This window comes from Aquirhabdus sp. (assembly GCF_046462495.1).
Lineage (GTDB): Bacteria > Pseudomonadota > Gammaproteobacteria > Pseudomonadales > Moraxellaceae > Aquirhabdus.
Genome location: NZ_JBKGVE010000004.1, coordinates 518156 through 748841, shown reverse-complemented (window position 1 = coordinate 748841; position 230686 = coordinate 518156). Strand labels below are relative to the sequence as shown.

Here is a 230686-nt window from a genome sequence, read left to right as displayed (position 1 = left end):
ACCTATATCGCCGATTGTTTCAATAACACCATTCGTAAAATTACATCCACTGGCGTTGTTAGTATTCTTGCTGGCATCGCAGGCAAACGTGGAAGTACAGATGGAGATGGCTCAACGGCTTTATTTTACTACCCTACAGGGGTTGCCGTTGATAGTGCAGGGAATGTCTATGTTGCAGACTCTGGTAACAATACAATCCGTAAAATTACGTCTTCAGGCGCGGTCACAACTCTAGCGGGCACTGCAGGTAAACAAGGTAACTTTGACAGTACAGGGGCAGCAGCACAATTTTATAATCCACATGGTATTGCTGTAGATCAAAGCAGTAACGTTTATGTCGCTGATACGAGTAACTCAAGCATCCGCAAAATATCGCCAACAGGTGTGGTCACAACGATTGCAGGAATGATAGGTAATCTCGGCATGGCTGGTAGTACCGATGGTTTTGGTTTCAATGCTGAATTCTTCCAACCCACGGGTATTGCTGTGGACAAGAGTGGCAATGTATATGTCGCTGATTCTGAAAATAGTACTATTCGCAAGATATCAGGTAATCAAGTGACCACCTTCGCAGGGACTGCGGGAATACAAGGCGCATTAGATGGAACAGGATCAACGGCACAGTTTTATTATCCTACCGGGATATCCACAGATAGTAGTGGCAATGTCTATGTCGCAGATGCTGGGAACAATACTATCCGCAAGATCACCCCATCGGGCATCGTAACAACTGTCGTGAACAGCAGCAATGCACTTGGAGTTAAACTCAAATCACTAACAAATGCAGAGCTTCAACCCACAGGAATCGCTGTAAGTCCAAAAGGACAACTTATAATAACCAATAACAGCGCTTTATTGGCAGTTACTGGGTTTTAAAACCTCGCGTAGTAGGATGTATGAATCAAAAGAAGACCCTTCATAACGATGGGTCTTCTTTTTTTTAAGAAAAAACCAATTGATGATCATAACGGTAAAGCTTGTCATTTAAGACAGTACCCGCTCTAATGTCACTTCAAAATGATGATCCGTCTCGGTCGCCCAGACATCGGGGGGGAAAGAGGCAAAGGCTGTACGATTTAAGCTGTTCAGCGCGTCACGATCCACTTGAGCGTCGCCTGAGGACTGGACTATCGATTTGCTGATCAGCATCCCATCACGATTGAGGTCAAAACCGATGACAACGCGAAGTGCCGCTTGAGGCGTGTTTGGATCAATGGCGGCACCATCCGTAATCACTTTAAAGCGTCCGGTATGACCAAACTGGCTTTGCACGCCTGCGACATACAGTGATGTCGGATCATGTGATCGCACTTGTGGTGTATCTGCCAATGCCTCGTCTGGACGAGCAACATTGGACTGCGAGTCTGGGATGGGATTGGGCGTTAATGGGCTTTCTGCAATCGCGGGTACCGTGCTGGATGTGGGGTCACTCACCAAGGGTGCGGTATGCATAGAGGTTGGCGCAGGCATGGGTGATGGTGGTGTGGATGGGGCTGAGTGACTTGACGCAGGAGGCTTAGCATTTTGAATATTAACGCTGAGCAGATAGCCTTCTTGCTCGGGTGGCTTATTTTTTTCTTGTGAAGGAAAGATCACGATCAACAGCCACGGGGTGACTGCCAGAATGCTTGCGATCCAGCGGCGGTATGCATAAGCATAGGTCATGAGTCGTGCGGTGTCTTTTTGACTCATCGGGTCGGTATCACTCTCCAGCACAAAACCACTCTCACTCTCCCTGATGGCTGTCCACATCATCGCCGTAAATCATGACAGAAAGATGGCGCATCTCACTCCCACCGTGGCAACCACGGAATATCAGTCACGCCAACATCATAGCCTTGCTGGTGAAGAATAGTGGTGAGTTGTCCGCGATGATGGGTCTGATGATTAAACAGATGGCTGACCAGTGCCCATGTGGGTCTGATCCGCGTGCCGCCATCGACATTGCTGATATAGGTGAAATCGGCGGCGAGTTGTTCGGCAGTGAGCGTTTGTGCCCATGCCAAAATCCATATATCCACCTTGACCCGTTCAGCCTGTAGCTCTTCAAAGTCATCAAAGCGATGCTGATCAATCTTTTTCGGGGTGTACTGCCCAAGCGCCAATCGCTCCATCCACGCCAGATCGCCATAGAGGATATGGCTCAGCGTGCCGTGGATGGACTTAAAGTATGCACCGAGATCACGACGACGCAGCTCATCGGGGATGGTGGCAATCAGGGCGTAAAGCCGCTGATTCATCCATTGGTTGTATTCCGCCAACATGATGTAGGGCTCGGGGATTATTATCGACTGGCTCATGAGTGGGCTCAAAGCGGGCATTGAATGGGTGCGTTAAGTTATATGCCAGAAAGCCTTTTTTTTCAATGCCGTAAAAACGCTTCCACGAACTACCCCTCACCCATATGCCCGCACAAAGAACGCCGCAGTAATGCCAAAGGTCAGGATGAGCGTCGCCACACGCACCGCCTGCGGTAAGGCAAAACGGGCAATGCGCGCACCGCCATAGCCGCCGATAATCGCAGCGACTAGCATGATCAGGGTTTCGTGCCAGTACACCGCATGAGCAATGATGAAGGTTAGTGCGGCGATGCCATTGGCGGTACTGACCATGATCGTGCGGGGTGGGTTTAAAGTTTTCAGATCACGATTGGTCAATACACTCCATACCGCCATCATCATGATACCCACTGCTCCGCCAAAGTAACCACCATAGATGCCCAAGACAAATTGGGCGATCAACACTGCCGCTGGCTTGATATGGACATGACGGCGTAACCATTCACCGAATTGCCGCCCAAAGCTGAGGACAATGGTTGCGATGAGCAGTAACCAAGGCAGCAGATGATCAAAGGTTTGCGCTGAAGTCAGCAGCAGTAAAACTGCGCCAAGGATACCGCCGATCAGGGTGATCAACAGCAATAGGCGCATGGAGACATTGCCCAAGGGTTGTAGCCCATCACGATAAACCCATGCGCTGGCAAGCCCGCCGGGAAACAGTGCGACAGTGCTTGAAGCATTCGCTTGAACCGATGGCACGCCAGCGGCAATCAGTGCAGGGATCGTGACGAACGAGCCGCCACCTGCCAAGGCATTCATTGCCCCAGCCAACAGCCCCGCCCCCGCAATCAAGAAAAAATGATCCATTGTCGCCAACCTTAAACCGATCTGATGACCCGCAGTCTACGCTGATCATTTATCCGCACAATCGGGCATTTCCAATGTTAGACTTCGGTAAAACCAGAGGCTTAAAACAGCCTCAGCACATAGGGGGGAATGCTCATGCGTATCGACCTGACGGATCTACGCTTGTTTCTACTGGTGGTGGAACATGGCAGTCTAACGCAAGGCGCGGTCGCCATGAACTTATCCTTGGCGGCAGTCAGTGAACGCATCTCCAACATGGAGTCGATCTTGGGCACGCCGCTGTTTGAACGCGTCCGACGCGGCGTACGGACAACGGTCGCCGGGGATGCCTTGATTCGTCATGCGCGCTTGATTCTAGGTCAAGTTGAGCAGATGCGCGGTGAGCTGGATACCTATGCATCAGGACTTAAAGGCCGTGTGCGGCTGATGTCGAATACCGCAGCGCTCAGTTCCTTTCTGCCGCAAAAGCTCTGTGACTTCCTCGCGCGCAATCCCGATCTGTCTGTAGATGTGGATGAGAAACCCAGTACTGATATTGTGCTTGCCGTCGCCAAAGGACATGCGGATTTGGGGATTGTCGCAAATATTATTGACCTTGCCGCACTACAGGCGCAGGTGATTGCGCAGGATCAACTGGTGGTCGTGGTCAAGCGGACGCATCGCATCGCCAGCCTGCCCTTTGTGACACTAGCAGAAATTGTCGATGAGAAGTTTATCGGTCTGTCGGATGCAGCGTTAGAGCGACACTTGGGCGAGCGGGCATCACTACTGGGACGCAAGATTGATTATCGAATTCGTATGCGCAGTATTGAGAATGTCTGCATGATGCTGGAGGCAGAGATCGGCATTGCGGTGTTGTCTGAATCTGCGGTTGTATCCCTGCAGCGATCTGATCTGGTGATCGTACCCTTACAAGAACCATGGGCGACGCGACAGCTTTATGTCTGTGCAAGAGATTTTGCGGCACTGCCACCGAGGATGCAGTTGCTAGCGAGTTTTCTAATGGGCGTTTAAGTACCTTACGTACTGATCACAATTTAACAAAGCGCTTACTTAATAAGCGACAAACGCAATAGGATTGCCCGAATTCATCCACATTTTCTTTAGATAGTGCATAAGCCAACTTTTTAGGCATATCTTTGACGAAATCAATGGAGCGATGATGAAACGATTACTACTGGTGGCTTTGCTGGGTTTTTCATTGAACGCGTTTGCCGATGATCCAGCCCCTATGCCGACCTCAACCGATACTGGTCCTGCGCCAACAGACAGCCCTAGCCCACCACCCACCGATTCAACCAGTGCGCCGTCTTCGGACACCGCAAAGCCGCATAAGCATCATCACCACAAAGCCGATACACCGCCTACCGCTAGCTAAAAACATGCTCCCCCTTCAGGCAAGGGGGAGTGTTGACACGATCCATTTGTAATGCTCATTTTTGCCTGCCGAGAACATCATGTTTACCATCGATCATATTTCCCAGATTCATGCCAGCGTCAAATTGGGATCAAACTTTCCCCAATATGTGCAGGATTTAAAAACCCTCGGTATGGCGTATTACGACGTCTTTGCCTGTGATGGTCACTCCGAGTATTACTCCACCAGTCGTGAGCGACTGGAATCCCCTAAGAAGTATCCCACCATTGGCATTGCGTCCAAAGGTGATGCCCATGCCCTACGCCGTACAATCAGTCTGCATCAGCTCGGCAGCATCAACTTTCTGACCTTCTGCCATGAGGTCGCAAGTGCCGGAGTCAAATACTGGCGCATCGATGTGACCCATTTGCGCTGTATTTTTTATGATATGGCGGGGCATGAAATTTTGATTGAGCCGATTCCTCATCCACAGCCCACCTCAATCCTTGCTCAGCCTTTTAAATCGCCTTTGTTTAAACCAATGGCACATCAGACCCGATAATCATCTGGTCTCAAATTACAGGCCTAAAAAAACCCGCATTGTGCGGGTTTTGATTATTTGAGTTGCACTAGATTCAAATGCTGCGCTTCATTGAAGAATCAGCAATGGTTGGCGTGTTAAAGGTGAATTGATCTTGGCTGGCGCTTTGTGCCGGCTTTTGCGCCGGAATTTGGTTAGCGACAGGATCTTTGGTGACGGGCGTATTTCCGGTGATGGCTGACATAGGGCTAATGCTCCAAGGATGATAAAACAGGGGGTTAATTCATCCTATGGATTTATCGCTCATTACAATATGAGCGTCGTGTAGGGAGTTGTAGCCGTGTTGGACCATTTGTTTATTGTTGTGTTAATGAGAATAATTCTTAATGATAACGTCATATGGGATTGTGATAATTGGGCAGATATTGACGCTATCCCCTGCCATACCCTTATGCTCTAAATGCACAAATCAGTTTGCCTTGTGTCTTTACAGCATCAATAATTTATCGCAAGGCATATGAGCACCAACTCAAGAAGAGTGACTATAGGATTTTAGCTAGGCTAGTAATGAGTCAATATGGTCAAATACCTTTAGAGAAATAGAATACTCATTATTTATATTTTATTAAAATAATGAGTCATGTTCAGCGACTTTTATTTCTCTTACAATAAAAAAAGCTATCAATAAAAATTATATAAAAATCGAATGATTAATTTTCTAACCAGAAAGTAAAATGTAACTAAAAGCATTTTTTTGGTTGCTTTTTGTTGTAACATTGTTATCTTTAAATAAAGAAATTTTAACTCAATATTGTAAATATCAGCTCAAATTTTTAGCTGATTTTTTTATATGTGCTTCGGGGTTTGTATGGTTGTACATCGGAATATGAGAAGTTGTGAAGGCAGCCAGAGTCTTTTTCCTTCGAGGTTGATTACGGTAATCAATATTTTATTGCTCAGTACATGCCTAACCGCTTGTAATCGTGATCCAATCAATAAAGTCCTCGACCATGCGGACAACGTCCCTGATTCGGCAAAAGATCGCGGTGTGAAATGGTATCAGTCGCATGCCAATCTAGGCAAAGATGTGAGTCAAGCATGTGATACCAATCCCGCTAAATATTACCTCCGTACCGATTGTATCAACTCAAAAAACGCAATGACGCAGAACCTATTAAATTCAGACGCTGATTTAAGCAACAATCCAGAGTTGGATGAACTGCGAGCAGAACTTCGCGCGATCAAAGCGCAGCATAAAAGCCCCTCTTAGAAATTTAATTCTCATTATTTCATTTAATTACTATCATTTTATATAAAAAATCAATTTATATGCTTGGACTAAATATGGAACTCATCCCGAATCGTAGCGAATCTCTGTGGCAAAACCTGATTTCACTGTTTGCGTTATTAATCCTAATCCTCTGTACTCAGCAAGTTGCATATGCAGATGCAGTCGATTCAGTGTCACAGAATTTTGCAGCAGCTGAAAGTCCCGGCATTAAGTCATGTACTACAGGCTATTCGCAACTATCAGGGGATGTAACTTACGGTAAGCAAATCATCTCAGGTGCTTTACCATACGGCATTCAGTATCGTGCCCATGTGAGAACCAACAGTTCCGCAAGTCGAGATTACTATAATTCGCTCAGTACCTTCGCCAATTGGAGCGACAACTATACCAACTATATTGCATCATCCAGCTCATCATATTTCATTGGTAATGAATCCGTACCATCGACGGTTTATACCATTAAACTTCCAGGCGATGATCAAAAGTACTATTTCAGGATTCTACCTGATAATATTAAAGTTTTGCCTGATGGAGTCACATATGCAAATACATCGACGCTGTATCGCATAGGTCTTGCGACGGATGCCTCAAGTTCAAGCATAGCTCGTCAACGTGGAGAGAATCGTGGTCCAAACGGTTATAGAGAAATGGATCTCCAGCTCTCAACCGGCTCCATAACAGTAACGCGCTATGGAGTGGTCTATACAGCAACAGCAGCGATAGCAAGTGGCAGCGGGACAGTTTTTAGAATTACTAATATTCAATATCCAAATGGACATAAACTCACGCTGAGTTATGACAGTAACTTGAATCTGACCTCGGTCTCAGACAACCGCAATAATGTGCTGACACTTACCCATGCCCAGCAAAATTTCCCAATTAACGGCACTACACCAGCAATGCCTTTACAACAGCCTGTAAGCTCGGTGAAATACACGAGTGGTCAACTGGGTGACAGCCAACAAACTGATTTTACTTATGCACCAGCTGACACCTATACATCAGGTCACCAATTGGTCCGTAATTATATTTTAACCCAAATTACCAATGCGAGAACGAGTCAAAAAGAAAGCTATAGCTACACAAACACATTATCATTAGGGACTTACTCATCTGCCGTATATAGCACAGCACCCGTTACTGATTTTTATATTCCAGTTTTGCACACCGTCGTCAATGGATTGAATCAGGTTGCTCAAACATGGAATGTAACTCATCCAAGTTATACCTACGATAAGACATCAAGGACATTTACCGATGCTCAAACGACCATAGAGTCTTATCTTGGCGATCCATCTGGCCCGAGTGCCATGGATATGACCACTAAATATAACGACAATTCGGCCACAAGTAGTACGATTACGACCACGTTCTCACCTGATGGTAGTCAGAATGCCACCTCGACTATCAATGTCAGTTATCCCGATATCTATCACATGTCCCTCAGTGTTTCGGGATACCCGTGCCTTTTTTCAGGTGGTAAACCGATTTCTGCTGCATATTTCGATAGTCCCGATGGTTTGATTTTGAGTACGACGGATGGGAATAATGTACAGACAAGTTATGGCTATGATATCTATAGTCGCTTAGCTCAGACCATTCAGGCTGCTGGAACTAATTTCAGCAGAACAACAACTTATACCTATGGCAATTTGAATACGAATATTTTCAACCCGTATACCACGCCTACAGTAATTCAAGGACCTTATCAGACCGTCACAAACTCATTGAATTCACGTGGGCAAGTTGTACAACAAGTGAAGACTTATACACAAGCTGGTAGTGTTGCATCTCAGACGTGGAGCTATGATTACTTTGAAGATGCAAGCCAGCCTAGTTATGGATTGCTCGGGCATGTTGTAAACCCTCGGGGAACAGCGGCCGATGACCAGATTTGGTATGGTTATGATAACTACGGCAACCTTATAGCGAAATCGCAACATGTGTCCGGTGTTAGTCGTGACACCCATTATAACAACCCCAACAGCGCAGGATTACCGACTTCGATTAACTATCCTGATGGCAATACGTCGATGATCACTTATGACAGTGGTTATCGTATCTTAAGAAAATCTTTTGGTAATGCAGCAACAGCTCAAGTAGTTAGTAATACCTATGATTCATTAGGGAGGTTAGCAACTTCTACAGATGCTGATGGCAAAACGACATCCTATAGCTATGACTCAGTTGGACGATTATCCAGCAACGTATTCCCGAATGGAAATCAAGAGAAATATAGCTACTTTCCAAATAATACAATTAATACTAGTCAGCAAGCATCATCAAATGGCACGATGTTCGCAATGACTCAGAATAGACTGGACAGTGCAGGACGCATCTATACAGTACTTCAAGGTAGTCTAGGGGATAGAAATTGGAAAGCATTTGTCTATGATGGTAATGGCAATGTTATAGAGACGTGGACTTCTTTAAACATCCACGAGCATTGGGCCTACGATCTTTTCAATAACGTTACGTCACATACTGATGGTAATGGCAATGTTGATACCAAAGGCTTTGATAATGTTAATAACAATATCACTGAGAATGCCGCCAATAGTGCAGGATCCACACGCTACTTCAAGAATCAGAATGTTCTAGCCGTTGAACAAAACCCTGATTTTGGAGAAAAGGATCATTATCATGATCTGGATAACAATGAAGTTGAACAGCATCATGGAGATCGTCAATGTAAATTTGGCACTATAGATCAGATTGGTCGTTCTCCATTAACAAGTTGTACTTCAATTTCAGTTCCTGATGTGAAGTTACTGGTTAATGATGCCTACAGCTATGATCAAAGTGCTTATGGCAATCTTGACTCTGTAACATCGCAAACGGCATATGGTGTCAATACAACATATAGCTATGACATCTTCCATCGTATCACTAGCAAAGCCCAGCATAACAATACGCCTCCAACATGGGGCTATCCAAACTCAACACTGACGACTAGTTATGCTTATACCAATGCTGGGAAACTTAATAGTCTGACAACACCTGCCGGTAATGTGGTTAGTTATAACTACAACGCCAATAGTGGGATGTTAGATAATATCCAGCTCAATAATACCTATGTTATCAAGAATATTGGTTATGACGGAGCAAGCAGACTAAGTTACTTCTATTGGGGTAAAGGCGGGACATGGCAACAATGGCTGGATGATGCAGGTGAAGTCTCTCAAATCTCCAGTACCCTTGCAGGTAGCCAAATTTCACTCAAACTCAATTATGGATTTGATCTTGATGGTCGTATTACCAGTCAAAGCATCGCTGGTGCCAGTACAACTACTTATAGTTACGACAATAACTCACAATTGCAGTCCGAAAGCACAAATGATGGGCGTTCACTTACCTATACTTATGATCAAAATGGCAATCGTAAATCACTTCGATCTACTGGTAATTGGGGCCTTAGTTATGCCTCCCAAGATTATCAATATACTGCCAACCACATGAATTCGTGGACCAAGAATGGCGGTGCTCAGGCTTTTGGTTACACGCCAACGGGCGAGTTAGTTTCCAGCTATACGGGAACTTCAGCCTATGATCATGCAGGTCGTCGTCGCAGTGAATCAGGTGTGCCGGGTAGCACCAAATACATCGGCATGTATATGGACTACAACCATAAGAATGAACGTACCTTCCGTGGTGGTTCATATATTGATCGTCAATATGCCTATGATGAAAGCAGTCATTTGATTGGAGAATACAATTCAGCAGGTGCGATGATTGTTGAATACATCTGGATGGGAGACAAGCCTATTGCGGCTGTCTATCCGGGTGGACGTATTGTTTATATTGTCACTGATCATCAGAATAAACCACGCCGTGGAATTGATGCTGCGACTCAACAAGTAGTCTGGGCATGGGACCCTGATGCTTTTGGTGCAGTGAAGCCGATTGAATCAGGTGCACAGATCAATCTGCGCTTCCCCGGTCAGTACTATGATGAAGCTACGGGTCTGTACTACAACCATAATCGCTACTACAACCCTGAACTGGGTCGGTATATGGAACCTGATCCTACGGGACTAGATTCAGGGCTTAACCCGTATGCTTATGCGGGGAATAATCCTGTTAATAGTGTTGATCCGACAGGGTTGTACGAAGATGGAGGAAGGCATTGGCTTGGAGAGGATCTGAATACTCAGGTGTATTCAATGAATCCTGATAGTTATCATGGTAGCCTCAATATCAATAATACCTGTTGGAGTGGATTTACTGGTTCAAATAATGGTGTAGTTGATTCTTATTCTCCTTATGGATCTGAATCTATTGAAGCTGTTTATCCTGAGTTTTGGGTGGCAGGCTTTGGTGGAGTCGCCAGAGACATGGCGTTCAGTGTTATAGATGGGATCGAGACGGTTACATTTACTGCATCAAAGGAGTTCAACTTCAGTGGGTTCTCTAACATTTTTTCAAGGGGGGGCTATTCTGTTTATCAAGGACTTGATGCCGAGGGTATCATAAGATACATTGGAATAACTGGTCGAAATCCTTCTGTACGATTTGCTGAGCATGCTGATTCCATTGGTACTGGGAAAGAGTTTCTAAGGTATGAGATCATCGATGGTGCAGAAGGATTAAGCAGAAGTGCTGCAAGAGTGCAGGAGCAAAATTTGATTAATCTATACGGCTTACAAAGAAACGGTGGGCTACTATTGAATAGAATTAATTCAATCAGTCCTACGAAGTGGGATATCATGGGAGTTGTTCCATAATGGCAAGAGTTGTGACCAAAATTGGCGATATTTTTGAAGTCTCCTTAGGTGATGGTCGTAAGAAATATTTGCAATATATCATCAGCGACCTTATGCAGTTAAATAGCGATGTCATTCGTGTATTTAAGCAGACTTACCAGATTGAGGATAAGCCCGATCTAGAGGAAGTGGTAAAGGGTGATGTTGATTTTTATTGCCATACCACTACGTCCGCAGGAATAAAAATGGGCTTATGGACCAAGGCAGGAAAAAGTAATGATGTTGGTACTCTTGATTTATTATTTAGAGGCGCAAAAGACAGCTCGAGAAAACCAGAGGAGCCAGTAAAAAAAATATCGAATGATTGGTATATTTGGCGTGCGAATGATGAGCAATTTACTTATGTCGGAAAACTTGAGGGGAGTAACCGGAAAGCCGAATTAGGTTCTGTTTATCCCCCTTTTGCAGTTATTCAACGAATAATCACTGGCGATTACGGGATGTATTATCCCGATTATGAATAAGAAACAAAGCATAAAAATACATTTAATTCATCATGTTAAGTTCAATTATATTCTATAGCTCCAGTTCAGAGTCTAAGATTTTATTACGTTCCCCAAAATATATCCCCCAAGGGCTGCTTTTATTATAAAAGCACCCTGCACCTTATCTAAGCTTAGTTTTCTCGCCCCTAAAGAGTCCATATTGCAGAAACTCCCCCCAAAAAAAATGTTAAACACCTATTAGCAATTATAGGGAGGGTGTGAATCCATTGACGATATCTGATAAAGTCGAATCTATAGAAGTAACTCTTTTTTGAATTATACACATAAGTACTTATCACCTAGATCAAATACTCAGATGAGGTCATTTTTCTACCTCTTTTTCACTCTAAATTCATCTGAATCTTTTTGTTTATTGACCATTTGGATGATAAGCTCTGCTGATCTTTTAGCCACAGATAAGTGCAGAAATTTTCTTGAACGCAACCTCGCTCCACCCTCTTACAACAAAATATACAATTCAAAGTATTTTAATTCTTTTTATGAGTTTCATCCTTGCCGCATGTGGCGGCGGGGGTGGTGATGGCGGAGTAGTGACAGCAACGCTGCAATCCGTGACCGTGACCCCGACTTCAGCCAGTGTGGCTGCGGGTCTGACGCAGCAATTCAGCGCAACGGGTAATTACTCGGACGGCACCTCGCAAGCTATCGCTTCGCCAACATGGACATCATCCGATCAGACGGTCGCAACCATTGACGGTAAGGGTCTGGTCACCTCGCGTAAAGCGGGTACGGCAACTCTGACTGCAAGTTTCAATGGCATCAGCGGAAGTACGACGCTCACGGTGACCACGGCGAAACTCCAGTCGATTACGGTGACGCCAGCCTCATCCAGTGTGGCGGCAGGACTGACTCAACAGTTTACGGCTACGGGGAACTACTCCGACGGCACATCGCAAGCGATTGCCACACCAGCGTGGAGCTCATCAGATACCACTACAGCTACAGTAAATACCACTGGCCTTGTGACCTCTATCAAAGCAGGGAGCGCGACACTGACCGCGACTTTAAGTGGGATTAGCGGCAGTGCGGCATTGACCGTGACTACGGCAACTTTGCAAAAGATCAATGTCACCCCTGCCTCCCCAAGTATTGCAGCGGGACTCACACAGCAATTGACGGCGACTGGTGTTTACTCAGATGGGACGACACAAGCAATTGCCACGCCCATCTGGAGTTCGACGAATACAACCGCCGCAACTGTCGATGCGAATGGACTGGTTAAAACGCTTAAAGCAGGAAGCTCAACGATTGTCGCGACCTATGGCGGAATCACAGGCGGTGCAACGCTGACGGTGACGACGGCGAAGCTTATTTCTATAAAAGTCATACCTCCATTAGCATCAGCACCAATAGTAATCGGACAACCCCTAGTATTCCCAACGTCTTCGACGTTCCCAGTTGGACTCTCAGCGCGAGCTGTTGCGCAAGGACAATTTAGCGACGGCAGCGTACAAGAGATCAATCCAATCTGGTCCTCTTCGGACATTACTGTTGCAACTGTAGCATCAACAGGTATCGTTACAAGTCTCGCCATTGGTAAAGCTACAATCACGGCAACGCTTGCCGGCGTGTCGGGATCAGGGTCTATCACCATTAACTCTGCGACCCTATCATCGATAGTGATTAATAGTCCATCCAATAGCCATCCCTATCCCTTGCATTATGTAGCGTCTACCTTTGTTACGGCGACTTACTCAGATGGCAACTCTTACCCTGTACAAAATGCAATTTGGAGTTCCTCGGATAGTTCCATTGTAACGGTGGATACCACCGGAAAACTCACGGTAAATGGTGTTGGTACAGTAACTTTGACAGCGAGTTTTAAAGGCAAGACAGCAACTCAATCAATGACGTCAGTTGCGCCTGCTGCCAAGCCTACATTTGTCATTACTTGCGACCCAACCACGCCAATGAGTATTTCATCTGCTCAATGGAATGCGCTTTATTCCAGTGACTCAATTGACTCAACCCAATGGGCTGTGGTCGATCCTGTCTCTTGTGCGGCTTATCCATTAGTTGTTCTACGTATTGGGACTACCGAGATATTTAGTTCATTACAATCCAGTCCAACCAGTTTTTATCCTGCGACAACATATATATCAAACCCGATAACCTCATTGCCAGTCCCACCACCAATCACATTCCCCTTCCCTCCTGCACCTTTGCCGTTGCATGTTGGAGATCAAGTGACTGTCATTTCTTTTGATAATTTGACCAATACCTCCACACCTCTTTACACGATCACAGCGCAATAACCCCAAAAAAGGCCGTTTGCCCTCACCCGAACATCGGTGCAGTCAAACGGCTTTTTTTTGCCTAAAACATTCTTAAGCGTTAAGCAACCGATTCCTACTACCCAAGCCACGCCTTAGCCGTGGTACCTAAATAACGACGGAACATGGCGATAAAGGCACTGACGCTTTGATAACCCATATCCAATGCTACAGTGGTTACCGCATCCCCTGTTGCGAGTGCGCTCGATGGCAAGGAGCAGGCTTTTTTTGCTAAAGAAACTCGACCTTCTTTTCCCAGATCGCCAATACGATACAGCCATCGACACTGTGGACATTGTGATCGGTTCCGGGCGGATGGATCAGCAGAGTGCCGGTGGGATGATGACCGACATCATCGGTTTGGCTGCCCGAAAGCACCAAAATATGCTCATAGCCCGCATGGCGATGTTTGGGTGCACGGGCTCCGGCTTGATAGCGCAGCAGCATGGCGGCTGATCCTTGGTTGACCGCCTCATAGATGGGATAGCAATCAATCCCGTCGTGAAACGGTTGCCACTGCAATTGATGCTGGGTGCTCAGGATATCAAACAGCCCTTGTAATTGAATGATCTGGTTCATGTGGTCAGTGCCTTGATCAAGGCGGTTGAGTTTGAAACCGCGCCGAATACCCCGCCCTGCATCTTGATCATGCTCAGCGCCGCCAGATGATTCTGGTGGTCGGTCGCGCCGCAGCAGTCTTCCAGCAGCACGCACTCAAAGCCGCGGTCATTGCCTTCGCGCATGGTGGTATGTACGCAGACGTCGGTGGTGATGCCGGTCAGGATGATGTTTTCAATGCCTTTGGTGCGTAGGATCAACTCAAGGTCGGTGGCGCAAAATGAACCTTTGCCCGGTTTATCGATGATCGGTTCGCCGTCCAGCGGTTTGAGTTCATCGATGATATCCCAGCCAACTTCACCGCGAATCAGGATCTTGCCGCAGGGACCGGGATCACCAATGCCAGCGCCCATCTGCCGCGACCGCCAGCGTTTATTGGCGGGGAGATCCGTGAGGTCAGGACGATGCCCTTCACGGGTATGGATGATTAAGAAGCCTTGCGCGCGCAGCACCTCCAGCAGCGCTTTAATCGGCTCTATCGGTGCACGGGTCAGGCTTAAGTCATAGCCCATCTTGTCAACATAGCCGCCGACACCACAGAAATCGATCTGCATGTCGATGATGATCAAGGCTGTATTATTCGGACGCAGGTCGCCATTGTACGGCCATGCATAGGGCGAGGATTCGATATACCGAGTCATGTGAACTCCTTCAAAAGATAACTATTATTTTTTAACTTAACCATCCACTGATGCCACAGGGCTCTTGGCCAGCAATCCTGCATTTTTATGGCAGAGGAACAAAAAGATGGTGACGATAAGATATGCAATAACCACTTCAGGCGATTTCATCACCCCAATGGCTTGGCTATGCATAAAACCAAAGAAGGTCAGCACCGCACCAGCGAACGCAAATGCCGAGGCTTTATGAAAAGCTTTATCGATGATGCAAGCGGTAATCGCGGCAAGAATCAAACTGACCAAAATCGCACCGCTGCCAAGGATATCCAACCCCTGATAGATGACCCCGGTATTGGCGAGTTTATCCATGCCCACGGCGGCGGCATTGGTGCCTGCGGCGCCCAAGGCATTATCAATTTGCAGCTTGCCCCAGCCCGCCACTTGCGGAATCAAGGCGACGATCACCGCAGGCGCATGCACACGCGGCGTCTCCTGAAAGGCCTGCGCACCGATCAGCAGTCCGATATAGAGCAAGATCGGCGATATCGCGACGATGGGGATGATCGCCATCATGAACGCCAGAATGCCAAAACAGGACAAGATCAGAATCATCACCCCTGTTGCAGCGGAGTAACCAATGCGCCCACCCATCGCCTTCCAGCCCGGATGTCCGATATAGACGGCATTGATAAAGGGATTGCCCAAGCAGCAGCCAATGAGACTGACTATGCCATCCGCAGTCAGCACCCGCGTGGTCGGATAGTGGTCGCCACCTGCCTCGGCACTTTCAACATTATCCATCGCTTCTACAAGGTCATAGATCCCGAAGGGAATCGCGGTGACCAGAATCACAGCCAAGTAGTCAAAGCCATTAAAGACATGACCCAAAGCAGGGATCGGAATCGAGAAGCCAAAACTTGCAAAGGAGTCTCCGAGGTGACTTAGACTCATACCGCCGATATGAAAGCCCATGGCAAGGCTGCCCCATGCAATCACGGAGCCGACAATGATTGCCACCAGACCAGCGGGCATGCCCTTAAAGTAGCGCACGCCGCCAAACCAGTTTGCCAGCAGAATCGCGAAGCACACTACCCCGACGATCGGGTCCATAAACATGTCTAAAGCAGGGCGCAGAGAGATATAGGCAATCGACACGCCAGCCAGCGCACCCAATAGCGCCACACGCGGTGTCACCCTGCGTATAAATGGTGCGATAAAACCGCCGATCATCAGCACAAAGCTCTGCACAAACACCCACGCAAGGCCCGCCTCCCAGCCTTTGACCGGATCACCACTGGCTGCCCCGATCGGCAACATGATCACAAACACCACCACAAACATGTGCGGCACGCTGATGCCTGACGGCAAGGCGCAGACATCGTTGCGCCCAGTTTTCTTGGCGAGTTGGTAGGCCATCCAAGCGTAGTACATGGTGGAGAGAAAGAGCATGAACCCTGCAGCAGGGAGGATGCGCCCGAAGGTCAAGGCATCAGGCAGCTTTAAGACATATTTTAAGAGTGCGGTGAGGGTCAGCATGTTGACCAGGATATTGGTGCCAAAGCCAAAAAAGGCGTTCCAATCCCCCACTGCCCAGAGGACAGGTTTGTGTGTGGTTTGCATCGTTTTCTCTCTTATAGAATGAATGACTCCGTGTTTAAAAGCACATCAAACCGTCGAGTTTTATGGCGTTTGAAGTGCGTGGATAATGGCATTTGAGTCAGAAACCCAGCCAAATATCCCCCCCTGTGCCGCGATCATGCGTAACGCAACTTCATGAAACTCTGGAAAATAAGATGCCGTGCAGTCCGCAGGCACGACGCACTCAAAGCCACGGTCATTGGCTTCGCGCACTGTGGTATGGACGCAGACTTCGGTGGTCACCCCGCAAACAATGAGTGTGGATATGTTTTTGTTTTTTAAGAGAAGTTCGAGATCGGTCTGGTAGAACGCACCTTTGCCCGGTTTGTCGAGTACAGGCTCACCGCTGATCGGTGCCAGATCGGGAATGATGTCGTGCCCGGCCTCGCCGCGAATCAGGATGCGCCCCATGGGACCGATATTCCCGATACGCTCGGTGCCTTTACCTCGGGTTAGCTTGGCCGGCGGTGCATCGCTCAGGTCAGGACGATGGCCTTCGCGGGTATGAATAATAAAGAGTCCGGCAGCGCGGGCGGCTTGCAGGAGATTTTGGCAAGGGATGATTGCAGAACGCAGCAGTGAAACGTCATTACCCAACATTGCACCGAAGCCGCCCAACTCCAAAAAGTCGCGCTGCATGTCGATGATCACCAAAGCGATGCGCTTAGGATCAAACGCCAGAGGGTATGGTTCGGCTTGGATCTCGTGCGGACTGGACATGGCACCCTCTTATCACTGATTCTTCTATTGAAATCAGCAATAAATATGCCAGAGGGTTAACCGATTTTGAGGACAATGCTACATAAGAGCATCACTGATGGATTCAGATAGGATTGTACTGATTGGGGCGCATGGTTAAAAAGTAGCTAACTTAAGCAAAGATCGTTTATCAAAACGATCTTTGCTGTATTCATAGGAATATGGTCGGGTATCAAAAAGTACTTTTCTACGCTATTAATCAAACCAGATCAAAGGCAAATCCTGTGTCAGAGATAAATGCTTAAAGCTACCAACTGCCTGACCCATTAGAACAACCGTATGCGCTCCAGGTGATAAGCGGTGACCCAACGACAAATAATTCACGCCGATCGTACGTGTACTGACACTATCTGGAGATTTAAGCTGTTGAATAGCCGTATTGCCATATTGCACGCCGTCGATCTGTAGCCATAATGATACGGTTCCCCCCGCATCGGCCGGATCTCCTTGGACACGGGTTTTACCTGTGAAGAAAACAATCCCATTATGATTTGAAGGAATATTTATCGTTGTGGTTAGGAGGGACACTGGTGCGGCAGTTCCATCACCAATATTTATATAATTGGTTCTATTATTAGAGTCTCCCGTCGTCGCGTATGCACCGACCACAGACATTCCACCTGAGAGTACTGCGAGAGTCGAATCACCGCCTACTTTATAACTGACATTGTTTGGGGAAATCGGGCAGGTACCAGCGATATCTTCACAATAAGGCAATGCAGAAGCATTCCAAGAAACTGTGGTTCCTGATGCTGGTGACATTAAATAAGCATGATTAAAAAATGGAGCTTGATTCTCAGCCCCTTTCCACATGTCGTTATCTGACCACGAAGCAACATTATTAGCCGACTCACCGTTATTAACATAGATGGAGGTTAATGGATCGCCATATGTTGCTCCATCATAGATACGACCTGATGCCAATGCGATTACGGGGGTATTGGCAACTGATTGCGGAATAGCAATAGAAACTAGGGACTGATTTGGGAGTGGTGTACCCTTTTTAATGCCTGCGGTATTAAAACTGAGTGTGGCACTGTCCGATCCTAAGGTTGCAGTTTGAACATTGGTAGCAGGTCTTGTGACTACGGCTAGATTGCTACCAGCGCCTACATAAAAAGGAGCACCATTAATCGACGAGGCAACAAGGTTAAAGGTATAGGTACCTGCTGTGCTTATATAAACTGAGCCAATAGTATTAAAAGCATGCTGTTGGGAGTTGGTTGATATAGACCAATCAATGACACTGCCGTTAGAAACCTTTGTCCCATTGGAGGTGATGTAAAGATTTGCAATTGCATTGCCATTTGGAAATGCACGACCATCCGATTGAAGGTAGACATAGCCAGGCTGAGTCACTGTTACGGTCGAACTTAGTATTGAAATGGGTGACGTCGAAGAAATTTTTTGATCAACGGCAGTCTGTGCATATGAAGAATCGGCACCAATTGCAAAAGCATATTGGGATAATATCGTAGTTACCAATGTCGACAATGCAATAAGAAAAAAGCGCATAATCATGTCCTTGAATTGATTATTAATTAAGATAAACTAAAATTCTCCAGCTTTTTAAGCTACTATTTAATAGCAGAAACGATTGCTAAGGCATTGGGCTACTGAACTAGAGGCTGTAAAAAACATTTAAGAATATATATTACTTCTTCTCCATATAGACCAAATAGTTAAAAATTACTGCTTTTTAAATAAACATGGAAAAATTAATATGTCTGAATATGAATACCCCGCAGATTACGACTGTGTTTGGATTGCTTCAGATCGTGATGGATATATCGCTGCATTTATCACAGCTGGATCGGGGCCAATCCCAATAAATGCTTTCACCCCTGAACTCCAAGGTATCGAGCTAATCGAACAAGCAATCTTTCAATTACCTCAGGTTTCAGAAGCTAAACTTTTTGTTCAAGTGCCGCGTCCAGACAGCTTTATTGAGCTCGCAACTCGCGGCTTCTATGTGTATGATTGGAGTGATATTCATAAGACAATCTCTGAATTAAACAGTGCTTACGAGTTAGCGGCGGCACCAACCAATCCGATTCAATGGAATACTCTACCCGAGCCACTTGCAGGAATGGTGAATCAAGTCAAATTCAGTGATGTAGCTTTTGTGAATCTTCTCAACTTGGATGTCTATAGGCAGATCGAATGTCTAACTGGTTAAGGTTCCAATGATCAATCACTTTAAGTTCGGACACGCCACCACGATGAAAAACAACCTGCCTCTCCTGCTGATCAGTACCCTACTCCTTGGAAGCCTAGCGGGATGCGCAGGGTCAGGGGTCAATAGCAAACTGCCGCCACCGACTGAAAATGCAGATGTGATTATTTCCGCACCGCCAGCACCGGGCGCCGCAGATATAGCGATTCATTCGGCTTTCTTAAAAAGAGATGCGCTGGCACACAAAAACATTCAGCAGGTGCTGATTGGGGTTTGCCGTGACTTTGCGAATTTTTCACCGGATCAGAACTTTACACTGAGTGATGCCGATCAGGAACTCAACTCGATCCCTGCTTATCGCTATCAAGCACCGACCAAGAAGTATCCCCCACTACTCGCCGATGTACAGCGCGGACGCTACTATCCACTGGATAAAGACTGGTGTAAGCAGGCCAGACGGGATAAGAAGAAGGGGCTGTGATGGTTACACCATCATCACCTCCCCCCTCACCAACTCAAACCCCTCATCAATCCACCCCGTCACCCCACCGATCATCATCTTGACCGGATAACCCAATCGCGCAAGACGTAGTGCGCCGCGATGGGCACCGTTGCAATGCGGTCCGGCACAGTAAACGACAAATAGAGTCTCGCGTGGCCATTGCGCCATCTTAGCAGCGATGATCTTGCCGTGTGGCAGGCTGATCGCTTGCGGCAGATGGCCTTGGTTGTAGAGCTCATGACTACGGACATCCAACAGGACAAAGTCTTGTGTGTCAGTGGTCAGGGCATGATGCACATCCCAACAGTCAGTCTCAAAGCCAAAGGCGGCTTCAAAATGAGCAAGCGCCGCATCGCTTGGGGCGGCTGGGATTAGGCTGACGGTTGAAGGCATGATGGGCTCCTTTTTTAAGATTTCAGTGAATGCTTAGCGAACTGCGGGGTTGATGTCTTTAAGCGATGCGGCAAATGCGGCATGGGCTGTGGCATCCACAGGTTTATAGGTGACTGCGGTCGTTGCCGGATAGTGCGCCAAGTTATTGCCATTACGCCAATTGTGCTGGGGTCGTATCGGTCTAGACACAAAGCCACCGCCACAATTCGGGCAGACATTACCCAAGACCAGATCGACACAAGGGGCGCAAAAGGTGCACTCAAAAGAGCAAATGCGAGCATCGACTGCGTCAGGGGGTAGTGCTTTATTACAGTGTTCACAACTGGGTCGCAGTTCGAGCATCTCATTCATCCAAACGATAGGGTGTGAGAGGATTTTGGCGGTTTGCTGGGGGAAATAAAATAGACGCTTATGACAACATTCGGTAAGATCACGCCATGTCTCATCTCGTCGCAATCCTTGCGTATGACCGACTCTGCACCTTTGAGTTTGGCTGCGCTGTTGAAGTCTTTGCCCTCAATCGATCTGAACTGGGGGTCGAGTGGTATCGTCATGTGATTTGTGGCATTGAGCCCTCGCCACTCTGGGCGATGGGCGGGATACAGGTGCAGGCGTCGTATGGCCTTGAGGTACTGCTTGATGCCGATACGATTGTGATCCCCGGTTGGCGCGATGCGAACGAAGTACCGCCGCAAAATTTACTCGATGCACTGCGCGCTGCACACCTGCGCGGGGTGCGGATTTGCTCGATCTGTTCGGGGGTGTTTGTCCTTGCGCATGCGGGGATTCTCACGAGTAAAAGGGTGACGACGCATTGGCGCTATGCGGAAGCCTTAGCGGCGCAGTTTCCTGATCTGATTGTGGATGCCTCTGCACTGTATATCGATCAGGATTCGGTGATTACTTCGGCGGGTTCGGCAGCGGGGCTGGATATGCTGTTGCATATCGTGCGGCAAGATTATGGCGCGAAGGTGTCCAATCAAGTGGCGCAGCGGCTGGTGATGTCGCCGCATCGTGATGGCGGTCAAGCACAGTTTATCCCCCGTCCGATGCCCGTCAGCAAGATCAATGGCATTGCCAAATTGATGGACTGGTTGCAGGAGAATCTCGCCCTTCCCCACACCATCGAGTCGATGGCGCGTCAGGCGCATATCAGCAGTCGCACGCTCCAGCGCCAGTTTAAAGATTCGACTGGTTTAACGCCAATTGAGTGGCTGATTCAGGAACGGATTGCTTTTGCCAAGGAGTTGCTCGAATCCAAAGCGCAGTTGACGATTGATCAGGTGGCAGAGCTGGCGGGGTTTGGCTCAACCGAGTCGCTAAGACGTCACTTTAGAATCCATGGCATCCCGACGCCGACGCGGTATCGCTATCAGTTTAGGCATGTGGGGTAGCTAGCACGACCTGAACGAAAAATTTTCATCTTTTTATCGTAAATCGGGAATAAATCACAAACCTCTGACGTCTTGATAAGAGTAGCAGTTTCACGCGCTGTTCTTCCCCATGCACGATCACGGAGTTTGCCATGTCCTCAAAATCGATCCCCCCGCAGCACCCGACTCACCCTGATCTCGATGATCCAACCAGCGCGCCACGCGACATCAGCCGACGACGATTTCTCGAGTGTTCTGCTTGGGCAGGCACCGGTGTGGTGTGGGCCATGGTGTCTGGTGTGCCGCAAGCCTTTGCCATGGATGATGCAGCTCAGGTCAAAGCTGTCGGTGCCTTGAACAGTCCTTTTCATTTCGTGCAGATCAGCGATAGTCATATCGGCTTTACCAAAGAAGCCAATCCCGAGCCGATCAAGACCTTGCAACTGGCAATAGATCAGATCAATGCCTTCCCGCTGAAGCCCTCACTGATCTTGCATACGGGGGACATTACCCATCTCTCCAAAGCCGAGGAGTTTGATACGGCTGCCCAGATTTTTAGTGGCTTGCCTGCGACGGTGCATTATGTGCCGGGCGAGCACGATACGCTGGATGAAGGCGGCGGCAAGTTATTTCTTGAGCGTTACGGCAAAGGCACTTTAGGTGCGGGCTGGTATAGCTTTGATGATCATGGCGTGCACTTTATTGCGCTGGTGAATGTGCTCAGTTTCAAGCAGGGTCAGATGAGTAGTCTGGGTGAGGAACAACTCAAGTGGCTGGCGGATGATTTAAAGGCGGTATCCGCCAGTACGCCGATCGTGGTGTTTGCTCATATTCCGCTGTGGACGATCTACGAGCCTTGGGGTTGGGGTACGGCGGATGGGCATTTGGCTTTGGCGCTGCTGCGCAAATATGGCTCGGTCACGATCTTAAATGGTCATATCCATCAGGTGATTCAAAAGGTCGAAGGCAATATGACCTTCCATACCGCACGCGGTACCGCCTACCCGCAGCCCGCACCGGGCGCTGCGCCTTCGCCGGGTCCGATGAAAGTGCCAAGCGATCAGCTCCGTAGCTACTTGGGTATCACCGATGTTAAAACCGTGCAGGGTTCGCATACCTTGGCACTGGTTAATACGACGTTGGTTTAAGGAGGCCCATCATGAAATCGACTGTATACGCCGTACTCTTTGCCATATCTGCATGGCTTGCAACCAACGCCGCCTATGCAGGGACGAATCAAGTGGCGATCAAGAATTTTGCCTTTGTACCTGCGACCCTAACCATCACTGCTGGCACCACCGTGACATGGACCAATACCGATGAAGATCCGCATACCGTGGCAGATCGCGGCGATGCGCATCTGTTTCGCTCGGCGGCACTGGATACCAATGATAAGTACTCCTATACCTTTACCACGCCTGGTAGCTATGCCTACTTCTGTACCTTGCACCCGCATATGGTCGGCAAGATCATCGTGACGGCATCGACTGGAGGTGTGCAAAAGTAGCGTATAGAACCGCTTAAACACGCTTGCGGATTGGTCATCGTAGTGAAGATCAAGCGGTAAGCGTGGCTGTGTTTTAGGGCTTTTTTGTGTTCAAATGAGATTATCCCATGCCACGATGTTTGACAGTCCATGATGGATAAACGACGTCATTTCGACCATACGATCCTCCCCCATCTGGATGCAGGCTATAACCTTGCCTGTAGACTGCTGCGCGATGAATTCTCGGCTCATGACGTAGTGCAGAATGCGGCGATACAGGCGTTTCGTTTTCTGCATACGCTGCGCGGTGACAATCCCAAGTCGTGGTTTTTGTCGATTGTGCGCAATGCCTGCATGGATCACTTTCGCAAGACCAAGCGCGAGTCACAGTGGCTGGATATTGATGATGAGGCTGTGCAGCATGACCTGAATCAGCAGCACCCATCACCGATTACGCCGGAAAGCATCGCGCTGGATCAATGCAGCAGTACGCAGATCGATCAGGCGATCAATGCCTTAGCCCCCGCTTTTCGCGAGGTGATCGTGCTGCGGGAGATTGAGGAGATGAGTTATCAAGATATTGCCCAGATCACAAATGTGCCGCTGGGTACGGTGATGTCCCGGTTATCGCGGGCACGTGAGATTCTGCGTGCCACGCTGACATCCATGCAGCAAGGTGAATGATATGACTCCACATGAAGAGCAAGATGAGCGCTTAAGTCGGCTGATCAAGACGCAGGCCACTCGCTATCAGTTACCCGATGAATTGCTCGAATCGATCCAGTCGCAATTGCCTGCGGATGCGCCACAGCCAATCAAGCGCCCTTGGTTCAGTATGGCGTTGCCTGTTGGTTCGGCGTTTGCAGCGGGTATCGTGGTGGCGGTGCTGGCAGTGCCACTGTGGCAAGCGTCATCCACCCAGAATGACTTTACCGCAAGCCATGTGCGCTCCTTGCAGGCGGATCATCTGATGGATGTGCTCTCGACCGATCAGCATACAGTTAGACCGTGGTTTACCGGTAAGCTCGACTACGCCCCGCCGGTGCATGATCTGGCTGCACAGGGTTTTCCGCTGATTGGTGGGCGGCTGGATATGATTGAGGGCCAAAATATTGCGGCGCTGATCTTTAGACATGACAAGCACGTGATCAATCTGTTTGTCTTCCCTGAAGATCGCCTGTCTCATGCCAGTTGCAAAGCCGAACTGGGCTTTCATACGCAGCACTGGGTGAGCGACGGTATGCGCTGGTGTGCGATCTCGGATGTCAGTGATAGCGAATTGAAGACTTTTGCGCAGTTGCAACAGGGGGTGCATTAAACGCGTGAAGCGATGAGCAGAATCATCCAAAAATCACTGCGTGATGGGGAATAAAAGGCGGTTGGGGCTCGTCTATAAGGATAGACCGTTTTGAACCCTTATCCTCTCGCGGAGTCCTCCCCTCATGTCCTCATCCACTTCTCCTTCCTATACGCGTGTTGCGGTCCTACTGCATTGGCTGGTTGCCCTGCTGATCGTGATTAACTTTGCCGTCGGCCTCTCCATGGAGCACTTCGAAGGGACACCGACACGGGATCAGATTCTGTTTTACCATGCCTCGTTTGGTAGTTTGGTCTTTATATTAGTGATCCTGCGCTTGTCTTGGCGTATCACGCATCGCCCACCCGCCCTGCCTGCATCGGTTGCCCGCTGGCAAGTGATCGCGGCGGATGTGATGCATGGTTTGCTCTATGTGCTGATGCTTGCTGTGCCACTCACAGGTTATCTGCATCGTGTTGCTGGAGGTCATCCGGTGAGTTTCTTTGGGCTGGGGACGCTGCCGCTCTTGGTCGATAAGAATATGTCATTGCGCCTGCTGATGGGATCGGTGCATACGACACTGGTCTGGGTGCTGGCCTTTTTAGTTTTGGGTCATGTGGCGGCGGCGTTGAAGCATCATTTTATTGATCGGGATGGGGTGCTGGGGAGGATGTGGCGCTGAGGTTTTGGATCACCGCCCAAACCGCTCAATCAAAAAATCAATCATATGCCGTAACTTCGCCGTGGGTCGTCGATCCTGCGCATAGACCAAGGACACAGGTGATGGGATATACGACCAATCTGGCAGTACTGGAACGAGGCGACCTACGAGGAGATCCTCAGTCAGCAAGGTTTCTGGTTGCAGCACGATGCCCACACCGCCGATTGCGGCAATGCGCAAAGCATCGCCTTGATTGGCTTTAAATCTGCCCTGCACCGCTACCTTAAATCGCTCGCCTTGCGGCCCCTGCAGGTGCCAAGAATCATGGTGCCTCCAGTACGATAAGCCAAGGCAAGAATGCTGCTGTAACTCTTCAGGGTGCTTGGGCTGTCCATGGTGTTCGATATAGGCAGGCGATGCAGCCAGTACGCGCCGATAGGAGCATAAAGGTCGTGCAACTAAGTTAGGATCATCCACCGTGCCGATCACTATCCCCAGCTCATGCCCTTCATGAATCAAATCAGGCTTACCGTTGCTCAAGGTCAGATCAACAGTGACCTCAGGATAGAGCGCCATGAATTCGGTGAGTACGGGCACGAGGCTGTGAGAGCCAAAACTGACGGGAGCCACGATGCGGAGTTGGCCTCTCGGGGTGGCCTGTAGCTCGGACGCGCTGGATTCTGCCAGCGCAACTTCCGCCAAGACTTGCTTACAGCGCTCGTAATAGAGCGTGCCGACCTCGGTCAGATGCTGGCGTCTGGTGGTGCGATGCAGTAGACGCGCACCGAGACGCTCCTCTGCCATGCGGATGTGCTTGGCGACCATGGTGGCAGAGACTTCTGAAGCTTCAGCGGCGGCACTAAAGCTGCCCAGTTCAACCACGCGCACAAACATCGCCATATTGGCCAGTTTATCCATCATTCCAAACCTATAGGTTTAAAGTCATCCAAATCCTAGCACATTTATCTTGTTTTGATACTGATCAATACTGGTCCCATCAACACTCTATCTCGGGGTGTTCTTTGAGGAGAAAGGCCATGCCTACCGTACATTTAGAAATGCTTCCGGGTCGTACCTTGGATCAAAAACGTGATTTTGTCCGTGAAGTCACCCGCGTCACCGTGGAGACATTGGCTTGCCCACCTGAGAGCGTGGATGTCTTGATCACGGAGTATGCCAAAGACGCTTGGGCCAAAGGCGGCGTTTTGATTTCTGATAAGTAAGTAAATCGCTGAATCCTAGGGGAGATGTATGTGCATCTCTCTTTTTTTCACAGACGCTCTCACACATCATCACGATCAGGAGTACTGACATGTCCAATCGTTTTTTAAATCAAGTAGCCCTTGTCACTGGCGGTTCCACGGGTATCGGTTTTGCCATCGCCAAGGCATTGCTGAGCGAAGGCGCTAAACGCGTCTATATCACCGGGAGATCAGCGAAGAGCCTTGATACGGCGGCGGCTCAACTCGGCAGCAATACAGTTGCAGTCGTCTCAGATGTATCAAGCCTAGCCGATCTGCAAAAGCTCAAACGCGAAATCGAAAACCGTGGGGATCATCTGGATGCCGTATTTGCCAATGCGGGAATCGCGGAGAAAAATACACTGGGCGAGACGACCATCGATGACTATGCGAAGACCTTTGATATCAATGTTAAAGGGGTCTTTTTTACGGTTCAGACGCTGCTGCCTTTACTCAAAGATGGCAGTTCTATCGTGTTGACGGCATCCATTGTCGCCAATAAAGGCATGGAAAACTTAAGTCTGTACAGCGCCTCTAAGGCTGCCGTTCGTTCCTTTGCACGGACATGGGCCAATGATCTCAAAGGACGCAAGATTCGGGTCAATGCACTGAGCCCCGGATTTACACGCACACCGATCATGGAAAATGGTTTGAAACTGGATGATGCGCAAATCGCCGCGCTAACCGATTATGCTGAAGGTGCTGTGCCGCTGGGCTTTGTGGCGCAGCCTGATGATATCGCGATTGCGGCGTTGTTTTTGGCGTCACACGATGCCCGCTATGTGAATGGCGTAGAGCTCACGGCTGATGGTGGATTTACGCAGATTTAGGGGGATGTCGGTCACGAAGTCAGCCGATGGTGAAATCGAATTCTGAATGGTGGAACTTTCGCTTGTAAAGACGATACCGATGGGGTGACATCCGTCATCATTTTGATGTTACCTTTAGAGGCTCGCAGTTCATCTAAGCCTGTCAGGTGAGATCATGAAAGAGCAATATGCGACGTGGTTCCCGCTCGGCAAGGATTTGCCTGAACTTGATTATGTCTCTATCGAGATTAATCAGGTCGGTGCCTTGAAGCTCTACTTCAAAAAAATCTATAACTCCCCATCGAGCCGCCTTAATCCCACGGATCGCGTGGTGGTTGAGTTTGCACCGCGCCCAATTTCCTATCGGGTTGGATCGGAAAGTTATCGACAAAGAACGTTAAGTGCGTTGCCGGATGATTGCGGCGGCGGTAACTTTTTCTTCTCTACACATTCGTATTTCTTAAATGATTTCTATGAGGATGCTGGTGAGCTGCATAATCATTTGGGATTTGAGCATCTGTTGATTGTGACATCGGTAGAGGTTTTTGATTTTATTGTGAAGGAACGCCCGACGGTGACGGTTTCTAGTTTCCCTGAAGATTAGCATTGGATTTTCTGAGTTTATATTTTTATATAAAACAGTAAGTTAAAAATATTTCATAAGAAATATTCCTTTCTTTGTCACAACTCCCCGTCCTGAATCGTCAAGTTAGTATCCCCTGTTTCATTTCAAAAAGGGCTAACTTACGGAGCAAGACCATGACCACCTCCCTATCCATTGACCCCCTCAAAAACCACCCGTCCGTAATTCAAGCGCTCTACCAAGCGCACGTTAAGTTGGACGGCTTAAAACTGATCGAGCGCAAGTTGCACCATCTGGTGGTGCTGCGTGCATCGCAAATCAATGGCTGCGCCTTTTGCGTAAAAATGCATATCAGCGAAGCCAAAGCAGATGGCGAGACGCAAGAGCGCTTGGACCGTTTGATTGTTTGGCGTCATTGCGATGACTTTAGCGCGCAAGAAAAAGCCGCCTTTGCATGGACCGAAGCACTGACTGTCGTGAATACCCAAGCGAATTTAGAACCGCTGCGTCAGGAATTGGTGAAATATTTTAGCGAAGAACAAATCTCTGCTTTAACGGTCACCATCGGATTGATTAATCTATGGAATCGACTGCAAATCTCCCAGCACTGATGCAAACCAGACCTATATATCCAGAAAAACATCTTCAAACCTTTGAAGACAGCCGATCATTTTTGCTTGGTCTGTCTTACCGCATACTCGGCTCGTTTAGCGATGCCGAGGATGTGGTGCAGGATGTCTTTATCAAGTGGTCAGAGACCGCAATCGACCAGCTTGATAACCCGCGAGCATGGCTCACGACGGTCTGTACGCGACAGAGTATCGACCTGCTGCGCGCTGCGCATAAATCCCGTACCGAGTATATCGGAACGTGGTTGCCTGAGCCGTTTTATGAATCGGCCTATGGCTCCCATTTAATCAGTGACGACTTATCGGCGGAGCAGGAATCGGATGAGACACTGTCCACGGCCTTTATGTTGTTGCTTGAGCGGCTGTCGCCTAAAGAGCGTGCGGCTTACCTGCTCTATGAGATCTTTGATCAACCGTATGCCGAGATCGCCCGTATCCTTGAGATATCGGCGGTGTATTGCAGGCAGTTGATCACACGTGCACGGCAGCATATCTCAAATGAGAAAAGCCAGATCACGACCCTCCCCTCGCATCGCCAGCAGGCTTTGCTGGCGGCGTTTCAACATGCGGTGCAGACTGGCAATTTAGAGCAACTGTCACAACTGCTCACTGAGGATATCCAGTTGCAAGCCGATGGCGGCGGTAAGGTGTCCGCGGTGGCAATGCTGGCTGGCAAAGAAGCGGTACTGCGTTTCTTTGAGCGTTTGCTGTTTAGCAACTGGTCGCAGCTCTCATGGCGTGGCGATACGATTCATGACGGAGCGGGTTTTATCTGCACCGATCAACAGGATCAGGTGAATATGGCATTGACCTTCGCCTTTAGCTCTACAGGGCAGATCAGCAATCTGTATGTGGTGCGTAATCCAGATAAGTTGAAAGTGAATCGTCATTCCACCCCACCAAAATCGGATTGACTGTAAATGTTTGATAACCGATATACATCAAACGGTACTCGTGTACATTCGACTGCCTTGCTAAAGTACGTGCCTAAATCGACGACAGGACGAGACCATGACAGACAACAGTCAACAATTCGCCAGCGACAACTATTCGGGGATTTGCCCAGAAGCGTGGGCAGCCATGGAACAAGCCAACCACGGTCATCAGCGCGCGTATGGCGATGATGAATGGACCTTTCGTGCGGCCAACGATTTTCGCAAACTGTTTGAAACCAACTGCGAAGTGTTTTTTGCCTTTAACGGTACGGCAGCCAACTCCCTCGCCTTGTCGTCATTGTGCCAAAGCTACCATAGCGTGATCTGCTCAGAAACGGCCCATGTTGAAACGGATGAATGCGGCGCACCAGAATTTTTCTCCAACGGTTCTAAACTACTCACCGCACGCACTGAAAACGGCAAGCTGACCCCTGAGAGCATCCGCGAGATCGCGCTCAAGCGCCAAGATATCCATTACCCCAAACCCCGTGTCGTGACGCTGACTCAGGCCACCGAAGTCGGCAGCGTCTACACCCTAGATGAAATTTGCGCCATCAGCGTCACCTGCAAAGAGCTTGGTCTGAGTCTGCACATGGACGGCGCACGGTTCTCCAACGCCTGCGCATTTCTGGGCTGCTCGCCCGCCGACCTGACTTGGAAAGTGGGCGTCGATGTATTGTGTTTTGGCGGCACCAAGAATGGCATGGCCGTGGGTGAGGCCATCTTGTTTTTTAACCCCGACTTGGCCGAAGACTTCGATTATCGCTGTAAACAAGCTGGGCAACTGGCGTCTAAAATGCGCTTCCTCTCGGCGCCTTGGGTCGGCTTACTGGAAAATAATGCTTGGCTCAAACACGCCCACCACGCCAACCACTGCGCACAACTGCTGAGCAGCTTAGTTGCGGATATTCCTGGCGTTGCTCTAATGTTCCCTGTAGAGGCGAACGGTGTGTTCCTGCAACTCTCTGAACCAGCCATCGCTGCACTCACCGCCAAAGGCTGGCGCTTCTATACCTTCATCGGCAAGGGCGGCGCACGGTTTATGTGCTCGTGGGATACCGAAGAAGAACGCGTTAGAGCGCTCGCCACAGATATCCGTGAAGTGATGAGCATATAAATCTGCTCACGTGAGCCGTGAACTCCGCTCTTGAATATGTCATGATGAGTCAACGCTAAACACAGGACTTGCCAGCATGTCCTCACGTCTCCTCTCTAAAACCGCCCTGTGGCTGACCTTAACCGCAGTCTCGATTTGCTTGATCTCATTAGTCACCCCCCGCCATGCCAGTGACTTATTTATGGTTGGTCTGATTATTGGGGTCTTGGCTTATTTGGCAGTCTTACTTGAAAACTTTGAAGCAGGAGGCTCGATCCCAACTCGAAACGCTAAGATTGATCGCCAGACTGCGCCTATTGCTTATTGTTTATGCTATCTGATGCTTTTATTCATTGGTTTAGTCGCAATTATTGTATTTTTGACAGTACTTATTTTCAAATAATTCTAAATAAAACTAATCCTTATTCTATAAATAAATAATCTACTTAATAAAGAATCCCTAGCAAAAAAGCTCACTGCGAACAACCTGAATGGAATAATTTCACCTTTACTTAGTTCTATAAAGGTACTTAGTATGCGTCCGTTCTATAATTAAACTCACTTGAAACATATATCCGATCCATCATTGAGTCGGGCTGCTTTACGGGGAAATTTTCATGAGTGCGGATTCAAATCAATTGGGCAAGCCGGTGCGCTTCATCGGCAAAGCGACCAGCCTCGTTTTTATTCTGGTCATCATGATCATGATGATGATCGCGGGGGGAATTGCACTGGATGAGGGCACGGGTCGTTTTATGAAAGCCGCAACGGGTCATCTCACCCCTGCATACTCTGAAGAGGCTATCAAGTCTTTGCGCGCCAATCCTACACCCGAAAACATGCGAATCATGGGCAGTGAACTCTGGGGAATCTCCAAACTCACCTCGACCCAACACATCACGGATTCAAGGCTGCCAGAACAAGGGCTCTACTACACCGTCATGCCGCAAAGCAACAAGGTGTTGATGGTGGTGCATATCATCATAGGCAGCTTCTGTATGCTGCTTGGCGGCTTGCAGTTCTGGCCATACTTCCGCAAAAAATACATGAAGGCGCATCGCACAATTGGTGCGATCTATATCGTAACGGTGCCGATCTCGGTCATCGCATCCTTGATTTACCTCGTCAATACTGCGCCGCATCATATCTACGATCATCTGGTGGCATGGATTGCGCTGTGGATATTTGGCGTGTTGTCGCTGATCTCGATTGCGATGGCAGTCCGTGCGCTGCGCGCCAAGCGCATCTATGAGCATCAGGCGTGGATGGCGCTATCATTTGCCAGCCTCATGGTCGCACCGCTGCTGCGCTGGGACTGGGTGATTCTGGGCATTCTGTTTCCCAGCATTGATCAGGAGACACTGAATCTGGTGACGATGGGAGTGATGCTGCCTGAATGCCTGTTGATCGCTTATGGCTTGATCTTGATTAACCGTCAGTATGCGCGCCCAATGAGTAAGCGTCCGCTGCAACCCATTGTAAGCACCGCCAGCAAAACGTACATATCCCTCCTGCCCGTTCTGTATCTTGCGGCCTTGCTGAGCCTTGCCATCAATATCGGCTATTACCTGATTGGTGATGGCTTATCAAATCTGACTTTTGCAGAGCAGCTCATCCCGAGCAGTCTGATCCAGCATGAAAAACTAACCTTAAGCGCCCTGCCACTGACCAAAGCCGTCTATGTACTGGCTGTGGGTTTCGCATTGCCGCTTGCACTCTATACCTTGAAAAATCTATTTCAAAAACAGCCGAATACAAAGATTTCCACCCAAGCCTCTCGTATCGGCATTGCCGCTGCGGTACTGGCGGTCATCGGTGGTGCAGCGGCGCTGTCCATCGGCTGGCAGATCGGTCTTGCGACCCAAAATATCTGGCTGTCCGGCGGTACGATGTATAGCGTCGATGGCGCACTACTGGTGTTTTTTGGTGTGTTTTATCTGATTGCAGACGCACGTCAACAGATCGCGCTGATGAAGGAAAGTCTGGTGTTTATGCTTTGCCTGCTGCCCTTTTCGGCATTGTATGTCCTGACGCTTGGGGCAATGAGCCTCCTGCCGCTACCACCTGATTATGTCGCTGCGGGTCAGGGTTTTGTGATTCCGGTCGGCTTTGGCGGGGCCTTACTCTTTCTTGCGTTGATCACCGTAATTTACGGTCAAGCGACGCGTGAACATAACTAAACCTTTTAAAAGATCACTCTACAAAATATGCAGAATTATTGGAGATCACGAAAATGCACCTGCCTGATTTATTTGTCCAGAACGCCGATGTGAAGATTGCCATCTATACGTGGGGAGACAAACCGACCCCCGAGCAGCCGCGTGAGGTATTGGTCTTTGCCCATGGTTTTCCGGATCGGGCACTGTTTTGGGAGAAGATCGCCCAACAGTTGCAAGAGGACTTCTATGTGGTGGCATTTGATATGCGGGGGTGTGCCGAGTCCACCCATATCCGCGGCTATAAGCACTATAGGTTTGAGCCATTGATTGCCGATCTGTATGCAGTGATTGATGCGGTAAGTCCGAATCAAAAGGTACATCTGATCGGGCATGACTGGGGCGGTATCTATGGCTGGAATGCGATCAATGAGTCAGAAGGCGTGCGCCGCATTGCATCCTTCACCACCATGTCGCCCAGCCTTGAGCAAGTGGGTCTGTATTTGCGTCGTCGCTTCCTGAAACCCACCCCACGTAATCTCTGGCAGGCAGGCATCCAGCTCTTGCGCAATAGTCTGATGACCTTCTTTACCCTCCCGATCCTGCCTGAGCTGTTGTTTTTGAGTGGTTTAGGGACGCTGATGATGAAGGTGATGGTCAAGCAGTATGAGCATATCCCATTTACCGCGAATGAAGGGGTGGCAGGAGATGCGATTCGTTATCTGGGCATCTATCGCGCGAACCTATTGCAGCGGGTGCTATTTGCCAAGCAAAGCACAACAGCGGTGCCGGTGCACTTACTACTGGCTGTCCGTGATCCATTCCTACCGCCGCATTTGTTTGAGAATAGCCAGAAATGGGCAACCACGATCAGTCAATCTCTGGTTGATGCCGCACATTGGGCACCCTTAAGTCGTCCTATAGAAATGGCTGACACGATTCGCACGTTTACCCGTTCCCAAGCGCAAATTTAAGCTTAGAATAGGTGATCGATCCTGACCCAATAGCAACACTCACAACAACTACGCGGGGGAATGTCACATGGCGAAGAATGTCTGGTTAATCTATGGTGCCAACGGCTATAGCGGCGAACTGATTGCCCGTGAAGCGGTGAAACAAGGTCTGACGCCCGTCCTTGCTGGACGTACCCTCGCCAAGCTTGAGTCGCTGGCAGCCGAGTTGAATCTGTCGGCTCGCGCCTTTGATCTGGCTGACCCCAAGGCGGTTGCAGCGGCGCTTAAAGATGTGAGTGTAGTGCTTAACTGTGCAGGACCGTTTGCGGCGACTGCGGCACTGTTGATCGAAGGTTGTATCAAAGCCAAGACCCACTATCTGGATATCACCGGTGAGATTGCCGTGTTTGAGCATGCGCAAGGCCTGCATGCTAGAGCCAAACGCGCGGGTGCAGTGATCTGTCCCGGCGTGGGCTTTGATGTGATTCCAACGGATTGTGTGGCGGCGGCTCTAAAGGCAGCTCAACCTGATGCCACGCATCTCGCATTGGCATTTAAAACCGCCTCTCCCATGTCACCCGGCACCGCAAAGACGGCGGTTGAAGGGCTGCAACTGGGCGGTATGGTGCGTGAAAACGGCGTCCTCAAAAAAGTCCCGCAAGGCTTTGATATCCGCGATATCGATTTTGGTCGCGGACCGAAATCGGCGATGACGATTCCATGGGGGGATGTCTCTACCGCCTTCTGGAGCACCAAGATTCCCAATATCAGTGTCTATATTCCTGTCCCCAAAGTCTTTGCCCTTTCGGCACGCCTCACCGGTAGTCGTCTGGATTGGCTATGGAAGAAGCCTGCGGTAATTGATTTTCTCAAAGCCCAGATCGAGAAGCGGGTGCCCGGACCCGATACCGAGAAACGCGCGGGGCTGCCAACCTATGTCTGGGGAGAGTCCAGTAATGCGCAAGGCGAGAAGAAAACGGCACGTCTGAAGATGGGCAATGTCTATGATGTGACGGTGTATGGGGCGCTGGCGATTGTCAGTCATTTACTGCAAGAGAGCGCCAGTGACACCACGACTGTAGCGTTGAAGGAAGCTGGGCGCGCTGGTGGCTACTTTACGCCGTCGCAGTTGATGGGCTATGACTTTGTCTCTAGCCTCCCCGATGCAGGTCCAATCGAGATTCAATGAGTGGCTATGCAGATGACCTCTATCACCTTGGGAATACAACCATGAATCAAGCGGCATCGACAGATATCACCAACCCGACAACGGTCACCAAAGTGGCGCTGACTCCGCGCTCACGGGCGAAGTCGAAGACCATCACGATTCGTAAGACGCGCTTTGCTGCAAAGGATCTGAGTCAGCAGTACTCCAAGTCACCACTGATTTCGCATTTTCTGACGGCGCTGTCGATGTCGTTTCCGCGCGGGGAGATGTTCTTTGTCGATACGATCAAGAATGTGCGTGCCGAGATCAAAGATCCGAGTTTAAAGGCTGATATTGCCGCCTTTATCGGGCAGGAGTCGATGCATGCCAAGGCGCATGATCAATTCAATAATGGAATTCAATCTGCAAGCTATCATTTAAAGCGCTTCGATGCGCAAGTTGATAAAGAAATGGCGCGTTTGCGTACCTTGTCCAAGCGGCGTCAGTTGGCGGCGACGGTGGCGCTGGAGCATTTCACGGCAATGATTGCCGGTTATATGCTGACTCATCCCAAGCTGGTGCAGCAGTTACCCCCTAATATGGCGTCCTTGTGGATCTGGCATGCCGTGGAAGAGATTGAGCATAAGCATGTGGCCTTTGATGTCTATCAGACGGTGTTTAATAATCTGCCCCAGCGCCGCCGCAGTATGCGTACAATCAGTATGGGTTTTATTATTAATAATATTGCGATGACGAACTATTTGTTATGGCAGGATCGCAAGCGGAGTCTGGGTAGCGTAAAACAAATCTGGGCGAATCTACAAGGTGTGGGGACGCTTGCGCACATGATGGTCAGTTTGCTGCCTGAGTATCTGGCTTTTTATAAAGAGAGTTTTCATCCCTCACAGATCGATCATACGCCGCTCTTGGCGCGCTGGCGGGAGGAGTTGGTAAAGCAGGAGTGGGTGGAGGCTTAAAAAAACGGGGAAAAATATTTTCCCCGTTTTTTTATTGCTGGTTGAAAAAATTTAAGCGACTGAGCGCAATGCACCATTCGCCTGCGCTTTCTGCTGCGCTTCTTCTGACAACACCCAGCGTGGGCCGATCGGCGTAAAGCTGACGCGCAATACTGTCAGGTGTCTTTCATTGCGTGACCACAGTGATTCTGGTAGCGATAAGCAGCCATTGGTCCAGCGTTGAGCGGTGCCGTCTGCAGCGACTTCGGTTGGGTAGAAACCTGCGTTCAAGCGCGGGTCATCCACGGCAACTTCTTTATTGACCCGGATACCATCAAAATGCAGTTTGTTGATAAACACGCCCAGTTTACGCTTATCACCACCAGTAACGAGATGATCCGCTGGGGTAAAGATGTTGGACATCAGTTTGACATTCTGCGCATGCGCAGGAATCTGGAACTCGGCAACATTGCCAGTAATCACGCCGTCAATACGTTTGCCATTGACCAGCAGATGCAGATCCTGATCGCGAGTGGTGACCCAGCCCAATTTCTCAGCACGTTTGCGTAATTGCGCACGCACTGCATCCAAGACCACACCGCCCATCACCACAGGACGACCATAGTCGGTCTCAAGGTTACCCGGTTTTTGATCAGGGTCAACATCCGTGCCGGATTGGAACCAGTCGCGGTTACCACAGTCGAAATAGCTTTCCGCAGCAAGGCCATTGGCAATTAACGCGTCATGGTTTTCTAACTCAACATGCCAGTAGGTCACTTGATCGACATCCATCTGACGCACGCTCGTGCCATTGGTCAGGCAAAAGGCCGGAATAAAGATGTCTTCAACAAGGTTCAAGCCAACCGAATGTGCAGGAGAAAGCCACAGATCAGCATAAGGCAAATCATGACCGAAGGCGCCCGCTTGCACTCGAATCGGTGATGCATTGTCATAGTTTTGACCACTGCTGTGATCAAACGTCATGGACCGTGTACCCAACCAAACGATGGGTTGAGGTACGCCAGAAGCCGTAATTGCCAGATCACCAACACGTAGGGTTTCGACAGGGACATCGCCACGCGCAGTGCGAATCAGTGTACCCGAGGCATAGCACACCGCCACAGTGGTATAAACGCTATTGCCACTGACGATGAGGTTGCTGGAGTCATAATTGCCCGTCAGGTTGATGGTGTAGGTCTGTCCGTTTGAGGCATTAAACGTCACGGCATTATTGCCGACAGTAACCGAATTTACGCCACCGCTATAGGAGATGAATTGACCGGAATGGAAGTTTTGAATCGTGCCACCAAACTGCTGGGTGAACGCAAATGTGTCGTTGATGCTGTCACCCATATCGATAGTTTGGGTCGATACGCCTGTGCCCTGCCAGAGATAGGTACCACCGTTGGTAAGTTGAACATTACCTGTTGCCGAAGTCACATACTGACCTGCGGTCAAACTACCACCGTCAACAATCAATGTGCCTTGGTTTGAGATGGTGTTGGGCACCATATTCAAATGGGCACCACCTACGGTCAGACCACCTTGAATGGTTAATGATGCGGATGCTGCATTTAGTGAAAGGCTTGCAATGTTGACCGAACCAGATGAAGGAGTCAGTGTCGCGGCAGGACCACCGTTAAAAACTACACCATCTAAAGTACTGGGCAGTGTACCCGTAGACCAGTTTGCACTATTCCCCCAATCTCCATCCCCACCCGACCCATTCCACGTTTGTGTTGTTGGCATTATTCATCCCCTAATAAAAGTGTATTGCATTGTTGATGTGCAAGAAAAAAAATCCAGCACATTGTTAAAGCACGGTTTTTTAAGATTCTCTCATTGACGCTTATTGTTCTAAATAATTAACATTCATTTTTTTTGAATCGCGCGCAGCAAATCCTTAGCTCGTTATGCGCCTAGCTTGTAGCACTCTTGTATCAAATTTGATAATTTTTTGCCAGTTATTTGTTCTACACTTTTGGCTTTTCAGACGAACAAAATGATCTACACTTGCCATAGCATCATTTTGTATTCACTCAGGATCTTCGGAAACTGTTTGCACAATCATTCAGAAATTGACATCAATTCTTACATATCTGCTCATCCGTGACTGTGAATGATGTCATTAGGCAAAACCAAGTACTCTTAAATCACTAAAACTCAGGAAAGTTGGTGCAAAAAGTCTCAACTATAGACTGCGGCGGCTTGAGTTCTGGCGATTTTGAACAGGTACGAATAATGGACAGAAGTGTTGATCATGCAGGGTGGCAACAGGGTTTAAGCCACTGATTTACGACAGTACGATCCAGTGATGATCTTGATACGCGATTGAAATGAGTTCTAAAAAAGATCTCTACACTAAGCGACCCGCATAGAGACCTTTAGACAAGGCATGCGGTTTAAGCCATGCCTTCTACAAGGACGACTCTTAAATCAGATGATAGCGAAATCGACAGCACCATCGGAGGTGATGACCCCCTTGATGTCAGCGACAATAGGTTGGATCACACGCGTTCGCATGGCAGTAGTAGAACCCATGCACACACGACGTTTCATCATATTCATAACGACATTCCCTTTTTTAAATACACTTCCTTGATTTTTCTTTATCGACTTTAATCGATTCTTTTTCTATTCCGTAATCGTTTACGATGCGCATAGAAATTTTTCTATGCAGTGCCAAATCTAGGACATCTTTTATCCGAAAGCAATGCTCCTTCATCAATTCAATAAAAATACAGACCTGTCTGTCTATAAGTTAATATAAACAATCATTTTTTTAAATCAAAAATTTAATGATGATTGAAAAATTTGCGTAAATTGGCACTTTATAAAGCCCATATCGACGTTTTAGCTTACAAGAATTTTTTTCATCCGAAAAAACTACCATTCAGTCTATTTATGTTGGTGAGTTGTTGCTTTTATGTTTAAATCCGTGGGTCCTGCCACTTACCCTAGCGAGCAGGAATTCGCCTACGACCCAAAACGTAGGCTTTTTTTCGTCTGAAAAAAGATACCACTCGGTCAAATACAAATTCCAAACATCCCGCGATGTGCTTAAATTCTCTTGTCTTGTTTTTTTGACATTTAAACAAGATCTCTCTTGATGCCCGCAGATACCCCAACTGCGGGCTTTTTTTTATGGCAAACTCAAGCAAATGGCCTCGGGCCAAAGAATGCAAAAGCATTATGTCTGACCCTGACCATTTTTGACCATTTGCTTCCACATGATCTACACACAAAATTTATTAAAAATATATTTACCATATAAAACAATAATTTAATAAATTATTGTTTTTTCCAAAAATTCAAATTTCCCTCACAATTATGATCGACAATACGTAAGCCTAAGCATGATGCGAGAAGGCTATTTTTTTATGGTCAAAATTGATCCTTGGGGAGGGATAAGATGACACCTGAAATTCGGAAACTCATCCGTAAACGTTGTGAACTCGATGCCGAGTTGATGTTCTCAACAGCAACACAACACTGGTCGGTGCCGTTCCGTCCAAAGAACAAACAGTTCTTTGATCAAGAGACGGGCTTAACTGAAAACATTGGTTTGGCGGTGGAAATGTACCGTCCGGTCAATGAAGAGCAACGCGAGCTTAAACATAAAATCATTGAGATTGATAAACAGCTCGAAGCACTCACCGATGGACAAGCCTGCCTCGTTTAATGGCAGAAACCTGATCAGGATGTTCATGACGTCCTGATCAGGCATTTAGGATACGATTGTACAAAAATAAGTAAGCAATGACCCTATGCATGCAACGTTTTCCACTGACAATTTCCAGATGCTGTGTGATGAACTCGCAGCGCGCGATGCGGACTTAGAGCGAATCATCCAGAGCTATGGCTATCCACCTATGTGGACCCGCAGCAACAGTTTTGAAACGCTGGTCCATATCATCCTTGAGCAGCAGGTGTCGCTCGCCTCAGCCCTTGCAGCGCTCAATCAATTACGCTCGCGGATTGGTGAAGTGACGCCAGAACGGGTGCTTGCATTAAGTGATGACGAATTAAAAGCCTGTTATTTCAGCCGACAGAAGACCACTTATGTGCGGGGGCTAGCTCAAGCGCTAATCACCAAACAGTTAGATTTGATCGCACTTGAGACACTACCGAATGACGAAGTCCGCACGATCTTGTGCGGGTTAAAAGGAATCGGCGACTGGACGGTGGATGTTTATCTAATGTTTGTTTTAAGGCGTACGAATCTGTTTCCGCTGGGCGATCTGGCGGCGGTGAACGCACTCAAGACGATCAAGGGACTGCCTAAAGTGACGCCCCGTGAAGCGCTGCTGACAATCACGCAAGACTGGCAGCCCAGTCGCACCATCGCGGCGATGATCTTGTGGCATTATTATTTGAGTGTCCGGAGGAAGACTTAAAGAACCCCCGCCTCTCACTGAGTCATTCACTGCTAAAAATTCTTACCATTTGGTCTGCAAATTGCTTATGCTTTCATATGATGTCCCTGAGCATATGAACTGATGTCCACTCTCTTCTCTACAGCACCAATGAAACTAGATTGCGCTATGGTTGAAAAAAGTAAAAATCCTCACGACTATCAACACCTCGAATGCCCCGCTTCGGTCATGCCGAAAAGCTACCAAGCCAGACATCAGGTGGACTTGCATCAACATGAACGCGGACAACTGATCTACGCGACCTCCGGAATCATGGAACTCTCGACGAAAGATGAACTGTGGCTGATCCCGCCGCGATTTGGTGTTTGGATTCCCGCATATACCCCGCATAAGATGACTACAAAAACCAACGTCGATCTCAATACCCTCTTCGTCGATACCCAGCACTGGAACAAAGCATTTCCAACGGAACCATGCGGGGTCGAAGTCTCCAGTCTTTTACATGAGTTACTGATCCGTGCTGCCTCGTTCCCCATCGAATACAGCCCACAGAGTGTGGAGTGGAAAACCATAGATCTGCTGGTTGAAGAGTTACAGTGGACCAAAGGCATTTCCCTGCTGACGCCAGCACCCTCTATGGATAAGCGACTACAGGATTTGTGCCATATCCTGATTATTAACCCTTCCGATAATCACTCTTTGGAGGAGTGGTCTTCTCAGGTCGGCGCAACCACTCGAACACTGTCACGTTTGTTTAAGCAAGAGTTGAATACTACGTTTAGCCTCTGGCGCCAGCAGCTCCGAATCGTGCATGCCATTCCGAGTTTGATGGCGGGCAAGCCAATGTCTGAAATTGCCCATCAGTTAGGCTACAGTTCACAGAGTACCTTTACCGTCATGTTTAAAAAAATCATGGGCAAAACCCCGACGGACTATATCGCTTGGGCCAATCGTCAGTCTGCTGTTGCTCAGCCTGTCTCAAAAAAATCACCACCAGCCACCGCGTCCAACAGCCTCGAAGTTATAAATGCTTCTTAAACCAAGTACAGGCCTCATGTGAGGCATGGTCAAAATGATTAACATACAAATCAAAATGTCCGCCCGCCACCAAACTTAATCGTTTAGGTCCTTTGATCTTGGCATAGGCGGCAAGAGCTAAGTCGGTCGGCGTGACATCATCATCCTCCGCAACAATCATCAGCACTGGGATAGTACCCAGCCGATCGATATAACTCTGCGGTTCATACTCACTGGCCAACTCGACCGAACGCAGAGTCACAGAATTGTCCCAGTGCGGATAAAACTCACGGCTGCGAGCATAGAAGGCAACGGCATCCTCGCCATTATAAATCCCCGCGCTGTCCGCTTCAGGAATGAGCACACAGCGTTTAGGTTCGTGTCCCTGATAGCGATCGATCCGATCCTGCACGAAGGTTTCTCGTAATTGTCGAATCCGATGCGGCGGATTGCGTCTGAGAAAGGATTCATAGCCATCCATCGTGGGTACTTGCGCCACTACACAGCGCACGCGCTTATCCAGTGCGGCAAGGACGATGGCATGCCCGCCACTGAAACTCGATCCCCAGACACCAATACGATGCGGATCGATGTCGGGCTGTAATTGCAGCCAAGTGATGGCATCCCGTGCATCATTGACTTGTTGCATGGGGTCAATCTCACCGCGCGGCAAGCCGCCACTCTCACCGCAGTTCCTTGAGTCATAGACCAACACGGCAAAACCTGTCGCAACAAAGAATTCGGCAAAGTGAGACAGATACAGCTCTTTCACAGCAGCATAGCCATGTGACATCACAATCACTGGGCTTGTCACTAGCGGTGTCGGCTGATAGAGCCAACCAACAAGATCAATCCCGCTGGCATTAAACGTGACGGCCTTGCGGCTAAACACTTGACTCATGATAGACATCCCGAACGACTACATCCTAGCGATAACGCGATAAGACATAAATACCTGCACCAATTAGAATGCCACCGACCAGTTCCTGCATGGACAGGACAGTACCGAGCGCACAATAAGTGATGATGGCGGAAAACAAGGGGCATAAAAATAAGAAGCCACTGGTATGCACGGCACCGCCGATCTTTAGGGCCGCAAACCAGAGGCCCATAGCACCTGTCGATGCGGGAATCGCCAGCCACAGAAAGACGAGCCAATGGCTTCCTGTCGTGGGCAAGGCAAATGGCTGCTGACTCCACAACGCAACGACAAACAGTACCAGAGAACCCATAAGCATTTGCCAAAAGGTCGTCACCCATGGATCAAGATGCAGGTTGAATTTCTTATTGATAATCGTGGCAATCGCCCAGCAAGAGGAGGCCAAGACGACAAGGATTTCTCCCCAGCCGATTCCAGTCGAATGCGCACCGCCAATGCCGATACAAATCACGACGCCGACAAAAGCGACGACCAATCCCAGAATCGCGCGAAAGGAGACACGCTCGCCCAGCACCACTGTCGCCAAAATCACCACCAACAACGGATTGCTGGCCATCAAAATTGCCGCGGTCGAGGGCGTGGTATAGCTCAAACCGATATTTAAAAATGCCATCACCCCCGCGGTTTGAAATAGCCCGATCACAAACAGCTTTAACCACGGGATATCCACCAGCGAAACGGGGTCTTTGATATGACGATAAATCACCAGCGGAAGCAAGGACAGTGCCGCAATAAAAAACCGAATGGCAGCAACCCAGAGTGGTGGCATCGAGGTCAGCATAATTTTGGTCGCCACAAAGGACGACCCCTGCAGAAATGTCGAGGCTAGAACCAGACTGAAATAAGTCCAGTTGGTCTTCACCTGAGCTACCACGGCATTTGACATGTTCAGTTCTCAACAGGCGGCTTTATAAAAAATGGGAAAGACACGGGTTATGCGCGCTCACGTTATAAGCGCTCAATCACCATGGCAATGCCCTGCCCCACACCAACACACATGGTGCATAGTGCATAGCGTCCCTGCGTTCGATGTAGTTCATTTACCGCCGTGCCGACAATCCGTGCGCCACTCATGCCCAAAGGATGCCCTAGAGCAATGGCTCCGCCATTGGGATTGACGCGGGGATCATCATCGGCAATCCCCAAATCGCGTAACACCGCCAAAGACTGCGAAGCAAAGGCTTCATTCAACTCAATCACCGATAAGTCGTCTAGACCAATCTTGGCCAGCGCCAGTACTTTGCGAACTGCGGATATCGGCCCGACCCCCATGATGCTCGGTTCCACACCGGAACTTGCAGTGGCAATCACACGGGCGCGCGGGGTGAGTTGATGCTTGGCAAGACCTGCTTCAGAGGCGATTAGCAATGCCGCAGAACCATCATTGACCCCTGACGCATTACCAGCCGTAACCGTGCCATCTTTACGAAATGGGGTGGGCAACTCACCCAATGCTTCCAAGGAGGTTTGACGAGGATGCTCATCGGCACTCACGACGATGGCCCCTTTTTTATGGGCAATTTCAACAGGGATAATTTCCGCATTAAAGAAGCCGTTTGCGGCTGCGGCAGCATACTTTTGCTGACTGTTATGGGCGAACAAGTCCTGATCAGAGCGACTGACATTGAAACGTGATGCGACATTCTCACCCGTTTCAGGCATCGAGTCGGTACCATAGGCTGCATGCATTTTTTTATTGATAAAACGCCAGCCAATGGTGGTGTCATAAATCTCTGCTTTTCGGGAAAAGGCACTCTCGGCTTTGGGCATCACCAGAGGTGCGCGTGACATCGACTCGACACCGCCGGCGATGATGAGCTGTGTCTCACCCGATTTGATGGATCGTGCCGCCAGATTGATCGCGTCCATACCTGAACCACAGAGACGGTTCACGGTCACACCAGGCACATTTTGGTCAAAGCCTGCCAGTAATAACCCCATGCGCGCGACGTTACGATTGTCTTCGCCCGCTTGATTGGCACAGCCCAAGATCACATCATCGACCTCCTCCCAAGCCACTGAAGGGTTTCGCTCACGCAACGCTTTTAAAGAAATTGCCGCCAGATCATCAGCACGGATGGAGGATAACCCTCCGCCAAACCGACCAATGGGAGTACGGATATAGTCACAAATATAGGCATTGCTCATCGTTTTCTCCAATCATCCAAACCGTTGGATGGCACAAATTAAGATCAATTGAATGGAATCTTTAGGCGCTTAATAACGCTCTAACCAGTTCAATTTCGTCATCAGAGACCAAGTGATCACGTCCGCTATAAATTTGAGTCGTAACGTGTCCTCCCCGCTTTTCAAACGATGCCGCAGTCTCTCGTATGCGCTCGACAGGCACCCAGGAGTCCTCTTCACCGCCCGTAAATAACAAACGAGTTCCAGCCAGGGATTGATCGTCTGTGATTGCTGGCTGAACCTCAGGACCAAACAGACCACCCGTCAATGCGATCAGACCACCGATGGGCTGCGGTTTATCCCACAGGTATTGACTGGCGATACAAGCGCCTTGCGAGAAGCCCATGAGATAAATGTTGCTGGTCTGGATACCTTGATTGACCAATCCAGCAATGATTTGATCAATCCGCTCCAATGCCGTGGAAACGTGCGGCTGATTGTCATCAACCTCACGCATAAAGCCACGCGGATACCACGTCAGTTCAGGTGCCTGCGGCAGGATATACGCGATATCAGTAAGACCGATTCTCTCGGCGAGTTGATAAATGGTGTCGGCGTTTTGACGTCGGCCATGGAGCAAGATCACGACAGCACGGCTGTCTTTGATATCCGCGCCACGAAACTCAATGCTGTCTTGAAATGTGTCTACTGCTGATGCAATGTTCATATATGACCCCTTTTTAAAGATTAAAGATCTTCAGATTCGACATGCCAAGTGGCGATGTCTTTCGCAAAGTACGTAATCACTACATCCGCCCCCGCACGTTTAAATGCGATGATGGATTCCAGTACGGTTTTACGCTCATCCAGCGCATTTGCCAGTGCTGCAAATTTGATGGCGGCATACTCCCCGCCCACCTGATAAGCAGCCAGTGGTAATTGCGTTTTAGCCCGCAAACGACTCAACACATCCAGATAAAACATACCCGGTTTGACTATCAGGATGTCCGCGCCTTCAGATTCATCAAGAGCCGCCTCGTGCATGGCTTGCCGTGCATTGGCATAGTCCAGTTGGTAACTATGCCGATCTCCGGTCATCTGGCTGTCCACAGCCGCCCGAAATGGACCATACAAGGCAGATGCAAACTTGATGGCATGAGCCATGATCGCCACATCCTGATAGCCTGCGATATCCAGTGCCTCACGAATCGCAGCGACTTGACCATCCATCATTCCCGACGGCGCAAGCATGTCAGCACCCGCTTTTGCGGCAGCCAGACTCTGCTTAACCAGATTCTCAAGGGTCAGGTCATTACAAACCTGATCATTGAGCACCACCCCGCAGTGTCCGTGGGTGGTGTATTCACAAAAGCAGATGTCTGGAATGACGATCATCTCTGGACAACTGTGTTTAATCGCTTGAATCATGCGGACGAGTAACCCCGTCTCACTCCAGGTGTCGCTGCCGATATGGTCTTTTCGATGTGACACCCCAAACGGCATGACACAGCGAATGCCTAACGCATATAAGGCTTTGACTTCTTGTTCAATGTCTTGCTCAGGCAATCTGAAGATGCCCGGCATACTGTGTATCGGTACAGGTTCAGTGATCTCCTCCTCTATAAAAATAGGTTGGACTAAATCAGCCAACGAGAAATGACTCTCTCGCAGTAAATCTCGGATCGCACGGCTCTTGCGTAAGCGACGCAGGCGCTGAAGGGGTTTCTTCATGCAGGATCACGCCGCCAAACCCAGCATTTGTCGGGCTTCGGCAGTTGATGCGACCGGACGATCCAATTCATGAGAGAGACGCACCAAGCGTTCGACCAATTGCGCATTGCCCGTCGCAAGCTCTCCGGCTTTGTAGTAGATGTTGTCCTCCAGACCCGTCCGCGCATGTCCACCGAGTAAGATGGTATGCACATTGATCGGTAACTGTGCCTTGCCAATCCCGATCGCAGACCAGAGACTGCCTGCTGGTAAGCTGTCGATCAGATGGATCAAGTTTTTACAGGTTGCGGTCACACCGCCATGTATACCCATCGCAAAGGCAAACAGCATCGGTGATTTGAGATAACCGTTTAAATGCAGGGTTTCAGCCTCATTGATCACCCCCGAGTGATAGATTTCGATCTCAGGTTTAACCCCGTAGTGATTGATCGCATCCGCCAGTTCCATGGCTAAGGCAGGCGGATTGATAAAGGGTTTGCTGCCGTGATTCACCGAGCCACAGTTATAAGAAGCGATTTCTGGACGATAGACCAGATGATTCCAAGCTTGATCTTTGGGTGCACCCACAGGGAGGTTTAGCCCAGAGGTACTGAGGTTTAAGATGATGTCGCAGCGGGCTCTCACGCGTTCAACAATATCCCCCCAGATTTCTTGCTGATAGGACGGGCTGCCGTCCAGATTGCGCGCATGGATATGGGCAACACTTGCCCCCGCATTCCACACTTCGTAGACTGCATTGGCGATTTCCTCTGGGCTATAAGGCACCGCAGGATTCTTTGAACGGGGAGTAATGCCGCCATTTACAGCTGCTGTGATAATCAACTTTTCCATAACGAATCCTTTTTTAATCAAGCGTGAGACAGATATGCCATGTGTTATTGGGTGATCAAAGTCGGTGCACCGCACTGTTTCCAGAGCGTCTTTCAAGCGGATGGGGTTACAGAAGGTGCCTAATGATCATGCCCAAAAAGTGGGCAAAAATTTCTATTGGTTAAATCTCATCACGGATGTTTAATGCACCCGCGCTTTGTCGTAGTGACAGTCTTATCTAAGCACACTCTTGAAAAATCGATGCTTTGCAATCGGACATCTTTTTTAGCAAATCGGACGTTTGGGCAGTTTGAGGGAATGGTTTATTGGGATAGCGGAGTGCGATGGACTAAGGGATAAGCAGCAACACGCAAACAAAGAGAGATTTACTCATCCATGAAAGTTCTAACCATATGGTCTGTAAATTGCTTATGATTTAGCATCGTTTGCACGTTCGATGCCTCCCTCTCGGAAGAAGCAATATGTCGATTCCTGAATATTGGTATATCGGTCTAATCATCGCACTCCTGATCACTGCAGTGCTGTCGATTAAGGGTTATCATAAAAGCAGCTTTGTTATGATTGTGCTGTGTTTTCTGATTGCGGTCGGGGTGGTGATGGGGTTCATTCGGGTGGAGTGAACAAAGAAAACAGACATCTTCAGAAAGCCCCCAATTCCCCCTTGAAAATCGACAAAAACATCGCACATTAATAGATAGGTTAAGTACTCAAGCCCATGGATTGAGGCACATCAAACCTGCTTGAGTATGGAACCTAAGCCCTCAATTTTGCTATAGAGGAGTGTGGGTCATGAATACTCATCTCACCAAATCCAATGGGATTTTTGATGATTTCTTTCGCGGTTTTTCCCCTGCATTTTATGTCAAACCCCTGCATGGGGATGGTCTGCCAGAGGCAGGTCAGTTCAAAGTCGATGTCAAAGAAACGAATAAAAAATATGAAATTCACGCGGAGATTCCTGGCGTTAGCAAGGAGAACATTGATATTGCGATTGATCGCAATCTGGTGACGATCCAAGCTGAGATTGCACAGCATGATGAAGATCGTCAGGAAGGAAAATTGCTGAAAAGTGAGCGCTACTATGGCTCGGTATCGCGGAGTTTTACACTGCCCACGGATGTCGATGCGGATCATGCGAAGGCGTCTTATGAGCAAGGAGTACTGGTGCTGACGTTACCTAAGAAAGAAGGTAGCAGCCATAAGCATCTGACGGTTGAGTAATACGTCACGATCCGCGTGATTTCTTTATAACCCGTATTCAATATTTGGGATAGCTAGGCGCTCATTTATTGAACTAGAATGACTCATCCTGTTCCCCCACCCTAGCAGAGAACAGGAATTTTCCGCCATGTCCCCAAGACATGGCTTTTTTTATGGGCGGGGATCAAGTGGCTTTGGGAAATTGCGTCTATGCGCCTTCAGCAAATTTCACTTTTAAGCGGTCGTACTCGGTTAAATACGCTTGGGCAAAATCGGTTTTTTGTTTGTCAGTAAGCAGCTTGCCTGAGAACTGAAAGAAGCCATGTTCTTCCTCTCCCAAATGATGTTCGATTTCATCCGCCAGTGCTTTGGCATTGGCCAGCCAGCCGGTATTGCTATAGTCGGTTTCTTCGAGCTTTTCGACCAATTCATCAAGTTCATGATGCTCTGAGATGGCATGACGTGAGATGTTGATTCCTGAGTCTTGAACGAGTAAGGGGATGAGGAAGTGTCTTTCTTCGGCGGCGGCATGCGCGGCTAATTCAATTTTAAGACTGGTAAATAGTTCATCACGCTCGGTACTGTCGCCTTGGGTTTTCAGTAATTTGGCATAAAGGTCACGTTGAATTTCGTGGCTCTGACGCAGTGCTTCGTAAATAGTCAATGACATAACGATTCGCCTTAATCTGGAAGGGATTGAATTGGATGCTTTTTAAACATCGATTCAGAAATACCAGTCCAGCTAACCTAAGTCAATGAAAGGAATAAATGCTTACTCTTTGGAAAATAAAGTGGGTGAAGGATGTACAGGATGTTACGGAAGAACAGGAAATAACCATCATAAGGAATGATGGTTATTGTAAAAAATAAGTTTCCCTTAAGACGGAGCCAACATGCAAAGTTTCCTCTCCGCCTCCCTCCTCGTCACCAACCCCTGCACCACTTTCCCACCCGCTTTGTTATACAGCGCTATCCGATTGCAAGCCTCTGCATAGTTGCGCTGGTTGAACTGGGTCACGATGCTGCTTTTGCAAAACGCCGTAGTACCGATGTTGTAGGCGATATCTGTAAAGGCGTTATATTGATTCTGGTTTAAGGGCGCCTTGACGCAGGACAGCACACCGCGACCTGCAATCAGGACACGCTCTTGAATCAGGGCGTCGCACTCGGCGCGGGTGTAGGTTTTTCCTGCGATGACACCAGCGCCCGTGATGCCTTCACACACGGTCAGCACGCCTGCGATGTCGCGATACGGTTTGTAGCGTGTGCCTTCGTGCCCTGCGATCAAGGCAATCAAGGACGCACCGGCCAGCACGAGGCTGGCTCCGATGGTTTTGGGACTTTGGACGAGCGCTTTAAGCGGTGTCTTGGGAGGTGTTTTGACGGTGCTCATTGATTGACTCCGCTCTTTTTCTTGACCCACGCTTCGATCACGCTTGCCCCTGCAATCCCCAAGGCACTACCGATGCCGACCAAAGCCAGTGGTGAGATGTCGGGGATTTGCATGACGATGGCACCCGCAACAAGCGATGAGCCTGAGCCGAGTAAGGTGCGACCGATGAGCAGACGCAGCGTGAGGATTTCATTGCTGGCGAGCACTTTGCCAAGGCCGATCAAAGCCCCGATCACGATGAGCATGAGGCCATTTTTTTCATAGTCTTGCATGGGGTTCTCCTTTGAGTTTCGGAATAAAAATCAGGCATAAAAAAAGCCCTCTGGTGAGGGCTTTGGGATGTGTTTTGGGATATGATTAATACTGTTTTTGCCATTGTTTTTGAATATGAAATCTATCTTCTGCGGCATTCTTTCATTGATGCTATTGTCTGGCACTAGTCATGCGATGACGACTAGTCTTCCAGCACCTATTTCTATATTAAAAGCATCTTCTACCCCTCTCCTGGATCACACCCGATTGAAAGCCTGTACGGGAAAACTGTCCTATCCCTTGCTTGCGCTTAGGCGTGAAGCTGAAGGTGAGACGACTTTGTTTCTCGAAGTTAATGGTCAGGGGAGAATCTCCGATGTGGATGTGATTCAGTCCAGTGGTCATGTGGATCTCGATCAGGCAAGTATCAACTTTCTGGAAACATGTACCGTAGACAGACCTGCTGGTCTTGAAGCGGGGGAAATGTTTTATACCAAAATCCAATTTGTCTGGAAACTTGACCCAGCAGATCCTGTTGAAGCACCAAAAGTCGCTCCCTCTAAGAAATAATGCCAGCCCAGCCCTCACTGGAGGGCTATGGCTTGTGTTTTACGATATGATTAAGTCACTTACCAATTGATCTTTTTTAAACGATGAAATCAATCTTCTGGCTTGTTCTGCCTGTGCTGGTGATCTCTGCTGCATATGCGACGGAAACGCCTCCACCAGCCACTGCCATTGATCCGACACCAGACAGCCAAATATTTGCAAAAACTCAGTCTATGTGTACAGGGAAAATGACCTATCCTTCTCTGGCATTACGTCGTGGTGCTGAAGGGATTACCAAACTTGAGCTCGAAATTAATGAAAAAGGCAAAATGTCCGATGTGAATGTGCTGCACTCAAGTGGTCATGTAGATCTGGATCAAGCGGTGATCAACTTTGTAGAAACATGCACATTCCCTGTCCCCAAAGATATGAAAGCGGGTGAGAAGGTTCATTCCAAGTTTCAATGGATCTGGAAACTTGTAGACCCCAAATGAGCAGACCAAAAATTTAAGCCGATTCTACCGCCACATCCGCATTCGCCACCACCGGCACACTCAATCGATTCACTTGCTCCTGTAGCGAAGTCGCTAACGCCTGTGCGGCATCCAGTTGGTTTTGCAGATTGGTGAGTGTAGTTTTCAATTGAGCGTTCTCCCCTAACGCAGCAACCGTCGCGGCACCCAAGGTTTGACTGAGGTCCACGCTGGATAAGGCGACTGGATCAAAGATGTTTTCCGCAATCACGATGCCATCTTTGGTCAGTACGTAAATCTGCTGGTGATGGGCGGTGACGGTGCCGTCGGCGTGATGTCGGATCAGGGTTTCGTAAGGTCGGGTTTGCTCTAAAATCGCCATATAAGATTCCTTAAGCCACGGTGGTGGTTGTATTTAAGATTTGCCAGTTCGTGCCATTGGAGCGGCAGGTTTTGGCTCCGCCAGTCGCATCGGTTACGTCGATTAGGTAGCCGTTGAAAGCGGCGGCACTGGGTAAGGTAGACAGGGTGTATTTGCCCAGACTGGTCGGGGATAAAAAAGATGCACTGCCACTCACCCGCAATTTGTCGTTGCCCGTTGTGGCAGATGTGCCCAAGAGCACTTGCCCCATGCTGGGCAGGATTTGTAAGGCGGTGACATTGATCCCCGTACCTCGTACGGCACGCATGACTTCGGTAGTGCCATTCGCCCAGTTGTCTGAGGCGGTACGGATGATGAAAGACCCCGAAGGTGCAAGTAGAAAGTCAAAGTTCTTTTCATCCACCGCCGCGCCTTTCTTGACGAAGGTCAATTGCGCTTGTCCAGTTGTGGCATTGGAAATCAAGGCACCGCCATTGGTGGTGCCGTCAATGTCGGTCGTGCCGACAGAGGTCACGCCTTGCGAGAAGTAACCACGCCCGACGACACCAAACTTATCAGCCGAGGGAACCATAGTTGCCCCGACCACGACTTGACCACTGACGGGCAGAAGTTGCAACATCGACCAACTGATGCCCGATGAGCGCTCCGCGCGTAAGACACTATGTGCAGCGCTGCCCGCGTCATTCAAACTGCGGATGTCGAAGGCGGCGGTGCCTAAATGGCGAATCTGAATCCGTCCTTCATCGACATTGGCACCCATACGCCGCATCAGGAAGTTGGTTTCTACGGCGGTGCCGGATTTGATAGTCAGAGTCCCCGTTGTTCCCGCATCAATCGTGACGCCGCCTGTGGTCGTGATTGCGCCGCCTGTGATGTTCACGGCACTGGCATTTTGCGTTGCCATGCTGCCTAGCGCAGCCAGTCCACTCGATACTGCCGACACCGAACTGGTGGTGATACTGAGACCTGATGAGATGGTTGATACGGCACTGTTGGTGTTATTGATCGCTAGCCCAAATGAGTCATAGGCCATGCTGAGTGAGCTGCTGATGGCGGAGACGGAACTGGTAGTGACACTCAATCCACTACTGATCGCAACGCCTGCGGCATTGGTATTGCTCAGCGAGACCGTCACTTGAGCAATGGTACTGCTCAGCCCGCTACTGACTGCGGATAGGGTACTCGTGCTATTGCTCAAGCTACTACTGATCGCCGATACCGAACTGCTTGTGGTGCTTAGGCCAGTGGACACGTTACTGAGTCCACTACTGACCGCCGAGACAGAAGAGCGTGCGGTGCTGAGTCCACTGGATACGGCGGACACTGCTGATGTGGTATTACTGAGGCTGGTTGAGATGTTGCTTAAGCCTACCGAGAGTGTAGACACCGCTGTGCTGGTGGTGGTTAGTCCACTAGAGATAGCAGACACTGAACTGCGAGTGGTACTGAATCCACTGCTCACGGCAGACAGGATACTGCTGGTGTTGCTCACGGTGGGTGCCACTGTAGATAGGCCACTGCTGATGGTCGAAACACTACTGCTGGCGATACTAAGTCCGCTTGAGATAGCAGACATGCGACTCAGCACCAGTGGGTCAACAAGGCTTGAGGGATCAAGAACCACCACGGCACCGGCAACCAGATCAATCACGGTGCCACTTTGAGTTTGTAAGGCGATAACGGTTTCACTTATCTGCAATTCGATGTTGGACATAGCGCCTCCAAAACGCGAAAGGTTGCACGGGCGGGCGGATTCACCACGCCGCCTATCTGGATGCTTAACGTCAACACCGCTTGCTCATGCCAGTGCTGGGTGTCGCTGCAGCTGATGGTGAACTGACCGACGTTGTTGACTTGGTCGGGATTGACGATCAGGGTGAGCGGCGTGGTGCCATGCCGACTACAGACGCTGGCAGTTAAGTGCACGTCACTGGTAATCGGCGCGACATTGCCTTGCGGTTTATAGGTGCCGGTATAGATAAAGGGATCACCACGGTAGATCGGGGGAAGCATACTCATGGACGTACTCACATAAAAAAAAAACCCGAAAATCGGGGCTTGGTTTGGATCAACAATATTATTGAAAACCCTTAAGACTGGCGCTTCCAGACGTTGACTACATAGGACGGCTGGACGTTGTTGTGTGGGGTGCCGAGGCCCGATGAACCAGTGTTGCCTGCCCCCGGTGTTGGGTCGGCTGAGGAGTTGGACCATGCTCGGCTGTTTGGCGCTCCAACGCCGCCGTTGGTGTGACTATGCGGTCCGTTTTCATCGGCGGTGAGTGCATGGGCGTATTCACCGTAAGTGCTGCCCACGGATTTGGTCCATGCAGGGTCCAGCGGATTGGTGGAGAGACTGACCAAGGTCATGCCTTGGGCAACGCGACTCCATGAACCATAGCCCAAGTCGCTGGCGGGGTTGGCATTGCTTTCGGTGAAGTACAATCCGCCAACTTTGATCTGGAGTCCGGCAATCTTGTTGTTCATATCAACACGCAGCGCATCCACGGCAGCAAGCATGGCGCTGTTCTGGGTGCTGATGGCATTGGTCAAGGCGGTGGTCTGGTTGGTGCCCAAGGTCGTGAGCGCAGTGTTGTTGCTGGTTTTGTATGCGTCGAAGGTGTCTTTCTGGTTGTTGTATTGGTCTTGCAGGTCATCAACTTCGGACTCCAAATCACTAACCCGACTTTCGATGGTGGTTGAACCGCCACTTAAACCGTCGATGATACTCTTGGCGACGCTATAGGCATCGGCAATGCCATCACCTTCGGCGATCAAAACGCCGTTGGCATCTAGTATGCGGATGTAGTACGCACCGCTGATGTAGATGGCGGCTGAGCCGGCATCATCCAGCAAGACGGGCCATGTATTTTTAAAGAGTCGGTCTGGGTCGCTATAAGTGTCGAGCGCGACGGTGCTGCTGCCGGCTTGATAGGCTTCGACACGACCACCGATCAGAGGGCGACCGAGTTTGTCAAAGGCTTGAAAACGGGGGGCGACGAGAATTCCTGCGGTTGCAGCCATAGTGTGTGTCCTGTTGGGTTTTAAGCAATAAAAAAGCCCCGTTAGAGGGGCTTTGGTTTGGTTGATATATGAAAGTGTTTCATATTTGATTGATGGACGGTTTTCGGAGGAGTTAATTAAAATTAGCTACGCATAGCAAAGACTTTATCATTGCTTAATCACCATACGACGCCTTAAATCAAGTCCACTAAGCATTTTTAAATTATCGGCTAGACTTCTAGCATAGTTATATTCCACGCTACTATCCCTCAGCGACTGCACTCTACGCACCATCTCTTCATATCGATCATCTGCTACTGAAAAAACCCGTCGAATCTCGCAGTCAAAATGAACACCCTCCTGATGGGTCTGCAAGGTTTTTTTATAGTCAGGGAAACGTGTTGCGATGGTTTTAATAACGAAATCTCGTAAACGAGTACGAGTCTGTATAAGTGTGACATCCGTATCACGCCTTAAATCATCAAATCCTAAAAACCTCACTAAATCATGTAGATCTGTAGAAGTGACGATTGAACGTACAGATAAGTCACTCACTACATCCTTTATTTCATTGTATACGCCCATATCCGCATCATTCAAAAGCGGTATACCCGCGTCCCTGAACTGTATCGACTCTACGCTAAATACGTGTTGAATCGGTTCAAAATTCCATGGGATATCATCTGCGAAGATCGGCGCAAGCTTTTCATCATAAGTCCTTTGGTTTCGAGTTCGAATACAATTCAATGCCGCATCAAATCGCTCGGGTAACTCCAGAAATGGAAAATACTCAAATGTCCCTTCTACAGGATGTTTACCCAGTAAAGCCAGTAACTTTCGCCATATTTTTTCATTACTCCCCCGCCCCATATGCCATGAAGCGAAGATAGCTTAATTTTTAAGATGTTGCACTCGCTTAAAAAATCTCAGGCATCGTTCTAATCCTCTTGTGATGCGTTTGATAGCTTACTCATCAACAAAGCTAGATCGGATGTCATTTTAGGGAGCTTCATGGCGATCAATAGGCACTCTGCCTAGCTTCAACCAGCGTAGAAACTCCTGATAGTGCTCAGGTGTCATTGGCAATTGTTGATTAGGGTCATCGGATATATCTTCTTGAGCGTCCTGATGAGAAGGGACTTGTTTTTGTGGGTCTGGACTAATGCCGAGATTAACCATTAATTTACTGACTCTCGGATCAGCAAATAATTTATTCATCCCCACGCCGGTTACCATTGCTGAGGTATCGTTCCCTGCACGAATTGGAATTTGAGCGGCTTTCCTTTGCAGCAGTTCATAGATTGCTGGCGGGAGATCATCGATATTAATATTTCTTTCCTGTAGTGCGTTATCTACCAATGTTTTCGCACGATTTTTAAACCATTGCATCGCTTCTGAATCTGAAAATTGACGCATCATCGGTGATACCATGGTTTTGATAGGTGACTCCATCGCTTTGAATGCAGGGATAAAAAATTTATCGGCATAGACTTTTCCTGTCAGACCTCCCATAGCTCCCTTAAACGTTTCTTCCATCCGGTTCGCACCCGTTGCGACGGGTTGTAATGCGCCCAGCGCAGCACCACCCAAGCCGGCTGCAGCATATCCCCCTCCTCTTACGCCGTTCAGCCGACTGATCCATTGAGTCGCTTTAGGAATTTTGGAAAGAGCACCAACACCACCATACATCTGTACCATTTGCCCACCGACATTACCGACCTGTCCACCTGCCGTTTTCATTAAGGAGGCGTCATTAATCTTGGCTTGATCAATTGCGGCTCGTCTATTCTTGCTGGCTTCAGTCGCAGTATGCATGCTTAAAGCATGTGCCATAGTTTGTAAAACGGGGATTTTTTTCTCAAGATAATTCGCGGCGGGATCAAGCAACTGGAGAGAACCTGCCAATGTATCCTTTCCGGATTTCCATGCTCCTTCACCAAGGTTTTGTAAAAATGAATTTTGATTAATCCGTAACTGCTCAGGCGTCATTGGCGTTGGCGGGTGAGCTATAAGATTCGATAGGCTACTATTCACTGCTTCCTGAGGGCTAAGGGGCTGAGCATGAATCCTCGATAACTCGTTGTTCAATTGCTGAGTTTTGTTACCAAACAATATGCTATAGCCATTACTGTTTTGTTGATCCTTGTTCATAACGAGAATTTCCTCTGATGGATATGATGACGGTGTGGTTAGGACACAATGAATGCTTTAGGTTTTACGCTTACCGCACTGCTTGAACTGATCAAACAACGGTCAGAGCGCATAAGATGATCATCAAGATTCAGACGTGTTAAATGAGACCAATGCTAGAGCGCATTGATAGAGGTGATTGCTTTGGTCGTTAAAATAGATTTTGCAGCAGGTGTCAATGCGTCATCGAAGTCAGACGTGTTGGGATAGGCTATTGAACTCTTGGTCTCATGCAACTTGTTTTAAGATCTAAAGAATCTATTCAATCAGCATGGCTACAAGCGACAAAAATCTGTCTGCAAAAAAGAAGAATAATATTATAAATGGCAGCCACAATATAATCGTGAGGATCAATATGGGAATAAATGAGATTTTTGGCCATATCGCTAAGGTGGCTTTCCAGATCAGAGTCTCTTTTTCTCGCTCTATCGCGGAGTATTCCATATCAAGTGTGAGGCGTTTCACTAAATCAGTTTCCATAAAACGACTCACCTTCCACTGCACTTTGTTGGCAACGCTGTCTTTATCTGTAGGCCGCAGTAGATTGGTAATACTTTCCAGAACATCTAATTGCACAAGAGACGGTCTATAGACGATTCTTAAGACTTCCTGATCAAATTGTTTGAGGATGAAAATCGACTTTCTATATAACCGACGATGCAAGATTGCACTGGAATGATAAGGATTTAAGACATAAGACTGATGCCTAAAAAAAAGATTGAGTTGCTGGTTATAGGCATATAAGGCAATCAGTTCATTGCGACCATCAACCCATTTCATATCGGCACTGCCATTGCTCAAGAAAATCAAATACTCTTGCTCAATCAGGGTGAAAACTCCGGTGTCGGGGAACAACCGCACACACGTATTCTCGACGCCTTCAAGCTTGATCGTGACAAATGCATCATTCACCGTTTTCACTTTCCTTAATATTACTATACCGACCTTCGCTCAATACTAGCTGAATCAATGGGCTATTGTCAGTTTTTCTGACCATTTGTAAAATATAAAATTTTGTGGATTTAAGGGAGCAATAAAAAAGCCCCAAAAGAGGAGCTTGTTTTTGACATCAGAGCTGATCGTAATCAATAGCTCATTTGCAAATATATAGATGGCGTTATACATGGGTGGGGGTGGTGACCGGCTACATTTTGCATTGCTGGATTATTTAAACTGGATCCAAAACCGGCATAGGCATTGCTCGTAATGCCATCATTCATTCCTCATTTTTAATACATAAATTTTGATAGTGAGCTAGAATCGACGCCTGCTAATTCGCTTAAAACACTTAAGAAATATTCGAAATTAGAGAGAAATAAAAAGCCCCTAAAAAGGGGCTTTTTATTGCATACGAAATTTGATCAACCTTAAGACTTCAGTATTAAATCCCACGTATAGGATTCCAGACGCTTCAAGGCCTCAAACTGAGCAGCCTCGAAGATGGTAGCCAAACGCGTATGTCCGATCTCAATCCAAACGGTGAGCAATCCGCGTAGTTGAGTGAGGTCGTTACCCACGGCAAAAGAGCGGATATGATCGATGACCTGATCGCGAATGAGACTGAGTACTTCGGGGTCATGGTCTTTAAAGATGCGGATCAGCATCGCCAGTTGCGCAGGCTTGCCAGCCAGCACTTGTTCTTTAAACAGCACGGTAATCTCTTCTGATAGGTAGCGCTCATCCAGATCGCGCGTGTCAAAATCATCTTTATGCTCGGCATACCATGCATCAAAATCGGTACTATCACGGATATCCAGCAAAACAAGACCCAGCTCAGACAGGGATTGCGATGACAAACGGGCCTGTACAAAAGCGGCTTTGGCGTTGATCAATTCTTCTTGCGACACGGTATCGCTATCTAGACTGGTCGCGTCGACAATGGTCTGCTCAACCTGTGCTTTCAATTGATGCAGTGCGGTGTTGGCTACGCGATCGGTTGATCCTAGCAGCGCAGCATCCAGACGGGTAAGCAGGTCACTGGCCTGACTTAAACTTAAGTCCTGCACCAGATAGCGCTCTAGGTGATTGCGAATCGCAGACGGTAGGTAATCATAGTTCGGGCCAAGCTCACTCAGCACATGGTTAACGAAGGTCACGGAGTCAATCGCATACTGTGCCCCTACCAATGCCTGCGCGGTCTTTAAGTCTGCGGCGACTTGGGCGACCAAGACTTTGCGGATTTTGAGCAATGACTGGCGGATGGCTTTGGACACGTCGCTGTCGGTGGTGACTTTGAGCGGATCAGGGACGGTGACACGCAGTTTGGTCAAATCGTCGCGAATGCGCTGGGTACTGGCAAGAAGCTGATCCTGAGCGTTTTTTTGTGCTTTTGCTTGGTTGCGGCGTACTGAGGTTTCGGCCATGAAAGCGAAGACCAGACTGACAATCACGAGTACAACCAGCACCCCAATCACGTATTCCATTTGAATATCCAATTTAATCACTACCTTATAATATAACCGATTCTGAAGAGGGCTTTAGGCTTGATTGTAGTACGGTTTGGGTAGATGGGTAAATTTAACGCGTTTTAAGGACATATAAAAAAGCCTACCGCGAGGGTAGGCTAATTGGTGTGCATCTGATCAGGATTAACAATGACCTGAGGTTTGAGGCTGTAAAGGATAGCCATTCGGTTGATTTAAGTTCTGCGGCTGTGGGAAATCATGACCTTGTGGCAAGATGTTTACCTTGCCATTGGATTCAATTTGCAACCGAACTTCATAAGGGCGAGTGATCCCTACTTGGGTCCTATATCTAGTACGATCATCAAACTCAAAAAGCGGCATTTGGTAGTGATAGGATGATTGGTTTAGACATACTTTAAACTCCCAATCTGAAGGTTGACCGCTCCAAGGAATTCTCTTTGTTTCACTCGGTTTTAATGTGAGGTTTTGGTTAGCCACAGAAATGACTATCGTACGCACTGAGTGATTATAAAACAGTCGATCAATACCCCGCTCACATCCGGCAAGCATGGCCACCAAAATCAGAACAATCAATTTATGCATGGGTTATTTCCAAGGCCAAGGTCGGGGGCAATTAACGTATTCGGTAGATTCCAAATCTTACCAGCTGTATCAGCAACGGCATGGATAACCTGATTTCCTGTAGATAATGCTGATAGGAGATACGTAGGTCTAGAGGACGTTGGACTCAAGTACATACGCTTTCTCAGCGGCTGTGCATATGTGGTATCTGGGCGTGCTTCATCCTCATAGGTCAATCCTCGAGGATACACAGCACCGCCGAGATAAGGCTGCTGATCAGGAAGCAAAGCGTTGAGATGATCAACAGTCAGTTCGAAGGGTTGATCTTGTTTCGGTTGCCATGTATTTGATCCCATTATTTAAACCTCGCGCCTGATTGATTAATGAGGGCAATAAAAAAGCCTACCGCGTGGGTAGGCTTTAAGCATTATAGTGATGACCTTACTGCTCGTTATCTATGAATGACTATCAGTAAACTCCATATAGCCGTCAAAAAATATCCAGCCCTCTTTGCCATCCGCGGTTTTAACTTTATAAACCATACTATCCTTGTTATAGCTTTCTTCCTCGACATCAAGTCGCATACCCGAAGGTAATATGGCGATCTGATTCTCTTTAATATCACGTTCTGTCAGCGCATCGTGTCGCTTCACTAAAGGCGTATCTTTACCAAGAACAACCGTGCCTTCCGAACGACTACATCCCGTTAAAAACAACGAAATCAAGAGACATATACTCGTCATCTTGCCCATGGTGCGCTACTCCCTTTTGAAGGTTTTATTTTTGGATGATCAATGGTGCCGTTAACGACATTTTTATCCAGTAATGCATTCCCTAACGAAACAGGAAACACAGTATTAACGTTAATACCCACCAATCCTAAAGCTTTTTGAATGGGGGTTGTACAGTTATTTAATAAGGGATTATAAGGACCTGCAGTCTTATCATAAGACTTTAAATATTGAGAAACGATTGAGTCCTGTATAGGCGATAGTGGAATGTTAAGCCCCATGCCACTTCTAAATTCATTGGAGCGATTATAATCTGCTACAGGCTGGATATGCATTTTACTATCATGACCATAGCTATAGGATGTGCCGTTGACGGATGAACTGGCATGACCAAAGGAGGAACCACCCCACCCTGCTGGCTGCCAAACTGTCACCTGCATATCCCCACCAGTAACATCGCCCAGCTCTGGGTCGCTCATTGTTTGCATCTTTGGATATGGACTATTTGCTGGATACGGATTATGTTGCCATCGATCTGAGCCGTTAATCTGCTGAGTTAATAGCTTTCTATTGAGTGCATTTCCTGCAGAATAACTCGCTTCTTCGGTATTGTGCTGACCCGTAAGCAAGGCGTTGAGATGATCAATCGTCAACTCTCTAGGTTGACCCTGTTTCGGTTGCCATGTATTGGATCCCATTATTTAAACCTCGCGCCAGATTGAGTGATAAGAGCATATGCCTGCTCAAGGGTCATGCCATTGTCTTTGGCAAATGCAGCGACTGTGCTGGGTGCAACGACTGCGCCAGCATAGATAGGATGGTTTGGCTGGACAGTTTGCTCAGGGATATCCTGCACGGTTGCCAATGGGGTGTAACGGTCAGTCAGGCGATTGTAAGAACCCAACTGCGCGCCGCCATCAATTCGCTGACTCTGAAACTTCGGCATGGAGTTTTCATACACTTGGTCGGGATCGGCACTGCGCACCCGAAAACTCTGCACATAATCAGGCATGTTTTTAAGATTGGCTGGCATTTGTGCTTTGACCGAGTCCGCAAGGGTTTGCGGCCAGAGTCCTGCTTTGGCGCCGCCATCCAGCCCCTGCATCAGGGTCATGGGTGAGACATCGTTTGAATAGCCTGCTAGTTGTCGGGAGAGGTTACTTGAGCCGATGGTGGCATTTTTCAGTTGCGCAGCACGTAGACTTTCCTGAGATTGTTGATCCTCCAGAGTGGCTTGATGAGCAAGCAAATTCTTCTGTTCGATGTACGGTAAAATCGTGCTGGCAAAACCCGATTGCTGCGCAAGGGGTGCGGCGTTGTCCATATTGAATTGACCGGTCTTGGGGTCGTAAGCATCGGGATTAGCCATCAGCATGTTGAGTGCTGAGGATTGGCGTGCCGTTTTGATTTTATTGCCCAGCGCCATGCCATCAGAAATGGATTGGGCAAGGTCGATTTGGGGGACTTTGACATCCAGTAAACCTGAAGTATTGATCGCCATAGGTGTGGTCCTTTGCTGGGGTAATGGAAGAGACTGTCTATTTCGTCGAGTTCGTCGAGAAGAAATTAGCTGGCAATGGCTTGGGCATATTTGATTGCCCATAAAGATCGGGGTTGATGAGATTTAGCCCATTGGATTGGATGTTGGGGAGATTGTTGCTGGTTGTGGACGGTAATGCTGGAGAGCCGAAGGACTTACCGCCGCCCGCAGCAAGTGAGGTGCCACCCGTAAAATAAGCAGCAGCCATTTGACCGGCGAGATTCATCATGTTGCCAGCGCCCTGCCCGCGTGCGTTAGCTGAACCGATGGTGCCATTGGCGATGGCTTGGGCAGCGTCGTTGAGTCCAGTCGAACGTGCGCCCGCCGCACCTAAAATTCCCTCTGACTGGGCATTGGCTGCACCTAAGATGCCTTGGGAGTTGGCGTTGGCTGCACCGAGCTGTCCGGTGTAGTAAGCATTGCCGATACCGATCTGGTTATTGCCGATGTTGGTGGCATTTTGATAAGCCATATTGCCCATACCTTGGGCGAGACTTTGACCGTTTTGCGCAAGGCCTGCCAGTCGATTAAAGCGATTGGCTTGGTCGCTGCTATAGCGGTTATAGGCATTTTGGTACTCTTGACTGGCAAGGTTACTGTTGTTGTTTTGCAGGGCTTTTAGGGTGGCGCCCGACATGAGACCACCGCCTGCGGCTGCGCTTTGCTGAATGCCATTCATGCCTTGTTCAAGACGAAACTGATAGCCAGGATCGGCGTTAAAATCAGTGGCGCCAAAGGATCGGGTCAGGCTGCCGTCGCTTAGGCCTTGGGAGAGTTGACCGGTAGCCTGATTACCCAGATTGTTGTACGGCTGCAGGAATCCCAAGGCGGATTGGTAGCCTTGATTCAAGGTGTCGTTGGCATTGTTATAGCCATTCACCTGTGCCGCTGTGCCTGTGCCATAGGCATCTTGCAAACCCTTGGCGGCTTGGGTGGCGGCACCCGATTGAATCCCTGCGGATTGGTTGTAGGCCGCGGCTTGTTGTTCTGCGGCTTGGCGTGCCGCGTCGGCCTGTGCTTTGGCGGCTTGTGCGGCGGCATTGGCTTGATTGGCACCGGTCAGGCTGCCTAAGAATCCACCCATGATTGTGCTCCGATGTGATGATCTTGATGTGATGTGTTTAAGGACTGATGAGGTAGGTAAAGGTAAACGTGCCTGAGATGGCGTTGATCAGGCTATGCACTTGGATATTGACGGTGCCATCTGTGGTGCACACGGCATGGGCAATGACGGCTTCGGTCGCCAAGGTAACAAAGGGTTTATTCGCTACGATCATGAGCTGCGACGTGGTTTTGACGTCGGCATCCAAAAACGAGGTGCTAAAGTTTTTGGCCGCGGTTGCACCCAGATTGACATCGACCGTTTTCATAATCGGTGCCAGACGGCGGGCTTCAAGCGCGGCTAGGCGTGGTGTGGTTGCCGTTTTAAACGTCTCTAAATCGGTTAATCGTGTGCTGGCGGTACTGTCAAAACTTTCAATTGCGGCGATGCGTGACTCGTGGTTGCTGTCATGCGCTTCTAAAGTGGTGAGGCGCGTGGTGTGATTGACACTGGTGTTTTGTAGGGTGCCCAGCCAGTTTTGCGTGGTGGCTTGGGTATTTTTGATTGCAGCAATGTCGGCTGAACTGTCGCTGATTTTATTGACTTTTGTGGTAAGACTGGTCAGCGCTGACTGGGTTGTGTTGCTACTGGTTTCAAGAGCGCTGATGCGACTAATGCTGCTGGTCAAATCAGATTGAGTGGCTTTGCTGGTTTTAAGTCCATCGACATCATCCCGCAGGGTGTTGATACGGCTGGTTTGGCTGTTGTTGGTGGTGTTGGCCAGATTAGCGGCATTTTGGGCCGTGGCGGCGGTCGAGAGCGCTTGCTGGGCGGTGGCTAATGCGGCTTTGGTGCTGTCGCTCGATTGATTAGAAAGACCATCGAAGTAAAGCAACCACTTGGCACTACAGCGCCCACTCTCCAGCGCAATCGGGTCATAGGCGGGAATACCACTGCTCATGATAGCCGCGCCTCGATAATGACGATGTTGACCGGATCGGTGCAGCGCACGCGAAACACCCGATCACGTGCCGCACCCATGCGGCGGGTTTCCACACGTTTACGATATTCGCCAACATTGCCGAGTGGCAGTAAGCGGTTGTTTGACCAGGTGTGCCCATAGTCATCGGACCAACTGACCATGAGTTGGGCTTCATCAGTTTGCATCATGCTTCTCCTTACTTAAACCCATAAAAACTGAGACCCATAAAAAAGCCCACCAAAGGGGTGGGCTTTGATTTTGGAATTTAAAGTTCATCGGCAGGTTTACGTTCAATTTCGATCTGGATGCGCAGTTTGTTGTTCATCCCGACCCGTCTTAATACATTGCCTTCGACTGGGCCCAGTGGGTATTCCACCCCAAAGCGATCGCGCTGCGCTCGGAAGAACAGGGAGCGATCTTTAAGATAGAACATCAGTACATCGGAGGCACTGGACTGGGATGGACGTTTGTCATCAAGGCAAAGTCTGGGATTGGTGATGCCTAAGAAAACGGTGGTGACTTGCGCACCGATTGCGGTGTTATACCAGTAGAGTTTCGGGACATTGTTCTGCACATAGGCGATATGCGGACGCATGTTCTGATCAAATGCCAATGCTACTTCGGTGATGCGCTGACCGGTAATCAGTTCAATCGCAGGGGTGTTCGGCGCACTGACCGCAATGCCTGTACGGGTAATGGTCGCCGTCCACGTTTGGACTTCGAGTCCCTGACTGCTGTTGTTTAAGGCGATACCTCCAAGCTCAGTGTCGGTGGTATAGCGGAACGGGGTGCTGTCGGGCGCAATAAACTCACCCGTGATGGACGTGGTCAAGAGAGTTTGGTTAGGGAGCATTGCGACGGGACCAGGAAAATGTCATCGTGATGGTCAGTGATTTGGTATTGTCTTTGGGTAAAGGCGGATTAAAACTGGTTTGATATGCACCTAAGTAAGTATAAGTAGCAATGCAACCGATTCCCCCTGGCACATTTGCATCGTTTAGACTACTCGGTATTGTCAAAACCAAACTGTAAGTCCCATTTGAATAGACTCCCCATGTTGCAAATGAGGTAGTACCTCCTTGAGATCCTGTAGGTTGTGCCGTTATCGCTCCAAGACTAGAAGACGATGGATAACAAGATGAGCTGAAAGCTCCATATGGTTGGGCAAAACCTTGATTGATGAGAAGAGCACCCCATAGTACATTTGTAACAACTGCAGACCGCGTTGTGCAAATCGTACTGATACCATTCACATTTATTGTTGATACAATATCATTTAAAGAGGGATAAAGACGTAACTCATAAGTGACATCAAGGAATTCGTTTGCTAAAACGGTAATAGTAATCGGATTGCCATTATTATCTTTTATCAAAGATCGAGAAAACAATGCTGTGGCCGTACTAATATTTCCTGTATTATCCCAACCTACACCAACTTCAGACAGATTCCCTGCTGCAATTCCTTGGCCAAATCGATACGTTTTTCTACGCCACCCATAATACGGCGCTGTTGCTTGTGCCCCATAGTTATCCGATTGAATCGTATTCGTGGAAGCAATTTTATTATCCAAGGTTGTTTGTGAAGAGATCGGAGTCGAACTCCCACTGCCAACACGGCAATCACGCCCATATTGTTGTATAGGCATCGCATTAAGCCCAGAATCTAAAATAAGATTTTCAAACTCTGCCAGAAAGCGCTCATTGCCCAGCTCATCAACCGCAACCATTTTAAAATGACCTGACATTCCAACATTTAGCTTCATGATAAATTGATCCCTGTAATAGATGATGCGGTATCGAGATACTCTGTATCCATCGACGTTTGAATTAGTTGTGTTTGAATTGCAATGGAAGTCACCAATACACTGGTATCGACAAACTCAGCTCCTGCATCATAAGCACGGTAACTGACCAGAGTTGGAAGCTGAATATCGGTGATGGATGCGCCTGTATCGATAAATTCCAGACCCATTTCATAAGTGCTATAAGAAACCAGCCTGAGTAGTTGAATATCGTTAATCGCCGCACTTGTATCTAAATATTCAACGTTGTCTGGTGAAATCAGTAAATGAATACTCGAAATCACTGCACTGGCTGCACACTCCTCCACCACCATCACCGGATACATCTGACTGGTGTAGCCCTTTAAAATGGGCTGATCAGGATTTTTTTTTTGCTTGGGATTACCTGTTTCACAGACAATCTCTAAGCGACTATAGCGGCTCATCGTCCCACCCGTTTCGACCACCGGACAGGTGCGCTCGCGGGTGATGACATTGCCATCATCACTATAAGTCTTGGGATCTAGGGCATAGATCTTGCCGTTGCTGTAGTCACCGACATAATGCGTCTCGTTGAAAAAAGCATGAACATGCGCCCGATGGCGATCATGCTGCCCCTGACGATTCGTCCAGGAACGTTGGTGCCAAAGCTGTGTGGTCGCATCAAAGACAAAGGTAGTATTCCCCGACGGAAAACTGATGACATAAAAAGAATGACCATTTTGCTGATAGGCATAGGCCACGGCATCTTTTAGTGTCGGATAGCTACTGATTTCCGCTTCAATCGCATGGTTGCTAATGCGTTCAGGCATGCCTCCGCTGCCCATCATGATCTGCCCAGAACCGAACTCGGTGACCGCAAGCCAGACCACACCTGATCCAAAACGCACTACCGAATTCGCTGCCGCGCAGCCGATTTCCAGCACGCCGCCAGGCATCCGGGCAAAAGGCAGATTAATATCCTGATTAGAGTAATAGCGTTCTGTAGTTTGTGTACCAAACATCCAGATTTCGCGCTGAAACTCGACCATCGCCACCATTGGATCGGGGCTGGCTTCGGCTGTGGCATAGGAAGCCCCATCGATATTGGTCGAATACAAATCAGTCCAGACAAAGCGATCCGATTTCTCTTTGTTCAGAACAAAACGGCCATCCAAAAACAGTACGAAAGATGAACGCGGAATGTTGGAGCCTTGCAGGGTAGTTAACACCAGCGTCTGTAAATCCAGAACCTGATTGGTTGAACCATTAACGATCATGGCGACCGTGCCGTTATCGGCAATCGAGACCAGACCCAGACCCATGATGGTGCCCGGAATCTGAGTCAGATTTAATCGCCCAGCAGGACTGTGATAGAGCTTCTTGCCGATTACGGCCAGCAGCGCACCATTGGACAGCACGCGCAGAGCGCGGACTGGCGCCTCATCTCCGAGAAATGACCGCACCAATCCCGGGGTCGGGATCAGGGCGGAAACCCGTGTGCCATTCGGCACCTCAATCGCTTGCGGATACCAGTTAATGGTATTTTGACAATCAATCACGAGAGACGATGACTGATAGGCCGGCCCGACTACCGGTAGATTAGCCATAGTAGCGCCCTCGCAGATGACGACTCATCCGGCGCAAAGTCACATCGCCTTGGGTTTTCATTGGACTGGTACTGTCACGCCGCACTGCTGATAAGCTATTGACTGCAAGCGCTTGGAGTTCCGTTGCAGGCTCCAGTGCATTGTCGAGGCAGATTTGCACAGCCAGGTTATACATAATGGCAGAGGCGTAACCGTCGGGCAGATACAGGGTATCCAGCACCTTGACGTTCTGCGGTAAAAAGCCCGAACGGATCGTCAGCGCCCAGCCATCCAGCAAGGTATTCAATGCCTCTAGTGACTCCTGCTCTTGACTTGCGTTCAGGTTTTCACCAGATGCGATGAGGTTTGCCTTGCGTGCTGCCTCCCGAAGCAAGGTCAAAACAGGTTTCATGATGGGCTGCCTAAGTCAGAATTGAAGGGAGTCGGATCAGTAAGGGCCGTTGCTTCAACTGGCTGTAAATCAGCAAAATCTTTAAATCCCGCTTTGCGGGCTTTGTTCTCTGCACTTTTATCAGCCACAATGCGATAGTCATCAGGCGACTGATAAAGGGCCTTGGGGTATTCGAGCATGTCTAAAATCCTTGGGCTAAAGGGTGATCGGTAGACCAGAGATGACAAAGCCACCCGAAGATGGCTTTGTCGTTTTTCACAAGGGAAACGTCAGTCCGTCCTTACAAGCCCACACCAGTACGCACGCCCCAGTTATTGCGTACGCCAGTAAAGCCATACAACACATCCAGACGCGTGCCTTCAAAGTTATTCACCCCGTCGCCAAAGGTCATACAACGGATAGCAAAGGTGCCCGCATCAAAGGTGCTCCCGACACAGCCCGCCAGTAACTTCTGCGGTACAAAGGCAGCCGCATAGGCATCGCCCTGATAGGCCAGACCTTGCTCGATGGTCTGGTTAGCTGCACCCACGAAGGTCAGACCGGTACCAGACGCAGGAGATGCCGTCACGTTGGCATTGGCCTGACCTTGTGGGGTGATTTTTGGATAGATCGACAATGCACCCGTCGTACCGCCCATCGTCGCATCCGCCAAGACCACAAACTGCATCTGCACGCCCGTATCCTGCTTGGTCAACGGATGGAGCATGTTCACGCCGGTTAAGGTGAAGATCATGCCCGCTTTAAAAATCGTGCCATTGGTCACGCCGCCAATTGCCAATGTACCGCCCGTTTGCGAGGCACCCGATACGGTGACACCCGCAACCTGCGTACCATTGGTCGAGCGATACAGTGATTGATGCTCATGAAAATCAAAGCCGGCATAGCGACCAATCCAACCTTCGGTGTATTGCTTGGCAAGGTCTTTTTGCGAATTAAACAATTGACGCGATGCCGATACCAGACCGACGTTCATATTGCTGGTGATCAGCGCTTTACGGTTGTCATCTGGACACAGGTTGCGCTGTAGAGCTGCGCGTGCGTAGTCATACGGCGACAGCGTAGTCAGCGGTCCAGTGTTGGCGACAAAGTTATTGGTCAGCGTGATCGCACGTTGCAACATGTCCGCTTCCACCACCGACACCAGCGCTTTGACCGCCGGTTTTAAGATGCGCTCTTTGTAGCCGCCTTTGGCGTTGTATTGACCAAACTTGAGCGCCTGTTCGACCGAACCAAACTTAAGACCCACATGCTTTGGGGTATCCACTTTTAGCAGGATGGTTTCTTCCACCGCATTTTTGGCGGCATCGGTGGGTGACCAGACATCACCATCGGTGACGACCGGTGTCGGTGGAATCTTGATGCGTACCGATTCACCCGCGGTATAACCGCCGCGGTCTTTGCCGAACTCTTGTTCGCGGTCGCGGTTGATGGATTTGACGAAGGTGGATTCCTCTAGAAACATCACTGCCGCATCTTTAGCGATGATGTCATGGGTAATCAGGGTGTTATTTGAAGTAGGCAATGCCATGTGTTGAATCCTCGATTAAGATCAATGTGAAAGTCAGTTTAAAAAAGCGGTTTAAATCCCTAGCGCAGCCCCTTCGCCGCCAGAAAATCGCGATCACTCATCTTGTAAGGATCGCGCTTAGCAGAGGCATTGCTGGACACGGGGCTGATAGGTTTGGGCAGGTGCGCGGCCTGCGGGGTATGCTGGCGGCGACTGCCCTGTTTGACGGCGGCACGGATTTCACCTAAACGCATGAGTTGCTCAAGCGGTGGCATCTCCAAGAAGTCACTAAATTCATCCAAGTCCTGACCCAGCTCATACAAGAGCGCGGGCGCAACGTCGCTTTGTAAAATCACATCGCGAAGATGAGCAGGCAATCCATCATCACCCACCAGCACGCTAAGGTTATTCACCACATGCTGGTAGTCCGGATTTTCCTTGCTGAAGCGTGATTCCGCCTGAACAAAACGCTGCCCTACTTCAGCCTGTGCAACCGCATAACGCTGCTGCTCAAACTGATGGGAGACCTTCTGATACACTTGCCGGGTCGCATACTCCTCCAGCGCATGCTCATAGTCGGTCAGCGTATCGAACCACTCGATCATCGGACGACCATCCTGCGGGCTTTGCTGCACTGGCTCCTCATAGCGTTGGCGTAACGCTTGAGCCACACGCTCCGCCTCCTCGGCACGGCGATCCGACTCATAACGCATGCGCGTCAGTTCAGCAATGCGCCGTTCGATGGCAGGCGGTTTGACTGGTTTCGGCTGTTCCTCCTCAAGCTCGTCATCGTCTGCATCCAAAGACTCAGCATGTAAGGCCTCAAGTTCAGGCGCCTCTCCAATCTCACCGCTGACGTCAATCGGAGAGTCGAGGGCTTGATCTAAGCCTGCGTTTTCGGTTGTATCCATATCGGTTTCCTTTTAGCCCTGAATACCGTCAGGTGCGGTGGGTGATGCGGGTGTTACGGCAGCCATGGGGTGCGCGGGATTCTCGATCTGACCGTCATCGAGCGCGAAAGGGTATGACATGTTTAGAGATGTTCCTTGCGGTATCCCCTGTTGTGGTAGATGCGGTGGCATAGGAGCTTGTCCCTGTTCTGGCGTAAAAAAACCCGCTGGGTTAGCGGGCTTTGTTAAAGGGTTAGGCTGATGTTTATAAACAATATTAATCACTAAGATACATGTATTTATTTTAAACAATGTTATAGTTGGAGAAACTAAGAAAGACAGCACCAACTGGGATGGAACTATTTACCCAATGGTTAAGAAGATCGTCAATATCAAGGAAATATGTCATGGAAAAACAGGTCATGAAAAGATTGTTCACTCTCCTATTGCTGTCACTGATCGCCGTAAATGCACAGGCAGAACCAAAACTTTTAAGTGAAACTCGGCTTTTCACCGAGATCGCAAAAGACTGTCATCCCGTCGATCTGAAGAACTGGTCACACCCCACACTCAAGATTCTAAAAAAATATCATCTAAAATTAGATGCCCTAGATCTGTGTAATAACGACACCTATCCGATCTTTTACACAGTTTTAAAATATGATCCTGGTGTAGGGGCAACCAATTCTTTTTATAAGCCGTTTGAACGTGACATGACTATCGCCAATAGTTGGTACTCGTATTCCGTAGTTGACAGAGAAAACAAACAAATGCTGAACATCAAGGTCAATAAAAAACCGCCTTCCATTGCAGAAGAGTATGACGCTTATTATTGACCTACCCCCCGATCAAACGCACTATCGAGTGCGCTGACCAATATTTATTTTAAACAATGTCATAGTTGGTGAAACTAAGAAAGACAGCGCCTACTGGAATGGGCTCATCCACTCCATGGTTAAGAAGATCGTCAATATCAAGGAAGCACGTCATGGAAAAACAGGTCATGAAAAGATTGTTCACACTCCTCTTTCTGTCACTGATCGCTGTAAATGCACGGGCAGAACCCAAGCTTTTAAGCGAAACTCGACTTTTCACCGAGATCGCAAAAGACTGCCACCCTGTGGATCTGAAGAACTGGTCACACCCCACACTCAAAGTCTTGAAAAAATATGACCTGAAATTAGATGCATTAGATCTGTGTAACAACGACACCTATCCGATCTTTTACACGGTGTTTAAATATGACGTTTCCTTCAATTATGAACCCTCTCTCATGAGAAACAATCATTACTTCCTTCCCCTTGAATATGATATGGCTCGTGCAAATAGTTGGCACTCCTATTCAATCGTTGATAGAGATAGAAAAGAAATGCTGAACATCAAGGTCAACAAAAAGAAACGTTCCACTCAAGATGAGTATGACCGTTATTTTTGATCTAAACCCCGATCAAACGCACTATCGAGTGCGCTGACCAAAGTAACGACTGACATCATCGGGATCCTCTGGATTAATCCCTTGTCGCTGCATTCTCATCCACTCAATGGCTTCTCTTTGCGCGCCAGATAGTCCTGAAGTATCAGGAGCAGTCCGTGGGTTAGGCTGGTAACCTGACACTGGATCGTAGGGATTACTGCTACGATCAAAAGCAGCCTGTGGATTGATGCCCACCCCTTTTAGAATCCCTGTGAGTTTCTTTGCATAAATAGCATCGGTTCCATACGATGCTTTTTGCAATGCGTTTGCAATATCTGCGGACGACACACCAGATTGGAAGTATCCTGCCCTCGCGTATCGCCCATTTTCTCGAGTAAATTTAACTCGATCAGCCATGCTCGCATCGATACTGTCGTAATCCCTGAACTTATCAGGCATAGCCGTACTCCGCCCATTCACGTACTCATGGGTATTTCGAACAGTTCCAGCTTCATTTCCTCTCGCTTTAATGCCAAAGAGGTTATTTTTGCCAGATGGGCTGCTCCCCCAACCCGATTCTAGTGCCCACTGAGCAGCGATGATTTCTGGATGAGGATCGCCTGCTCTTTGTGCCGCGTTCAGCACATCATAGAATCTCGATACTCGTTTTTCGTAGTCAGATCGTTGATCTTCACCGTCATCGGATGCAAAGGATTGGTTGGAATTAGGTTCCATAATTTTTCCTCGTGTTTAAAGCGTTGATGTTGCTTTGTGGCTAGACAACAAACATGTTTAATAAGAACTCATGCTCACATCACGGATTGATGACATCCGCTTGTTCTTGCCCGCCAAGATCAGACTGCATCAGATCTTGATTGACCTCGGCAGCCAATGGCGCGGGCACTTGCATATGCTGCAACATCAGCTTCACCGCATTGGTCAGCTCGTTTAAATTCTCTTTCGACTCATTGTTCATCTGCGCAATTGCCAGCTTGACCTGCGCATCCATTTCCGCCAATTGCGCCTTATGATTCCGCTCGGCCTGCTTATCCGCAACTGCTGCTTGTAATTGCTGCAACTGTTGCTGGAGCTGCTGGACAGTGGTATCCGCCTGCTGAAGATGCTGCTGCACCTCAGGTGGCAGTGGCGGTTGTCCATTGGCTCCGGGTGCATTGGGATCATTTTTGAGTTGTGGGGGAATCGAACGCTCGACACGATCAGCAATCTCAGCGATACCCACCCCATCCAGCGAACGCAGGATCAGATCACCCGCCTTTTGCATTAAGGAAGGATCAGCACGCACGAGCTGTTGCAGCAAGCTTGCCGTCTCTTGGCGCTGGGTGTTGTAGTTAGCGCCGGTCTGCATCCGCACATCATAACGACCCACAGTGAGATCATTGAGCCAACCATTTTTACTTACGGTCTGGCCTTTTTGCAGCGGCTGCCCGGGCATCATCGGTTGATTTAAAGTCACGGTTTGCGGCTTGCCGTCATCGCCAATAATGCGCTTGATATGCTGCTCGGTATAGAACGCCTGATACTGCGGAATCAGAATGCGTCCGACTTGGGCAATTGATTTATTGAGGTTATCGGGAAAGTGAAAGTTCGAAGTTTCCTGCTGGTTTTGCAGCTTGCCAATGGCAATCCCCGACTGATCACTTTGCGCAGAACCCATCGCTGGAGCGTGCATGTTTAGCACATCGACTATCGACTGCTGCGCGCCCATCGCGGCATTCAGCACACCAGACGGTGAGCCGGGAAAACCCACCCGTTGCGGTGATGGCAGTTGTTGTCCAGTCTGGTCATCGCGATAGTTGTAGTGCAGTACGCGCAGTCCTTTAGGGTTCTTCCACTCCTCCTCATAGCCTGCGATCTGCTCAACTGCCGCCACATACGGCGCATCGCTCATCTCGGACAGTTGATGGGCTTCGGTGGATTTCCAGTAGTTAAACAAGCGCGCAGGATCTTTGGCAAAGTGCACCAGACTAAACACATGGCGGTCTTCACCGATCCATGTCACCTCCCCATACACGGGCACCACCGGAATCAGTTGACCGACAAAAATGGTGCGATCCAGTACTTTATTGCCCGAAACCTTGTACCAGTTGATGACCTTTTTGGCCGACTTGCGGGTCTTGATTACCTGCTCACCAGCAATCACATCGCTCTTCCATTTGGTCGAGCCATCACCGAGCAAGCACAGTTCCTTTTCTTCCTGATCAAGCGTGAAGTACTCCGCCACCAGCACTTTCTTATCGCTGATGTTGTACCAAGACGCCATATCGGAGAGATCGCTATCAAAGTCACGCACGGCATCATCGCCATGCTCTTTGATCAATTGCTCTTTATCGACCCAGCTTTTTACCAATGCGCGGGAGTTGTCACTGCCATCCAGCGCCTTGGACATCGGGTCGATGTAAACCGATTCAGTGTTATGCACTGCGACGATGCGTGGCTCTTGCTCAAAGCTGTCCTCACTCACGTAGTCGGTAATCACACGGATAAAACCCATGCCGCCATATACGGCATTTTCCGCTGCCGCGTCATACGCTGACTCGGCATCGCTCACCACTTCGGTATCTTTGACCAAGCCTTTGAGGGTTTTGGCGGTTTCGATATCGGCGTAGGAATCCACTGGCACTGGCTGGATTTGCGGGCGGTTTTGTCGTTGGGTATTGATCTGCTGGCGGCAGTAGGTGCGCGCTAGGTTGATCTCAAGGCTTGGCAGGTTGTCTTCGTCACGTTCTTTTTTGGCGACCGCATCCCACTGGGCGCCGTCGATGGTGACAAACTCTTTGTCCTCGCGGCCTTTGGCGTAAATCGGATTCCAGTAGTTTTGTGCTTCGGTCAGGAAGTCCCGAATCTCCGCCAGTATCTCGTCATCGGTTTTTTGCTTGGGTCTGGACGTTGAGGCGTCATCGTCTTTTTCCACATCCAGATCGCTGTCGGGATGATCGAATGATTGGGCTGGGTTCATTGGGGGCTCTCGTTCGCTATCGGATAGTGTTTAGAACTTTTGTGGAGGCGTAAAAAAACCCTGCGGAGGCAGGGTTTTGGAAGGTCGAGTAGCGTGTCGCCTAGATTGAATTGATGTTCGTCATGGGTGTACATTAAAACCTAACAAATTGCTGATTATATTTAAGTATCCTATTTTTCTTTTTTATACAAATACAAGCCACCCATCGCCAGAAACATACACGTTAGGCTAATAATACGATAACGGATCATTTCATCATTTTGCTTTTCGGTCACATAAAAATATGAACCATGCTGATTCAACCGAATAGAGCTCGTTGCAGTCGGTGTCTTAGGTCCGTCTATAGAATGTTTCTCAAATAAACTCGTATCTTTATCAAGAAAGAACAGACCAATAGCCAGAAACACAAATGAGAAAATGAACAATTTTGTTTTTTTCACAGACTATTTCCTTTTAAAGTAATCAATAATATCTCGAATATTGATAGAAGGGCTAACATAAGTATTTGATTTCCCTGTCACAGATCCCCCTCCAAATCCTGGTCCAACCGATACCCCTCCACCAATTACGGTTCTATTATCATCTGTTTTCCCAGTAAAACCATCTAAGGTTGCATGAGGACCCAACCCGCCTCCTACACTGACGTTATACGACTTCCCAGATAAATCACGTACTGTTCGACCATTAGAAACAGCCGCTTGAACACCAGCCTCAAGAGCTGGTGTTCCCGTCGCTAAGCCACCGCCATATGAACCGTAGAGCGAATAATTGCCCTGATCATCGTTTGCAATACCCGCCCCAACATTTCCGCCAATCCCCAGCCCCATCGCCCCGATTCCAGAGAGGGTAAGACCTCTTTGATAAGTTGCTGCCAATAAGCTCTCTGGATCAGGTGAATGTGGTAATGCAGGGACACGAATCGTTTGAGTATCGATCGGGTACACTGAACTTTTCTTATTCGCTACACCGTCCAAACCGAGCAAACGCAATCCACTTGGATCATTATTGTTGAATAGATTATGAGCTACATAGGCATCGTGATTCAACATATTCTCTCTCCGCCCATAACCTCCGTTATCCCCTTGAACGGTGGATCGATCTCCCATCAACGCCTTTAGATCATCCAGTGTCAGTTCTGACTGGAGTGATCTTGACAGATTTGAATTTGTTCTCATGATTTGAACCTCGTAGGTTTGACTGACGATACATCCACTTGCATAGACATAAATGCACTATCTTGAATTTAAAATTTGTTTGGGCGTAAAAAAAACCTGCTGAGGCAGGTTTTGGAGTTTAAGAAAAAGGGGAGGTTATCGTTGTGCATTGCTGACTTTAGCGAATAAGTCACGCATATTTTTCAAGTTCTGTATTCAGGTCACTTACAAACTGTTCAATTGATGGCATGACCCCCTGATCTAATGGAGTATAAAAAATACCAAGCGCCACTCCATCTTTCTTTAACCGAAGCAACAAATCACTCATCAAATCATCAATAGAAAACGACTTTGGCATATAACCAGACCAAGTTTTTTCTGCGCATAAAGAGGCGTATTCCTGAGCAGGCCACATTGGAAATACCTTACCCCCAGCTTCTGTGACCGATAACGCCCATCCGTCACAATAAAGTCCCCAGACTTCCTGCCCATCTGCGACAACCTTAATAAAATGCTCATAACGCTTTGTTGAAGGTAATGCCAATACAGCATCAATCTGCTTTTGATTTATTTTCACTATCGTTAACTTCTCTTGATATTTGGTATCCGTGATTCACAAAATATCACTCCCCCCGCCCCTCCACATACATCCAAAACAACGGCGACAACACCAAGGTCAATAGCCCAACCATCAGCACAAAACCCGAGCCAAATTCGACCCCGCGTCGCAAGTCAGATGAGCAGTAAAGGATCAGGGAGACCGTAATAAAGAACCCGATACACAGGGCAAGCAATTGAATGATTTTAGCGATCACGGAGAGCGTCCTTGTTGAATACATGGCACCTGCTTTTTAGCAAAGGTCGTGCCAATGGTTTTTCCTTCCAACGCAGTCTAAACTAAGCCGATCCAACTCACCAAACAGTCCATTATGAAGCTCATCCTTGCACTAACCCTCACTTCAATGGCCACCTTGACTTGGGCAGCCGATCAACAGAGTCAGGACTCAGTTTTGAATTATGCAGTGACCTCGCCTCAGCCCAATCCAGTTGAAGTTCCGCCGACACTTTTTAGCGAAATGTGTACATTCCCGCGAACACCGGATGTTGCCTATGAAAAGCACCTCGAAGGCACAACAGTTGTCTGGGTTCGGTTTGGGGTGGATAGTAAAATCATCGAGTCCAAAGTCGTCAAATCCAGTGGATATCGCGAACTGGATGATGCTTCAATCGCAGCACTAGATCTCTGTAAGTTTAAACCTATATACAAGAATGGTGTTGTGGTCGAAGGACAAGCGCGGCTTAGTTATAAGTGGAAACTTTAGTAAGCTTCAAGGCTGTATCGGCTCATCTATCTTCGGATCGTTGACCCAGAAATGATTGTTCATGGTGGTAAAGCATTTTTTGGCATCAATGTAGTTAAAGTCCTGATCAACCGGACACAACTCATTGACCACGCGCATGCACTTAACCGCCACAGTGTAGTCATAGCTGTCGCCATCTTTAGACTCATTTAAGCATAAGCTCCATGAATCATTCGGCGTGATGCGCTTGTTGTTCAGACGCACCATCTCGGCAAAAGACTTTTCAAAAGCAGGCTTACACGACTTTTCAACACGCGCCTGATCTTCGCCCATGTTTTCCGCCTGCTCTTCGCAGCGGCTGATTTCAGTTTTAAGGATTTTTTCGTGCGGCAATGCATCAAACACGGTATGCATGTGCGAATAGAGACCCGCGGACTCTGCGAGTGCAAGCGTTGAACCTGTCAACGCTAAAACCAGTAAAAAAATTGTGCGCATTGCCATGCCTCCCTACACCTTCACCATCAGTACACGTCAAAAGTGTACTGACCACATCGACTCTCAAAGTGTACTGCATACGGCATGCCAATATCCAACTGTTCGCCGATGATTAGCTCATCCAGCCGCCCGAACGACCGCGTTTCACCGATTTTGGCTTCATTTTGACATTCATCAGCCCCTGCGCCAGTGCCTGCGGGAACTGACGGAAGCTATCCGCACCCTCAGTGTGGATGTTTTTGAGCGGTTCATCCGACCACGTACCGCGATGCTTGCTCCATGACTTGGTATAGCCGTCCAGATGAGCAATACCCTCCTTACAACCTTCTGCATCAAACCAGACATCACCCACCAGACAATCGCGCGTGATCTGGATGCCCTGCTGCAAATCCAGCACCCGATTGACCACCACCAGATGCGTTAGCCCCAGATCACTAAGCATTTTTAGCGGGCTGACATTCGCTACCGCGCCCTGACGCTCATGCCCGGCATCATGTGGCAGATAGTGCTTACCCCACAGATAACCCGTTGTTTGTAATGCTTTTACAAAATAGGCATAGGGTTCGCCCCAGCCTTCCAGATAGCCAATAAAACGATCCTGCAAGCCCACGCGCTGATGCAGCCAGATGCCTGTACCGTCACTATTGCCGATATCCCAGAAGGTATTCACGGGTACGCCCTGCGTGTACTTGACCGTAGTGATGCGCCCTTGTTTACGCACCATTGTCATCTGCTCGGCGTAATAACAGCCCTCACGGCTGACCTGAAAAGCCTCATCAACAAAAGACGGATACTCCTGCCACATCTTTTGCGGATTACCGCTAAAGGTCACGTCACGCTCGGAAACATACCATGCGCGCTGACTGGCATCGAGTGTAATGCCATGAGTCGCTTCAAGATTTTCGAAGTACTGTTGATCGCGCGCGCTGATCACCACGAAATCAGGATTAACCCGATAGTTGGGCTCATCAAACCACGGCGCGAAATGCAAGCGATACTCCTTTTGCGCGGTCTTGCGCCCTAGTTCATGGATTTTTTTGGCAGCGATTGTCAGATGATAAAACTCGCCATCCTGCCCTTCAGCGGTGGACTCAATCACCACAATACCGTTTTTCGGCACTGCAGGCAGCGAGCCTGTGACCACCTCGTGTGCCTTGATCGGCGACATATGACAAATCTTGCCAAACTCTGACACCAGTAGGCGATGGATCGTGCCGGAGCGCATCGAAGTCGCGACTTTGATCGAGCTGTTGTTATGGGCAAACAGCAGTTCGGTGGCGTTATTCCGTGCCAAAGGCAAGGCGGTGCGCAGCATCTCTGGCAGATGGTCATAAGCAAATTTGATCTTATCGCGGAAGATCTTCTCCACCGCCTCGCGATCCTGCGCGATGATGCCGCAGCGCACATTGGCGTTAAACAAGGCATGATCCAGCCATAGAATGCAGATCAGCGTGGTAAAGCCGAGCTGGCGGGCCTTTAAGATCAGGTTGCGATACCACAAGCGCTTGATCAGGCGCTGCTGGGTCCGATTGGGGCGGAAGGCTTGGATCAGCGCATCTTCATCCCCATCGCCCTTGACCATGATCTGATACAGCGCACCAGAACACACCCGCCACAGCGCATCCTGCAAACAAATCTGCATCTCCTGTAGATTCTGCGGCCGATAGTCAAAGTCCACGCCGCCGTCTACTCTGCGCGGAATCTCAATCGTCATCAGACAGTGCCTCAGCAACCACGGGAATGGATGAGCCTTGCAGCTGGGTCACCAGTAAGCCCACCGGATTTTGGGCATCGCCAGAATGACGCATGCTGACGGCATCGCCATATTTCTTGGGATTCATACGTGCGAGTATCCATTTGCGGGTATCAATGCGCAGCCGCGAACGGGTAATGTGATCACGGTCGAGTTTGCCATTGCTCTCCCCGTCCTCATTCACGCCATAGTCATTCGTGCCGTCATCGGCGATATCCAAGAGCTCCTCAAACATCGCATCGGCCTGCAACTCACGCGCGCGGGCGTAGAGTTCCGCAAAGGCTTGATGCTGACGCAGCCAATTCATCACGGTGGATAGCGCTGGCATATCGTCTCGGCGGCAGATCGCGCGCAATGACTCGCCTTCGATCAGACGCGCGCAGATCGCCTCACAGGTCTCAAGGCTGTAATCCGATGGACGACCCAATGCCACGACCTGTTCAACGAGATAGGGCGCTTTTACCGTTGTGTTCACTTAAAAAGCTCCCATAAAAAAGCCCACGAAGCGTGGGCAGTGATGTGTTGCATGTCATGGCCAAGTTGATCTGAGTTCTGACAATCCTTACGCAAATTAACTGATTTAAAACACGAACAACGCCCAATCCTAACAATTCATTCAGGATAACTACTTAATTAAGCAGTAATAAAATTAAGCATACAAGACGTCACTGCGCTTTCATGCGTTGTCCATCAAATGAACATAAAGCAGGACTATATTGGCAGCGTGATTTATTGTTAAGGAACAAGATAATGATGAGCTTACGCATTTCTTTAAAATGTCCGCACTGTGCCAACCCCATCCCACAACCCAAAAATTACTTTGAAAAAAGTGCTTATTTTGAGGATGTCACGTGTTCAGAATGCGGTCACCTGATTACTGAAGCCGATAAACTCAATCAGCTTAAATCTTGGGCACTCAATGAAATGGTGGTGAATAAACCCATGCAACCGATCGGGCGCACCGTTTAACCCCGCACGTATTCCAAATCCTAACGCGAATACATCCATGTCGACCAACCGTTCTTTTTTAATGAAGCCCCACAGTGAGGGAGTATTAAAATGACCTATTATGTAAATTTTGAATGTAAAAGCTGTAATCATAACCAGCCTTTAAGCGCGATCAATCCTGACATCGACGTCTACTTACCTGGATCCGTATGTGTCCATTGCGGCCAAGTGATCCCAACGACCACCAAACGCGCCCAATTGATGGACCATATTCGATCGCTCAAACCCATGCCCGCATGAGACGCCGTAGCGTACCCCCTCGTGACTCAACCGTGTAGCCCACAAAAAAGTCCATCACTAATGGTTTTTTAATCAATAGCACACACATGATTCACGCGGGGTATAGCGCTGACTGCGATCCGCCGTCACATAATCACGACCATCGTGCAGTAGTCGCTGATCAGCCTTAAACGCAATCCACGCGCCAATCATCACCGGTGGGCAGCTCTCTTCACCCTGCGTAAAGAAAACAAAGCGCTCCCGATAAATCTGGACAATCTGTAGATTGTGATCCACGGCACATATTTTTTGTTGTTCGAGTTTAAAATTCATATTGGGTTAACTGCTACATTCCATTGAATAAAATGTGACTCCTGTCACGCAGCCAGAGAATATCACAACCCCCTTACAAATCAATAAACGTCCGACCGTTGGCACTTCATCGCATAATCGCAAATAAAATGAGTCAATATTGACCACATGGTCATCTATTGGATATATTTCAGCCAATGCCATTCCCGACACCCCGCATTAGGATAGACTTGCCTATTATCGCAAGCTCAACAGCGCTCCAAATACGGTTCTGTCGGTTTAAAATCTGAGCAGTTCTGGCATCTTTTTCGCATGTTTTTTGATCACGGGGATGCCTGACAAAAACCGCGATGCAACACCCATAAGCACAACACGAATACTAAATAGTAGCGACAATAACGACGACCCAAGCATCTGGGCATCACCGGGAGGACAATATGGAGAACTTTTTTGGATTTATCTGTATGAGCTGTCAGTCCATGCAGCCTGAAACCTTTATCGACCCCGCCAAAATCAAAGACCTGTCCTCATCGATCTGCGCGCATTGTGGTCAGATCATCCCGACCCTCACCAAACAAACTCAACTGGATGATTACCTGAGCGCCCACACCCACTTTCATGATGAGAAAATAGATTTCTTGAAGTTGAAAAAGCGCCAGTTCTAAACCGACCTATCCACGCCTATAAACAACGCCCATAAAAAAAACCCACATCGAATGATATGGGTTCTGACGTTTCGTGTTCACATCCACAGTGTGTCTAACCGTCCCTTTTACACATGCAGTATAGCGCGCTTGTATGAACTGTTCATGACAGTCCATGCCACCCTCTTGCACAAAATGTAATTTGGCATTATTTTCGCATTCATTAAGACCGATTGACCTCACCCATACCCATAACAGAGGCAAAATCGGCAAAAAATAAATCCAGACTTTTGATGACATCAGGGTAGAAAATGAATAATTCATTTAATTTCATCTGTTTGAGCTGTCACGAACCTCAACCCGAAATCCCGATTAACCCGTATACCGCCCGCACCATTTCAGCAGCCATCTGCACCAATTGTGGGCAAGTCATTGCCAGAGAGACCCGTCAAGCCCAGCTTGATGAGCATCTCTATAGTCAACAACAGCGCCGTCGCCAGCTCTGGCTCTGCTGAGCAGGTGAGAGCCTCTCAGCATCACCCTCGAAATATCTGGACATACATCCACACACGACGAGGGTTGAATCACTGCTCAAAAAGTGTACTCTTTTAATTCCACTTGCTGGACCGTGCTTCGCACAAGGAGTTTTAGGATGAACGAGTTTCTGATTGCTTACGATCTGACGAATCGTAATAACTATACCGATATTTGTGGTGCGATCAGTGGATTAGATACCAATAGCTGGCCATTTTTGCACTCGACCTGGATTGCACACAGCGACCTGTCCGCTGAAGAAATCACCGCCTGCCTGCGTCCTCATATCTGTAAACAAGACAAACTGTTTGTGGTGCAACTGGCTGGGGATTGGTCGTGCGTCGGTCTGCCCAAGTTTTCTGCGGATTGGCTACAAGCCAACTTGTAATACAACCCACATCATGCGTCCGGCCGATCTGACTGCGACCTGATGGTTCAGCTGCGCACCTGAAATACAGGATTCAACGCATTCTTCGCCTGTGCTTCTTGCCGTCCTAAAAAAAGCCCATCTCCTTCTGCGGAATATGGGCTTTACGAAAATTACTTTATTTGCATTTTTAGCATCGCAACAGGGTGCGATATCTTTTTTAAGCGCTGTTTGCGATATCAAATTCTGGAGTAGTCAGCGCTTTATCGAGCGACTTCAAGGCATAGAACAAAATAGCTGGTATTTATTTACACTTCGACCAGTATGATTAAAACATAGCACATCATTGCTATTAACGTCAAGCGTTTTCTGCACAATCATTGTCTCGCACTCAACAGGTGGTCAGCAGTCGATCAACATCTTTTTCCCAAAAAGGCATCCATTTCATCCTCGATCCACGCCTTCCCCGTTATAAAACATTCTGATAATCAATATGCAAAAACTCAGATCAATTATTAAGTGATAAATTTTACTTAACCCAACGCACATACGCTTTACGAAAGCTTGCGCCATCGCTAAAACCCAAGCGTTTTGCCAGTTCTTCGTGCGTTAGTTTTTCTTCCCGCAGATATTTCAACGCAAATTTTCTTTGTACCTCAGACAGTATTTCCCGATATGTCCCCCCAGCTGATTTTAATAATCGACGCAGCGTGCGCGGATGCATTGCCAGCTCAGCCGCGACCTCCTCAAAACTGGGGAAATAACTTGGGTTTCTCACTAGAATCTGTTGAACTTTGACTTCAATTTGACTATCAATCTGAATGCCCAGCAGTTGTTTATCACAGATCTCAGTTATAGTAAGCATTGCAGCAGGATTGGCAGTTGCTAATGTCTGATCTCTCCATGCAATGTCATAACTAATTGAATTACAAGGTTGCCCAAATGCCACTGGGCATGCATAGATATCCTCATAGACCGCATGATGAGCAGGCTTGTCATATCTAAAGCTTGCATTTAACAGTTGAAAATCAGGCCCATACGACTCTCTTTTGATAGAGAAGGCCATAGCGGAATTTAATTCGATAATAAATTGATATACCGGATCTTTTCGATCAAGAAATAGGATAGGTTCATAGACAAAAGTAATGGCGCCATCGCATTCAATCATGTCCGTTTTGCCCAACGACCCGATGACCATTTCATACTTCATTCCAAATTCATCCGCATCTTTATATGTGGCACAGCTCAGTAATCCTGAGCCGAAAAATCCACAATTTGAACGCTTTACGAACAAACCTGTATCAAAGGTAAATCTAGGATCATCAATTTTTTTAATTATCTTATTGATGAAATGATAAATTTGTCTAAAAGATATTTTGGTGGTCTCAAAAAACAAACTGTCTCTTCTCAGCCCGCAATTGGTTAAAATCTCCGTCGTGTTTACGCCACGCTGCTCTAACATCGTGACAATCAGCAGGATGCTATAAGCAGGATAAGAAAAGCTCTCTGAAACAACTCTTGAACTCATTTTGAACCTGTACACTCAAAAAATTATGTCTCAATAAAATTTCAACAAGCCCCATAACCCAAAACTGATGGAATGCATTCGACCTAAACAACACATCAACATCCACGCTTAAAAGACAACGACTAAAAGACTTCACTTTAGATATATTCCTTTATAAAAAATTTTAGCCTTCATCCAAAATCAGCTAAATGATCCCAATACACGGCCTAGCAATTATATCGATCCTTATCTCTTCTCATCTCGATAAAAGATGCCTAAGATTTAACATTTCACGCCATTTTTACGCATCCAAAAAATAATAATTTAACTAATTAAATCAAAATGTTTGTTGAGACCTAGAATTAAAGTTGAGATATGAAAAAAAGCTTTGAAAACTTTCTGAAATATCCGAGTCTCTGCTCTGATTGTAGTAGGGATAATGATACAGATCGGATAAAACAATACTTGCATCGAGCAATGCTGGACCATCACAAGCAAGAAAATCCTGTATCACCTCCTCAATGCTTTCTGAACCTTTAAACGTGAAACTATGCACGCCTAACGCTGCAGAAAATTTCAGAAAATTTGAATACTCGTTGCTAATATCCCGATTAGAAATATGCTCAGGACCCTGGAGAAACAGGGTCATCAAATCATTACTGAGCAGGATAATTTTTATCGGCATTTTTTCTTGAATTGCGACCCATAACCCATTGATCAATAGCTCAAATCGATGAGTACCGCAAATAGCAATCATCTGCTTATCAGGGTAGACTTTTTGAAAACCGATCGCTTGAAACAGCGTACTTGTGGCATGATCTTTAAAAGAATTAATGAAGGTACGTCGCCGTCCATTCACACTAATATTTCTGATAATCCAATTCGATAGCAATCCACCTTCTACAGCGAAAACGGCATTTGCATCAGCATAAAGATTCACTAATTCAATAAACGTTTGAAAATAGGTTTCTTCATTGATTCTCAAATAATTTTTACTTTTTCTGTCATTCTTATCCTTTTCATAAAAACCTAAACAGAACTCAAGAAACTCTTGATCCACACGTTTATTTAATAAAGGAATTAAAGCATCTAGCGTTGGAACAATATCGCCAACAATCCCGATAGAGACAGGATAATGCTGGCCTAACTTAACAACATCACGATCAATCTGGATGATATTGATTTTGCGATCTTGCGGTAAAATCGAAAAAATCTCTGACGGGAAGTCTCCACCAAGCAGAAGCAACGTATCACAGCAATCCACCATGGTAAGCAAACCCGACTGCACATCTACATCTCCCACCATACCAATACTGTAAGGATTATCGTATTCAATAAAATCCTTAGCACTCGGTGTAAAGGCTATTGGGGCTTTCAGTATTGAAGCAAGTTTAATCACTTGATCATGTGCATGACGACAGTTATAACCCGCATAAATGCCTATATTTTGGGCTTGACCCAGCAACCCGATCACCGTTCTTAACTCGGTTTCTGCGGGTTGAATACAATAATTTGAAAACGTTATAGGGGGAGCCGGACGACTCATGACTTTCCATAAATCGATATGGGGCGGTAAAATGATGATGGCAACACCACGCTTCATGAGAGCAGCCTGACAAGCTAAGGTGGTCACTCGCAAAGCCTGTTCAGGACTTGATACTTCCTCACAAAAAACAGAGCAGCCTTCATAGACTGACTTCACGTACACCTGATGAGGGAACAACAAATCGTCCGAATCAATGATGATTTCATTTGTAATAAATACCAGCGGAATATTTTTATTATTAGCCTCAAGAATTCCGCTCAAAGCACTCAAACAGAGGACCCCACAGGATCCAACATAAACGGTTAACTGCTCTTCAATATGGGATTCTGCGCTAGCAGCATATATCGCTATTTGATCAACAGCATTCACCCATTCGAAGCCAGTTTTGTTTGCAGCCTCTACAAAATAACTCTGAACTTTATCTACAGAGCCATAACAATGCTTCGCACCAGCCATTTTTAATGCTGTAAAAATGATCTCCGGTACGTTTTTCTCAGCAAACATGAATACCACCTAAACGATTGATTATAAAAATGACATAAACACATCCCTACAAGGGTGCGCTGCCTAAGCAACACACCTTTCAATAAACCAGGTTTAAGGAAGAACTACGGAAATGCCGACCTAGCCGCCAGTTGTGAAAAGGAATTGGTCAAAACCCCACCCACAATAGACCAGCTGCCATCGTCAGAAGTACGTCTCATTTGAACGCCAATTGCAGACTGTCCACCGTACGTACCACCACCGAAGAACATCGTCGTGCGTCCTGCAACTTGAGGGGCATTCACGCTCGACAATGCGCTGGCAACACCGGCATACTCGTTACACTCAGCATCACCGCAAGTGTTGTTAACTTAAATGCGCGATTAGCAGCAGAAGCACTATCAATATCACTAACTTGATGGACTACCCCGCCAGTTGAAGGTCCCTTGCCATGCGACTTGCTAATTTCAGAGACCACTATCCATGCATTCTTGATTTTGCTCCAGATAATCCGACAGCACTTATTCATGACATAGGCCCTCTTATAAAAGAAATATTTAAATTGGGGAAACTTGTCATCAAGTAAAATTTTGGCTATAAAAAAGCTCATTAACCTCATCAAAGGCTAATAAATAATCTTTCTTACCTTTTCTCAGCAATTTTCCTTTAAAAGAAATTCTCAGAACACGTAAAAATGGGTATGTTTTGAGGTTAGAAAAGGACAATTTCTCTAAAATAATCACAAAAATATGTAGAATAATTCACATTTTTATGATTATTTTCTATTTCGAACAAGCATAACTTTTTGATAAATATTGTAATTTTCTTCAGTATTTTTTATTTTCTTAAAAAAAATTAGACTAAATGGTTAATTTAAAAAAAAGAAAGTCAATGCTTTATAGGCTATTTTTAAAAAGACGTTTGCCCTAAGTTCTCACTTTTTTGAAGCTGCAAATCTTGCTACAGTCCTCTTCAGCCCCACATGCTCTTATTTTTAACAGACCCACGGCTAGGTTCCAGACGAGGCATTAAGCCCGAATCATGTATTCCGATTTCAGCACCATCATACTCCCCATTTTTGTCTGCTCAGGTTTGGGGCTGTTGTGGGTCAAGCTCAAACTGCCGATGCACACCGCGACCTTAAGCAGTCTGGTATCTAACCTTGGCATTCCTTGTCTGTTGCTGTCATCGCTCAATCGTCCAGGGCTGACGCTGTCCGTACTCGGACATACTTTTCTGGCGGGTGCACTGGCGCTCTTCGGCTTTGCCTTGGTCAGCATGCTGGCACTACGCTTGATGCGACTGCCGATCCACAAATATTTACCGTCTCTGATGCTGCCCAATACCGCCAACCTCGGTATCCCCGTTGCACTGTTTGCACTGGGGCAAGAAGGCTTATTGTATGCGGTCGCTTTCTCGGCACTGGTCCAGATCGGTCACTACACGCTTGGCGTCTGGCTACTATCGGGGCATGGCTCACTGCGCAACATCCTGACCAGTCCCACCATTTGGGCCATCCTAGTTGCACTTGGCATGCTGGCCACCCACACCGCCCTACCCGACAGCCTGCAAACCGTCACCCATCAACTGGGCGCCATGGCACCACCACTGATGCTCCTGATGCTGGGTGCCTCACTGGCAGAGATTCGACTGGAGGGTTTGGGGCGCGTGTTGATCCTATCGCTGGTACGCGTCTGCGGCGGTTTAGGCATTGGCTTGCTGATCGCGCACGGGTTGGGCTTACCGCCACTGGCAGCTTCCGCTCTCATCATTCAATCCGCCATGCCCGTTGCCGTCCTCAGCCATCTCATCGCGCAGCAGTACCAAGGCCCTAGCCGCGATATTGCTGGCATGATTCTGATATCGACCTTGCTGGTCTTTATCGGATTGCCACTGCTCTTGTCGCTCATTTAATGACATTTTTAAGCCCCGTGTTATAAAACCACGGTCGAAGCATCTCCCACCCTTGTAATCCCCCATAAAAAAAAGCCCCATGCATGATCAGTGCACGAGGCTTTTTTTGTTTACCCAATTCTGTATAAAACTTTACGGATATTCTGCGTATCGCTCAACACCAACCGCCAATACCACCATTGCCGTAAAGTAATCCTGTCCCGTTTCAATCTTTCTCGTTCATCACGCGAAGTCAATCTCATCAGTCAGGTCAAAACACACCCCTCGTGTCATCACAAGGTGGACCACCATTATATTTTTGTTGATTACCTCTACCACAGATACCACTGACAACCGTTACCACATCACTCCATGAGCATAAATCGTCCGACACTGGGATCGGCATACTCAAAGACATTCTTATCCACTTCCAGCATGGTGATGCCATTCTGATCATAAATCAGATGACGCGCACGTGGATCTTTACGCTCCCAACTCTCGACTCCGAAATAGATTTCTATTTCTTTACCTCGTTTTGGATCAGCTGCTTTTCTGGCCCATTTTCTTTCCATTTTTATCACGACTCCGTTTGTGACTGGAGTCGCGAGATTAACAAACTGTCAAACAATTTCCAATACAGAAAAGAGACCGAGTAGTCGAAAAATTGATTATTTTGTATTCAATGTGAACTGCATCACACAATGGCTATACAAGCCTATTTACACCAGCCCGCCATATCCGGAATCCATGCATCGTTTGGGATACGGCGCTTTGCCGCAACGGGTTCGCCACTCAGGTCCTGAATCTCATAACCGCAGCGTTTAGTGTTGGAGAGGGCTTTTAATTTATAGACATGATTGGCTTTGGGCGTAAAGCTAAACACCGAATGGCAGTTAAAACTGAGCATATTTCCCGACATGCCCGAGACCATGAGCGATAGGGCGGTTTCAGTACCCGCAGGCAAATAAAACTCCCCACGGCTATCGCGATCCAAAGACAAGGCCAGATTACTGCCCTTACATTTTTGCGTCTCGCCATGGATCTGCACTGTAGTGGGATAGCCCGCATTAACCACATTGATTTTTGCACGCGGCTGATCACTGCTCGGCTGTACATAAGTAGTCACACAACCACTCAAGGCCAAACCCAGAGCAACCCCACAAAACCCCTTAGAATACGGCATGATATCCACCACAATCAGGCAATCACCCTATAGTAGCAAAAGCTTTGCAGCGCAGATAGTTGCAAATGCAGACATCATAATATGGAGTCAAAAAAAGGCATAAAAAAGGCATAAAAAAGCCCAGACGTTTTGGAGATCTGGGCGAAACTGAGAAAGCGGTTAGAGCAATCTCTGTATGAAACTAAGATAGCACTATTCTGTACTCTGCACATCCGTATATTGTCAGACATTGCCATGATTTTTTTGAAATGTCTTTTACGGATAACTTAACGATGAGTTAGCGGATGCGAATCATTCAAACACAGATATGTTTAACGCGAACGATATTGACTTGGCGGGATGCCAAACCAGCGCTTAAATGCCCGACTAAAACTCGGCACATTCGCGTAACCTAGCTTATCCGCGATAGCATCTAGCGGTAGATCTTTATGCATGAGGAGCGCTTTGGACTTTTGCTGAAGGACCTCATTCAACAGATTCTGGAAACTTTGCTCATGGTCTTGAAGAATGCGCTGCAAAGTACGTGCAGAAAGATGAAGCTGGACCGCCACCTCCTCTAGTGTTCGAATACCTTGTACATCATCAAATATAAGACCTCGCACAAGACTGACTATATTCTGGTTTGAAACGAGCCGATCCAGCTCTTTCTGACATTGCTCTTTGAGTATATTAGCGGCAATGGAATCAGCCATAATTAAGGGTAAATCAAGAGTGCTCTTAGGGAAAATAATTCGACTATAAGGTTGCTCAAAGCGTAGTGTCCCCATCATGTTAGTCAAGATACTGTCAAAGCGCGAGAAGTATTCTGGTCGTTTGCAGCGGTAATCCGCATCAGGTTTAATCGTCACACCGCACAGCGCCTTAATCATACTGATGCAGCCCATCAGCAGATAAATCGCAGCGATCCCATAAGCAAGGCGATCTGACTCATCATCCAAGTCCAGAAACTTTTCTTCGAGATAGAGCACCGCATGCGCTCCCTGGATATCCATACGGAGTTGTACTGCGGAACTCTGTAAACGAAAAAACTGAATCAGGGTGTTTATCGCCTCCCGTAGATTTTGAGTAACTGTCGCCGCAAATCCCACAAGACCATGTGAACTGACTTTTAATTGCATACCAAAATAGAAGCCCAATCCCGGCTCCTGAGTCAGCTCAACGGCTCTGGCAAGCAATTTGACATAGATAGGCAGTTCAACCTGCCAACGGATATCCTTGAGTTCACTCGGTGTAATACCACTACCCCACAGTAGTAATTCTGGTGACACATGCCAGCGAGACACCACATCCATTAAAATCAGAACATATGATCCCGGAATAGTAGGTTTATCGACGAAACGGGTCATACAAGCGACTTATCATGATGGAATGGCTCAGTTCATGTTTTATTAAAAAATAATATAACAGCCTGTGAAAAGATGTGCAAAGCATGGATCAGCGCTTCGAAAATGACGTGTAAAGGTAAATTTTTAGCGTGATCAGACATATCCTTTCTCTCTTGATCAAGAATAATAAGGGTATTGAATGATCCCTTGGCTCCCCCATATGAATATGTTGCTCCGCCTCACCCCTGCACCTGTCTATAAAATCAAAGGCATTGTCGGGCGTCTAACCGCTGCCCTACCTGATTTTGTACACCTCAAAATTGCAAAAGCACTTGGTGATCAAAATCTATACCCTCATCTAGACAGCCATTTACGTTTAATTCTTTCCTTTTATGCAAAATTAGGACGTGGCGCCTTATTAGAAAAAGAAGTCCAAGAAAGCCGCCGTGACTTCAAAAATGATATGTATGCTATCGCAGGTAAACCAACCCAAGTATCCAGCATAAACAATTTCAGTATTCCTAAACCGGGCGGCTCTCTCTCCGTCCGTCACTACATCCCCGAATTAAATGACGTCGATGCCGCATTAAACCCTCTGATCATATTCTTTCATGGAGGGGGCCTTATGGTTGGAGATCTGGATACTCACGACGAACCCTGTCGTCTGCTCTGCAAATATGCTGAATGTTCCGTGTTGAGTGTTAACTATCGTCTTGCACCTGAATATCCGGCACCTGCGGCGATTGAAGATGGCTGGGATGTCTTATTATGGGCTCATGACAATGCCGCACAGTTAAAGATCAACCCACGCAAAATTGCCGTAAGCGGTGATAGCGCTGGAGGCTATATCGCCGCCGTAATTAGTCAAGTAGCGATCCAAACGCCTTTTGCGCCTTGTGCCCAATTGTTGTTTTACCCCGGATTAGATATGGAAGACACTCACCCATCGCGTAAAGCATTTAGTCAAGGGTTATTCGTGCAGGAAAAAGATATCGCTCGCGCTCGTGAAAGCTACGCGCTCGCTAGTGATCTGGAACTAGATGACCCGATTCTTTCTCCGATACGTGGCAAAATCAAGGGATTAAACCCCGTAATGATGGTAACACCCGAATATGATGTCGTGAGAAGTGAAAATGAAGTCTATACTGATCGTCTGCACAAAGCGGGGGTCGTCTGTCACTCTATACTGGTCGAAGGACAAACACATGGATTTATCAACTTCACAAGTATCAATAGAAGTGCACTAAAAGCAACGATTCAATGCGCCAAAGACTTTGGTCAACTCCTGCGCGAAATCCCCCTATAAAAGAGCAACACGACTGAATTTTATCTCTGGAACCCCATCGTTTTCTTCATTTAAACATGGGGGGGGGTTCTTTGCTCTTGCCGTCTAACGCTGTATATAAACTGAAAACGAATCAATCACCTGCACTTTGAGCTGGCTGATTTTATGCGCCTCGGTCACTGTTTTCCCGCATTGATTGCACACGACATCCTCAAAATACGCCTGCTTTTGCAGACTGGTTAAGGGATGTGGCACCGGAAAACCACAATACACACAACGAAACGTATAAGGCGAACGCATGATCAACTCCTTACTGACGTGAACGGGCTAGGTGTGTTTAGACTAATGCATCAAAGATTTGATGGAGATCGTGGCTTCTACGACTTCAGGCATCAAGCCCAGATGACTGTCTTGAGCAAACGAGAGATCATCAACCTGCTGGCACTTGGTTGCGGTCGAAATGATCTGCCCACAGTAATCACACATTGAGCCCGATAGATAAAGACTGCTGAGCGGAAGTGACATTCGACTGAACTGCGCCTCATGGCAGCTCGGGCATACAAACGATATAAACTGACTCATAGTCTACTCCGATGATTCAATGTTTGACCTTTGAGAAAAAACGTACCATTTGGTCAAGAAAATACTACACCATAAACGTGAACCAATTCTCATTTTTTTACATTAATTATTTAAATTTTTTAGCCCTGCCACACGTTCCGCTGCACTCGCGCAAGACTCCTTCGTCGAAGACCTGCACGATTCAAACCTGAAGCCAAACTCACGCCACAATCAACTCCCTTTTCGTCTTCCGAAGATAATCAATCATCGATGACTCAATCTCCGCCTGAACCGCCAGCAAATAATCCGTAAGCCTTGTCTCAAACAGCTCCCACCGCGCGCGATAGCCCGACTCACACATCGTGATACCGCCGGCTTTCATCCGATCGGCACGGGTCAGACACACGTTGGGGTACAGCACCTGATACAGCGCAATACTGGCAATCCCTTCACACAGCGCCTGCAAATCAATCTTGCGACACTTCAATCCCGACTTCTCCACCTCACGCCGCGTTTGCTGAGCAAGCAGCGCCACCATGCGCGGCTTCTCACGCCCTGCACGCGGGTTGTGCAGCAGGAACGCCAAGTCCTGCGCCACAGGGGGTAACCTCGCCAGCGCACCGCAAACATCTTCCCAATCGATGTCCGCTTTACCCCCCATCGACGGACGATAGTTCTGCGTCTTGGCATTCAACTTACTCATGATCTCAATGACACTCATCGTTTCTCACTCCTTATCCCAGTCACCCATAGCCCAATCAACGTACCCATCAATCCATCCTCACAGCACCCCACGCTCAATCAACAGCAGCTCCGCCATCGCCAACAGCATATGCCGCGCACGTAAAAGCTCCGCCGTCTCCTTCAGCTTCCTGATAAACCACGCTTCCGAACCCGCGCGATACCCCGTCGGGTCATACTCCAGATGTGGCTTACCACACAGTGGAATGGTGAACTCATCACTGGCGAGTGCATCTTTACGGTGCCCATGTGCCGGATTTCTGGAATAGGCTGGTGCAACCTCGCCCGCCCCGCAGATACAGCACGGCAATGAGCGTATAAGGGTCAAATGCATCGTTGACCGAAAATACTCAAAATCTGGATCGAATTTCTCTAACCCACTATTCATCCCCGCCCCCTAAGTGCTTCTCATGCTTCAATTCTTTTTCATGCTCGCGTGAATACAGTGACCCACAATAAAACCCCATATAATCACTGATGACCCGTTTGGCCTCATCAAATCCATAGCATACGGTGGTTTGATAACCGTTTGCAGCTAGACGAGCCAGCACAATCTTCTGCAAAGGCGATACCACTCCCTTACGCGCTTTCAGCTCTACAAACAAACCATGAAAACCCTGACGCGGCACATAGATCTGAAAATCCGGAAAACCCGCCTGCGTGCCCATCTCCTTAAACTTCGCCCCTTCACGCGGCGAACGCTTGCCGCCATTGGGACTGTGATGCATCACATCAGACAGCTTGCCATCGCCCCAACTCATCATTCGCGCCCACTGCATTACCAAGCGATGCTCATGGTCCTCACTGGCTGAACGTGGAGACTTCAGCTTAAAGCCATCCAACTGCACCGCACGTGACTCACTGGCACTCAGTTTCATGCTCTGCACTCCTGAGCCATCCGCCCACGCATTTGTGCAATCGCTTGTGCCGCACACGCCCGTCGCGCTGTTTTTTGCTCAGTGGTTTCGGGTTGGAAAATACTCTTTGGCGCAGCAATTACCTTGGGAATCACAAAGCGTGCACCGCCCATATACTCCCCCTTGACCGCCTTATACATCTCGATAAACGCCGGACGCATTTGCGACTCTGCCTTATGACGCAGATCCCAAAAACCAATTCGCCGCACCGTCTCATACACCAGAGGATCTGTAATCCGCTCATCCCCCGCCATGCGGTAGGCTTCCAGATCACTCAACATCTCACCCTCAAAACACCACGCCAACAGCGTCGGTATCGATGGACAAAAATCACAGCTCGACGTGCTAATCCGCTTAAAACACCGCGCCAACTGCTCAGCACTCACTGCACGAAACGACGCACAGATTGTCTCTTCCAGCATCGCAGGCTGAACACCCGCCCACTTGCGATTAAACTCCGTCCCATAGAACGACTTGAGCCGCTCAATAAAACCCCGAGCCTGTAGCGCAGTAAACCCTTGCGCGGCAGATGCATACGACGATACAGCGTCACCCTGTGCGGATTGCGACACGGTAGACTTAGACATAGCGCATCCCCTCAATCCCACCCCAGTGCTGCGGCGTGACATCGATCAGCGTGGCTGACCCAGATTCCGCGTATGGCACAGCCGACTGCTCGGCAAAGTACTGATCCCAAGCCGACTGTGCTGTCCTGCGTGCGGGTTGAGTGGATACTTGACGTACAACGATCTCGTCCAGCCACGCCTTCTGATTCAGGTATGTTTCCGGATTCTTGCGAAACGCCTTATCCGGCTGCGCCAGCTTGTACTGCTGCACATGCTGCATGATCTGTTCACGCTCAGCATCTGTCAGGCGCTGCCACTTCCGCGCACAGGCTTTGGGCTGAACCTTCTTGTCATACAAATCCCAAAACGTCTCAAAAGGAATGTTCAACGCGTGATCTGCTGCCACTGGCGCAGGCGTTTGTGGTGCTCTGGGCGGATCAATATGGACAAGGCTAGCATGGGCTTGGCTCCCTTGGACTGGATCATCTACGGTTTGCATACCGCAGCGCTCTGTGCCTGCCCCTGTAGCGTTTGAGTATGGAAGCCACGAATCCTGCGCATGACCCTCAATCAAAAATACCTCCTGATCATCCTCAGCATACCAATCATCCTGTATCTCTGAAGGCACAGCCTGTGCCGTCCAATCATCATTCGGAGAATCAGGAATCCAGTTAAAGGGATCAGGGATCAGAGAATCAGGAATCAGGTTAAGGGAATCAGGAATCAGAGAATCAGCAGGGTTAGACTCAGACAAACCCGGGGCTTGCCTCAGGCTGGTCTGGGGCTGTGCGCAACTATAGGTTTGCTCGACTAAAATCGGTTTAGGAATCACCGACTGCGCCTCCTTATAATGTGGATTCTGGTGCTTATCAAACTTGCAGATATGAATGTACTTCGCACCCTCAGCCGTATAACGCTCCAAAAAACCCGCCGCAGTCAGATCATCCAGCAAGGCATCGACATCAATCGAATCGGCGGGAAACAATGACATCTTGATCTTCTTCGGACGATCTTCCAGATAGCCCTCACGATCCGCCAACGTCCATAAACCGATAAACAGCAAACGCGCCGCGAAGCACAGCTCGATCAACTCATCATTAAAAAAGAATGACGGTTTAATGTTTCTCGCTCTAGCCACGATCCACCTCCGCACTGCCGATCGCCTCTATCACCCCCTCATCCCATGCGTCATAGTCATCCCATGACTCATCCAAGAGCTCAGTCATATGCACACTATCAAGTGCCGACAATGCATGGGCAGCCCCTTGGTCATCGCCCCAATCATCCACATCAAAATCCAGATCGATACTCATTGCGCCTCTCCACGCTTTACCTCAAATTGTTTTACAAAAAGATCCTGAAAATTGTCATTTTCAAAGCCTTTAAGCAGTTGATCTGCTATACCTTTCATGCTCTAATCGCCTTTCTGCATTGCATAGCATGTCCTGCAGTCGATACGTACAGACCTCGGTCTAGGCGCATCACAAACCCGACGGCAACGCTCGGGTTTTTTATTGCCCGTGTCATGGTTTTCCTTTTTTTCTCAATACACTTTCCACATCACTATGCTGAAATTGAGCGGTCCGGCATCTCCACCATCGGTGCAGGAATTGGCTCATGGTTTCGACGCATGAGCATTTTTTTGCCGATCAGCCTTGATTCACTAAACTTTCGAATCGCATCCACAATATCTCCACATCGCTATGCTCTAATCCTTTGGTCTTGTCCTGTCGCCTAATGGGGACAAGAATTAGCCCAATGACCCCAAATCTTGGGCTTTTTTTTCGTCGGTCAAAAACGACCACTTGGTTCATTTGTCCTTGCACCATTTTGGCGATGTGCTTAAATGCACCCGTCCTGTTGTCTAACACATGCATACAGAACACTTGCCCACGTCCCAAAGCGTGGGCATTTTATTGGGCGACGTTTAGTCATCGCCTTAAATCCCCCATCGCACCCTTCCGCTTGAAATCGACAAATGCAGCGTTATGAATGTCTTAATTTTTCGATGTGACAAATTTTGACCATTCGGTTCACTTACACTTGTCATACTACAAATAATGTGATGTAATTCTCACTTACTTGTTTGTCCCCAAACTAAACAGACAGGATTTTTGCCCACAGCTCCCCCGGCGTGGGCTTTTTTTTGTCTGGTACATCCCCTTTATGGAAACTAACCAGTCGCAATAAGCCCAATCCAGAAACCTAAGAAGAAACTGTCACACTCGCATCCCCTGCCGCTTAGGATCACCCACCACAAACTTCAATTTGCCACCCGACTCCCCCGGACGAAACGAACGCGTACGTCCACCTTGTACAATATGCTGTTGAAACAACGCTTCCAGCTCATGGCTTAAGGCATGCTTGGCGGGGTTGTGATGTAATTTGATCATAATCAGGCTCCGTTTTAGTTTCCACTGGTCAACTCAATAGTTTCCGTTAGTAAACCATAAGTTTCTTTAAGTGTCAAATAATTCGTTTACTCTTGGAAACTATTAGCGCAACCCTTGTCGCGCGCTGGAGAATCCTCGTGCAAACCATTTCTGATCGAATCAAAGAGCGCATGACCACGCTCGGCATCAAGCAAGTCGATATCGTCCGCGAAACCCATGTCGGCAAAGGTGCGGTGTCCAAATGGTTATCGGGATTGAATACCCCAAACGGTGAGAACCTCACTGCGCTAAGTCGTCTCCTGCAAGTCAGCGCCGATTGGTTGCTGACCGGCAACAACTCAGCCAGCCGTACCCAGATTCCCGTAGAAAGCTGGGACAGCGATACACCGATTGACGACGACGAAGTCGCCATACCGTTTTACAAGGACTTTTTGTTAGCCTGTGGATCAGGCGCAGTGGGAGAAGCATTGAATTCAGAAACAAGACGGCTACGTTTAAGTCTCACGACCTTGAAAGCCGCTGGTGTAGAACCGGAGAACGCCGTAGCGATGACGGCCCTAGGCAACTCCAACTTTCCCGATATCAAAGACAAAGCGACGGTCTATGTGGATTTAGGATTTACCAAGATTGTCGATGGCTGCGTGTATGCCATTGATCATGGCGGTGTGTTTAAGTTTAAGTATTTGTACAACTTGCCCAAGGGCGGTGTGCGGGTGGTGAGTAAGAATGACGCGGAGTATCCCGAAGAGCGCTTAACTGCGGAAGAAGTGGTTGAGCAGGAGTTTAAGATTCTGGGCTATGCGTTTGACGTGCAGAATCCGTTGCCACGGAGGTTTTAGAGGGGCTAATAATGACCAGCATGATGTAATGAACTTGAGTGCATTACATCAGCCCATTATGCACGACATCTGATGAAGATCGCCCTCTCAGATGGCGCAGATGGGTTATTACTATCGCAACCTTAAATAATTCCGATTTTTATTTTAGTCTTGGCGACTAACTCACTTTCATCAATATCGTTCGGATGAAAGCTTGGGCGATAATATTGTAAAAATTTCGGAAAAAATATTTTATATTCCTTAGCCCCAAAAGCGGCAAATTTTTTCCAGGATTGAAAATTAAAAAGCTGCTTATCGCGCTTCATCAATACAACCATAAAAGCGTTAGACATTATGGTAATCATAATCAGACTAAACGTATAAACAGCCACTCTAGACAGATAAGCATTAACACCAGAGCCATATATATGCTGATATAAATCAAATGCTACGGCTTTATGTTCTGACTCTTCGACACTGTGCCATAACCATAAATTCCGGATGGTTTCGTCCCTCATCAGCTCATTGGTCGAAGTCATCATCGTCGCAACCAGCACCGCCGTATAATGCTCCAAGCCTACAGTCACCAGTAGATTGAATTTTTTCCCAGCAACTTTTTCGATGGCTTTGAGAATAACGCCGGTTACTTTTTCCAAGGATTCAGGGTCTAAGTTGAATTGCTGAGCACTCACGTGAAAAGCATGGTGTTCTTTGGAATGCATCGCCTCTTGCCCAATAAACAGACCAATATCTTTATCCAATTGCACGTTATCTTTGATTTGACTACGCAAGGCTCGAACCGAGCGCACAAAGTACGACTCGCCTTCAGGAAACAATAGCGACAGGGCCGTGAAAAAGTGCGTGAATGTTGACTCATCATTACACCAGTAGCGCGGCATATGATTGAACTGGTAATCCATTCGACGCACTGGGAAAGAACCAACTGTTTTTAGGGCAATTGCAGACATAATCACTCTCACTGATTTTACTTAGTCTAAAAATAGAACTTACTAGGCTCAGAGTACGCGTGTTCACATAATGTGTCAATGTTTAATGCTAAGTTAGGAGTTCATGCCATGTATTGACGCAATGAGGGTTGAGGGGAATCTAAATTGTCCATAGGTTACAACCCAACCCATCAAACCTCCGCCAAAAACTCCAACACCGCATCCAGAAACACATCATTCTGATCGCCTGCCACCATATGACCTGCACCGCTCACATCCACCACACGGGCATGGGGAATACGGCGTTTAAACTCATCGAGATTGTCGCCACTCACCACATCACTCTCACTCCCCCGTACCAGCAGAATCGGCTGCGTCAATTGCTCAATCACCCGATACAGATGCTCACTATGCGCCTCATCATGATGCGGACCTTGCAGTTGTCGCTGCTCAATCACACCGCGCAACATGTCGGGGTCCCAATGCCAATACCAGCGCCCATCTGCATGGCGGCGCAGATTCCTTGTCAATGAATCACTATTGGCGCGCTGACTGCGATGTGGCTGATAAGCCGCCACCGCTGCCCCTGCCTCATCCAGCGACGCAAAACCATCCAAATGCGCCGTCATAAAATTCAAAATCCGCTTAATCCCTTCAGGATTGGCACGCGGCGTAATATCCACTAAGACCAGCGCGGCAGAGACTTCCTCAATCGCATTGGCCAGCAATGCCGTTTGACCACCCAGAGATGCGCCGACGATCACTGGTTTTTGCTTCAATGTCTTGATGATCGAGAGCGCATCAGCCGTAAAATCCTCAGACTGATAGTGTCCTGCAACCCAATCACTATCGCCATGACCGCGTAAATCCACCACCCATGCCCGCCACCCGAGCTCACCCACAGCCTCCCCAGCACGTCCCCATGCATGACGCGTCTGACCACCGCCATGAAAAAACAGGATCGGTCGTCCATCCACTGGGCCAAAAGCCGAGTAAGCCAGTCGATTACCCGCAGGAGTCGTAAAGTAAAGCGTAGTCATGAAAGTCTCTCTGGTGGGTTTTATACAAATGTATTACAGGGTTGCCGCTATGATTGCCTTTAATTCTGACTTAGAAGTCAAAAAATGTATCAGAGTAGAGACCCCTTTAACCCAGCAGCCCATTTTTAGAGTCTTCAAAGGCCTGTAGGATTTCCTCAAAGGTATTCATAATAAACGGGCCACGACCATAAATCGGTTCGTTCATCGGCTCCCCGGTCAGCACCAGAAAGTGACTGTCTTCAAGGGTATCAACCGTAAAGTCGGTATGATGGCTACTCATCACCGCAAGCCCCGCCGCCTCCATCGGCTCGGCATCCGCATACTGTAGAAGCCCCGAGATTAAATAAACCAACGCGGTATCACCCACCTGCGCATTAAACAGCGCCGACGTTCCCGCGCGCATCCGCACATCAAGCACATTCATACGGGTATGCGTCTCAGCAGGACCCGTCACGCCGTTGAACTGTCCTGCGATCACGCGCACGGTCCCAGCTCCATCAGGCAGCTCTACAGTCGGGATATCAGCGCTAGCCAGACTTTGATAGCGAGGCGGTCCTAGCTTGTCGCGGGCAGGCAGATTGACCCAGAGCTGAATCATTTCAAAAGTGCCGCCTTGCGCTGTAAAGGCTTCGCTAAAGAGCTCCTGATGGATAATGCCATGTGCCGCAGTCATCCATTGCACATCCCCTGCCCCAATGATGCCGCCGCCACCCTTTGAATCCTTATGCTCTATTTCCCCTTTAAAGACAATCGTCACCGTCTCAAAGCCACGGTGCGGGTGATCACTAACACCCTGACGGCGTGATGACGGCTTAAGGTAGCCGGGACCGAGATGATCAAGCAGCAGAAAGGGGGAAATCGTATTGCCGAGTTCATAATGTGAAAAGACTGAAAGCACCGGAGAAAAATCGCCCACAGCAGAGCGGGTATCGTTGCGATGGACAAAAGCAAGCGTTTTCATAATGTCTCGTTATTCAAAGCGTTGTGCCGCAGAGTGAGAGCGCGAGTTGATAAAATATAGCATAAGAGTGATGAACTATATTTTAGATTTACTTAACTTAAGATGATGCCATAAGCCCCTAGTCCATTGCATCACTCTCGGCTCCCCCACCCCCAAATGTCCCAAAACAACGCCTATCTGTCCCTTTACCGTTGTAGTTAGCCCCTTCCCCTACCAAACAATCCCTCATAATCATCTCACGGGATAGGATCGAAAAAAGGCACTAAACACCCCTTCTACTCGACCCAATCGCTTGTATCTAGACGTGATGAGGAATTCTAAAATGACACATGCACAGATCGCGGATCTTCCATCCGCTCAATCAACCACCTCCATCAAGAACCTGCCAATCAACCTGTTTGCGGCAGTCATGGGGATCTCTGGACTGGTGCTGGCGCTGCGCCAAGCGAGTCACCAATTTGGCTTAAGCCCAATGGTTGCCGAGAGCACTGCCGTGGTTGCAGTCGTCGTTTTTGTGATCTTGAGTCTGTCTTATATCATTAAAGCTGCGCGATATCCTCAAGTGGTGCGCGGTGAATTTACCCACCCCATCGCCGGAAACTTCTTTGGCACCGTCACCATTGCGATCCTTTTGATCTCAAGCGTGGTTGCGCCAGTCAGCACGCTTGCCGCCGAAGTCATCTGGACCATTGGTGCTTTTGCCGCGCTGGCGCTGGCCTTCATCATCGTCAGCCGCTTGCTACAGGGCAAGATCGATGCCACCCATGCCTTGCCCGTCTGGCTGATTCCCAGCGTCGGCACGCTGGATATTCCGGTCACGGGCGGTCATATGAGCATGGCGTGGGCGCATGAATTGAATCTGTTTTCCATGGCCGTGGGCACGGTACTTGCGCTGGTTTTCTTCACCATGATCACCTCACGGCTGATTCATCAGGAAAAAATTGCCCAGCCTATGCTGCCCTCGATGATGATCCTGATGGCGCCTTTTCCGGTTGGGTTCCTTGCGTATACCCATTTCACCCAACACGTCGATCAGTTTGCGGGCATCTTGTTTTACTTTGGCTTATTTCTATTCTTGGTCATCAGCGTCAAACTGTCTAAAAGCCGTGTGCCGTTTATACCCGGCTGGTGGGCCGTCAGCTTTCCGCTCGCCGCTCTGGTCAATGCCGCACTGGAATACGCCACCTATGCCCAAACTTGGCCCATCACCTTGCTTGCGGCGGCGTTGCTGGTATTCTTGAGCATCGTGATTATCGTGCTTGCGGTTAAGACTCTGCAGATCCTCGCCAATGGCAAATTGCTCTCGGCATAAGGCGACGCAGTGCAGGCCACGGCGAGGCATCCATAAAGAATGATCCTTCTTGTAGGCTGGGGATGTCCGATATCCCCAGTCAGACGACACAAAAATTGTCATGCATTATTAAGCCTTACTCACTACTTCTCATTGCGAATCGCAGTCAAACCTTGTCTAAACGTGGTGACTTGAAACTCTGGGAATCTCTGCTTAAATTTATTCGAAACGAAGATATTGTCCACCGCGTATCGCGGCAATAACTCCGCCGCATCACGAATCGTTTTGTTGAAAAGTCCGCCCAGCTTGAGTTGCCAATTTTTAACGACCATATAACGAGCCTCAACGTTAAATATATCCGATGCCAGCTCAATGAACTGACGATACGTCAGGCGATGATCATCGCAAGGGAGATGCCACGTCTGACCATAGGCATCAGGGGTATTTCCGAGCAGAGCCATCGCACGACTGGCATCCGGCGTGTAAATCAAGCTGCGTAAGGTATCGTCTCGTAGAAATACCTTGGGCTTTTTCCCAGCTTTCAAGTTGTCGATAATCGTCGCATTGGTAATGCTCTGCGTGATGCCGGGCCCATAGAACTCTGGCGCTCTACAAATCACGGCTTGAACCCGCTTCTGCACCATCGCTTCAAGCAGCTCATTGACAATAGCAGCACGGACCTTACCTTTCTCGCCATTGGGCAGAAATGGGGTCTCCTCGGTTTGCGGCACAGCAGTCTGTGGATACATATAGGTATTATCAAAAAAAACCAACTTGGCACCATGAGTGGCACAGGCTTCGATCACGTTGTGCATCAGTATCGGCCACTGCTTCACCCACAATTCAGTATCCATCGGCAATCCGACCGTCATATAGACGATTTCCGAGCCTGCAACTGCACCGAGGGCTTGCGCTGGATCAAGCAAATCTGCGCTGAACAATTGATCTGTGTCGTTGACCTTTTGCGGTTTTCTGCTCACCAGACGGATGTCGCTGGTGAAGCTTTGCTTCAAGTGAATCGCAAGCTCGCGACCAATCTGGCCGTTGGCACCTAAAATAGTTTGCATACGTTCTTTCCTCATCTATCGTTATTTCTCAGCCTTCAACCGTTTGAGCAGCGCTATAGCCACCACGCCACCCGACTGTGGATTCTGCCCAGTGATGATGCGGTCATCCGCTACAGCATATGCAGTGAACGGGAAAAATGCTTTCTGATAATGTGCACCACGTTTGACTAACTCATCCTGCAAAAAGAAAGGAACTTGGGATTTGATGCCAGCAAGCCATTCCTCAGTGTTGGAGAATCCCGTCACTTTCCGTCCTGCAATCAGTGATTGGCCTTGATCATCCTGTAGCGGCAGCAAACCCGCAACACCATGACAAACCGCAGTAACGATGCCACCTTGGCGATAAATTTGTTCACTGATCTTCTTCAGGTCTTTGTTATCAGGAAAATCCCACATAGTGCCGTGGCCGCCCGTATAATAAATCGCCTGATATTGGGTTGGATCAACTGAACTGGCTGGCACAGTTGCTTTGAGCCTTGCCATGAATGCTGGATCAGCCAGATGTTTGCGAGCGGCAGCATTCAGATAGAACGACTTCATGCTACGATCATCCAAAGGGATCGCACCGCCTTCAGGGCTGACAAAGTCCATTTGCAATCCTGCCGCCTGAATCACGTCAAAGAACTCTGTGAGCTCGGTAAACCACAACCCCGTCTTGTCTGTACGCGTTGGATAGGCGGAATGATTGGTCATGACGACCAGAATCTTGCGAGCAGAGGTTTGGGGAGATGCCGCTGGGGTGGGATCAGATGCTTGCACATACCCACTTGTGAGAATCAGGGTAAATATCGTCAGCAACCAATGCAAAACATTTCGACGCTTAAACATTGCGGATTCCTCAACTGTCATCTTCGAGTGTACGGTGGTCGAACACGTTTATAAAACGTCTCGTTGTTTGTTAATGACGATAACTATAATGTTAAAGTTAACTTTAATGTCAATACTTTTTCGAGATGAAACCGAATAATCTTTGTGTACGGTCAGTTCACACAGCGATCAACTTTTGATCGTAATAGTGCATTGCGGAGGAATCAAATACAGAAGTCATGGAGACAATGAAGGAAAGAAAAACCTACCTCAGCAGGAATCAAGAAGATTAAGCCTTGATTCCTGTGGTATTGAACAAAAAAAAATCAGCAACATCAATTAGCCGCGAATAAAAGTCAGCAAATCCGCGTTGATCACATCGGCATTTACCGTATGCATGCCGTGCGAGAAGCCAGGGTAGATCTTGAGCGTGCTGCCCTTAATCAGTTGATGCTGGAGAACCGCCGCGTTCTTGTATGGAACAACCTGATCGTCGTCACCTTGCATGACGAGTGTCGGCACGGTAATCGCTTGCAGATCTTCGGTCTGATCGGTCTCGGAGAATGCCTTAATTCCCTCAAAATGAGCCTTGGCACTGCCCATCATGCCCTGACGCCACCAATTGCGAATAGTGCCTTCTGATACCGTTGCACCAGGGCGATTAAAGCCGTAAAAGGGACCTGAAGGCACGTCGAGGAAGAATTGCGCGCGATTGGCAGCAAGGCCAGAACGAAGACCATCCAGCACCTCGATGGGCACGCCTTCAGGACTCTGGCCTGTCTTGATCATCAACGGCGGCACCGAACTGATGAGCACCGCCTTAGCGACGCGCCCTTGTGGCTGGCCGTATTGGGCCACGTAACGGGCTACTTGCCCCCCACCCGTGGAATGACCGACATGTACCACGTTCTTTAAGTCCAGATGCTCAACAACAGCCGATGCATCGGCTGCGTAGTGATCCATGTCATGTCCTACACTCACCTGACTGGAACGGCCATGACCACGGCGGTCATGCGCAACAACGCGGAAACCTTGAGCCAAAAAGAAAAGCATTTGAGCGTCCCAGTCATCCGCGCTAAGCGGCCAACCGTGATGGAAGAAGATCACTGGAGCGTCACCCACGCCCCAGTCTTTGTAGAAGATTTCAACACCGTCTTTCGTGGTTACGTATCCCATGTCCGCTTCTCCTGTTTTATGTTTATGCTGCTACGATCACTGTCGTCAGTTTGACCGCACTTCGACTCTAGTATTAAAGTACACTTTAAGGTCAATGCTTTTTTAAGGTGATTTATGAAAATTGGCGAACTCGCGAAACGAACTGGCTTAGCAGCCTCGCGTATTCGATTTTATGAGGCAAGTGGACTCATTCAAGTCGTAGAACGTAAAGCCAATGGCTACCGAGAGTACCCATCCGAAGCGGTGTGGATGCTGGAGATCATTACTCGAGCCCAAAGTGCAGGTTTTTCACTGGACGAGATTCGCCACCTGTTACCTACCCCTCAGAATACTTGGAAGCATGACGAACTTCTTGAAGGCCTCAAACACAAGGTGACTGAAATCGAAGCTTTGCAAAAACGCTTGGAATATAACAAAACGCAACTACTCGTCGTCATCGAAACGATTGATCGTGGGATGGAAGACATCCCCTGTGTTGATCGGCCAACATGGATATTAAACCGCATGTGTGCTGGGCTTGCAGATGCACCTGTAAACTCGGAAGAATCCAAATAAAAGGATCACCTTGATCAAGCCGTCCTACGCACAGCAAATAGCTATCATGAAAAACTTGCAACAAAACTCATATTTCAGCGCTTGACATTAAAGTTAACTTTAACCTTATAGTACCTTCTCAATGCAGTGTGACAGCATGCAATAGCGTGATGCCAGCATTGCCCAATCACGAGAAAGGTCGACGAAAATGAGTACAAAAAAGCAGCAGTTCATTGATGTTGAATTTGGGACGCAAAAGGTGAAAGTACTGGCAGGGGGCTACTATGACCGCTTTCGGATGAATCCTGATCTGAATGTGGTGGCACAGGATCCCGCGGCGGGTAATATCGATTTCTTTCGTAAAATCCCAAAAAAGCAGGTTGACTCTCGCGTCGGGCCAATCTGGGCACCAAATTTCTACTACAGTACGAACAGCATTCAGCTCCTCATGCTCGCACCCGTGTCCAAGCTACGCGCCAAACTTCCCGCACCACTGGAACCCTTGCAGCCATTTCCTGGCTACGGACTGGTGGCGCTGACCTTCTTTTCTTATGCGGTTTGTGATAACGATCCTTATGACGAAGTCTCCATAGCCGTGGTCATTCGTCAGCCCGGAGTACGTGGGCCCCAAGCACTGGAGTTGCTAAACGCCATGCGTCAACGGAACTTCTTCGCCCATGTATTGGCATTACCAGTAAGCACCGAAATCGCACGCGTGCGGGGTGTATACGGTTATCAGTTACCGAAATGGGTCACCGAGATTGAAGTCGGCATCGGCACAGAGGTCAGTGCCCGTATTGCGAATACGCAAGGCAAGATAGACCTGAACCTAAAAGCGCCCTGCCCATCGCTGCACAAAGCAAAACCTGAATCTCATATGGAAACCAAAACCATGGTGCATCAGGTCGACGGGGTATGGCAACAGACAACCGTTCAATCCAACACACTGGAGTATGGACAACGCTTGTTGCCACGACATGTGACGCTGGAGCGTCATGGCGGTCCTTTAAGTCAGTTACTGGATGAACTGGATGTAGGTACGATCCTGCGTCTGGATGTGGTTAAAGATGCTCAACTGGTGCTGAATCTACCCAAGCCATCGAAAACACTGAACCCGACTTAACAACGACACAACGCTAGTCATGCCATAGATGCTTGTGTTGAGCGAGATGCGTTGATTGAGCATCTCAAACGAGAAACCTAAACGAGTAAATAAGAAATGAACATGAACTTTATGATTTATGGCGCAAATGGGTATACCGGTGAATTGATTGCGCGTGAAGCAGCACGACGAGGCCTCACTCCCGTGCTTGCTGGTCGTAATCGGGAACAGATTGAATCACTGGCAAAAGAACTCAACCTCGAAAGTCGCATTTTTGGTCTTAATGATGCGACTCAAGTCGTCGAAAACATCAAAGGTTCACAAGTCGTGCTGCATTGTGCAGGGCCCTTTTCGGCCACATCCAAGCCCATGATGGAAGCTTGTATCAAGGCAGGTTCACATTACTTGGACATTACTGGTGAAATCGATGTCTTCGAGTTGGCACAGTCACTCAATACCCAGGCTTCTGATGCGGGTATCGTGATTTGTCCTGGTGTTGGTTTTGATGTCATTCCAACAGATTGTGTGGCGGCAGCATTAAAGGAAGCTCTTCCAGATGCAACGCACCTCGCACTCGGATTTGACTCACAAACAGGATTTTCACCGGGCACTGCAAAAACCAGTACCGAAGGCTTGGCACAGGGTGGTAAAGTCCGCCAGAACGGCAAGATTTTCACTGTTGCATTGGCCCATAAGGTGCGTCGTATCGATTTCGGTGATGGTCAGAAGAGCGCTATGGTCATCCCTTGGGGCGACGTGTCAACGGCGTTTCACACCACGGGCATTCCGAACATTGAAGTATACGTGCCAGCATCGTCGGGCATGATCTTCGGCGCAAAACTCACCAACTGTGCCCGTCCCCTACTCAAAATCTCGGCTGTGCAAAACCTGCTTAAATCGCTGATCGGCAAGTCCGTCACGGGCCCCGATGAAGAACTGCGTGCCAAGTTACCCACCTTTGTCTGGGGAGAAGCCCGCAATGCACGCGGACAGGTCAAAACCGCACGCATTCAGACCGTCAATGCCTATAGCCTCACAATCACAGGAGCACTGGCGGTCATTGAATATCTGCTGCACAATCAGCCTCAAGGCGGTGCATATACACCCGCAAAACTGATCGGTGCTGAACTGGTGACTCGTCTGCCTGGATCTGGTCCCTTGACGATTTCTTGACACATGGGTATCACTCAATACTTAAATGATAAGAGGCTATATCATGACTAAACGCATATTACACGTCGTCAGCAACGTCTCACATTATGCTGATCCATCCGAGCGGACGGGTTTGTGGCTGTCGGAATTGACCCACGCCTATGATGTTTTTGCCAAAAAGGGCTATGAGCAGCATCTGGTCAGCCCGAAAGGAGGTCTCTCGCCGCTGGAACCTCGCTCACTCAAATGGCCGAATATCGATGCGACTGCCAAAGTATGGCTGGCTGACGCAACCCGCATGGCCTTGCTCTCAAACACCGCTCGACCTGACGAGATTAACTCTGCAGATTTTGATGCAATCTATTTCACAGGCGGACACGCCGTGATGTGGGATTTTCCAGAGAGCGAAGGACTACAGCGAATCACGCGTGAGATTTACGAACGTGGCGGGATCGTGGCGTCGGTCTGCCACGGCTATTGCGGTTTGCTCAACACCAAACTATCAGATGGCACTTTGCTTGTTTCAGGTCGCAAGCTTACTGGCTTTGCGTGGGTTGAGGAAATCTTGGCAGGAGTTGCCAAAAAGATTCCTTACAATGCCGAACAGGAAATGAAGCAGCGTGGGGCACTCTATGAAAAAGCATTGTTGCCCTTCACCTCCTACGTCGTCACAGATGATCGACTGGTGACTGGTCAGAATCCCCAGTCTGCAAAAGCAACGGCTGAGCGCATAGCAGAACTTTTGTGAAAGCTATTAACCCGCATGAATGTAAAATTAAAGCCAACCCGAGAATGGTCGTACCTTCACAATGACACATGTTGTATCGTCGGATGTCCCCAGCCGCAGCAGAAATAGCCCAGGAATACAGCATGACCAGCGATAGAGACATAGCGACCATCGAACAAAAACTCGCAGCACGCGGCTTAAGCCTGCCTAACCCACCAACGCCCCTCGGTAGCTACACCGCCGTCAGCCAAGCCGGCGATCTGTTGTTTATCTCAGGACAACTGCCCATCCAAGATGGAAAAATCGCCTATACCGGACGCGTCGGTGAGCAGGTCACGGTTGAACACGGTAAACTCGCCGCAGAGCTAGCCGCCATAAACGTGCTGGCACAGATCAGCAAATATCTGGGTGGTTTTGAGCGCTTGCATCACATCGTGCGTATCGAAGGGCATGTGAGTAGTGCGGACGGATTCTATAGTCAGCCCGCCGTGCTGGACGGGGCATCGGATTTATTTGCCGCAGTTTTGGGGGACAAAGCAGGTCATGCACGCTCCGCCTTCTCGCACCGCCAACTGCCGGGTAATGCCACGGTAGAACTGGTGGTCATCGCCCAGATCAAGGCTGAGACTTAGGCGTGCTGAGCATGCTCAGTGGCATGAAAGCGCTGTTGATACTGCATCGGCGTCACGCCTAAGCGCCGCGTAAAAATCATGCGCATATGCGTGGCACTGTGGAAGCCGCAGCGGTAGGCGATGGTCTTCATCGGCACGTCCGTTTCCTCCAAGAGCTTCCTTGCAAAATCAATCCGCACCTGCTCAATAAACACCGATGGCGTCACCTGTGCATCCTTAGCAAACACCCGCGAAAAGGTGCGCCTGCCCACGCCCACCGCATCGGCAATCTGCTCAACCGACAGCGTCTCAGAGATATGCTCAGTGACAAACTTCAGGACCTTGCCAACTATCGAATCCTCCTCCAGATCAGCCGCCTGATACGGGCTATATTGCGACTGCCCACCATCGCGGCGGATATATACCACCAAGCGTTTTGCCACGCGCACCGCCAGCTCATGCCCCCAGTCTTCCGCAACTAACGACAAACACAGATCAATCCCCGCTGTGACCCCCGCTGAGGTAAACATGCGCTCATCACGAATAAAGATTTTGTCCGGCACCACCCGCGTCAGTGGAAACTGCTCGGCCAGCAGCTTGGCATCACTCCAATGTGTCGTTGCCTCGCGCCCATCCAGTAAACCCGCATGACCCAGCAGAAAAGCGCCATTACACACCGAACCAAAACGCCCCGCCTGCGCAGCCTGCTGTTGCAGCCACGCCAAAAACGCGCGATCGGGCTTCGACCCGGGCAATTGTGGGCCACCCGCCACCAGCAGCAAATCGCATTTTTCAGGATGACTGGAGTAGTCATTGGGCACATGCAGCGCCATGCCATTCGAGCAAGTCACCATCCCAGCATGCAGCCCCACCACCGTCATCTCGTACTGCTGATCAGCGGCGAGAAATGTATTCGCCTCTGCAAACACATCGAGCGGCCCCGCCACATCCAGCGCCTGCACGCCATCAAATACAACCATCGTAATTTTCATTATTGCTCCCAGCCCCACGCGCGCAATCACCGCAAGTGCCTATGATCAGACCCTGATGATCAATGAACTATATCTTAATTTAAAGGGATTGAATGACCGACTAAAGCAGGATCAAAGAGGATTGAAGAAAGAAAATAACACGGAGAAACACCCCTACTCTATTTAAAATAAAAACCAGTTTTTTTATTATCGCCCACACCACTTCACACTTAAAATAAGCATATAAACCATTAATACTCATCTTTCCCGACATATCACCCCATTATGTAGAACATATTGCCACTTTATGGATATTAGATGTAGATTACGTAAAATTAGGTATAAACCAGTTATATATATCAAATCAGTTATAATTAAAATCAACAACTCCACATAAATAAAACAATATAAATTAGATACATGATATCAAAATATTCTTATAAAAGCCTAAAAATCCTCACATGAATTTTATTACTTTCACCCCAAGCAATATCACACATAATTCACTTTTATCGACTATTAAAGGGGCGACCATTCAAGGTTATTCAGATTTTCATATATTAAATTCAAATCACACCAGTTGGTTATTTTTTGGCAGATATATTGCTTCATTAATCACACTATTCAACTATTGCAATATGTGATGCGTTATACCGTTTAAACAGAGTCATGTCATGCAAGCGTTTCGCAATCGATTTTTGATTGCAACCAAAAGGGGGTAAAGCCACTGCATGCAGTATTGGGTAGTTTCCTCTGGTGATTGCGTCATTCAGGTGCGTTTTTCTGGATGAACTTGATCTGGATGTCTTGATGAATGTTTGGTGAATGTATTGATGTACTTTTTCTGATGTACTTTTTTGATAAACACGGAGTAATCATGCAATTTAAACAACCGAAATATGATGTGAGGAACTATCTACGCACCGCTACAGTCGCCGGAATTTTGGCTATCGCGTGTGCACCATCCGCTTTTGCTGCGCAGTTCGGCGCCGATGTCGAAACGCCAGCGCGCGCCGCTTGGCGTGACAACATGCATCAACTCAGTGTCCCAGAGGGCGAAGGCTGTTTTCATGCCGCCTACCCCAGTACCAAATGGGAAAAAGTGTCATGCGTCGCAGCACCCGGTTATCGCTCTAAACTCAGTATTGATCACCTAAAAGCCTTACGCGCTAATCAAGCCCTGAGCAGTAGCGAACAAGTGGTCGCGGGCAATGGCTATGACTTTGTCGCTCAGACCCCCTCAGGCAACGTGTTTAGCAAAGTGGTCGGCACCTTCCCATCCGTCACTGGTGTGACTTCCGAAAAAGGCGCGAACGTACCTTTTGGATCAGGTCAGAGCAACGGCATCATCGGCACCAATGAATATACACTCCAGCTCAATACCAACATCTCGCATACCCCTGCCTGCGGCAGCTATACCAATTGCTTGGCATGGGTACAGTACGTGATGTCTACCAACACCCCAGCATCACTGACCAGCAGCACACTCACCAACAAGACCGAAGTCTTCGTCGAGTACTGGCTCTTTGACTACGGCACCAGTTCCAGATCTAAATGCCCATCAGGTTTCGTGAATGCCGGTGCTGATAGCACCAATGGCTTTGGCGGAGCTGGCGTAGACTGCGTACAAAACACGCCAGCCACCGTGGTCTATAATGGACAACTGCCAATTACCGAAATGGCCAATGTCAGCTTCTCCGGTTCAGTTGCAGCAAGCGGCAATGACATCGCCACCGTGACCTATGGCGGTCAGGCATACTCGTCATCGGTTGCTGATAGCAAGACTGGTATGTCGAGTGGTTGGACACAAGCTGAGTACAATGTCGTGGGTAACGCAGGCGGATCACAAGCCCAGTTTAATGCTGGCTCTACCGTTGCGGTGAAACTTGCACTGACCGACGGCTCTACCGCAGCACCAACCTGCCTTGCGCCATCAACCCGCTCTGGCACCACGGGCGAAACCAACAACCTGACTCTGGGTTCAAGCTGTACCGTAGGTAGCGGCGCGACCCCATACATTCAGTTTACCGAGTCCAACTAAACGCAGCATGATCGCGGTTGGTTGAATGTCAAAAAAATGCCGAGATAGGGAAACCGTCTCGGCATTGTTGTCTTATTCAATCGCTACTCAAAAAAGAAGGGAGCGTCCATTCCAGACACCCCCTCCCCTGATCACCACAGCACATTGAGCCTTATTTAATCACCACAGGTGCCAATGATCGTCCCGGTGGCAACAACAGCGCCGCCAGCAAGCAATTATTCGGCGCAGCCTTACCTGCAAAGCGATCATTCAACCACGGCAACATTCCCACGGACCATGCTGCAAGTGCACCGACATGTTCAAAAGGCACTTCGGTGTAGACGATATTGGTGCCCGCCTTGCAGAACTTTTGCACCAGACTGCGCGCATCCTCAGCCAGCATCACGCCATCGCCCGCATTGGCTTTGAAGGTGCCATTCAGCACCCCGACACTGCCTTGCGTGAAATAAATCGGGATGGTTGGAGAAGCATACTGTCCCGCATTGATCGTGTTGGCAGCATCCACGAGTGACTTAAAGCTACTGTCAATCGCGCCTGTTTTTAGATAATTGCTCCATGCCGTTGCATAGACTGGCTTTAACAGCGTTTCCCATTTCAGCCCCAAGTACTTCGGCAGAATATAGATCAACGATTGATCCTGAATATCCTTGACGACTGCCAGTCCCTGGCTATTCAGATAAGGCGTCAAATCCACATTATAGGCTCGAGCGATACCGACCAACGCTGCTGGTGCAACACCGCCCCAGACGATACTGCCATCCACATAATCCAGATTGTGGATTGGATCGATCAGCAGTCCACCATACGCCGCGCCCACCAGTTGTTTGTTGACATCGGGCGCGTAACTCGGTGCCAGTTGTGCCGCCCAGTTAGTGCCGATAGCACCGCCCGAATAACCAATCATTACCACTTTACTGGTCGGTGTCAGACCCGTCGTCGCAGTATTGAGTGAGGCACGGATGGAATCCAGCGTGGTCATGCCCTCTTCTGGACCCACCGCGAAATCAGCAGTGACGCCTTCGGTGTCAGGAATGATGATGTTGTAACCTGCCAGTACCAAAGCACCCAGCGGAATCGACTCCGCACTATAGATAAAAGTACCCAGATTAAACGCCTTGGTAATATCCCGATCACCGGCAATCACCTGAGACGGCGAATCGTAGGGATTCAGAGAGTCATAGGCCGACTGATAAGAAATCGCCTTGCCATTACTCACCGGGCTTTTGAGGATCGAAGTCACATTGACCACCGCTTGCTTCTGCGCATTATTGGTTCGATACAGTAATTGCAGTGCAGTCACCGCAGTCGGCACACCCGCGAGATGGTAAGTCACGGTGCGTTGTTTAAGCACCGTTCCCAAGGGAATCGATGACAAAGGCGTCGTGCCGTTATAACTATAGAAGGGGTCAGTGATAGGGAGTGCGGCATGAGCACTGGTGATCACTGCGCTACTCAGCACGAGTGATGCCAGCATGCCATAACGCATGGATATTTTTTTCATAAGCCAATCCTTGATTAAACGCAGGCCCACAGCAGTCGTGTTATATCATTGTTACTGTGGAGTATTTTTATAGGTTCTTAATAGATCAACGCACTGATTCATCTCATCAAGCCCAAGTCAGGATTGATTCATTAAGCCCATCCTGACTCTAATCAGAATAAAAAAAATACATAATGCGCGATCACGCCATTCACGCTGTCATTTAGCGTCAAATGCATGCTTGGACTGCTCAAGAGATTTACGATATTCACTCGGGGTAATGCCCGTCCAGCGCTGAAAAGCGCGGATAAAATTCGCACTGTTTTGATAGCCCAATTTCACAGCGATATCATCCATTCTAAATTTCGTATGCTTGAGAAAATTCTGGGCATCCCTTAAGCGCACCTCTTCGAGTAACTCTGAAAAACTTAAACCCACCTCCGTAAGTTTCCGGGTCAGCGTGCGAGGCGACATACACAATTGATCAGCCAGACTCTGGATACTCGGATAAGCCCCCTCATGGCTGATGAGTAAGGCTCGGACATGGTCAATCCAGTTGGTGAACAACCCTAATCGCGCCAGCTCTAACTCCCCATGACCCGTCGCAAAATGCACCATCGCCGGATTTGCGGTATGAATCGGCTGATGGAGAATCTTGGCGGGAAAGCGAAACTGGTTGGCAGGCCGATTAAAGTGCAGCTCCGGCAAACGCTCTTTGTAGGCCGCAAAATATTCCGGCTCGGGACAGTCAAAATACAACTCGAAGTGCTGATATTTCGTCGGTCGATACTCACCCAACATCAAAGAACGATAAATTTCCGCGACATCGATGAGAAAATTTTCAACGATAAAAGCCCGAAAACGCTCTAAGGGGAATATCTCGTGCAGGGTAATAACGACCGTGTCATCCTGAATTTCAAACGTGGATTCAAAGAAGGGATATTGTGTCTTCATATAGCGACGACCAAACTCAACAGCCTCCCATAAGGTAGTGCTACTCATCAGACCTAAGCCATATAGACCAATTTTAGTCAGATTACTGGCCAGTCCAATCTCAATCGCAAGGCTGGGATCGTGGATCGCTTTGAATAAATTATCCAGAAAAACCAGATGTTGCCAGACTTGAATATGCGCATTCTTGGTATAAAGATCAGTGACCAGAAGCCCGGTATTCGCAAGCAACTGCTCAGCGGTAGCACCCCGCTGCTCTGCGAATCGCAGCATGTAGCTCACATTAGAGGCTGAAAAATGCGTTCCTTGATGTTTAAATTGCGCGATGACATCCATGACCCATATCTCCCACCCAAACCGACTTTCTGGATGAACACGCCAAAGTCGATCCGCACTTTTAGTTCACTTTGTATTTTTTATGACCTCAATCACTGAGGCGCATGACACTAATACCATAGAACGATTGGTCAAAAATATGGCAATTAAGACAAGAATGAAGAGAGGATTAGTCAATGAGGTGGATCACTGCCCGCTGCTTCGCCAACTCCTCCCTAAACCCCTGCTCCCGCTCCGCCACAAACTTCTGATACCCCACCGGATCCACAAACGCCGTAAACCCAACTTTCTGATAGTGAGGATACTTCGCCTCCAGATCAAAGTAGCCACCATGCGCGCCAAGGAAAATATCGGCAGGCAAAGACTTCAACACCCTAAAGGTCTTCTCATAATCCGCCGCCATCTGCGGATAGACCTTGCTATCCACAAGGTTATAACCCGGATTAATCCCCGTACTACCTACGATCACCACGTTATAAGTCTTGCCTGCCTCAGTCACCTTCATCGTCCATGTGGTGCAGCCCTTGGTATGGCCGGGCGTGAGATGCGCGACTAACTCTGTGCCGCCAAGCTTCACCACATCGCCATCATGCAGCACCCGATCCACATGGGTTGGAGCGTACTTTGGCGTAGTCGGGTCATTGCCATACGCAAAGTCAGTCTTGCCGCCTGACTCCACCACCGATACATCGGCATCCATCACCTCATATTTCGCGCCAGTAAGTGTCTTGATTCGGTTACTACCCGCATCATGGTCGCGGTGTGCATGGCTGATCAACAGGATTTTGATATCCGAAAACTTAAACCCCAGCTTCTCGACACTGGCGCGAATCTGCGGCACGGTTTCCTCAAGATTACTATTGATCAGGATATTGCCTTGCGGTGTGGTGACGAGATAGCTGGCAAGGTCTTTGCCGCCCACATAGTAGAGATTGCCTGCGATCTGGAAGGGTGGAAATGGTGCCGTCCATTCAGGTGGATTTTGGGCAGAGGCCATGCGGGTACTGCCGAGGATGGTAAAGAAAATATATGCAAGAATGAACCACAGATTATGTTTGTTGGCCATAGGGACCTCCAATGTCTGGATACCGATATAAAGTATCTTCTACTCGCTTAGTTGCTACATTTTTCTTGCAAGAAATACAGAACTTTAGGATTAATCTCATTCTCAGTTTTTAGAAGGGCAACATATTGGCAGTCCACCAAAATATTGGGCACTTGAGGCACCATCAAAATCTTTCCATCGGCATCAACGCGATTCAACAGAATCCAAGTTCGCGGATAATGCGAATCTTGTGTTGCCAGCCCTAGCACCACCGCTCTTATACCCGTGGTCGTTGATGTGATAACGACAGGATTGGCCTGACCTGTCAGATTCCGATGTTCAAACTCAATGCCTTGAAGCAACGCATAGTCCGCTTTGGTAGAAAGCTCACCATGAGCCATGATCCAGTAAAAATACCCTGCAATGACAACGCCAAGCAGTAGAAAGAAGCCTATCCAAAACTTGCACATACTCAGACCATATAAGGCTATATAAATGAAGAAATGAAGATTGCTGCAGCAATATAACAGATCAACCCAATCATTAAACCCACCCTCAAAACCAAAAAAAATCGCCCAACTTCCGTCAGGCGATTCTTAGATTAGGTCAGACTTCTTTTAAGCCCTTACATGAACTTGTAAGTGCCGCGTAAGAAGATCACACGACCCAGCGGATCGGTATAACGTGGATCGTAGCCCACTTGCAACTGATCTTGTTGATTGGTTGCGGGTGGGTTCTTGTTGAACAAGTTCTTCACGCCCAAGGTCAGCGTTGCATTCTTAAATCCAGAATACGTACCTGACAGGTTGTAGCGCATATAAGAACCTACACTGCGATCATCCGCACCATCGGTACCGGTCAGGTTTTGATCCTTATAACCGGTTTGGAAGGTTTGTTGCAGCACTGCGCTCCAATCACCGTTTTTCCAGTTCAGACCTGCAGTATGGCGCCAGCGAGAGATCGGATTGGTTCCGGCATAGACACCAGCTCTTTGCTCGTAAGGACCATTTTCTTCGGTTTGATACTTGTAGCTCTGTACCAAAGTACCATCCAGACTCAGGTTAAAACGACCCACTGGAGTCTCTGGCAAGCGCCAGTCAAAGCTGAAATCCACACCCGAAGTACGGCTGTTGCCCAAGTTGAAATTGGTATTGGTCACATAGTTCAATGAGCCATCGGGATTGCGGACATACAAGCCTGAATATTTTTCATAGTCATTGAAAATATCCGCTTCTGACAGCGTATCCACTTGATGTTTCAGCAGCACATTAAAGTAGTCGATCGATACCGTGACATCTTTAACCGGCTGAATCACCGTACCAAAACCGTATGAACGTGAAGTCTCTGGCTTAAGATCGGTATTACCACCGGTCAATTGATACAACTGCTGTTTACAATCACGTGACGCTACGCCGTTTGGTGCAACTACGCCGCCCGGGCAGAGCACAGGATCGCTGTACTTACCAGCGGTTAAGCCACGGGTGTTTTCACTGTGTAGTTCATACAAGCTCGGTGCACGGAAACCCGTGCTATACGAGGTACGGAACATCACTTCTTTCATCGGTTCCCAACGGAAAGACACTTTCGGATTGGTACTACCACCGACATCGCTATAACGGTCATAACGTACCGCGAATTGCGCTTCCAGCGTTTTCAGGATCGGCACATGCAGTTCGGTAAAGACCGCACTGATGTCACGGCTTCCTTCTCTGCCATTGGCATCTTGCAGCGCCAAGCCATTACTGACCGCAGTGATATCACGGTTGTAATCAAAGCTCATCTTCTCATGACGGTAAGAGGTCCCCAGCGCAAAACCGACACCGCCTGCTGGCAATTGGAATATTTCACGGCTGATTTTGAAGTCAGCACCGACCGAAGTCGATTTCGCATTGATAAACGTGCCTTTTAGACCTGAAGCTGCATAGACATCTGGGTCGCCTGCGGCTTGTGGGCCAAAGGGATTCAACGTGCCATTTTCAACCGCTTGCTGGATCAAATCGCTATTCAAATAACCTGCCACTACACGACTCTTCGCCGTAGAACGGTTTAGTGCGATGCCACCGTCATAGTCCCAGCCGAATTGCGTGCCGTCTGCGGTGAAGAGCAAGCGGTCAGCAACGTTATAGCTCTCGTCTTGGCGACTACCTGCATCCACGGTACGGAAGTTCAGCGACAAAGGCTGACCCGTTACACCATCAATGCCTGGGGTAATACCGTTGCCGGGATAGTATTTGCTGGTGCCGTAGATCGTTGTGCCTGCGGGTGCAATATCCGCAGCAGACGTATTGCCAAACTCACTTTGCGCATGAATATATTCCACACCCAACTTGTTGTTCTCATCCAGCTTCAAGGTGCCTTTACCCAAAAAGCTAAACTGCTTGCTTTGCGGCACAATGTTCGCAAGCGCAGGATAGTTATAACGGCAGGTGCCATTACCCGCCGGGTTGGAGAAAGGCGGTTTGCAGCTTGCACCAAAAGGATTGCCGTAGATATCGTCTTTAGCACTGGTCACGTTAGCTGGGAATGAGTTACCACTGGTCGAATCCAGACCCAGATCAGGACGGATACCGCCTTGGCTGGTGAAACTGCGATCCACGGCACTGAGCGGCTGTTGCTGTTGGAAATCCACAACACCAAACAGGTTATAACCGTCGCTGTCGAGATCACCATGACCACCTGTAATATTGAAGTGGGTTGAGCTGCCACCACCACTATGGGTCGGATCGCTGCCCTCTACAGAACCGACCAACCCCTGATAAGAACGCTTGGTGATAAAGTTGATTACACCGGCAACCGCATCCGCACCGTAAATCGCCGAGGCGCCATCTTTAAGCACTTCAATGCGATCAAGGGCATCCAGCGGAATGATATTCAGATCAACAGCTGCTCCATCATTCGGGCTGGTCGGCATACGGCGACCATTGAGCAAAACCAGCGTATGGCTACTGCCCAGACCGCGCATGTCCGCAGCTGCGCCCACACCACCGGTGCCGCCCACGTTACTGGCGACAGTGATTTGGGTTTGCACTGCAGAAATCGAACTTAATGCTTCAGACGCGGTAGTGATCCCAAGCTTGGCGAGATCCGCAGTTTTAATCACGGTAATCGGAGAGGTACTTTGTGCGGCAACACCCTTAATCGATGACCCTGTCACTTCGACCCGCTGCACGGCGTCTTCTGCATACGCAGCCATTAAACCCAACCCCACGGACACACTACCCGTGAAGATCACCCGAAGTGATTGAGATAACCGATTTTGTTTCATTGCGATGACCGCTCCTTTGGTATAAACCTTTTCAAAAAAACAACACTACTGTCATTTTTTGTTCATTATTAACCAAACGGTAACTTATATGGACTAAATGGTCAACATTAAACGACCCAAAACTGTGCATGCAATAGACGAACGGTATGACGCATCCGTTCAAAGGCACCAAAAAAAAGCGCCTAAGAAAGCGCTTTGGAAAGCTATTTAGAAGGGCACGCCGTTAGCCGCCGCATCGCCCAATCGGCACGCGGTTCGGACTCGAATTTTGCAGCGCCCTTGGGTACCGAGGTGCCGAGCAGCACAAACTGCCAGCACTCATGCGTCTGATCGTCCTGCAGGATCACTGCCTGATTGAGATCCGCACGAAGTGGTACCGTTGCCTTGAGCAGATAGACAAAACCTTCGTTAATTTTCCCCACGACCTGATCGGGCAGCAGTTGACTACGCTGCCCCCCGTTTACGGTGAGCACCAGCCACGGGGTGCTGTCTTTAGGATTACGAAAACGAATGACCCGTATCGGCCCCGCAGGATGCAGCATCATCTGCGCACTGACATATTGCGGGGTTAAACGTTTGGGCAGTTGCTGCGGCCACGGGGTGACCGTCAGCACATGGTTATCCAGTTTGAACTGTAAGCTGCCTTTTACGTTTACCTTAAAGCGTTTAACCAACGCTTCAGGATGAACCTGTTCGACATCAGGCATCACACCTTCGATTTGCAGTGCTGCCGCAGGCACCTGAATACTGAGCCCGAGCAACAACACCAGACCACTCACCTGCAAGCCGAATTTAAGCATGATGCTCCTCCCTCCTTAAGGTGTACCCACCTGTTTGAACTGTTTCAGAACATGCGTAGGAATCGGCTCCTCGACTTGCAAATGGCTGGTTTTGATCGAAGTCGGTTGATCCGCACCAATCCCATAACTTGCAGCAATACCGGCCAAGTTATAGTTCTTGCCCGTTACCAAGGCCAGATGTCCCCAATCATTAAAGTCGCGCAATATCGCAAAGACTGGGTTACCAAAATTATCCGACTGATCTGTGAGTGATTTTTGATAGCTGGCGGCCTGACGTACACCATCAAGATTCCAATCACCAAATACGGCGGCACCGACACCTGCACCACGCCCAAAATAGGACGCCTCGCTTAAACTATTTTCATCCAGATTGAGGCTAGAGCCATTGGAATAATCAATCTTAAAGGTATTGGTGGTCGGTCCATTGGGCAGTGCCGAGATGGGGTATTTGTAGGCATCATAGCTGCCGTTCGGAACACGCGTATTGGGCACCACCAAACCATTGCCACTGGCATTAAAATAATAACGCTCAATCACATCACTGTTTGTGCCAGACGTTGGGACGCCATTCATTTGATACAGATAATTCATGATACTGGCGTAGTTGGGTTTGTAATTCACATACAGCTCATCGCCGCCATGTCTGAGGCTCAGACTGTGCCCAATCTCATGCATCAACGTTCCCGCTTGAATGTTCGTGCGCAGCTGTTCACCGACTGCATTCAGCGGATCAGTGAGCACGCCATGCAACGTCACCAACACTTTATTGCCCGGTAACTCAGAAACTCCCGAATGACCGGCATCATCAAAAGACGCGGCAAACAGCGCATAACGGAACAAGGCACGGCGACGTGGATCAACGTTCTGCGTGTAGTAACTGAATAACGTCGTGCAACCAGCATCAGGCACCGTCACCTGCGTACACTTGGAAAAAGTGCGCTCATGGCTTTTGCCTTCCAGATTGTAGTGCGTGCTATCTATATTCGCCGAGTACAAGGTACCGACATCAAAGTGCACCGCGATTTGATGCGGTGTAAACGCATCGACCATTTTGGTCAACGCCGCCTCGGCAGGCACGATAAAGGACTCGGCTCCAGCAACAGGATCAGCCGCCAGATAGTCGACCTGAATAAACATATCCTTGCGACCGGGACGCGCGCCCATGGTATAAAGATCTAGCCCGCCATAGGTACCACCCGCAACTTTGGCGGTGTCGGGAATACCGTCATGATCACTATCCACTGTACCTGCCGCCACATCATTGGGACCACCAGACGTTGGGAAATTCACCAAGGTCCAATCTGCTTTGGTCTTGGATACGGCAAACGATTTGCTCAAGCGCACAATCGACTGATCATGGGTATCGAGCGGATCGACCGATTGACTACCGACATAATTAGCGGCAGGCGCAGCAAAGGCCGCCACATTAGCTCCAGTCCATGCCCCTGCCGTCAGTGGCGCGATAGTGCTTGAACCAAAACGCACAAAATCCAGTGTTTTTGCGGCAACCGTTATCGTCTTCACCGATTGCAGTTCAATAAAACCAGCCGTGTTATCCCAATACGGCAGATAGGTATTGGTTGCATCCTTGATATAAACCACTTTACTGGTTTCATTGACATACGTATTTTTCAGCTCGGGCGATTTACGACCCGCCAGCACCACGTAGCCATGCGCAGGAATCGACACTTTGGGCAGGTCAAAACTGACCGACTGACTGATTGAAGCTGGGTCGTTTAATTTCAGACCACCAGTACGTAGCACATAATCCTGCAAGCGCACCGCGACATTCTGGTTGTTATACAGCTCGACCCACGCCACACTATTGCTCGAGGTGCCTGCATCAAAATTCTTATCTTTACGGAAGTTCCCTGCCACCTCACTGATATACAGTCCAGCAGGCACCACCGCTGGCGCCGCGTTCACCACGGCAGTACCGCCAGTGATTTGCTTGGCCGCGCTGCTTGCAACCGACGCAGGGGCTGATGCGCTATCACCACCCTCCCCACACCCCACCAGCAGTATCGCAATCATCAGTGGCGATATTTTTCCAAATGTATGCATAAACGAACCCTAACTTAAACGATCTGATATTTTGAAGACCAGTTCATTCTAAAACTGGTTTATCCCAGCCTCATTAAAGCAAAACTCAGACCATTTTTACCTTTTGGTATGAAATATTTTTTTCTAAACAGAATACAATGAGACCAGCGACACAAAAACACCAGTCAGAGGACCGTGTTTGATTGCAGCCCACAAAAGATCGCTCCCCCCCGTCCTCAATCCCACAGATGAGGAGAGCCGTTCTTGTTCTTATAGTGCACTGGCCTCTTTCATATTCGCCAAGACGTGTGGTGGCAACACCTCCTCTCGCTGGACATGACTGGACTTAATGACCGTTTTAGTTCTGGGCTTACCCACTGCACTTTTAAGGCTAATTCCTAAGCTGAGATCAGCCGATGCGCTGTAATCCTTGCCCGTGACTAACACCAGATGCCCCCAATCATTAAAGTCATGTAAAACGCCGTAGATGGGATTACCGACATTATCGGTCTGACCAGTAAGGGAATACTGATAAGCTCCTACTTGTTTGACACCATCCAGATTCCAGTCGCCAAATGCCGTTGTACCAACACCCGCCCCTCTGCCGACATACGCAGACTCATCCAGTGCATTTTCATCCAGATTTGCACTGCTCCCATTTGAATAATCCACTTTAAAACTATTCGAGGCCGGACCATTCGGGACGGACGTATCGGGATAGTAGTTAGGCGGAGCATAAAATGAGTTGGCTTGATGAGTATTAGGCACCGTCGCATTATTCCAGTTATTCTGATAATAATAGTAATGCTCAATGGCATCGGTCCCAATACCGTCTGTGGGAACACCATTCAGTTGATAGAGATAGTTCATGATACTGAGATAGTTAGGTTTGTAATTGACTGCCAACTCATCACCACCATGTCTTAAACTCAGGCTATGACCAAACTCGTGCATCAGCGTTGCGGCTTGGTAGTTGACGCGCATGATCTGACCCGCGGCACTCAAATTCGTTGCGAGAAAACCACCCAGCGTCATCAGCACCTTATTGCCCGGAAGTTCTGAAACCCCAGAAGAACCAGCCTTACCACTCGATTCCTGTGAAGATGCAACCATACCATAGCGGAACAATGCCCGACGGCGAGGATCAACATACTGGCTGTAATACTGATAAATCGACTTACAGCCTGCATCAACAGATGTTCTCTGATAATTCGTCGAATTCGTCATTTGTGAACACTTATCAAACGTGCGCTGATGGCTTAAGCCATCCAGATTATAGTGACTGGCATCAATATTCGCCGCAAAGCGAGTGCCCACATCAAAATGAATAGCAATGCTGTGCGGACTAAAAGCATTCACCATTTTAGTGACTGCACTTTCTTGCAGTTGACGTGCTGAATCCTGCGTTGTCACGCTGGTATCATTGCCCATGTAGTCGAGCTGAATGAACATATCCTGCTGGCCCGGACGTGCGCCCATCGTGTACAAATCAAGACCGGCAAAGGTCCCACCCACCACTTTCGCACTGTCAGGAATCCCGTCGTTATCCGTGGAAACCGCATTCGCGGCAACATCGTTGGGTCCACCTGATGTCGGAAAGTTCACCAACGTCCAATCGCCACTGGTTTTCGATGCCGTAAATGCACTGGTTAAGCGCACAATCGATTGCTCATGCGTATCCAGCGGATCCAAAGACTGACTACCGACATAGCCTGCGGCAGGAACCGTAAACGCAGGAATATTCGCCCCGACCCATGCCCCTGCCGTTAAAGGCGCAGTCGCATTGCTACCAAAACGTACAAAATCAACCGTCTTTGCCGCAGTCGTCGTTGTTTTAGCCGCTTGCAGCTCAATAAAGCCCGAAGCGTTATCCCAATAGGGCAAATAGGTATTGGTTGAATCTTTAATGTAAATCACTTGGCTCGCGGCATTGACGGTCGAATTCAGCAGAAAATTCGACTTCTTGCCGGCGATGACCACATAACCATTGGCCGGAATCACCACATTGGGCAGCGCAAAATTGACTGATGCACTGATTGAGGTCGGATCACTGGCTTTCAGTCCAGCCGTACGCAGCACATAATCTTTAAGATTCACCGAGACATTTTGTTTGTTATACAACTCGACCCACGCCACACTATTTTTGGTCGTACCCGCATCATAATCTTTATCTTTACGAAAGTTCCCAGCAACCTCACTGATATACAGTCCAGCAGGCACCACAGCAGCCACTTGCACGACTGGCGCTCCAGCAGTCCTGGCTGCATGATTTGCAACCAACGAAGGCGCTGATGCACTATCACCCCCCTCCCCACACCCTACGAGCAATATCGCTATCATCAATGGCGACAGTTTCTTCAAACTCTGCATAATCCTGACCTTCACGTAAGCTATCTGATATTTTTCAGACCAGTTCTCTGTAAACTGGTTTGTCCCAGAAAGAACTAAGCAAAACTCAGACCATTTTGACCTATTGGTATAAATAATTTTTCCAAAAAGAAAAAGCACTGCTGGGGAGTGCAGTGCTTTTAAAGAGATGGATCAAGGTGATGCAATCGACTTCTGTCGATGACTCACTGATCACTAAACACGATGACTTACTTAGAAAAGTCAGGATGCGTCTTGATGAAGGCATTGACCTTGGCAATATCAAAGCTGCCAAAGCCGGTTGATCCATCCCAACCCACTTTGGCAGGATAGCCCGTGTACGTGCCACTGCCGTTGTTGCCTGAGGTCACGTCATGCAGCAGATCAGTATTGGTCGGGAAATACTTGTAGAAACTGGCCGCAGGGAAGCCCAGAGTATTGTTGTTTGCGGATTGCAGACGTGCCCAGATACCGGCGAAGATCGGCGCAGCAAGACTCGTGCCCCCTACAGTTTCCAATGAACCCTGCCAATAGATATTGGCGCCGCTGGCTGAAGCCGCATCAAAAGCCACATCGGGAATAGCACGTTTGGTCGTACCCGTGATGGCAGCGGTTTGCCACGACGGCGCATCCACCAACGTACTATAGCCACCACCCGTTGCCCATAAACGCTGGGTCGCGTCATAAAAGGGAATAAACCCGAAAAGATTAAAGAGTCCAACTGCACGCAATCCTTCATTCCACACGCTCTCGCTGCTGTAAGCACCATTTAACGTATAGAGTGAAGTCCCGCCTACAGAAACGACATAAGCAGAGTTGGCTGGTGAGGACACACTATAGTTTGTACCATTGGGAACCCCGGGTGCACCCGACAGCCAACTGGTGCTAGCCTCATAGACCCCCGAATCACCACTCGATACCGAGACCGTTTGCCCTTGAAGAATCGCTTGCTTAAAGATCGGATCAAGGGACGTGGTAAAGGAAGGATCACCCGTTTCAGGCGCGCCAAAGGACGCATTAATAACCTTGACCGTATTATCCGTCACCGCTTGGTTAAACGCTCCCACCAGATCGGCCGATGAAGCCGTTGGCGCATTATAAAAAACGATCTGTTTAATGGCACCGCCCGCTGCGCCCAGAATCGACTGACTGTCCAGATTCCATTCAATCGCATCATTGGACGTCGTTGTGAATGATCCCGTACCGACATTAATCGCCTTGGTGGAAACCGCCGCCAAGTTATTGTTGGTCGTATAAGTATTCAAATCGGTAATGGTTTGACTCACACCGCCCCAAGTCACAATCCCCGCTGCCGTGTTGGAAGCAGTCGGTGTAGCGCCCGCACCATACAAGGTTGAAAACTCTAAAGGATTATGACCGGTCAGAGCAGGCGTAGCCGCAGCCAATGGACGCGCCACACCCGCAGTCGATAACTTGCTGGTCGCTGCCTTATCCACAGGGGTGAACACTTTATGATAGGTCTTGGCTATAGAGGCTGTCTGCAAGCCCAGCACCGTATCGACAACGCTGCTTAATGATTGTGGGACCTGAGCATCCGTTTCATTGGCAAACACATTGCGGTTATCGGCTTGGAACTGTTTCAGCGTGGTATTAAAGGCTTTTTTAGCGGAGGCTGCGGTGCCTGTCGCCGTGACAAACAGACGATTGGGAGCCACCTTAATGTTGGTATAGCCGGATTTCTGGAGATACTTAACCACTGTATCGACCTGCGCCTGCGTCGGGCTATACAGCGCCGTAAACTGGGCGGGTGTCAGGAACTGACGTGAGCCACCGGATTGCAGATAACTCACCTGCTGATCCAACTGTGCCTGATTTCGGATCTTGAGACCCACAGTCACATTGACAGGCTGACTGGTTGCGAGTGCAGTGACCGCCGCTTTCGGTGTAGATGTATGGGTTGTGGGTGCCTTCGCGCCTGACGTGGCAGCACTATCCGCCGCCGTCGTTGCTTGAGGCTTGATCGGAAAAGCTTTGGTTTTTGTAGAAACCCAATTTTCAGCCGCATGGGCAGAAAATGATGACACAACAGCCATGGATAATGCTGTTGAGAGGAGCGTTAATCGCCGAATGTTGGTGTGCTTGCGGGACTTAAACTGATGCATAAAATTCTCCAGATTATGGTTTATTTTTCCTCTACGCCATCATGCCGATCAATAATTAAACAGATATAGAGGCAGATCGAGTATATATACCATTCAGACAAAATGTACACACCCTTCACATTCAATATTCTGAAAAGCTCACAAATATTTAAGATATACATCACACTTTTAAACTTGGTATAGACCACATATTAATATTTTATTAAAACATAAATAATTAATTTATAAAGATATAAAAATTATTATCTGTATCAAAATTCAGATTTACAATTTGTTAACCATAATCATTTATGAATACTCTTTTTTAAATTTATATGAATTTCTATATCTCATAAAAATGAAACAAATCATGTATGTCTCTTTTAAATAGTATTTTGTCTGAAAATATAAACTATTAAAATAATATTGCCAACCAAATCACATTGTCAATCAAAATGACTTTATGCAGAATGTACGCATGATCAGATTGACAGAGCACAACCTCCTTAAAAGAGTGGACACCCCAAACTCGGCATCTCCGCCATTCATTCCAACATTTATACAGGTTTTGTTCGGATTTTAATGACCCTATAATATGCGCTAACCAATGGCGTCATCCCGCCCAATAAGAACAAAAAAATCGCCCAATTTGCATCAGGCGATTTTTGTACAATCATGGATTAACGTTTCATCACGACACTCAAACCCGTTACACCCCTATCACCCACACCCGATCAATATCATGCGCAGTCACCCAGACTTGATTACCCGCCACCATCACTCCGCCACTGCCAACCCCTGCAGATGGACCATAAGTCTTGGTGATCGCAAGGCTGTGCGGATCAATCGCCATCAGCAGCACGCCCGTGGTTCTCACCCACACCTGACCACCACCCGTGGTTAAATCACCCCCATCTCCTGCCGCCGCAACAGGCAGCGGAATACTGACCACAGCATGACTAAGGGGATCAATCCGACTCACCGTACCATCGCCCTGATTCAGGCTCCACACCGCCCCTTCACCCACCGCGATAAACCACGGAATAGCCCCAACCAGAATGGTTGCCACCACCTGATTAGTGTTCGGATCTACCCGCTGCACGCTACCTTGCTTGGGATTAGACACCCACAGCGCATCATTGCCAAAAGCAACATTATAGGAAAAAGGCGCGATCGCAATCTGGGCAATCACCGTATTGCTCTGGGGATCAATGCGCGACAGCACGCCTGACACATCGCTCACCACCCAGATTGAACCCGCACCTGCCGCAACACTTAGCTCCCCCGTGCCATTGATCACTCGCCCTGCCACCTCAACCTGCGAAGCGTCCGCCAGACCCGTGGTAATAATCGCCTCGACGCGTATCTCCGCAAGACTCACACGATAGATCGCCTGATCGATCAGACTCGCCACCCATAGCGACCCAAATGCTGTGACCATGACGCCCACAGGCGCAGGCACGGGTACGCTGGCAATCGGCTCTTCTATTCCCAGCACATATTTCTCTACCCGATCCTGATTGGTCGCCCAGATTGCAGTGCTATCTGCCGCCATAAAATCGACAAAGCCGGGGACGTGCAGTGTCGTAAGCGCATGATGCTCAATGTCTAAAAATGGTGCAGGAGCTTGCGGGTTAGATGCGTTGGTCGCCATAAAAATCACCCCGCTCTACATCGTTTGCCGATGCTGGCCAAATTTGCGAGTGGAACTGTGAAAGGTCAGCGTGCCCGCTTCTTTCATCTTCTTGATATAGGCAAAGCCATCACTCGACACACTGAATAAATGCTCCCCTGCGATCAAAGGCGGATACTTGGCGACGGTTTCCGGCGTGCGGAACTGCGGCAGTGGCTCGATTTGCACATCATAATCACAGGCAAAAAACAGCGGGAAGGAATAGCGCTCCTCAGCCACCTTACGCACCCGATGCGACGTCGCCACAAAGCGCCCGCCACTCAAGGCTTCCGTCATATCGCCAATATTGACCACAAATGCACCTTCAATCGGCGGCGCATCAATCCACTGCCCTGCTGAGTTCATCACCTCAAGACCCGGTGCAGTCGGCAGCAAAATGGTAAACAGCTCCATATCGGTATGTGCGCCAATGCCTTGCACATCCACCACCGTCTCATCATAGGGATAATGCAGCAAGCGCAATTGCGAAGTCGGTTTGGTCACCAAACGATTTAAGGTATCCACCGCAAGCCCCAGCGCCAACTCAAAACCACGCAACAGCACCCGCCCCAGCGCAATCACCTCGGCATAATACGCACCAACGTCCTTTTTAAAATCAGGTAAATCCGCCCACACATTCGAGCCGTGCATCGGCTTACCCGCCAGCACATCGAGATCGTCTTCCGGCAGGTCCCAGCTTAAATCAAAGGCTTCCTTTCGATCAGGTTTACGCGTCGGATCAATCACCTCCTCGCCTTCCGGCACATAGCCGCGATGCTTGATACCAAACTTACCCGCGTAATACTGCATCTTCTCCTCAAGGCTTAAAGCAAAAAATGCTTTGGTCTGGGCAAGCAGTGCCGCTTGCAGCGCCTTACTGAGTTGATGTCCCGTGATATAGAAGAACCCGACATGATGCGCCGCATGACCGAGTTGATCCGCAACCTGCTGGCGGGCAATCGGATCATCACCATAGAGGGCTTGAATGTCGATAAGAGGAATGTGGTCGAAAGGGAGCGGCGTCGTTGACGCGGTTGAAATATCAATACTCATTTGAATGAACTCAAAATGAGCTTGGTCGTCCAAGCAAGTTTCACCGTATCGCTTTGGGTCGTCCCAAAAGGTGTATGAAATAAATCCGAACTACTGCACATTGATCAGCAAAAAACATACCATTTTTTGCTATTCAGTCCAACTGATCAAGCGCTGTACCAAGGCTTGTACAGACAAACAGAATCCGTCCATCCCCGCCTACAGTCATCCCAACCCCAGCACCTATTCATGAAAAATTAATCTTTCAAAATCAGTTATTCCCGATTTATTTTTGCTACAATTTGCCAAGGACTATACACAATCAAGAAAGGAATCTCGATGTCGCTCATTGTCTCTATGGCGGTTGCTGCTGCCGGCTATTACGTGTTTTATAAGTGGTACGAATCTCGAAATAAAGAGCAGGACATCCGCGACATCAAAACCTTTGTCCGCATCGAATCCATGTCTCCGCCCAATGGCAGCACCATCCACGTCGCCGAAAAGATCAGCATCACCCTGCGCTACGAATGCAGCGCACCACGCTCACAAACCTTTGCCTTGTGGGTACAAGGCTGTGATGAAGACGTGCCCTGCAATTACGCCTCCACCGACCGCGCCATGTCGATCCCTTTTGGCTTTAAATCCGGCAAAGGCAAAGTCACCCGCTGGATCAGCCCAACCACACCCGGCACGCTCAAAAATCTGATCGTCGTGGTCGAAACTGACGATAACCAACCGTTGTATGAGTGCGAAATTCCGGTCAACTACACCGTGATCCCCAACCCCAAACTTGCCCACCTACAAGGCGACGGACGCGCCTCGCGCATTACCGGCATTGCCTTTGCACCCAGCTATACACGAGAAGTTCCGGTCAATGGCACCATCACCGTGACCCTCGACTATGACATTGCATCGCAAAAGGGCTTACATGCCTACGTCACCCCCGAGACCGATCTGGTCGTGCCCGGACGCTACGAGCCATCCAGCGGCTTGTTAAAAGGGCGCGGAACCATCAAGCGCGAGTTCTCACTCGGCGGTCCATGCCGCGTCGAAGCAGTGCGCGTAGCGCTGTATAACGTTGCGGAAGAACTGGTGGTTGAGGAATATTTTGAAGTGGATTATCGAGTGATGGGCTAAGTCTGTAGCGCCCCCCTCAATACCCCTTCAACTCATACTCATGCCCACCCAGAAACAACTGATAGCGGTCTGAATACAGCGCACTTTGCACCTCTGATTTCAGCGCGATGCCCGCCTGCTCCGCCATGATGGTGGGAATCAGGCGGTAGCGGAACAAGTACGGCGTAAAGTTAAACAACAGCTCATCACGACCTGTCGCCGCATTGTTGGTTGGGTTCGTTGATGCCGCGATGGGCGCTGGACTGGTTGGGGTACTTACTGATGGACTGGGTGATGAAGGCGTTGGCGGGCTGGTAAAGGGATCGGTAAATCGACTCGAACGCGATGGACTTGGAACAGCAGCCTCTAAACGAGAAGTCTTAGCGCGCGAGGTCTTGAGGTTAAAAGGATCAAGGCTAGAGCCACTCACAGCTGCATTCGTGGGCTTTGCAGGCGGACTGATTTGAACGGGACTGGCAATGCTGGTCAAGTTTTGGTTAACCGCAATCTTGCCCTGTATGTCATAAATCACATCATACAAATAGTGCGTTTCCCCACACTCAAAGTGGATATTCTCGATGCTGCCCAAAATCGTCAACTCCGGCAGATTGGCTATCTTCACCCAGCCGAGTTGCCCGTACCACGTCTGCCATTCATCCACCTCGTTATGCGCCAAAGTAGTCGGTGCATAGGTTGCCTTACCATCCGAGATCAGATAGAAATCTTCCTGCACATGCTGGGTGGCAATGTGGCTCCCTTTAAACGGCAATTTCTGCTGCTCGGAAAACGCCTGATCACCCACAATCAAAATGCCCTGCGCCAAGCGCTGCACTTCCGACTTACGCGGTGCCAGCCGATGCAACACCACTTGGCTACCCGTATCCTCCGCTGCATAGTACGCAGTACGATCCTGATAATAGCGCCAGCCATAGCGATGACTCTCCGCCATGCTGCCATTTAAGATCGGCGACAAGGACGCATAATCACTCGCCCCGATGATGGGCTTTTCAAAGAAATAGGCATGTACACCATCCGAGCCAAAGCGTAACACGCGATCCGCACTGGTCTGCTGCACCACTTCTTTATAGCCTGAATTGAGTTGAATCGCTTGCTGGTTGTAGCCATTGCTGGCATAGGTTGTTTGCGCGGTGTCATCATAGCGATATGTAAATTGCGGCAGCAGGGTTTCGCAGGCGGTGGCGCTTTGCATCCCCATCCATGCCACCAGTAGCACACCGCTAAACCGCTTCCCCATACATCGCACTCGTTCGTTGACATAAACCCATCCCAAGCGCTCGATCATAGCAGTTCACATCCCAGCAGAACATCTCAAAACTAAGCCGATCTAAGTTTACCATCCCACTCAAAACCCTGAACCCGCTGCATAACCGACCATGCACAATGATCATTTTACAGCGCGTACAACACCCCTCAATATAGACACCCATTTAAAACACGGGCCCCGCATCTATCCTTGTAAGATAGATCATCGTCAAGTTAAACCCGTATCACAAAGGATTATGGATATGCGTGCAATCACCTACGCCACATTTGGCAAACCCAGTGAAGTCCTCGAAGTCTCAGACATCGCTCTGCCCGAACCCAAAGGCAATGAAGTACGGATTAAAACCCTGCTCGCTACCATCCATAATCACGATTTGGTCACCATCTCTGGCAACTACGGCTTTAAGCCCACCCTCCCCGCTCAAGCGGGCACTGAAGCAGTCGGCATCATCGATGCCGTCGGTCAAGACATCAAACACCTGCAAGTCGGACAGCGCGTCGTCGCCTCGACTCCCGGCACATGGGCAGAATACTTTATCGCCCCTGCCGCAATCGTCGTACCGATCCCCGATGCCATTGATGATGCTACCGCCGCGCAATTACTGGCGATGCCGATGAGCGCCTTGCTATTGCTCGAATTTGCCAACGTGCAGTCTGGACAATGGATTATTCAAAATGGTGCCAACGGTGCGGTGGGACGACTGGTTGAACAGATTTCTCACATCCAAGGTTTTAACGTCATCAATCTGGTGCGTAGTGCATCAAGCGCAGACGCCCTCAAACAACTGGGTGCCAAGCACGTCATCACCACCGATGCACCCGACTGGAAAAAATCCGTCAAAGCCGCAGTTGGCGATCATCCCATACAGGTGGGCATCGACTCAGTCGGCGGCACAGCCAGCCAAGATGTGTTGTCACTGCTGGCAGAAAATAGCCAACTGATTACCTTCGGCTCCATGTCCGGTCAACCGATGCAACTGCATAGCAGCTTGATCATCTTTAAAAACATCGTGGTCAAAGGATTTTGGGGCGGTAAGATTTTCGCAGCCCTCGGCACCCCTGAACAAAAACGCGTGATCACCACCATTATCCAATGGGTCGCCAAAGGTCAGCTCAGTTTGCAAACCGAAGAGATTTTTAAATTCGAGCAGATTAAAGACGCGGTCAATGCCAATTATCGAGCCAATCGGACTGGGAAGATTTTGCTGAAGCCGTGAGTATCTAAAATAGGAAAGCGGGATGAGTTTTTAACTCATCCCGCTTTTAAAACGTGCCCCTCACACCGTCACCACAATAATCTCTTCCGAGTTCGTCGGCGGACGCAGTCCATCGGCGCGATTGGTAAAATACTTCTCAGCCAATTGGTTTGCGGACACATGCTCCACATGGCTAAAGCCAACCTCATTCACCAGCGCAATCATCTGCTCCGGCGTAAAGTAACTGATAAAAGGCGTACCGCTGGCCTTGGCGCCACTTTCAGCACGTCTTAAACCAAACTGCACCTCAGGATCAGCCATCTCGATCGGTAGCAAAAAAGTCATGATAAAGCAGGTCTTGGGTGCTAGCGTGGCAATCTGATGGAACATCGCCACAATCGCCTCACGCGTCAGATACATGCTCACCCCAGTCGAAGCAATCACCGCAGGTTGTTTCACATCAAAGCCCGCAGCCACCAATTGCTCCATCCACGAGTCGCCGGCTTCAAAATCCACTGGCACAAAATGCTGCCAATCGGGGATGCCATACCCCGCCTCGACCAGCCGTTTTTGCTTCCACGCCTGATGCCCGGGTTGATCCACCTCATAGACTTGCAAATTGGAGGCAAGACTCGGACGGCGCTGAGCAAAGGTATCCAGCCCCGCACCCAGAATCACATACTGATGAATGCCCTGCTGTGCCAGTGCCTCAACCGAATCCTCAATAAATCGAGCGCGCGCCACAACTGATGCACGAAAAACTTTGGTAAATTCGGGATGCATATCTGGACGCTCGCGCCAGCCATCCTCCGGTGCCACCAGCTTGATGCCGATCTCATCGTCAATCACATGGGGCGCTGCATCAACCTCCACATGCAGTGCGCGCCACAGGGCCACGCGAACCGCCGTACTGTCTGGCGCAATTGCTAAGGTGTTATTCATGGCGATCAGCCTCCCGTCAGCCTCAGTCTTTAGCGGATCAAAACAGTGCTTGCCCCACTCTGCATTCGATTCTAAACGACGACCCCCAGCGCAATCCAGCGCGGGATACACATCGTTACCCGCGTTTAGACTTGTAGGTCAGCCTAAGAATACAGCCCTTTATGCGCGCTCACGATTAGCACGATACTCACGCGGCGACAGCCCCATCCAGCCGCTAAACGCCCGCGTGAAATTGGCAGGATTAAGATAGCCCAATAGCCCAGCAATGGTCTGGATGCTGAGAGAGGTACTCTCCAAAAGATTCAACGCATCGCGCTGCCGTGCACTCTCCAGTAGCTCACGATAACTCGTGCCATGCATTTGCAGACGGCGGCGTAGGGTGCGTACTGAGGTATGTAATTTTGCCGCAAGATTCTCTTGCGTCGGATAACTGCCCTCGCTGAGGATTATCAGTTCATAGACACTGCTCATAAAATCCTCGCGCTGACCACCCATCAGCGCACTTTCTCGCTCACACTGGATGATCGCCTGCTTTAACGCAGCAGGATTGGACATCGGCAAAGGACGATCGAGCAGTTCGGCAGGAAAGCGCAGTTGGGACGCAGGCATGTCGTAACGGATCGGCGGAAACTGGTCGCGATATTGTGGGTAGTAATCCTGCTCAGGATAATCCAGCCAAAGCTCACCGTGGATATCCGTACTGCCCAGTAGCAAGGTAATCGCGCGGTAAAAGATCGCCATCAAGCAGTCAAAATGAACGATGCGCAAGGTCTCGGGATACGGAGTCAGCGCATAGAAATGCATCACCCCCCAGCCATCCTGCTCAAAAAAATGAAACTGCAGCGTGCGTTCGCGGATATGCCAAAAGCGCTTGAGTAAGTCCACTACCTCGCGCAAGGTGCCGCTGCACACCAGTGCATAGCCCAGACTGCCATGTGCAGTAGGGGGCAAGCGCAGGCCAACCTCAAAGCCCAAACCATGATTGCCCACTCGCTCAACGATCAGCGCAGCAAGCCATGCATAGGTCATCGGCGCGATCAAGCCTATCGGGTCATTCAGGTCGGTTTCGCTGAGCCCGACATCGCGAATCAATGAACGTGGTAACCCCCGCTCCTCGGCAATGCGTAGGACGGTCTGTGCATAGGACACATGCACCACCGGTTGATATAACCAATCCTGGTCTTTATCGATATTATCTAGTGCCATCCGATTTGGCCGAAAATGATAGTAATTTTGACCGCTAAGCATCTCACAGAGTCACCCTGTCTGGCAAATATAATGACCGCGCTTAATAAATAAACACCAGATGGAAAAATATGTGACTCACATCACCATCTGATTGACTTCACGTCAAATAGTCACAATGACACGGGCAGTAAAGCCCCTAATAACACGAAGCATCATAAGGATATACTATGAAACTCACCCTCTCTGCACTGCTGATCACTGGCGGTCTGGCCGTCACCAGTTTAGCCTCAGCAACCACCGCAACCTTTCAACTCTGTAGCACCGCAGGCTGTCGTACAGGCGGTAGTCAAACCGTGACCTCCACTTACGCGCAAACCAAATACCCGATTGTCTTTGCCAACGGCATGGGCGGATTCTCCTCCATCGCGGGGATCTACAACTACTGGTATGGCATTCCTGAAAATCTAACCGCAAACGGCGCCAGTGTCTTCGTCTCGCAAGAAGCGTCTTTCAACTCCTCAGAAGTGCGCGGCGAACAACTACTCAATCAAGTGCAGCAGATTCTGGCGATCACCGGCGCAGCCAAAGTCAACCTGATCGGTCATAGCCATGGCGGTCCATCCGTGCGCTATGTGGCGGGCTTACTGCCGACCAAAGTCGCTTCCGTGACCGCTGTCGCTGGCGTGACCTTCGGCTCACCAGTCGCCGATACCGTTCAAAGCTTGGTCAACAGTCCTGTCGGTCCGATCCTTGCACCGGTGATCTCTGCGGGGATTAATGCATTCTTTACCATTGTGGGCGTCTCCTCGGGTCAATACTACTCGCAAGATTCTCTGGCGGGTCTAAGCTCGCTGACCTCTAAAGGCTCAGCAGCGTTTAACGCCAAATTTCCACAAGGCGTACCGACCAATCAATGCGACCAAGGCGCAGCGGTTGCTAATGGCATACGCTATTACTCATGGGGCGGTACAGCGGTGTGGACCAATGTCCTCAATCCTGCGGACTATCTGGTCGGCGCGACCAGTCTCTTGATCCCCGGCGCAAGCGACGGCCTAGTACCCCGCTGCTCCAGCCACTTGGGTCAAGTGATTCGCGATGACTACTATCAAAATCACTTTGATGAAGTGAACCAAGTTGCCGGTCTGATCAGTCCGTTCACCACCAGCCCAGTGACCCTGTTCCGCCTGCAAGCCAACCGCTTAAAAACAGCAGGTCTGTAATCGCGGAAATGCATGTTTGCCATGCTATAAAAGCGAGTAATTAAAGACCTGTGATAAAAGAAGGACAGCGTTGCTGTCCTTCTTGGCTTATCATCAAGCCTCATGGTTCATCACTGATCCAGCACCCGATAAAAACATGGAATGTTCAACAATGCCTTTTTCAGCAAAACAAAAGAAAACCTTCGTCGTGTTGACGATCCTCATCTGTCTGCTTGCGGTCTCAGCAATCTGGCTACTTAAACCCGCACCATCGACCACCGCCACCAGTAATGCCCCTGTTGTCACGCCAACGCAAACAACAGCCAGCGCACCCACACTGCCAGCCCAGTCACCACTTAAAGCCCACGGCCCATTGCCTACGCTTGCGCCTTCATTGCAAGGCACCCAAATTGACTGCCCGCTACAAGTAGATGCCCAAGGTCAACTGGTTCTGACCATCGGCATTCGTAACTGCTTTGATTATTTCTTATCCAGCCTCGGCGAAAAAACCGAAGCGCAACTGATTGCAGACATCCGCCTGTATCTCACCAGCACGCTGCCCCCGACGGCACTGCCCTATGCCTTAAAACTGCTGGATCAATACATCGCCTACATGCACGCCAGAACCCAATCCGGTCCGCAGTCCAAAACCATGACCCCAGATTCCTTACAGGCGATTGTGTCTGCCCAGAAAAATCTGCGCATGCAATTCTTTACCCTTGCTGAAGCCACGGTGTTTTTTGGCAATGAAGAAGCCTATGACCAGTACTCGATTGATCAGATGCGGATTAATGCGGATAAGAGTTTAACAGCAGAACAAAAAGCAGCAAAAATCGCCGGACTGATCGACCACCTGCCCCCCACGCTTGCCGACAGTGTCCGCCCGCTCATGCAATACGCAGAGCTGCAACAACTGACCAAAGACATTAAGGCACGTGGCGGTTCGGCAGAAGAGCTCCATCAGATGCGTGAAAGTCTGGTTGGTAGTGCCGCTGCGGGACGCCTCGATCAACTGGACGTAGATAATGCAAGTTGGCAACAGCAAGTAGATGGCTATCTCAGCGCCCGTGAGCAAATCAAAGCGAGCTACAGCGACCCGGTGAGTCAGCAGAACGCCATCACCGCGCTACGTAATCAAACCTTCAGTACCCCTGAACAGCGCCTCCGCGCCCAGACGTTTGAAACCATGCATGACTCAAACATCAAACCCTAGGGTTTCGATGTAAAGGCATCGATTTTAAAAAGTTCCCTTTTTAGCCCATGCAGTCCATCGCATGGGCGTTTTTTATGGGATGACCTCAGCCTGATATTTTAGGCCTGTGCCCCTTGAGCAGCCAATGGCGTGATGGCATCCGGTTTCTGCGTTGCAAGATAACCCACTGACGTCTTCAAATAAGCCAACGCTTGCTCAGTAGATCCTTCATTAATCGGGTTATAACTCGGGGCAAAATAACTCAGCATCTTACCCGCCAAAAACGGTAAGGACGGCAACAAATCGCGCTGAGTTGCACTCTGCCATTGCTGACGAAACCACGGCTTTAAAATGCTTGGATCAACTGGGACAGCGGGATGTTTGCGCAAAATCTCCGTACAGCCTTGCACCCACAGCACAACCACCACCGGAACCGCCAGCCCCGTGCACAGATAGCGTCCAAAATAACCGCCGCCCACACTTTGGTAAATATCAAACACTGTACTGCGGTGCTCAACCTCCTCAGCACCATGCCAGCGCCATAAGTCCAGCATCACCGGATCAGCCACATCATCCCAAGTCTTGTTATCCAGCACGTACTGCCCCAAAACACACGCAATATGCTCAAACACCGCCATGCAGCCCAAGCGGAAAATCAACCATTCTTTTCGCATGGATTCAGAAAAACGCAAGCCCAATGGCGCATCCCCCAGCAGCTCATCGAACAACCAATCAATGCGCGCCATATAATGCTCAGGAAAAATATCATACACCTTCAGATGCTCATCTGCGGCACTGCTATGCGAACGGGCATGCATGGCTTCCTGACGGATAAAAGCGCGGGCATCTTCCAACAATTTTGGATCATCGATATAAGGAATCGCTTTATTGACCATGCGGCACATCCAGAGTTCCCCAGCAGGGAAAATCATATGGACCGCATTCATAAAATGACTGGCAAACGCCTCACCCGGCATCCAATCAATCGGGGTCTCACGCCAGTCAAATTTCACTTTGCGCGGGATCAGTTGATGTGGCGAACTCGATGCCTTGTTGTGCTTGCTTTTAAACATGATTCCCATGATGCCTTCTCCACGAATCACCGATATTTCGAATAAAAAAACACAGAAAATGAAACCTATAGACGTGACAACAGCATGCGCAAAGCATATCCATGCTTAAACGATGCGGAAGGTGTATGATGATTTCTATATCTTGCAGTGAAATGTTAACGTTGTCAACTTCAAATAAAACAGCCATGGACGATAAAACTGTGAACATCGCCTATCATCACGGCAATCTACGGACGGCATTGGTTGATGCGGGTCTTGCGCATCTGGAACTTGCTGGAGAAACCGGCAAAGAATTAAACCTCCGCGAGCTTGCACGGCAGGTCGGTGTCTCCGCAACCGCGACCTATCGCCACTTCGCCAATAAAGAAGCGCTATTGACCGCCATCGCCGCAGAAGGCTTTCGCCGCTTTACTGCCGCGCAAACGCTCGCCTTCCTTGCCGAGCCCGACCACCGCAAAGCGTTCTTTGCCACGGGTCGCGCCTATGTCCAGTTTGCTCAGCAGCAACCCGCCTTATTTAAATTGATGTTCAGTAGCTTCGCCTCTAAACAGCAAGACCCTGAAATCAGTGAGGTCATGGAATTCGCCTACTACGGACTGCGCAAGCGCGTAGCCCTCGTACTCGACAGAGCAGATGACGATCCCATCGTAGCTACGGCGGTATTGCAAGCATGGAGCATGACGCACGGGCTGAGTCACTTGGTCGTTGATGGACTGGTGGAAAAACTCACGGATAATCTGGAGAGCACAATCGATAACGTGCTACGACAGACGATTATTTCGAATTCGAAGTTTCAAGGGGCAGAGCGGAAGGAAGAGATATCTTAATCAAGGTTAGTGCGATGGCTCATCATCAGAGCAAACTGACGTCTTATCACCAGCCAACACGATATCGTCTGATACAACAAGACAATGTCCGAAATATTTTGCCAGTGCTTTTATGCCGAAGGTTACCTAAAATCCTGACCTTTATCGCAACAAATGAGACAGTGCATGCTGACAATACCCCTGCGTGATGGAGAACAATTACAAGTTCGTGTCATAGGACATGGGGCAACACCAGTGATATTGTTGCATGGCTTCGGCTCTCAATCGGCACACTGGTTACCAAACGTCTGGCCCTATACAAAGGACTTTCAGTTTATCCTACCTGATTTGCGCGGGTTTGGGCATTCACATCGTACACCGCTTAATCAACAAGATGCACTGCTGAATTATGCACAAGATATCATCGACGTGCTGGATCATCTCGGCTTAGAAAAAGTGATACTGGCTGGGATCTCATTGGGAGCACTGATCGGACTCAAGATGAATCAGTTAGGGCATTTTGATCGGGTCAGCCAATATCTGCACATTGACCAACCCCCTCAAGTTCGCAATGTAGATGGCTGGCAAGATGGGTTATTTGGCTGCGAACAAGCAGCGATGTTTGAACGATTTACTCAGCTTTTAGAGCAAACCAAGTCGATAGGACTGGACACAGCGTATCTGGATCTACCCAAAACGTTACGGTATGAGATGATCACCTTGTTTGGTGATTTCTTTGGCTACGCCGTCAGCCGAACCAGTCAACGTCGCATGCTGAAACTGGCTTTTCGATATGGCGAACCGATCATCGCAGGGCGCTTGATCCCAACCGCGCGCTGGGCGAGCTACATGCAAATCATGAATACCTATGTAAACCTCGACACCGATATGCGTGCGACTTTGCCTGAGATCAACATTCCAATGATGCAGATGGTCGGAATGCGTTCGCTGATGTATCCGCCACAAGGGCAACTGGTCATTCAGAATTTAGTGCCCCACATCGAGGTAATACGGTTTGATGACGCAGGACATCTCCCCATGCTGGATCAGCCTCTGAAGTTTCAACGTGAGTTTCGTCGATTTTTATATGCCAGAACATAGTACAAAGATGCAATAAGCTCCAGCTTATTGCATCCTACCCCTACATTTACCCTCAATCCGCCTTAGCAAAATGCGCCATCTGATCCGCATGGGCTTTTTGAAATGCTGGGCGAGCGATTGCACGGACGACATAAGCACGACAAGCAGGGTATTCAGTTAAACCACCCAGTCGTTCGATCAAGCGCAGCACATCGGCCATCAGAATATCCGCAATCGAAAACGCCCCCGCCAGCCACTCACGATCGGTCAGAACCGACTCCATATGCTGCAAGCGAGCGCTGAGAAAAGCCTGTAGTCGCACCAGTTCAGGCGTTTCAAACGATGCATCGGAAAACTTAAAGATTGACCACGGTAGGCTGGCCATTTCAACCGAATTCAGCGCGGCAAAGAGCCACTCCAGCACTTCACTGCGTCCACGCGGGTCTGTTGGCAGCAGCTTGCTACTCAGCTCGCCAATATGCAGCAGGATCGCCCCGCTCTCAAAGATAGAGATATCGCCATCCATCAACCATGGTACTTGTCCGAAAGGCTGGTGCGCAAAATGCTGCGCGTTACGCTCTTTAAAAGGGACGCCTTTTACCGTGTACGGCAGCCCTGCTTCTTCCAGTGCCCAGCGCACACGGATGTCACGCACAAAGCCGCGCGGCATATCGGGAACCCAGTCAAATGTGGTGAGGATCAAATCAGACATATCAAATTTCCTTTTGCATGTGTCTTAAAAAAAGGTTGAAGGAATGAGTCGCTTAAGATTAGCAGGAATTCACGTGAGATATATACAAGGCGCAGGAAGTTAAGCACCATTCAAAATACAAAAAAATACCCACCTTTCGGTGGGTATGCGCATAAGCTCGGCACTTACAACTTATGACTCTGCTTTTTCTACCAATTGCTGATCGACCACACCGTATTTCGCAAATAAGCGAGCACGGGCTTTTACATGGACATTGGCTTTGTTCAAGTCGCCTTTATAGTTGTCCACCACGCGTTGATCCATCAGCTTGAACCACCAGCTAGGAATAATCGCAGGCAATAGCAATGACGCATAACCTGCGGGCAACTGAGGCACATCTTCAAAATGACGCAATGCCTGGAATGAACGTGTTGGAAAAGCATGGTGATCCGAATGACGCTGCAACTGGTAGAGGAACAGATTGGTCACCATGCTGTTATTATTCCAGCTATGCTCAGGCATGGTCCGCTCATACTTACCATTGTCCAGTTTTTGACGCTTCAAACCATAATGTTCAAGATAGTTGATCACCTCAAACAAGGTGAAGCCATACACGGCTTGCGTCGCCATAAACGGGATCACCCGACGACCAAACACCGCAATCATCGTTGCATGGAATGCACCAGCCATGGCCCAGCCCTGCAAGAGCTCATTGTCCAGTGACCACCAGCCTTTACCACGACGCTTAAGACGTGTGGTTTCAATTTCAATGGCTGATTTAAAGCTACCGATCACGGTACGTGGCCAGAATTGCCAGAAGCTTTCACCCATTTGTGACGACGCTGGATCTTCAGGCGTGGCAACACGTTTGTGATGACCATACGGGTGTTCGATACGGAAATGAATATAACCCGTTGGCAACAATGCCAAATGGGATAAATAGTGATAGGTTTTCTCAGACTTATGGCTCAATTCATGTGCGGTATTGAGCGCAATACCATTTACCGCACCGACAGACATGCCCAGCACAATCTGGTCGATCAAAGGTGTGCCTTTACGGCTCGCAGCGTAAGCACCCACAATGGTGGTCAGATATTGCAAGGGAATATACGCTTTGACGATGCGCATATAATAGGGGTCTTGCTCTAGCTGTTTGATCGCTTCTTCAGGATGATTTTCTGCATCGGCACCCACCATCTTATCAATGAATGGGATGACGCCATGCAACATGATTGGACCGAGAGCGGCCATCGCACGTAGCTTTTTAGGGGCAATGGCATAGCTTGTCGCAGCGGCTAAACCAATTAATGGTAGCGCTGGGCTAAGCAACCACAAATAACGTTTAGGATCTTTATGCTTCGGTGTCTGTTCTGACTTCGGCTTTAACGTCGCAAGTTGGGTAGTAGCATTCATGAGGCTTCGCTCGTTACTTTGTCATCTATAGTCTTGGGCTATGATTCTACAAAACACCCTCCATAACCAGACTGAATCGTCCGAAAAACTTGTGTTAAACGCTTTTAAAGTCTTTGTTCTATGCTTAAGACATACGTCTCACCACCGATTCATTCAAATTCATACCCCCACATAAACTGCCAACTAGTCTACAATTCCCCTCAATAACCCATTGTTTGATACAGGCCTTCCATGACCTCAGTCGAAACCTTTAAATTTATTTTGCTCTTACTGGTCGCGGTATTGGGGCTGGAGCTCATTGCCAGACGCCTGAAGCTGCCGTCCTCTGCCGCGCTGCTGCTTGGCGGCATTGCGATTGCTTTCTTACCTGACATCCCCTCCTTTCATATCGACCCCGAATTGGTGCTGATCATCTTTTTGCCGCCTCTCTTGATTGATGGCGCATACTTCACGGTCTGGTCAGATTTTAAGAGAAATATCGGCGGTATCCTGTGGCTGGCACTGGGTGCAGTCATCTTCACCACTTTCACGGTAGGGATGGTGGTGCACTGGATTATCCCCACCCTGCCTTGGGCAGCCTGCTTTGCACTCGGTGCCGTGGTCTCCCCGCCGGATGCCGTGGCGGCCAAAGCCGTACTCGGCAAGGTTAAACTGCCCCGCCGCCTGATGGCACTGCTCGAAGGCGAAAGCCTACTCAACGATGCCACCGGACTGGTCCTATTCCGTTTCGCAGTGGTTGCGGCATTGACGGGCACGTTTAGCCTGCAAGAAGCGGGTGTGTCCTTTTTGGGGCTGGCTTTAGGTGGTTTGTTGGTCGGGGGCAGCATCGGCTTCTTGGTGGTTCGCATCTTTCGCCATATCAAGCAACCGACCTTGGTCATCATGGCATCTGTCCTTTGTCCTTGGGCGGCCTACATCGGCGGTGAAAGCCTGCATGTCTCGGGCGTGATCTCAACTGTGGCTTGCGGCATCATCTTCGGCTGGTATCAGCACGACATCCTCTCCGCCGAAGTTCGCGTACAGGGCGGCGCTTTCTGGCGCGTCATGATCTCCACCTTTGAGGCATTGGTCTTTATTCTGATCGGTTTGTCGCTACGCGACGTGATCAGCGATCTGGACAATCACAGCATGAGCACCTTGCTCGACACCATGCTCTATCCTATCGTGGGCGTCATCATCACCGTGATTCTATCGCGCTTTATCTGGGTTTACGCCACCGACTATCTCCGGGTAGGCATCCGACGCTTATCTGGAAAACCCGCACGACCTCCGTCTCCCGCCTCCTCCTTCTTGCTCAGTTGGGCTGGCATGCGCGGCGTGGTCACCATTGCCATTGCCCTCACCCTGCCTGAGAACATGCCAGGGCGTGACCTGATCTTGCTGTCAGCGTTTGCCGTGATTCTATTTACCGTATTGATTCAAGGCAGCACCATCGGCCTCGTGATCCAGCTTCTGAAGCTTAAGGATGATCCGCATCCCCGTGGATTGCTGACCGCAGCACAGACCATGTACCGTGTGGAATCCGCACAGCTCGCAGTCGTTGAGGCACTGGCATATGATGACGCAGGTGTATTGATCCATACCCGTTTACTTGAGCAGTATACCTACCGCACCCGTATCACGGAGCGCTATAGCCAAGCACCCGAAACCTTCAGCGACCAACAGGCGGCACATTATGACGTGATCTTAGCTGCCGTCGCGGCTGGACGTGCCGAACTGCTCAAGCTGCACCGCTCAGGTCAGATTCATGATGAAGTACTGCATGCACTGGAAAGCGATCTGGATCTACAGGAGATTACGGCGATGAAAAATCGGGAGTAAAGCTTGACCCACGTAGCATGGGTTTTGACTCATGCTACGTAGTCTTTACGCTTAGCGCTTCCGCTCCGCACCCTCAGCGCTCCCCTCAACCGACACCCAGCGATCCGGTGTCAAAATCCGACTTTCCATACCCGCAGTCACTGTGGTCATGAAAGAAATAAAATAGTCCTGTTGCGCTGTATTGACGTTATTTTTAAAGATAAATGCGCGATAGGACTCAACCAAACCCTTGATGGTCTCCGACGTAGAGTCAGACAGATCGGCAAACAGAATCGGATCCTGATCCGCCAGTCCCGTCGGTTTTAAGGTCGTGACCAAGAAAGGACCAGACTTCTGACGCAGCGCATCCCTGATCACCTCTGAGGAAACATGGCGACTGATACTCTGCAACATCAGACTGGAATACTTAAAGTCATAACGCGCGATATTGATCGCCCGCTCTCGGCCGTCGCGGCTATAGCGCTTCAACATCTCTTTAGGATCTTCTTCCTTGCCGTCCTCACGGCTGGGAATACAAAACAAATTCAAATTCGCAGGTTTATTGCGACCGACCGCTTGATTGGAATCCACCACAAAAGGGTCTTCGATCCCGTCCGTCAAGACTTGCAAACGATTCTTCTGATCACGCGTCAAACTCTTCGAATCCTTGGCGCGCATCAAGACAAAGGTATACGCCCCAAATTGATCGGTCTGCATATTATCGGTAGGTACTTTGATGAACAGATTGTTATTTAAGGAAATATATGAACTGGGCGGCGGTCCCACTACGGGTACAGGTGTCGTTACCGGTTGTTTTGCACATGAGGAGAGTAGCGCTGCCAAAAGCATGCTTGCGGCCAATCGTGACACAGGTTTATGGAATGTGTTCAAAGAAAAAAATCCTTCTAGATATTATTGTTTGTTATGGGTTGATCATAGCGGTAAGCCAAGCCGCTGTGCAATAAGCCAAATCGCTGCGGAGTTCGATTCTCGGTCATCGATAGCAGGTCACAAAGTGAATCAAACCTTTTCAAATGTCTTCGATACCTTATACAGTCAAATGCTAGTTTTTTATGCCGCAGGATCGATCACGAATAATCTACATTAAATATCCACACAATCTACACATAAAATCCATCATTAATCTCTCCCTGCAAAAATACGCACAGTAAGTCCGCAACATTCACTTTTTCACAAATAACTGGTACAAACCAATTTAAAATCAAAACGATAAATAGTGATCGAATTGACTCAGGGAGCACTTTATTCACTTATACATATATGTTCGGATATAATTCATATTAGAAATCACATACATAGATTTGTAACCTGACATTTCAATTTAAAAAATAAACATTAAATAACAAATATTTATGCAACAAAATCCACATCAAAAATAATAAAATATGTGAATAAATATTTATTAAACATTCGTACTTGTTCGGTTTTTCAATTAAAAAATTGATTTTTCAATCGATCAGTTCTCATTATTAGATTAAACGCACTCATCACCCCAGACTCCCCATCTTTTCTTATGCGTCAATTTATCGTAAGGTCGGTTGGTCTTTAATGTTGCTTACTTCAACATCCATTAAAAATGCGTCAAATCCTCATTAATAATCGGAGTTAGATATGGATCGTGTAAAATCTAAGCGCCTTACCCAAGCGCGGCGAGTTTCGTTCGTATTCACCGCACTATCCTTTGCAGTGACAGCATTATCGGTTCAGGCATCGGTCACCCCAGAAGCATGGGTCTCAACCAAAACCAAAGTATTTCATCTGCCAGCCGCAACCCCAACTGGCGCAAGCATCGCCACCGATGCCGCCCTCGCCAGAACGTTGGCTAGCACTCAAAAAGTCTCGATTACGGTCGTGCTCAAACCCCACAATGAAGCACAGTTGGATCAGCAGGTTGCTTTTGCGCAATCCGGTGGTTCACGTCAGTTTCTAACGCCTGAGCAATTCACCACCTACTACGGCGCACCACAAGCCGATGTAGACAAAGTCGTGGCCCACTTGAAAAAATCTGGTTATAGCGACATCAGCGTCTCGCCAAACCGTTTGTTTATCAGTGCCAAGGGCACCGCTGCCAACGTCAAAACCGCGTTTAACGCCTCGTTGCAAGGTTACCAAAAAGGCAAAAAACACGTTTATGCCAACACTACAGACGCCCAAGTACCCGCCTCTTTGAGCCATATCATTGAGGGTGTACTGGGACTGCAAAGCGCGGTAACGTCCCATACTTACCACCATCTCGTGTCAGAGGCCCGCACGGCTTCTGTGCCCACTGTTGCTGCTGATGGATTGCAGACCAATGCCGCCACCACGCAAATTTCTCTGCATGACCCCCTTGATTTTGGGCTGATCTATGGCGGACCCGTCGCCAATCTTTCGCAAGGCTATAACACCTCAGTCGGCATCATTTCCTGGGGCGATGTCAGCGATGTCAAGGCAGATCTCGACCTGTGGTTTACCAAACGTGCGCTACCCAATATTCCCGTGACTGTTGTTAATGTCGGCACAGGCGATCACATCGGAAACGATCTGGAATGGCAACTCGACAGCCAAGCCATTGTCGGTGCTGCGCGTGGGCGAGTAAAAGAACTGATTATCTATAACTCAGCTGTGACTAAACAGAGCGATGGCTCCTATGGACCCGCGAATGACGATATCCTTGCCGCGATGAATAAAGTCGTCACCGATAATAAAGTAAAAATCGTCAACATGTCCTTCGGTGAATCAGAAGGTGATGAAAGCTACCGTGCGGCTGAAAACACCGTGTTTAAACAAGGTGTGCTGCAAGGCATCACCTTCTCGGCCTCCGCTGGTGATGAAGGTGCCTATGAAGACTCAACCGGCGTCCCCGCCAAAACCACCTCGGTTTCATTGCCTGCAACATCCCCCTATGTCGTCTCTGTTGGCGGCACGGAATTGACCACCGTGGGGACGGATGCCTACTCCGGCGAAACCACATGGAATGAAGGCTTGTCTTTCGATGATAGTCTGAATGCTAACCGCATCTGGTCTACTGGGGGTGGTTTCAGCGCTTATGAACCTGCGCCCAGTTGGCAACCGAAGACATTGACCGGTTCTACCTTCCGGGCGATTCCAGATGTCGCATTTGATGCATCAGGCACCTCCGGTGCGATTGTCTACTATCATGGCAAGCGCTATGGCGTCGGCGGTACTAGCCTTGCCTCGCCGATCTTTGTCGGTTTGTGGTCACGTATTCAAACTGTGCATAAAAACGCACTGGGCTTCCCCATCACCAGCATCTATAAATACTTCCCAACCGCAACAACGGCTGGCGTACATGATGTCACTGTGGGTAATAACGGCGTGACAGGTTCACCGAGCTTCTCTGCCGCCAAAGGTTGGGATCCGGTTACAGGCTTCGGCAGCTTTAATGCCTTGTCATTGTTAAAATTCATTAACCTGAATCCCGACTTTGCCAAGTGATAAACGCTTAAAAAAATGACCCGCTGTCAGCAGCGGGTCCATCACATTCAAAACCACAACCTCACCCCAGCCACCGCCATCGTCTGACTGACTGACTCACCCTTGGCGCGGACATATTCCGCAGTCTTGCCATAGCGCTGCTCGGTTTGCACCCCAATATACGGTGCAAACTGACGGGTGATGTCATAGCGCAGACGCAGACCCGCTTGCAGGTCACTCACCCCTCGCCCAATCTCACGTGCGGGATCATTCTTGCTGTAAATATTGGTCTCAAGCGTCGGCTGCAAAATCAAACGCTGGGTGATGCGCCAGTCATAGGTCGCCTCAAGACGCAGCGCCGCACGGCCCGCATCCCCCACATATACCGTACCGCTTAAATCCACCCAGTAGGGAGAAATCCCTTGTAGTCCGAGCGCCAGCCACGTGCGGTCTTTGCCTGCGCCGCTGTCTTGGCGGACTCCGAGTTCGGTATTCCAAAAGGTCGTGACCGGTTTACGCCAGAGCAGTTCAGTGCGTGCATCCTCCAGATCACCATTGCTGGTCGAGCCTTCGGCTTTGATGGCGAGACGATTGTTATCGTTGCCTACCCAGCCTTCAAGGTCATAGTTGGCGATGGTCTTGCCTTGATCGCGTGCTACTTCCAATTGATTGACCAACAGATTAGCAAAAGTGCCCGTGCCCATCATATGCGGCGGGGGGATCGGACCAAAGTCACGACCTTGTGAGTAGTCTGGGCTGCGCGCATCGGCTGGCGCTGCGCCGCCTTGCATCTTGTTGCCCATCGTCATACCGCCCATGTCCATGCCGCCATGATCCATGCCTGGCATATCCATTTGGCTATGGTCCATGTTTGACATGTCCATCTGACCTTCTTTCATGTTCATCTGGCTATGGTCCATCTTCGACATATCCATCTGATCATCTTTCATATTCATCTGACTATGATCCACCTTTGACATGTCCATCTGACCGTCTTTCATATTCATCTGATTATGATCCATCTTTGACATGTCCATCGCAGGCATGGCCTTAGCCGTGTCTTTGGGCGCTTTTACTTGAGCTTTGGCTAAAACAGCGACCTTGGCTGGCGCCGCAACTATTGCTTTGCTTTTGCGGGCAGTCGCAGGTTTGGCTTTGGTCGGGGTGCTCATATCCATGCCGGGCATCGACATATCCATGCCTTTTTCCATCTCTGCGGCAAAGGCAGGCAGACTCATCATACAGAGCATGGAGGTCAGTAATTTTTGATTGATTGCTCTCATAGGTCAGTCCACCACCACTTCACGAAACATCCCCGACTCCATGTGGTAGAGCAAGTGGCAATGCCACGCCCAGCGCCCCGCCTCGCCCGTCACATCGAAGGAAATCTTCTGTGCGGGTTGTACAACGATCGTATGCTTACGCACTTGGAAGTCACCCTCGGCGCTCCTCAAATCACTCCACATGCCATGGAGGTGCATCGGATGGGTCATCATCGTGTCATTGACCAGTGAGATGCGCACTCGCTCCCCCTTGCCTAGTCGTACCGGTTTAGATTCATGAAAAGTCAGACCATCAAAACCCCAGATATAGCGCTCCATATTGCCAGTTAGATGCATTTCGATCTCGCGAGAGGGTTCCACTTGTTCTGTTTTGGCTGAACCAATCGAATGCAGATCGGCATAGGTCAGCACACGGCGGCCGTTGTTGCGTAGATTGACTCCCGCATCATCCAGATTGGTGCGCGGCATATCGACACGCTGATCAACGCTGAAGCCGTATTCGGTCTTGGCGTGGCGCGACATGGTCTTGCCCGACATGCTCTTTTCTGACATAGCTCCCATCATATCCGTCATGCTCAGCCATTGGATTTTATCCAGCGCCGGGGTCGGTGCTTTTAAGCCTGCTTGCACCGCAAGCGTGCCGCAGGCATAGCCCGTGCGGTCAATGTTTTGGGCAAAAATGGTATAGGCATCATCGGTCGGCTCGACCAGCACGTCATAGGTCTCCGCGACCCCGATGCGGAACTCATCCACAGTCACCGGTTCCACAAGCTGCCCATCACTGCCGATCACCATCAACTTCAAGCCGGGGATACGCACATCAAAAATCGTCTGCGCACTGCCATTGATGAATCTCAGGCGCACCTTGTCGCCTTTGCTAAACAGCCCCGTCCAATTCGACGCAGGATTAGTGCCATTCATAAGATAGGTAAAGGTATGCGCGGACAGATCGGTAAAGTCGGTCGGCATCATACGCATTTCATTCCACATCTTGCGATCCGCCACCGCGCGCGTAAAGCCGTTCTTGCGAACATCGGCAAAGAACTGCACCGCCGTCGGCTGCTGATAATTATCAAAACCAGATTCCATTTTTAGTTTGCCGAGCAGCCCCATCGGATCGGCATCGGTCCAGTCCGAGAGCATGATCACGTGATCACGATCCGCACGGATAGTCTCGCCGCCCCTCGGCTCAATCACGATCGCGCCCATCATGCCCGTCTGCTCTTGGAAACCCGAGTGCGAGTGATACCAGTAGGTGCCACTTTGCAAAAGAGGAAATTGATAGATAAAGGTGCTATTCGGTGGAATACCTTTAAAGCTGATACCGGGTACGCCATCCATCTGATAAGGCAGGATCAAGCCATGCCAATGAATCGAAGTATCCTCTTTCAGGCGATTGGTCACACGGATAGTGACCGTTTCACCTTCTTTGAAATGCAGCACAGGTGCAGGCAAACTGCCATTGACCACCGTGGCAATCTTGGTCTTGCCGGTATAGTTGACACTGGCTTCATCGACGACCAAATCAAAGGTATTCCCCGTCAAATGTGGCACTTGACCGTTGATCGCAAAAGGTCGCGTGGACTTGGCCCAGACCCCTGTACTTGCAGCGAGTCCCGCCACAGCAACGCCCTGCACAAACTGGCGTCTCGAAATTTGATGACTCATACCCACCTTCTCAATAACTTTAAAATGGCTTCAATGCGGTGCATCAAGGATGATGACCTTACATCCCATCGTGCGACATGCCTGCCATACCACTTTCACCTTCAGGCGGTGCAGTAACAATCTGATACACCTCGGGGCTCATCGTTGGCATCTTTTGTAAGAACGCCACCATTTCCCAGATGCGTTCATCCGTGTGTGAAGAGCCCCATGCTGGCATACCACTGGCCTTAATCCCATGCTTAATATACCAAAATTGGCGTGCGGCACGTTGCTTGGCATCAAGATCCATACGATGTGGCAAAGCCAAGTTAGGGGGCTGGGGATAAAGACCTGCGTTTAAATCCGAAGTCGTTTTGCCAGGCTTCAAATGACAACCTGCACACATCTCGTTGTAATCCTGCCCACCTGCGAGCAGCATTTTGGGATCATCCAGATTGGGCACCTGAATGTCTTTGGTGCGTGTTGCGATTGAACGCTCTCGCATGGTATCCAGCGCCCAGTAGACCGCTTTGGTATGAGGGACATCGGCGCCCATCGGATAGACACCCGAATAGATAAACGCCAGACCGCCAATCGCGGCAACACAGGCACCGACAATGCCCATAATCACAACCGATTTTAAAAGTTTCACGATCCTGTCTTCCTGATCATCAGCACGTTATGCTGGGGTAATTCGACTGCCTGAGACAGCACATCGTCTCAGGTGATCGACTGCTTATGACGTTTATCAGTTCGTGGCAGGCATCGACATACCTTTCATACCCATGCTTTCCGAATCTTTCATCTTCATGCCTTTCATGTCCATGCCTTTCATATTGCCATGATCCATCGCAGGCTTGTTCGTCGCAGATGACGCTACAGCCGCACACTTTTGCATCATGGCCAGCATGACGGGATCCTTAGGGTCCATCTTCTTTGGCATGGCATCACATTTCGCACCCGCTTTGGCTTCAGCAGCCTCTCTCGCATGCTCGGCTGGATCGTGGGCGAAAACACTCTGTGTAGCGAGCGACATCACGGCAACCAAGGTCAGCATTTGATGATTTAACAATTTCATGACGATCTCCAGATTTTGAAAAAAGTTTCAACACGTGTAACCGTATTGAGATGACCTATCATCGCTGATGCGTGCCAACAGCAACCTGTCAGCAACATGACAAATATGTCATTTAACGTCTTGCACACGGACGTAATGAACGACAACACCACGTCTGCCCTTCTCTGTTTATTTTCAGGATTCAAACGGACACCATGCCCTATTGAATAGTGCTGAAGATCATCCCCCTTGCTGATCAACAAAAAAGGGTCAGTCCGATGACAAATGCGTCATCGGACTGACCCTCAGAAGGTGGATCATGGCGATGGTTTAAAGCGCGGGGCGGCTCAATGATGATTGAGGTGCAAGCGTCACCAAACTCCACTTCGCCTGCTTGTTCACCACCACCACAGGTTCTGTCGTCATGGCTTGCAGTGCAGCAACATGCTTGGTCTCAACGATGGCATACACCGAACCCTGCGCAAGACGAGTGATCAATGCAGCATCACTGTCGATTCTTTCAATCGGCTGCTGCCAGTAAAACCACGCCGAAAACGGACGCTGACCACTGTAGACCAGCACATCCTGTGGCTGATGAAGTGCCGTATAGGCTTGGATCAGCGTTTTGGTCGACATACCCTTGCCCGCAGCATCCATACGCCCCAGTTGCACCAGTGTCCCAATATACACCAGTGCGATAAAGGCCAAACCGAGATAGAGCACGCGACTCACTTGCGGCACCGGGAAACGCCGCGCCAGCCAGTCTGCTGTGAGGAGCGCCATAGCTGGCAGTGCCGGCAACACATAGGCAATGATGATATTGCCCGCCATGGTAAAGAACAGACACGGCGTCAGTGCCCAGATCAGCAGATAGCGTCGCCACCCTGGGTCAATGACACTAGATCCCTTCGGCAGCTTGCGCCACCACCATGCTGCCACTGGCAAAATGATCGTCCACGGGATAAATGCCGCCAAAGCAAACAGCCAGATCATGCCACGTGGACGCGCATGGGCCGTGCCGTACAGATCACCCTTCCAGCCGCTCTGGGTAAAGCGATCCCAATGCTCACCGACCAGAAAATAATGTAGAAAACCCGGGGTGTGTTGTTCCGCCAAGGCATACCACGGCAAGGCCAGTGCACAGGCTAAAATTACGCCCCAGAGCCACGGGAAGGCCTGCCAAACCCGCCCAAGCTGCCGCTGCCATAACGTCCAGACTCCAAGAGGAAAACCAACCAGCACCAACACCAACGGGCCTTTGGCCAGCAGCCCCAATGCAATCCCGAGAAACAACCACCAGCGACCCAACCACTGCGTAGGAAACTGAAGCGTTTGCCAAAAACCATACATCACCAGTGTCGTGCCAATCACCAAGGTGACATCAGTCATCACCGCACCGGACGCCACAAAAAACAATAACGATCCACCCAGCAGGACTGGTGCATAGACCGCCCCAGCCGCCGACCGTTGCCGCGCCAGCAGCCATGTCAGATACGCAATAACCAAACCACCGAGCAGATGCGGCAACCGCGCGGCAAACTCATTAATACCCAAGCCCTGCATACTGAGCGCGGTCAACCAGAACGACGCTGGGGGTTTACCCCAGAACGGCACCCCTTGATCAAACCACGGTGTCACCCAGTCCTGATGCACGATCATAAAGCGGGCAATCTCGGCATAACGTGCCTCGGTGGTTTCCATCACCGGATACAGGCCCAGTGTCAGCAAACGCAGCAGCAACAATGCCGCCAACGCCAACCATAAGCCCTTAAAACGTTGTGCAATAATCGGCTGACTCACACCACTCTCCCAGAACGTGCAGCCACCTGCGGTTTTGAGGTATTCGATTCATTTTCCAGATCAAGCGTAGCGATGGCCTCTGCAATCAGCTCTTTACTGAGCTCAGGGCTCAAAGGGGCAGGATGGTAGGCATATAACGACTCATGACGTGCCATGTGGCTTTGCTCTCTCTGCGCAGCCTCTGCCGCTCTCACCGCAGGGTGATAATAATCCAGCAGATACAGTGGACGATTCTTGCTCTCCATAAACAAGCGTCCCATATACTCGCCCAGTACCCCAATGCCCATCAACTGCAAGCCACCCAAAAACAGGATGGTAATGATCAACGATGGAAAGCCATGCACCACATCACCGATCACCCACGTCTTGACCAGAAAATAAAAACCATAGCCAAACGCCATCAGCGCACTCAGCATCCCGACATAGGTCGCCACTTTCAGCGGCGCGGTTGAAAACGCGGTAATCCCTTCCAGTGCAAGGTTCCATAAGCGCCAGTAAGGCCACTTGCTCGTACCCGCAGCGCGACCCGCACGGTTGTAGTCCAGCGTCACCTGACGAAAACCCACCCATGCAAACAAACCCTTCATAAAGCGGTTACGCTCAGGTAATTGATTTAAGGCATCCACTACCCGCCGACTCATCAAGCGAAAATCACCGACATCCTCAGGAATCGGCACATCGCTTAAGCGGTTGATCACCCGATAAAACATCGAAGCCGATGCCTTTTTAAAGCGGGTCTCCCCATCACGATGACGACGGCGCATATTGACCATGTCTGCCCCATCTAACCACGCCGCAATCATTTCGGGAATGAGTTCAGGCTGATCTTGTAAATCCGCATCAATGACCACCACCGCCTCGCCGCAGGTCAGACGCAAGCCTGCAGTCAACGCCACCTCTTTACCGAAGTTACGACTAAATCGCGCGACCCCAATCTGTCCGCCGGCCTGCTGGAGTGCCTGCAATATCTGGGGTGACTGATCGTGGCTGCCATCATCCACATAGATAATTTCACTACTGTAGGGAAGCTGATCCAGTACAGCCGTAAGCCGCGCATGGAAAATGGGCAGCACTTCTTCTTCATTAAAGACGGGCACAACTACGCTCAAAGTGCAGCGCACCACATCATTCTGGGTCAAGGCATCAGGGATCATCATTACACTCCTAATAGGGTTGATAAGACCCAACCCGATCAGATTGCGTCGTATCTTAAATGTTTAGCGCGAGGAATAAGCAAGCATGCGTTGCGAGGCACAAGTCAAAATAAGCAAGTACAGATCATCCCATCGCCATCCAACAAAATGATGTCAATATCATTTCAGATTCATGACAAATTTGTCATGTTGCAGACAATCATTGGCTTAACGCGCTATTCTTTAACGCTAAGGCAGTAAGGGCGCGGTGAGAGATGAAAATCTTATTAGTCGAAGACGACCAGAAAACAGGTGAATATCTCAATCGAGGGCTCAGTGAAGCAGGCTACATCACAGACTGGGTTGCTGATGGCCTGACGGGTCAGCATCACGCCCTCAGTGAGCACTATGACCTGATCATTCTCGACGTCATGTTGCCCGGGCTTGATGGCTGGTCGATCCTCAAAGCCATCCGCGGACAAGGGTTCTCCATGCCTGTGCTGTTCCTCACCGCCAAAGATCAGATCGAAGATCGGGTAAAAGGACTTGAGCTGGGTGCTGATGATTACCTCATCAAACCCTTTGCCTTTGCCGAACTGCTTGCGCGCGTCAAAAGTTTACTGCGCCGTGGACAACAGCGTGATGAAGATATCCTGACCTTCTCAGACCTTGAATTAGATCTGCGGCGCAGACGCGTCAACCGAGCCGGACAGCGCATCGACCTGACCGCCAAAGAGTTTGCCCTGCTGGAACTGTTTATGCGCCGTCCATGTGAGATTCTGCCACGCTTGCTGATCGCCTCCTTGGTGTGGGACATGAACTTTGACAGTGAAACCAACGTGATTGATGTTGCGGTCAAACGCCTGCGCCAGAAGATTGATCAAGGACATCGCCCGCGCCTGATCCAGACCGTACGCGGCATGGGCTACGTTTTGGAGATGGATGATGAAACAGCTCTTTAGCGCGATCAGCCTGCGCATCAGTCTAATCTTCACCCTGTTTACCGCGCTGATTCTACTGATCATGGGCATCGCCATTCATCAACTGGTGATGCAGCACTTTGCCGAACAGGATCAAGACCTGCTAAAAGGCAAAATTGCCCTGATCGACAACCTGCTCCAGCAGACCCCACATAATCCGCCACTGCTTAAACAACAGCTTGACGATGCCTTGGTCGGACACCACGGTTTGATTGTCCAGATCGAACGACCAATCGGCACGCGCATCTACGCCACCTTGCCCACACCGATCACCGTCCCGCCAGCCCCAGACGACCGCCCATCGATACTGCATGAATGGCAAGTTGCGCAGCAGCCCTATCATGTCATCACGGTCCAGCGTGCCGCGACCGCAGCACGAGACAGTGACCGTATCATTGTCGGTCTCGATATGATGGAGCATGTCCACTTTCTCGATGACTTCCGCCGACAACTACTGATCATTGGTGGGATTGGCACGTTTAGCCTGATGATCTTGGGCTGGCTTGCCGCATGGCGTGGACTGCGCCCCGCGCAATCGATGGCGCGTGTCGCCGAAAGCATTACCGCACAGCACCTTACCAGCCGCCTTGATATCGCTCGCGCACCTTCGGAACTCAAGCCCCTCGCCAGCGCCTTTAATGACATGCTGGACCGGCTCGAATCCACCGTCAGGCGCCTTGAAGACTTTTCCTCGGATCTGGCGCACGAACTGCGCACGCCGATCAATATTTTGCTTAACCAGACCCAAGTCTCGCTCTCGAAAACCCGCGAAGTCTCCGACTATCAGGAAGTGTTGTTTTCTAATTTAGAAGAATTTGAGCGACTGGCGCGGATGATTGCCGACATGCTGTTTTTGGCAAAAGCCGATAACCACCTCGCCTTGCCCCATTTACAACAGATTGATCTGGCACACGAGATCAGCATTCTGTCTGAATATTATGAAGCGCTTGCCGCAGATAAAGACATGCTCCTGACCTTCTCTGGTGCAGCCTCGATGCAAGGGGATCAACTCATGCTGCGCCGCGCACTGGGCAATTTGATCTCTAATGCCATCCGCTATGGCAAGCCCAATAGCACCATCACCACGAAACTGGTGCAGGATACCACGTCGATCCTGATCACGATCCAGAATCAGGCCGACCCGATGTCGCCCGAACAGCTCCAGCGCATCTTTGATCGCTTCTATCGCGCTGACAGCTCCCGCAAACGTACCGACGACGGTTCAGGACTCGGCCTTGCCATCACCAAAACCATCGTGCAGGTTCATGGCGGTCAGATCGAAGCGACCAGTGATCAGGGGCTGATAACCTTTAGCATTCGCTTTCCGAGCACTGCGGTGAGGCCCTAGACAACCACTTAAGACTTCAATACCTCTTATTAGCCCATCGCATAATTTCTCGAGGAAAAATAGTGGCTCAACGTTGTCGTTGATGCCTGGGGATCGACCAAGGCCACAAAAGTATCTGGTCGCAGCAAGTAAAGCGCATCCTCAGTCAAGCCAGCTTTGTGATGCTCCTCAGTCCAATCAAACAGATGCAATGGCACGTTATGCAGTTCACACCACGCGTAGATCTCGGGTGTCACCGTGCCATAGATATGGACTTGCCAGCCGATATGCGACAAGTACGCATAGTTGTCAGACCCTTCTAAGGCGACCCACGGCAAGCGGTCACCACCTTGGACTGAACCCGCCTTGCCTTCGCTCAACGGACTCTCGTGATAGTTCATCATGGTCTGAGAAACCAGCCGAAACATCAGTTCACGCACGCTCTCAATTTTGGATGCCGTATTCATGATAAGCGGTGCAATATGGTCTTTCACAAAATCGGCTAGATGGCTTTCCGCAGTGACCACGGTGAAAACCCGATCGGTGGTATTAACCAGTCTACGTGCAAAGGCTTGGCGCTCGATGCTGTAACTGTCGAGTAAGCTATTTTCCAAGCCACTCTCCAAATCATTTTCCAAGCCATCAGACGCCTGCGCTTTTAGAACTGCCGCGAGTTTCCAAGCCAGATTGATGGCATCATGAATGCCCGTATTCATGCCTTGCCCACCCACTGGACTATGCACATGTGCGGCATCGCCCAGTAAAAAAGTGCGCCCGATCCTAAAATTGGACGCAACCCGATGATGCACATGGTAAGTCGAAAACCAATTGACCGTGGTGATCTGAATCCCTAAACCGCGAATCGCATCAATACTCACATCGTCAAAGACCAACTTCTCGGCGTGTTCCGCACGCTCATCTTTCACGGTGCCAATCAGTCGATATTGATTGCCATGTCCATAAGACATCAACAGTACGAAGTCGCCCTTGTCAAAAGCAACGTGTAACTCTCCTCCGGGCTGCAAGCCCTCCACCTCGACATCCGCCACATAGAACACATGCTGATAGGTCCCGCCTTCAAAGTCAGTGCCAAGCCCATGTCGGATTACTGATCGCGCCCCGTCACAACCCGCCAGATAGCGAGTCTCACACATCTGCTCGCTGCCATCTGGCAGACGCAAGCGTGCACTCACAAAGTCACCCTTATCCTCAAAAGCAATGAGCTCCACGTTCCTTTCAACCGTCACCCCCAACAGACTTAAGCGCTCCACCAGCAGGCGCTCATGTTGATCTTGTGGGTAGACGAGCACAAAAGGGTACGGTGAAATGTCCGCGCCGGCATCGCCTAAAGAAAGTTGTGCCTTGTGTTTGCCGCGTACCCACATATTGACCGCTGGATTTTTATGTCCGGCGGCAATGACAGCATCGGTCAAATTAAGCTGGCGATAGAGTTCGAGGGTACGTGCATGTACCGCCATGGCCCGTGAGGTCTCTCCGGGTCCCGCACTTTGATCAATAATCCGGACAGGAACACCCTGTTTCGTCAGCCACAGTGCCAGCGTCAGACCCGTTGGGCCAGCACCTACGATGAGGACTTTTTCCATGACGCGCTCCCGAGTAGACATCCATGACGCTAAGATCAATGTAGAACTCGTTGGGGTGATCGTCAAGGTCAAATTCTAAGCAATCCAGTAACTCACGAACGACATCGAATTCTCGGCTGATGTCGAGGGCGAAACGTTTCGCCCCCTTATCCCACTTCAGAACTTTAACGCCTGACCACGTAGCCGCAGGGCATTGGTGATCACCGATGCCGAACTTAAACTCATCGCCAGCGCCGCAATCATCGGCGACAGCAACCAGCCAGTCACAGGAAAGAGTATCCCCACCGCCAGCGGAATCCCAAGTATGTTGTACAGAAAAGCAAAGCCCAGATTCTGCTTCATATTCCCCACCGTCGCTTCTGAGATCGCACGGGCAATAGCAATGCCGCGCAGATCACCTTTGATCAGCGTCACTTGTGCACTGTTAACCGCGACATCAGTGCCTGTACCCATCGCCACGCCAATATCGGCTTGGGCCAGCGCAGGGGCATCATTGATGCCATCACCCGCCATCGCCACCACATGACCCGCGTCCTGTTGCCGTTTGACCAGCGCCAGCTTGTCTTCCGGACGCACCTCACCGTAGAACTCCGCAATGCCCAGTTGCCCCGCCACATACTGCGCCGTCGCCTGACCATCCCCTGTTGCCATGATGACTTTGATTTTGGCTTTTGCCAGTGCCGCAAGTGCATCGCGCGTCGTGTCCTTGATCGGATCACGAACCGACAGAATCCCCACCAACTGAGTATCGGTGGCCAGATACATCACACTGGCGCCTTGCGTGCGCAGCGTCTCAGCCTGTGCTTCAAGTGACTGCACATCAATCCGTTGCTGTTGCATCAGCGCCCGATTACCCAAATAGAGCAACTGCCCGGCAACCTCGCCTTTCACCCCCAGACCCGTCAACGAATCAAACGCAGTGACGACATCGAGCTTCAGTTTTTGCACACTCGCCGCCTGCACGATCGCCTGCGCCAGCGGATGCTCGCTACCTTGGTCCAGACTTGCCGCCCACTGCAACACCTGATTGCCTTGATAATGTGCAGTCGCAAATACCTGATCAAAGCGAGGACGCCCCTCAGTCAACGTACCGGTCTTATCCACAATCAAAGTATCGATCGTACACAACGACTCAATCGCACTGGCATCACGAAACAAAATACCATGATGCGCTGCCCGTCCCGTCGCCACCATGATCGACATTGGTGTCGCAAGGCCCAGCGCACACGGACAGGCAATGATCAGCACCGCCACCGCGTTGAGTAAGCCATACACCCAGCCTGATTCCCCGCCGAAAAATCCCCACGCCAAAAAAGTCAGCAGTGCGACCAGAACCACGACCACCACAAAATATCCCGCCACACGATCCGCCATGCGCTGCATCGGCGCTTTAGAACGATGTGCCTGCGCCACCATCTGCACAATCTGCGCCAGCATGCTGTCGCTACCTACCCGCTCGGCACGGATCGTGAGCGCTCCCGTCAGGTTCTGCGTTGCACCGACCACCCGATCATTGCTTTGCTTATGGACAGGGACTGGCTCGCCAGTAATCATGGACTCATCGATATTACTGTCGCCACTGACCACCACACCATCGACCGGCACCTTCTCACCCGGACGCACACGCAGCACATCCCCGACCTGCACCTGATCCAACGGTACATCCTCCTCCTGTCCATCGGCAAGGATACGCCGTGCCGTTTTTGGCGCGAGACCCAGCAATGATTTAATCGCAGAAGAGGTTTGCGAACGCGCTTTTAACTCGAGTAACTGCCCCAGTAGGGTCAGGGTAATGATCACCGCCGCCGCTTCAAAGTAAACGGCCACCTGACCACTCATGGTTTTAAAGGCATCGGGGAAAACTTGTGGTGCCAAGATCGCCGCCACGCTATACACATAGGCAGCCCCCGTACCAAAGCCAATCAGCGTCCACATATTCGGACTGCGATGGGTGATCGAATACAGCCCACGCTCAAAGAACGGAAAACCCGCCCACAGCACCACCGGCGTCGCCAGCACAAATTCAATCCAGTTGCGCGTCAGCGGGCTAATGATTTGTACATGCTCACCAAACATCGCAAGGATAAACACTACAATGGTAAGGGGTAGCGTCCACCAGAAACGTCGCCGAAAATCAGTCAGCTCCGGCGACTCTTCATCATCCAGACTCGGCATTTCCGGTTCCAGTGCCATGCCACATTTCGGACACGCGCCCGGATGATCCTGCCGTATCTCTGGATGCATCGGACAGGTATAAACCGTGCCCGCTAGAGGGGTATAAGTCACCGACTTCGCGGGTGCAGGCGTCAGGTACTGCTCAGGCTGCGCCTTAAATTTATTAAGGCAATGACCACTGCAAAAATGATAGCTATGATCCTGATAGACATGATGGTGCGGGGAATCGGGACTGACCGTCATACCACATACGGGGTCGCGTTCTAGCGCAGCGCTTACGGTGTCAGCCTTTACCTCGGCTTGCTTTGAACCCCCGCAACAGGATGCCATTTTGGCGGGCGCTGTGGCTTGCCCCTTGGATATTTCCTCAGCGTCAGTTGATTTTGGATGTGTCACGGTCAGACTCCCAGTGGATGAACGATTGTGCTATGCTAAACCCTGTGGTCAACCCCAGAGTCAAGCTTTTGGAGAAATAATCGTATGCAAACGACCACCATTGGCAAACTGGCCAAAGCCGCCCATGTCGGCATTGAAACCATTCGTTATTATCAAAGCCGTGACTTGCTGCCCACCCCTGAGAAAACCGCAGGTTACCGTCAATACCCCATCGATCTGATTGATCGCATCCGCTTTATCAAGCGCGCGCAAGAACTGGGCTTTAGTCTGGATGAAATCTCCGATCTCGTCTCGCTCCACGGCAGTGAGCGCGCATCTATCCAGTCGATCACTGCCGCACGCTTAGCCCAGATTCGCACCAAAATTACCGACCTTGAGCGGATGGAAAGTGCATTAACGGCATTGCTGAGCGAATGCCAACATACCGATCTTTCCGCCCCTTGCCCCATTATTGCGTCAATCGGCGGTGAGGGTCATCTGCCCCTCAATTAATTCGGGTTATCAAGGTCAAAACCCGCTTGCTTTGACATACGTGCTTGCTAAACTCTGCCAAGGTTTTACAACTTGACCATCAACGCCACGGTTAATCCCACAGGACATCCACATGCCGCTACACCCCAAACGCCGTGAACTGGATCAGGCACTTGCCCACGCCAGTAGCTATCAGGAGTGGCTCGGCATTGCTCAAGAATTAGATACGCTAGATGGACTAATGGATTGGCGCAGTAGCGACGCCTCAGCGTTTTGTCATGAAGCCTTGATGCGCGAGCATATCCAGCAGATGCGTTCGATGATTGAGCATCAGGACTTGGGTGGCCTTGCGACCATGCTACAAGAGAGCGTGTATCGCCATCTGGGGGAGTTGAATAATCCCGAACTGTATCTCTATGCCCGTTCAGGCACCAAACAGATCGTCACCGAATATCTGGATGAGGTTGAGCACGTCATGCGCACCTTGTCCGAGCAGCCCATCCCCGGTCTACCCGAAGACCATAAATTGGCACTGTTTGAACAAGCCGCACGGATTTACGGCTGCCCCGCGCTGATGCTGAGTGGTGGGGCAACGTTTGGGATTTATCATCTAGGCGTAGTCAAAGCATTGTTTGAGCAGAATCTCCTGCCCAAGGTATTGGTCGGTTCGAGTATGGGGGCGATCATCGCCGCCGGTATGTGCAATCGCACGGATGAAGAACTGACTGAATTTTTTAAAACTCAAGTGTATGAGATCCATCGCGATGCACTGCGCTGGCGGCATCCACGGGCCATGCGCAAACAGCAGAGCGCCATGGATGAACAGCAATTGCTTGAACATATCCGTATCAACGTCGGCAGTGTCACCTTTGCCGAAGCCTATGCCAAGAGTGGACGGGTGCTGAACATCAGTGTCTCCCCGACCCGCACCCACCAAAAACCGCGTGTGCTCAACTACCTGACTGCACCCGATGTGCTGGTGGAATACGCCGTGCTTGCCTCCTGTGCTGTGCCGTTGCTCTATCCTCCCGTGACGTTATATGCACGGGGTAAGGATGGGCGCAAAGTCCCCTATATGAGTACTGAGACTTGGATCGATGGCTCCGTACATGGCGATCTCCCCCGTGAGCGCTTGGCTCGCCTGCATAACGTCAATCAGACCATCATCAGCCAAGCCAACCCACATATCATTCCGTTTATTACCCATCGTAATCATCGTGGCGTGCGCGCACTGGGAAAACAAGTGCTGTCCTCGGTCATTCATGTCGGCAGTGCCGAACTGCTGGATATTGGTCGTCATATCTTTAACAAAACCCCGCTTAGTCCGCTACTCAGTCATGCCCATGCCATCGCTGCGCAAAGCTATCTGGGAGACATCAACATCCAGTTCCCGTTTAAGCCCGCTGCTTACCTCAAAGTCGTCACCAACCCCACACCCGAAAGACTTGCGCACTACATCCGTCTCGGTGAACAGGCCACATGGCCGCAAATCGCCATGATTCGCGATCTGACGCGGATTAGTCGCTTGTTTCCGGAGTGTATTACGCGGATTAAGGCCAACATGGAGATGATTTGAATCGCGGTATCCGCTTAAAAACGATATATTTTTACCCAAAACGTAACAATTCATTAAAAATGACAACCAGTTCACATTTTTAATGGTAAAAAGAAGCTGTCTTGTCTTTATACACCCTTCTACGGGGACAAGAATTTGCTCACACGCTCCCCTCGCTGTGGGCTTTTTTTTATACCTATTCCAGCCTCATACCGTACACAGCACATGCTCAGCAAATGCATGATCAGGCTCTGCAATAATAATATCCATGAAATGCTGAATCTCAATATTCAACTGATTCTTCTTCCAGATAAAATATAAATCCACAGTCGCAAGCTCGGGAATATGATGAATATTGACGTCATATTGCTGACTAAAGACACTTTTTTCGATCAAAGACAGCGGAAAACACGAAATGCCTGTCCCAGCTTCGACACAAGCTAAGATCACCGCAAAGTAATTCATCTCAAGTATTTTTTTCGGTTGCTTCTGATGACCAGCAAGCCACTCCAAGGCTTTGATTCGATACAAACTATCATCACTAAAGGATAGAAAGTCATAATCACTTAAGATGTCCGGGGAAAACTGGGTAATCTCTTTAGGCGTAATCAACACCAATGACTCACGGAAGGCAAATCGACAATCGAGTAAGGGATGCTCAATCGGACCATCAGTAATCGCCATATCCAACTCATGGAAGATCACCCTTTTTTCCAAAGCCAACGTGGGTCCACGAATTAACTCAAGAGAAATATGCTTCTTCAACTGTCGATAACGGGCCACCTTCGCTGGCAGATGACTAATTAAAGCCACGTCTAGACACCCGACACGCAGTGCGCCGCCGCCCTTCTCTTGGACCAGTTTTTCAGTATCGGCCCAATCTTTAAAAATACGTTGTGCACGCTGATACAGCAGCCGTCCTTTGGGCGTCACATATAAGCGATTTTTTTCCCGGGTAAATAATTGAACCTGGAGCTCATCCTCAAGCTCTTGAATCCGGGTCGTGATATTCGACGGAACACAAAAGTTCTTATCGGCTGCTGCCTTGATGGTTCCTTCCTCGACAACAGAACAAAATAACTGGAGTTGATTGATCTTCATATATTCACTTTTAAAGAATTTAATGGCAATTAATAATCACTTTAAATAAACAAATTGCCTGAATCACAAAAATGACTCTTACAACCTCTTTAAAAAAATACCTTGACCAAATCGCTATAGCGACTAGACCTAAATCATTGCACAGGCGAAGAATAGACATCCCTCACCCAAGAGACTTGCCAACACAATATCTTTAAAAAAAATTTAAATTCAAAGCCTAATAGTAACCAAATGGTAACAAATGATGGAAAATATTTTTTAACTCAGTTCCCAGACCAAAAAATCAAATCACTCCACACTCATAAAAAATAGCAGTCATACCGAGCTGTCTATTGATTCACTTTTAAAGAACTTAATGCTGATTAATCGTTACTTTCAATATAACAACGCATTAGGTACTGTACTACAACATATTATTTTTACCGGACGGTCAAATGAACAAGTACGCGTATACGGCACTTTTTACAGCTTGTTTTGCCACAGCTGTGTTTGCAACAACAACCTTAACTCCTAAAACCAATGGAACTAATGGCGGCAATATCCCTAGCAGTACGCAAGATATTATTTTTAATATGTACGATGGCAATAGCGTGGGAAGCATTACCTTGCCAAAAACATCAGGTAATGGAGTCAAAGTAACGATTAATTCTCAGCGAACTTATAATTGTGTCGTAGATACCAGTAATACCGACTTTATCGAAGGTGGGTATATCATGCGCAAAGGGACTTCGATCAGTTTTGCTTTCAATAGTGTATTGGGGATATGGAGTCTCGCGACAGACAGTCAATTTAGTCCTAAAATCAATGGCGATACGATCCCCACTTTCACAGGGACGGCAGCGCAATATCTGATTAGCGATACGGACTGGGCGACCAGCATCAATTTGCCACAAACCGCAAATGATAACCAAATCATCATGATTCGATCGGATGCCAGCAAAACCTCAACCATTAATACAGCAAACTCTCTATTTCCAAGTACGTTGACTCTCAATAAAGGCGATACCTATTATCTGCAATACTTCAGCGATCTTAACAAGTGGGTCACCATTGGCTCGCCTAAACGCACGATTAATGTGGTCAATGGCGATACAGCACAATTAAACACAGCGCTGGCAACCCTCACCGCACCTAAAACAGAAGTGAAAGTAGCGGATGGCGCCTGGGTTCCCAATATCACCCTACCACAGTCAGCAAAAGACCGTGATCGCATCATCGTGACATCCACAGCAAGCTGGCAATCAACCATTGATAATGCCAACGTTAATAACACAGCGACCTTTAAATTAAACAAAGGCGATCGCTACGAATTCATGTATGTCGCAGATCAGGCCAATTGGGAGCTCATCTCTTCACCCAAACCAGTCATTCAGGCCAATGAGGCCGCAAACCAGCTCACCAAGCTCAAGACTCCTGTCACGGAAGTATATGCCGATAATACTTCTTGGGCTGCGTCTATTGCCCTACCCACTACCGCACAAAACAACGATAAAGTGATCGTCAGTAGCGATGCAGACAGTAGCTTCTATGTGACTGCAAGCGGTCTTTCACAAAAAATCAATACAGGCGACAAAGTTCGCTTTGTCTATGACGGCAGTACATGGAAAGCCGACACCGTGCAAATGGATCTTTTGTTTGTCGATAGCCCTGCACTGGATGCGAAAATTGGTGCGACAGCCGCTAAACTCAATATGCAAAATAGTCTACGCGTCACCAATGGCGCTTTAGAAAGCTCGCACGTAAACGCGTATTTCCGTCAAGTTGGCTATTTGAATTATAAAATCCCAGGCGCAGATATGGGAGCCGTGCTATCGGCTGGACGCTATGATCAAACCGTACAAAATGAAGCCAACCGCTTAGGTGCCGATGCAATCCACTACCAAGGGCTTGAGCCTCAAACGGGAGGATGTGGACTCGGTTATGTTAATGGTAGCCCCAACAAACTAAATATGATTTCAATCAGCCGCGTGGATTGTCCAGAGCAGGTTATCTCACATGAGTTAGGTCATAATTTGGGACTCAACCACAGCTTCCAACGAGCGACCGATGAAGCAAAGCGAGAACAAGATATTGCAGCTGGGATCAAACGCGCGCCTTTGGATTTCAACTACGGCTTTGAAAATGCACTGGTCGGCACGCTGCTCAGCTATAAACTGACCCCAATACGCATTGCTTATTACTCATCACCCAAAGTCTTTGAACCCAAGTACGGTGTGCGTATCGGTGAGGAGGGCAAAGTGGATGGTGCACGACGGGTCAATGCCAATGTCGTCGCCATTTCCAACTTCCGCACGGCGGTTAATGGCGTATGAATAAGCGCTTGCTAATCAGCCTTATTGCCATTGGGATCGTTGTTGTGGGTGTGGTGGTTTGGCTCAAGCCAACCACCCTGCCTACGGCAGCCGCTAGTATAGGTTCTATAGGGAGCCATACAACACAAATCCCAACATCTTTATCACCTGATAACCCACCGCTGTCTGACGCAGATATCAAGCAGCGAGTCAAAAAAGCCATTGTGCGGCGTCAATTTGTGCATTTGGATGTAGCAAGACTTGAGCAAGCTGCTGCGAACATTGCGATGTTCAAACCTAGTGATGCCGACACGGTCGCTGCCAACAATCCGATCCAGCTCAGTGATGCGCTTAAAAATGATGGTCGCGCCTACATCAGCTATGACCCTTATACGCTTGAGGGGAAAGGCGTTGGTGATCGGGTGCAGTTTAATGTTCCCGCCATAGGCATCAATCGTAGTGCGGTTATCGACCAAGTCAAAGTCGATGCGCATGACGATATCGTTTCTTGGACAGGTCATTTAGAAAATGGTGATCAGAATAATGAGAACTTCTACATTTCTCAAACCATCAAAGACGACTTTACAGTAGGAACCATCACCACCTTGAATGGAACCTATAACCTCAAAATCAAAAATAGCGTCGGCTGGGTTGCTCAATCCGGTAGTGAAAAAGACTTTGGCGAAGACGAAGTAACATCGCCCTCTCCCAAGTAATAACCTCGCATAAGCAACATTTTTGCGCTGCTTATCTTCCAGAATCAAATCCGACACACTCGGCTTTGATTCTTGCACCCTCTTCAGTAAAGGGGCTTTTTATGCCTACGATTCTATCCCCATCAATACGCTGGGATGATCAACCCTTCTCATCTCTGAAAAGAGCTTACGTGCTCAAACCGTCGCTTTTTGATAATGTATCTGTTTCTGCTTAGATTTCTCATCTTTCAATTGCTCAGCAATCCGCAGTCTGCGCTGCTTAATCGCAATCGGCGTCGAGTAATGACACGCAGCACAGCGCCCTTGGTGAAAAGCAGAGCTTCCACACTGCGGACAGGAGAGTGTAGGGATCGGGAGTTTGAAGTTAGCCATCACACACCTCAAGCATTCTTCGCATTTTGGGATGGTTATTATTTAACCTAAAAATTGCAATTTCATTACACGCGTGCATAAAGCACCAATCAATGGCATGAATGGGCGCGATTCACTGATCACTGCTCTTAGTGCGCTTTCACCCTAACACCCGTCTCCCGAGAAACCATCTCTACCTCCATTAAAGTTTCTTATAAGAAACTATTTCTTGACCTTTTAAGTTTCCTTAAGTAAACTAAATGTCTAGAGACTAATTCCATCGCACAAACAAAAACGCCCCCTCTGTCCGTCAAAACAAAGGGGGCGGCTCTAGGTGTCCCTTGTAGGTAGATACGCTAGAGAGGAAATTATGAATGCATTTCCACAGCTTACGCAAGTGGATTTAACCACTTGGTACTTCGATCCGATGAGCGTGCAAAATTCCCAGACGATCTGCTTGCAACGCTCTCTAGAGGACTGCGCAGGGTACGTAGTCGTGCACTGGCGCACAGGGCAGATTATCGAAGCCAAAGAAACATGGATGGTCGGGTTGGCTGCCACCATCAGTACCGCTCAGGAAAATGAATACGACGACTATATGCAGGGCGACTCAACATCAGGAGTAGACGAATGAAAATCCTCAATCACTATATCCGCATCTCTGACATCGAGCACTTGGGGCAGCGCTACCAAGTTCGCCACAACCGCATGACAGGACAAAACACTTGCCGCATCGCCTCGATTCACCGTGTCACGCGGCTCACCGCCTACGTCACCCATGTGGCAAGTGCGAATTGCAAAGCCACATTTAAATCAGCTGATATCAAAGCGCTGCGTCACCACATTACCGCGCACGCCTCGCAAACCTTACAACGTATCCATGATTTTGAACAACAACATCAGCAACACCACACCGAGGAGTGCCCCGTATGAACGACTTTGATGATATCCCACAAAACCGTCTTAACCGCTGGCTCAGTCAGTGGTCAGGACTGATCGGCGGCACCGTAGTCATGGGCTGCCTGATTGGGCATGTGGTATTGCAGACTTTGGGCTATGCTTCATGAACCTGAGAGCTAAAGCTAGTGTGCATGATCCTTCGCATCATCATGCAAGGCCTCTGCTGAACCACTCGTCACCCAGCCATAGCCATTTTTGCTTTCCAGAATGTACTCGCCAGTTGGGGTATGAAAGACCGCAATCGCGTACTGATCCTTCATGGTTTGGGTCACGGTAAAGTTCGACATCTGACCATTAACGCCATCCAGATCCCCGCGCCAGCGTACGATGTCACTGTCTACTTGTTCGATATCCGTCACTTTGCCGTCATACGACTGACCAGTATTCGGAATATCAATCTTGATGTGATCGCCAATAGACTTGCCTTCAATGATATATGGGTCGTATTGCACAAAGGCGCGTCCATCCTTCAACTGCGTATCGTTCAGTATGGAAAAATGCTGGGCGACAGTCTGGGCATCACTGTGCTGCATGATCGTTTGCTGATGCAGGGCTTGAGTCAACCGCTGCTCATCAAGCCGATACTGCGGGCGCCGCTGTTGACTGGCTTTGAGCAGCTCTCTATCGGATTGCGGCTTCGCCGTCACTGATGTATTCGCTGCATACTGATTCTGAATCACGGGTGCGCCGGATTGCACGGCAGTTACCGATGCAGTCGCAGCCCCGCTGAGCTGCGGTTTTAAGCCCCAGATTAAAGCGATTGTCAGGAGAACAATCACGATCACAATGAGGATGAGTCGCTTCATCTGTTTAGAAGTCATGATTGGGGTGTATCCAGGTTATGCGTTTGATGCACAGCAGCGCATCAACAAAAGAAGCATCTCGTCTGAGCATAATCATGACTGCAAACCCTGTTACAATCATGACGAACATCCGACAAGAAATATTTAACGGCTTAGTTGAGGGTGTAGGTCAACTGATTATGAAAATCTGCGACCGTTGCTGAGCGACCATTCAGCACCTGTACGGCATCCACCTCATTCGCCACGCCCAATCGTACGCCATACTGCGGGCTATAGGTATCGGGACTGGAGTAGTAAGGCAAGCTGTTGCCGCCCATGATCGTACTGCCGAGCGGATGCGAGAATCCATAACCCAAATAATGAGTCGCAACGGCATCCTCATGCGTCGTATTATGGTTTAAGCCCATATTGTGACCAAACTCATGACGAAGCACCGTCACCGGTTCCAATAGATTATTGGTGGTATACGCATAACCAACACTTGAGTTAACCCAGCTCAACCCCCCCCCTGCTTCAGTGCCGAAGTATGCGACATCGTCCGCTAGTACGCGCTTACGTTCATTATAAACAAGCGCGTCTTTGGTCACGGCATTTAGGGCATCGCCCAAAGTCTGATCAGGAGCGGGCAAGTCGCGCTGAAAGAAACTACCCACTTGTTTAACGTAGTAATTTAAGCGACTGTTTTCAGAAGCCTCATTGGTTAAGCGGAATTCCTCCAGCATTTTAAGCTTGGCCGCAGTGTCACCCAAAGCGGTCACCGTAGCACCACTGTAGGTCAACAACATGGTGATCAGACGCGTCTCACGCTGCCATTGATGCTGCGCGTTGTAGATGAAACGTACGTTCTCCCCCGTATTTACACGCTCAGCCAGCGAACCGGACACCACATTAACACTATACGTTGCATTGTTACGCAGCACGACCCGATCACCCTCTTGAGCGGTCAATGGCAATTGCAGGGTTGATTGCCAGTTGGCGTCCGCCGCCCTGACTTCAGTCAATGGCGCGGTCGTCGTCGGCAACTGACCTGACGGCACATCTTTCAATTGAAACAATGGGATCGGTGCAGACTGTACAACCCAATAAGCCTTATCCGCGATATAGCGGAAGGTATACTGATCACCGCGCTTCACATTCAAAGTCGCCAGCGTATTGGTATGCGCGTTATTGATATGCACCACCCGATCTGTAGCAGACGTAACAGTGACCTGATCACGGTCATTGGCGCTAGCAGGCAAACCAATCGCCGCCATCAAATCCTGATCGGTCAACGTAACCTGATTGATTGGTGAACTGATGGTACTCGCCGTCAGACTGGCCAACGCAGCAGGGCTGATCACCCGTGTCGGTGACGACTCCGGCACCCACTGACTTAAGGCTGCCACATAGCGGAAGTAGTAGCGATCACCCGTTTTGACCGTAAAGCTGCTCGGGAACAGTAAGTTCTGCGGATTAATCTTGCTCGCCCACGTCGCAGAAGACTGCACACTGACGTACTGACCATCTGCGGCTGAAGCAGGCAAAGTCACTTGAGGTACCCAGTTAGCATCCGCCAGTTTATAGGTGGACAGGAAGTCCGTAGTGGCTGGAACGGGCATGACCGCACCGTTGGCATTGGGCGTATACACCTTGCTCTGAAGCTGCCACTTGCCCAACGACTGACTGAAAATAAAATTAAAGGTGTTGCCGGCTTTGACCGTAATCTGCGCCACAGGCACATCAGAACGTGTCGCATCAATCTGACTGTCATAGCCCGCCGATGACGTGATGGCCAGTTTCGCGCCGTCTTTGCCTGTGAGCGGTAGTGTCAGGTTAGGCACCCAATTGCCATTCCCCAATTGAAAAATGAGGTCATCATAGCCGCTGGGTATCACGCCGCTTTGATTATTCTGATTCGGTGACAGGGTGGTTGCGGCATAGACCGTCGTTGCTGCGACAGCCAGTACCAGTAAACTGCGTGAAAATAATGTGCTCATCTATCGATGTCCTTATACTGACGAGAGGGAGAAACGGTATATTGCAAAGTCGTTATGATCAAAACACGTCCTATGGAGATCACTTCGGCTTGAGTTTTTAGTGTAGGAAAAAAGAGCAACTGAAGAAATACTATTCATACCTTTTAGTAAAATTTTTTGTATCTTTTATCAATGATTAAGGTGATTAAAATCACACTTTTAACATTAAAGTCATCTATTTTTGACAGAGCGCCAACTCGGTCACAGACTCAAAAAATGCATTTCAAAAACATAAAACGGTTCTGTCTCCCTTTTCCTCTTTGACGCACACGCATAAAAAATGCCGTGCATTGCGACATCAAAATAATCAAAAGAAAGCCCGCTCCATGGAATGAATTCATGGTCGAGCTGACTAGGTCACCACATGCTTAGCAACGAAGTGTATGAAGATTGCTATACCCAATATCCTTTAGATCACACTTAAGGACACGGATTCGGATGTGCCAGATGAATCTGCTCAATTCCCGTCAGCACTTCATCAGACAACCTGACGTCCACACTCGCCAAGTTCACTTTCAACTGCTCTAAGGTCGTTGCTCCAATGATATTACTGGTGAGGAATGGTCGCGTATTGACATACGCCAGCGCCAACTGCGCCGGGTCCAGACCATGATCCCGCGCAAGCTGTACATAAGCGGCAATCGCCTTTTCAGGAATGATACCGTTATAACGCTTAAAACGCTCCCAGCGTGACAACCGCGCCCCTTCAGGTTTAGCGCCATTCAGATACTTGCCCGTCAGCGCGCCAAACGCCAGCGGTGAATAGGCCAAGAGCCCCACCTGATCACGGATCGCCACCTCAGCATTGCCGATTTCAAAGGTACGATTGAGCAGGTTGTAGGGATTCTGAATACTCACCACGCGGGACAGTCCCGTACGCTCCGCGATATTGACGAACTGATTAACACCCCACGGCGTTTCATTGGATAGTCCGATATGGCGAATCTTACCTGCTTTGACGAAGCCATCCAAAATCGATAAGGTCTCCTCAATCGGCACCGTATCTTCATCCGCCACATGCTCATAGCCCAGCACCCCAAAGTGATTGGTGGTGCGATCCGGCCAGTGCAACTGATAAAGATCAACATAGTCGGTCTGCAAACGCTTCAGGCTGTTATGCAGTGCCGCTTCCAGATTCGGGCGATCATGGCGCGTCTTGCCGCCGCGGATATGCGCGGCTTGAATCAGTTTCAGCGAAGGCCCAACCGCTTTGGTCGCAACCAGTACTTTCTCGCGGTTGTCGGCTTTCTTCAGCCATGTGCCGAGATAAGTCTCCGTCAATCCTTGGGTTTCAGGGCGCGGCGGCACCGGATACATCTCAGCGGCATCGATCAGATTGACGCCGTAATCCACTGCCAGATCCAACTGCGCATGCGCCTCGCTTTCCGTATTCTGCTCGCCCCATGTCATGGTGCCGAGTGTAATGATACTAACCTTGGTGTCAGTCTTGCCGAGCGGTCTATACAGCATAGTCGTTCCTGTTGATCAATGAATGGTTCGTGCACAGGCCAGAGTGATCTGCTGTGCGCGGCTTAGACATTCATGTTTGAGCTTGAGTCTGATGTGAGAGGAGAAACGCATGTACTGCAAAGAACTGCGTTTCTCATTGAAGCTCATCAGATTGTACGATCAGCTGCACAGTGGACGACAGACGCAAGTTGTTTAATTAATGTGAGTGATCTGTCAATCTGCCTGCACGATCTCATGTGCTGGCAAGATGGTCTTCGTCAGCTCAAACAGCAGCCGGGTAGACATTGTTTCACCGTATAGACGCAGGCGGAGCCAGGCAATCATGGCAGGTAAAATACGCGCGACCCCCTCAGCCGCACAGTGGGTCATACCACGCATGAGCCAAACCTGATTCCCGGGATAGCGAGCGAACATCCGACTATCATGTTGAGGAATATATTGATCGTTTTCACCATTCACCACCAGCATAGGCGAACACTTGTCTCCCTCCAGCAGACCTTGCCGACGCAGTGAAAAAGGCTCCATGATGGCATCGATCTCGACATCATCAGGCATGGCAGCAAGACCGTAGGCATTGGAAACAATACCGGGCATGCCGTTAGGAAGGGATCTCAGGAATTTTCCACCTGTTTCAAACACGGTCACGGGACCTCCGAAATTAACAACCGCATCCACTGCGTCCATCAGTGCGAGCTTGGCAGCCCAGTGCCCCCCAAAACTGACCCCCATCACGCCGACAGGACCGGTTGGTGCCAGAATCCTGAGCAGCTCCAGATACAACTGTTCGGCATCAGGCTTCAAGAGCATGGCCGCTCGGCTCTCGCATGTGCCGGGCATATCGACAGCCGCCACACGAAAACGACCCACGCGAGCCAGCAAAAGCGCCATGCGGTGAAGTTCCGATTTGCCGGAATCCACTCCCCCGCTCAACAATACAAGAGGCTGCTTGCCAGAATCATCCGGCGCATAGATATGCACGGGAACACTCTGTCCTCCCGCACAGGCCAATGCGATGTGGCGACGCTCGAAATGGCCGGGAATACGATCTGCGGCACGTTCGAAACAGGCCGCCTGACGTTTCAGCGCCAGCTCACGCAGTGGAGTGACCGCCGTTGGAAAACGTGCAGCACCATAGATCATGGATGCCTGCATAAACAGCCCTTTCCGCTCGGCGGCCTCAGCCTCCTGCATCCACTCGTAGGCCCAGCCGCCCGGCCCCTCACGCCAGTTGTCATTCACGCGCGCCTGTACACGGCGGATCGTGCTACTGGGCATGCCCCACTTGGCAAACTGGCGGCTGCGCTCTTCAAAAAGATCACGTGTATCTACGGGAAATGTGAACATGGCGTATCTCCTGTTATAGTACTGATTGAATAAGGGATTGCATGGCACAGAGACTGCCTTGTATCGACTGCCGAGCACTGGCTTTCGTTGCAGCAATGTGACCATGTCGAGTTGGGCGGCAATATCCGAGTCTTTGGCAATCATCTAGCCAGATGTCGTCATAACGCATGGCTATTGCCTTGCATCACACCACTAATGCAACTATAGTTGCATTATCAATTAATCCGGAAATTTTCTGATGAACGGCAAGACTGATGATCAAGTTCAAGCACCCAGTAAACAACGCCGTACTGGCGGTCGTTCGACAGAGACGGTCATCGCCGTCCATGCCGCCACAATCGCCTTGCTGCAGGAAGTGGGCTATGAACACATGGAAATTCCGGAGATCGCCGAGCGTGCGGGAGTCAACAAGACCACGATCTATCGGCGCTGGCCGAGTAAAGTTGAACTGGTCATGGATATGGCTCTGGCACGAATGAAGAGTGACGTTCCCTTGCCCGACACGGGCAGCTTGCATGGGGATCTGACGGCGCTGCTCCGTTCCATCGCTAGCACTCTGGCTACCCCCCTCGCCTCCGGTCTCTTGCGAGCCATCATCTCCCGCGAACAAGAAGTCAGCACGGCAGAAGCGCGCATGCGTTTCTGGGATGAACGCTATCGAATCAGTGCCGAGCTGCTCAGCAAAGCCATCACACGCGGTGAACTGCCACCAGCGACCAACACCCGATTAATGATGAAAATGGCCGTGGCGCCGCTGTTTTTTGGGGTATTGATCAGTCGAACCGTGCCTGAGGATGCTGAGATACAGGCCATTGCCGAGCGGGTGATCGCTGGATTCCGTAACGTGTAAAAGCTGCGACGATGATGCGTGTCAGGCATCTGCCAGATCGCCATTTCAAGATGGCGTAGCAAACTTTCTTTCCTTCCTCCTTCCTTTCCTTCTGAATGAGACAGCACACTCTATGATGAATTCTATTCATCATTTTCTGAAATAATATCATTTTATTCATGAGGTGATTCAAGTATAGAATTCACCATGCTCTTCACTCTAGACAACATCATCGTTGATTCTGAACTGTACCGTTAGGCACATCAGAAAAGACTGGGAATGCTATTGGCTGGAAAGATCAGTAAAGAAAATTGAAAAGTCCAGAAAAGAGCATGAAATAGATTCAGGTTTTATCTCAGAAATTAGGGTATCAGATCATCATGAATAACGAATTCACATTTACGATTAAGAGCATTAGTTTCGATGAAAACTATCATCCCTCAGACAATACGCGGATTACAACCAACTTCGCGAATTTGGCTAGAGGAAAGAGTCGCCAAGAGAACTTGCGCAACACTTTAAAGATGATTGACAATCGTTTCAATGCCTTAGCGCATTGGGATAACCCCAAAGGCGACCGTTATACAGTCGAACTTGAAATCATTTCCGTTGAGATGAATATTGATGCCAAAAGCAGTGGCAACGCCATCCCCTTGATTGAAATATTGAAAACGAAAATTGTTGATCGAAAAACCAATGAACGCATTGATGGTATTGTCGGCAATAACTTTTCCTCCTACGTGCGAGATTATGATTTTAGTGTGTTACTGCTAGAACATACTCAGAATCAGCCCGAATTTAGCACGCCAGATAATTTTGGTGATCTGCATGGAAAGCTCTTTAAGTACTTTGTTAATTCAAACGCTTACAAAGATCACTTTAAAAAACCGCCTGTTATATGCCTCAGTGTTTCGAGTAGTAAGATCTATCATCGCACTGAGAATCAGCATCCGGTATTGGGTGTTGAATACCAGCAAGATGAATATTCTTTAACGGATGAATATTTCAAAAAAATGGGCTTAAAGGTTCGCTATTTCATGCCTGCGAATAGTGTTGCGCCTTTGGCTTTTTATTTTATCGGCGATTTGCTGGGTGATTACACCAATCTTGAGCTGATCAGTACCATCAGCACGATGGATACCTTCCAAAAGATTTACCGACCTGAGATTTATAATGCCAATTCTGCAGCAGGAAAATCCTATCAACCCAGCTTGAAGCATCAGGATTATTCATTAACGCGCATTGTTTATGATCGAGAAGAACGTAGCCAGTTGGCTATTGAGCAGGGCAAGTTTGTTGAAGAGCAATTTATCAAACCCTACCAAGCCATTCTTGAGCAGTGGTCTGCTCATTACACGCTTTGACTCATCAAAAACACACGGTCATCAGGTCATCTATTATGAAAAAATTGTTACCCACTTCTACTGCTGGCAGCTTACCTAAACCCGCTTGGCTTGCACAACCTGAGACACTTTGGTCACCTTGGAAATTACAAGATGACGAACTCATTGAGGGCAAACACGATGCTTTACGTTTGTCATTGCAAGAGCAACTCCACGCAGGGATTGATATTGTCAGTGATGGCGAGCAAACCCGCCAACATTTTGTCACCACGTTTATTGAGCATCTCGATGGCGTTGATTTTGAGAAACGTGAGACCGTTAGAATTCGTGATCGCTATGATGCGAGCGTACCGACCGTCGTTGGCGCGGTGACGCGCCAAAAGCCCGTTTTTGTTGAGGACGCCAAATTTTTACGTCAGCAAACCAATCAACCGATTAAATGGGCTCTGCCGGGTCCCATGACGATGATTGATACGCTTTATGATAATCACTATAAAAGTCGCGAAAAGCTCGCTTGGGAATTCGCCAAGATTCTCAACCAAGAAGCCAGAGAATTAGAGGCTGCGGGTGTTGATATTATTCAATTTGATGAGCCTGCATTTAATGTTTTCTTTGATGAGGTGAATGATTGGGGGGTCGCCACTTTAGAAAGGGCCATTGAAGGTCTTAAATGTGAAACTGCTGTGCATATTTGCTATGGCTACGGCATCAAAGCCAATACAGATTGGAAAAAGACGCTGGGATCAGAGTGGCGGCAATATGAAGAAGCCTTCCCCAAGCTGCAAAAATCCAGTATCGATATCATCTCGCTGGAATGTCACAACTCTCATGTTCCCATGGATCTCATTGAACTCATTCGCGGTAAAAAAGTCATGGTCGGGGCCATTGATGTGGCAAACCATGCGATTGAAACCCCTGAAGAAGTCGCCAATACCCTACGAAAAGCGCTTCAGTTTGTCGATGCCGACAAGCTCTATCCTTGTACCAACTGCGGCATGGCCCCGTTGCCTCGCCGGGTAGCAAGAGGCAAGCTCAATGCGCTAAGTGCAGGTGCAGAAATTGTTCGAAAAGAGCTCTCGAACTCGTACTAACCGATATCGTACTGTGCAACGGGTTACCCGTTTGATTGGATATTCATGATCAAACCGATAACCCTCAAGGTAATGAAGATGAAGCATCGGATCAACTGAGAAACAACGTGATGATTGAAGTAGCAGACTTTAAAAATGCAATGTCTTTGTTAACAGGTGCGGTCAATGTCATTACCACGGCTGGGGTTTCTGGTCGCTATGGATTCACTGCATCTGCCGTGTGTAGTGTCACGGATACACCGCCGACATTATTGGTCTGTATGAATAAAGCGTCCAGGTCACACATCCATTTTATAGAAAATAAAATTTTAACCGTGAATGTTTTAGGCGCACATCATCAGCATATTTCCAATGTATTTTCGTCCAAAATGAGTTCAGAAGAGCGGTTTGAACATGGCATTTGGACAGCATTACAAACTGGCGCCCCCGTTTTAGATGACTCTTTGGTTAGTTTTGATTGCCAGATTGAGCAAATTCAAGAAGTCGGAACGCATGCTATTTTTATTTGCCGTATTGTAGCGATTCAACAAAATCAACATGATCAAGGTTTAGTTTATTTTAATCGTGCTTATCATCCTGTGGGGCAGGCGAAAATCGCCTAAACCATTTTTTATTTAACATAAGGAATTTAGAAATAAACGCCTTATGTTAAAACATCCCGAGTTTATCTCGGGATGTTTTTTTTAGGTACACACACTCAGACTCGACTGACTTAGAAATACACCCCAACCACCGGCCCATTACCCGTGACAGTCACACCTTTTGGCGTACCGCTCGCCACATCATAAGTGGTGATATTGCCGGGGATTCCCGGTGGCAGGAAGTAAAAGAAGTCAAACAGGATCGGACGTGCCAGTGGCGGCAGGTTGGTCAGCGGCCCCAGATTACTCAGATAGGCTTCAGTACCAGCGGCATTGAAACTGACATAGATCGGTGTGTACTTTGTCGGGATGACTTTTTCAATCGTATCGGTGCCAGTATCGATGATCGTCATGTTGTATGTCCCGATATTACAGATATACAGTTTTTTGCCATCGGGCGTCAGCGTCCCAGATAAAGGCAACGCGGTTAAAGGTTGAAAAATTGATTTGGTCACCTTCCACGCTTGGGTATCGATGGTCACGATGTTACTGCTCAGCGCATTGATGGCATACATTTTCTTGCCATCGGCAGTGAGCGTTGCCCAGCCGGGTGCCAGCCCCTGTACACTCAGCATGGGTTTGGTGAGTGCACCATTATCCGCACTGTAGGCAGCAACAGTATTGGGATAAAAGACATATAAGGTCTTATCATCCGGACTCAATTGAATCCCGGCAGGCAGCAGCGATACCCCAAACGTTTTTACAATCCGATCCGTTTGTGTATCGATGACATGTACGACCGAAAAATCTGTCGGCACATACAGATAGCGGCCATCGCGGGTCAGCTCCATCGAGGCATACGGCGCACCATTGGTATAAATAGTCTTGATCACCGTATTGGTCTTGGTATCAATGACACTGATCTGATTGCCGAGTGGACCGAAATTATCGACATAGATTTTTGAGCGGTCAGGCAGTGCTCTCACCACGATCGGATGCATGCCGACTGTAATTTTCTTCAGTACTGTATGCTCTGCCGTATTGATCACATAGACTTGATTCTCATCGGTGATCGGAACGTAGCTGATACCTTCTAAAATTGCATGCGCTGGGAGTGAAATAAGCATCGACAACAGGACGATCAGTCCACTCAAAAAATAGGTTACTTTCTCGAAATGCTCCATAAGTCGTGGCTGGAAATGGGGGGCACCGTTGTATGTCACCACTTCGACTGGCTTGCGAAAAAACATATGTATCCTCTTTGTTGTAGGTGAATTAAAACGATATAAATCGATGATGTTAAAAAAGAGTGGCATCTCTAACTAATGAGATACCATTGGCGAGGGTGAGGTTGAGATTCTTAAAAATAGACGCCGAGCACGATCCCCGTTTCGGTGAATACCGGCTGTCCAATCGCTTTACCTGTTGCGGCATCCAAGGTCACAATGTCACTGGGTAAACCCGGGGTATAGGCAAAAAATGCAAGACCTGTGAAGGCCCCAATGCCATAGGTCAAGGTCGCGAGTCCCAGATCACTGAGATAAGCCCGACTACTGTCTGGGCTAAAACCGACCACGATGGGAATCGTCAGTCGCGGAATCGTCTTAGTAATGGATTCAGTTTGGGTATTGATGATGGTGATATTACGTGTCCCAACATTGCAGACATACAACGCTTTGCCATCTGGCGTCAGAGTGACTGAAATCGGCTCTGCCTTTAAACCGACATGGATGGAGTTCACGATCGTCCAATTCACCGTGTCGAGCACCGCGATATTATCCGTGAGAAAATTAGCGATATAGAGCTTTTTGCCATCCAAAGAAGGCGTGGCCCAGCCGGGCCCACGCCCTGCAACATTGATCGGTGCATGAACAACCGCACCACTCAAAGCATCAAAAGCCCCGACGGTATCATCATTAAACGTGACATACAGCGTCATCCCATCGCTACTCACCTCCACACCCAGCGGCAAAGCTGGCAGGGGCAAACTACGGATGATGGTATCGCTTTGCGTGTCGATCACATCCATCACGGAATTGGTGGTCGGCACATAGAGAAAGTGACCATCAGGAGATAGCTGCATCGCGGCAAAAGGCAGACCATGCGTGGTGATTTTCTTAACCACAGTATTGCTTGTCGTATTAATGACAGCGATTTGACTGGAAAGCGGGCCAAAGTTATCAACATAAATTTTTGAGCGGTCAGACAGTGCACGCAGCACTGTCGGATGCTCCCCGACTCCAGTAATTTTCTTCAATACTTTCTGTTGAACCAAGTCAATGACATCAACTGAACCCGTCGATGAGACAGGAACATAGCCGAGATGATTCAGTGCAGTTCCTGCATAAGCCGGAATGCTGGCGCCCATAAATGAGCCGATAAGCACAAATGCCCATGTCAGCAGACGTGACACAGAATGTGGATGCATGAGATGGATCGTACGATTTTTCATGGGGATACTCCTGAGAAGCCGCTCTTTGCAGAGAGGAGAGCCAACTATCATTTATTAAAAATAGAGCCCGACCACAGGACCCGTATTGGTGATGATTGGCTTGCCAATGACCTTACTGGTTGCGGTGTCGTAAGTGACGATGTCACTGGAGAGTCCGGGGAGAAATGCAAAGAAAGCGATGGTAATCAAGGGAACGGAGAGCACAGGGACGTAACCAATGGAAGCCTGTCCAAGGTCGCTCAGATAAGCCCGGCTGCCATCCGGGTTAAAACCCACAACCACAGGAACGGTGCCTGTAGCAATCACCTTGCTGACCTTTTCAGTTGCCGTGTCGATGATGGTGATATTGTGCGTACCAATGTTGCAGACATATAGCGCACGACTATTGGGTGTTAGCGAAACAGAGATCGGCCCACCACCGATACCGACGGAAATCGTATTGGTAATTTTCCAACTCACGGTATCCAGTACCGCAATATTGTCACTAAGCGCATTGGCCAGATAGAGTTTACGGCCATCCGCAGACAATGCCCCCCAACCTGGATCAATCCCACCACTGGATATTTTGGGGTGGATGACTGCACCATTGAGTGCGTCAAAAGCACCTACCGTGCTGTCAATGAATGTCACATATAAGGCGGCGCCATCAGCACTCACCTCAACCCCCAAAGGCAGCGCCGGTAAGGAAAAAGTACGAATAATCTGATCAGTTTTTGTATCGATCACATGCATGACCGAAAAATCAGTTGGGACATACAGATAGCGCCCATCAGGTGAGAGCTGCATCGACGCAAATGGCGCACCATTGGTAGAAATTTTCTTGGTCACGGTATTAGTCGCGGTATCAATGACCGCAATTTGACTGGAAAGTGGACCAAAATTATCGACATAGATTTTTGAGTGATCAGGGAGCGCTCGCAAAACCGTGGGGTGATCCCCGACATTGGTAATTTGTTGGAGTACTTTCTGCTGCTGCATATCCACCACATAAACCGAACCTGTGGAAGAGACAGGGATATAACCGATATTCTGTAGCGTGGGTGTGGCTTGGACGGAGGTAAAGGCTGCAAAAAAAAGTCCGCCAAGAACAAGAGCCCAATTGGTGATTGTCGATATCTTACGCGGTGAGGGGATCATGCGACGCTTCATGATAGCGATATCCTGTTTAAGTTTTTGATGAGGAATTTTTTCTGATTCAGGCGCCATGCTGATGTCGGATAGCGCCTGATTCATCGCAACATCAGGGTTTCAAAGGGGGTACCCAAGCCGAAACACCTGGACCCGCCAAGGTCGGAATCGTACCCAGCACGTTATCGGTTTTAGGATCAAACACGATGAGCTCCCCCGGTCCAAGGATGCCGAGCGTAATCAAATTCAAGAATAAGAAGACCTCACCTGCGGGCGTCACATAAGGTTTGGTGGTCACGCCAGAATCACTGATATAACCGCGACTGCCATCCTCACTAAAGGTGAGCCCGATGACAGAACCCTTGGTGGGAATGCTGCCGATCACGCGGTCACGTGCGGTATCGAGGATGATCACCCGATTTGCCGTGGCACCAAACAGCGTGACATACAGCTTGCTACCATCCGGTGAGAGCGTAGAGGTGAATGCCCCCGGGTTGGTGGGGTAATAGTTAGAATCCAGACTCGTGTTGATGGTTTTCACCAACTTCCAGCTCGCCACATCGATCACCCCTATGGTATTGATCGTGTCGGTATAGAGCTTGGTGCCATCCTTACTAAAGGTGTACCAGAACGTGGCGACACCTCCACTCCAGATCGGAGGGCGAATCACCGCACCAGTTTTGGGGTTATAGACGCCAAGTAGGCCCGAAGCAAAGCCGACATAGAGATTGCCATCGGGACCACTCATGGACGCAACGGGAATTTCTGGGAAAAAATGCAAGGTACGGACGACCTTGTCTGTCGCGGTACTGATCACCTCAACCGTCGAATTGACTTCTGGCAGATAGATCTCACTGCCATCCTGCGAGGTAAAGATACCCAGCGGCACACTGGCCACGATGAGCGTTTTGACTTTATCCGCTTTGCGATCGATGACCGTGACCGTCGCAGGCAGGGCGCCGAAATTATCGACATACAATTTGCTGCCATCCAAAGTCGCCGCCATAACCGCAGGATGCGCACCGATCGGACCCACAGGGATGCGCTTGGTCACGGTTGCTGTTGCCGTATCGATCACGGCTACGGTGTTGCCATCGACTTCGGGGAGATACAAAGATCCCGCCTGCCCAGCCATCGGCGTGGCATAAGCATTACTCATCAGCAGCACAGCAACCATGCTGGTGCAAAGAGCCTGACACAAATGGAAAAATTTCATGCATGCGTTTCCTTTTAATAAGTTTTAAAAACAGATGAAACGTTAAAAAGATATCCACCGCTATCGATCTTTTAACGTTCATCCTGCCGCATTGTTTGACCTCAACTCAACATCGAGGTCTCACTGTTTACAGCCTATGTACGCGATTTGACCGATGATGACTCATGGCTTTGAGTCGGTTGATCCTTTCCCTCATTGAGTGCGAGTGGATCATCGGACTCATGAATGGTGTCTTTAAATCCTTTAATGGCACCGCCGAGATCCTGTCCGATGTTTCGAAGTTTGGCTGTGCCAAAGATCAGAATGATGACAAGTAGAATCAACGCCAAATGGGAAACAGATAAGCCGAGCATAACTAAACCCTCCTAAGCAGTACTTGAAGTCGTGTAATGCCGCCGTTTAGATGTTGGTACTTTGTGGGATATGGCTCGGCAGTAAGAAGGGATAAGGGCGCGCGCGGCTTAGATTACGGCTGACGATCGTCGCTTCGATCTGCTGCAAGGTACTTTGAAAACGGGTCAACGGTGCACTGACTCGGGTATCGGTGAATACCGGCTGATAGGGAAAGGTTGTCCGGTTATACTGCCCCAATTGACCGTGGTAGACCCCACCCAGAATATTATAAATAACCAGTTTTTCTTCAGCGGCGAGCATCGATGGCATCATAGCAAGCCACGCTTGTTCATTGGCTACACTGCTATTTGCAGGGACTGACGCTGAACTGTGTGCAGCAATTGCAGGCGCATAAGTCATAATCGAAGGCTGGGAAAAGTTAACCGCAGCATGCTGTGCAGAAGCGGTAAAAATCACCATCGTGATCACGTCCGTCAGTTGCTGACGACTGGTAATGGCTTTAAAGCCATTGAGCTTGCCACTGCTAATAATTTCATTGGTCCATGCCACAAGCTCACGATCATTAACCACATCAGCGTCTGATGTGTAGTAGATATTGATATAGTCCTGCGCCCACTGTGCAATGGCATTCCAAACCAGCAATGCATCATCACGATAAGGATAGTGAGGTAACGTATTCACATTATCGACTTTGCGATTGGCAAGATCGGTGGGCAACATGTGTGCGTAGAAATCAAATCCAAGACGATCCGCACCGGCTGACTTCTGCAAATCTGAAATCGGCGCAGCAAACAAGACATCGACAAAGCCACCCGGCTCCATCAGCACCAGTGCCGCAAGTGTATTGATAAACAACGACCCCTCAAGATGAGGCGTGAGTAAGACATTGAGTGGATGCGTGGGTGCTAAATGGCGCGGGGTTGCGATACAGAAAGCTTCACTGACCAGATGCGTCCGCGCCAAGTGAACATACATTTCATGATAATTTTCTTCAGCCACTTGCACAGCGGTTTTGGCCATCTGCCATGCCCAATAAGTTGGTGAACTGGTGTCATTGGCAGGAGTCGGTAAAAAAATTGGGTAAGCATGCGGATCCTGTCCACACTGGATTGCGACAGGCGTCAACGACGTGCTACCCACAGGAATGGCAAACAATGCGATGGGCGCAAAGGCATAGCCAGTACCAGATAGAATCTTATTGACCGCCCCTTGGGTTGCCATTGCACCAACATCCGCATAATCCAACAAATACAGGCGATTCGATGCTGCGGCGGCACTTAAACTATCATTGGCACCCATCACTTGAATGTACTGGGCATTGCTCAGCGGGAAGTTGCTGGGCAGTGCGCTAATGCCTTTGATCAGCACTGGGTTGGGTCCCGCCACACGCAGATTAGCGAAATAATCATCCTTCTGGAATTCACTTGCTGAAGGCGGTAGGGGCACTGTCGCGAATAATGCTTTGTACGCTGCGAGCCCATCGGCACCACTGATCGCATTGTTGTTAAACAACTCATTCACATGCGGGGTGATCTGAGTGACTAATACCCCCACCCGAGTAAATATCGACAGTAAGCTTTGCTGGATCTGTTGACTCGCCGCAAGTGCAGCAGGACTTAGCGCGGATTGATTCGCATTGGATTTGACGAAACTGTCATAACGACTTTTGGCACTACTGAAGTCAGCGATGATGCTATTGGCTTGTGCTTGCCATAGCGCCGAACCCGTTGCGGGAATCGATGCAAAAAAATTGACAATCAGCTCTACGATTTTTCCAGCTGTGGGAATCAACCATTCGATCACAGGCAGTTCATTAGCTGGCAGTGTCGCAAGCATCGGGATGCCCTCAACATTCGGGTAGTTTTCAGTCCACGTATACGACAACTGCTTTAAACCCAGTGCCGTGTTGCGTGCAACGCTCCCCACCAAATTATCATACTGAGGAAGAACAGGTACGGGTGGGGTCAGGAGTGATGCAGGTGTTGCTGCGGATGTTGCCAAAGGGATTGTCGAAGTAGCGGGCGTTAAATCGGTCAGCGTTGTTGCCGTGCTTGGTGCAGTGATCGCACTATCTGTAAATTTTGCCAGAGCCGCGCCACTCACCGCCACACCTGTAAACTTAAGCATATCTCTGCGTTTCATGATAATTTCCTTCCAAATTTAAAATTAAATCACTGAACAATTAAATAAATGCCAATTAAAACAAAATAAGCCAAACAAAAATAAGAAAAATAATAAACAACAAACCTTTTAGTTAAAATAAAATTAATAACCAAGCACTATTAAAGATATTTTTCGCACAACAATTTCCCACACAAAATGTGACTCAATTTGCACTCCATAGCCGAAAAGTGACGAAATTCACACACTGTGTAATCCGAAAGCTACGCCTTATGTAAGCTTTTGTCTATAGGTTTTTGCAGATGATGATTGGTTTTTATATGCAGAATAAATATGACTTGATCATATAACAATTGGATTTTTTATTAATAAATATTAATAAAATCAATAAAATAAAGTCAATTTAATTTTTAAAATGAATTTTGTTCGGATTTAATTCACAAATATTTAATAATTTATTTGGTTCTTTATGAAAAATGTTATTAAACCATTTGGACAAAATTTTCATAAAAAGTTAACTATTACGGTAAGAACTAATAGCTCTTAACAATTATTATAAAAATATCATTTTCATTTTTAGAAATAAAAACGATGATATTAAGTCATTTTTTCTTTAAAAAATTAAAATTCATAATATCGATTTTCTTGTTTTACGATCCCTGACCTCATCTCCTTGGATCTGCCAGGTAGAGCAATCCACACCTTGACCAACCTCATCCATCACGCTTCAAACGCACGGCAAGCAACATATACGCTTAAAATCACCGCAAAAGCCCTTTCCATGTGGCTTCTACGGCTTCACGCATCAGGGGCTCCTAAAAACCCCTGTTTTCCTCACCTCAAGCACTGAGCGACAACTTCGCCCTGACTTTCGCAGGTACTTTAGGTTGGTACTTCGAGGGAAACTTCTTGTAGTTTTTCTTCACGCCTTCAGGCGCATCACCAATATCAATGCCAACCTTCTTCAACTCGGCTTTGAGATCATTGCGATGTCCGTGATAGTCCACCTCAACCGCATGGCGCTGACCGCCTTCAAACTCAAAGTGCGGATGGTCGATCTCATGCTGAATCGCCGCATGCATATCATGAGGCCGCTGGTAGTTGCCCAGAATCTCCTGACACGCCAGCTTCGCCTGATAATCGGCCAAAGGCCAGATGCAACCTATCGGCTGAAACAGCCCGATGAAATACAGGTTGGAATAGTCGGCATGCATCATCTTGCGATACAGCGGCACCTTTTCCACATGTTTAAAATTAATCATCGACTCATCAAAGAACGGAAAGGTGGTCCAGAATCCAGTGCAGGCGCAGATGATATCAAAGCGCTCGCGCGTGCCATCGGTAAACTCCACTACCCCACCGTCCAGACTCTTGATTCCGGGTCTTGGTTTGATGCGGCCATGACGGATAAAGTCGAGCAGATCAGAATTTGCCGTCGGATGATTCTCCAGTGGCAGGCAGGTATTCTCAGGTAAACCATACTTCTTATACGACCCTTGCATCAGCGTCAGCACCGCTTTAAGCGAATGCTGGCGCACGCGCCTTGGCAGCCACTTACTACGTGCAGCAAACACATCGGTCGGTTGACCAAAGATAAACTTGGGCACAAACCACTGTGGACTGCGCATCGACAATTTAACCGTGCCTGCAATCCGCGCCGACTCCACCGCCACATCACACGCCGAGTTGCCACCACCGATCACCAACACATCTTTACCGCGCCACTCCTCAGTCACGCCTTTAAAGTCATGCGAGTGCATCAGCTTGCCCGTGAACTTGCCCTTAAACTCAGGATATTTCGGATCCCAGTGGTGACCATTGCTGACCATCAACGCGGTGAACGTCTCATGGTGCTTGTGGCCACTTGCATCCAAAAATTCAACCTGCCAATCGCCAGTCGGTAGCCGACTGACATGCTGCACGGTATGATGAAAGCGGATCTCATCATAAACGCCAAAGTGCTTGGCATAAGACTCAAAGTAGGCTTGCAGTTGCGAGTGTTTGGGATAGTCTGGGTAATCCTCCGGCATCGGATAATCCTCATACTCCGACCAGACTTTCGAGCTGATGATATGGGTATTTTCATAGACGCTGGAGTGACCGGTCTTGGAGTTAAACACCCAGTTGCCACCCACTTTGTCATTCTTCTCAAAGACGACGACATCCAGCCCCGCCTCCAAACAATTCTTCGCCGCAGTAATCCCGCTAGGACCTGCACCAATCACACACACCCGTTGATTCGCTTTCATTCCATGGATCCTCTTGCTTTCGTTATTGACGGTTTGTCATCGAAAAAATATTAATGCAAACCCTCGTCCTCGACTCAACATCACCACGCAAACCGCATGGCACTTGCACTTCAAAAACGTCACAACGTGGACTTCACGAGCCAGTACTGCATGTGCGCATTGGCGCATCACAGGTCTTTTTAATCTAAGAAAAAGTCTTTTTGCAGTCTGTCGAGATGATCCGGCGAGCAGGCATAGTGAGTCAGATCAGTGATGCCGATCCGTGCCAAAGACTCCTCATCGGTAAAGGCCTGACCCGTCACCGTCCCGCGCTCACTGGCCAGAATCGCATGGGCCGCATCCGCCATGATTTCAGGCTTACGGCTGACCAGTAGGGTGTTCTCCCCGCCCAAATTCACTGCCACTGCAGCAGTGGCAATATACGTTGCAGGCCACAGCGTATTGCACGAGATGCCATAGTCACGAAACTCTTCCGCCATGCCCAGCGTCAGAATCGTCATACCGTATTTCGACAGGGCATACGGCGAGAAAGGCTTCAGCCAATGCGGTGCCATATTCACGGGAGGTGACAGACTTAAGATATGCGCGTTGCTTGATTTCTTGAGGTACGGCAGCGCGGCTTGGGCGCAGATAAAGGTCGCGCGATGGTTGATGGTCTGGATCAGGTCGTATTTTTTTAGCGAGGTATGCTCAACACCCATCAGGTTAATCGCACCTGCGTTATTAACCAGAATATCAATCCCGCCAAAGTGCGCAGCCGCCTGTGCCATTGCCGCAATCACTTGATCGGCATCACGGACATCAACGATAAGCGGCAGCGCTTTGCCGCCTGCCGCAACAACTTCCTCCGCCACGCTATACACGCTGCCGACCAGCTTGTCACTCTCCACCGCAGTCTTAGCTGCGATCACCACATTGGCACCATCGGCTGCCGCACGCAGTGCAATCGCACGTCCAATCCCGCGACTGCCTCCGGTAATAAACAGGGTCTTTCCGCACAGGTTTTCTAGTTGGGTCGTCATCTTTGCATATTCCTTATAGAGTCCATTTGACTCCTTCGAGTCTTTCATATCGCAGCGCTGATCCACAATGACATCACTCTGACCGCGTAAGTCACTATTTGAGCACTTCGCTCCTAGACATGGGCCGGATGATGCTTGTCAGGTTGAATCGTCCCCTGACCATGCTCACCAAACAGCGCCAGCATATTGAGCTGTGCTTGCCGCCCACGACGCTGCAAGCGTGGTCGCAGAATCGGGATAGCCCGCTGTGCGGTATAGCGCAGCACATTGGTCGGTGCGGTAATCAGCGGAAACCATGGCAGTGTTTTGGTCGGTAATCCGAGTTGACCCATCTTTTCTCGATTGAGAAAAAAACGATTGATACTAAGATGCTTATGGTAAGCATATAAACGCTGCACCGACTCAAAGTGTTTAAAGTGACGGCTAAGCGGTTCTAAAGACAGAGCCTGCCCCATTTCTTTGCTGGTCCAATCTGGAGGCGACTGAGTCTTGGTGGTGTGATAGAGCAACACCGCACCTGCACGCTCACTGTCCACCAGCCACTGATCATCCACCCCCATGAGCCAACCAACATAGCGCCACAGATGCATTACCGCCTTCGACTCATGCGCGGTCGCAAAGATGCCAAAGGCACGCAGACCCGTGAGGAACACCACACAGAACGCCAGATTAGTCGCCGCCATATCCACCTGACAAAGCGGTGCCCCCCACTCATCGGGATCCCACTTGTCGCCCCGTGTCAGATTGCGACGCACCAGCGCATGGATAAAACGCACATGCACTGTCGATTTAAAGCCAGGGCCAAAGCGGCTCATGCCTTGCGCTTCTGTACAATCGATCCACCATTTATAAGTCTCACCCACCCGTTTGGGTGCGCCTTTATTCAGTGCACCCGTCAGCACCAATGCCTGATTAAAACCTGACAATAAATAACCGCCCATCAGTGCTCCATCGCGCAGCACATAATTGGCATAGGTGCCCGTGCCATGAATAAAGGTGATCGCATCATCAATCAGCCCAGCATCAACCCATGCAGGCGTCTGCTCCAAATGATGAAACAGCTTACTAAGCGATTCTGGACAATCCTTGACCGTATGTAGACCATGGTGCAATGCTTGATCAAACTTCTGTTTGCCATTTTTAGGATTGGTGTTAAACATCCATTCCACGAACTCATCCATAACCGTATCACCGGTCATGAGTCCCGAAATCAGCGCGCGATATTCCCGCTGATTCGGCGCAAGACGTCGGCCGAGCAAAGGCTGGAACAGTTTCAAACTGAACGGTGTTTGTTGAGATTGAGAAAAAGACTCCGCACGATGCGGACGTGCACCACTGATGTCGATAGAAGCAGTCATGCGATTCATCCAGTAAAGGTTGCATTCCACCGACAATAATACGAATATATATTCGTATTCAATTCGCGTTTCATTCGCCAATAGGCATCACCGACAAATATAAAAGCAGTGAGCACCCTCATATGCGCAAACGTCCCAGACAAGAACGCTCCCAACAGATGGTCGAGACCCTGATCGAAGCGACCGCTCGCTGTGTCACCAAGTACGGTCTGGAAGGCGTGACCACGCCCAAGATTGCTGAGGTTGCCGGCGTCAGCGTCGGCTCGCTGTATCAGTACTTCGATGACAAACAAGCGCTGATCGAAGCCTTGCTTGAACAAAAGACCCGTGAAATGATCGAAAACCTGCATAAACTGGTTGTCGATCTGGACTCCGATGACCTTGCCCACATCGTGCATGAGTCGATCCTGTTTGGCTTTAGTCTGTTTCGGCAGGAAGATGGCTTATATTTAGAGATTGCACGCAACTGGCACCGTCTGCCGATCCAGAAGATGATCGACACCATGCAGAATTATTCACTGGATTTTGGGCGACTTTATTTCCTGAAGTTCTACCAGAAGTACCCGATTGAGAATCTGCACGTCCGTTTTTTTATCATTGTGAACAGCACGCTATTCACCATGACCCAACACTTAAATGCGCCGCAGAGCATGATCAAAGAGCAAGAGATCATCGACGGTTTGACCCAGATGGTAGTGGGGTATTTGCAGATGGAAAATCCGATCAAGCCCATGCCAGAGTAGAGCACGCCTCTCCCTTCTTGAGATGATGAGGTCGTTGACCCATTCCTTAAACGAAATCCCCTGTGCCATCATCTTGCTTGAAAACTGCACACAGCAAGCCTAGTATGATCAACACTTAATAATAAGGATTCCATGATGGAAACCCAAAAAAACGAAGGCTCAGGTTTACAAGCAACGACCGCCCCGCATTGGGCACAGTCCATGCGCAAATTGAACGACTGGATGCTGTTCAATATCGGTGGTGGTCCACGACCCTTCAAGTTGGCGTGGATCATCAACCTCCAAAAAGGCGGCAGCTTTTTTCTCTTCGGTTTCTTGATGTGGTACTACGCGGATAAAACGCCGTGGGCCACCTCAACGGCCGCTTGGGTTTATCTTGCGCTGCATGGCAGCTATGGATTGGTCTGGCTCCTCAAAGATATCGCATTCCCTGACCCCAACTGGCAACCGCGCTGTACCATTCCCAGTGCGATTTGGGGGTTCATTGGCTTAGCGTTGTATTGGATGATCGGCTGGTTACTCATTTCGGGTATCGCCAATCCGCACTATCCCCTGCCAGACAATGCGTGGTTCGCCTTGTGTATCTCTATATGTTTACTGGGTTGTGTCATCGTTTTTGGTGCCGACACACAGAAATATGTTCAACTTCGCGCAGCACGCGGACTGATTACCAATGGTATGTTCACCTATATCCGTCACCCTAATTATTTGGGTGAGATGATGATTTATGGCAGTTTCGCCCTCATGACATGGCACTGGCTCCCAGTACTGGTGCTCGCTTATTATTGGGGGACCATGTTTGCGGTAAACATGGTTATGAAGGAAGCCAGCATGTCGCGCTATCCGACATGGGCTGCGTATAAAAAACGCAGTTGGTGGTTAATTCCGGGCATCTTTTAATCTGGCATCGACTCATAACGTTCTCGGCTAATGAAGCTGCAACTATCGACGACAATACATGCCCTCTCCCTAGGAGAGGGTTCAGGTCAGAGTGCTTTTAATCACCGAAACTCCACAATCTGCTCGCCTCGCTCTTTCTTCATCAGCTTGTGTCTGAAATAACGATTGAGCGGATCGGAATACAGTCGGGCAATCGCATAGCTTAGAATCAAGCTGCCCACCGCAAAGACCACCAGCAGTAGAGCCTTCTCATTGCCCACCACCGATGCTGGTGGATAAAACACCTTGATCAACCCCAAGATCACCAGATGAAACAGATAGAGCTCATAGCTGCGTTTACCCAGACTGCGGATAGCGCGCGCTACGATATTCTGCTTAGGCACAGGCAACTGATCATCACTTTTTACGCTGCCGTTTTTTAATACGCTACCCACCAACAGAATCGCTGTGCAAAACGACATGAAGGTCACGCCCCAGATATTATTATCGCCAATCGAGGCATACAAATAAAACACCACCATGGTGATGATCGTGACAATCTGGATAAATTTGCTGATAGAGGGATTAAAAACAATACGCTTAACCGCAAGCGTATTCGCCAGCACCGCCGCGCAGCAGCCAATCGCAATGCCATCAAAACTTGAGAAATACGCATACAGATAGGCTTCAGTATCCGCATCCTGATGATAAGAACGATAGATCGGCCCGATGATGATAAACACCAGCCAAAACAAAACCAAATATTTCGACTTCCTTAAAAACAAACAGGCAATCGGGAAGCTTAGATAAAACACCTCCTCCACCGACAATGACCACAGCACCCCCAGCGCATAGTTGACCCAACCATACTTGATGATCAGCACATTCATCCAGAAGGTAAGCGATGCAAAGTTCACTAATGCATAAGAGAAGGGTGCGCCGTTATAGTCATCATTCAAAAAGGGTTTAAGCTCAAGCAAGCTCAAGCCATTGACGATAACCAGCAGCAACAGCAAGCTGGGGATGATTCTGGCGATGCGCATGCCGTAAAAAGACCAGATATGAACCCGCTCCAGACTCTGCCAGCGCTTTATTGCATGCGAGGTAATCAGAAATCCTGAAATCACAAAGAACATCGTGACCCCATAGTTACCATTTCGGGCAATGGCGCGGATCAGCGGAAAGCCCAAGATATGGAAGTTCAGGAAGGTATCGGAAATTCGATAGGGAATATTAAAGTGATGCAAGAGCACCACTAAAATCGAGATACCGCGTAAAAAATCAATCGTCAGGTTCCTTGACCGAATCCCTGTGGGCAAAGTGCTTGTCATCCGTATGGTTTCCCCATAAAAATTGGACAGAATGGTTTATCTATAACAATGTTTATAAAGGAAACTTAATGAGGTTTTCAATTTTTATGTATAACAATTGAAAAGTACATTGTGCATGAAACGTTTAGATCGAAGCAGAGGTTCGTACTTATCCACCCCAAACTGCAAATGCATACCAAGATACTAAGCATCCCCATGCCACAGATAACGTTATCAAAAATACGTGTTTGCCTGCACTGGCGATTTAATCAAGAATAGATTTGAGTTAATTTTTTTACTAAACGGTAAATATTCACTACTTTTCTTTTTTAGACACCTAGGGTTTCGATTTATGTTTAACGCTTTCCGTAGAAATGATGGGGTATCTCTACGCCAGACACCGCTCACAACCCAAAAAACATTGTTGCACAGATCCATGCAAACGCGACCCGCCAGCCCGTTGCCCCTCTCTATGTCTGTCGGCGCGCTCATCCTCGCGTTGCAATCAGGCGTCGTATACGCCGAGACTACGACATCCACGACACCGGCGACTTCAACAACCACGGCTGCACCCAGCGAAAACCCCGTTGAAGCCGTCGTCGTCACGGGCGTACGCCGTGTCAGTGGCTTAAAAGCAGTGGACAGCGCATCACCGATCACCGTCCTCGATGCGGCGACACTCAAGCGCACTGGACAACCCGATTTAGTGCAAGCACTCGCGCAAAATGTGCCGTCTTTTACCGCACAAGCAGCAGGTGGGGATACGGCAAGCCTCACGCTCGCCGCACAGTTACGTGGCTTGAATCCCAATGATACGCTGGTACTGATCAATGGCAAACGCCGCCATACCAATGCCAATCTTGCAGTAGATGGCAATCCCTTTAACGGGCCCTTTAATGGCTCAGCCGCCACAGATTTAAGCCTGATCCCGATTGCGGCCATTGACCATATTGAAATCCTGCAAGACGGCGCAGCCGCGCAATACGGCACCGATGCGATTGCAGGGGTCGTCAATATTATTCTTAAAAAGGATGCCAGTGGCGGCAGCGTCTCAACCACCGGCGGACAATATATTGATGGTGGTGGCAAAACGGCGGATGCCTCCGTCAATGCTGGCTTTGCGCCAACCGATTCAAGCTTTATCAACGTGACAGCGGAAACCAAGTTCCATGGCCACAGCGTGCGCAGTAGCATCGATCCCCGCGTGACCAGTCCGGCCAATATTGCAGCGATGCCCCACCTCACCAGCGTACCCGGCTACCCCAACCTCAGCCCCGTGGTGGGTGATGCGGCATACCATCTCAATCTATTCTCAGTCAATGCGGGCATTGATCTAAACGAGGATCTACAGCTCTATGGCTTTGGGACTTATGGTGAAAAGACATCCAACGCCTATGAAATCTACCGCCTACCCAATGCTCTGCCAGCACTGTATCCCAATGGCTTTGTGCCGAGTGAAACGATAGACGAAAAGGACTTCGCCATCACCACAGGGATCAAAGGTCGGCTCTGGGATAAGTGGCACTGGGATCTGTCGACCACGTACGGCAGTGATAGCGATGAACTGGGTAACATCAATACCGCCAATATCTCACTCTACCAAGATACTGGCTCAACCCCGACGGAGTTTCATGTCGGCAAATTCAAAACGACCCAGTGGACGACCAATCTAGACGTCAGTCGTGAATTTGACATTGGCTTGGCCAAGCCGATCAATTTAGCATTCGGCACCGAATATCGCAAAGACACCTATGCCATTGGTCAGGGTGATCCCGCATCGACCTACAAAGAAGGCTCGCAAGCCTTCCCGGGTTTTTTAGCGACTGACGCGGGCAATCATAGCCGCAACAATACCTCGCTCTATGTCGATCTGGCAGCGAACCCCTTGGAGAAGCTCAAAGTCGATCTGGCAGGGCGCTATGAAAAATACAGTGACTTTGGCAGTACACGCGTGGGCAAACTCACGGCGCGCTATGACTTTGTGCCCGAGTTCGCCATCCGTGGCACGGTCAGCAACGGTTTTCGCGCACCGACTTTAGCCGAAGAATACTACTCCGCGACCAACGTCAGGCCAGACTCCGCCACGGTGCAATTGCCGCCGAACGCTCCCGCAGCCGCACTGATCGGCATCAATGGCTTAAAGCCAGAAAAATCGCAAAACTATAGCGTCGGATTTGTGTTTAAACCGATCCCGAAAGCCACCATTACCCTAGATGCCTATCAGATTGATATCCGAGATCGTATCGTCAACAGTGGCACGCTCAATGGTTCAGGCTACGCAGTGAATTCGCCTGCGGTGCGCAGTGCGATCATTGCCAATGGCAATATTCTGGACCCCAGTGTGACCAAGACTGGGATCAGTATCTTCTCCAATGCGGTTGATACCCGCACCAAAGGTGCCGAGCTGGTGTTTAACTATGCCAGTGACTATCAGGATTATGGCCGGGTCGATTGGTCTGTCGCCGCCAGCTACAACACCACGGATGTCGTCAAAATCAACCAAATCCCCAGCCAACTCGCGCCGCAGCGTTTGCTCGACCAAGCGGCTATTTCAGACCTTGAAACTGCAACGCCCAAGTACCGTGTCAACTTAGGCGCACTGTATCGTAATGGTCCTTGGACGGTTAGTTTACGAGAATCCATTTACGGACCGTCTTCGGAATACTCGGCGGCACCCGATGGTCAGACCTTTTACAAATCCACCATTTCAACCAAGTTCATTACCGACTTAGAAATCGCCAATCGGATTACCCCATCGGTCACCGTAGCGATCGGGGCAAACAATCTCTTTAATCAATACCCCAACAAAGTGAACGGGGAGTTACTCGCGATTGAACAAGCCCAAGGCAGCTTCTTAGCCGGACGTGATCTGCCGAGCTTTTCACCAATTGGCATTAACGGTGGTTATTACTACGGCAAGCTGACCTATACGTTTTAATGCGGTCATGCTGAATCTCCACACCTAGCCACTCACAAACAAAAGCCCCCTCATCGAATGAGGGGGCTTTTGTGATTAAACGCTGGCAATCAAGGCTTAACTGGATAACGGCTCGAAATCGCAATACGGTTCCACGCATTGATCACCACACCCAGCCATTCGATCGCAGCGACCTCCGCTTGCGACAGCACATTCGCCGCCTCATCATAGACGGCATCAGGCACTTGTCCCACAGAGATCAGCGTAACCGCCTCAATCAGCGCCAAAGCCGCACGCTCTTTCACCGTGAAGTATCCCGTCTCGCGCCATGCTGGCAGCACATTGATCCGGTCGCGACTCTCGCCGCTCTCTTCGGCATCTTTGCCATGTAAACGCACACAGTAAGCGCACACAGTAAGCGCATTGATTGAGCTGTGAGGCGCGCAGACGCAAGAGATGGGCAAAGCCCTCTTTGATTCCCGCTTGTGCAAGTTGCTCAGTCACCAGATTATCAAGCTGTGCGACGCCTTGATACATCTCTTGCGATGCCTTACCAAGGTTAATCCGTGAACTGCTCATGGTCATTCTCCTGTCTTCTTATATCCATGTTTTTTGTCTTTGAGATGTCCGATTCACAGGCGGAAACGCTCAAAGGGAATAAATGAATAGTGTGTTTGCAGGATTTAAAGATCAAGGGATGGTTGCAGGAAAGCAACAGATTAAGTCAGTTCACTACTGAAATAAAGATGGACACAGCTGCAACAAAACAATCTCTCTTAAAATTGACACACAGCGTTATCAGATATAAACTGATAACACACGTTATCTTATTTTCAAATGAAAAGTACACCCACACACTGGAGTGGATCATGACAACCATCCTGAAAACAGCAACTCAACCGTCCGCCATCCTGCCGCGTAAAATAAAACTCGATTGGAGTCAGACTCCACTGCATGCACTCAAGCAAGCACCCGAAGCAGGACACTATATCAATGCCATGCATCTTCTGGTGCATATCGAATTCTGGTTCTGCAAACTGTTTAATAAAGCTTTACCGGAAATCCAAGATCAAACACTCGTGGCTGACATGAAAGCGTTCATGCGGCAAGAAGCGACACATGCGCGCACGCATATTGGCGCGCGTGAACATCTGGCTGCTGGTGGAACAGAGATTGACTCGTTTCTCAAGGACTATGAGTGGTTCTTTGATGTCGTACTAGGAGATCACAATCTACAGCAGTATCCTTGGCTAAAACCTTTAGAACGCTGGTGGCTGAATCAGCGCTTATCCATTACTTCAGGTCTTGAGCATATGACGTTATTCCTTGCCAAATGGGTACTGGAAAATCATGACATGCTCTCAAAAGCTGGGGTCGATCAAGCCGTATTGGATTTGCTCATTTGGCATTCTATGGAAGAGATTGAACATCGCAATGTTGCTTTTGATGTGTATAATCAGATGTCGGGCAACTTGGCATCTCGCCGTTTTTGGGGTGTATTGACCTTAGTATTCATGTTTTACTGGTGGCCGCGTGGAGCCAGTCATTTTATGCATCAAGACCCTAGCATGGTCAAGCGTCGCTCAAGAATCACTACCTATCTGCACTGTGCAAGGCAGGGGACGTTACCAAACTTACAATCCCTAGGCGCATTTTTCTTAAACTATATGAAATCAGATTATCATCCCAGAGATGAAGCGGTAACCGCAGAGATCCTGGACAGATGGGTTCACATTTTGCCACTCGCAAGCGAGTGGACACCATCCAAAGTCAGCTAATCCCGATATCTTTGATACAGGGGTTATGACCCAAAAATCAATCACTATCTGAGTAAACGGATGAACAGGCCCAACCTTGATTTAAACATACAGGTGACAGGTATCGGCACGCCCTTCATCTGGGCACATGGCTTATTGATGAGTATGGCTGTAGAAGATCAAATCGACTGGTTTGAATGGTCATCCTTTCCCAAAAACATACAATTGATTCGTTATGATGCACGAGGGCATGGTGCCAGCAGATCCTCATTGCGTGCTCAAGATTATCATTGGGATCAATTGGGACGAGATATGCTCTCAGTAGCCAGCCTCACTCATCATGAGCAATTTATTGCGGCTGGAGACTCAATGGGCTGTGCGACAGCTCTGTATGCTGCGATACAGGCACCTGAACGCATCAAGGCATTGCTACTGGTCATTCCTCCCACAGCATGGCAAAGCCGTATCACCCAGAAACGACTTTATCGCGGTCTAGCTGTCGCGGGAGGATTACTCGGCGGTTCAAGATTATCATCTCTGACCAGTAGTAATATGGAGCGTATGTTACCGCCGTGGCTGGTCACTGCGGAGAAAGAAAAACTGCACGCTCTCTCCGAAGGTCTGGCAACCCGTAGTCGATTGACATTGTGGAATCTCATGCGTGGTGTAGCCGTCAGTGATCTACCAACCCGTGAGCAACTGACCGCATTAAAGGATATCCCTATCGCCATCATCGGCTGGACGGATGATCGTTCTCATCCAACAGCCACCGCAGAAACCTTGCATGCATGGCTGCCTCAATCCAGTCTCTATATTGCAAGAAACTATCAAGACTTTAAGACCATTCCCAAACGCATGCAGGATTTCATTGCCCGGTTTACCTAGTCTGAATGATTTACGCCCTTAAACGGGTTTTGAACGTTCCCCATCCATTGGTCAGTAAAGTATTCAACAAAGACCACAGCGCAGACTCATGCGGACGTGGCTCATGTCCATGCGCCAATCGCTTTAACTGACGCGCATACCATGCCACCTCCATGAGCGCCATTTTGTCCACAAAAGCGATACCTGTTTTTATTGGTTTAACTTGATAACGCGGCTCTAAACCCGCCAAGACACGTTGTGGCAAATCAGGCTCAATCGCAAGACTTCGTGCCAGACCAACAAAATCCACTGCACCCGACTCCAGAGCCGCTTGCATTCCCCCAAGACTGCGAAAGCCTCCCGTTACCATGATTGGAACAGACGTTGTGGTACGCGCTTTTTCAGCAAACTCTAAAAAATACGCTTCACGGGCTTGTGTTGATGCTTTAGCGGGGGCACTTTTTCGGCCTGCCATTGCGGGAGCTTCATAAGTTCCGCCTGAGATTTCAATCAGGTCAATGCCCACCTCGCTTAAAGCACGGATCACATCCAGCGACTCCTCTTCACCGAAACCACCGCGCTGAAAATCCGCAGAGTTCAGTTTAATACTGATCGGAAAATCAGGACCCACAACCACTCGGATTGCCTTGAATATTTCAAGAACAAAACGACGACGATTCTCCGCACTGCCACCCCATTGGTCGGTACGCTGATTATGGAGTGGTGAGAGAAACTGACTGACCAGATAACCATGAGCACCATGAATTTGTACGCCGCTAAATCCTGCTTTCTTCGCGATACGGGCTGTCGTCGCAAAACGCTGTATCAGATCCTGAATTTCCAACGTTGTCAGCGCACGCGGGGTCGCAAAGAATGCCTGAAACTCGGAACCAAAAGACACTGCGGAGGGAGAGACCGTTTCCCGATTGAGACCACGAGGAGCTTGTTTACCTGGATGGTTGATCTGCATCCACAAAGCAGTATTGTTATGGGTGCCTGCCTGTGCCCATTCACGTAACAGCTTCAAATCCCGCTCGTCCTCCACAACAACATTCCCGGGTTCGCCAATCGCTTTACGATCAATCATGACATTACCCGTTATCGCCAGACCAATGCCACCTTGAGCCCAACGCCTATAAAGACGAACTAACGCAGGCGTCACCCGATTATGAGCGGTGCCTTGGGTCTCGCTCATAGCGGATTTGATAAGACGGTTTTTAATCGTTATGCCATTAGGCAACGTAAAGGATTGTGTGAGGGCAGAACTAGAAATCGATGTATTTTGCATATATAAACACTCTGGATAACACTACGTAGGTCGGCTCAGGCAAACCGCTTATTGCTCTATGGCAGCCACACTGCCAAACAGCTCTCCACCACACTTTCAATCGATGCGTTGCAATCCGTGACAACCCAGCGTGTACCAATCATGATGATCGCACCTGTCAAACCTGTCAGGACTAGACCGACACTGGATGCGGGTCTTTGGCTACGGGCATTTGCAACCATAATCATCTGCTGAAAATAGGGTCCAAAATTTTGCAAAAACTCGCTGATATGGCGATCCATGTCCATTCCCATGCCATAAACTTCAAGCAACAAAACGCGTGCAGCTGCACGATCTTCAAATAAGAATTGGCAATAGGCCGTAAAAGCCTGCTTAAGCAGTGCTTCAGGATTGGGTTCCATACATCCTGCCATTGCCTCTTTCATGCGCATGCCTAACTGCTGGAGTACTTGCTCAAATGCGGCCTCAAACAATTGCTCTAATGTGGCAAACGATTCATAAAAATAGCGCGGGGTAAACTTGGCTTCCGCACAGATTTCTCGTACGGTAACCAGACGTGCTCCACGTTGCCCAAATGCCTGAATAGCAATATTGACCAAATGCTGTCGACGTTCTGCACGACGATCCTCAAAGCTTCGCCCGCCATATACTCTCGACTCTGTCGTTGACATTTATTTTCCTCAATTCTTCACAGGATATTTTGATCGTCCTACTTTAGAGGATCCTTGTCCAACTTTGACGGACACCTTTAGTTTTTATCATCTAATCGTCCACATCTGATAACAATTGTTATCTATATGGTATTAGAAGTCAAGCCAATCCTCGATATCCTATTAAAACCATGACCCACTATTCAAAATTTCTGATTCTTTTTCATATCGATATATGACGATCCATATACTCCATATTAATCTCATATCTTACATAGACATACCAAAAGGTAAACTTAAAATCAGGAATTTACTTAACTATTTACATGTTTAAAATTTACGCTACTATCGACACGGCATGATTTATTCCATGCCGAACGCTACATGACTATAGAAACAAAGATAGAAAGATTGATAGCAACAACGTTTTAAGCTGCATTATTTTTTTAACCGTATCTGGCGACGATACGTCTATATCCATATTTTAAAAGCATAGGATTTATAACGCATGAAACTCTTATCCAAGATGATCGCAGGCATCGTCCTGTCCTCAGCCACCCTAACCTCCGTCTACGCAGCACCGCTGTTTAGCCCAGTCTCGCCTGATCTCTTGACGCAAGCGCGTCAGGGACTCACCGCAGGCGCTAGTATTCAGTCCAAACAACTGAGCCGTATCCAAGGCAATGCCACCACCAAAGGCTATAGCCTCGTTAACATCAACACCGCCACTCTTGATCAAGCCAGTCTCGACTTAAACCTGAGCAGCGCCGATACAGAAGTCGCTACTCGCAAAAGAATCAATAAACGTAGCGCCAGCGATTACTCTTGGTTCGGCACCACCAAGGAAGGCTATGCCCTACTCAGTGTGCATGGCGATGCGGTTGAAGGGATCATCCATAAAGCAGGCAAAGTCTATCAATTGAAATCTCTCGGCAGTGGTCTGCATGCCCTCGTTGAGATCGATCAATCCAAATACCCGCGCGATGAGCCACTGGGGTTTGACAGTACGCCAGCCATCAACCCCATCTTCTCCGATGTGCTGCGTCCCATCACTCAAGCGACCATAAACAGCGCCAAACCGAAAGCCACGGTCACCGCTGCGGCAGTCACACCCGTGATTGACGTCCTCGTTGCCTATACCCCAGCCGTACTGGCACTCTATGCCGATACCAATGCCTTGCTTGCGCATATCCAGCTTGCGGTCGATGATGCCAACCAAAGCTATGTTAACAGTGTGGTCAATGCCAAACTCAATCTGGTCAAAACCACTCAAGTGGTCTACACCGAAAACACCACCGCCTCCCAATCCATCCTCAATGACTTCAAGGGCAAAACTGACGGCTATATGGACGATGTCCACGCCCTCATTACCAGCAGTAAAGCCGACGTGAATGTCCTGATTGTCAATAAAGATGGGCTGGACTCTTGCGGGATTGCCGCCACCATCGGTGGTGCGACCACGACCAATGATTTTGTCGTGGTACAAGATAGCTGTGCCGTCGGTAACCACTCCTTCGCTCATGAGCTGGGTCATATCTTCGGTGCACGTCATGACACGGGTTCCGACCCGACCAAAACCCCATATGCCTACGGACATGGCTATCACTACGCTAGCGCGTGGCGCACGATCATGGCCTATCCGGCTTCTTGCCCAAGCGGTTGTACCCGCCTTGGTTACTGGTCCAACCCGAATGTCACCTATCCGACAGTGGTCAATGGTGTGACCCAAGCTATCCCGATGGGTACCACGACCAAAGAAGACAATGCACGCGTGTTGAACGCGAATGTCAGTGTACTGGCGAATATTCGTTAAGCCACTCTTATCTTCTCAAACAACAGCCCGCAAACTCTGCGGGCTGTTGTTGTTTTAAACTATATCTTCAATGCGGCTGAAAATCCGCTGCTACCCCAGCCAGTCCACGCGTCACCATGTTATTCACATAGTGCTGACCAAACGACTCGGCACGCCGTGCCACACCGGGAATCCGGACGATCCCGCTATACACGCGCAGCCCGAATACAAACACACCCACAAGCCGTGCCCCAATGGGATGACGCGGAATCCCCATCGCATCCGCCTTGTCATCCCCAAGCATCCGCCGCGCCAAGACTTCGTGCACTCCCCGTGGCACCCGCTCGGCATCGGGCAGTTTTTTTAAGCCTGTCAGCAGCACCTCTGCCAGTAATCGGGAGTTGTCATCAGGGCTAAAGCACAACGGCAAGATGCGGGCATCTATCGCCTTCTGCTCTTCCACAGTCTCCCCCAGCAGTCCCCGTGGCACACCGAGTAAACGCGTGACATAACGCCAAATCAGATAGTAGCCTTCATGCTCATCAGGCTGGATGCTGGCGCCTAGTGATCGCAGCCGTTCCAGTACCATCTGCCCAAAAAACAGCGGCCCTGCTGCCGTGTGCAATTGGTTGATCGGCTGACCATGAATAATCTGCCAACCGCCCGTTGCCACCAGACGCATTCGCACCATGGCATGCATCAGTCGCACCCGTAAACAAATCTCCCATGCTGCACCACCGGGCCTGAGCGCTTCAGTATCCAGCACGCCAAAGAACAAGGTCGAAGACTCAAACAGCCGCCGTACCACGTTCTGCTCCAAACGCTGCGTACCTGCAAGAATCCGCGCAGAATCGGCACTGGCAAAGGTTGTCATCAACCCGCCGTGAATCAGCGCGATCATCAACTGCGGAAAATGCCGATACGCCATCGCACCGCCACGTCGCATCAAGTCAAAGTCGACCCATTCCGGCACCGCTTCCATATCCGCCAAAAAATCACGGCAAACTGCATTACCCTCACTGGCCAATTGCCGAATCGCAGGCAGCGGACGACTGAGTGGCAATTGACGCGCACGTAGTTCGGTCACCACCCCCTCCGCAAGCGGATCACCCAGCGCAAGCCATGGTGCCAGCGGCATCGCCCATAGCCATGACGTCCGCGACAAACCCGGCAATGGACTGGTGGCGAGATGCGGATTCAATAGATCAGGGTCCAATAAGGCAGAGACTTCAGCATACGCGTCCATGGCAGCACCATTACGGTCAGAAAAGAAGAGATTTTCAGGTTAGCAAATGCATTTTATATATTCAACATGTTGAATATTAAATCTGACGAATGGATGGTAGCATCATTCTTTGCATCGGAGGTCTGCCATGTCATTACGTCACGTCCTGCTCGTCTATCTCGGCACGGGTGCCGCCAGCGGCTATGACATTGTCAAAGGCTTTCAGCACACATATGGTTATCTGTGGAATGCCAGCTTCCAGCAGATCTACCGTGACCTTGCTAAACTACACACCGATGGTCTGATCGATTGCGAAATCGTCGAGAATGCCCCACGCCCACCACGTAAGGTCTACCAGCTCAACCCCAAAGGCTATGAAGCCATGCAGGATTGGCTTGCTGCGCCGCTCAAACTGCCGCATATCAATAGTGCCCTTCTGGTCAAGCTGGCCTCGATCCACTTGCTGGATCGCAATGTCTTTGTCCAAGAATTCGAGCAGCACAAACTGGCGTATCAGAAAACACTGACCGATGTTTACCGTATGCAAGCTGTTTTCCAATCGCTGCCTCCCGCCGTTCTGGAAAAATTCGAAGGGGTTTACCTGACGCTAAAGCACGGGATCGGTCAGATCGAACGCTGGCTGGAATGGGCAAAGGAGGTCGATGTCTTTTTGCAAAAGCAAAAGTGGCTAGAAATCACACCTGCCGATGCGCAAGTCTTCACGCAAGTGATTCAACGCAGTAATCCAGAAAGTTAAAATCCCAGCCGCTGACGCTATACCAATCCATCGATAGCCGCCCTCATTCGAGGGTTTGAGTCGTGTCCAGTGCTTTAAACAATAAAAAGTGGGTCGCATCGACAACCCAATCGATCGGTTTGTAGGAATTTTCGCATTCGCTTATATTCATCAAATTTACTATTCAACATGTTGAATATTTAAATTGCATCTGCTAGCCTAAAAATCATCCATCCTGACCTCAAGGAATTACGGGCATGAAAACCGGATGTAGCATCCTCACCATGGCTCTGCTCGCGGCTGGCTCTGCACAAGCGCAGACCTTCTGTGTTTTTGACATGGTCGGCGCGCAAGGACCGCTGGCGCTGGCCATGCGCGATTACGCCGCACAAGCCAAGGCATGGGGCGCCAATATCACCATCCGCTCCTATGTCGCCGAGCGTGTGGCCGCAGAAGACTTCAAAGTGGAGCAATGTGACGCGGTGTTACTCACGGGTATTCGGGCCCGTCAGTTCAATGCCTTTACGGGCAGCATCGACTCTATTGGGGGGCTGCCCGACTATCCGCAGTTGAAATTGCTGATCAGTACTTTAGCGCGCCCCGAAGCCAGTAAGCTGATGACCGCTGGCAACTACGAAGTGGCGGGTCTAATGCCCCTTGGTGCCGCTTATATTTTTCTGCGGGATCGCCGTATCAATAGCGTGGCAAAAATGGCGGGACGCAAGATAGCGGTACTCGACGATGACAAAGCGCAGTTGGTGATGGCAGAACGCATCGGAGCCCAAGCGGTTGCCAGTGACGTCACCACCTTCGCCGGAAAATTCAATAATGGTCAAGTCGATGCCGCCGCATCCCCTGCCGTGGCCTATCTACCGCTGGAACTGTACAAAGGTGTGGGCAGCGCGGGTGCCGTCTTAAAAATGCCTGTGGCGCAGCTTACCTTCCAGATGGTGATCCACCCTGAAAAATTTCCCGCGGGCTTTGGTCAGCAATCACGCGCATATTTCTACGGACTGTTTGATCCCACGCTCAAAACCATCCGCAGCGCCGAAGATGACATTCTGTTTTTCTTTCCCCCTCCCGATGGCGACGCGCCCAAGTACCGAGAGATGATGCGCCAAGCTCGCATCAGCATGACGCAAAAGGGCATCTACGATCCCAAGATGATGACCCTGATGAAAAAAATTCGCTGCCGTGTAGAGCCTGAACAATCGGAGTGCAGTGATGGACAAGAGTAAGCGCATACTCTATCAATTCCCGCTCTCGCTCTACTGCGAGAAAACCCGCTGGAATCTGGATGCCAAAGGGCTGAATTATACTTGTCGCGACTTGCTGCCGGGTCCACATGCATTTATGGCCTGGCGTCTGGCACGTCAGCGTTGCCTGCCCATACTCTGCGATGAACGACAAACAGTGGGGGACTCGACAACGATCGCACTTTACCTTGAGCACCACTACCCAGAATCTCCGCTATTGCCCAATGACCCCATCGTCAGACAACAGGTGCTAAAACTTGAGGAAGAGTTCGATACGCTGGGGGATCATGTCCGCCGCTTTTGCTGGAGTATGGTCGTCGACAGTCCTGAAGTCAGCGACATTTTCTTCGGTTTTACAGGTTATACACGCTGGCAGCAGATACTCGCTGCATACAGCAGACCTCTACTTAGATTGATGATTCGGCGTACATTCAAGGTTTATGAACCAAGGATTTCCGATTCTTGGCTATACATTCAAAACGCCTTGCAACAGATCGAGCAACTATTGCAGGGTCGCGCAGATCGCTATCTCGTTGGCGATCACTTTACCCTCGCCGATCTCACTGCGGCCAGCATGCTGGCCCCCCTGATTGGTCCAAACAACAGTCCGTGGTCCGACCATCGCATACCTCAGGTCGCTCAGCAGCAACGCGCGGAATTGCGTGCCCGTCTAGTGGGACAATGGGTATGGCGTCTCTATCACGACCATCGCAGTCATCCCCACGATACGCCACACCGTGTAACTCAGGAGCAACTATGAAAAAAATTCTTATCTCCATCGCCCTACTGACCGCATGCGCCTTATCAGGTCAAACCCATGCCGAAGAAATCAAGCCTGATACCGCCGCCCGTTTCATCGTCACTTTCTATCAAGCCATACAACAACACGATCTGGGAACCGTGAGCCGGATGATTGATGACCACGTGGTGATCAAAGTGCTGTGGACACAAGCCGCCCCCGCGCAAACCTTTAGCTTGAGCAAAGCCGACTATCTCCAGCAGTTGAAAGCCACATGGCACTTTGCATCTGATGATCACTACGAGATCAAAAATCTAACCGCCAATATCGTCAATGGCGCAGCTGTCGTGACCTTACAGGAGAACGAGAGCCGTGTGCTCTTCGGCAACAAGGCCGGACAGTTGAACGATCTGAAGATCAGCCTCAGCGGCGATAATGGCAATCCGCGCATTGCCACCATCACCAGTCAAACGGCCTTCTTATAAAAACCAGAAAACCACTGCAAGCAGTGGTTTTTTTTGACATTACAACAATTATCTTGCGGACGTGGGTTCAACGCCCGCCATCTCCAGCCAACCGACGCATCAGACTTAGCCCTGTGGGATCGGGCTCAGCGCTGGATTCGGATTCACTTGGCAGTGGATTGGAATCGTGGCCAGCGTATTGGCTGAGTCAGCCTTCAGCACTTGCTTGCTGTATGGACCATCGGTGGTTTGCACATGCACCGTCAGTGTACCCGAGCGGTTTTTGCTCAAGCAGGCGACTTGTGCCTTATTGGTGCCGGCGATTGGCTTTAAGCTGACATCACGACCTTCCCAATGATAGTTATAGTGCACGCCCTGTACTGGCTTAATCACATTGGCTTCGCAGGCGCCGCCTGTCGAGCCTTCACATGACAAGGTAATCCCTGCCACACCTGGGATCACTTTCCCCTCTTCCGCCTGCACATTCACACTTGCAGCCAGCCCAACAACCACGCCTAATAATACTTTCAACGAAAAATGTTTCATGATGCATCCTAATAATAGTCTCGACAACAATGCCAAGCTGTACGGCACTTAAATTCAATCGGTCATCACGACCTCATAACCTTAATCGCGTCAGATCAGCTCCGATACAACAGGATCTACTCTAAGGGATATATGACAGCATAATGACAAAACACACCATTCATATATAAAAAATACACATATAAACCCGAATTATTAATCACACGTATATTCGGTATATTTTGTATATCCAAATCGACAATATGGATTATATGAAATCACACATAAGCAAACATTATGGAATTAATTAAAATTAAATATACGATATAAAACAATAGTTTAAATTACTTATCATTCATTTATTTTTATTTAAAAATAGCCCACCTACTGCGCAAATAAATCATTTTTGCACAATCAGCACTCCTTAAAAATATTATCCATTATTGCATTAATTTAAAATCAATATTGACAGCCCATATAATCTTAAATTAATCGACACCGTTGACGACTTCACATTATCTTTGCAACGCTCAAAGCGACTGCAAACGATGCAATAGTGAAGACCTCAACAGGGATCGATAGCCCGCTTTTTAAGGATAAAAAGAGGGCATCTGCATCAGGATTAGGCAGGCAATAGCGCCGGCTTGTGGATCTGGGTGATCTCCGCGGTTTCCTCAAAGAAGGTCACCTCTCCACTGCCCACGTCATAGAGCGCACCGACCAACGCTACCTCACCGCGCTCAATCATGCCGCGCAGCACATCGCTGTTGTTGCGGATGTAGATCATCGTATTTTGCACATTACGAATCGCCACACGGTTGACAAAGTCAGTCGTGACGCCCTCATCACCATCGATCCCCCGCTCCTGCTGTACTGCCTGCATGATTGGACCAATGATATATTTGATGTGCGGCGCTTCTTTGGACTGTGCAACATCGACGTTTTGATACGCCATCTTGCAGGCCGCAGTGACCGCGCCGCAGTCGGTATGACCCAGTACCACCAGCAACTTGCTGCCCTTCAGGTTACAGGCGAACTCCATGGAGCCGAGTACTTTTTGCCCTGCGATGTTGCCAGCGATGCGCATACTGAAGATGTCACCCACACCCAGATCAAAGATCAATTCCGTCGGTGAGCGTGAATCCATACAGCCCAGCACGGCAGCAATGGGATGCTGTCCACTTGAGGTGGCGCTGACCTGATGCGCCATATCCCGGTGCAGACGCTCGCCTTTGACAAAGCGCTGATTGCCTTCTTTTAATATCGTCAGCACTTGTGCAGGGGTGAGCTGCGTTTGCACCTCACGGGTACTGACATCGACATGCTGCACCTGATCTTCCATCTCGCTGTAGTGCTTTTTAAAGCCGATTAGACTGACCTTGATATGGCGCATCACCGCTTCCTGATCACGGAAATCAATGATGAGCTGATAGATATCCGGATCGATATAGTCGGTGATGCTGGCGTCAATGATGACATTGGCATGATTCGGCAGACCGTTTAAAGAAGAGGACAATGCCGCGCGATTCAAAAAGCTCACCTGCGAACCCAACTGCAAGCGTGTCACATCACCACCAACATGATGCTCCTTGATGGTATGTACCCCGCGGCGCAAGTTGCTATGCAGGATAAAGCCCATGCTGATTACCAGACCGATGATGATCCCGACCAGCAGGTCGGTGAAAATGATCGCCACAACCGTGACCACGAATGGCCAGAACTGCTTCCAGCCCTCGCTGTACATCTGATAAAACAGCGCAGGACTCGCCAGTTTAAAGCCGGTCAGGATCAGGATCGCAGCCAAAGCAGACAGCGGAATGGTATTGATCAGACTCGGCAGTGCCAACACCGCAATGATGAGCAAAAAGCCATGAAAGATCGCCGAGAAGCGCGTCCGCGCACCCGAACTGGCATTGACTGAACTGCGCACAATCACGGAGGTGATCGGCATGCCGCCCAGAAAACCCGACAGCGTATTCCCTGTCCCTTGCGCAAACAATTCACGATTGGGAGATGCCGCACGTTTGAATGGATCGATCTTCTCTGACGCTTCCAGATTTAAGAGCGTCTCCAGTGAGGCCACAATCGCCAAGGTAATCGCACCGGTATAGATCACTGGATCATTCCAGTAACTAAAGTCAGGAAACAAAAAGATGCCTTCTGGATGATTCATCACATCCGGCAAGTTAATCAGATGCGATGGAACAATCGCCAACGGCGAGCCCAGCGCAATAAAGATCGAATTCAGACCCGCCCCCAACACCACCGCAACCAGCGCGGAGGGAATCATGGTTTTCTTTAAGCGCGTCTTATCCCAGAGCAGAATCGTGGCAATACACAGGAATCCGATCAGCGCCGCACCCAAATTGATATTGAGCGACAGCAATGCGGTAAAGGTATTCGACCCATCACTTTGCACAAAGCTGATATTGTCGGTATTGATCGACTTGCTATAGCCCACCAGATGCGGCAACTGGGTCAGGATCAAAATAATACCGATCGCTGCCAATAGCCCACGGATTACATTGCTGGGGATATAGTTGGCAAAGAAGCCGAGCTTCAGCGCACTGAACACCAACTGCAGAATACCAGCAAGGATCATGGTGAAGAGGAACGCCTCGTAGTTGCCGTGCAGCTTATCGAGCTGCGCCAGAATAATCGCGGTCAGACCTGCTGCAGGTCCCGACACGCTAATGTGTGAGCCACTGAGCGCACCCACCACAATACCGCCGATCACGCCAGCAATGATGCCGGATAGAATCGGTGCGCCAGAAGCATGGGCAATGCCCAAGCATAAGGGCAGAGCCACCAAAAACACGACCAGACCCGATAGCGAGTCCTTCAAAATATCTTTCATCTGTAGACGTGCAGATAACATCAGAGAAGCCTCAAGGTTTCAAAAAAAGAAAAAGATTAGATTGATCGCTATGAGGCTAAAGGGTTTACCAAATGGTCTCTGATGATGAATTGTGGAGATATCATCGAGACCATGTCATAAATCTGTCATTTTTGTATGCAATTGCTTACATATATGGTTATTTTGTAAGCATATACTTACATTTTATGCCGGTTTTCGATAGAGTTCTCTGTTTTTCTATAATGTTATAATATGTCGAAAGTTTAGTTTAAAGCATAAAAAACCACTGCCGCGATAGCGAGCAGTGGTTTTTTTAACGCCTCGCCTCAACCCTCTTTCACGATCAAAGTGGACTGAGACATCTTCTTGTCAAACTGGGAAGTCCAACGTGAAGAAAGTGACTCTGTACTACAGATCAGCAATCGCAACCTCTTCTGCATTTGACCTCATCAAAAAAACAGCCTATAAATAAAGCATCGTTATTTGATTTCTATAATTGAATCGCCGTCCCTTGGCTTAAAGCATTCAGGTCTATCTTATGGAAACCCTCCACGATTTCTATCACCGCTTTGCACTCACCAAAAATAACCCCGAGTCAGTGAACCTGACCTCTTTTGGTCATTTCAATGTCTTTAAGCGCGATGCCTGCTCATTTCTGACGCCCTATAGTCGTCGCGACTACTATAAGATTTCATTAATCTTGGGCGTTGGCGAGCTACATTATGCCAATCGCTGGATCAAGGTTGATCGTCCTGCATTGTTGTTTTCCAACCCCATGGTGCCTTACGCTTGGGAAACCGCCTCATCCGATCAGGATGGCTGGTTTTGCCTGTTTACCGAAAGCTTTATCAGCCAAGAATCCCGCCAAGGTTTCCTGCATGAGTCGCCACTGTTTAAAGTCGATGGCAACCCGATCCTGTTTCTTAATGACGAGCAGGTTTATGAGATATCCACTATTTTCAAAAAGATGAATGCTGAAATTGCTTCAGAGTATGCGCATAAATATGACATGCTGCGTAGCTACCTACATCTGATTGTGCATGAAGCCCTGAAAGTAAATCCACCGACAAAGTTTGAAAAACATGGTAATGCCTCGAGCCGCATCAGCCATTTGTTCTTCGAACTGCTTGAGCGCCAGTTTCCGATTGACTCACCGCAATACCACCTCAAGCTGAAAACCGCCAATGACTTTGCATACGGCCTATCGGTACATGTCAATCATCTCAATCGTGCCGTCAAAGAAGCCACCGGCAAGACCACTTCAGAGCACATCAGCCGCCGTATTACTGATGAGGCCAAAGCGCTACTGCAATTCACCAATTGGAACATCTCCGAAGTCGCCTATAGCTTGGGCTTTGAATACCCCGCCTACTTCACCAACTTTTTTAAAAAAAATGCCGGACTCTCCCCGAAAAACTTCCGCGAGGCCTGCACCGCATAATGCGTTGAACCTTGTTTGAATTTTATAAGGATTGGTTTGAATGTTATACGTGCCTGAAGATCGAAATTTCTTATACTTTTTTTGACCCACTGACTCACCCCACTAGTCACTCCCAACACCTCATCTCAAAAAAGGATTCGGTCATGAAATATAGAGAACTCGGTCAAACCGGTGAAAAACTGTCTGCTATTGGCCTCGGTTGCATGGGCATGAGCTTCGCTTACGGCACATCCGATGATCAGCAGAGCATTAATACCCTGCATAAGGCGCTCGACCTTGGCATCAACTTTTGGGATACCGCCGACATGTATGGCAACGGAGCCAATGAAGAACTCCTTGCGCAAGTCCTGCAAAGCAACCGTGACAAGGTCTTTCTCGCCACCAAGTTTGGTTTTCGTTTTAAGGGCGATCTCGCCCAGCCTAGCAACTCCAAAGACACCTATTTTGATGGCTCACCCGCGTGGATACGCGTCGCGGTTGAAAACAGCCTTAAACGCCTGAAGACCGATGTCATCGACCTCTACTATGCCCACCGCATCGACCCCAATGTGCCAGTCGAGGACACCGTCGGTGCAATGGCGGATCTGGTCAAAGCTGGTAAGGTACGCTACTTGGGCTTAAGTGAAGCCTCAGCGCAATCGATCCGAAAAGCCCAAGCGATCCACCCCATTGTCGCCCTGCAGTCTGAGTACTCTTTGCTATCCCGTGATGTTGAGGGTGAAATCTTAGCAACCACCCGGGAACTAGGAATCTCCTTGGTGCCCTACTCCCCACTGGCACGCGGTCTGGTCACCAATGCCCTAAATGTGGATCAGCTTGAAGACAGCGACTTTAGAAAAATGCTACCGCGCTACCAAGGGGATAATCTGAAGAATAATCAGGCACTCGCCTCTGCTTTTGCGGCCTTCGCCGAGCAAAAAAATGCCACGGCGGCGCAGCTTGCCCTCGCATGGGTACTGGCACAAGGTCATGACATCATCCCCATCCCCGGAACACGAAAGATCAATCGCTTAATCGAAAATGCCGGTGCCGTAGATCTTGAGCTATCTGCCGGAGATATCAAGACCATCGACGAGATTTTAGCAACCTACCCCAATGTCGGCGCACGCTATACCGAAACGCAGTTGAAACAAGTGAATCATTGAGGGGCGCACCCATAAAAAAACCACTGCAAGCAGTGGTTTTTTTATGTCTACAAGTCACCCGACTTACTTCATCTTCACAGGCCATACCATCATAAAGCGCGCCCCGCCTAAGTCTGGACTTTGATCCACATGCGCTACCCCACCAAACCAGAAGGCAATCTTGGCCACAATCGATAACCCCAGACCATAACCACCCGATGCCCGCGTACGGCTGTCATCCAAACGTGCAAATGGTTGGAAGACCTTGGCGCGATCTTTCTCGGGAATCCCCGCGCCGTCATCTTCGACACAGATAAAGGCATAGCGCTTATCACCCTTACCATCAATCCCAGAACTGATCCGAATCTTACTGTTGGCGTAGCGCATCGCATTACCGGCAAAGTTCTGTAGCACCCGATGCAGATAACGACGATCCGCCAATGCCACATCCGATTGATTCGGCTCATAGACCTCAATGATGGTCGGCTTGCCAAGCGCACGGGTTTCTTCACCCACTTGACGGACGATCTCATACAGTGGGATCGACTCGACATTTAAAGAGGGCGTGCCCTGCTCAAGCGTCGCGTAAGTCAGAATCTCATCAATCAATTTGTTGAGCTCTTCGATGTCTTTATCAATTTTTTCCTGCTGATCCCAGCGCGAATCGACATCGTCAGTATCCGCCAGCATATCCACCCCGAAGCGAATCCGCGCCACAGGTGTCCGCAATTCATGCGATACCGCCCGTGTCAGCTCACGCTGCGCCTCGATCAAACGCTGAATGTGCTCAGTCATATTGTTAAAGGTCATCGCCAAGTGGCTGACCTCATCCTGACCCAGCACTGGCACACGCGCCGAGAAGTCACCCGAACGCACTTGGATCACGCCCTTTTGCACCATACGCAGCTTACGATCCAGCGGCCAGATCAGCGCATACACACCCAACAGGATCAGTACCAAACTGGAGATGGTGACAATCGCGACCAAGCGAAACGGCATCGCATTAAACAGCGCAATCGGACCAATCTCTAATACCTGCGAACCATCCGCAGTATTAATCGGACCCAGAATACGCAAGGTTGGATTGCGGCTGGTGCCCGTATCACGATACACCGGCACCACATCTTTACGCAGGATACGTTCGCGCTGATCTTCATCAAGATTTAGATCCGTCATCTTTTTTAAAGATAAGCGAAATGGTAAATGCTTGTTCAATTCATTCAAGCGTTCTTGCTCATGACTGACATAGTGGGTCAGGTCTTCCAGCAAGAAAACACCTAAGGCACGAATCTGCTGCTCACTGACACGATCCACGTGGGCGTGTAGCATCACATCACGACCGGGAATCGCTGTATAGATGTCAGCATAAGATTCACTGGGTTGACCGGACATCGACGGCGCACCCGATTCATAGCGCACCACCGACTTACCCGCTTGCACTTGCTGATTTTCATGGCGGCTGAGCGTCATCAGCACCTGTGCGCTATCAACAACTGTGAGCTGTTGATTGAGCAAGAGCGACGCATCATCCAGCCAGTCCTGCATGGCCTTAACGTCCGGCTGACGTGCAACCCCTTGGGCAATGATATAAAACGCACCAGACGCCATCGTCTCGCGATACTTGTCGATGCGATAGGCGTTGACCTCATCCACCAACACATAGGCAAACAGACCCACCAGCGCACAGACCAACAGCAGTCCCGCGTAGATTTTTAGAAAAATACTGTAGCGCAGCTTATCCATGACTCAACCATATCAACCCATCAGCATTAAAAGATCGCTGCTGGATTGCTTCTCGAATGAAATGTGAAACCGTAGTTTAAGCGATTCAGGAATCTGTATAAATGACAAAGGCAGGAATGATCCTGCCCTCGTGTGAAGTTTCGCGGTCCGTCAGAACCGGATTACGCAGCGATCGATTCTTTAACGAAGAGATAGCCTTTACTGCGTACAGTCTTGATGCGTTTTGGATTTTCAGGATCATCGCCAATTTTTGGACGGATACGTGAAATACGCACGTCGATCGAGCGATCCTGACCATCGTACTCAATACCGCGTAGACGTTCAAAGATGTCTTCACGGGACAGTATACGACCTGCATTAGAAGCCAGCAGCCACAGCAAGTCATATTCGGCACTGGTGAAGTCTACAGGCTCGCCTGCCAGAGTCACCGAACGACCGCCATTATCAATCACCAGATCATCAAACTCTAAACGCTGAGCGACATCTTCTTCGATGACTTTATCGGTACGGCGCAGCAAAGCACGAATACGCGCCAGCAATACGCGCGGTTGGACAGGTTTAGCCACATAGTCATCTGCACCCATTTCCAGACCCAATACTTGGTCCATGTCATCGGTACGTGCAGTCAACATCAGAATCGGATGGTTATAGTGAGGACGCACTTCGCGGCAAACGGTCAGACCATCCGCACCTGGCAACATCACATCCAGCACGACCAGATCAGGTTGCTCAGCAACGATACGGCGAATCGCACGATGACCGTCAGTCTCTACACCGACTTCCAAACCATTACGAATCAGATAATCTTGAGTTAATGTGGCCAAACGTTCGTCATCTTCTACAATCAAGATACGTGGCAATTTTTCTTCTTGCGTCATTACATCTCTCCAAGCCTTATATGGCTATATTTTCCAAACTTCAATACTGTGTGAATGTTTCAATCATATCCCGTTCGACTGCAAGGAGATCTGGGTAGCTGATCGGTGTGATCGTCGCACGCCCCTTGCAGTTCATGTTTCAAATCATGCAGTAATCCAACGCCGTTTACAATGTAAACGAGATGTCCTTCACGAAACTGATACATCCATGAAACGTGTAAACAGCACAATCTGCACTATTGGTTACATTTCAAAAAGCGCCATTCTGCACGCGTATTTTGTTATTAAATTCGCTTAGAAAAATTTAATAAATACCAATTAAAACAAATAATTAATTCTTAAAATATTTTGCACAATATCCCTTTGTAAAAACCGACCAATCGCACAAATTTGTCCAAGCAATTGTGGAGACAGTTACATTCCATCAATTATTTTTTAATTTTGCCGGATGGCAATGTTTCACATTTTTACAGCATTTGGCACGCCGAATGCTTAAATCGGCACCATCATGATTCAGAAAAATAAACCATACCTATCACGACTAACCCTGTGCAGATGTGCAAAAGAAACCCATCGTAATAACTAGATATCATGGGACGCAGTTGGCTAAGCGATTGACTGCCATTAAGTGGAAGTACTCTGACTTATCATTAACTTTGTCATACAGTTCCGCTACGATAGCTGTATATGCATAACTTTTTGCTAAGTTAACTCACAGAGGTCCTACCAAATGAAGTATGACGACGCAAGCTGGCACTTTGGCGGAAACTTTCCGCCAAAGTCACCACAAGAATTTGGAGGGACTCATATCGCCCTCCTCCTCAAATGGTGCTTTATCAAAGGGTGGGCTGGCGATCTCCACCTTGAAGACCCTGAATCAAACAATGATGTAGAGTACGTCAAACAAGGGCAGAAGAGTGGAACTGACTTTCTCTTTCAGTGGTGTGATGGCAAATTTACGGACGAAGATTTAAACGATGAAGGAAATGCTTTTATCCAAGTCTATTACGGTGAAGCTGGAAAATACCTCAACGATTATGCCAATAAGTTTGGCCCACTCATGTATATCGGCTCTGAAGATCAACATGACTTTAAGAAATTTTCAAATATGGTCGAAAAACGCTATCAATCATTCATCAAACCAAAGAGCAATGGTTGGTACTTCTGGCGGAAATAATATAGATACCTTACGAATAGTTATTCATAGTTCAATCCCCTCCCGTACCCCCCTCCCACTGGTATTTTCTACCCAACTAGAATATGATGATCGTCATGAAAACATCACATTCAGACAAAATCAGCAAGAAGAAACTCTCACACGACCGAATCGTTGAGGTAACCTCTCACGCGATCCGTAAAAGTGGCTATGCCGGTACTGGCATCGCAGATATCATGAAACAAGCTGGACTCACCCACGGTGGTTTCTATGCGCACTTTGACTCGCGCGAAGCATTATTGGCTGAGGCCGCGGATCATGCCGGGGCGGATTCAGTCGCCTTGGCAGCAAATATCGCCGCCAGTGCGCCGTCCGGTCAGGCGCTTGCGTCAATGCTACAAGCCTATCTTTCAGAAGTACATGTGCAAAGCATCGAACTCGGCTGCCCCATTGCAGCGCTTGGTTCAGAGATGCCACGTCAAGCAAATGAAGTTCGCCACGCCGCCACACGTCATATCAAAGCCATGATTGATCTGGTGGCGCGTCAGTCCCCTGACTGGGGGCAACCTGCAGCCCATGAAGATGCCTTGTTTACCGTGGCGGCCATGGTCGGTACCCTGCTACTGGCACGTGCGGTTGATGATCCCAAGCTTTCCAGCAATCTCCTGAACGCCAGTCTGAAGCACTTAATACCCGACACTCAAATCAAGCCCTAGAGCCCCATTGCGAAAGCGCGAAATGATAGTCTCAATGCGTTTACATAAAAATATGATGATCATCATATTTTGTGTTATCTTAAAGATCAGTCCATGGGAACCCCTCCCATCTCCCTTTTCTAAGGACACATCAAATGAGTAGTAAAATTGCAATCGTGACCGGTGCATCATCCGGCATCGGCGAAATCACCGCACAGCTTTTGGCGAAATCGGGCTATACGGTCTATGGCACGAGTCGGCGTGGCGCAAGCGCGGGTAAGCAACCCTTTGAGATGCTCGCACTCGATGTCACCAGCGAGGAGTCGGTTCAGACGCTCGTCAACGAAGTCATCCGCTTACATGGTCGTATCGACCTGCTGGTAAATAATGCAGGCTTTGGCGTTGCACCTGCTGGCGCGGAAGAAAGCTCGATTGCGCAAGCACAAGCCATCTTCGATACCAATTTCTTTGGCATTGTGCGCATGACACGCGCGGTCGTCCCGCACATGCGCAAGCAAAAAAGTGGTCGCATCATCAATATTGGCTCTGTGCTCGGCTTCCTACCCATGCCCTATATGGCGCTCTATGCCGCAACCAAGCATGCGGTCGAAGGCTACTCAGAGTCGCTGGATCATGAACTGCGCACTTGGGGCATTCGGGTTTCAGTCGTTGAACCTGCTTATACCAAGACTGGTTTTGATGCGAACTTGCTCGCACCCGATGAGAAACTGATTGAATACCAAGCCATTCGCACCGCAGTCGATCTGCGCATGAAAGAAATATTGCAGACCGCAGACGCACCACTGATCGTAGCCAACACCGTGCTTAAAGTCGCGCAAAGCGAGCATCCCAAGCAGCGTTATACCGCAGGGAGCATGGCCAACCGCCTAAAATTACTGCGCCGCTTTGCTCCAGCGGGCGTACTCGATGCGGGATTACGTAAGGATCTCAAACTCAGTTCGGTGTCACACCACTAACGAATAGAATGAGATTGCGGAGAGAAATAATATGAAAGCCTTTATCATCGATCGTTATGGCAAGTCCGCTGTCGGTCGGATTAGCGAGATGCCCGCACCTATCGTGGGTGCGCACGATGTCCTCGTCAAAATCCACGCCACCAGTATCAATCCCTTAGATCTCAAGATCCGAGAAGGCGCATTTAAACTCATCCTGCCCTATCATCTGCCGTTGATCTTGGGCAATGATCTGGCGGGTACCGTCATCCAAGTTGGCGCTAAAGTCACACGCTTTATCGTCGGCGATGAAGTCTACGCACGTCCCGATGATGATCGTATCGGCACCCTTGCCGAATTGATCGCCGTGCGTGAAACTGCGCTGGCCCTGAAACCCAAGACGCTAACCATGAATGACGCGGCCTCAATTCCCTTAGTGGGTCTAACTGCGTGGCAAGCGCTGGTTGAAAAAGCCCAACTGAAAAAAGGTCAAAAGATCCTCATTCATGCCGGTTCAGGGGGTGTTGGCACGTTTGCCATTCAACTTGCCAAGTATCTGGGGGCAACGGTTGCCACCACGACCGGCACCGCCAATGTCGATTGGGTAAAGAAATTGGGGGCTGATATCGTGGTGGACTACAAGACCACAGCTTTTGAAAACGTCCTGCATGATTATGATGTCGTATTGGACACCCAAGGAGGAAAGACGCTCGAAAACTCAATTCAAGTCCTCAAACCCGGTGGCAAACTGATCAGCATCGCGGGTGCACCTGATCCACAATTTGCCAAAGACATTCATGCCAACTGGGTTGTGAAAATCGCCGCTTACCTTTTAAGCTTTAGTATTCGCAAGAAGGCCAAATGTCAGCACATCAGCTATTCATTCCTGTTTATGAAAGCGAACGGTGCGCAGTTAGGTCAGATTGCCGAGCTCATTGATCAGGGTGTAATTCGCCCCGTAGTGGACCGAGTCTTTGCTTTTGAGTCGACAGCGGATGCTCTTGCCTATGTTGAGCAAGGACGTGCGAAAGGCAAAGTGGTGGTGAATCTGATCTAATCATAAGTTTAATCCAATGCCAGATGTACAGTGATCGCATCTGGCGAAGGAAAAAAGCATAACCATAAGCCCTCTGAACACTCGATAACCCCATCACTACCTCTGCCGACTTATCTATTTACACATAATACTTATCTAAAAATTCGCATACACATTTTTTACCATTTGGTCTAATATCAAGTCTCCACTCACTCTTAAAGGATTATCACGTGAAGACGAATGGACTCTCTAAACTCGCCCTCAGTGCAGCCATCAGCAGCATCCTACTCACTGGATGTGGTTCAAATGATTCAAGTTCCCCTGTCAGCTCTTCCGCGTCAGCCACAGGACTAAAGTCAGCAACCACTGCACTCGACACGACCAGCGCCCCAACAGGAAAAATCGAATACGCTCAAACCCATGTGGTGCAGCAAACCGGTGGAACATTATTAGCCCCTGTCCCGACCATCGGACGTCAAACCCTGATTCTCTTTACACCCGACTATCCCCTCACCTCTGGTGAATCCTTCAACCTGATCGTCCAAGATGCAGAGGGCAAAGTACTGGGCACTGAACCCCTCGAAGTTCCCGCGAATCTGCCTTCCATACTTGAAAGCGGTTTAACGACCAAGCCTCTTGCACCGTACAGCACACAAGCGTGGAGTATCGCGATCCCGGGAGAACTGGTCAGACCGCCTCTTAAATTCCTGATCGAGTCGACAGCCCGTAGTGGTATCACCTTAGATGCCACGCCAAAAAGCTGGTCACGCCCTGCAGACTTTGATATTGGTCGCACTGCGTATTTACTCTGGGGTGCACAGATCCCCAGCAACTATGTCGGTGCAGATGTGGGTGAGATGACGCAAGACTTTTTTGCCTCCGTACCGCTCTCTCACCTCAATTATTTTGATTACCCAACTGTGAGTCTTGATTACGCCATTACCAAGATTGGAAGTCTGCCTCCCAAGAAATACACGGGCAGTGCTGCCGTCTATACGGATGGTGGTGATGCTGGCACGATCTATGGCTTTATTAAGCGTCTTGCTGGACGTGCCAGTATGGCGAATACGGGTCGCGGCTTGATTCTGAATACTGCGGAGGATACCTCTCCTTATAGCATCGGCACATGGATGAGTCGCGGCTGGTTTCCAGACAGCAAGAGTGGTCAAACCAAGGACATCACGAGTAACTTTGGCATGGCAGGCGGTCGATTTGGCTGGTCAACCACATGGTCCGGCAAAGACTCTGAATGTGGTAATGAATACATCCATGAACTAGGACATTCGTTCTCACTGGATCACTTTGATACCGGTGCATCCACAAGATGGAAAATCAGCAGCGAATACCCCTATGATGGTGTAAACGGCCCGCAAAATCCGTGGGGCTATGACTCCACGCGTAACCTGTTCCGCACATGGTATCGCGTCGATAGCACAGGCCCGGTGACCAGCTTAAGCTCACCTTATCCGGGGCAATTGGTCGGTAAACGCGACCCCATGAACGGTGGAGAAGCAGGCAACATCATCACCTGCTACCCGCAATTCACCGCCTATCAGGCACAGAAAATGCAAAACTGGCTAGACAGCACCCCGACACTGATCACTCAAGCGGGCAAACCGATCTTCGCCAAGTGGAATAAAGCCAACGCAAGCTACACGCCAACTACGCCTGCGGCAGGTGGACTCAACCCAACAGCGCTTGGCGTACCGGTGGTCACCATCATCGGCTCGCTGACCAGTGACACCAGCAATGGCACCACCCAAATCTACCCCGCCAACGCCGCCAACTACGGCAACTTGTTCGACCTGCCGGACCCGACCAATCCGAATCTGGCGAGCGTCTATAGCGGTGCGGTGTACTATGCCAAAGTCACCTTTGCCAACGGTACGACTAAATTGGTGCTGATCCCATCAGCTGCCATCACCAACAGCGCAACGCTGAATTACTTCTCGTTTAACGTCGATGCCAAACTCAGCCCGACCAAAGTTGAGCTATATAAGTCAGCGGCAGGCTATCCACAAGTCTCCACCATCAACAGCACCTTGCTCTACAGTCGCGACATCCCTGCATTCAATCTGGATGCGCTCCCGACGGTCCATCAACAGGGAGTTGACCCCAGCTTTGACTTGAGTCAATTGGGTCTTTAATCAAATAAACCTCAGGGCATCCATGGATGCCCTGTTCATCCCATGATCAAACGAATGTCCTCCGATGGCAAACGCCCGACCAAAACCGCTAAAATCCCCCACATCCCGTTCACAATCTGTGAAACATTTTGTCAAAAATATTTCATATTTGAAAAATAAAATAATCCACAGGAAGAACCCGCGGCAAAGCCAATAGTTAAGGGATTTTGCACAGGGTTATCCACAGAAATACCCCCACAAATCCCCTCAAATTTATCTGACGAATACACTTGCAGTCAGACAAAAAAAACCGTATCTTGTGCCTAGGCTACAAGGCACACACTATAAGTTGTGTTTTGCACAATATTTAAACCATTGCGCGACAATGGTGATCACAGCGCGGTGCATGCCCCATAAAGTGGCGAATTGATGGGCGCACTTCCGCACATAAACAGTGCGAAAGTTCATGCAAAGGTCCGTACAAAACCCGCTGTGACGGGCTCTTAGCGACCACCGAAGTGATCGCGTACAGAGCACTTAATAAAAGTTATTGAACACTATTTTTATTCATCCATTTTGAGATCCCGCAAGGAGCAAACATGAACATTGCCACCAACACCGCACTAGACAAGACCAGTGTCGCGGCTGCACCCGGACAACTGCGCGTGATCAAGCGCGGCGGCACTGTCGCTCCGTTTGACGCCGAAAAGATCAGCGTTGCGATCACCAAAGCATTCCTCGCGGTTGAAGGCAAAGAAGCCTCTGGCTCAAGCCGTGTATTTGAACGCGTCCAGCACCTGACCGACATGGTCATGGGCACCTTTAAACGCCGCATGCCTTCCGGCGGTACGGTCCACATCGAAGAGATCCAAGACCAAGTCGAACTGGCTTTGATGCGTACTGGCGAACACAAAGTCGCGCGTGACTACGTGATCTACCGCGAACAACGCGCCAAAGTCCGTGACTCTTTAAAAGTTAAACCACACCCTACATTGAATGTCATCGATGCTGATGGCGTCCGCAAGCCCCTCGACCTCGCCAAACTTGAGCGCACCATGCAGTTCGCTGCACAAGGTCTGGAAGGCATCGACGTACAAGACGTGATTGATGAAACCATCAAGAACCTCTACGACGGCGTGCGTGAAGATGATGTCGCGACCACCATGATTCTCGCGACGCGTACCCGCATCGAATCCGAGCCAAACTACACCTACGTTACAGCCCGTTTGCTGCGTGAAGACCTGTTGAAAGAAGGTTTAGGTTTCTTGGGTCTGCCACTGGATACCCCAGAAGGCGAAGCGCTGGAAACTTACCTGAAACGTGCGGTTGAATTAGAACTGGTTTCTCCAGAACTGTTGAAGTTTAACCTCGACGTATTGAAAGCAGCGATCAAACCAGAGCGCGGGGCTCAGTTCACCTACCTCGGCCTGCAAACCCTATACGACCGTTACTTCCTGCACAGCAACGACGTGCGCTTTGAATTGCCACAATTGTTCTTCATGCGCGTCTCTATGGGTCTGGCGATCCAGGAAGAGAACCGCGAAGAACGTGCGATTGAGTTCTACAACCTGTTGTCCAGCTTTGACTACATGGCGTCCACACCGACCCTGTTCAACGCAGGAACCTTACGTCCACAGCTGTCTTCATGCTACCTGACCACCGTACCGGATGACCTGCATGGCATCTATGGCGCGATTCAGGACAACGCGATGCTGTCCAAATGGGCAGGCGGTTTGGGTAACGACTGGACGCCAGTACGTTCATTGAATGCCTACATCAAAGGCACCAACGGTAAATCACAAGGTGTTGTACCCTTCCTGAAAGTGGCCAACGATACCGCTGTTGCCGTCAACCAAGGTGGTAAACGTAAAGGTGCCGTGTGTGCATACCTTGAGACCTGGCACTTGGACATCGAAGAGTTTTTAGATCTGCGTAAAAACACCGGTGATGACCGTCGCCGTACCCCAGACATGAACACCGCGAACTGGGTACCAGACCTTTTCATGCAACGCGTGATCGAAGATGGTGACTGGACCCTGTTCTCCCCATCTAACGTACCTGATCTGCATGACCTGACTGGCGTAGCGTTTGCGAAGCGTTATAGCGAATACGAGCAATTGACACAGGAAGGCGCGATCAAGCCCTTCAAGAAAGTCAAAGCCCAAGACCTGTGGCGCAAAATGCTGTCGATGCTGTTTGAAACCGGCCATCCTTGGATCACTTTCAAAGACGTGTGTAACCTGCGTTCACCGCAGCAGCACGTTGGCGTGGTGCACTCTTCGAACCTGTGTACCGAGATCACCCTCAACACCAGCGCTGATGAAATCGCGGTGTGTAACTTGGGCTCAATCAACTTGGTTCAGCACATCACCAATGGCAAGCTCGACCACGACAAACTGGCACAAACCGTAAAAACGGCAATCCGTATGCTGGACAATGTCATCGACATTAACTACTACGCCGTGCCACAAGCCAAGAACTCGAACTTGAAGCATCGTCCAATCGGTATGGGCATCATGGGCTTCCAAGACGCACTGTACGAATTGGGTCTGGCTTACGGTTCAGACGCAGCAGTTCAGTTCGCCGATACCTCGATGGAAGTAATCAGCTACTACGCGATCAGCACCTCCAGTGACTTGGCTGTAGAACGCGGCGCATACAGCAGCTTTAAAGGCTCACTGTGGGATCAAGGCATTCTGCCAATCGACTCGCTTGAGATCGTGGCAAAATCACGTCCAGACCGTATGTTTGAAGTCGACCGTAGTCAAACCCTTGACTGGGCTACCCTACGTAGCAAAGTGCAAAAGAACGGTATGCGCAACAGTAACGTGATGGCGATTGCACCAACCGCAACCATCTCCAACATTTGCGGCGTGGCACAGTCGATCGAACCAACTTATCAAAACCTGTATGTGAAGTCGAACTTGTCTGGCGAATTCACCGTGATCAACCCCTATCTCGTCCGCGCCTTGAAAGCACGTGGCCTGTGGGATGTGGTCATGGTCAATGATCTGAAACACTACGAGGGTTCTGTCCAACAAATCGGCCGTGTACCGGATGACTTGAAAGCCCTGTTTGCGACCGCGTTTGAAGTTGAACCACGCTGGATGGTCGATGCAGCAAGCCGTCGTCAAAAGTGGATTGACCAAGCGCAATCGCTGAACTTGTACATCGCAGGTGCTAACGGTAAGAAACTGGATACCACTTACAAAATGGCATGGTTACGCGGCCTGAAAACCACGTATTACCTCCGTGCCTTGAGTGCGACCTCAGCCGAGAAATCAACGATCAGCACCAGTACGCTGAACGCGGTTAGCTCGAAAACACCGACGTTGGTGGCTCCTGTTGCAGCGCCTGTGGCGGCTCCAACTGCACCAGTATCGGGCGTTTCTGCTGATGATGCATTCTCTCAAGCAGCCCCAGTGCCACTGGCCTGCTCGATTGATAACCCAGATTGTGAAGCGTGCCAATAGGTTAACAATTTAGTTCGTTTTTACACTTCACTAGTTGCCGAATCTCTGCTATTTATAGTAGAGGTTCGTATAGAAAATTGATCAGCGATTGTCCGACAATCGCAATCAACACGCTGTATGAAAAGCCCGATGTATGATGTAACCAGTAGGACTGTACAGGCATGGAGCCTGCACAAGATAACCTGATACGACAACAAATGAGGTGGCTGCTATGAACACTAAAACCGCAAAAAAAGAGTTTGTTGATGCAATCCGTGAGAAAAAACGCGTCAAAGTGATTTTTTACTCACAAGAGCAAAAACGCTTCCTCGTCAAAGTTTGCGCGCCTATCGACTACGGTATGAGTGCAGGTTTAGATGAAGGCTCAAATGCGGCTAGTGCGACTGAGAGCGGTGCTGAGCGCCTACACTTCTGGGACTTTGAAGGTCAACCAGAAGGTCAACATGCCGGAGAGCACAAACTAAGCCTCCGCGCTGACCAAGTACGCGGCATCAACGTACTCGATGAATTCTTTGATCCCAGCGAATTGGTTGCTGATGGTCAAAGCTCAACTGGACGCAGCTACTCTTAATTGAGCGGCGCAGCATCTCTTCCGCAATCGGCGGGAGAGCATGAAGTATTTTTCTAAAAGTACCAAAAAGTTTTAAAAGAAAGACCGGAAAACGTAGCAGGATATTTCCCGATGAGAGGGGAATATCAGGATAGAAGCCTTGGGATTGAACCTTGAGCCTCATCCTTGGAATAGTTTGGAAATGGAATGAAAAACTATCCCTGCTACGCCATCCACACCAAGTAATTAAGCAGCAATATAAGCAACACCGCAATCGTTTAAGTAGCAACAATCTAATACGCGACACGCAACAACAAGCGAAGCTTTAGATCTGCCCCATTACCGATATTGCACGTTTATTGAACACTTTCGTTCTATAGACGCTCGATTTTTGTTGCTAAAATATGGGTTATTCACAAGTTTCAAGATGATGCAAAACCAGATGTACCACGCCAATAATGTATAATAGTGGCTTGAATAACAACTAGATTTTCCGCTTGATTCAAGCGTTAAGCCGCGAGACCAACTGCCTCGCACCCCAAGATTATGTACACGCAATATTTGAATGCACAATGAGGAATACAACATGTCAATTTTAAGCTGGGATGACTTCAATGATGATGAAGAAGAGAATGGCGGCACGGCAACTGCGACTCTACCGCAACCAGCAAATCCGCCGCAACCTGAGAGCCAACCTGCGCCGTCATCACCAGAGCCAAAGTCGGTTGTGGCTAGTACTCCATCCCATCCAGCCCCAGCTCTCGCTGCTGACGCCAGTGCCGCTGAGCGCGCTCAACATGCTGTAGAGCACCTCGACGTTGCAGCCGGACTTGAAGACCTGGAAATGGGCGCACAGCGCATCCAAGTCGACGACAAACGCATGATCAACTGTCGCGCTGACTTAAACCAGCTCGTACCGTTTAAATACGAGTGGGCATGGCAGAAGTATCTGGATGGCTGTGCCAACCACTGGATGCCGCAAGAAGTGAACATGACCGCCGATATCGCGCTGTGGAAGTCTGAAAACGGACTGACCCCCGATGAACGTACCATCGTCATGCGCTCGCTTGGTTTCTTCTCGACTGCTGACTCACTCGTTGCCAACAACCTCGTGCTGGCACTGTATCGCCACATCACCAACCCAGAGTGCCGCCAGTACCTACTACGCCAAGCCTTTGAAGAAGCGATCCACACTCACGCCTACCAGTACTGTATCCAGTCTTTAGGCATGGATGAAGGCGAAGTATTCAACATGTACCGCGAAGTGCCAAGTGTTGCGAAGAAAGCCACTTGGGCGCTCAAATACACCCAAAGCCTTTCTGACCCAACCTTCCACACCGGTACCCCAGAAAACGACCAACGCTTGCTGCGCAACCTGATCGCGTTCTACTGCGTGCTCGAAGGTATCTTCTTCTATTGCGGCTTTACTCAGATTCTATCGATGGGTCGTCGCAACAAGATGGGCGGTGTGGCTGAACAGTTCCAGTACATCCTGCGTGATGAATCGATGCACCTGAACTTCGGGATCGACGTGATCAACCAGATCAAAAACGAAAATCCACATCTGTGGACACCTGAGTTCCAGCAAGAAATCATCCAGATGATTCTGGAAGGCGCGACCATCGAGATCGAATACGCGCGTGACACCATGCCACGCGGTGTACTCGGCATGAATGCCGCGATGATGGAAGAGTACCTGAAGTTCATCGCTAACCGTCGTCTGAACCAGTTGGGCTTACCAGAGCAATACGCTGGAGTCACCAACCCATTCGGCTGGATGTCTGAAATGATGGATCTGCGTAAAGAGAAGAATTTCTTTGAAACGCGTGTGACTGAGTATCAGACTGGCGGGGCGTTGAGCTGGTAAGCAACTAGTCCAAACAATATGCAGTATAAGTACCTCTGGCTATCAGAGGTACTTAACAAAAAAAACATTAAGTTTTTAATGAACCTTCGGACACGAATTCCACCAAATATTGCATAGCAAAAATAGGTAACTGCTGAACAAATAAATTCGCATCATTAAACTTTATAAATATTTCACTAGCAGTTGCCTGAAGAGCAAATGTAGCAAAATTATTATGCACCAACTGGTTCCTAAGACTTCCGATCTCAAGAAAACTATTAATTGATTCTTTCAAATTAGCATCGTTTCTAATTTTAGCTTTCATAAAATCTTTAAAGCCAACTCCAAATAAAGAGAAGAAACCACTTGCGCTTGGTGTAGCCCAATCAAACAAAGTATGGTATTGCCTTTTCAAGGCCTTATTATCAATAAAGTCAGTGGTAAGCACGCATTTACTTGGATTCACCATCCCATGAATTGCTCTCAAAAGAGAGCCTTCAAAGTAACTTGCTGCAGCAAGAAGGAAAATTTTTGAAAATTGAGACAAATAATCATTAGCAAAACTAATCTGACCATTCTCCATCAAAAACTTATAATAATCTTGGTGATCGATGTATAGCTTCTGTACCGCTTCAAGCTCATTATGCTGAACCATATGTTATCCCTCATATAGCTCTTTAGCTCGTCTTAACCGTCCTAGAACATTCGATCTTGATGTGGTTTTATCCGTACTAAATGCAATAAATGCTGAGTCAGCCTTAAGAGAGGCTATAAATTCTGATCTAATTTTCTTAATATCAACAACCCCAGATGACAGAGACTCTTCGCAGGCTGCATAAAAAACCGACTCAAATAAAGTTATACTTAATCTACTAGCTCCTGTCCTGAAATGAGTTTCGTCCAGATCAACTGTGGCATCCATAAAAGATTTCCAAATCAACTCAAAAAATTCTACTTTTTCTTCCGTAAAGCTTCGAGAATAATTACAAAATTTATTTAAAAAGCCCGTAATGCTATTTGAATAATGTTCAGAATAGGAAGACATCGCAATTGCCCTAAGAACAGCTTCAACATCATTTAGCCTTAGATCAATTTCTTTCTTTCCTAGGATACGCCTCCATTGGGAATTATTATTTAACTCCCTTAAACTAAGTAGAAAATCAGAATGATAAAGGCTCATTCTAATCTCTTGAGCACCCAAATTCATTCCACCGCTATTTAATCTATTAAATATCTCAAACATTGCGCCATTTTCTTCATCCTTCACAACGGGCTTTATAATCATATTTCTGATTGTCGCCAAATTCAGTGTGGTTTGACCATCACCGAGAGTTTCATAATTCTTACCATGGAATGCATTTGGAAGACCTTCTGTTGAATCCTCCAAACTCAAGTTGAACTTCTGAAAGAACTTATCATCTTCCATAATAAGATCTGGAATACTTCCATGTTTATCAAAAATATCTCTTAATTCCGCACGTTTATCTTTCCTTGGAAATCTGCCACTAAAAAAATAATATATAGTCATAAGACGTTGCTGCCCATCAATGACTAAAAACTCATTCTTACCACTTTCATATAAAAATATTTGAGGTATAGGAAGCCCAATAAGTAATGACTCAATCAGCCTAGATGCTCTTTTTAAATCCCAAACATAGTGCCTTTGAAATAAGGGAATTTTAAAAACTTTGGATTTTATAAACGAAATAATAGTCAGTGTATTAAAATCATTTGGTGTTGTGGTCAACTGGAATTGATGCAATGGAAAATTTTCTTCGACACCGTCTATTACTGACACTTCTTCATCGTTCATTGTTATATCCTTTTAGACATTAAACTTTAAGTTGATATGAGTTTCTTAAGTTTGGCATAACACTACTTCTAATTCTAGCTCTACAATCTTAGCTTTAAGCTCTACTACACTGGAGTTTCCCCCAGATCAACCATTTCGTCCTCCACGAAACTCTGAACCATACCTCATCAAGTGCTAAAGCAACTTGCCAACACTTTAAAAGTCCTCCCCACAGAACTTACAGACCTGTCCGCACTCAGCAAGCGCAGGATGGGGAGGCTACCCCAGCTACTAAATCAAACTCTTACTAATACTGAAATAAAACCTCCAACCTACACTACACCTGCGTAAAGAGAAGAATTTCTTTGAAGCGCGTGTGCCTAAATATCAGACTAGTGGGGCATTGGGATGGTAAGGCTGCAATTTTATTTGTAGCCTTTCTAGTTCATAACCTATGTTATTTAATCGCTATTGCTCTATTAAAGCGTTTCACTCCAGCCCAGCATTATATTTTCAGCTAGTTCTTCAATTTTCCGAATAATTAACTTTCTAGCGTCCTTATCATGAGTATGATGGGCACTTTCAACCAAATTCGCTAATTCTATATGTTTAGCAGAGCTTTTACTAAACTCTGGAATAGAAAGATGTTTAAAGACATCAGCCACTTGAATAGATACATTATGACTATTAATCCATTCTTTAACGACTGGAGAGTTTAATAGGCCGCATACAAAGTATGCTGTTTGTTTATCATCAAATGAAGCAAAGTACACTTTATGATCTGGAATATAGATTCGATTACCTACAAGGGGAACATCAGAAGACCCTGCTACGGCAGCATAGAAAGATGATGACATTTCAGGCCAAATTACTTTCCATGGTTTAAATGTGTAATCCCCTATATTATATATAGCAAAGAAAGGCGCTCCTTTCATTTGTAATTTATAAGTTGATCTAGTCTCTAGCAAACTCTGAAAGCCATGAAACCAAGTAGCTGTTAAATTTAGATTTGGAGTACTTAATTTATCTTGAGCTGTTTGGTATGCCTCTTTAGAGATTCCTACGTTAGGAATAAAAGTGTATAGCCTAGTTTCCTTATAATCTGGATTATCTAGTTTAAGATAATAGGGTTCAAAGTCCCCGGCCCCTTTGATCAAAGGATACAATAAATCAGGTTCTACCCATGTCTTTTTGGCAGCCCCAATATTTCTTTTCCCAGCCTCTGGCCTACTAATAATTTGAACCTTATCAGAAGACTGATTTAATATCGGGACAAAATATACTCCATTTAAATCAGTCGTGATTCCTTTTCTGCCCTGTGTCCATGTACATTGATTGGAAAGATATTTTATTATCGAAAATCTACCAATATCTAGAACAGCTAAAGGGGATCCAATTTCACCTACGGGAAATGCTTCTTTAATTGCAATATTGATATTATGCAATATCTGTTGAAATTGGATATCTGCAGGAATAGTTTTTTTTGCTCCTTTTTTTGCTTCCCAAACATTGTAAGTAATTGGGTAATTAGGCTTACTTTCAGACTTCCTAAAGACGGCAATACATGTATGGTTAGCGGCATCAGGAAATGGTTTTAAAGCTTTTAAGTCATCGATGCTAATCGGTTGTAGGTATAAAGATTCTACATTATTGCCCTCGATCTGGAATGTTCTAAAGCCAGCAGAAGATGGGTTCTTAAATAAAGTGCCAGTAATTACAAAAGCCATCATTGCATCTAGCTTTAGCCATTTATCCGCCACGGTGTAAGTAATCATGGCAGAAATATCTAGCTCGTTTCCTCCATGCCTCTTAGTTTTTGAAAAAATACCATAATGCTCACATGTAGGTTTCACCCGTTCTCGATATAGATCAGGTAATTTGGACCAACGAACCCAAGGCGGATTACCTATAACCAAATCAAATTGTCCAGCGGTTGCAGACCAAAAGAAGTTGCGGACGATCTTAAACCAAATTCCATTCCAGTTTTTCTTATGGAGCTCTAATACCTGATCATATGTATGCTTCAAGGGACTAGACCATGATTCGATTTCATCATTATGAATCAAACCATAACTTACTAACTGAGCCTGTACCAAGTCAAAAGGCTTATCGGCTTCAACTCCTATCTCCATATATTTAAAGATATTATCTAGTTTCACTCGATCTAAAGCTAAATTTCTTGGTAATAAAATATTCAAGTTTGCGATTTGACTACCGACATTATATTCAACAATATCTTTATCCTTGTCTGGCAACGCTGCTGGCGAATAAATAGCATCGGCCAACAAAATAGGAACCTCGAAACTATACCCTGGGTTATCTTTTAGCAGGTCAGCTATTTCTATTAGAAAATTTACTCGTGCCGTTTGAACAGCCAAAGGGTTCAGATCAAAGCCCCACACTGTTGAGCAGATATTATCTAATATCTCCTTAGAACCCCAACCCAACTCAGCAGCTAATTCACGTTTCCGTCTTATAACCGCTAATAAAAATGCGCCTGAGCCAC

Annotated in this window: 224 protein-coding genes and 1 pseudogene (2 of these 225 cut by a window edge); 92 read left to right on the top strand and 133 right to left on the bottom strand. The window is 48.9% G+C overall.

The features are described 5' to 3' along the window. Positions 1-876 carry the end of a hypothetical protein gene (locus ACLHG7_RS06965; RefSeq protein ID WP_410210311.1) on the top strand. It extends 1203 nt beyond the left edge of the window, so only the last 876 of its 2079 coding nucleotides appear in the window; its start codon lies off the left edge, out of view; its stop codon occupies positions 874-876. A 108-nt stretch (positions 877-984) separates the two neighbouring features. Here the strand turns inward: ACLHG7_RS06965 and ACLHG7_RS06960 are convergent, their stop codons facing one another. The 3 genes from ACLHG7_RS06960 to ACLHG7_RS06950 all read right to left on the bottom strand — a co-directional run bounded on the left by ACLHG7_RS06960 (position 985) and on the right by ACLHG7_RS06950 (position 3146). Next, complete coding sequence (locus tag ACLHG7_RS06960; protein ID WP_410210310.1) at positions 985-1755, bottom strand: TonB family protein; 771 nt, start codon at positions 1753-1755, stop codon at positions 985-987. A 32-nt stretch (positions 1756-1787) separates the two neighbouring features. Further along, positions 1788-2300: a DinB family protein gene (locus ACLHG7_RS06955; RefSeq protein ID WP_410210309.1), complete on the bottom strand. Its 513-nt coding sequence runs from the start codon at positions 2298-2300 to the stop codon at positions 1788-1790. A gap of 96 nt (positions 2301-2396) precedes the next feature. Next, the gene (locus ACLHG7_RS06950) at positions 2397-3146 is read right to left on the bottom strand and encodes a sulfite exporter TauE/SafE family protein (protein ID WP_410210308.1); all 750 of its coding nucleotides are present in this window, start codon (positions 3144-3146) and stop codon (positions 2397-2399) included. 135 nt (positions 3147-3281) lie between these two features. Between ACLHG7_RS06950 and ACLHG7_RS06945 the strand changes: the two genes are divergently transcribed. The 3 genes from ACLHG7_RS06945 to ACLHG7_RS06935 all read left to right on the top strand — a co-directional run bounded on the left by ACLHG7_RS06945 (position 3282) and on the right by ACLHG7_RS06935 (position 5065). After that, entirely contained in the window at positions 3282-4160 is an 879-nt protein-coding gene (locus ACLHG7_RS06945; RefSeq protein ID WP_410210307.1) for a LysR family transcriptional regulator, read from the top strand. Between the two features lie 148 nt (positions 4161-4308). Next, a complete protein-coding gene (locus ACLHG7_RS06940) occupies positions 4309-4524 on the top strand; it encodes a hypothetical protein (RefSeq protein ID WP_410210306.1) in 216 nt (71 codons plus the stop codon). Positions 4525-4603: 79 nt separating this feature from the next. Beyond that, the gene (locus ACLHG7_RS06935; protein WP_410210305.1) at positions 4604-5065 is read left to right on the top strand and encodes a DUF1398 domain-containing protein; all 462 of its coding nucleotides are present in this window, start codon (positions 4604-4606) and stop codon (positions 5063-5065) included. Between the two features lie 73 nt (positions 5066-5138). Here ACLHG7_RS06935 and ACLHG7_RS06930 read toward each other — a convergent pair whose 3' ends face one another. Next, entirely contained in the window at positions 5139-5288 is a 150-nt protein-coding gene (locus ACLHG7_RS06930; RefSeq protein WP_410210304.1) for a hypothetical protein, read from the bottom strand. 642 nt (positions 5289-5930) lie between these two features. Between ACLHG7_RS06930 and ACLHG7_RS06925 the strand changes: the two genes are divergently transcribed. From ACLHG7_RS06925 to ACLHG7_RS06910, 4 genes are all read left to right on the top strand, one after another. Next, positions 5931-6314: a hypothetical protein gene (locus tag ACLHG7_RS06925; RefSeq protein WP_410210303.1), complete on the top strand. Its 384-nt coding sequence runs from the start codon at positions 5931-5933 to the stop codon at positions 6312-6314. A 74-nt stretch (positions 6315-6388) separates the two neighbouring features. After that, entirely contained in the window at positions 6389-11059 is a 4671-nt protein-coding gene (locus ACLHG7_RS06920) for an RHS repeat-associated core domain-containing protein (RefSeq protein ID WP_410210302.1), read from the top strand. Next, positions 11059-11562: a hypothetical protein gene (locus ACLHG7_RS06915; protein ID WP_410210301.1), complete on the top strand. Its 504-nt coding sequence runs from the start codon at positions 11059-11061 to the stop codon at positions 11560-11562. The genes ACLHG7_RS06920 and ACLHG7_RS06915 overlap by 1 nt, the downstream gene beginning before the upstream one ends. Positions 11563-12083: 521 nt before the next feature. Beyond that, a complete protein-coding gene (locus ACLHG7_RS06910) occupies positions 12084-13859 on the top strand; it encodes an Ig domain-containing protein (RefSeq protein WP_410210300.1) in 1776 nt (591 codons plus the stop codon). Positions 13860-13956: 97 nt separating this feature from the next. Here the strand turns inward: ACLHG7_RS06910 and ACLHG7_RS06905 are convergent, their stop codons facing one another. From ACLHG7_RS06905 to ACLHG7_RS06880, 6 genes are all read right to left on the bottom strand, one after another. Next, a complete protein-coding gene (locus tag ACLHG7_RS06905) occupies positions 13957-14091 on the bottom strand; it encodes a helix-turn-helix domain-containing protein (RefSeq protein WP_410210299.1) in 135 nt (44 codons plus the stop codon). A gap of 17 nt (positions 14092-14108) precedes the next feature. Continuing rightward, positions 14109-14456 (bottom strand): cupin domain-containing protein, encoded by a 348-nt coding sequence (locus ACLHG7_RS06900; protein ID WP_410210298.1) that lies wholly within the window; start codon positions 14454-14456, stop codon positions 14109-14111. Continuing rightward, the gene (locus ACLHG7_RS06895; RefSeq protein WP_410210297.1) at positions 14453-15136 is read right to left on the bottom strand and encodes a cysteine hydrolase family protein; all 684 of its coding nucleotides are present in this window, start codon (positions 15134-15136) and stop codon (positions 14453-14455) included. The genes ACLHG7_RS06900 and ACLHG7_RS06895 overlap by 4 nt, the downstream gene beginning before the upstream one ends. Positions 15137-15172: 36 nt before the next feature. After that, entirely contained in the window at positions 15173-16735 is a 1563-nt protein-coding gene (locus tag ACLHG7_RS06890) for a hypothetical protein (RefSeq protein ID WP_410210296.1), read from the bottom strand. 60 nt (positions 16736-16795) lie between these two features. Further along, a complete protein-coding gene (locus ACLHG7_RS06885; RefSeq protein WP_410210295.1) occupies positions 16796-17473 on the bottom strand; it encodes a cysteine hydrolase family protein in 678 nt (225 codons plus the stop codon). A 234-nt stretch (positions 17474-17707) separates the two neighbouring features. Then, positions 17708-19027: a hypothetical protein gene (locus ACLHG7_RS06880; RefSeq protein WP_410210294.1), complete on the bottom strand. Its 1320-nt coding sequence runs from the start codon at positions 19025-19027 to the stop codon at positions 17708-17710. Positions 19028-19235: 208 nt separating this feature from the next. Here ACLHG7_RS06880 and ACLHG7_RS06875 point away from each other — a divergent pair, with 208 nt between their 5' ends. Together ACLHG7_RS06875 and ACLHG7_RS06870 are read left to right on the top strand one after the other, a co-directional pair. After that, positions 19236-19691 (top strand): hypothetical protein, encoded by a 456-nt coding sequence (locus ACLHG7_RS06875; protein WP_410210293.1) that lies wholly within the window; start codon positions 19236-19238, stop codon positions 19689-19691. 43 nt (positions 19692-19734) lie between these two features. Beyond that, positions 19735-20169, top strand: a complete 435-nt coding sequence (locus ACLHG7_RS06870) for a hypothetical protein (RefSeq protein ID WP_410210292.1) — start codon at positions 19735-19737, stop codon at positions 20167-20169. Positions 20170-20172: 3 nt separating this feature from the next. Here ACLHG7_RS06870 and ACLHG7_RS06865 read toward each other — a convergent pair whose 3' ends face one another. Then, complete coding sequence (locus tag ACLHG7_RS06865) at positions 20173-20583, bottom strand: rhodanese-like domain-containing protein (RefSeq protein WP_410210291.1); 411 nt, start codon at positions 20581-20583, stop codon at positions 20173-20175. Between the two features lie 33 nt (positions 20584-20616). Further along, on the bottom strand, positions 20617-20925 hold the full coding sequence (locus ACLHG7_RS06860; protein WP_410210290.1) for a DUF1272 domain-containing protein: 309 nt from the start codon (positions 20923-20925) through the stop codon (positions 20617-20619). A gap of 95 nt (positions 20926-21020) precedes the next feature. Here ACLHG7_RS06860 and ftrA point away from each other — a divergent pair, with 95 nt between their 5' ends. The 6 genes from ftrA to ACLHG7_RS06830 all read left to right on the top strand — a co-directional run bounded on the left by ftrA (position 21021) and on the right by ACLHG7_RS06830 (position 25421). Further along, the gene (ftrA, locus tag ACLHG7_RS06855) at positions 21021-21977 is read left to right on the top strand and encodes a transcriptional regulator FtrA (protein WP_410210289.1); all 957 of its coding nucleotides are present in this window, start codon (positions 21021-21023) and stop codon (positions 21975-21977) included. A 131-nt stretch (positions 21978-22108) separates the two neighbouring features. After that, positions 22109-23104: a metallophosphoesterase family protein gene (locus ACLHG7_RS06850; protein ID WP_410210288.1), complete on the top strand. Its 996-nt coding sequence runs from the start codon at positions 22109-22111 to the stop codon at positions 23102-23104. A gap of 11 nt (positions 23105-23115) precedes the next feature. Beyond that, the gene (locus ACLHG7_RS06845; RefSeq protein ID WP_410210287.1) at positions 23116-23463 is read left to right on the top strand and encodes a cupredoxin family copper-binding protein; all 348 of its coding nucleotides are present in this window, start codon (positions 23116-23118) and stop codon (positions 23461-23463) included. A gap of 129 nt (positions 23464-23592) precedes the next feature. Next, complete coding sequence (locus tag ACLHG7_RS06840; RefSeq protein WP_410210286.1) at positions 23593-24126, top strand: sigma-70 family RNA polymerase sigma factor; 534 nt, start codon at positions 23593-23595, stop codon at positions 24124-24126. A gap of 1 nt (position 24127) precedes the next feature. Continuing rightward, positions 24128-24760 carry an anti-sigma factor family protein gene (locus ACLHG7_RS06835; protein ID WP_410210285.1) on the top strand — a complete coding sequence of 211 codons (633 nt, stop codon included), beginning with the start codon at positions 24128-24130 and terminating at the stop codon, positions 24758-24760. A gap of 124 nt (positions 24761-24884) precedes the next feature. Then, positions 24885-25421 carry a cytochrome b gene (locus ACLHG7_RS06830; RefSeq protein WP_410210284.1) on the top strand — a complete coding sequence of 179 codons (537 nt, stop codon included), beginning with the start codon at positions 24885-24887 and terminating at the stop codon, positions 25419-25421. A gap of 9 nt (positions 25422-25430) precedes the next feature. Here ACLHG7_RS06830 and ACLHG7_RS06825 read toward each other — a convergent pair whose 3' ends face one another. Further along, positions 25431-26321 (bottom strand): LysR substrate-binding domain-containing protein, encoded by an 891-nt coding sequence (locus tag ACLHG7_RS06825; RefSeq protein WP_410210283.1) that lies wholly within the window; start codon positions 26319-26321, stop codon positions 25431-25433. Positions 26322-26437: 116 nt separating this feature from the next. On the opposite strand from ACLHG7_RS06825, the gene ACLHG7_RS06820 reads away from it, so the two are divergent. The 11 genes from ACLHG7_RS06820 to ACLHG7_RS06770 all read left to right on the top strand — a co-directional run bounded on the left by ACLHG7_RS06820 (position 26438) and on the right by ACLHG7_RS06770 (position 35926). Further along, positions 26438-26623: a 4-oxalocrotonate tautomerase gene (locus tag ACLHG7_RS06820; RefSeq protein WP_410210282.1), complete on the top strand. Its 186-nt coding sequence runs from the start codon at positions 26438-26440 to the stop codon at positions 26621-26623. 89 nt (positions 26624-26712) lie between these two features. Continuing rightward, positions 26713-27471, top strand: coding sequence for an SDR family NAD(P)-dependent oxidoreductase (locus tag ACLHG7_RS06815; RefSeq protein ID WP_410210281.1), 759 nt, complete (start codon positions 26713-26715; stop codon positions 27469-27471). 154 nt (positions 27472-27625) lie between these two features. Continuing rightward, positions 27626-28054: a hypothetical protein gene (locus tag ACLHG7_RS06810; RefSeq protein ID WP_410210280.1), complete on the top strand. Its 429-nt coding sequence runs from the start codon at positions 27626-27628 to the stop codon at positions 28052-28054. 155 nt (positions 28055-28209) lie between these two features. Continuing rightward, complete coding sequence (locus ACLHG7_RS06805; RefSeq protein ID WP_410210279.1) at positions 28210-28644, top strand: carboxymuconolactone decarboxylase family protein; 435 nt, start codon at positions 28210-28212, stop codon at positions 28642-28644. After that, positions 28644-29576, top strand: a complete 933-nt coding sequence (gene sigJ / locus ACLHG7_RS06800; protein WP_410210397.1) for an RNA polymerase sigma factor SigJ — start codon at positions 28644-28646, stop codon at positions 29574-29576. Before ACLHG7_RS06805 ends, sigJ begins: the two co-directional genes overlap by 1 nt. Before the next feature lie 97 nt (positions 29577-29673). Next, a complete protein-coding gene (locus tag ACLHG7_RS06795) occupies positions 29674-30714 on the top strand; it encodes a threonine aldolase family protein (protein ID WP_410210278.1) in 1041 nt (346 codons plus the stop codon). Positions 30715-30790: 76 nt separating this feature from the next. Continuing rightward, a complete protein-coding gene (locus ACLHG7_RS06790) occupies positions 30791-31096 on the top strand; it encodes a hypothetical protein (protein ID WP_410210277.1) in 306 nt (101 codons plus the stop codon). Between the two features lie 214 nt (positions 31097-31310). Next, positions 31311-32873, top strand: coding sequence for a DUF2306 domain-containing protein (locus ACLHG7_RS06785; protein ID WP_410210276.1), 1563 nt, complete (start codon positions 31311-31313; stop codon positions 32871-32873). A 53-nt stretch (positions 32874-32926) separates the two neighbouring features. Then, positions 32927-33823, top strand: a complete 897-nt coding sequence (locus ACLHG7_RS06780) for an alpha/beta fold hydrolase (protein WP_410210275.1) — start codon at positions 32927-32929, stop codon at positions 33821-33823. 67 nt (positions 33824-33890) lie between these two features. Beyond that, positions 33891-34991: a saccharopine dehydrogenase family protein gene (locus tag ACLHG7_RS06775; protein ID WP_410210274.1), complete on the top strand. Its 1101-nt coding sequence runs from the start codon at positions 33891-33893 to the stop codon at positions 34989-34991. Beyond that, positions 34988-35926 carry a metal-dependent hydrolase gene (locus ACLHG7_RS06770; protein WP_410210273.1) on the top strand — a complete coding sequence of 313 codons (939 nt, stop codon included), beginning with the start codon at positions 34988-34990 and terminating at the stop codon, positions 35924-35926. The genes ACLHG7_RS06775 and ACLHG7_RS06770 overlap by 4 nt, the downstream gene beginning before the upstream one ends. A 51-nt stretch (positions 35927-35977) precedes the next feature. On the opposite strand, the gene ACLHG7_RS06765 is transcribed toward ACLHG7_RS06770, so the two are convergent. Then, positions 35978-37654 (bottom strand): Hint domain-containing protein, encoded by a 1677-nt coding sequence (locus ACLHG7_RS06765; RefSeq protein WP_410210272.1) that lies wholly within the window; start codon positions 37652-37654, stop codon positions 35978-35980. 1663 nt (positions 37655-39317) lie between these two features. Here ACLHG7_RS06765 and ACLHG7_RS06760 point away from each other — a divergent pair. From ACLHG7_RS06760 to ACLHG7_RS06750, 3 genes are all read left to right on the top strand, one after another. After that, on the top strand, positions 39318-39587 hold the full coding sequence (locus ACLHG7_RS06760) for a hypothetical protein (RefSeq protein WP_410210271.1): 270 nt from the start codon (positions 39318-39320) through the stop codon (positions 39585-39587). An 85-nt stretch (positions 39588-39672) separates the two neighbouring features. After that, positions 39673-40302 carry a DNA-3-methyladenine glycosylase family protein gene (locus tag ACLHG7_RS06755; protein ID WP_410210270.1) on the top strand — a complete coding sequence of 210 codons (630 nt, stop codon included), beginning with the start codon at positions 39673-39675 and terminating at the stop codon, positions 40300-40302. A gap of 102 nt (positions 40303-40404) precedes the next feature. After that, positions 40405-41319, top strand: a complete 915-nt coding sequence (locus ACLHG7_RS06750; protein WP_410210269.1) for an AraC family transcriptional regulator — start codon at positions 40405-40407, stop codon at positions 41317-41319. On the opposite strand, the gene ACLHG7_RS06745 is transcribed toward ACLHG7_RS06750, so the two are convergent. The 6 genes from ACLHG7_RS06745 to ACLHG7_RS06720 form a co-directional block, all read right to left on the bottom strand. Next, positions 41303-42199, bottom strand: coding sequence for an alpha/beta hydrolase (locus ACLHG7_RS06745; protein WP_410210268.1), 897 nt, complete (start codon positions 42197-42199; stop codon positions 41303-41305). The two genes, ACLHG7_RS06750 and ACLHG7_RS06745, sit on opposite strands and share 17 nt — an antisense overlap. A 25-nt stretch (positions 42200-42224) precedes the next feature. Continuing rightward, the gene (locus ACLHG7_RS06740; RefSeq protein ID WP_410210267.1) at positions 42225-43124 is read right to left on the bottom strand and encodes a DMT family transporter; all 900 of its coding nucleotides are present in this window, start codon (positions 43122-43124) and stop codon (positions 42225-42227) included. A gap of 62 nt (positions 43125-43186) precedes the next feature. Next, a complete protein-coding gene (pcaF, locus tag ACLHG7_RS06735) occupies positions 43187-44386 on the bottom strand; it encodes a 3-oxoadipyl-CoA thiolase (RefSeq protein WP_410210266.1) in 1200 nt (399 codons plus the stop codon). A gap of 61 nt (positions 44387-44447) precedes the next feature. Next, entirely contained in the window at positions 44448-45092 is a 645-nt protein-coding gene (locus tag ACLHG7_RS06730; protein ID WP_410210265.1) for an alpha/beta hydrolase, read from the bottom strand. Between the two features lie 20 nt (positions 45093-45112). Continuing rightward, positions 45113-46096 carry a porphobilinogen synthase gene (hemB, locus tag ACLHG7_RS06725; protein WP_410210264.1) on the bottom strand — a complete coding sequence of 328 codons (984 nt, stop codon included), beginning with the start codon at positions 46094-46096 and terminating at the stop codon, positions 45113-45115. Between the two features lie 6 nt (positions 46097-46102). After that, the gene (locus tag ACLHG7_RS06720) at positions 46103-46927 is read right to left on the bottom strand and encodes a 3-keto-5-aminohexanoate cleavage protein (protein WP_410210263.1); all 825 of its coding nucleotides are present in this window, start codon (positions 46925-46927) and stop codon (positions 46103-46105) included. Between the two features lie 461 nt (positions 46928-47388). On the opposite strand from ACLHG7_RS06720, the gene ACLHG7_RS06715 reads away from it, so the two are divergent. Both ACLHG7_RS06715 and ACLHG7_RS06710 read left to right on the top strand, forming a co-directional pair. Then, the gene (locus ACLHG7_RS06715; RefSeq protein ID WP_410210262.1) at positions 47389-47547 is read left to right on the top strand and encodes a hypothetical protein; all 159 of its coding nucleotides are present in this window, start codon (positions 47389-47391) and stop codon (positions 47545-47547) included. A 169-nt stretch (positions 47548-47716) separates the two neighbouring features. Then, positions 47717-48148 carry an Hsp20/alpha crystallin family protein gene (locus ACLHG7_RS06710; protein WP_410210261.1) on the top strand — a complete coding sequence of 144 codons (432 nt, stop codon included), beginning with the start codon at positions 47717-47719 and terminating at the stop codon, positions 48146-48148. A 187-nt stretch (positions 48149-48335) separates the two neighbouring features. Here ACLHG7_RS06710 and ACLHG7_RS06705 read toward each other — a convergent pair whose 3' ends face one another. From ACLHG7_RS06705 to ACLHG7_RS06695, 3 genes are all read right to left on the bottom strand, one after another. After that, positions 48336-48797: a hemerythrin domain-containing protein gene (locus ACLHG7_RS06705; RefSeq protein WP_410210260.1), complete on the bottom strand. Its 462-nt coding sequence runs from the start codon at positions 48795-48797 to the stop codon at positions 48336-48338. A 207-nt stretch (positions 48798-49004) separates the two neighbouring features. Beyond that, positions 49005-49520 carry a lysozyme gene (locus ACLHG7_RS06700; RefSeq protein ID WP_410210259.1) on the bottom strand — a complete coding sequence of 172 codons (516 nt, stop codon included), beginning with the start codon at positions 49518-49520 and terminating at the stop codon, positions 49005-49007. Continuing rightward, positions 49517-49792, bottom strand: coding sequence for a holin (locus tag ACLHG7_RS06695; RefSeq protein WP_410210258.1), 276 nt, complete (start codon positions 49790-49792; stop codon positions 49517-49519). Before ACLHG7_RS06695 ends, ACLHG7_RS06700 begins: the two co-directional genes overlap by 4 nt. 115 nt (positions 49793-49907) lie before the next feature. Between ACLHG7_RS06695 and ACLHG7_RS06690 the strand changes: the two genes are divergently transcribed. Continuing rightward, positions 49908-50342 (top strand): energy transducer TonB, encoded by a 435-nt coding sequence (locus ACLHG7_RS06690; protein WP_410210257.1) that lies wholly within the window; start codon positions 49908-49910, stop codon positions 50340-50342. 83 nt (positions 50343-50425) lie between these two features. Next, complete coding sequence (locus tag ACLHG7_RS06685) at positions 50426-50815, top strand: energy transducer TonB (RefSeq protein ID WP_410210256.1); 390 nt, start codon at positions 50426-50428, stop codon at positions 50813-50815. 13 nt (positions 50816-50828) lie between these two features. Here ACLHG7_RS06685 and ACLHG7_RS06680 read toward each other — a convergent pair whose 3' ends face one another. The 23 genes from ACLHG7_RS06680 to ACLHG7_RS06570 form a co-directional block, all read right to left on the bottom strand. Further along, entirely contained in the window at positions 50829-51176 is a 348-nt protein-coding gene (locus ACLHG7_RS06680; protein WP_410210255.1) for a hypothetical protein, read from the bottom strand. Positions 51177-51186: 10 nt separating this feature from the next. Beyond that, positions 51187-52890, bottom strand: coding sequence for a hypothetical protein (locus tag ACLHG7_RS06675; RefSeq protein ID WP_410210254.1), 1704 nt, complete (start codon positions 52888-52890; stop codon positions 51187-51189). Further along, positions 52866-53195, bottom strand: coding sequence for a hypothetical protein (locus ACLHG7_RS06670; RefSeq protein ID WP_410210253.1), 330 nt, complete (start codon positions 53193-53195; stop codon positions 52866-52868). Before ACLHG7_RS06670 ends, ACLHG7_RS06675 begins: the two co-directional genes overlap by 25 nt. Positions 53196-53266: 71 nt before the next feature. Then, entirely contained in the window at positions 53267-54199 is a 933-nt protein-coding gene (locus ACLHG7_RS06665; RefSeq protein ID WP_410210252.1) for a phage baseplate protein, read from the bottom strand. Between the two features lie 147 nt (positions 54200-54346). Continuing rightward, the gene (locus tag ACLHG7_RS06660; protein WP_410210251.1) at positions 54347-55048 is read right to left on the bottom strand and encodes a hypothetical protein; all 702 of its coding nucleotides are present in this window, start codon (positions 55046-55048) and stop codon (positions 54347-54349) included. Between the two features lie 129 nt (positions 55049-55177). Continuing rightward, on the bottom strand, positions 55178-56329 hold the full coding sequence (locus tag ACLHG7_RS06655) for a hypothetical protein (RefSeq protein ID WP_410210250.1): 1152 nt from the start codon (positions 56327-56329) through the stop codon (positions 55178-55180). Positions 56330-56626: 297 nt separating this feature from the next. Then, the gene (locus ACLHG7_RS06650) at positions 56627-57280 is read right to left on the bottom strand and encodes a hypothetical protein (protein WP_410210249.1); all 654 of its coding nucleotides are present in this window, start codon (positions 57278-57280) and stop codon (positions 56627-56629) included. Positions 57281-57735: 455 nt separating this feature from the next. Beyond that, the gene (locus ACLHG7_RS06645) at positions 57736-58791 is read right to left on the bottom strand and encodes a hypothetical protein (RefSeq protein ID WP_410210248.1); all 1056 of its coding nucleotides are present in this window, start codon (positions 58789-58791) and stop codon (positions 57736-57738) included. Positions 58792-58956: 165 nt separating this feature from the next. After that, positions 58957-59376, bottom strand: a complete 420-nt coding sequence (locus ACLHG7_RS06640; RefSeq protein ID WP_410210247.1) for a hypothetical protein — start codon at positions 59374-59376, stop codon at positions 58957-58959. Next, positions 59364-59711, bottom strand: a complete 348-nt coding sequence (locus tag ACLHG7_RS06635; RefSeq protein WP_410210246.1) for a hypothetical protein — start codon at positions 59709-59711, stop codon at positions 59364-59366. Before ACLHG7_RS06635 ends, ACLHG7_RS06640 begins: the two co-directional genes overlap by 13 nt. Before the next feature lie 99 nt (positions 59712-59810). After that, on the bottom strand, positions 59811-60080 hold the full coding sequence (locus ACLHG7_RS06630; protein ID WP_410210245.1) for a hypothetical protein: 270 nt from the start codon (positions 60078-60080) through the stop codon (positions 59811-59813). Between the two features lie 14 nt (positions 60081-60094). After that, the gene (locus tag ACLHG7_RS06625) at positions 60095-60784 is read right to left on the bottom strand and encodes a hypothetical protein (RefSeq protein WP_410210244.1); all 690 of its coding nucleotides are present in this window, start codon (positions 60782-60784) and stop codon (positions 60095-60097) included. Next, positions 60784-61587 carry a hypothetical protein gene (locus tag ACLHG7_RS06620; protein WP_410210243.1) on the bottom strand — a complete coding sequence of 268 codons (804 nt, stop codon included), beginning with the start codon at positions 61585-61587 and terminating at the stop codon, positions 60784-60786. Before ACLHG7_RS06620 ends, ACLHG7_RS06625 begins: the two co-directional genes overlap by 1 nt. A gap of 37 nt (positions 61588-61624) precedes the next feature. Next, positions 61625-62710, bottom strand: a complete 1086-nt coding sequence (locus tag ACLHG7_RS06615; protein ID WP_410210242.1) for a hypothetical protein — start codon at positions 62708-62710, stop codon at positions 61625-61627. 37 nt (positions 62711-62747) lie between these two features. Then, the gene (locus tag ACLHG7_RS06610) at positions 62748-63629 is read right to left on the bottom strand and encodes a hypothetical protein (RefSeq protein ID WP_410210241.1); all 882 of its coding nucleotides are present in this window, start codon (positions 63627-63629) and stop codon (positions 62748-62750) included. Continuing rightward, a complete protein-coding gene (locus tag ACLHG7_RS06605; protein ID WP_114899964.1) occupies positions 63626-63835 on the bottom strand; it encodes a hypothetical protein in 210 nt (69 codons plus the stop codon). Before ACLHG7_RS06605 ends, ACLHG7_RS06610 begins: the two co-directional genes overlap by 4 nt. Positions 63836-63915: 80 nt before the next feature. After that, positions 63916-64503 (bottom strand): hypothetical protein, encoded by a 588-nt coding sequence (locus ACLHG7_RS06600; protein ID WP_410210240.1) that lies wholly within the window; start codon positions 64501-64503, stop codon positions 63916-63918. Beyond that, positions 64493-65413 carry a hypothetical protein gene (locus ACLHG7_RS06595; RefSeq protein ID WP_410210239.1) on the bottom strand — a complete coding sequence of 307 codons (921 nt, stop codon included), beginning with the start codon at positions 65411-65413 and terminating at the stop codon, positions 64493-64495. Before ACLHG7_RS06595 ends, ACLHG7_RS06600 begins: the two co-directional genes overlap by 11 nt. After that, positions 65410-67020, bottom strand: a complete 1611-nt coding sequence (locus tag ACLHG7_RS06590; protein ID WP_410210238.1) for a hypothetical protein — start codon at positions 67018-67020, stop codon at positions 65410-65412. The genes ACLHG7_RS06595 and ACLHG7_RS06590 overlap by 4 nt, the downstream gene beginning before the upstream one ends. Beyond that, complete coding sequence (locus ACLHG7_RS06585) at positions 67013-67411, bottom strand: hypothetical protein (RefSeq protein ID WP_410210237.1); 399 nt, start codon at positions 67409-67411, stop codon at positions 67013-67015. Before ACLHG7_RS06585 ends, ACLHG7_RS06590 begins: the two co-directional genes overlap by 8 nt. Next, a complete protein-coding gene (locus tag ACLHG7_RS06580; protein ID WP_410210236.1) occupies positions 67408-67590 on the bottom strand; it encodes a hypothetical protein in 183 nt (60 codons plus the stop codon). The genes ACLHG7_RS06585 and ACLHG7_RS06580 overlap by 4 nt, the downstream gene beginning before the upstream one ends. A gap of 101 nt (positions 67591-67691) precedes the next feature. Further along, on the bottom strand, positions 67692-68939 hold the full coding sequence (locus ACLHG7_RS06575) for a P22 phage major capsid protein family protein (protein WP_410210235.1): 1248 nt from the start codon (positions 68937-68939) through the stop codon (positions 67692-67694). 59 nt (positions 68940-68998) lie between these two features. After that, the gene (locus ACLHG7_RS06570) at positions 68999-69829 is read right to left on the bottom strand and encodes a hypothetical protein (protein ID WP_410210234.1); all 831 of its coding nucleotides are present in this window, start codon (positions 69827-69829) and stop codon (positions 68999-69001) included. A gap of 386 nt (positions 69830-70215) precedes the next feature. Between ACLHG7_RS06570 and ACLHG7_RS06565 the strand changes: the two genes are divergently transcribed. Beyond that, positions 70216-70644, top strand: coding sequence for a hypothetical protein (locus ACLHG7_RS06565; protein ID WP_410210233.1), 429 nt, complete (start codon positions 70216-70218; stop codon positions 70642-70644). A 152-nt stretch (positions 70645-70796) separates the two neighbouring features. Continuing rightward, positions 70797-71243, top strand: a complete 447-nt coding sequence (locus ACLHG7_RS06560) for a hypothetical protein (protein ID WP_410210232.1) — start codon at positions 70797-70799, stop codon at positions 71241-71243. Positions 71244-71264: 21 nt separating this feature from the next. On the opposite strand, the gene ACLHG7_RS06555 is transcribed toward ACLHG7_RS06560, so the two are convergent. From ACLHG7_RS06555 to ACLHG7_RS06530, 6 genes are all read right to left on the bottom strand, one after another. Continuing rightward, positions 71265-71957, bottom strand: coding sequence for a glycoside hydrolase family 73 protein (locus ACLHG7_RS06555; protein WP_410210231.1), 693 nt, complete (start codon positions 71955-71957; stop codon positions 71265-71267). A gap of 79 nt (positions 71958-72036) precedes the next feature. After that, positions 72037-74199 (bottom strand): portal protein, encoded by a 2163-nt coding sequence (locus ACLHG7_RS06550; protein WP_410210230.1) that lies wholly within the window; start codon positions 74197-74199, stop codon positions 72037-72039. Between the two features lie 170 nt (positions 74200-74369). Continuing rightward, positions 74370-74639 (bottom strand): hypothetical protein, encoded by a 270-nt coding sequence (locus ACLHG7_RS06545; protein ID WP_410210229.1) that lies wholly within the window; start codon positions 74637-74639, stop codon positions 74370-74372. Positions 74640-74642: 3 nt separating this feature from the next. Next, positions 74643-75374 (bottom strand): hypothetical protein, encoded by a 732-nt coding sequence (locus ACLHG7_RS06540; protein ID WP_410210228.1) that lies wholly within the window; start codon positions 75372-75374, stop codon positions 74643-74645. A gap of 169 nt (positions 75375-75543) precedes the next feature. Next, positions 75544-75930 carry a DUF2750 domain-containing protein gene (locus ACLHG7_RS06535; protein ID WP_410210227.1) on the bottom strand — a complete coding sequence of 129 codons (387 nt, stop codon included), beginning with the start codon at positions 75928-75930 and terminating at the stop codon, positions 75544-75546. A 46-nt stretch (positions 75931-75976) separates the two neighbouring features. Further along, a complete protein-coding gene (locus ACLHG7_RS06530; RefSeq protein ID WP_410210226.1) occupies positions 75977-76168 on the bottom strand; it encodes a hypothetical protein in 192 nt (63 codons plus the stop codon). 114 nt (positions 76169-76282) lie between these two features. Between ACLHG7_RS06530 and ACLHG7_RS06525 the strand changes: the two genes are divergently transcribed. Next, positions 76283-76675, top strand: coding sequence for an energy transducer TonB (locus ACLHG7_RS06525; protein ID WP_410210225.1), 393 nt, complete (start codon positions 76283-76285; stop codon positions 76673-76675). 6 nt (positions 76676-76681) lie between these two features. Here the strand turns inward: ACLHG7_RS06525 and ACLHG7_RS06520 are convergent, their stop codons facing one another. From ACLHG7_RS06520 to ACLHG7_RS06510, 3 genes are all read right to left on the bottom strand, one after another. Then, positions 76682-77149 carry a hypothetical protein gene (locus ACLHG7_RS06520; protein WP_410210224.1) on the bottom strand — a complete coding sequence of 156 codons (468 nt, stop codon included), beginning with the start codon at positions 77147-77149 and terminating at the stop codon, positions 76682-76684. Between the two features lie 112 nt (positions 77150-77261). After that, the gene (locus ACLHG7_RS06515) at positions 77262-78881 is read right to left on the bottom strand and encodes a terminase (RefSeq protein WP_410210223.1); all 1620 of its coding nucleotides are present in this window, start codon (positions 78879-78881) and stop codon (positions 77262-77264) included. Then, entirely contained in the window at positions 78853-79377 is a 525-nt protein-coding gene (locus ACLHG7_RS06510; RefSeq protein WP_410210222.1) for a hypothetical protein, read from the bottom strand. Before ACLHG7_RS06510 ends, ACLHG7_RS06515 begins: the two co-directional genes overlap by 29 nt. Before the next feature lie 275 nt (positions 79378-79652). On the opposite strand from ACLHG7_RS06510, the gene ACLHG7_RS06505 reads away from it, so the two are divergent. Continuing rightward, positions 79653-79871: a hypothetical protein gene (locus ACLHG7_RS06505; RefSeq protein WP_410210221.1), complete on the top strand. Its 219-nt coding sequence runs from the start codon at positions 79653-79655 to the stop codon at positions 79869-79871. Between the two features lie 351 nt (positions 79872-80222). Here the strand turns inward: ACLHG7_RS06505 and ACLHG7_RS06500 are convergent, their stop codons facing one another. Further along, positions 80223-80462 carry a hypothetical protein gene (locus tag ACLHG7_RS06500; RefSeq protein WP_410210220.1) on the bottom strand — a complete coding sequence of 80 codons (240 nt, stop codon included), beginning with the start codon at positions 80460-80462 and terminating at the stop codon, positions 80223-80225. 416 nt (positions 80463-80878) lie between these two features. Here ACLHG7_RS06500 and ACLHG7_RS06495 point away from each other — a divergent pair, with 416 nt between their 5' ends. The 3 genes from ACLHG7_RS06495 (at position 80879) to ACLHG7_RS06485 (ending at position 82007) form a co-directional block, all read left to right on the top strand. Continuing rightward, positions 80879-81106: a hypothetical protein gene (locus tag ACLHG7_RS06495; protein WP_410210219.1), complete on the top strand. Its 228-nt coding sequence runs from the start codon at positions 80879-80881 to the stop codon at positions 81104-81106. 290 nt (positions 81107-81396) lie between these two features. Beyond that, on the top strand, positions 81397-81600 hold the full coding sequence (locus ACLHG7_RS06490) for a hypothetical protein (RefSeq protein ID WP_410210218.1): 204 nt from the start codon (positions 81397-81399) through the stop codon (positions 81598-81600). A 137-nt stretch (positions 81601-81737) separates the two neighbouring features. Beyond that, complete coding sequence (locus ACLHG7_RS06485; RefSeq protein WP_114899981.1) at positions 81738-82007, top strand: hypothetical protein; 270 nt, start codon at positions 81738-81740, stop codon at positions 82005-82007. Positions 82008-82515: 508 nt separating this feature from the next. Here the strand turns inward: ACLHG7_RS06485 and ACLHG7_RS06480 are convergent. The 4 genes from ACLHG7_RS06480 to ACLHG7_RS06465 form a co-directional block, all read right to left on the bottom strand. Continuing rightward, positions 82516-83514 (bottom strand): AraC family transcriptional regulator ligand-binding domain-containing protein, encoded by a 999-nt coding sequence (locus tag ACLHG7_RS06480; RefSeq protein ID WP_410210217.1) that lies wholly within the window; start codon positions 83512-83514, stop codon positions 82516-82518. Between the two features lie 316 nt (positions 83515-83830). Continuing rightward, entirely contained in the window at positions 83831-85543 is a 1713-nt protein-coding gene (locus ACLHG7_RS06475; protein ID WP_410210216.1) for a thiamine pyrophosphate-dependent enzyme, read from the bottom strand. 104 nt (positions 85544-85647) lie between these two features. Next, positions 85648-85827 (bottom strand): YadA-like family protein, encoded by a 180-nt coding sequence (locus tag ACLHG7_RS06470; protein WP_410210215.1) that lies wholly within the window; start codon positions 85825-85827, stop codon positions 85648-85650. Further along, the gene (locus tag ACLHG7_RS06465; protein ID WP_410210214.1) at positions 85824-86051 is read right to left on the bottom strand and encodes an ESPR domain-containing protein; all 228 of its coding nucleotides are present in this window, start codon (positions 86049-86051) and stop codon (positions 85824-85826) included. Before ACLHG7_RS06465 ends, ACLHG7_RS06470 begins: the two co-directional genes overlap by 4 nt. Before the next feature lie 512 nt (positions 86052-86563). Between ACLHG7_RS06465 and ACLHG7_RS06460 the strand changes: the two genes are divergently transcribed. Next, complete coding sequence (locus tag ACLHG7_RS06460; protein ID WP_410210213.1) at positions 86564-87436, top strand: AEC family transporter; 873 nt, start codon at positions 86564-86566, stop codon at positions 87434-87436. A gap of 344 nt (positions 87437-87780) precedes the next feature. Here ACLHG7_RS06460 and ACLHG7_RS06455 read toward each other — a convergent pair whose 3' ends face one another. The 3 genes from ACLHG7_RS06455 to ACLHG7_RS06445 all read right to left on the bottom strand — a co-directional run bounded on the left by ACLHG7_RS06455 (position 87781) and on the right by ACLHG7_RS06445 (position 89944). Beyond that, complete coding sequence (locus ACLHG7_RS06455; protein WP_410210212.1) at positions 87781-87987, bottom strand: hypothetical protein; 207 nt, start codon at positions 87985-87987, stop codon at positions 87781-87783. 143 nt (positions 87988-88130) lie between these two features. Then, positions 88131-88598, bottom strand: coding sequence for a hypothetical protein (locus ACLHG7_RS06450; RefSeq protein WP_410210211.1), 468 nt, complete (start codon positions 88596-88598; stop codon positions 88131-88133). A gap of 311 nt (positions 88599-88909) precedes the next feature. Continuing rightward, the gene (locus ACLHG7_RS06445) at positions 88910-89944 is read right to left on the bottom strand and encodes an AraC family transcriptional regulator ligand-binding domain-containing protein (protein WP_410210210.1); all 1035 of its coding nucleotides are present in this window, start codon (positions 89942-89944) and stop codon (positions 88910-88912) included. Between the two features lie 199 nt (positions 89945-90143). Here ACLHG7_RS06445 and ACLHG7_RS06440 point away from each other — a divergent pair, with 199 nt between their 5' ends. Next, on the top strand, positions 90144-91229 hold the full coding sequence (locus ACLHG7_RS06440) for an alpha/beta hydrolase (RefSeq protein WP_410210209.1): 1086 nt from the start codon (positions 90144-90146) through the stop codon (positions 91227-91229). An 84-nt stretch (positions 91230-91313) separates the two neighbouring features. Here the strand turns inward: ACLHG7_RS06440 and ACLHG7_RS06435 are convergent, their stop codons facing one another. From ACLHG7_RS06435 to ACLHG7_RS06395, 9 genes are all read right to left on the bottom strand, one after another. Further along, positions 91314-91508 carry a hypothetical protein gene (locus ACLHG7_RS06435; RefSeq protein WP_410210208.1) on the bottom strand — a complete coding sequence of 65 codons (195 nt, stop codon included), beginning with the start codon at positions 91506-91508 and terminating at the stop codon, positions 91314-91316. Between the two features lie 42 nt (positions 91509-91550). After that, positions 91551-91790 carry a hypothetical protein gene (locus ACLHG7_RS06430; RefSeq protein ID WP_410210207.1) on the bottom strand — a complete coding sequence of 80 codons (240 nt, stop codon included), beginning with the start codon at positions 91788-91790 and terminating at the stop codon, positions 91551-91553. A 199-nt stretch (positions 91791-91989) separates the two neighbouring features. Continuing rightward, positions 91990-92490 (bottom strand): hypothetical protein, encoded by a 501-nt coding sequence (locus tag ACLHG7_RS06425; protein WP_410210206.1) that lies wholly within the window; start codon positions 92488-92490, stop codon positions 91990-91992. A 60-nt stretch (positions 92491-92550) separates the two neighbouring features. Further along, on the bottom strand, positions 92551-92898 hold the full coding sequence (locus tag ACLHG7_RS06420; protein ID WP_410210205.1) for a hypothetical protein: 348 nt from the start codon (positions 92896-92898) through the stop codon (positions 92551-92553). Then, on the bottom strand, positions 92891-93388 hold the full coding sequence (locus tag ACLHG7_RS06415; RefSeq protein ID WP_410210204.1) for a VRR-NUC domain-containing protein: 498 nt from the start codon (positions 93386-93388) through the stop codon (positions 92891-92893). Before ACLHG7_RS06415 ends, ACLHG7_RS06420 begins: the two co-directional genes overlap by 8 nt. After that, entirely contained in the window at positions 93385-94014 is a 630-nt protein-coding gene (locus ACLHG7_RS06410; RefSeq protein WP_410210203.1) for a hypothetical protein, read from the bottom strand. Before ACLHG7_RS06410 ends, ACLHG7_RS06415 begins: the two co-directional genes overlap by 4 nt. Continuing rightward, the gene (locus ACLHG7_RS06405) at positions 94007-95131 is read right to left on the bottom strand and encodes a hypothetical protein (RefSeq protein WP_410210202.1); all 1125 of its coding nucleotides are present in this window, start codon (positions 95129-95131) and stop codon (positions 94007-94009) included. Before ACLHG7_RS06405 ends, ACLHG7_RS06410 begins: the two co-directional genes overlap by 8 nt. Beyond that, positions 95124-95306, bottom strand: a complete 183-nt coding sequence (locus tag ACLHG7_RS06400; protein WP_410210201.1) for a hypothetical protein — start codon at positions 95304-95306, stop codon at positions 95124-95126. The genes ACLHG7_RS06405 and ACLHG7_RS06400 overlap by 8 nt, the downstream gene beginning before the upstream one ends. A 906-nt stretch (positions 95307-96212) precedes the next feature. After that, on the bottom strand, positions 96213-96386 hold the full coding sequence (locus ACLHG7_RS06395; RefSeq protein WP_162818222.1) for a hypothetical protein: 174 nt from the start codon (positions 96384-96386) through the stop codon (positions 96213-96215). A gap of 137 nt (positions 96387-96523) precedes the next feature. On the opposite strand from ACLHG7_RS06395, the gene ACLHG7_RS06390 reads away from it, so the two are divergent. After that, positions 96524-97225, top strand: a complete 702-nt coding sequence (locus ACLHG7_RS06390; RefSeq protein ID WP_410210200.1) for a S24 family peptidase — start codon at positions 96524-96526, stop codon at positions 97223-97225. Between the two features lie 122 nt (positions 97226-97347). On the opposite strand, the gene ACLHG7_RS06385 is transcribed toward ACLHG7_RS06390, so the two are convergent. The 3 genes from ACLHG7_RS06385 to ACLHG7_RS06375 form a co-directional block, all read right to left on the bottom strand. Beyond that, positions 97348-98172: a metal-dependent hydrolase gene (locus ACLHG7_RS06385; protein ID WP_410210199.1), complete on the bottom strand. Its 825-nt coding sequence runs from the start codon at positions 98170-98172 to the stop codon at positions 97348-97350. A 170-nt stretch (positions 98173-98342) separates the two neighbouring features. After that, positions 98343-99191 (bottom strand): alpha/beta fold hydrolase, encoded by an 849-nt coding sequence (locus tag ACLHG7_RS06380; protein ID WP_410210198.1) that lies wholly within the window; start codon positions 99189-99191, stop codon positions 98343-98345. 106 nt (positions 99192-99297) lie between these two features. Continuing rightward, positions 99298-100152 carry a pirin family protein gene (locus tag ACLHG7_RS06375; RefSeq protein ID WP_410210197.1) on the bottom strand — a complete coding sequence of 285 codons (855 nt, stop codon included), beginning with the start codon at positions 100150-100152 and terminating at the stop codon, positions 99298-99300. A 322-nt stretch (positions 100153-100474) separates the two neighbouring features. Between ACLHG7_RS06375 and ACLHG7_RS06370 the strand changes: the two genes are divergently transcribed. Continuing rightward, positions 100475-101464, top strand: coding sequence for an SLAC1 anion channel family protein (locus ACLHG7_RS06370; RefSeq protein ID WP_410210196.1), 990 nt, complete (start codon positions 100475-100477; stop codon positions 101462-101464). Between the two features lie 122 nt (positions 101465-101586). Here the strand turns inward: ACLHG7_RS06370 and ACLHG7_RS06365 are convergent, their stop codons facing one another. From ACLHG7_RS06365 to ACLHG7_RS06355, 3 genes are all read right to left on the bottom strand, one after another. Continuing rightward, entirely contained in the window at positions 101587-102510 is a 924-nt protein-coding gene (locus ACLHG7_RS06365; protein ID WP_410210195.1) for an NAD-dependent epimerase/dehydratase family protein, read from the bottom strand. Between the two features lie 21 nt (positions 102511-102531). After that, positions 102532-103338, bottom strand: coding sequence for a type 1 glutamine amidotransferase domain-containing protein (locus tag ACLHG7_RS06360; protein WP_410210194.1), 807 nt, complete (start codon positions 103336-103338; stop codon positions 102532-102534). Positions 103339-103656: 318 nt separating this feature from the next. Beyond that, a complete protein-coding gene (locus ACLHG7_RS06355; protein WP_410210193.1) occupies positions 103657-104493 on the bottom strand; it encodes an alpha/beta fold hydrolase in 837 nt (278 codons plus the stop codon). Positions 104494-104607: 114 nt separating this feature from the next. Between ACLHG7_RS06355 and ACLHG7_RS06350 the strand changes: the two genes are divergently transcribed. The 5 genes from ACLHG7_RS06350 to ACLHG7_RS06330 all read left to right on the top strand — a co-directional run bounded on the left by ACLHG7_RS06350 (position 104608) and on the right by ACLHG7_RS06330 (position 108640). Further along, positions 104608-105048: a MerR family transcriptional regulator gene (locus ACLHG7_RS06350; RefSeq protein WP_410210192.1), complete on the top strand. Its 441-nt coding sequence runs from the start codon at positions 104608-104610 to the stop codon at positions 105046-105048. 187 nt (positions 105049-105235) lie between these two features. Beyond that, positions 105236-106150: an acetoacetate decarboxylase gene (locus ACLHG7_RS06345; RefSeq protein WP_410210191.1), complete on the top strand. Its 915-nt coding sequence runs from the start codon at positions 105236-105238 to the stop codon at positions 106148-106150. 96 nt (positions 106151-106246) lie between these two features. Further along, positions 106247-107302 carry a saccharopine dehydrogenase family protein gene (locus ACLHG7_RS06340; RefSeq protein WP_410210190.1) on the top strand — a complete coding sequence of 352 codons (1056 nt, stop codon included), beginning with the start codon at positions 106247-106249 and terminating at the stop codon, positions 107300-107302. 43 nt (positions 107303-107345) lie between these two features. Next, complete coding sequence (locus ACLHG7_RS06335; protein WP_410210189.1) at positions 107346-108029, top strand: type 1 glutamine amidotransferase domain-containing protein; 684 nt, start codon at positions 107346-107348, stop codon at positions 108027-108029. Positions 108030-108151: 122 nt separating this feature from the next. Further along, complete coding sequence (locus tag ACLHG7_RS06330; RefSeq protein ID WP_410210188.1) at positions 108152-108640, top strand: RidA family protein; 489 nt, start codon at positions 108152-108154, stop codon at positions 108638-108640. Here the strand turns inward: ACLHG7_RS06330 and ACLHG7_RS06325 are convergent. After that, entirely contained in the window at positions 108637-109599 is a 963-nt protein-coding gene (locus tag ACLHG7_RS06325) for a GlxA family transcriptional regulator (RefSeq protein ID WP_410210396.1), read from the bottom strand. The genes ACLHG7_RS06330 and ACLHG7_RS06325 overlap by 4 nt on opposite strands. An 868-nt stretch (positions 109600-110467) precedes the next feature. Here ACLHG7_RS06325 and ACLHG7_RS06320 point away from each other — a divergent pair. Beyond that, positions 110468-111631: a hypothetical protein gene (locus ACLHG7_RS06320; RefSeq protein ID WP_410210187.1), complete on the top strand. Its 1164-nt coding sequence runs from the start codon at positions 110468-110470 to the stop codon at positions 111629-111631. Positions 111632-111782: 151 nt separating this feature from the next. Here ACLHG7_RS06320 and ACLHG7_RS06315 read toward each other — a convergent pair whose 3' ends face one another. The 11 genes and pseudogenes from ACLHG7_RS06315 to ACLHG7_RS06265 all read right to left on the bottom strand — a co-directional run bounded on the left by ACLHG7_RS06315 (position 111783) and on the right by ACLHG7_RS06265 (position 128745). Continuing rightward, on the bottom strand, positions 111783-113132 hold the full coding sequence (locus ACLHG7_RS06315) for a lipase family protein (RefSeq protein WP_410210186.1): 1350 nt from the start codon (positions 113130-113132) through the stop codon (positions 111783-111785). Positions 113133-113330: 198 nt separating this feature from the next. Next, entirely contained in the window at positions 113331-114398 is a 1068-nt protein-coding gene (locus tag ACLHG7_RS06310; RefSeq protein ID WP_410210185.1) for an AraC family transcriptional regulator ligand-binding domain-containing protein, read from the bottom strand. A gap of 169 nt (positions 114399-114567) precedes the next feature. Beyond that, positions 114568-115359, bottom strand: a pseudogene (bla, locus tag ACLHG7_RS06305) (subclass B3 metallo-beta-lactamase); the annotation flags it as partial. A 152-nt stretch (positions 115360-115511) separates the two neighbouring features. Beyond that, positions 115512-115913 (bottom strand): hypothetical protein, encoded by a 402-nt coding sequence (locus tag ACLHG7_RS06300; RefSeq protein WP_410210184.1) that lies wholly within the window; start codon positions 115911-115913, stop codon positions 115512-115514. 155 nt (positions 115914-116068) lie between these two features. Continuing rightward, the gene (locus tag ACLHG7_RS06295) at positions 116069-118708 is read right to left on the bottom strand and encodes a TonB-dependent receptor (RefSeq protein ID WP_410210183.1); all 2640 of its coding nucleotides are present in this window, start codon (positions 118706-118708) and stop codon (positions 116069-116071) included. Between the two features lie 203 nt (positions 118709-118911). Continuing rightward, positions 118912-119508 (bottom strand): hypothetical protein, encoded by a 597-nt coding sequence (locus tag ACLHG7_RS06290; protein WP_410210182.1) that lies wholly within the window; start codon positions 119506-119508, stop codon positions 118912-118914. A 15-nt stretch (positions 119509-119523) separates the two neighbouring features. Next, positions 119524-121572 carry a hypothetical protein gene (locus tag ACLHG7_RS06285; protein WP_410210181.1) on the bottom strand — a complete coding sequence of 683 codons (2049 nt, stop codon included), beginning with the start codon at positions 121570-121572 and terminating at the stop codon, positions 119524-119526. 249 nt (positions 121573-121821) lie between these two features. Beyond that, on the bottom strand, positions 121822-123921 hold the full coding sequence (locus ACLHG7_RS06280) for a hypothetical protein (protein ID WP_410210180.1): 2100 nt from the start codon (positions 123919-123921) through the stop codon (positions 121822-121824). Positions 123922-124148: 227 nt separating this feature from the next. Then, complete coding sequence (locus ACLHG7_RS06275) at positions 124149-126041, bottom strand: protease pro-enzyme activation domain-containing protein (protein WP_410210179.1); 1893 nt, start codon at positions 126039-126041, stop codon at positions 124149-124151. A gap of 688 nt (positions 126042-126729) precedes the next feature. Continuing rightward, positions 126730-127674, bottom strand: coding sequence for a hypothetical protein (locus ACLHG7_RS06270; RefSeq protein WP_410210178.1), 945 nt, complete (start codon positions 127672-127674; stop codon positions 126730-126732). 15 nt (positions 127675-127689) lie between these two features. Further along, a complete protein-coding gene (locus ACLHG7_RS06265; RefSeq protein ID WP_410210177.1) occupies positions 127690-128745 on the bottom strand; it encodes an isopenicillin N synthase family dioxygenase in 1056 nt (351 codons plus the stop codon). Positions 128746-129063: 318 nt separating this feature from the next. On the opposite strand from ACLHG7_RS06265, the gene ACLHG7_RS06260 reads away from it, so the two are divergent. Continuing rightward, the gene (locus tag ACLHG7_RS06260; protein WP_410210176.1) at positions 129064-129861 is read left to right on the top strand and encodes a hypothetical protein; all 798 of its coding nucleotides are present in this window, start codon (positions 129064-129066) and stop codon (positions 129859-129861) included. Between the two features lie 16 nt (positions 129862-129877). Here ACLHG7_RS06260 and ACLHG7_RS06255 read toward each other — a convergent pair whose 3' ends face one another. After that, positions 129878-131095, bottom strand: coding sequence for a hypothetical protein (locus ACLHG7_RS06255; RefSeq protein WP_410210175.1), 1218 nt, complete (start codon positions 131093-131095; stop codon positions 129878-129880). A gap of 271 nt (positions 131096-131366) precedes the next feature. On the opposite strand from ACLHG7_RS06255, the gene ACLHG7_RS06250 reads away from it, so the two are divergent. Then, complete coding sequence (locus tag ACLHG7_RS06250; protein ID WP_410210174.1) at positions 131367-132341, top strand: zinc-binding dehydrogenase; 975 nt, start codon at positions 131367-131369, stop codon at positions 132339-132341. Positions 132342-132401: 60 nt separating this feature from the next. Here the strand turns inward: ACLHG7_RS06250 and ACLHG7_RS06245 are convergent, their stop codons facing one another. Then, positions 132402-133262 carry a class I SAM-dependent methyltransferase gene (locus ACLHG7_RS06245; RefSeq protein ID WP_410210173.1) on the bottom strand — a complete coding sequence of 287 codons (861 nt, stop codon included), beginning with the start codon at positions 133260-133262 and terminating at the stop codon, positions 132402-132404. Between the two features lie 159 nt (positions 133263-133421). Next, positions 133422-134468, bottom strand: a complete 1047-nt coding sequence (locus ACLHG7_RS06240) for an AraC family transcriptional regulator (protein WP_410210172.1) — start codon at positions 134466-134468, stop codon at positions 133422-133424. 209 nt (positions 134469-134677) lie between these two features. Here ACLHG7_RS06240 and ACLHG7_RS06235 point away from each other — a divergent pair, with 209 nt between their 5' ends. Both ACLHG7_RS06235 and ACLHG7_RS06230 read left to right on the top strand, forming a co-directional pair. Next, complete coding sequence (locus tag ACLHG7_RS06235) at positions 134678-135670, top strand: lipase family alpha/beta hydrolase (protein ID WP_410210171.1); 993 nt, start codon at positions 134678-134680, stop codon at positions 135668-135670. Between the two features lie 151 nt (positions 135671-135821). Further along, positions 135822-136862 (top strand): lipase secretion chaperone, encoded by a 1041-nt coding sequence (locus ACLHG7_RS06230; RefSeq protein WP_410210170.1) that lies wholly within the window; start codon positions 135822-135824, stop codon positions 136860-136862. Between the two features lie 98 nt (positions 136863-136960). Here ACLHG7_RS06230 and ACLHG7_RS06225 read toward each other — a convergent pair whose 3' ends face one another. Further along, complete coding sequence (locus ACLHG7_RS06225; RefSeq protein WP_410210169.1) at positions 136961-137923, bottom strand: metal-dependent hydrolase; 963 nt, start codon at positions 137921-137923, stop codon at positions 136961-136963. Between the two features lie 152 nt (positions 137924-138075). Here ACLHG7_RS06225 and ACLHG7_RS06220 point away from each other — a divergent pair, with 152 nt between their 5' ends. Together ACLHG7_RS06220 and ACLHG7_RS06215 are read left to right on the top strand one after the other, a co-directional pair. After that, complete coding sequence (locus tag ACLHG7_RS06220; RefSeq protein WP_410210168.1) at positions 138076-138741, top strand: TetR/AcrR family transcriptional regulator; 666 nt, start codon at positions 138076-138078, stop codon at positions 138739-138741. Positions 138742-138906: 165 nt separating this feature from the next. Then, positions 138907-139821, top strand: a complete 915-nt coding sequence (locus ACLHG7_RS06215; protein ID WP_410210167.1) for an alpha/beta fold hydrolase — start codon at positions 138907-138909, stop codon at positions 139819-139821. Between the two features lie 52 nt (positions 139822-139873). On the opposite strand, the gene ACLHG7_RS06210 is transcribed toward ACLHG7_RS06215, so the two are convergent. Both ACLHG7_RS06210 and ACLHG7_RS06205 read right to left on the bottom strand, forming a co-directional pair. Further along, positions 139874-140512, bottom strand: a complete 639-nt coding sequence (locus tag ACLHG7_RS06210) for a glutathione S-transferase family protein (RefSeq protein ID WP_410210166.1) — start codon at positions 140510-140512, stop codon at positions 139874-139876. Between the two features lie 171 nt (positions 140513-140683). Continuing rightward, positions 140684-141904, bottom strand: coding sequence for an alkane 1-monooxygenase (locus ACLHG7_RS06205; RefSeq protein WP_410210165.1), 1221 nt, complete (start codon positions 141902-141904; stop codon positions 140684-140686). Between the two features lie 231 nt (positions 141905-142135). On the opposite strand from ACLHG7_RS06205, the gene ACLHG7_RS06200 reads away from it, so the two are divergent. Beyond that, complete coding sequence (locus ACLHG7_RS06200; RefSeq protein WP_410210164.1) at positions 142136-143725, top strand: Na+/H+ antiporter; 1590 nt, start codon at positions 142136-142138, stop codon at positions 143723-143725. Between the two features lie 51 nt (positions 143726-143776). Here the strand turns inward: ACLHG7_RS06200 and ACLHG7_RS06195 are convergent, their stop codons facing one another. Then, on the bottom strand, positions 143777-144595 hold the full coding sequence (locus ACLHG7_RS06195) for a hypothetical protein (protein WP_410210163.1): 819 nt from the start codon (positions 144593-144595) through the stop codon (positions 143777-143779). A gap of 741 nt (positions 144596-145336) precedes the next feature. On the opposite strand from ACLHG7_RS06195, the gene ACLHG7_RS06190 reads away from it, so the two are divergent. Next, positions 145337-147163 carry a protease pro-enzyme activation domain-containing protein gene (locus ACLHG7_RS06190; protein ID WP_410210162.1) on the top strand — a complete coding sequence of 609 codons (1827 nt, stop codon included), beginning with the start codon at positions 145337-145339 and terminating at the stop codon, positions 147161-147163. A gap of 47 nt (positions 147164-147210) precedes the next feature. On the opposite strand, the gene ACLHG7_RS06185 is transcribed toward ACLHG7_RS06190, so the two are convergent. The 6 genes from ACLHG7_RS06185 to ACLHG7_RS06160 all read right to left on the bottom strand — a co-directional run bounded on the left by ACLHG7_RS06185 (position 147211) and on the right by ACLHG7_RS06160 (position 154086). Further along, positions 147211-148425, bottom strand: coding sequence for a copper resistance protein B (locus ACLHG7_RS06185; RefSeq protein ID WP_410210161.1), 1215 nt, complete (start codon positions 148423-148425; stop codon positions 147211-147213). 3 nt (positions 148426-148428) lie between these two features. Continuing rightward, positions 148429-150093: a copper resistance system multicopper oxidase gene (locus ACLHG7_RS06180; RefSeq protein ID WP_410210160.1), complete on the bottom strand. Its 1665-nt coding sequence runs from the start codon at positions 150091-150093 to the stop codon at positions 148429-148431. A gap of 58 nt (positions 150094-150151) precedes the next feature. Beyond that, complete coding sequence (locus ACLHG7_RS06175; RefSeq protein WP_410210159.1) at positions 150152-150724, bottom strand: c-type cytochrome; 573 nt, start codon at positions 150722-150724, stop codon at positions 150152-150154. A 96-nt stretch (positions 150725-150820) separates the two neighbouring features. Beyond that, positions 150821-151150, bottom strand: a complete 330-nt coding sequence (locus tag ACLHG7_RS06170; protein WP_410210158.1) for a hypothetical protein — start codon at positions 151148-151150, stop codon at positions 150821-150823. 309 nt (positions 151151-151459) lie between these two features. Then, a complete protein-coding gene (locus ACLHG7_RS06165; protein WP_410210157.1) occupies positions 151460-152929 on the bottom strand; it encodes an ArnT family glycosyltransferase in 1470 nt (489 codons plus the stop codon). Then, the gene (locus ACLHG7_RS06160; protein ID WP_410210156.1) at positions 152926-154086 is read right to left on the bottom strand and encodes a glycosyltransferase family 2 protein; all 1161 of its coding nucleotides are present in this window, start codon (positions 154084-154086) and stop codon (positions 152926-152928) included. Before ACLHG7_RS06160 ends, ACLHG7_RS06165 begins: the two co-directional genes overlap by 4 nt. Positions 154087-154337: 251 nt before the next feature. Between ACLHG7_RS06160 and ACLHG7_RS06155 the strand changes: the two genes are divergently transcribed. Both ACLHG7_RS06155 and ACLHG7_RS06150 read left to right on the top strand, forming a co-directional pair. Then, positions 154338-155024 (top strand): heavy metal response regulator transcription factor, encoded by a 687-nt coding sequence (locus ACLHG7_RS06155; protein WP_410210155.1) that lies wholly within the window; start codon positions 154338-154340, stop codon positions 155022-155024. Next, positions 155005-156390, top strand: coding sequence for a heavy metal sensor histidine kinase (locus ACLHG7_RS06150; protein ID WP_410210154.1), 1386 nt, complete (start codon positions 155005-155007; stop codon positions 156388-156390). The genes ACLHG7_RS06155 and ACLHG7_RS06150 overlap by 20 nt, the downstream gene beginning before the upstream one ends. Before the next feature lie 29 nt (positions 156391-156419). On the opposite strand, the gene ACLHG7_RS06145 is transcribed toward ACLHG7_RS06150, so the two are convergent. Together ACLHG7_RS06145 and ACLHG7_RS06140 are read right to left on the bottom strand one after the other, a co-directional pair. Next, positions 156420-157973 (bottom strand): FAD-dependent monooxygenase, encoded by a 1554-nt coding sequence (locus ACLHG7_RS06145; RefSeq protein WP_410210153.1) that lies wholly within the window; start codon positions 157971-157973, stop codon positions 156420-156422. Between the two features lie 156 nt (positions 157974-158129). Next, complete coding sequence (locus ACLHG7_RS06140) at positions 158130-160478, bottom strand: heavy metal translocating P-type ATPase (RefSeq protein ID WP_410210395.1); 2349 nt, start codon at positions 160476-160478, stop codon at positions 158130-158132. A 150-nt stretch (positions 160479-160628) separates the two neighbouring features. On the opposite strand from ACLHG7_RS06140, the gene ACLHG7_RS06135 reads away from it, so the two are divergent. Together ACLHG7_RS06135 and ACLHG7_RS06130 are read left to right on the top strand one after the other, a co-directional pair. Beyond that, positions 160629-161036, top strand: coding sequence for a MerR family transcriptional regulator (locus tag ACLHG7_RS06135; protein WP_410210152.1), 408 nt, complete (start codon positions 160629-160631; stop codon positions 161034-161036). Between the two features lie 112 nt (positions 161037-161148). Then, positions 161149-162591, top strand: coding sequence for a DUF3336 domain-containing protein (locus ACLHG7_RS06130; RefSeq protein ID WP_410210151.1), 1443 nt, complete (start codon positions 161149-161151; stop codon positions 162589-162591). A gap of 186 nt (positions 162592-162777) precedes the next feature. On the opposite strand, the gene ACLHG7_RS06125 is transcribed toward ACLHG7_RS06130, so the two are convergent. Continuing rightward, entirely contained in the window at positions 162778-163671 is an 894-nt protein-coding gene (locus ACLHG7_RS06125) for a LysR family transcriptional regulator (protein ID WP_410210150.1), read from the bottom strand. A gap of 434 nt (positions 163672-164105) precedes the next feature. On the opposite strand from ACLHG7_RS06125, the gene ACLHG7_RS06120 reads away from it, so the two are divergent. Further along, a complete protein-coding gene (locus ACLHG7_RS06120; RefSeq protein ID WP_410210149.1) occupies positions 164106-165983 on the top strand; it encodes a zinc-dependent metalloprotease family protein in 1878 nt (625 codons plus the stop codon). Next, entirely contained in the window at positions 165980-166678 is a 699-nt protein-coding gene (gene cpaB / locus ACLHG7_RS06115) for a metalloprotease secretion chaperone CpaB (protein WP_410210148.1), read from the top strand. Before ACLHG7_RS06120 ends, cpaB (ACLHG7_RS06115) begins: the two co-directional genes overlap by 4 nt. 174 nt (positions 166679-166852) lie before the next feature. On the opposite strand, the gene ACLHG7_RS06110 is transcribed toward cpaB (ACLHG7_RS06115), so the two are convergent. Beyond that, positions 166853-167050, bottom strand: coding sequence for a hypothetical protein (locus ACLHG7_RS06110; protein ID WP_410210147.1), 198 nt, complete (start codon positions 167048-167050; stop codon positions 166853-166855). A gap of 313 nt (positions 167051-167363) precedes the next feature. Between ACLHG7_RS06110 and ACLHG7_RS06105 the strand changes: the two genes are divergently transcribed. From ACLHG7_RS06105 to ACLHG7_RS06095, 3 genes are read left to right on the top strand one after another with little or no spacing between them, the layout of a single operon-like run. Further along, complete coding sequence (locus tag ACLHG7_RS06105; RefSeq protein ID WP_410210146.1) at positions 167364-167663, top strand: hypothetical protein; 300 nt, start codon at positions 167364-167366, stop codon at positions 167661-167663. After that, positions 167660-167962 carry a hypothetical protein gene (locus ACLHG7_RS06100; protein ID WP_410210145.1) on the top strand — a complete coding sequence of 101 codons (303 nt, stop codon included), beginning with the start codon at positions 167660-167662 and terminating at the stop codon, positions 167960-167962. The genes ACLHG7_RS06105 and ACLHG7_RS06100 overlap by 4 nt, the downstream gene beginning before the upstream one ends. Then, a complete protein-coding gene (locus tag ACLHG7_RS06095; RefSeq protein WP_410210144.1) occupies positions 167959-168096 on the top strand; it encodes a hypothetical protein in 138 nt (45 codons plus the stop codon). The genes ACLHG7_RS06100 and ACLHG7_RS06095 overlap by 4 nt, the downstream gene beginning before the upstream one ends. A 15-nt stretch (positions 168097-168111) precedes the next feature. Here ACLHG7_RS06095 and cpaB (ACLHG7_RS06090) read toward each other — a convergent pair whose 3' ends face one another. From cpaB (ACLHG7_RS06090) to ACLHG7_RS06070, 5 genes are all read right to left on the bottom strand, one after another. Next, on the bottom strand, positions 168112-168810 hold the full coding sequence (gene cpaB / locus ACLHG7_RS06090) for a metalloprotease secretion chaperone CpaB (RefSeq protein WP_410210143.1): 699 nt from the start codon (positions 168808-168810) through the stop codon (positions 168112-168114). Positions 168811-168944: 134 nt separating this feature from the next. Next, positions 168945-170768, bottom strand: coding sequence for a metallopeptidase (locus ACLHG7_RS06085; RefSeq protein WP_410210142.1), 1824 nt, complete (start codon positions 170766-170768; stop codon positions 168945-168947). A gap of 459 nt (positions 170769-171227) precedes the next feature. Next, positions 171228-172277, bottom strand: a complete 1050-nt coding sequence (locus ACLHG7_RS06080; RefSeq protein WP_410210141.1) for an NADP(H)-dependent aldo-keto reductase — start codon at positions 172275-172277, stop codon at positions 171228-171230. A 213-nt stretch (positions 172278-172490) separates the two neighbouring features. After that, a complete protein-coding gene (locus tag ACLHG7_RS06075; protein ID WP_410210140.1) occupies positions 172491-173621 on the bottom strand; it encodes an alpha/beta fold hydrolase in 1131 nt (376 codons plus the stop codon). Positions 173622-173634: 13 nt separating this feature from the next. Beyond that, complete coding sequence (locus tag ACLHG7_RS06070) at positions 173635-173790, bottom strand: hypothetical protein (RefSeq protein WP_410210139.1); 156 nt, start codon at positions 173788-173790, stop codon at positions 173635-173637. A 69-nt stretch (positions 173791-173859) separates the two neighbouring features. On the opposite strand from ACLHG7_RS06070, the gene ACLHG7_RS06065 reads away from it, so the two are divergent. The 4 genes from ACLHG7_RS06065 (at position 173860) to ACLHG7_RS06050 (ending at position 177486) form a co-directional block, all read left to right on the top strand. After that, complete coding sequence (locus ACLHG7_RS06065; RefSeq protein ID WP_410210138.1) at positions 173860-174471, top strand: TetR/AcrR family transcriptional regulator; 612 nt, start codon at positions 173860-173862, stop codon at positions 174469-174471. A gap of 359 nt (positions 174472-174830) precedes the next feature. Then, positions 174831-175814, top strand: coding sequence for a DUF1852 domain-containing protein (locus ACLHG7_RS06060; RefSeq protein WP_410210137.1), 984 nt, complete (start codon positions 174831-174833; stop codon positions 175812-175814). 35 nt (positions 175815-175849) lie between these two features. After that, a complete protein-coding gene (locus tag ACLHG7_RS06055; RefSeq protein WP_410210136.1) occupies positions 175850-176884 on the top strand; it encodes a methionine synthase in 1035 nt (344 codons plus the stop codon). Positions 176885-176994: 110 nt separating this feature from the next. Next, entirely contained in the window at positions 176995-177486 is a 492-nt protein-coding gene (locus ACLHG7_RS06050; protein WP_410210394.1) for a flavin reductase, read from the top strand. A gap of 110 nt (positions 177487-177596) precedes the next feature. On the opposite strand, the gene ACLHG7_RS06045 is transcribed toward ACLHG7_RS06050, so the two are convergent. The 9 genes from ACLHG7_RS06045 to ACLHG7_RS06005 form a co-directional block, all read right to left on the bottom strand. Further along, the gene (locus tag ACLHG7_RS06045) at positions 177597-178715 is read right to left on the bottom strand and encodes a cytochrome D1 domain-containing protein (protein ID WP_410210135.1); all 1119 of its coding nucleotides are present in this window, start codon (positions 178713-178715) and stop codon (positions 177597-177599) included. Between the two features lie 110 nt (positions 178716-178825). Then, positions 178826-179917, bottom strand: a complete 1092-nt coding sequence (locus ACLHG7_RS06040; protein ID WP_410210134.1) for a hypothetical protein — start codon at positions 179915-179917, stop codon at positions 178826-178828. A gap of 54 nt (positions 179918-179971) precedes the next feature. Then, complete coding sequence (locus ACLHG7_RS06035; RefSeq protein ID WP_410210133.1) at positions 179972-181066, bottom strand: YncE family protein; 1095 nt, start codon at positions 181064-181066, stop codon at positions 179972-179974. Positions 181067-181157: 91 nt separating this feature from the next. Next, positions 181158-182261 carry a YncE family protein gene (locus ACLHG7_RS06030; protein WP_410210132.1) on the bottom strand — a complete coding sequence of 368 codons (1104 nt, stop codon included), beginning with the start codon at positions 182259-182261 and terminating at the stop codon, positions 181158-181160. A 134-nt stretch (positions 182262-182395) separates the two neighbouring features. Next, a complete protein-coding gene (gene tatA, locus ACLHG7_RS06025) occupies positions 182396-182614 on the bottom strand; it encodes a twin-arginine translocase TatA/TatE family subunit (protein ID WP_410210131.1) in 219 nt (72 codons plus the stop codon). Between the two features lie 46 nt (positions 182615-182660). Further along, positions 182661-184757, bottom strand: a complete 2097-nt coding sequence (locus tag ACLHG7_RS06020) for a lipoxygenase family protein (RefSeq protein ID WP_410210130.1) — start codon at positions 184755-184757, stop codon at positions 182661-182663. An 818-nt stretch (positions 184758-185575) separates the two neighbouring features. Beyond that, positions 185576-186985: a flavin-containing monooxygenase gene (locus ACLHG7_RS06015; protein WP_410210129.1), complete on the bottom strand. Its 1410-nt coding sequence runs from the start codon at positions 186983-186985 to the stop codon at positions 185576-185578. A gap of 179 nt (positions 186986-187164) precedes the next feature. Beyond that, on the bottom strand, positions 187165-188007 hold the full coding sequence (locus ACLHG7_RS06010; protein ID WP_410210128.1) for an SDR family oxidoreductase: 843 nt from the start codon (positions 188005-188007) through the stop codon (positions 187165-187167). A 113-nt stretch (positions 188008-188120) separates the two neighbouring features. Beyond that, positions 188121-189365 carry an oxygenase MpaB family protein gene (locus tag ACLHG7_RS06005; RefSeq protein ID WP_410210127.1) on the bottom strand — a complete coding sequence of 415 codons (1245 nt, stop codon included), beginning with the start codon at positions 189363-189365 and terminating at the stop codon, positions 188121-188123. Positions 189366-189487: 122 nt separating this feature from the next. Between ACLHG7_RS06005 and ACLHG7_RS06000 the strand changes: the two genes are divergently transcribed. Next, positions 189488-190108: a TetR/AcrR family transcriptional regulator gene (locus ACLHG7_RS06000; protein ID WP_410210126.1), complete on the top strand. Its 621-nt coding sequence runs from the start codon at positions 189488-189490 to the stop codon at positions 190106-190108. 135 nt (positions 190109-190243) lie between these two features. Further along, the gene (locus tag ACLHG7_RS05995) at positions 190244-191008 is read left to right on the top strand and encodes a methyltransferase family protein (protein WP_410210125.1); all 765 of its coding nucleotides are present in this window, start codon (positions 190244-190246) and stop codon (positions 191006-191008) included. Between the two features lie 101 nt (positions 191009-191109). On the opposite strand, the gene ACLHG7_RS05990 is transcribed toward ACLHG7_RS05995, so the two are convergent. Then, a complete protein-coding gene (locus ACLHG7_RS05990) occupies positions 191110-192318 on the bottom strand; it encodes an acyltransferase family protein (RefSeq protein WP_410210124.1) in 1209 nt (402 codons plus the stop codon). A 415-nt stretch (positions 192319-192733) separates the two neighbouring features. Here ACLHG7_RS05990 and ACLHG7_RS05985 point away from each other — a divergent pair, with 415 nt between their 5' ends. Next, on the top strand, positions 192734-195235 hold the full coding sequence (locus ACLHG7_RS05985; RefSeq protein WP_410210123.1) for a TonB-dependent receptor plug domain-containing protein: 2502 nt from the start codon (positions 192734-192736) through the stop codon (positions 195233-195235). An 89-nt stretch (positions 195236-195324) separates the two neighbouring features. Here the strand turns inward: ACLHG7_RS05985 and ACLHG7_RS05980 are convergent, their stop codons facing one another. Further along, complete coding sequence (locus ACLHG7_RS05980) at positions 195325-195627, bottom strand: carboxymuconolactone decarboxylase family protein (protein WP_410210122.1); 303 nt, start codon at positions 195625-195627, stop codon at positions 195325-195327. Between the two features lie 456 nt (positions 195628-196083). Here ACLHG7_RS05980 and ACLHG7_RS05975 point away from each other — a divergent pair, with 456 nt between their 5' ends. Both ACLHG7_RS05975 and ACLHG7_RS05970 read left to right on the top strand, forming a co-directional pair. Beyond that, positions 196084-196992 carry a metal-dependent hydrolase gene (locus ACLHG7_RS05975; RefSeq protein ID WP_410210121.1) on the top strand — a complete coding sequence of 303 codons (909 nt, stop codon included), beginning with the start codon at positions 196084-196086 and terminating at the stop codon, positions 196990-196992. Positions 196993-197052: 60 nt separating this feature from the next. Then, entirely contained in the window at positions 197053-197856 is an 804-nt protein-coding gene (locus tag ACLHG7_RS05970) for an alpha/beta fold hydrolase (protein WP_410210120.1), read from the top strand. A gap of 10 nt (positions 197857-197866) precedes the next feature. On the opposite strand, the gene ACLHG7_RS05965 is transcribed toward ACLHG7_RS05970, so the two are convergent. Beyond that, complete coding sequence (locus ACLHG7_RS05965) at positions 197867-199123, bottom strand: NADH:flavin oxidoreductase/NADH oxidase family protein (RefSeq protein WP_410210119.1); 1257 nt, start codon at positions 199121-199123, stop codon at positions 197867-197869. A gap of 56 nt (positions 199124-199179) precedes the next feature. Beyond that, on the bottom strand, positions 199180-199794 hold the full coding sequence (locus tag ACLHG7_RS05960) for a TetR/AcrR family transcriptional regulator (protein ID WP_410210118.1): 615 nt from the start codon (positions 199792-199794) through the stop codon (positions 199180-199182). Positions 199795-200281: 487 nt separating this feature from the next. Between ACLHG7_RS05960 and ACLHG7_RS05955 the strand changes: the two genes are divergently transcribed. Next, complete coding sequence (locus ACLHG7_RS05955; RefSeq protein WP_410210117.1) at positions 200282-201586, top strand: M12 family metallo-peptidase; 1305 nt, start codon at positions 200282-200284, stop codon at positions 201584-201586. 67 nt (positions 201587-201653) lie between these two features. Here the strand turns inward: ACLHG7_RS05955 and ACLHG7_RS05950 are convergent, their stop codons facing one another. Beyond that, positions 201654-202811: an oxygenase MpaB family protein gene (locus tag ACLHG7_RS05950; protein ID WP_410210116.1), complete on the bottom strand. Its 1158-nt coding sequence runs from the start codon at positions 202809-202811 to the stop codon at positions 201654-201656. 127 nt (positions 202812-202938) lie between these two features. On the opposite strand from ACLHG7_RS05950, the gene ACLHG7_RS05945 reads away from it, so the two are divergent. From ACLHG7_RS05945 to ACLHG7_RS05930, 4 genes are all read left to right on the top strand, one after another. Beyond that, the gene (locus tag ACLHG7_RS05945) at positions 202939-203547 is read left to right on the top strand and encodes a PadR family transcriptional regulator (protein ID WP_410210115.1); all 609 of its coding nucleotides are present in this window, start codon (positions 202939-202941) and stop codon (positions 203545-203547) included. Between the two features lie 236 nt (positions 203548-203783). Continuing rightward, positions 203784-204764, top strand: coding sequence for a putative solute-binding protein (locus ACLHG7_RS05940; protein WP_410210114.1), 981 nt, complete (start codon positions 203784-203786; stop codon positions 204762-204764). Beyond that, positions 204751-205542, top strand: coding sequence for a glutathione S-transferase family protein (locus tag ACLHG7_RS05935; protein WP_410210113.1), 792 nt, complete (start codon positions 204751-204753; stop codon positions 205540-205542). Before ACLHG7_RS05940 ends, ACLHG7_RS05935 begins: the two co-directional genes overlap by 14 nt. Beyond that, a complete protein-coding gene (locus tag ACLHG7_RS05930) occupies positions 205539-206006 on the top strand; it encodes a hypothetical protein (RefSeq protein WP_410210112.1) in 468 nt (155 codons plus the stop codon). Before ACLHG7_RS05935 ends, ACLHG7_RS05930 begins: the two co-directional genes overlap by 4 nt. A gap of 105 nt (positions 206007-206111) precedes the next feature. Here ACLHG7_RS05930 and ACLHG7_RS05925 read toward each other — a convergent pair whose 3' ends face one another. Together ACLHG7_RS05925 and ACLHG7_RS05920 are read right to left on the bottom strand one after the other, a co-directional pair. Next, a complete protein-coding gene (locus tag ACLHG7_RS05925) occupies positions 206112-206531 on the bottom strand; it encodes a hypothetical protein (RefSeq protein ID WP_410210111.1) in 420 nt (139 codons plus the stop codon). A 601-nt stretch (positions 206532-207132) separates the two neighbouring features. Continuing rightward, a complete protein-coding gene (locus ACLHG7_RS05920) occupies positions 207133-209388 on the bottom strand; it encodes a SulP family inorganic anion transporter (protein WP_410210110.1) in 2256 nt (751 codons plus the stop codon). Positions 209389-209905: 517 nt separating this feature from the next. Between ACLHG7_RS05920 and ACLHG7_RS05915 the strand changes: the two genes are divergently transcribed. After that, positions 209906-210808, top strand: a complete 903-nt coding sequence (locus ACLHG7_RS05915) for a helix-turn-helix domain-containing protein (RefSeq protein WP_410210109.1) — start codon at positions 209906-209908, stop codon at positions 210806-210808. 143 nt (positions 210809-210951) lie between these two features. Continuing rightward, the gene (locus ACLHG7_RS05910; protein ID WP_410210108.1) at positions 210952-211953 is read left to right on the top strand and encodes an aldo/keto reductase; all 1002 of its coding nucleotides are present in this window, start codon (positions 210952-210954) and stop codon (positions 211951-211953) included. A 63-nt stretch (positions 211954-212016) separates the two neighbouring features. Here ACLHG7_RS05910 and ACLHG7_RS05905 read toward each other — a convergent pair whose 3' ends face one another. Together ACLHG7_RS05905 and ACLHG7_RS05900 are read right to left on the bottom strand one after the other, a co-directional pair. After that, positions 212017-213675 carry an ATP-binding protein gene (locus tag ACLHG7_RS05905; RefSeq protein WP_410210107.1) on the bottom strand — a complete coding sequence of 553 codons (1659 nt, stop codon included), beginning with the start codon at positions 213673-213675 and terminating at the stop codon, positions 212017-212019. Positions 213676-213836: 161 nt separating this feature from the next. Then, complete coding sequence (locus ACLHG7_RS05900) at positions 213837-214553, bottom strand: response regulator (RefSeq protein WP_114900099.1); 717 nt, start codon at positions 214551-214553, stop codon at positions 213837-213839. A gap of 730 nt (positions 214554-215283) precedes the next feature. Between ACLHG7_RS05900 and ACLHG7_RS05895 the strand changes: the two genes are divergently transcribed. From ACLHG7_RS05895 to ACLHG7_RS05860, 8 genes are all read left to right on the top strand, one after another. Beyond that, positions 215284-215730 (top strand): hypothetical protein, encoded by a 447-nt coding sequence (locus tag ACLHG7_RS05895; protein WP_410210106.1) that lies wholly within the window; start codon positions 215284-215286, stop codon positions 215728-215730. Positions 215731-215825: 95 nt separating this feature from the next. Further along, a complete protein-coding gene (locus tag ACLHG7_RS05890; protein WP_410210105.1) occupies positions 215826-216425 on the top strand; it encodes a TetR/AcrR family transcriptional regulator in 600 nt (199 codons plus the stop codon). Positions 216426-216559: 134 nt separating this feature from the next. Then, on the top strand, positions 216560-217381 hold the full coding sequence (locus ACLHG7_RS05885; protein ID WP_410210104.1) for an oxidoreductase: 822 nt from the start codon (positions 216560-216562) through the stop codon (positions 217379-217381). Between the two features lie 31 nt (positions 217382-217412). Next, positions 217413-218414 (top strand): NADP-dependent oxidoreductase, encoded by a 1002-nt coding sequence (locus tag ACLHG7_RS05880; protein WP_410210103.1) that lies wholly within the window; start codon positions 217413-217415, stop codon positions 218412-218414. 209 nt (positions 218415-218623) lie between these two features. Further along, on the top strand, positions 218624-220540 hold the full coding sequence (locus ACLHG7_RS05875) for a M66 family metalloprotease (protein WP_410210102.1): 1917 nt from the start codon (positions 218624-218626) through the stop codon (positions 220538-220540). Between the two features lie 578 nt (positions 220541-221118). Then, positions 221119-223992, top strand: coding sequence for a ribonucleoside-diphosphate reductase subunit alpha (locus ACLHG7_RS05870; protein WP_410210101.1), 2874 nt, complete (start codon positions 221119-221121; stop codon positions 223990-223992). A gap of 211 nt (positions 223993-224203) precedes the next feature. Continuing rightward, positions 224204-224563, top strand: coding sequence for a hypothetical protein (locus ACLHG7_RS05865; RefSeq protein WP_410210100.1), 360 nt, complete (start codon positions 224204-224206; stop codon positions 224561-224563). A gap of 565 nt (positions 224564-225128) precedes the next feature. Then, positions 225129-226409 (top strand): ribonucleotide-diphosphate reductase subunit beta, encoded by a 1281-nt coding sequence (locus tag ACLHG7_RS05860; protein WP_410210099.1) that lies wholly within the window; start codon positions 225129-225131, stop codon positions 226407-226409. 67 nt (positions 226410-226476) lie between these two features. Here ACLHG7_RS05860 and ACLHG7_RS05855 read toward each other — a convergent pair whose 3' ends face one another. The 3 genes from ACLHG7_RS05855 to ACLHG7_RS05845 all read right to left on the bottom strand — a co-directional run. Then, on the bottom strand, positions 226477-227043 hold the full coding sequence (locus ACLHG7_RS05855; RefSeq protein ID WP_410210098.1) for a HEPN domain-containing protein: 567 nt from the start codon (positions 227041-227043) through the stop codon (positions 226477-226479). Between the two features lie 3 nt (positions 227044-227046). Further along, positions 227047-228201, bottom strand: coding sequence for a DUF262 domain-containing protein (locus tag ACLHG7_RS05850; protein WP_410210097.1), 1155 nt, complete (start codon positions 228199-228201; stop codon positions 227047-227049). Between the two features lie 458 nt (positions 228202-228659). Further along, on the bottom strand, positions 228660-230686 hold the 3' portion of the coding sequence (locus tag ACLHG7_RS05845; RefSeq protein ID WP_410210096.1) for an Eco57I restriction-modification methylase domain-containing protein. The gene runs 1153 nt beyond the window's last position; 2027 of the gene's 3180 nt are visible here — the last part of the coding sequence; the start codon falls outside the window, past its right edge; its stop codon occupies positions 228660-228662.

Bases quoted from the DNA above. Each gene is read 5' to 3' on its own strand.
- ACLHG7_RS06480 (WP_410210217.1), bottom strand. From the start codon at position 83,514: ATGAGTTCAAGAGTTGTTTCAGAGAGCTTTTCTTATCCTGCTTATAGC.
- ACLHG7_RS06625 (WP_410210244.1), bottom strand. From the start codon at position 60,784: ATGGGATCCAATACATGGCAACCGAAACAGGGTCAACCTAGAGAGTTG.
- ACLHG7_RS06015 (WP_410210129.1), bottom strand. From the start codon at position 186,985: ATGAAAGCGAATCAACGGGTGTGTGTGATTGGTGCAGGTCCTAGCGGG.
- ACLHG7_RS06005 (WP_410210127.1), bottom strand. From the start codon at position 189,365: ATGACTGCTTCTATCGACATCAGTGGTGCACGTCCGCATCGTGCGGAG.
- ACLHG7_RS06250 (WP_410210174.1), top strand. From the start codon at position 131,367: ATGCGTGCAATCACCTACGCCACATTTGGCAAACCCAGTGAAGTCCTC.
- ACLHG7_RS06560 (WP_410210232.1), top strand. From the start codon at position 70,797: ATGGAAAAACAGGTCATGAAAAGATTGTTCACACTCCTCTTTCTGTCA.
- ACLHG7_RS06775 (WP_410210274.1), top strand. From the start codon at position 33,891: ATGGCGAAGAATGTCTGGTTAATCTATGGTGCCAACGGCTATAGCGGC.
- ACLHG7_RS06770 (WP_410210273.1), top strand. From the start codon at position 34,988: ATGAGTGGCTATGCAGATGACCTCTATCACCTTGGGAATACAACCATG.
- ACLHG7_RS05975 (WP_410210121.1), top strand. From the start codon at position 196,084: ATGACAACCATCCTGAAAACAGCAACTCAACCGTCCGCCATCCTGCCG.
- ACLHG7_RS06795 (WP_410210278.1), top strand. From the start codon at position 29,674: ATGACAGACAACAGTCAACAATTCGCCAGCGACAACTATTCGGGGATT.
- ACLHG7_RS06425 (WP_410210206.1), bottom strand. From the start codon at position 92,490: ATGAGTGTCATTGAGATCATGAGTAAGTTGAATGCCAAGACGCAGAAC.
- ACLHG7_RS06290 (WP_410210182.1), bottom strand. From the start codon at position 119,508: ATGCTTAAATTCGGCTTGCAGGTGAGTGGTCTGGTGTTGTTGCTCGGG.
- ACLHG7_RS06080 (WP_410210141.1), bottom strand. From the start codon at position 172,277: ATGCTGTATAGACCGCTCGGCAAGACTGACACCAAGGTTAGTATCATT.
- ACLHG7_RS06845 (WP_410210287.1), top strand. From the start codon at position 23,116: ATGAAATCGACTGTATACGCCGTACTCTTTGCCATATCTGCATGGCTT.
- ACLHG7_RS05945 (WP_410210115.1), top strand. From the start codon at position 202,939: ATGTCATTACGTCACGTCCTGCTCGTCTATCTCGGCACGGGTGCCGCC.
- ACLHG7_RS06095 (WP_410210144.1), top strand. From the start codon at position 167,959: ATGAACGACTTTGATGATATCCCACAAAACCGTCTTAACCGCTGGCTC.
- ACLHG7_RS06460 (WP_410210213.1), top strand. From the start codon at position 86,564: ATGTATTCCGATTTCAGCACCATCATACTCCCCATTTTTGTCTGCTCA.
- ACLHG7_RS06620 (WP_410210243.1), bottom strand. From the start codon at position 61,587: ATGGCGATCAATACTTCAGGTTTACTGGATGTCAAAGTCCCCCAAATC.
- ACLHG7_RS05905 (WP_410210107.1), bottom strand. From the start codon at position 213,675: ATGGATAAGCTGCGCTACAGTATTTTTCTAAAAATCTACGCGGGACTG.
- ACLHG7_RS06835 (WP_410210285.1), top strand. From the start codon at position 24,128: ATGACTCCACATGAAGAGCAAGATGAGCGCTTAAGTCGGCTGATCAAG.
- ACLHG7_RS06415 (WP_410210204.1), bottom strand. From the start codon at position 93,388: ATGAAACTGAGTGCCAGTGAGTCACGTGCGGTGCAGTTGGATGGCTTT.
- ACLHG7_RS06410 (WP_410210203.1), bottom strand. From the start codon at position 94,014: ATGTCTAAGTCTACCGTGTCGCAATCCGCACAGGGTGACGCTGTATCG.
- ACLHG7_RS06895 (WP_410210297.1), bottom strand. From the start codon at position 15,136: ATGACTCGGTATATCGAATCCTCGCCCTATGCATGGCCGTACAATGGC.
- ACLHG7_RS05895 (WP_410210106.1), top strand. From the start codon at position 215,284: ATGAAGTATGACGACGCAAGCTGGCACTTTGGCGGAAACTTTCCGCCA.
- ACLHG7_RS06130 (WP_410210151.1), top strand. From the start codon at position 161,149: ATGCCGCTACACCCCAAACGCCGTGAACTGGATCAGGCACTTGCCCAC.
- ACLHG7_RS06570 (WP_410210234.1), bottom strand. From the start codon at position 69,829: ATGGATACAACCGAAAACGCAGGCTTAGATCAAGCCCTCGACTCTCCG.
- ACLHG7_RS06385 (WP_410210199.1), bottom strand. From the start codon at position 98,172: ATGTCTGCAATTGCCCTAAAAACAGTTGGTTCTTTCCCAGTGCGTCGA.
- sigJ (WP_410210397.1), top strand. From the start codon at position 28,644: ATGCAAACCAGACCTATATATCCAGAAAAACATCTTCAAACCTTTGAA.
- ACLHG7_RS06910 (WP_410210300.1), top strand. From the start codon at position 12,084: ATGAGTTTCATCCTTGCCGCATGTGGCGGCGGGGGTGGTGATGGCGGA.
- ACLHG7_RS06825 (WP_410210283.1), bottom strand. From the start codon at position 26,321: ATGATGGATAAACTGGCCAATATGGCGATGTTTGTGCGCGTGGTTGAA.
- ACLHG7_RS06955 (WP_410210309.1), bottom strand. From the start codon at position 2,300: ATGAGCCAGTCGATAATAATCCCCGAGCCCTACATCATGTTGGCGGAA.
- ACLHG7_RS06700 (WP_410210259.1), bottom strand. From the start codon at position 49,520: ATGAGCACCGTCAAAACACCTCCCAAGACACCGCTTAAAGCGCTCGTC.
- ACLHG7_RS06750 (WP_410210269.1), top strand. From the start codon at position 40,405: ATGTCCACTCTCTTCTCTACAGCACCAATGAAACTAGATTGCGCTATG.
- ACLHG7_RS06190 (WP_410210162.1), top strand. From the start codon at position 145,337: ATGGATCGTGTAAAATCTAAGCGCCTTACCCAAGCGCGGCGAGTTTCG.
- ACLHG7_RS06715 (WP_410210262.1), top strand. From the start codon at position 47,389: ATGTCGATTCCTGAATATTGGTATATCGGTCTAATCATCGCACTCCTG.
- ACLHG7_RS06285 (WP_410210181.1), bottom strand. From the start codon at position 121,572: ATGCATACATTTGGAAAAATATCGCCACTGATGATTGCGATACTGCTG.
- ACLHG7_RS06935 (WP_410210305.1), top strand. From the start codon at position 4,604: ATGTTTACCATCGATCATATTTCCCAGATTCATGCCAGCGTCAAATTG.
- ACLHG7_RS06140 (WP_410210395.1), bottom strand. From the start codon at position 160,478: ATGGCATCCTGTTGCGGGGGTTCAAAGCAAGCCGAGGTAAAGGCTGAC.
- ACLHG7_RS06475 (WP_410210216.1), bottom strand. From the start codon at position 85,543: ATGTTTGCTGAGAAAAACGTACCGGAGATCATTTTTACAGCATTAAAA.
- ACLHG7_RS06310 (WP_410210185.1), bottom strand. From the start codon at position 114,398: ATGGATGTCATCGCGCAATTTAAACATCAAGGAACGCATTTTTCAGCC.
- ACLHG7_RS06335 (WP_410210189.1), top strand. From the start codon at position 107,346: ATGACTAAACGCATATTACACGTCGTCAGCAACGTCTCACATTATGCT.
- ACLHG7_RS05970 (WP_410210120.1), top strand. From the start codon at position 197,053: ATGAACAGGCCCAACCTTGATTTAAACATACAGGTGACAGGTATCGGC.
- ACLHG7_RS06320 (WP_410210187.1), top strand. From the start codon at position 110,468: ATGCAATTTAAACAACCGAAATATGATGTGAGGAACTATCTACGCACC.
- ACLHG7_RS06780 (WP_410210275.1), top strand. From the start codon at position 32,927: ATGCACCTGCCTGATTTATTTGTCCAGAACGCCGATGTGAAGATTGCC.
- ACLHG7_RS06280 (WP_410210180.1), bottom strand. From the start codon at position 123,921: ATGCAGAGTTTGAAGAAACTGTCGCCATTGATGATAGCGATATTGCTC.
- ACLHG7_RS06060 (WP_410210137.1), top strand. From the start codon at position 174,831: ATGAATAACGAATTCACATTTACGATTAAGAGCATTAGTTTCGATGAA.
- ACLHG7_RS06380 (WP_410210198.1), bottom strand. From the start codon at position 99,191: ATGACTACGCTTTACTTTACGACTCCTGCGGGTAATCGACTGGCTTAC.
- tatA (WP_410210131.1), bottom strand. From the start codon at position 182,614: ATGCTCGGCTTATCTGTTTCCCATTTGGCGTTGATTCTACTTGTCATC.
- ACLHG7_RS06580 (WP_410210236.1), bottom strand. From the start codon at position 67,590: ATGCTCGAATACCCCAAGGCCCTTTATCAGTCGCCTGATGACTATCGC.
- ACLHG7_RS05935 (WP_410210113.1), top strand. From the start codon at position 204,751: ATGGACAAGAGTAAGCGCATACTCTATCAATTCCCGCTCTCGCTCTAC.
- ACLHG7_RS06400 (WP_410210201.1), bottom strand. From the start codon at position 95,306: ATGAGTATCGATCTGGATTTTGATGTGGATGATTGGGGCGATGACCAA.
- ACLHG7_RS06900 (WP_410210298.1), bottom strand. From the start codon at position 14,456: ATGAACCAGATCATTCAATTACAAGGGCTGTTTGATATCCTGAGCACC.
- ACLHG7_RS06040 (WP_410210134.1), bottom strand. From the start codon at position 179,917: ATGAAAAATCGTACGATCCATCTCATGCATCCACATTCTGTGTCACGT.
- ACLHG7_RS06270 (WP_410210178.1), bottom strand. From the start codon at position 127,674: ATGGCGACCAACGCATCTAACCCGCAAGCTCCTGCACCATTTTTAGAC.
- ACLHG7_RS06930 (WP_410210304.1), bottom strand. From the start codon at position 5,288: ATGTCAGCCATCACCGGAAATACGCCCGTCACCAAAGATCCTGTCGCT.
- ACLHG7_RS06275 (WP_410210179.1), bottom strand. From the start codon at position 126,041: ATGCATCAGTTTAAGTCCCGCAAGCACACCAACATTCGGCGATTAACG.
- ACLHG7_RS06110 (WP_410210147.1), bottom strand. From the start codon at position 167,050: ATGGCTAACTTCAAACTCCCGATCCCTACACTCTCCTGTCCGCAGTGT.
- ACLHG7_RS06915 (WP_410210301.1), top strand. From the start codon at position 11,059: ATGGCAAGAGTTGTGACCAAAATTGGCGATATTTTTGAAGTCTCCTTA.
- ACLHG7_RS06345 (WP_410210191.1), top strand. From the start codon at position 105,236: ATGAGTACAAAAAAGCAGCAGTTCATTGATGTTGAATTTGGGACGCAA.
- ACLHG7_RS06065 (WP_410210138.1), top strand. From the start codon at position 173,860: ATGAACGGCAAGACTGATGATCAAGTTCAAGCACCCAGTAAACAACGC.
- ACLHG7_RS06325 (WP_410210396.1), bottom strand. From the start codon at position 109,599: ATGGTTGTATTTGATGGCGTGCAGGCGCTGGATGTGGCGGGGCCGCTC.
- ACLHG7_RS06160 (WP_410210156.1), bottom strand. From the start codon at position 154,086: ATGATGATCCCTGATGCCTTGACCCAGAATGATGTGGTGCGCTGCACT.
- ACLHG7_RS05925 (WP_410210111.1), bottom strand. From the start codon at position 206,531: ATGAAACATTTTTCGTTGAAAGTATTATTAGGCGTGGTTGTTGGGCTG.
- ACLHG7_RS06525 (WP_410210225.1), top strand. From the start codon at position 76,283: ATGAAGCTCATCCTTGCACTAACCCTCACTTCAATGGCCACCTTGACT.
- ACLHG7_RS06295 (WP_410210183.1), bottom strand. From the start codon at position 118,708: ATGAAACAAAATCGGTTATCTCAATCACTTCGGGTGATCTTCACGGGT.
- ACLHG7_RS06755 (WP_410210270.1), top strand. From the start codon at position 39,673: ATGCATGCAACGTTTTCCACTGACAATTTCCAGATGCTGTGTGATGAA.
- ACLHG7_RS06840 (WP_410210286.1), top strand. From the start codon at position 23,593: ATGATGGATAAACGACGTCATTTCGACCATACGATCCTCCCCCATCTG.
- ACLHG7_RS06745 (WP_410210268.1), bottom strand. From the start codon at position 42,199: ATGAGTCAAGTGTTTAGCCGCAAGGCCGTCACGTTTAATGCCAGCGGG.
- ACLHG7_RS06370 (WP_410210196.1), top strand. From the start codon at position 100,475: ATGACACATGCACAGATCGCGGATCTTCCATCCGCTCAATCAACCACC.
- ACLHG7_RS06225 (WP_410210169.1), bottom strand. From the start codon at position 137,923: ATGGGAATCATGTTTAAAAGCAAGCACAACAAGGCATCGAGTTCGCCA.
- ACLHG7_RS06870 (WP_410210292.1), top strand. From the start codon at position 19,735: ATGAAAAACAACCTGCCTCTCCTGCTGATCAGTACCCTACTCCTTGGA.
- ACLHG7_RS05900 (WP_114900099.1), bottom strand. From the start codon at position 214,553: ATGACGCAAGAAGAAAAATTGCCACGTATCTTGATTGTAGAAGATGAC.
- ACLHG7_RS05985 (WP_410210123.1), top strand. From the start codon at position 192,734: ATGCAAACGCGACCCGCCAGCCCGTTGCCCCTCTCTATGTCTGTCGGC.
- ACLHG7_RS06430 (WP_410210207.1), bottom strand. From the start codon at position 91,790: ATGAGTCAGTTTATATCGTTTGTATGCCCGAGCTGCCATGAGGCGCAG.
- ACLHG7_RS06055 (WP_410210136.1), top strand. From the start codon at position 175,850: ATGAAAAAATTGTTACCCACTTCTACTGCTGGCAGCTTACCTAAACCC.
- ACLHG7_RS06540 (WP_410210228.1), bottom strand. From the start codon at position 75,374: ATGAGAACAAATTCAAATCTGTCAAGATCACTCCAGTCAGAACTGACA.
- ACLHG7_RS06785 (WP_410210276.1), top strand. From the start codon at position 31,311: ATGAGTGCGGATTCAAATCAATTGGGCAAGCCGGTGCGCTTCATCGGC.
- ACLHG7_RS05850 (WP_410210097.1), bottom strand. From the start codon at position 228,201: ATGAACGATGAAGAAGTGTCAGTAATAGACGGTGTCGAAGAAAATTTT.
- ACLHG7_RS06155 (WP_410210155.1), top strand. From the start codon at position 154,338: ATGAAAATCTTATTAGTCGAAGACGACCAGAAAACAGGTGAATATCTC.
- ACLHG7_RS06740 (WP_410210267.1), bottom strand. From the start codon at position 43,124: ATGTCAAATGCCGTGGTAGCTCAGGTGAAGACCAACTGGACTTATTTC.
- ACLHG7_RS06820 (WP_410210282.1), top strand. From the start codon at position 26,438: ATGCCTACCGTACATTTAGAAATGCTTCCGGGTCGTACCTTGGATCAA.
- cpaB (WP_410210148.1), top strand. From the start codon at position 165,980: ATGAATAAGCGCTTGCTAATCAGCCTTATTGCCATTGGGATCGTTGTT.
- ACLHG7_RS06465 (WP_410210214.1), bottom strand. From the start codon at position 86,051: ATGAATAAGTGCTGTCGGATTATCTGGAGCAAAATCAAGAATGCATGG.
- ACLHG7_RS06180 (WP_410210160.1), bottom strand. From the start codon at position 150,093: ATGAGTCATCAAATTTCGAGACGCCAGTTTGTGCAGGGCGTTGCTGTG.
- ACLHG7_RS06050 (WP_410210394.1), top strand. From the start codon at position 176,995: ATGATTGAAGTAGCAGACTTTAAAAATGCAATGTCTTTGTTAACAGGT.
- ACLHG7_RS06675 (WP_410210254.1), bottom strand. From the start codon at position 52,890: ATGTCCAACATCGAATTGCAGATAAGTGAAACCGTTATCGCCTTACAA.
- ACLHG7_RS06685 (WP_410210256.1), top strand. From the start codon at position 50,426: ATGAAATCAATCTTCTGGCTTGTTCTGCCTGTGCTGGTGATCTCTGCT.
- ACLHG7_RS05920 (WP_410210110.1), bottom strand. From the start codon at position 209,388: ATGTTATCTGCACGTCTACAGATGAAAGATATTTTGAAGGACTCGCTA.
- ACLHG7_RS06125 (WP_410210150.1), bottom strand. From the start codon at position 163,671: ATGAAGATCAATCAACTCCAGTTATTTTGTTCTGTTGTCGAGGAAGGA.
- ACLHG7_RS06075 (WP_410210140.1), bottom strand. From the start codon at position 173,621: ATGTTCACATTTCCCGTAGATACACGTGATCTTTTTGAAGAGCGCAGC.
- ACLHG7_RS06085 (WP_410210142.1), bottom strand. From the start codon at position 170,768: ATGAGCACATTATTTTCACGCAGTTTACTGGTACTGGCTGTCGCAGCA.
- ACLHG7_RS06710 (WP_410210261.1), top strand. From the start codon at position 47,717: ATGAATACTCATCTCACCAAATCCAATGGGATTTTTGATGATTTCTTT.
- ACLHG7_RS06340 (WP_410210190.1), top strand. From the start codon at position 106,247: ATGAACATGAACTTTATGATTTATGGCGCAAATGGGTATACCGGTGAA.
- ftrA (WP_410210289.1), top strand. From the start codon at position 21,021: ATGTCTCATCTCGTCGCAATCCTTGCGTATGACCGACTCTGCACCTTT.
- ACLHG7_RS05890 (WP_410210105.1), top strand. From the start codon at position 215,826: ATGAAAACATCACATTCAGACAAAATCAGCAAGAAGAAACTCTCACAC.
- ACLHG7_RS06200 (WP_410210164.1), top strand. From the start codon at position 142,136: ATGACCTCAGTCGAAACCTTTAAATTTATTTTGCTCTTACTGGTCGCG.
- ACLHG7_RS06300 (WP_410210184.1), bottom strand. From the start codon at position 115,913: ATGTGCAAGTTTTGGATAGGCTTCTTTCTACTGCTTGGCGTTGTCATT.
- ACLHG7_RS06020 (WP_410210130.1), bottom strand. From the start codon at position 184,757: ATGAAACGCAGAGATATGCTTAAGTTTACAGGTGTGGCGGTGAGTGGC.
- ACLHG7_RS06695 (WP_410210258.1), bottom strand. From the start codon at position 49,792: ATGCAAGACTATGAAAAAAATGGCCTCATGCTCATCGTGATCGGGGCT.
- ACLHG7_RS06350 (WP_410210192.1), top strand. From the start codon at position 104,608: ATGAAAATTGGCGAACTCGCGAAACGAACTGGCTTAGCAGCCTCGCGT.
- ACLHG7_RS06230 (WP_410210170.1), top strand. From the start codon at position 135,822: ATGCCTTTTTCAGCAAAACAAAAGAAAACCTTCGTCGTGTTGACGATC.
- ACLHG7_RS06520 (WP_410210224.1), bottom strand. From the start codon at position 77,149: ATGCGCACAATTTTTTTACTGGTTTTAGCGTTGACAGGTTCAACGCTT.
- ACLHG7_RS06045 (WP_410210135.1), bottom strand. From the start codon at position 178,715: ATGTTTTTTCGCAAGCCAGTCGAAGTGGTGACATACAACGGTGCCCCC.
- ACLHG7_RS06605 (WP_114899964.1), bottom strand. From the start codon at position 63,835: ATGCAAACTGATGAAGCCCAACTCATGGTCAGTTGGTCCGATGACTAT.
- ACLHG7_RS06070 (WP_410210139.1), bottom strand. From the start codon at position 173,790: ATGCGTTATGACGACATCTGGCTAGATGATTGCCAAAGACTCGGATAT.
- ACLHG7_RS05990 (WP_410210124.1), bottom strand. From the start codon at position 192,318: ATGACAAGCACTTTGCCCACAGGGATTCGGTCAAGGAACCTGACGATT.
- ACLHG7_RS06210 (WP_410210166.1), bottom strand. From the start codon at position 140,512: ATGTCTGATTTGATCCTCACCACATTTGACTGGGTTCCCGATATGCCG.
- ACLHG7_RS06565 (WP_410210233.1), top strand. From the start codon at position 70,216: ATGGAAAAACAGGTCATGAAAAGATTGTTCACTCTCCTATTGCTGTCA.
- ACLHG7_RS06660 (WP_410210251.1), bottom strand. From the start codon at position 55,048: ATGGGGCGGGGGAGTAATGAAAAAATATGGCGAAAGTTACTGGCTTTA.
- pcaF (WP_410210266.1), bottom strand. From the start codon at position 44,386: ATGAGCAATGCCTATATTTGTGACTATATCCGTACTCCCATTGGTCGG.
- ACLHG7_RS06245 (WP_410210173.1), bottom strand. From the start codon at position 133,262: ATGAATAACACCTTAGCAATTGCGCCAGACAGTACGGCGGTTCGCGTG.
- ACLHG7_RS06145 (WP_410210153.1), bottom strand. From the start codon at position 157,973: ATGGAAAAAGTCCTCATCGTAGGTGCTGGCCCAACGGGTCTGACGCTG.
- ACLHG7_RS06485 (WP_114899981.1), top strand. From the start codon at position 81,738: ATGAACGAGTTTCTGATTGCTTACGATCTGACGAATCGTAATAACTAT.
- ACLHG7_RS06575 (WP_410210235.1), bottom strand. From the start codon at position 68,939: ATGGCATTGCCTACTTCAAATAACACCCTGATTACCCATGACATCATC.
- ACLHG7_RS06925 (WP_410210303.1), top strand. From the start codon at position 5,931: ATGAGAAGTTGTGAAGGCAGCCAGAGTCTTTTTCCTTCGAGGTTGATT.
- ACLHG7_RS06035 (WP_410210133.1), bottom strand. From the start codon at position 181,066: ATGAAGCGTCGCATGATCCCCTCACCGCGTAAGATATCGACAATCACC.
- ACLHG7_RS06765 (WP_410210272.1), bottom strand. From the start codon at position 37,654: ATGCCAACAACACAAACGTGGAATGGGTCGGGTGGGGATGGAGATTGG.
- ACLHG7_RS05885 (WP_410210104.1), top strand. From the start codon at position 216,560: ATGAGTAGTAAAATTGCAATCGTGACCGGTGCATCATCCGGCATCGGC.
- ACLHG7_RS06875 (WP_410210293.1), top strand. From the start codon at position 19,236: ATGTCTGAATATGAATACCCCGCAGATTACGACTGTGTTTGGATTGCT.
- ACLHG7_RS05860 (WP_410210099.1), top strand. From the start codon at position 225,129: ATGTCAATTTTAAGCTGGGATGACTTCAATGATGATGAAGAAGAGAAT.
- ACLHG7_RS06495 (WP_410210219.1), top strand. From the start codon at position 80,879: ATGGAGAACTTTTTTGGATTTATCTGTATGAGCTGTCAGTCCATGCAG.
- ACLHG7_RS06730 (WP_410210265.1), bottom strand. From the start codon at position 45,092: ATGAACATTGCATCAGCAGTAGACACATTTCAAGACAGCATTGAGTTT.
- ACLHG7_RS06375 (WP_410210197.1), bottom strand. From the start codon at position 100,152: ATGAAAACGCTTGCTTTTGTCCATCGCAACGATACCCGCTCTGCTGTG.
- ACLHG7_RS06265 (WP_410210177.1), bottom strand. From the start codon at position 128,745: ATGAGTATTGATATTTCAACCGCGTCAACGACGCCGCTCCCTTTCGAC.
- ACLHG7_RS06595 (WP_410210239.1), bottom strand. From the start codon at position 65,413: ATGAAGCTAAATGTTGGAATGTCAGGTCATTTTAAAATGGTTGCGGTT.
- ACLHG7_RS06760 (WP_410210271.1), top strand. From the start codon at position 39,318: ATGACACCTGAAATTCGGAAACTCATCCGTAAACGTTGTGAACTCGAT.
- ACLHG7_RS05995 (WP_410210125.1), top strand. From the start codon at position 190,244: ATGGAAACCCAAAAAAACGAAGGCTCAGGTTTACAAGCAACGACCGCC.
- ACLHG7_RS06945 (WP_410210307.1), top strand. From the start codon at position 3,282: ATGCGTATCGACCTGACGGATCTACGCTTGTTTCTACTGGTGGTGGAA.
- ACLHG7_RS06170 (WP_410210158.1), bottom strand. From the start codon at position 151,150: ATGAAATTGTTAAATCATCAAATGCTGACCTTGGTTGCCGTGATGTCG.
- cpaB (WP_410210143.1), bottom strand. From the start codon at position 168,810: ATGACTTCTAAACAGATGAAGCGACTCATCCTCATTGTGATCGTGATT.
- ACLHG7_RS06500 (WP_410210220.1), bottom strand. From the start codon at position 80,462: ATGAATTTTAAACTCGAACAACAAAAAATATGTGCCGTGGATCACAAT.
- ACLHG7_RS06590 (WP_410210238.1), bottom strand. From the start codon at position 67,020: ATGGCTAATCTACCGGTAGTCGGGCCGGCCTATCAGTCATCGTCTCTC.
- ACLHG7_RS05960 (WP_410210118.1), bottom strand. From the start codon at position 199,794: ATGTCAACGACAGAGTCGAGAGTATATGGCGGGCGAAGCTTTGAGGAT.
- ACLHG7_RS06670 (WP_410210253.1), bottom strand. From the start codon at position 53,195: ATGAGTATGCTTCCCCCGATCTACCGTGGTGATCCCTTTATCTATACC.
- ACLHG7_RS06805 (WP_410210279.1), top strand. From the start codon at position 28,210: ATGACCACCTCCCTATCCATTGACCCCCTCAAAAACCACCCGTCCGTA.
- ACLHG7_RS06655 (WP_410210250.1), bottom strand. From the start codon at position 56,329: ATGAACAAGGATCAACAAAACAGTAATGGCTATAGCATATTGTTTGGT.
- ACLHG7_RS06185 (WP_410210161.1), bottom strand. From the start codon at position 148,425: ATGAGAGCAATCAATCAAAAATTACTGACCTCCATGCTCTGTATGATG.
- ACLHG7_RS06150 (WP_410210154.1), top strand. From the start codon at position 155,005: ATGATGAAACAGCTCTTTAGCGCGATCAGCCTGCGCATCAGTCTAATC.
- ACLHG7_RS06960 (WP_410210310.1), bottom strand. From the start codon at position 1,755: ATGATGTGGACAGCCATCAGGGAGAGTGAGAGTGGTTTTGTGCTGGAG.
- ACLHG7_RS06315 (WP_410210186.1), bottom strand. From the start codon at position 113,132: ATGAAAAAAATATCCATGCGTTATGGCATGCTGGCATCACTCGTGCTG.
- ACLHG7_RS06260 (WP_410210176.1), top strand. From the start codon at position 129,064: ATGTCGCTCATTGTCTCTATGGCGGTTGCTGCTGCCGGCTATTACGTG.
- ACLHG7_RS06030 (WP_410210132.1), bottom strand. From the start codon at position 182,261: ATGAAATTTTTCCATTTGTGTCAGGCTCTTTGCACCAGCATGGTTGCT.
- ACLHG7_RS06235 (WP_410210171.1), top strand. From the start codon at position 134,678: ATGAAACTCACCCTCTCTGCACTGCTGATCACTGGCGGTCTGGCCGTC.
- ACLHG7_RS06395 (WP_162818222.1), bottom strand. From the start codon at position 96,386: ATGATCAAATTACATCACAACCCCGCCAAGCATGCCTTAAGCCATGAG.
- ACLHG7_RS06815 (WP_410210281.1), top strand. From the start codon at position 26,713: ATGTCCAATCGTTTTTTAAATCAAGTAGCCCTTGTCACTGGCGGTTCC.
- ACLHG7_RS06240 (WP_410210172.1), bottom strand. From the start codon at position 134,468: ATGGCACTAGATAATATCGATAAAGACCAGGATTGGTTATATCAACCG.
- ACLHG7_RS05870 (WP_410210101.1), top strand. From the start codon at position 221,119: ATGAACATTGCCACCAACACCGCACTAGACAAGACCAGTGTCGCGGCT.
- ACLHG7_RS06135 (WP_410210152.1), top strand. From the start codon at position 160,629: ATGCAAACGACCACCATTGGCAAACTGGCCAAAGCCGCCCATGTCGGC.
- ACLHG7_RS06365 (WP_410210195.1), bottom strand. From the start codon at position 102,510: ATGCAAACTATTTTAGGTGCCAACGGCCAGATTGGTCGCGAGCTTGCG.
- ACLHG7_RS06420 (WP_410210205.1), bottom strand. From the start codon at position 92,898: ATGAATAGTGGGTTAGAGAAATTCGATCCAGATTTTGAGTATTTTCGG.
- ACLHG7_RS06665 (WP_410210252.1), bottom strand. From the start codon at position 54,199: ATGGCTGCAACCGCAGGAATTCTCGTCGCCCCCCGTTTTCAAGCCTTT.
- ACLHG7_RS06505 (WP_410210221.1), top strand. From the start codon at position 79,653: ATGATGAGCTTACGCATTTCTTTAAAATGTCCGCACTGTGCCAACCCC.
- ACLHG7_RS06680 (WP_410210255.1), bottom strand. From the start codon at position 51,176: ATGGCGATTTTAGAGCAAACCCGACCTTACGAAACCCTGATCCGACAT.
- ACLHG7_RS06000 (WP_410210126.1), top strand. From the start codon at position 189,488: ATGCGCAAACGTCCCAGACAAGAACGCTCCCAACAGATGGTCGAGACC.
- ACLHG7_RS06880 (WP_410210294.1), bottom strand. From the start codon at position 19,027: ATGCGCTTTTTTCTTATTGCATTGTCGACATTGGTAACTACGATATTA.
- ACLHG7_RS05940 (WP_410210114.1), top strand. From the start codon at position 203,784: ATGAAAACCGGATGTAGCATCCTCACCATGGCTCTGCTCGCGGCTGGC.
- ACLHG7_RS06860 (WP_410210290.1), bottom strand. From the start codon at position 20,925: ATGCTCGAACTGCGACCCAGTTGTGAACACTGTAATAAAGCACTACCC.
- ACLHG7_RS06920 (WP_410210302.1), top strand. From the start codon at position 6,389: ATGGAACTCATCCCGAATCGTAGCGAATCTCTGTGGCAAAACCTGATT.
- ACLHG7_RS05930 (WP_410210112.1), top strand. From the start codon at position 205,539: ATGAAAAAAATTCTTATCTCCATCGCCCTACTGACCGCATGCGCCTTA.
- hemB (WP_410210264.1), bottom strand. From the start codon at position 46,096: ATGAAGAAACCCCTTCAGCGCCTGCGTCGCTTACGCAAGAGCCGTGCG.
- ACLHG7_RS06120 (WP_410210149.1), top strand. From the start codon at position 164,106: ATGAACAAGTACGCGTATACGGCACTTTTTACAGCTTGTTTTGCCACA.
- ACLHG7_RS06790 (WP_410210277.1), top strand. From the start codon at position 30,791: ATGTCCTCACGTCTCCTCTCTAAAACCGCCCTGTGGCTGACCTTAACC.
- ACLHG7_RS05955 (WP_410210117.1), top strand. From the start codon at position 200,282: ATGAAACTCTTATCCAAGATGATCGCAGGCATCGTCCTGTCCTCAGCC.
- ACLHG7_RS05880 (WP_410210103.1), top strand. From the start codon at position 217,413: ATGAAAGCCTTTATCATCGATCGTTATGGCAAGTCCGCTGTCGGTCGG.
- ACLHG7_RS06435 (WP_410210208.1), bottom strand. From the start codon at position 91,508: ATGCGTTCGCCTTATACGTTTCGTTGTGTGTATTGTGGTTTTCCGGTG.
- ACLHG7_RS05915 (WP_410210109.1), top strand. From the start codon at position 209,906: ATGGAAACCCTCCACGATTTCTATCACCGCTTTGCACTCACCAAAAAT.
- ACLHG7_RS06600 (WP_410210240.1), bottom strand. From the start codon at position 64,503: ATGCTCCCTAACCAAACTCTCTTGACCACGTCCATCACGGGTGAGTTT.
- ACLHG7_RS06635 (WP_410210246.1), bottom strand. From the start codon at position 59,711: ATGGGATCAAATACATGGCAACCGAAACAAGATCAACCCTTCGAACTG.
- ACLHG7_RS06610 (WP_410210241.1), bottom strand. From the start codon at position 63,629: ATGAGCAGTGGTATTCCCGCCTATGACCCGATTGCGCTGGAGAGTGGG.
- ACLHG7_RS06255 (WP_410210175.1), bottom strand. From the start codon at position 131,095: ATGGGGAAGCGGTTTAGCGGTGTGCTACTGGTGGCATGGATGGGGATG.
- ACLHG7_RS06550 (WP_410210230.1), bottom strand. From the start codon at position 74,199: ATGAACCCAGCCCAATCATTCGATCATCCCGACAGCGATCTGGATGTG.
- ACLHG7_RS06355 (WP_410210193.1), bottom strand. From the start codon at position 104,493: ATGGGATACGTAACCACGAAAGACGGTGTTGAAATCTTCTACAAAGAC.
- ACLHG7_RS06330 (WP_410210188.1), top strand. From the start codon at position 108,152: ATGACCAGCGATAGAGACATAGCGACCATCGAACAAAAACTCGCAGCA.
- ACLHG7_RS06585 (WP_410210237.1), bottom strand. From the start codon at position 67,411: ATGAAACCTGTTTTGACCTTGCTTCGGGAGGCAGCACGCAAGGCAAAC.
- ACLHG7_RS05910 (WP_410210108.1), top strand. From the start codon at position 210,952: ATGAAATATAGAGAACTCGGTCAAACCGGTGAAAAACTGTCTGCTATT.
- ACLHG7_RS06615 (WP_410210242.1), bottom strand. From the start codon at position 62,710: ATGGGTGGATTCTTAGGCAGCCTGACCGGTGCCAATCAAGCCAATGCC.
- ACLHG7_RS06850 (WP_410210288.1), top strand. From the start codon at position 22,109: ATGTCCTCAAAATCGATCCCCCCGCAGCACCCGACTCACCCTGATCTC.
- ACLHG7_RS06810 (WP_410210280.1), top strand. From the start codon at position 27,626: ATGAAAGAGCAATATGCGACGTGGTTCCCGCTCGGCAAGGATTTGCCT.
- ACLHG7_RS06450 (WP_410210211.1), bottom strand. From the start codon at position 88,598: ATGCCGTATTCTAAGGGGTTTTGTGGGGTTGCTCTGGGTTTGGCCTTG.
- ACLHG7_RS06455 (WP_410210212.1), bottom strand. From the start codon at position 87,987: ATGGAAAGAAAATGGGCCAGAAAAGCAGCTGATCCAAAACGAGGTAAA.
- ACLHG7_RS06360 (WP_410210194.1), bottom strand. From the start codon at position 103,338: ATGTTTAAGCGTCGAAATGTTTTGCATTGGTTGCTGACGATATTTACC.
- ACLHG7_RS05865 (WP_410210100.1), top strand. From the start codon at position 224,204: ATGAACACTAAAACCGCAAAAAAAGAGTTTGTTGATGCAATCCGTGAG.
- ACLHG7_RS06645 (WP_410210248.1), bottom strand. From the start codon at position 58,791: ATGGAATACGTGATTGGGGTGCTGGTTGTACTCGTGATTGTCAGTCTG.
- ACLHG7_RS06205 (WP_410210165.1), bottom strand. From the start codon at position 141,904: ATGAATGCTACTACCCAACTTGCGACGTTAAAGCCGAAGTCAGAACAG.
- ACLHG7_RS06640 (WP_410210247.1), bottom strand. From the start codon at position 59,376: ATGCATAAATTGATTGTTCTGATTTTGGTGGCCATGCTTGCCGGATGT.
- ACLHG7_RS05855 (WP_410210098.1), bottom strand. From the start codon at position 227,043: ATGGTTCAGCATAATGAGCTTGAAGCGGTACAGAAGCTATACATCGAT.
- ACLHG7_RS06720 (WP_410210263.1), bottom strand. From the start codon at position 46,927: ATGGAAAAGTTGATTATCACAGCAGCTGTAAATGGCGGCATTACTCCC.
- ACLHG7_RS06490 (WP_410210218.1), top strand. From the start codon at position 81,397: ATGAATAATTCATTTAATTTCATCTGTTTGAGCTGTCACGAACCTCAA.
- ACLHG7_RS06215 (WP_410210167.1), top strand. From the start codon at position 138,907: ATGCTGACAATACCCCTGCGTGATGGAGAACAATTACAAGTTCGTGTC.
- ACLHG7_RS06940 (WP_410210306.1), top strand. From the start codon at position 4,309: ATGAAACGATTACTACTGGTGGCTTTGCTGGGTTTTTCATTGAACGCG.
- ACLHG7_RS06890 (WP_410210296.1), bottom strand. From the start codon at position 16,735: ATGCAAACCACACACAAACCTGTCCTCTGGGCAGTGGGGGATTGGAAC.
- ACLHG7_RS06555 (WP_410210231.1), bottom strand. From the start codon at position 71,957: ATGGAACCTAATTCCAACCAATCCTTTGCATCCGATGACGGTGAAGAT.
- ACLHG7_RS06830 (WP_410210284.1), top strand. From the start codon at position 24,885: ATGTCCTCATCCACTTCTCCTTCCTATACGCGTGTTGCGGTCCTACTG.
- ACLHG7_RS06950 (WP_410210308.1), bottom strand. From the start codon at position 3,146: ATGGATCATTTTTTCTTGATTGCGGGGGCGGGGCTGTTGGCTGGGGCA.
- ACLHG7_RS06100 (WP_410210145.1), top strand. From the start codon at position 167,660: ATGAAAATCCTCAATCACTATATCCGCATCTCTGACATCGAGCACTTG.
- ACLHG7_RS06865 (WP_410210291.1), bottom strand. From the start codon at position 20,583: ATGCCTTCAACCGTCAGCCTAATCCCAGCCGCCCCAAGCGATGCGGCG.
- ACLHG7_RS05965 (WP_410210119.1), bottom strand. From the start codon at position 199,123: ATGCAAAATACATCGATTTCTAGTTCTGCCCTCACACAATCCTTTACG.
- ACLHG7_RS06445 (WP_410210210.1), bottom strand. From the start codon at position 89,944: ATGACCCGTTTCGTCGATAAACCTACTATTCCGGGATCATATGTTCTG.
- ACLHG7_RS06690 (WP_410210257.1), top strand. From the start codon at position 49,908: ATGAAATCTATCTTCTGCGGCATTCTTTCATTGATGCTATTGTCTGGC.
- ACLHG7_RS06885 (WP_410210295.1), bottom strand. From the start codon at position 17,473: ATGTCCAGTCCGCACGAGATCCAAGCCGAACCATACCCTCTGGCGTTT.
- ACLHG7_RS05950 (WP_410210116.1), bottom strand. From the start codon at position 202,811: ATGGACGCGTATGCTGAAGTCTCTGCCTTATTGGACCCTGATCTATTG.
- ACLHG7_RS06010 (WP_410210128.1), bottom strand. From the start codon at position 188,007: ATGACGACCCAACTAGAAAACCTGTGCGGAAAGACCCTGTTTATTACC.
- ACLHG7_RS06440 (WP_410210209.1), top strand. From the start codon at position 90,144: ATGAATATGTTGCTCCGCCTCACCCCTGCACCTGTCTATAAAATCAAA.
- ACLHG7_RS06705 (WP_410210260.1), bottom strand. From the start codon at position 48,797: ATGTCATTGACTATTTACGAAGCACTGCGTCAGAGCCACGAAATTCAA.